Source organism: Micromonospora arida (genome assembly GCF_042873195.1).
Taxonomy (GTDB): domain Bacteria; phylum Actinomycetota; class Actinomycetes; order Mycobacteriales; family Micromonosporaceae; genus Micromonospora; species Micromonospora arida.
Genome location: NZ_JBIALC010000006.1, coordinates 170,931 through 394,358 on the forward strand (window position 1 = coordinate 170,931; position 223,428 = coordinate 394,358).

Below are 223,428 nucleotides of genomic sequence, written 5' to 3' on the forward strand. Positions count from 1 at the left end.
GGCGTGGGGTTCGGACTGACCGCGTTCGCCGGCACCCCCTGGTTCTACGGGCTGACCGTGCTGATCTGGACGGTCGGCGAGATGCTGAACTCGCCCTCCAACTCCACTCTGATCGCCGAGCTCTCCCCGGCCGAGCTGCGCGGTCGCTACCAGGGCGTGTTCTCCCTCTCGTGGCAGATCGCCGGGGCCAGCGCGCCGATCCTCGGTGGCCTGGTGCGCGAGCACGCCGGCAACGACACCCTCTGGTACGGCTGTGCCGCGCTCGGCCTCCTGACCGCGGTGGCCCACCTGGTGTCGGGGCCGGCCCGGGAACGGCGTGCGGCCGCGCTGCGCCGCTCCGGTGAGGCACTGGCACCGGCCACCACGTCACGCGCTCCACAGCCCGCCGAGGCGTAATGAGTGGCGCGGCCGTCCCGGAGTTTCCTACTGTGCAGTGGAAACAGTTAACAATCTGAACTGTCGGGAGGTCGGGTGCACGCCCTGCGGCGCTGGTGGCACGACACCGCAGGCGGACTACCCGCCACCTTCTGGTACCTCTGGGCCGGCCTGCTGATCAACCGGGCCGGCGCGTTCGCCATGCTGTTCCTCTCGCTCTACCTCACCGACGTACGCGGCGCGAGCGAAGGGCTGGCCGGCACCGTGGTCGGCGCGTACGGGGCCGGCGGAGCGGCCGGCGTACTGCTCGGCGGGGTGCTCGCCGACCGGTGGGGACGCCGGGCGACCCTGCTCGCCGCGCACCTGGCCACCGTCGGCCTGATGGTGGCGCTCGCCTTCACCCGACCCCTGCTGCTGATCGCGGTGCTCTCCGCGCTGATCGGCGTGGTCCACTCGATGCCCAGCCCGGCGTTCGTGGCGGCGATCGTCGACGTGGTGCCCGCCGAGCGCCGCTCGCGGGCGTTCAACCTTCAGTTCTGGGCGTTCAACCTGGGCATGGCGGTCGCCTCGCTGCTCGCCGGGGTCCTGGCCGAGGCGAGCTTCACCGCGCTGTTCCTGGTCGACGCGGGCGCCACCCTGACCGCCGCAGCCGTGATCGCCTGGAAGGTGCCCGAAACCCTGCGGCTGGCCCGGCCAGCGGCCGGACCACCGCCCGTCACAGGCACGGCACCGAAATCCATCCGGACCCGCCGGCCGGGCCTGCACACCGCGCTCACCGACCGCACCTTCCTGGTGTTCGTCGGGCTCACCTTCGTGCTGGCCGTACTCACCATGCAGACGTCGACCATCATGCCGCTGGCCATGCGCGCGGACGGCCTGGGCCCATCGGCGTACGGGCTGGTGGTGGCGCTCGGCGGCGCGCTGATCGTGGTCGGGCAGTTGTTCGTGCCCCGGCTGATCGACCGGCACCGCAAGGACGTCGTGCTGGCCGCCTCCACGGCGCTGCTCGCGCTCGGTTTCGGGGCGCTCGCCATCGCCGACGAACTGGCCATCTACCTGGGTGCCGCAGTGGTCTGGACGGTCGGCTCGATGCTCGCCGCCCCGCCCAACGCGCAGATCAACGCGGACCTGGCGCCACCGCAGCTACGAGCGCGCTACCAGTCGGTCTTCTACCTGACGTTCCCAGCCGCGGCGTTCGTCGCGCCCACCCTCGGCGGGGTGAGCCTCCAGCACCTCGGCGACCGGCACTGGCTGATCGTGGGCGGGCTGGGTCTGCTGGCCGCGCTCGGGCACCTGCTCGCCGGACCACCCCGGGAGCGACACGTCGCCGCGCTGCGCCGGGTTGTCGACCCGGAGCCGGCAACCACCGCAGACCGCGTACCGACCGGATAACCGACGCAAAGCGCCCACCACGTCCCTGAGGTCGTGGTGGGCGCCCGCCGGTGGGGCCGGCGGCGGCGGGCAACACTCACCCCCGTAAGCATCGCCCGCTCACGCCGCCGGTCCAAACAGGTGGGAACCGTCCCCCAACGGTTATTCCACCCGTCCCCTCGCGCCTCGTCTGGTGCGCGGATCTGATCGATCCGCCGCTCCCCCGAACGTTTCCAAACGTGGCGCGGTGCAATAAAGCTAGTTCGCCCGGATTCTGGATTCAACCCAGAACGGCTGTCTCGCCGGTCACAACTGGCGAGTATCCGCTGCTCCGGCCTCGTCCGTTGGCAACAGCCGGGTACCCGTCGGCCATTCCCGCAAACACCTCAACCGTCTTCCCGATCGGGTGACTCGGTCCGGAAGAAGTTGCTCTGCCGGCCGTCCCGCAACTGTTCCTGATAAATCAGGTTCAGCCGCCGCAGGTCAAACGTGTAGAACCAGTCATCCCAGGTGATCTCCCGAATCCGGCTGCTTTCCCGGTATCCGGGAATGTTGAAGGTCAACACACCCGCCCGGCCATCCCGCTCGGTGCCGGCGATGGTCGCCGGCTTGGCCCCGCGTTCCCGGGCCCACCGCTGGATCACCTCGTGGTTCGCTGTGATCAAACTCCGTCCCGGCCGCTCCGGCCGGTCCATGATCGACGAGATCACCTGCGAGCTGCGGACCGACCGCCCCGTACCCCGTCCGGTCCGGATCCCGCCAGCCGCCGTCCCGCCACCGGTCGACGGCGTCAACGTGCGCTTCGCCGTCGTGCGCTTGGCTGGCGCGCTCTTGGCTGGCGCGCTCTTGGCCGGTGCCGTGCGCTTCGCCGTCGTGCGCTTCGCCGTCGTGCGCTTCGCCGCCGCGCTCTTGGCCGGTGCCGTGCGCTTCGCCGTCGTGCGCTTCGCCGCCGCGCTCTTGGCCGGTGCCGTGCGCTTCGCCGCCGTGCGCTTCGCCGCCGCGCTCTTGGCCGGTGCCGTGCGCTTCGCCGCCGGTCGCGCCGATGCTTTCTTCGCCGGCGCCTTTCGCGCGGGCGCCGTACGCGCCGTCGCTGTCTTACGGGCCGCCGTGGTCTTACGGGCCGCCGTGGTCTTACGGGCCGCCGTGGTCTTACGGGCCGCCGTGGTCTTCCGTGCTGCGGCGGCCTTCCGGGCGGCGGTGGTCCTGCTCGCGGCCGTGCTCTTGCGGGCGGCCGTCGACGTCGCCGCTGTGGTCTTCTTCGCGGCGGTCGCCTTCTTCGCCGGCGCCCTCTTCGCCGCCGCCGTCGATTTCCGCCCAGCGGTCGCCTTCGTTGCGGCGGCCCGCTTCGCGGGCGCGCTCTTGTTCGCCGGCGCGGCCTTCGCGCGGCTCGACACCGGCCTGGCTGCCGACTTCTTGGTGGCGGCGGCGCGACCCGCCGACGCCCTGGTTCCGGCGGCCCGGCCCGACGGGCCGGTGCTGCTCCGACCCGCGCCGGCCCGCATCGAGCGCACCAGCTGTTTCACCAGCTCGGGCTTGCGCAATGCGGAGATCCCGGAGACCTCGCGTTTACGCAACTGCCCGCGGATGTCGTCCACCCGCATCCGGGAAATCTCCGACTCGGAGACTCCGGGCGTACCCGGCGTCTGGTTGCCGGCCTGTCGCTTCGTCCTGGTCGCAGTCGCGCCGCGACCTGAGCTGTTCCGCTGAGCCATGGGACGCTCCGCTCCTTGGCACTCCGTCATCGGCGCGCGGGGGTCCCTTGCCGCACCGCGCGGTGCGGCATACCCGTCAGGAGCACTCCGAACCACAGTCAATTCGCCATGATCGTGCTGCATCCAGGAAGTAGTGGCATCGCCATGGCGGCGACACCACTACTTCCTGGTTCGAGCACGATCATGGGATGCGGCCCCGGGGCGCGGCGCGCGGGGCTCGGGGCGGGCGCGGCGCGCGGGGCTCGGCGCGGGGCGGGCGCGGTGGTGTGGGTCAGGTTGGGTCGGGGCCGGCGCCGGAAGGCTCGAAGAGGTGGGCGAAGGCAGCCAGGTTGGCGGTCGACTCGCCCCGCTTAACCCGCCACTCGTACTCGCGTCGGATCGAACTGCCGAAGCCGATCTCCAGCATCGTGTCGAACGACTCGTCGGCGTACGTGAGCACCGCGCCGAACAGGCGGTCCAACTCGTCGGCGTCCACGCCGGCCGGGTTGACCCGACCGGTGAGGTACACGTCGCCGACGGCGTCGGTGGAGAAGGAGACGCCGTACATCCGGGCATTGCGCTGCAACAGCCAGGCCCACAGCTCCTCGCGGCGCTCGTCCGGCTGGCGCATCACGAACGCCTCGATCCGCAGCGCGTGCTCGCCGACGATCAGGTTGCAGATCGTCTTGAGCTTGTGGGTGCCCGGCAGCGTCACCGCGTACGAGCCGGGGCCGGTCGACTCCCAGGCCAGGTCCCGCTCGGCGCAGACCGACTCGATCAGGGTCGCAAGATCGCTCTTCGGGCTCACCGGACCCACTCTACGACCGACCCGGCTCGCGCACCGGGTGACGACGGGCCGCGGGTCACCACGAGCAGGCGCGGGTCACCACGAGCAGGAGAGCGCCGGGTCACCCGCGAGGTCGGCCGCGAGCCGCGCGCGGTGCCCGGCGATCGCCTCGCCGTAGACCCCGAGCAGACCGGCGACCGTACGGTCCCAGGAGAAGTGCCGGGCGTGCTGCTCGGCACCTCGGGCCAGCACCGACCGCAGCGCCCGGTTCGGCAGCAGGCTGCCCATCGCACGGGCCCAGTCGACCGGGTCGTGCCCGTCGATGAGTACGCCACTGACCTGGTCCCGGACGGCGGTGACCAGCCCTCCGACGGCGGCGGCCAGCACCGGCGTACCGCAGGCCTGCGCCTCCAGGGCGACCAGCCCGAACGATTCGTTGTGCGACGGCACCGCGACCAGGTCCGCCGCCCGGTACAGGGCCGGGAGGTCGTCCCCGGTGAGCGGCGGCAGGAACCGCACCCCGTCGCTGACCCCGAGCCTGGCGGCCAACTCGATCAGGGCGGTCGGCCGGTCCAGCCCACTGCCGCTGGGCCCGCCGCAGATCACGACGGTCACCTGGTCGGCCAGCGCCGGATCGCGCTCCCGCAGCGCGGCGATCGCGCGGATCAGCACGTCGGGGGCCTTGAGCGGCTGGATCCGACCGACGAAGGCAACCACGTACCCGTCGACTGGAAGCCCCAGCCGACGGCGGGCCTGGCGGGCGGCCGCGGGCCTGTCACCCGGCGCGGGCCGGAACCGGGCCAGGTCGACGCCCGGCTGCACGACGGACACCCGGGTCGGGTCGGCGTCGTACCGGTCGAGCAGGTCGCTGGCCTCGACCCGGGTGTTGGCGACCAGCCGGTCCGCCTCGGCGACGACCTGCTCCTCGCCGATGACCCGGGCCTTGGGCTCCGGCCGGTCACCAGCCGCGAGCTGGGCGTTCTTGACCTTCGCCAGGGTGTGCGCGGTGTGCACCAGCGGCACCCCCCAGCGCTCCTTGGCCAGCCAACCGACCTGGCCGGAGAGCCAGTAGTGGGAGTGGATCAGGTCGTAGTGGCCGGGCGGACGGGACGCCTCGGCGCGCAGCACCCCGGCGGTGAAGGCGCAGAGCTGGCCGGGCAGCTCTTCCTTGGTGAGACCCTCCAGGGGGCCGGAGGTGATGTGTCGGACCTGCACGCCGGGCGCCATCTCGACCACCGGGGGGAGGTCACCGGAGGTGGCCCGGGTGAAGATCTCCACCTCCACGTTGGCCTCGGCGAGACGCCGGGCGACTTCGAGGATGTAGACGTTCATTCCGCCGGCATCACCCGTGCCGGGCTGGTGCAGGGGGGAGGTGTGTACCGAAAGGGTGGCGATGCGGCGAGGCCGGGGCCACGGTTGGGCACCTCGCTGACGCCCGACACCGGTGTGCATTTCCGCCACATCCGCTCCTTCGTCACGGTTGATGCCGTCTCGCACGACCGGCGCTTCTCGGTCAACCTGTACGCCGGATGTCATCTTCCCCATCGGGCTTCGGAAATTCCCCAGCGCGGCCCCTCGGGGTGACGGACCTCATCACCGAACGCCCGCCGCCTGCTGCCGTACGCCCGGTCGGGGCGGCTCGTACGCCCGCTGTGACAATGTCGGGATGACCTCAGTCGCCATCGTCACCGGAGCGTCCAGCGGGATCGGCGCGGCCACCGCCCGCCGGCTCGCCGCCGAGGGCTTCCACGTGCTCGCTGCCGCCCGCCGCGCCGAACGGCTCACCGAACTGGTCGCCGAGATCACCGCCGCCGGCGGCCAGGCCACCGCCGTGACCTGCGACATCACCTCGGACGAGTCGGTGGCCCGGCTGGCCGAGGCCGCCGCCCAGGCACCCGGGCCGGTCACCCTGCTGGTCAACAACGCCGGCGGAGCGCGTGGGCTGGACCCGGTGGAGTCCGGCTCGGTCGCCGACTGGCAGTGGATGTACGACGTGAACGTGCTCGGCACCCTGCGGGTCACCCAGGCGCTGCTGCCGGCGCTGGAAGCCTCCGGCTCCGGCACCATCGTGGTGGTCTCCTCCACCGCCGGCCTGACCGTGTACGAGGGCGGGGGCGGCTACACCGCCGCGAAGCACGCGCAGACCGCCATCGCCGGCACGCTCCGGCTGGAGTTGTGTGGCCGGCCGCTGCGGGTCATCGAGATCGACCCGGGCATGGTGAAGACCGACGAGTTCGGGCTGGTCCGCTTCGAGGGCGACGAGGAACGGGCCGCCGCTGTCTACGCCGGGGTGCCGGGGCCGCTGGTCGCCGAGGACGTCGCCGACTGCATCGCCTGGTGCGCCACCCGCCCCGAGCACGTCAACATCGACCGGCTGGTGGTCCGGCCCCGGGCGCAGGCCGCCCAGCACAAGGTGCACCGGGTCTAGCGAGAAGTGAGCCGGGTTTTCGAGCCCCGCAGTCGCGAACGGAGATTGGCCCGGAGGTCGACATGAGCCCTGCGGCGCGGCGCCGGCCGTTCGGCGTGGTCACGCGCGGCACGACGAACCCGAACCGGCTCCGTCGGGTGGACAACTGGATCGTCGCCACCTGCGCCGACCGGCTGTTGGCGGCGGACGACCCTCTGGTGGTCGACCTCGGCTACGGCGCCACCCCGGTGACGGCTGTGGAGTTGCGCGCTCGGCTGGCGGCCGGGGTTCGTCCGGACGTACGGCTGGTCGGGTTGGAGATCGACGCGGCCCGGGTGGCGGCCGCGGCGCCGGCCGCCGACCCACCCGGGCTGACGTTCGCCCGGGGTGGGTTCGAGTTGGCCGGGCTCCGGCCGGTGCTGGTCCGCGCGTTCAACGTGCTGCGACAGTACGACGAGAGCGAGGTGGCCGAAGCCTGGCAGACGATGACCGCCGCGCTCGCCCCCGGCGGAGTGCTCGTCGAGGGCACGTGTGACGAGTTGGGGCGGCTCGCCAGTTGGCTGCTGATCGACGCCGACGGCCCTCGGACACTGACCCTGGCCGCGAAGCTCACCACGCTGGGCAGCCCCGCCGAGCTGGCCGAGCGGCTGCCCAAGGCGCTGATCCACCGCAACGTTCCCGGTGAGCCGGTGCACGCGCTGATTCGCGCCCTGGACGACGCCTGGCAGGCCGCCGCCCCGTACGCCACCTTCGGCCCCCGCCAACGCTGGCTGCGAGCGGTGACCCGTCTCCGCGAAACGGGCTGGCCCGTCCTCGACAACCCCACCCGCTGGCGCCAGGGCGAACTAACCCTCTCCTGGCCCCTCCCGGCGGGTGGGGCGGGGGGTTAGAGGGTGCAGTTGATGAGGACTGGTTCGGGGTGCAGGGTTACGCCGAAGCGGGCGTGGACCTGGTCGCGGATGGTGCGGGCCAGGGTGAGCAGGTCACTGGTGTGGGCGGTGCCGCTGCGGTTGGTCAGGGCCAGGGTGTGCTTGCTGGAGATGGCCACCCCGCCCTCGCCGGGGTGGCCCTTGGCGAAGCCGGCCCTGTCGATCAGCCAGGCGGCGCTCACCTTGACCAGGCCGTCCGCCCCTGGCCAGGCGGGCGGGTCGCCCAGCTCGGCGGAGCGTTCCAGGAGCTGTTCGTACGTCGCCCGGTCGAGCACCGGGTTGGTGAAGAAGGAGCCGACCGAGCGAGTGTCCGGGTCGTTGGCGTCGAGCACCATCCCCTTGCCCGCCCGCAGCCGCAGCACCACCGCTCGGGCGTCGGCCAGCGGCACCTGGTCGCCCACCTCGACACCGAGGGCTCGGGCCAGCTCCGCGTAGCGCACCGGCCCGGAGAGCGGAGACCTGGTGAGTCGGAAGTCGACCGAGAGCACCACCCAGCGGTCCACGTACTTGAAGATGCTGCCCCGGTAGGCGAAGCCGCAGTCAGCGGCGGGGATGACCTGACGGGTGCCCTCGACCCGGTCGTACACCTCGACGCCGGTGATCGTCTCGGCGACCTCCTGGCCGTACGCGCCGACGTTCTGGATCGGGGTGGCACCGGTCGAGCCGGGGATGCCGGACAGGCATTCCAGCCCGGCCCAGCCGTTGGTGACCGTGGCGGCGACCAGGTCGTCCCACGGCTCGCCGGCGTCGACCCGTACGGTGACCGAGGTGGCGTCCTCGGCGATGACCCGCATGCCACGGGAGCGCACCAGCACGACGGTGCCGGGGAAGCCGGCGTCGCCGATCACCACGTTGCTGCCCCCGGCCAGGATCAGGACCGGCTCTGCCGCGGCGCGTACCGCCTGGACGAGTTCGTCGGCACTGCCGGCGGCCACGATCCGCTCGGCCGGCCCACCCGTTCGGAGGGTGGTGTAGCCGGCGAGTGGACCGGGGATGGCACGATCGGCGTCGGTTGTCGGCTGGGCGGAGGCGTCTGGCACGCCCTTCACCTTAGGCTGACAAGTAGCCGTGGCACCTACTGGTCGTCCGGCACCCCCGGGAGGATGGCGATGAGCAGACTGCAGGGCAGCAAGGATTTCTGGATCGGGGCGCTCCGGACGGAGGGTCCGGCTTTCGCGGCAGCGGTGGCCGAGGCGCCGCCGGAGACACCGGTGCTGTCCTGTCCGGGCTGGACGGTCAACGACCTCACACTGCACATGGCCGGCCTCTACCACTGGGTGTCGTCGTTCGCCGGTTCCGGCCAGACCAGCCAACCGCCTCGGCGGGAGAAGCTCGAGGCCGGCCCGGGCGTGAACGCGCTCCAGCTGTGGCAGCAGGGTTACGACCGGGTGATGACCCTCTTCGACGGGCTCGACCCCGAGGCACCGGCGTGGAACTGGGCACCGCAGCCGAAGAAGGCCGGTTTCTGGCCGCGTCGGATGGCGCACGAGACGGCTGTGCACCGCTGGGACGCCCAGCTCGCCATCGCGGCTGGTGACCCGGTGGAGGCGAAGCTCGCGGCCGACGGGGTGAGTGAGGTGCTGGACACCTGGCTGCCGGCGGGCCGGCGGCATGTGCCGGGTGACTGGCACGGGGTGGTGCAGCTCTGCGCGACCGATGCGGCCCAGGAGTGGTATCTGCGGTTGCGCGGCGAGGGCGTGGCGCTCCTCGACACCGCGACCATCTTCGACCACGACGATCACCACGCCCGTGCCCAGGTCAGCGGCACCGCGAGCGACCTGCTGCTGGCGCTCTGGGGTCGGGTGAGCTTCGAGACGCTGGACGTCGTCGGTGACCGCACCCTGTTGGACGGTCTGCGCACCGGCTGACCGACCCACGACGAACGAGGGCGTCACCCCGGCGGGGGTGGCGCCCTCGTCGGCATTCGGGGATCCACCGCGCACCGGCGCACTGCGCACCGGCGACCGTCCATCACAGGACCGCAACGCTGAGAGAGCGCTCTCTTGACACCGGGTTGACGACCTACCACCCTGTCGTGAGAGCGCTCTCTTAGCCATCTGCCATCACCCGCCCGCCTTGAGAGAGGTCGATAACCCATGGCTGTCTTCCCGCGCCGCCGCCTCGCCGCGGTGGCCCTCGCCGCCGCCACCGCCCTACTCGTCACCGCTGGCTGCGGCGGCGGTGACGAGCCGGGCGACGGACCGGTCACCCTGACCGTCGACGTCTTCGGCCAGTTCGGCTACGAGCAGCTCTACCAGGAGTACATGACCGCGAACCCCGGCGTGAAGATCGTCGAGCGCGGCACCGGCACCAACCTCGACGAGTACTCGCCGAAGCTCACCCAGTGGCTCGCCGCCGGCCGGGGCGCCGGCGACGTGGTGGCCATCGAGGAGGGTCTGCTTGTCGAGTACAAGGCCAATCCGGCGAACTTCGTCAACCTGCTGGACCACGGCGCCGCCGACCTCAAGGGCAACTTCCTGGAGTGGAAGTGGAACGCCGGCCTGACCGCCGACGGCAAGCAGCTCATCGGCCTCGGTACCGACGTCGGCGGGATCGCCATGTGCTACCGCAAGGACCTCTTCTCCAAGGCCGGCCTGCCCACCGAGCGCGACGAGGTCTCGAAGCTCTGGCCGACCTGGCCGGACTACATCGCCACCGGTGAGAAGTTCGTCGCAGCCAAGACCGGGGCGTCCTTCCTCGACGCAGCCACCAACACGTTCAACACGATCCTGCTGCAGACCGCCGGCAACAGCAGCGGCTACAGCTACTACGACACCAGCGAGAAGCTGGTCGTCGACAGCAACCCGGCCGTGCGACAGGCCTACGACACCACCATGGACATCATCGACTCGGGCCTCTCCGGCAAGTACGGCTCGTGGTCCGAGGAGTGGGTGTCCGCCTTCAAGCAGTCGAAGTTCGCCACCATCGCCTGCCCCGCCTGGATGACGGGCGTCATCGAGGCCAACGCCGGCACTGGCGCCCAGGGCAAGTGGGACATCGCCCGGGTGCCCGGCAACGGCGGCAACTGGGGTGGATCGCACCTCGCCGTGCCCAAGCAGAGCAAGCACCAGGCCGAGGCGATCAAGCTGGCCAAGTTCCTGACCAGCGCCAAGGGGCAGATCGGGGCGTTCAAGGCCAAGGGTCCGCTGCCCTCCTCGCCGCAGGCGCTCGACGACCCGGCGATCACCGGTGCGACCAACGCGTACTTCTCGGGGGCACCCGTCGGCTCGATCTTCGGCACCGGCGCGAAGAGCCTGAAGCCGGTCTACATGGGCCCGAAGAACCAGGCCGTACGGACCGAGGTGGAGAACGCCGTACGGACCGTGGAGCTGGGTCAGCGCAGCCCCGCGCAGGGCTGGACCGACGCGGTGACCAACGCGAAGAAGGCCGCCGCCAAGTAGCCCAACCAGCGTGCGTGCGGGCGGGCTCCGACGACCGGAGTTCCGCCCGCACGGCGGAAAGGAGTTTCCGGGCATGACCGTCCAGCTCGAGGCCCGCCCGCCGGTCGTACCGGCACCCCAGCGTTCGCCAGGCCGGCTCAGCCGGCTCGACACCCGGTTCTCGCCGTACCTCTACATCGCCCCGTTCTTCCTGATCTTCGGCATCTTCGGGGCGTACCCGCTGGCGTACACCTTCTGGGTCTCGCTGCACGACTGGGACCTGCTCGGAGCCGACCACCCCTTCGTCGGGGCGGAGAACTACACCCGGCTGCTGGCCGACGTCGACTTCTGGCACGCGCTGGTCAACACGCTGGGGATCTTCGTCATCTCGACCGTGCCGCAGTTGCTCGCCGCACTCTGGCTGGCCAACCTGCTCAACCGCGGCCTCCGGGCGCGCACCGGTTGGCGGATGGCGGTGCTCGTCCCCAACGTCACGTCCACCGCCGCGGTGGCGATCGTGTTCGGGGTGCTCTTCGGCCGCGAGTTCGGCATGATCAACTGGCTGCTCGACCTGGTGGGCATGGACGCGATCGAGTGGAAGTCCAACCGGCTCGCCTCCTGGGTGGCCATCTCCGCGATGGTCGACTGGCGGTGGACCGGCTACAACGCGCTGATCCTGCTGGCCGCGATGCAGGCCATCCCCCGCGACCTGTACGAGGCGGCGGCGATCGACGGCGCCAATCGGGCCCGACAGTTCTGGTCGGTCACCGTGCCACTGCTCAAGCCGACGATCATCTTCTGCACCATCATCGCCACCATCGGCGGGCTGCAACTCTTCACCGAACCCCGGATGTTCAACTCCGGCACCAACCCGATCCGTGGCGGACCGCTACGCGAGTCGCAGACCCTGACCATGTACATGTTCGAGAACGCCTTCGCCCCGCACTACAACTTCGGATACGGCTCGGCCGTGGCCTGGCTGCTCTTCGCGCTCATCGCGATCGTCGCGGCGGTCAACGTGCTGATCCTGCGCCGGCTCGGCGGCGGGGACCGACCGCAGAAGGGAACGGCGCGATGAGCCGACTCTGGCGGGCCAGCCCGCTCACCTACCTCGCCCTGGTCGTCGCCGCCGGCCTGTCGGTCTTTCCGATCTGGTGGATGTTCGTCGTCGCCAGCCGCAGCAACGACGCGATGGGCCAACTGCCACCCCCGGTCACCCCCGGCGGCAACCTGGGCGCCAACATCGCCCGGCTGTTCGACAACACCGACGCGTACTTCCTGACCGGTCTGATCAACTCGGCGATCGTGGCCACCACGGTGACGGTCTCCGTCGTGTTCTTCTCCAGCCTGGCCGGTTTCGCCTTCGCCAAGCTCAGGTTCCGTGGCCGCAACGCGATGCTGCTGGTGATCATCGCGACCATGATGGTGCCGACGCAGCTCGGAGTGATCCCGCTCTACCTGCTCATGACCAAGCTGCACTGGAACGACCGGCTGCCCGCAGTCATCGTCCCGGTGCTGGTCACCGGGTTCGGGGTGTTCATGATGCGGCAGTACGCCGGCCAGGCCATCAGCGACGAGCTGATCGAGGCCGCCCGGATGGACGGCTGTGGCACCGCCCGCATCTGGTGGCACGTCGTGCTGCCCGCCCTGCGTCCCGCCGCCGCCGTCCTCGGTCTGCTCACCTTCATGACCACCTGGAACGACTTCCTCTGGCCGTACGCTGTATTGAACGATCCGGCGAATCCGACAGTGCAGCTGTCCCTGAGAGCACTGTCGGACGGGTATTACCAGGACATGTCGCAGGTGTTCACCGGAACGGCCATCGCGACGCTGCCCCTGCTACTGGTCTTCGTGTTGTTCGGCCGGCAGATCATCGGCGGAATCATGGAAGGTGCGGTCAAGGCGTGAACGAGCGGAGCGAGCCAACCAACCGGTCCAGCAACGAGATCCGGTTTCCCGAACACTTCCTCTGGGGAGCGGCCACCGCCGCGTACCAGATCGAGGGTGCGGCCCGCGACGACGGTCGCGGTCCGTCCATCTGGGACACCTTCAGCCGTACGCCGGGCAAGGTGTACCAGGGCCACACCGGCGACGTCGCCTGCGACCACTACCACCGGTACGCCGACGACGTGGCGCTGATGGCCGAGCTGGGCCTGCGGGCGTACCGGTTCTCGGTCGCCTGGCCGCGCATCCAGCCCGACGGCACCGGTCCGGCCAACCCCCGTGGGCTGGACTTCTACGACCGGCTGACCGACACGCTGCTCGACCGGGGAATCGACCCGATCGTCACCCTCTACCACTGGGACCTGCCGCAGGCCCTTGGCGACCGGGGTGGCTGGACCAACCGGGACACCGCCGAGCACTTCGCCACCTACGCCACCGCTGTGTACGCCCGCCTCGGCGACCGGATCGACGTGTGGACCACGCTCAACGAGCCGTGGTGCTCGGCCTACCTCGGTTACGCCAACGGCCTGCACGCTCCCGGCGAGCAGGATCCGGCGGCGGCCTTCACCGCCGTACACCATCTGCTGTTGGGGCACGGCCTGGCGGCGCGGGCGTTGCGGGCGGCCGGCGCGCGCAGCGTGGGCGTCACCGTCAACCCGGCCGACGTACGCCCGGCCGACCCGCAGAGCGCGGCCGACGCCGCCGCCGTCCGCCTGGTCGACGGCCTGCACAACCGGATCTTCCTCGACCCGCTGCTGGCCGGCGGCTACCCGGACGACGTCCGCGAGCACGTGGCCCGGATCGTCGAGCCGACGTTCATCCGCGACGGCGACGAGAAGGTGATCGCCGCACCGATCGACCTGCTCGGCATCAACTACTACGCCCCGAGTTACGTGGCCGGCCGGCCCGACGGCGCCGGCAACGGCGCGTATCCGGGCACCGAGGGCGCTGTGCACTTCCTGCCGCCGGCCGGGCCGCTCACCGACATGGGTTGGATGATCGAACCGGCCGGGCTCACCCGGCTGCTGGAGCGGATCGCCGCCGACTACCCCGGGGTGCCGCTGCTGATCACCGAGAACGGTGCGGCGTTCCCCGACAAGTCCGGCGCCGACTCGCCCGACGGCCCGACGCAGGTGATCGACGCCGATCGCATCGCCTACCTCGACGGGCACCTCCGTGCGGCGCACGAGGCGATCGCCCGGGGCGTGGACCTGCGCGGTTATCTCGTATGGTCATTCCTGGACAACTTCGAGTGGGCGGAGGGTTACCGCAAGCGGTTCGGGATCGTGCACGTCGACTACCTGACCCAGCGGCGTACACCGAAGGCCAGCGCCCGGTGGTACCAGGAGGTGATCTCCCGGAACGGGCTGTGACGAGCGGGGGGGAAAGCGCGATGACGACGGCGCAGCGGCCGACGCTCGAAGCGGTGGCAGCGCGGGCCGGAGTGTCCCGCGCCACCGTTTCCCGGGTGGTCAACGGCTCCACCACCGTCGCCGAACCGATCCGCGAGGCGGTCACCCGGGCGGTCGCCGAGTTGGGGTACGTCCCCAACCTGGCGGCCCGCAGCCTGGTCACCCAGCGCACCGACTCGATCGCCCTGGTCATGCCGGAGGCGGCCACCCGGGTCTTCTCCGACGACCAGGTCTTCCCCGGCATCATTCGGGGTGTCAGCCAGGAGTTGGAGGCCGCCGACAAGCAGTTGGTGCTGATGCTCGCCGGCTCGCCGGCCGGGCACCAGCGGGTCGAGCGGTACACCACCGGCCGGCATGTCGACGGCGTGCTCTTCGCGTCGCTGCACGGTGCCGACCCGCTGCCCGGCACGCTGGCCCGACTCGGCATCCCGGTGGTGGTCAGCGGCCGGCCGCTCGGCGACGTGCCAGTCCCGTACGTCGACGTCGACCACGTGGCCGGGGTAACCGCGGCCGTCCGGCACATGATCGACAGCGGTCGTCGACGGATCGCGACCATCGCCGGGCCACAGGACATGGTCGCCGGGATCGAACGGCTCAGCGGTTACCGCAGCACGGTCGCCGACGCGGGGCTGCCCGAGCTGATCGCCATCGGTGACTTCACCAGGGAATCCGGGTCGGCGGCGATGCGCCGCCTGCTCGCCGAGCATCCCGACCTCGACGGCGTCTTCGCCGCCTCCGACCTGATGGCGCACGCCGCCCTGCGGACGCTGCGCGAGGCAGGTCGGCGGGTGCCCGACGACGTGGCGGTGGTCGGCTTCGACGACATCGAGACCGCCGCCTACACCGAGCCGCCGCTGACCACCGTCCGGCAGCCGATCGTGGAACTCGGCCGCCGGATGACCCGCCAACTGCTCCGGCTGGCCGCCGGGGAGACCATCGAGCAGGCGATCATGCTGCCCACCGAGCTGATCCGTCGCGCCTCCGCCTGACCGCGCCGGACGATTATTGCGTCGCTCCGGCGGGCGATCCTGGTTAGCCTCGCCGACATGCACATCCGAGTGGCGCGACCCGACGACGCCCCGGCCGTGGTGGCCCTGCGGGCCGCGGTCTTTCCGTACCTGGTGCGCGGTGTCGAGTCGACCCGGAAGATGATCGCCGAACCGCCGCCCGAGGAAGAGTGGACCGCGTTCGTGGCCGAGGTCGACGAGCGGGTGGTCGGTTGGGTTTCCGCCGAACGCATCGGCACCACATCGGCGACGGATGTCGGTGGCATCAACCTGCTGCACGTGCACCCGGAACACCGGCGACACGGCATCGGCACCGCCCTGCTGACCGCCGCGACCGACTTCCTCCGCCCGTTGGGAATCCGCCGGGTGCGTGCCATGGCGCAGCCCGACGCGCTGCCGTACGCCCGGCGGCACGGCTACGAGCCCAGCCGGGAGGTGCGCTACTCGGCGCTCGACCTGAATCCGGCACCCGCACTGCCCGACCCGCCACCGGGCGTGCGGCTGCTCCCGATCGCCGACCTGGACCCGCACCTCCTGTACACGGCGGACGTGGCCTCGGCGGCAGACGAACCGGGCGACGTGCCGGTCGACGCGAAGAGCTACGAGAGCTGGCAGTACGACGTGTGGGACAACCTCGGGCTGGACAAGGCCGCCAGCGTCGCGGCCGAGGTCGGTGGTGAGGTGGTCGCGTTCAGCCTGGTGAAGCGGGACGGGGACCGGATGTGGTCGGACTACACCGGCAGCATCCCGACGTACCGCGGCCGAGGGCTGGCGCGGCTGGCCAAGACGGCCGCACTGCACCGGGCCGCCGCCGACGGCGTACGTGTCGCGTACACCTCGAACGACGAGGCGAACGCGCCGATGCTGGCGATCAACGCCCGACTGGGCTACCGGCCGGTCACGTCCCAGTGGTCCTGCCTGGCCGACCTGAGCTGATCGTCGTCGCCCGGTGGGGCCGAACCCTCAGCCGCTGTCGAGATCGAGGTACGGGCTGAGAAGTTCGCGGGCGAGGCCGGTTGCGGTCCCCAGGGGAAGCCCTCCCTCGATCATCCGGCTCAGGGCGTAGACGATCGACTGGACCAGTTCTGCCATGCGGACAGGGTCCGACGAGCCGTGGTCCGTGAGCGCGGCCCGCAGCGGGGCTTCCAGGCGGTCGTGCATGAGTCGACTGGACGAGGCGAGTGCCTCGCTGCTGCCGGCCGATGCCAGCGCCCGGGCCAGCGCGTGGTCGCCTCGGGCAACCAGTTGCAGGTTGGCTTCCACGTACGCCTGGATCTTCGGCCCGGGGGCGGTGGCCTCGTCCATGTGCTTCTCGACGTACGCCGACCACCGGGGGAACGTGTCGATGACGAGTGCGTCGAACATGTCGGCGCGGGACTTGAAGTACGAGTAGACGCTGGACCGGGCGAGACCGGCGTGCTGGGCGACCTCGGCCAGACCAGGGATCTGCTCGGGGTGTTGCGACAGCAGTGTGCGGGCCGCGTCGAGCAGCGCGGCGCGTTGGGATGCACGGTGTTCGGCGACGGTCGCGGCCTGGATCTTCGGCACCCCGCCCCCCTCGTTCCGGACGGGCGTGGCCTGCCTGGTCCCTGCGGCCGCGCCCGCCCCGTCGTCGTGGTCAGCTACTGGCCGCGAGCTTGCCGTCGACCATCTCGTAAACGGTGTCACAGTATTGCAGTACGTCGTGGTCGTGAGTGACCATGACCACCGCGACCGACCGGTGCCGGGCCTCGCGGGCCAGCAGCTGCACGATCTCATGACTGCGTGCCCGGTCCAGCGCCGCCGTCGGTTCGTCGACCAACAGCACGCTGGGCTCGGTGACCAGTGCCCGGGCGATCCCGACGCGCTGGCGTTCACCGCCGGACAGCTGGTGCGGGCGCCGGTCGGCCTTGTCTGCCATGCCGACGTTTGCGAGCAGTTTCAGCGGGTCACGGCCGGACCGCTGCGACCGCGGTCCGAGTTGCAGGGGCAGCCGCAACTGGTCGGCGGCGGTCAACGCCGGCAGCAGGTTGCCCGACTGGAACACGAACCCCACGTGCCGGCGGCGCAGCTCCGTCCGCGTGCGGCGACTCGGAACGGTCATGTCCTGACCGGCAACGGTGACGGTTCCGTGGTCGGGCCGGGCCAGGCCGCCCGCGACGGCGAGCAGGCTGGACTTGCCCGCACCGGACGGACCAACGACTGCGGCGAGTTCACCGGGTCGCACCGTCAAATCGACGTCGTCGAGCGCCTGCACGGTCTCGGCGGCGTTGCCGTGCCGCAGGGACACCGCACGCATCACCAACCCGAGCCGCTCGGAAGCGTCGTCGGCGGGTGTGGTCGAAGCGGTCGGAGCGGGACGGCTGCTCATCGGTTTCCTCCCAGAGCGGTGGCCGGGTCGACAGAGGTGATGCGGATGACCGCCGCGCCGGCACCGACCAGGCCGAGGACGACGAGGCCGGCCCCGGCTGCGGAGATGCTCGGCATGCTCAGGGCGAACGGGATGCCACTGCCGGTGATGAGGGCGCCGAGCGCGAGCCCGATTCCCACCCCGATGGCGACGGCAGCCGCCAACAGCACGAGCGCCTGCGTCAGCGCGTCCCGCAACACCCAGCCGGTCGAGGCGCCCAGCGCCCGCAGGACGGCCACCTCGGGCTTGCGCTGGATCGCCCACACCGCGAAGAACGCTCCGGCGACCAGCGCCGAGATCGCGTACAGGAATCCCTGGATCAGTTGCAGGGTCGTCGTCTCGGCGGTGTATCCCGGCGAGGCGCCGTAGGACTCTTTCAGGGTCAGGCTCTCGGTGCCCGCCGCGGTGTCCCCGGCGGGCAGGTCGACGGACTTCCCGTCGTCCGCGCGGACCGCCACGGCCGTGATCTCCGTTGCGGCGCGCTGCGGCAGCGCCGTGCCGGGGGCGGTGCCGGACTTGATGGCCTGCCACGCCGCCAGCGGCACGTACGCCACGTCCACGTGCCCGAAGGTGTCCTGCTGCTTTGTCACGCCGACGACCCGCAGCCGCGTGCCCAGCCGATCGATGGTGACCGTGTCGCCCATCTGCAGGCCCGCGTCCAGCGCCGTGGGGCTGACCACGATGCCGTCCTCGGTTCCCAGCCGTTCACCCTGGCTGACCGACGGCGACAGGAACGAGTCGGGCTGAACCCCGAACAGCGCCAGGTCGACCTCCGTCCCCCGGTCGGTACGCGTGTTCACCAGCGTGTTGCCGAACGGCGCCGCGTCCGCGACGCCCGGCTGGGCGTCCCACTCGTCCACCGCCGAGAGGTCCACGACGCTGCGGGAGAACGCGGAGTCCCGCTGGACGTCCTGCGCGAAGGCGAACGAGGTGACCGGCAGATTCTGCAGCCCGGACACTCCGTCGCGGACCAGCCCGACCGACAGGCCCGACAGCATCACCATCAGCACGGCGATCAGGGCGATCACCGCGCCCATCAGTGCGAACCGCAGGCGGGCAAAGCTCAGCTCACGAATTGCGAGGAACATCAGCGCCCGCCCTCGTGGGTTATCGACATCATGTCGACATGTTACCAACGGGCTGTTGGCAAAGCGCCGCCCCTGGAGGCAGGGTGATCTCCGTGCCAGCTTTCCTCGATCGGCTGGCCCATCGAGCGACGGGCCAGCAACGTGGCACCGGCGACCGCCGCCGGCATGATCAACACCGCGCCGAGCGGGATGAGGAAGCAGAGGAAGACGGCCACTCCGAAGCCGAGCGCGGTGGGTCGGTCGGCCTTCAGGATCGCCCGGCGCTGCGGCAGCCGCATACCGCGCCGGTAGAAGGGTGCACCGACCAACTCCACGGCGAGGAACCACCCGCCCACGGCCGCCCCGATGACGGGGACGACGGTCTGGCCGACCACCGGGATGAAGCCGGCGACGAACAGCGGGATGCCGACCAACGCCGTGAGCGCCACCAGGCGTACCGAGTCGGCGAGGCTGCGGCGCAGCGACGACCAGAAGGGCACGTCCACCGCCCCCGGCGTGCCGCCGTACCGCTGCTCGACCTGCTCGGAGATCTTCTCGTAGAACGGGTCGCCGATGACCAGGGTGACCGCGGTGAAGGTGAGCACGCCGAGCAGGCCGCCGAGCCCCAGGAAGGCCAACCCGGCGATCACCCGGACCAGGCTGCGGCCGGTGCTCGACCAGTCGTCGGCGAACGGGGTGACCAGCGCGGCGAGATCGTCCACGAAGTACACGAGCGTGGCGAGCGCGGCCAGGAAGAGCACGCCGGAGATCAGCGCCGGCACGACGCCGAGCAGCATCAGCCCCGGGCTGCGGACGTAGAGGCCCAACCCGCGCAGTAGCAGCCCCGCCCCGGCGAGGAAGCGTCCGACGACCCCGGTCACCGGGCTGGCGATTCTGCTGGCATCCACGATCGAGCAGCCTAACCAGCCGTGCTCGGATCCGCCGCGCGGAGCGCTAGCAGCAACGCACCACGTACACATCAACCGGTTGACGGACGGCAGTGATCCACCGGGGACGCCGAGGTTCGTCGCCGACCGGTCGATTCGCCGGCGGGCCAACCCGACAACCCTTGAGGGGTACGAAATCAGCGGCGGCGGAAGGCGGCACGATGCCGGTCATCGAGGTGACCCACCTGAAGAAGCGGTACGGCGACCTGGTGGCGGTGGACGACGTGTCGTTCGCCGTGGAGGCCGGGGAGATCTTCGGCGTCCTCGGTCCGAACGGCGCCGGCAAGACCACCACAGTGGAGTGTGTCGCCGGGCTGCGTGTCCCTGACGGGGGCGGGGTGTCGGTCCTCGGGCTCGACCCCCGCCGGGACGCGGCCCAGCTACGCCAGCGGGTCGGGGTGCAGCTCCAGGAGAGCCAACTGCCGGACCGGTTGCGGGTGGCGGAGGCGCTGGAGTTGTACGCCTCGTTCTACCGCAACCCGGCCGACCCGGCCGCTCTGATCGACAAGCTGGGCCTCGGCGACAAGCGGAACACCGCGTACAAGAAGCTCTCCGGCGGTCAGAAGCAGCGGCTCTCCATCGCGCTGGCCCTGGTGGGCAACCCGGAGATCGCCATCCTCGACGAGCTGACCACCGGGCTGGATCCGCAGGCGCGCCGAGACACCTGGGGTCTCATCGAACAGGTCCGCGACAGCGGGGTGACGATCGTGCTGGTCACCCATTTCATGGAGGAGGCCGAGCGGCTCTGCGACCGGGTCGCGGTGATCGACCGGGGTCGGGTGGTTGCCCTGGACAGCCCGGCGGGCCTGGTGTCGACGGTGGCTCCGGAGCAGCGGATCCGGTTCCGGCCCTCGGCTCCGGTCGACGACCGACTCCTCACCGACCTGCCCGAGGTTTCCGCCGTGCAGCGAACCGGCAGCCAGGTGGTGGTGACCGGCACCGGTGACCTGCTGCACGCCGTCACCTCGGTGCTCGCCCGCCACCAGATCGTCGCCGCGGACCTGCGGCTGGAGCAGTCCACCCTCGACGACGCCTTCGTCGAGCTGACCGGGCACCGGCCCGCCAACTGAGAGGGAGCAAGCATGCACGCCTTCCGCAACATCCTGAGAACCGAGGCGCGCCTCTACCTGCGGGACCTACCGACGCTGCTCACCATAGTCGGGCTGCCCACAATGATCCTGGTGGTGCTCGGGTTGATTCCCTCGCTCCGCGAGCCGGATCCGAACTTCGACGGGCAGAACTTCGTCAATTACTTCGCCCCGTCGCTGTTGGTGGTCACCCTGGCCATGGTGGGGGTGAACACGATGCCCATGGCACTGGCCACCTACCGGGAACGCGGCGTGCTGCGTCGGCTGGCGACCACTCCGGCGCACCCAGGCGCTCTGCTCGCTGCCCAACTGGTGGTGGCCCTGGCCGCGATCCTGGCCAGCGCGCTGCTGCTCATCGTCGTCGGCCGGTTGGCGTTCGGGGTGCCGCTCCCCCGGCACCCGCTCGGCTTCACCCTGGCGTTCGTCCTCGGCACGGCGGCGCTGCTGGCGCTCGGCCTGCTGGTCGCCGCCGTGGCCCGGACGACGAAGGCGGCGCAGGCCCTGGCCGTCCCACTGTTCCTGCTCACCATGTTCTTCGGCGGGGTCTACCTGCCCCGGTTCCTGCTACCGGACGTCGTGGCGCGGATCGGCGACTACACGCCGCCCGGGGTGCAGGCGCTCCTCGACGCCTGGACCGGCCCCTCGCCGCAGCCGCTGCACCTGGCGATAATGGCGGTGATCGCCGTGGCGGCCGGCGCCAGCGCGGCGAAACTGTTCCGCTGGGAGTGAGCGGAGATGCGATGACCAGCAGCGGTGGGCACGACCGTCTGACCAGTTGGCGAGAGCGCGAGGCGACGCTCTATCGCGTACTTCCCTACGGAGGGCTGGCTCTGGGCACCCTGCTGGTCCTCGTCGTCCCGGCGCCCCGCAGCCTCGCGACGGCGCCCACCCTGGCCATCGCCGCGGCGGCCGGATGCTGGATCGTCTGGTTCCTCACCCTGCACCCCGGCTGGCAGAGCCGGCGCAAGCTGATGGCGGTCTACTACGTCGGGCTGCTCACGTTCGCCGCCGCACTGGTGGCCGCCAGCCCGTGGTACGGCTTCTTCGCCTGGATCGGTTACACCCACGCCTTTCCAGTGCTGCCCAAGCGTTTGCGGATCGCCGGGGTGATTGCCACGGCCGCCTTCGTCGCCACCTCTCAGGGCGGTGGTCTCGCGATAGCGATGTCGCACTGGCCGCTCTGGTTGGTGCTGGTGCTGTTCAACCTGGTGGTCGCCGGCTCGGTGACCTGGTTCGCGATGATCGCCGAATTGGAGGACGCCAAACGCCGGCGGTTGATGGCGGAACTCGGCGAGGCCAACCGTCAACTCACCGAGACGGTCCAGGAGAACGCCGGGCTGCACGCCCAACTGCTCACCCAGGCACGGGAGGCCGGTGTGCTGGACGAGCGCCAACGGATGGCCCGGGAGATCCACGACACCCTGGCGCAGGGGTTGACCGGCATCATCACCCAACTGGAGGCGGCCGAGCAGACCCGCGACCGCTCCGCCGACTGGCGGCGGCACGTCGACAACGCGCTCGCGCTGGCCCGGGAGAGCCTGACCGAGGCCCGCCGCTCGGTGCGGGCGGTCCGCCCGGAGACGTTGGAGACATCCCGGCTGCCGGACGCGCTCGTCGAGCTGGGCGGGCGCTGGTCGGCTCTGAACGGGGTACGGGCCGAGGTCGCCACCACCGGCACGCCCCGCCCCCTGCACCCGGAGGTCGAGGTGACCCTGCTACGGGCCGCCCAGGAGGCGCTGTCCAACGTGGCCCGGCACGCCGCCGCGTCACGGGTCGGGCTCACCCTGTCGTACATGACGGACGTGGTCACCCTCGATGTCCGTGACGACGGGACGGGCTTCGAGCTCACCGATCAGCCGCTGCCCCGTGAGTCGGGCAGCGGGTACGGGCTGACCGCCATGCGGCAACGGGTGACCCGGGTCGGTGGCGAGTTGGCCGTCGAATCCGAGCCGGGCGGCGGCACCGCCATCTCGGCGTCCGTTCCCGCGCTACCCGGAGGTGCCGGTTGACCGCCCCGGTTCGACTGCTGATCGTCGACGACCATCCGGTGGTGCGGGACGGTCTGCGGGGGATGTTCACCGGCGACCCCGATTTCGAGGTGGTGGGCGAGGCGGCGGACGGTTCGGAGGCGTTGGTCCTGGTCGAGACGCTGCGGCCGGACGTGGTGCTGATGGACCTGCGGATGCCCGGCATGGACGGGGTGACCGCCATCGGCAGGCTGGCCCGCGCCGGCAGCACCGCCCGGGTGCTGGTGCTCACCACGTACGACACGGACGCCGACGTGCTGCCCGCCATCGAGGCCGGTGCCACCGGCTACCTGCTCAAGGACACGCCCCGCGAGGAGCTGGTCCGCGCCGTACGGGCCGCCGCCCGGGGCGAGTCGGTGCTCGCGCCGAGCGTCGCCGGGCGGCTGATGGGCCGGCTGCGCGCACCGGTCGAGGAGCCGCTCAGCCAACGGGAGTTGGAGGTGCTCACCCTGGTGGCGCGTGGTGCCTCCAACCGGGAGGCGGCGACCCGCCTGTTCATCAGCGAGGCCACCGTCAAGACGCACCTGCTGCACCTGTACGCCAAGCTCGGGGTCAACGACCGGGCTGCCGCGGTGGCCACCGCGTACGACCGGGGGTTGCTGACGCCCGGCGGGCGGTGAGCGGCACAGGGCAGGATGGGCGGATGCGCGCGTCCCGACTGATCTCGTTGCTGTTGCTGTTGCAGTCGCGCGGATCGATGACGGCGAGCGAGCTGGCACGGGAGCTGGAGATTTCCGAGCGGACCGTCTATCGGGACGTTCTGGCGCTCTCCGCGGCGGGTGTGCCGGTCTACGCCGACCGGGGGCGGGCCGGCGGTTACCGCCTGCTCGGCGGGTACCGCACCCGACTGACCGGGCTGACCCGCGACGAGGCGGAGGCGCTCTTCCTCGCCGGGCTGCCCGGGCCGGCCGGCGAGATGGGGCTCGCCGACGCGGTCGCGTCCGCCGAGCTGAAGGTGCTCGCCGCGCTGCCACCCTCCCTGCGCGATGCGCCGGCCCGTGCCGGGCAGCGGTTCCACCTGGACGTGCCGGGCTGGTTCCGGGAGACCGCGCCACCGCTCTGGCTGCCCGAGCTGGCCCGGGCGGTCTGGGGCGACCGGGTGGTGGAGCTGCGCTACCGACGCGGCGACCGGGAGGCGACCCGCCAGGTCCAGCCGTACGGCCTGGTGCTCAAGAGCGGGGTCTGGTATCTGGTCGGCCGGGTCGGCGACGATGTGCGCACCTACCGGGTGGACCGGGTCACCGGGGTCGAGGTGGGCGACGAGCACTTCGACCGCGACGAGGGCTTCGACCTGGCCGGGCACTGGCGCGAGCAGGCCGGGTCGTTCCTGCGGACCATGCTGCGGGCCGAGGTCGCCGTCCGGCTGAGCCCCGCCGGCCTGCGCCAGCTCCGGCACCTGGTCGATGCCCCCTTCGTGTACGACGAACTGGTCGCCGCCGCCAGCCCGCCCGACGGGCAGGGTTGGGTGGTGACGCGGTTGCCCGTCGAGTCGGTCCAGGTGGCGTACCACCAACTGCTGGGGCTCGGCCCCGAGGTCGAGGTCATCGACCCACCCGAGCTGCGGCGGTTGTTCGCGGAGAGCGCCGACCGGCTCGCCGCGCTCTACCGGTAGCCGGTCACGTCCGCCGGCTTGCCCGCGTCGACCACCTCGGTGATGTAGCGGAAACCCTCGGGTTGGCTGCCGTCGAGGTCGGTGAAGCCGTACACCTTGGACAGCGTGCCGGCGTCGACGGATTTGCCGCTCCAGCGGGCCTTCTCCTCGTCGGCGGCGAGCGCGGCCACCGCCCGGCCGACGAAGGCCGGGGTCTCCGAGATGAGGAAGTTCGGGTCGGTGGTGGCACCGTCGCGCCAGTTCTCCTCGGTCACGCCGAAGTGCTCCAGCATCGCCTCGGAACGGATCCAGCCGGGGGTGAGCGCCACGGCGGTGCAGCCGTGTGGCTTCAGCTCGTGCGCCTGGCTGAAGGCGAGCCGGTTGACCGACACCTTGGCCAGGTCGTAGAAGACCGACAGCCGGTAGTTCTCGTCGTTGTACGCCTTGGTGCCGTCGCCCATCTCCACCACCAGGCCGCCGGGCTTGCGGATCAGCAGCGGCAGGGCGAAGTGGCTGGTGATGATGTGCGTGTCGACGGCCAGTCGCAGGGTACGGAAGCCGGCGTCGAGCGGCTGCTCCCAGACCGGCTTGTTCCAGGTGACCAGTGGGTCGCCGCCCCAGATGTCGTTCACCAGCACGTCGAGTCGACCCTGCTCGGCGTCGATCCGGGCGACCAGGTCGCGGACCTGCTCGGGCACCAGGTGGTCGACCTGAACGGCAATGCCGCTGCCGCCGGCCTCGCTGACCAGTTCGGCGGTCTCCTCGATGGTTTCCGGTCGGTCCATCTCGGAGCGGCCGGCCCGGGAGCTGCGACCGGTGGCGTAGACCGTGGCACCGGCCGCGCCGAGCTGAACGGCGATCTGCCGCCCGGCACCACGGGTGGCACCGGCGACGAGCGCGATCTTTCCTGTGAGCGGTTGTGTCATGCCTGCGACGTTGTCAGGAATACCTGACAACCAACGTCCGAATTCGGTACTCGATCTAATCGACCAGCCGGACCCGGACCCGGCGGTTGGCCCGGCCCTTGCTCTCCACCTTGACCACCTGCACCTTGCCGATCTGGGCGGTGGAGGCGACGTGGGTGCCCCCATCGGCCTGCACGTCCAGCCCGACGATGTCGACGATCCGGACCTCCTGCTCATCCGGCGGGATGAGGTTGGACTGGGTACGGATGATGTCCGGCAGGGCCAGCGCCTCGGTGCGCGGCAGCACCCGGGTGGCGACCGAGCGGTCGGCGGCCACCTCGGCGTTGACCAGCTCCTCGATGCGGCTCTTGAAGTCCGGGGGCACCTCGGGGAGGTTGAAGTCCATCCGGGCCTCGCCCGGCTCCATGGAGTTGCCGGTGACGAGGGCGCCGAAGTCGCGGAACACCACACCGCAGAGCACGTGCAGCCCGGAGTGGGTACGCATCAGCCGGGTACGGCGCTCGTCCTCCACCGCGCCCACGACCTCGGTGCCGACCGGCGGCAGCGGGTCACCTTCGGCGGGGATCAGGTAGGGGTCGTCGCCCTTGCGGGTGCCGACGATCCGGGTCTGCACGCCCTGCCAGAGCAGGACGCCGTGGTCGGGTGGTTGACCACCGCCACCCGGGTAGAACGCCGAACGGTCCAGCACGATGCCCTGCTCCGCATCGGAGTGCAGAACCGTGCACGTCCATTCGCGCAGGGTCGGATCGGCAAGGTCCAGCCGGTGCGTCCGGCCATGCTGTGTGACGCCCATGACAGGGCAGGTTACTCGTTCAGAAAGCCGGAGATGCGGTCCCGCAGATCGGCGCGTTCCGACCAGAGCACGCCGGGCCGGTCGTACACGTGCAGGGTGGCCTGGGGCAGCGCGACGGCGAGCCGCTCGGCGACCTCGACCGGGTGCAGGTCGTCGCCCGCGCAACCGATCACCAACGCCGGCGCGGTGACCGCCGTCAGGTCACCGATCTGGCGCAGCGGGGTCTGGTCGGTGAGCGTGGCCAGGCCGTCGGCCAGACCGTCGCGGAGCAGTTGGTCGAGCCGTTGTCGCAGGTAGGCCCAGCCGGCCGGGGTGTTGCGCACCGCCGGAGGCAACTCCAGCGTGACGATGTCGGCGACCGCCGAGGCGTCCCCGCTCTCCACCGCCTCCAGCAGGTCGGTGACGCGCTCCCGGGCGAGCGGCCCGCGTGGCTCGTCGAGGACCGCCGGCAGGAAGAAGACCAGCTTGTCGAAGCGGTCCGGGCTCTCCACGAGGAGTCGGCAGAGGGCACCCGCGCCGAGGCTCGCGCCGAACGCCCGGCTGGCGCCGCCGAGGTCGGCGATCGCCCGCAGATCCCGGGCCAGGTCCAGGTAGTCCCAGGGCCCGTCCGGGGCTTCGGAGCGGCCGTGCCCGCGGAACTGGAAGAACACCTTGCGGCCGTTCACCCCACTGCCGAACGGGCGGGTGGTGGCGATGCCGTTGCCCAGCCCGTGCGCGAACACGGTGACCGGATCACCGGTGCCGGTGACCAGCCGCTCCAGCCGTACGCCGTGCGGGGTGGTGACCAGTTCGGTCTCCGGCTCCGGCAGCGCCGGTCGCCCGGTACGCGGCCCACCCGGCCCGGGCCCCCAGGTGCGGGGCCCGCTGTCGGGTGGGGGCGGCCAGCGAAAACCTCTCACCAGAACCCTTTGCCGTCGGTGAGGTCGCGCAGACCGACCCGTACGTCGAGCAGGTAGATGAGCGCGGCGGCGATGCCGATCAGTCCGAAGAGGCTGATCGGACCGAAACCGAGCAGGGTGAGCACGAGGCAGACCGCCAGGATGGCGATCCAGCCGCCCTTGGGCAGCGTCCCGATGGCGGGGAAGGCGTCGGAGCGCTGCGTGACGGCGTGCACCAGCGCGACACCCTGGATGATCAGCGCGAAGACGAGCAGGATCAGCTCGATCACGTAGCGGACTTCGAACGCGAAGATCGGCGCGGCGTTGGCCATGTCGGCCAGTTTATGTCCACGACCCCGGCTACGTCCGACAAGGACGCCGCCGGGGTCGTCGACCCGACGAGTTACTCGGCGGCCGGGCGGGTCCGCTTGGTGGCCCGGGGGAGCTTCGCCGACGGGGTCTCGGCCGTCTTGGCAGCCTTCGGCGCGCGGGCGACCTTCTTGACCGCAGCCGGCTTGGCCTCGGCGATCTCGGCCACGTCGGCCGGGGTCGGCGCGTCGGCGGGGGCCGCAACGGTGGGGGTGGTGGCAGCCGGGGTGGTGGCCGGCGTCACGGCCTCGGTGGCCTCGATGTCGGCGTTGACCGTCTCGGCGGCCTCCAGCACGCCGGCACCGACGACCCGCTCGCCCCGGGCGACCAGCGCGCCGTACGCGGCGAACGCGCGCTCCTGGGCGACCTGGGCGCCCGCGACCACCAGGGCGGCGTTGCGGGTCGCGGCGGCGCGCAGCTTGTCGATGTCGGTCACCTCGCGCAGCTTCGCCAGGTCGGCGGTCTCGTTGGCGGTGCGCAGCGTCTCGGTGGCCTTCTGCTTCAACTCGAAGCCGGTCAGCACGGCCCGGCCACCCAGGTCGGCGACGACCCGGGTGCTGAGGACGCCGACCACGGCGGGCAGCTTGCGCAGCTGCTCGATGGCCAGCTCACCGGCGCCGGCTGCGGCGTAGATCGGGGCGGGGATGCGGTTGGTCTTCGGCTCGCTCATGACGTCTCCTCTTCGGCCGCCTCGGCGGCCTTCTTCTTCTGGGGGATGCTGGTGCTGCCCGGGGCGGGGGCGGTGCCCGCGTCGGTGACGGCGACCGACTCGAGCACGGCCTCGGTCGGGGTGCCGCCCACGGTGGTGGGGCCGGTGGCGGCCACATTGGCCAGGTCCGCAGCCTGGCTGGCGGGCTGGTCGGCCTGCGCCGCCTCGGCTTCGGCCTGGGCCTCGGCCACCCGGGTGTTCTCCCGGCGGAACGTCTCGTAGATCTGACTGAGCGACTGCTTCTGCGCCATCGTCAGGTCGGCGTCCACGGCGATGGCGGCGAGCACCCCGTGGCCTTCCTTGTCGTCGAGCAGGCCGGCGCGCAGGTACATCGCCGGCGTGGAGACCCGCAGCGCGCTCGCCAGTTGCTGGAGCACCTCGGCGCTGGGTTTGCGCAGGCCGCGCTCGATCTGGCTGAGGTACGGGTTGCTGACCCCCGCCTGCTCGGCGAGCTGCCGAAGCGAGATCTTGGCGTTGCGCCGCAGATCACGGATGAACCCGCCGACGTCGGGAAGGTCCTTGGGTGTGGCCATGGCAGCGACGCTAACCGCCCGCGCTAGCTCTTGCAAGCAAAACGCTAACCATAGTTAGCAAGGTCTCAGGATGCTGTTGCGCGCCGCTCGGCCGATCCGTACGGTCCGTCCGTGCACAAGATCACAGTCAATGGAGCAAGCATCGCGTACGACGAGGCCGGCACCGGTTCGCCCGTCGTCCTGCTGCACGCCGGAATCGCCGACCGGCGGATGTGGCGAGGGCAGGTGTCCGCGCTCGCCGCCCGGCACCGGGTCATCGTCCCGGACCTGCGCGGCTACGGAGACTCGGAGCTCCCGCCGACCCCGTTCACGCACCACGACGACGTGGCCGGGCTGCTGGACGCGCTCGACCTGCCCCGGGCCGCCCTGGTCGGCTGCTCCTTCGGCGGAGCGGTGGCCATCGACACCGCGCTGGCCCACCCCGACCGGGTGAGCGCGCTCGCGCTGTTCGACACGGCGGTCTCCGGCAACGAGTGGTCCGACGAGGCGAACGAGCTCTGGGACGGCCTGGTCGGCGAGGTCGACCCGGACGACTTCGTCGCCGGCGCGGCCGGTGAGGTGCGGTTCTGGGTCGTCGGCCCGCGCCGCCAGCCGGAGGACGTCGACCCGGAGCTGGTCGCGTTCGCGCAGGAGATGGACCAGCGTGCCCTCGCCGCCGAACTGGCGCTCGGCGCGGTCGAGGTGGGAGAGCTGTCGCCACCGGCGATCGGTCGTCTCGGTGAGTTGAAGATCCCCGTCCTGGTCACCGCCGGCGCCGCGGACGTGCCGGACATCAGCCGGCTCGCCGACCGGATCGCCGCCGAGGTCCCCGGCGCGGTACGACTGCCCGACGTGCCGGACGCCGCGCACCTGCTGCCGTTGGAGCGTCCGGAACCGGTCAACGCCGCGCTGCTCGACTTCCTGAGCTAGAGCGCGCTCACCAGAGCGGGCGGACCGCCCCGACCGGGACCCCGCCACCGAAGAGCGGCACCTCGGCGTACTCGGTCAGCACCGGAGCCTCCACGCCGAGCCGGCGCAGCGCGGAGACCAGGACCGGCATCCGGGCACGGTCGGCGCCGTCGTCGATCTTCAGTGCGACGGCGCCGACGCCCGGCAGCGCCACGGCGATCACGCCCTCGGCACCGACCTTGGCCAGCAGCCCCGGGACACCCCGCATCAGCCGGGTGTCGTCGGCCTGGGTGCCACCCACGATCTCCGGGTACGCCCGCATCGCGTCCACCACCGTGCGCGGCACCGAGCCGGGCTCGGCGTCGACCAGCCGGAGGTACGCCCCGGCCAGGCCGGCCAGCGACACCGCGAGGACCGGGGCACCGCAACCGTCGACCCCCACCGCCGCCGCCTGCTCGCCGGTGAACTCCTCGATGGCGGCCCGCAGCCGCTGCTGAAGCGGGTGCTCCGGCCGCCAGTAGCCCTCCCGGGACCAACCGGCGGCCTCGCAGGTCAACAGCATCCCGCTGTGCTTGCCGGAGCAGTTCATCTGCACCCGGCTCGGGCCGCCACCGGCCCGAAGCACCGCCTCCCGCGCCGCGGCCCCCACCGGCAGGTCGGGCGGGCAGTGCAGCGCCGACGCGTCCAACCCGGCGCGCTCCAGCAGCGCGCCGACCCGGGCCAGGTGGAACTCCTCGCCGGCGTGGCTCGCCGAGACCAGCGCCACGTCGGCCGGGTCGGTCAGGGCCAGGCCGGCCCGGAGCATCCCGATCGCCTGCATCGGCTTGCTGGCCGAGCGGGGGAAGATCGGCGAGGTCACGTCCCCGGCGGACGCCACCGCGACACCGTCGGCGTCCAGCACCACCACCGAGCCGCGGTGCGCACCCTCCACGAACCCGGACCGGACCACCTCGGCGAGCGGCGCGCCGCCCTCGTACGTCTTCGTCACGCGCTGGACGGTACCGACGGTCCGGGGGTGCCCGGCGGCCGGGTGACCAGGAGGTCCACCGCCCGGGTGACAGGGGCGCAGGACAGACCTGGCCTTACAGCCCGAGCAGCTCGCGGGCCTCGGTGGTGGTCAGCGGCGGGCGCTGAGCGAGCTGGGCGAAACCCACCGCGCGGGCGACCAGCTGCATGTTGGACTCCACCGGGCGGCCCTTCGCGTACGTCACGGTGTCCTCCATGCCGACCCGCAGGTGCCCGCCGGTCGACAGCGAGGCCAGCAGCACCGCGATGGTGCTCCGGCCGACGCCGGTGGCCGAGAAGGTGGTGCCCTCGGGCAGGTCCCGCAGCATCCGGTGGGCCGCGACCAGGGTCTCGGTGTTGCCCGGCATCCCGCCCGGCACGCCCATCACGAAGTCGACGTGCACGTGCCCGCCGGCCGGCAGCCCGTACTTGCCGAGCAACCGCTGCAACGCGGACAGGTGGCCGAGGTCGAAGATCTCGTACTCCGGCACGATTCCGCGTTCCTGCATCCGGGTGTGCAGGTCGACGATGAACTCCCAGCGGTTGAGGAAGACGTCGTCGCCGAAGTTGACAGTGCCCATGGTGCAGGAGGCCATGTCCGGACGGGCGTCGAGCACGGCGAGCCGGGCGGCCTCCGGGTCGGTCACCGCGCCGCCGGAGGAGAGCTGCACGATCAGGTCGGTGCTCTCCCGCAGCGCCGCCACCGTGTCGGCCAGGCGCACCGGGTCGAGCGTCGGCCGGGCCTCGTCGTCGCGGATGTGGACGTGGATCACGGCGGCGCCGAGGGCCTCGCACTCCTTCGCGGTGAGCAGCAACTCGTCGAGGGTCACCGGCAGCGCCGGCACCTCCGCCTTGGCCGACTCAGCGCCGGTCGGGGCCACCGTGATCAACGTCCCTGTCGTCATGCCGGCGATCCTAGACGGCCCGCTCAGGACGGGTCGATCGCCGCCGCGGTCTCGCCGATCAGCAACGCGGCGTCGTCCGGGACGTTCCGCTTCAGCACCGCGAGAGCGACCTGGCCCAGCTCGTGGTGCAGCACGGCGGTGCCGACGAAGCCGACCGCCCGGCCGTCGAGGGTCACCGGCGTACCGGCCACCGGCGGCTGGTCGGTGGTCACCCCGTCCAGATGCAGCAGTACGAGGCGACGCGGCGGCCGGCCCATGTTGTGCACCCGCGCCACCGTCTCCTGCCCCCGGTAGCAACCCTTGTCCAGATGAACCGCAGGGGCGATCAGGTCGACCTCGGCCGGAATGGTCCGGTGGTCGGTGTCCACCCCGACTCGCGGCTGCCGGGCGGCCACCCGGATCGCCTCGTACGCCCACAGCCCCGCGACCGGCACACCGGCGCCGCGCAGCTCCGCCACCACCTGGTCCATCGCCGAGCGGGGCACCAGCAGGTCCACCCCGAGCGGACCACGTCGGGCCCAGCCGCCGATCGGCAGCGGTCGTACGTCGTACCGAGCGCTCGCCCGGGGTGGCACGGCACCGTGCGGGAACTTCGGACCCGGCACCGCGACCACGTCCGGTGCGGCGAGCCCGGTCACGCCGAGCGTGCCGAGCGCCTCCATGGCCGCTGGCCCGACCAGCGACAACAGCGCGCGCTCGGCCGTCGCGTCGCGCGGTTCGACCTTGCTGAAGAACCGCATCTTCTCCAGGTAGGTCAGCAGGCCCTGGGTGGCACCGGGCTCGGTGTCCAGCCAGGTGGTCTCGCCGTCCTCGGCGACCATGGCGTGCTGCTCGATGTGGCCGTGCGGGGACAGCACCAGCAACTCGGTGCCCTCGCCGGCGGCCAGCGCGTTCAGGTGCTGCGAGGTGACCGTGTGCAGCCAACTGGCCCGTTCCTCCCCGGGCACCGCGATGATCCCTCGATGCGACCGGTCGACCAGACCGACCTCGGTGTCGAGGGTGCGCTGCTCGCGCAGCGGGTCCCCGTAGTGCGCGGCCACCCCCCGCACCCCGGCCGCGACGTGCGCCGGATCCGGCTGGTCACGGCTGGCCTCGTCGATGCTCTCGACGGCCACCGCACCCGAGATGTCGATCATTTTTCGTCCCCGTTCTCGCAGCGTACGCAGACGCCGAAGAGTGACACGTGCCCGATGTCCACCCGGAACCCGCGCTGCGCGGCCAACTGGTCGGCGAGGGGGCGGAGCAGCTCCGGATCGATCTCGTCGATCGCGCCACACTCCCGGCAGACCAGGTGGACGTGTTGGTGTTCACCGGCGGCGTGATAGGTCGGTGAGCCGTGCGACAGGTGCGTGTGGGTGACCAGACCGAGCCGTTCCAGCAGCTCGAGCGTGCGGTAGATGGTGGTGATGTTGACGCCGGCGGCCACCTCCCGGACCGCGGTGTGCACCTGCTCCGGGGTGGCGTGGCCCAGATTGAGCACCGCCTGGAGAACGAGCTGCCGCTGGGCCGTCAGTCGCAGCCCACGGGCCCGCAGCATTTCCGCGAGGGAGGATTCGGACACCGTCCGATCATAGTTCGGCCACCAGGCTGTTTCCCCGCACCGCGATCGATCACCGCTACGCTCGACGGTCATGGTGAGGTCGTCCGTCGGGAAGGTCGCGGCCGCCCCGACCGCGCGGATCGCCGTTCTGGGCCGCGGCCCGGTGCCGCCCGGCGACCCGGTGCTCCGCGGTGACGACCTCGGTGTGCTGCACGGCGACGGGCTGTTCGAGACCATGCACCTGCGGGACGGCCAGCCGTGGCTGCGCGACGAACACCTGGCCCGCCTGACCGCGGCGGCGGCCGCCGTCGAGCTGACCCTGCCCCCCACCAGCGCGCTGATCGACCTGCTGGATCAGGTGCGGACAGGCTGGCCAGCAGCAGTGGAGGGTGCACTTCGGCTGGTCTGCACCCGAGGCCCGGAGGCCGGCGGCCCGCCCACCATCTACGCCACGCTGGCCCCGGTGCCGGCGGCCTCCCGGGCCGCCCGGCGGGACGGAATCACGGTGGCCACCCTGCCGCTGGGGCTGCCCGCCGCCGCCCGCAGTGGGCTGACCTGGCTGCCGGCCGGCATCAAGTCCACGTCGTACGCGGTCAGCAGCGCCGCCCGCCGCTGGGCCCGCCGGGCCGGCGTGGACGACGTGCTCTGGATCTCATCCGACGGGTACGTGCTGGAGGGCCCCACCGCCAATGTGGTGTGGCTCACCGACGACACGCTCTGCACGGTGCCGGCCGCCAGCACCGGCATCCTCGGCGGCACCACCGCGGCCTGGCTGCTCGCCCACGCGAGCGAGCTGGGCCTGGGCGCCGCCGAGCGGATGGTCGGCATCGCCGAACTGCACGCGGCGGACGGCGTGTGGTTCACCTCGTCGCTGCGCGGAGCCGCCGAGGTCCACACGCTGGACGGGGTACGGCGGACTCGCTGCCCACGTACCCCCGCCCTACAGGCCCTGCTGGGCTTCCCCGTCTAGCCAGCCACCGACCGTCGAGGTCAACCGCCGACCCGGACGAGTCGGGCGGAGAGGTGCGGACTGAGCCCGTGCCCCATGGCGGCCATCTCCTGGGCGTAGAGCAGCGCACCCTCGACGATGCCGAAGAGCCGGTGCCCGCCGGTGACCTCCTTGGCGGTCGGAGTCCGGATCACCGCGTCGGTGGCGAACTCGAGCTGCGTGCCGGTGCGCTTGCCCAGGTGCAGCTCCATCACCCCGGTCGGGGTGGTCAGCAGCGCCTCCAGCTCGTCGGTCGCCCGCCCGTCCACCAGCACCGGTCGCCACCAGCCCACCTCGCGGCCGGCCGGACGGACCGGCTTGCTCTGCTCGTCGAGGATCCACGCACGCGACTCGTAGTGCAGGAACGGTCGGCCGTCGTGGCTGATCCGGATCTCCTGCGCGTAGTCGAAGTCCTCGATGGTGGGGAAACCGCCCTTGCCCCGACCACGCCACAGACCGATGTACGGCAGCAGGGCATCCAGCGCGGGGTGCAGCTTCGGCCCGACCCGCAGGTCGTGGCTCTCCTCGAACGGGTACTCCTCGACCGGCGGCGCGTTCAGCCACGGCGGCTGCAGCGGGTTCTCGCTCACTGGACCACCTTCGTTCGCGACTGCGGGGCTCGCAAACCCGGCTCACTCCTCGCGCTCACCAGCGTCCTCTCGAAATGCGTACGGCAAGGTAGACCAGGCCACCGGCGAGCCCACCCAGGCCAGCGACCAGCAGGCTGACAAACCCGATCTCGGTAACCATCCCGGCCATCCTATGCTGGGCCACATGGCCCGCACTCTCGTCGTCAAGGCCACCGCAGGGGCGGACGCCCCGGAGCGGTGCGCGCAGGCATTCACCGTCGCCGCGACGGCGGTAGCGGCCGGGGTGGACGTCTCGCTCTGGCTGACCGGTGAGTCCACCTGGTTCGCGCTGCCCGGTCGCGCCCAGCAGTTCGACCTGCCGCACTCCGCACCGCTGGCCGAGTTGCTGCACGTCATCCTGACCAGTGGCCGGGTGACTGCCTGCACCCAGTGCGCCGCCCGCCGGGAGATCGGCCCGGATGACGTGTTGCCCGGGGTGCGGATCGCGGGCGCCGCGGTTTTCGTCGAGGAGGCGTTGGCCGAGGGCGCGCAGGCACTCGTCTACTGACCATCCGACCCGGTGGGGCTGATCCGGGCGGAGTGCCGATACCGGCCCGACATCTCGGACGGCTGCCTACGATTCGGATGTGACCGAGGCGGCGGAGAGGTTCTTCGAATCACTGCCGGCGCGCGCCCCGGAGGTCCTGGGCGGCCTGGCCGACGGAACCCTGCAGATCGACCTCGGCAGCGACCACCGGACCGAGCACTGGCTGGTCCGGATGCGGCCCGGATCGGTGCAGGTCAGCCGCGAGCGCGGGCCGGCCGACGCCATCTGGTTCAGCAGCGCCGCCCTCTTCGATCGACTGATCACCGGCGAGGCGCAGGGTGTCGCGGCGGTGCTACGCAACGAGAGCACGTTCAGCGGAAACGTGGTGCTCTTCCTCGCCTTCCGTCGGTTCTTCCCCGACCCACCCGGCACCCGCGACCCCCGTGAGGTGGCCCGCCGGGCGGCCAGGCGATCGACGTGAAGGAACTCGTCAGCATTCTGGACGGCAACACCTTCCTGGTCAGCGACCGGCGGGGGGACATCGAGCCGTCCTACGACTTCCCCACCGGGCTGTTCTCCTTCGACACCCGGTTCCTGTCCAAGTGGGTGCTCACCCTGGACGGCCAGCGGCTGCACGCCCTCTCCGTCGACGACACGCAGTCGTACCGCACCAAGTTCTTTCTCGCCCCCGGCGAACCCACGCACTACCTGGACGCCAAGGCGTCGGTGATCCGCAGCCGGGCGATCGTGGGCAGCTTCGCGGAGGAGCTGACCGTCCTCAACCACACCGAGGCGGACGTCGAGTTCACCGTCCGGATCGACATCGCGGCCGACTTCGCCGACCTGTTCGAGATCAAGCACCGCCGGCAGAAACAGGGGCGCACCACTGTCACGGTCGCGGAGAACGAGTTGCGGCTGACCTACCGCCGGGAGGCGTTCCACCGGGAGACGACGGTCAGCACCAGTGCGCCGGGGCAGGTCGACACCACCGGGATGACCTTCCGGATCCGGATAGCCCGCAACGGCAGGTGGACCACCCGGCTACGCGTGTCCAGCGTCGTCTTCGGGGCGCGCGGTGAGGACATCCGCGCGACCCTCCCCTACGGCGGCAGCCGCAGCGCGGACGCCATCCGGGCCGAGCAGCAGGAACTGATCGACCGGGCGCCGAAGCTCGGCTGCGACTGCCAGCCACTGGCCGGGGCGTACCGGCGCAGCCTCAACGACCTGGCCGCCCTGCGCTACGAGTCGATCGCCCTGGGCGTGCGGCTGATCGCCGCCGGACTGCCCTGGTTCATGACCCTGTTCGGCCGGGACAGCATCATCACCTCGTTGCAGGTGCTGCCGTTCCTGCCGGAACTGGTCCCCCCGACCATCCTGATGCTGGCCGGACTACAGGGGCACCGGGTGGACGACTTCCGGGACGAGGAGCCCGGCAAGATCCTGCACGAGCTGCGCTACGGCGAGACCGCCGGCTTCGAGGAGCAGCCACACTCGCCGTACTACGGGTCGGCCGACTCGACACCACTGTTCATCATCCTGCTCGACGAGTACGAACGGTGGACCGGTGACGCCACACTCGTCCGCAAGCTGGAACCGCAGGTCCGCGCGGCGTTGCAGTGGATCGACACGTACGGGGACCTGCTCGGCACCGGCTACCTCTGGTACCAGACCCGCAACCCGGAGACCGGTCTGCAGAACCAGTGCTGGAAGGACTCCTGGGACGCCATCTCGTACGCCGACGGCGAGATGCCCGGCTTCCCCCGAGCGACCTGCGAACTTCAGGGGTACGCGTACGACGCGAAGATCCGGGCCGCCCGGCTGGCCCGGACCTTCTGGAACGACCCGGCGTACGCCGACCGGCTGGAGCGGGAGGCCGCCGACCTCAAGCGGCGGTTCGACCGCGATTTCTGGATCGCCGACCGCGAGTACTACGCGCTCGCGCTGGACGCCGACGGCCGGCAGGTGGACGCGCTGACCTCGAACATCGGGCACCTGCTGTGGAGCGGCATCGTGGACGAGTCGCGCGCGGGCAAGGTGGTCGAGCATCTGCTCGGGCCACGACTGTTCTCCGGCTGGGGGGTGCGGACGCTCGCCGCGGACGAGGGGCGGTACAACCCGATCGGCTACCACGTGGGCACCGTCTGGCCGTTCGACAACTCGATCATCGCCTGGGGATTGTGGCGGTACGGCTTCCGGGAGGAGGCAGGGTTGCTCTGCGAGACGATGCTGGCCGCGTCCCGGTACTTCCAGGGTCGGCTGCCGGAGGCGTTCGCCGGCTACGCCCGCGACCTCACCGACTACCCGGTGGAGTACCCGACCGCGTGCAGCCCGCAGGCCTGGTCGACCGGCACCCCGCTGCTGCTGCTGCGGGTGATGCTGGGGCTGGAGCCGCAGGGCGAGCACCTGATCATCGACCCGGCAGTGCCACCGGGAATGGGCCGACTCGAGCTGCTGGACATCCCCGGCCGGTGGGGCATGGTCGACGCGTTGGGTCGCAGCCGTGACCCGGAGGACCAGCCGGACGACGGCTGACCCGAGCGGCTGCTCAGCTCAGCCCGAGCAGCCGACGGTGGCGGCCAGTCGGGTGGCGTCCGGGCTGATCTCGGCCAGCACCGTGACGACACCGCTGCGGTACGCGTACACCGGGGGTTGGTCCAGCAGTGGGCCGTTACCGGCCAGCGGGGCGAGTGCGGCCGCCGAGGCCGGCGGGCCGGGACCGTTCGCGGACCATGCGGTACGGGCGAGCCCGCCGCCCGGGCAGGGCGCGGTGACCAGCTCCGAAGCGGCGTCGCCCGGCCGGTCGAGGGCCCGCAGCGCGGCGGTCAGCGCGGCGGCCTCCGGGTCGCCGGCGGTGGCCAGGGCCGGCGTGTATCCGGTGCCGACCGGCCGGCAACCGGTGTCGACGACCAGTCGCACCCGGCCGTCGACGGTCGGCCGGCCCTCGACGGCCACGAATTCTCCGGCGTCGGCGCGCAGCTCGGGGCCGTCCACGCCGGGCCCGACTCCGGCGCGCCAGCTCGCCGGCAGCCGCTCGGCGATGCCGGCCAGCACGGCCCGCTCGTCACCGGTGGCCGCGAGCACCCCTACCTCGCGCCGCAGCCTCGCCCCGTCGGCGAACGGGGTCACCCGGCAGCCGGACGCGACCCGCGCGGGGCCCAGTTCCAGCAGACCGGCCGCACCTGCCGCGCGGGCCAACTCGCCGACCGCCCGGTCGACCACCGGGCCGGCCTGATCGAGGGAGCGCTGTTCGCGCACGGTCGGCGGGTCGTTTCGCACCGATATCCAGGTGAGCCCGGCCAGCAGCACCGCCCAGGCCACGGTCACGGCCAGCAGCCAACGCCGCCGCGACCCGGCCGGTGTCGGCGCGGCAGGGCCGGCCGAAGAGGCCCAACCCGTCTGGACAGCACCGCTCACCCGGCCATGGTGTCACGGGCCCGCCGCCGGGCCGGCAGCGGATGCGGTCGGCGCGACGGAGCGACTGCGGGTCAGTGGTCGTTCAGCCGGGGCGGCGGGTCGAGCCGGTAGCCGACGCCCCGCACGGTGTGCACCTGCGGTCCGCCCGGGAGGCCCCGCAGCCTGCGACGAAGCCGTCTGATGGTGGATTGCAGCGCTGCGGTGTCCGCGTCACCCAGCGCGGAGACGCAGAGCCGTTCGTAGCTCCACACCACCAGCGGTGGGCCGATGAGCAGGGTGAGCAACTCCCGTTCGGTGGGGGTCAGCGGGAGCACCTCGCCGCGCCAGGTGACCCGGTGTCCGGCCCGGTCGACGACCAGCTCACCCCACTTCACGAGGCCCCGCGCCTCCACCCCTGGGGGGACCGGCCTGACGGCCGGCGCCGGGGCACTCGGCGACGAGAACAGCAGTGCCCGTAACTGGACCAGGTCTTCGCAGCTCACCACCTGACCAACTCCGTCGAGCTGTCGCCGCACCCGCTCAAGCATCAAGGCATCCGCGCTGACGCAAACGATGATCGGAACCCTTTGAACGGACACGTCGCTGTCCGCACCAACCGTGATCTCCACACCTAGATAGTGACGTACGCCGATGGACTTGGTTGGACCGCCTGCGCTGTTGGCAACACAAGCTTTTCCCCGATTACCACAAGACGGACCGCTCCCGCCCCGCGTCGCCGCATCACTCGCAACCACTGTCGTGGAACCGACACCAGCGCAACCGAAGAGCGGGTGCCATCGATTGACGGTGGGTAGTGGACTAGTGACACGAGGATCCGCAACGCGGTCCGCGTCGTCGGAGGGAGGCACTAGGGTGACGCCAACAGCGACGTCGTCGACGGCGAGAGGACCAGCAATGGGCACCGCCATCGTCAAGACCCAGCAGGAGCTGCGAGAGTGGCGAGCGCGGCTCCTGGAGCGTGTCCATATGAACAAAGAGACGCTTTATGACCTGGGGCGCAACTTCGAACTCCGCGCCGACGAGCGCAGCGTCTACGAGATGGTCCGCTCCATTGACTACCTGCTCGGCGATGACGACTGACGGGACTCCCGTCTCTCCGGACCTGATCGCCCGGGCCAGCGCTTTCGCCGACGACATAACCAGCCGAGTGCAACGAGTGGTGAGGACAGAGAAGCACCTGTCCGCGCTGCTGATGCCTGGCAGGAACGGCGGTCGCGTCATGGTGGGCATCGTCGAGGGAGACGATTTCGGCACGTTTCCGCTGTACATCGACAACAAGCACCGCCTTGACCTGCTAATCAAGTTCAACTGCTGCATGGACTCGAGCGGCAGACACCTGGCCACGGATGCCTCCTGGCTCCATGTCACACCCAAGGGCGACAAGGCGCCCTTGTTCCGCTACGAGTACGTCCGGGAGTTCCAGCCCGGCGTGCCCTGTGCCCACCTACACGTGCATGGTCACCGCGACGAATTCGCCTTTGTCATGCAGGACGGGCCGAGCGGACGCCCGAAAGCCCGTAAGCGCCGGCACGAGGTACCGCGGCTTGCCAAGTTCCATTTCCCGCTCGGCGGGCACCGTTTTCGGCCCTGTGTCGAGGATGTCCTGCAGGCCGTCGTGGAAGAGTTCTCCGTCGACACGGTCGAGGGATGGCGAAACGCAGTCGACGAAGGTCGGGAGGAGTGGCGCAAGCTTCAACTACTGGCTGCTGTACGCGACGCTCCGGGCATCGCCGCTCGGGCGCTGGAGGAGCTGCACTACAAGGTGGTTCCGCCCGACTCAGCCCCCGCCGACAACCAGAGCAGGATGCGAGCTTACTGACGCTGCGAAGAAACGACCGGGGCCAGCCACCCTCGGGAGGGTGACCGGCCCCGGTCGATCAGAGCAGTGGGTCAGGCGACGGTGACGGCAACCTCGTTGACGCCTCGGCCGGCAGTGACAGCGGTGTCACCGTTGCCGTGCCGGGACAACGCCCGCAGCGTCCAGGAACCCGGCGCGGCGAAGAACCGGAACTGCCCGGCGGCTGAGGTGACCACCTCGGCGGTGAACTCACCGGTCGAGTCGAGCAGCCGGACGTACGCGCCCGGCACCGGCTCGGCCTCGGCGGAACGGACGATGCCGGTGATGACGGTTTCCTTCTCCAGGTCCAGGCTGGCCGGCAGCGGCGCGGCCTGGTCCGGTGCGGCGCAACCTGCGGCGATGGGAAGAGTCATGATCATGCCTCCCCGGGTTCGTCGCCGAGCGCGACCGGCACACCGACCAGCGAGCCGTACTCGGTCCAGGAGCCGTCGTAGTTCTTGACGTTGCGGTGACCCAGCAGCTCCTGGAGCACGAACCAGGTGTGCGACGAGCGCTCACCGATCCGGCAGTACGCGATGGTTTCCTTGCCGTCGTCGAGCCCCGCGTCGCCGTAGATCTTGCGCAGCTCGTCGTCGGACCGGAAGGTGCCGTCCTCGTTGGCCGCCTTGGACCACGGCACGCTGATCGCGGTGGGGATGTGGCCGGCCCGCTGCGCCTGCTCCTGCGGCAGGTGGGCGGGGGCGAGCAGGCGACCGGCGAACTCGTCGGGGCTGCGCACGTCGACCAGGTTCTTGGTGCCGATCGCGGCGACGACCTCGTCGCGGAAGGCCCGGATGGAGGTGTCCGGCTCCTGCGCGACGTACTGCGTCGCCGGGCGGGACACCGCGTCGGTGACGAGCGGGCGGGCGTCCAGCTCCCACTTCTTGCGGCCGCCGTCGAGCAGCTTCACGTCACGGTGGCCGTAGAGCTTGAAGTACCAGTAGGCGTACGCGGCGAACCAGTTGTTGTTGCCGCCGTACAGGATGACGGTGTCGTCGTTGCTGATGCCCCGCTCGGAGAGCAGCGCCTCGAACTGCGTCTTGTTGACGAAGTCCCGGCGAACCTGGTCCTGGAGGTCGGTCCTCCAGTCAATCTTGATGGCGCCGGCGATGTGGCCGGTCTCGTAGGCCGAGGTGTCCTCGTCGACCTCGACGAAGACGACGCCCGGGGCGTCGAGGTTCTTCTCGGCCCACTCGGCCGAAACGAGTGCGGTGTCGCGACTCATCGAATCACTCCCTGGTGAGGATGGATGGTGAGCCAACGCGCGCGAATCGATGGGTATAACTGTCGCACCACGCGCGGGACCCAGCGGAAGGACGGGATCACGGGTTCGTGCGACGGCGCCGCTGCCGGGCGTTCGGTGGGATAACCGGAGGGTGCGAGAACCCTGTGCCGGTGGCCGCCGTCAGGCGGCCGGAGACAGCCCCGCCGTCAGATGACGGGGCGACACAGGCAGGTGGCCACGCGGCACAGGTCGACCGCGCGCCGTTTGGTGAGGTGGGTCCCCATAGCCAGGGAGCCTACCAGCCAGTGACCGTGCTGCCACTGGGCCGACCACCATCCGGGAATCGCCGGGATCGCCGAGGATGTCGGCGTCCCACCGCGCCTCCGGCGTCAGCCAGCGGAGTTGATCGGCACGTTCTTGGCGTCGGCGGTGACCGCCAGCCCTTCCGGCAGTGGACGGACCTCCCGGACCGCGAGCTGGAACGGCAACTCCGGCAGGGGAACGTCGATGGAGATGCTCTTGGCGAAGTTGTTCAACAGGCCGCGCGCCAGCGGCAGGTTCGGCAGACCCGCGGCGTCCAGGTCGTTGAACCGCAGGGCGACCGCGCCGTTGTCGGCGACGGTGACGTCGGCGGTGCCGCTGATCGTGATCTTCTGACCGAGGATGTCGGCCGGACCCGTGACGGCGAGCTTGCCGTTCTGCTCGCCGAGGGTGAGACCCGGGCGGTTCAGCAGCGCGGCCAGACTCTCGTAGCTGATCGTGCCGGCACCGTTGACGGTGTCCGCCACGACGTCACCCTGGCCGGTGCGCAGGGTGTCCAGCGAGGCCCGGACGTTGCGGGCGGTCACATCGAGCACCGGCAGCCGGACGGCGTCGCCCTCGACCGGGGCCTGCACGTCCCGCAGGTTGATGGTGATCCGCTTGTAACGGCCATCCAGCACCTGGGTGAGGAACGGCGTGCCGCCCACCTCCACATCGGGCTCGGCGGATTGCGCGCCCTGCTTGGTGATCTCCTGGCGGACCCGGTCTGCGATCATCCGCTCGGCGACCCCGACCGCGACCCGGTCGGCGACCACCAGCAACCCCGCCAGCAGCAGGAGCAGCACGAACAGCCCGATGAGCAGCTTGCGTCCACGCCGTCGGGGTCGCGCCTCGTTCACCGGATAGTCCTGCGCCACGCCGCCTCCTGTCTCCGCCCGTCGCGCCGCGACGGATCGTTTGTACCGACGCCGCGGGGCGGCGCACCCGTAGGTACCCGACCGGCCCAGCGCTCAATCGTGACTCAGAGGAAGAGCATGCACATGGCGTACGCGGCGGGCGCCGCCAGGGCGAAACCGCCGAGCGGGCCCTGCATGTGCCGGGCCACCCACATCGTGGGCGGTTCGCCGGCCATCAACCGGCCTGCCTCCGCGTACCCCACGGCGAGGTCGGAGAGGACGGCGGTGACCGCCGCGACCAGGCCGATCACGGCGGCCCGGGTCGGCGTGAAGGGAGCCACCAGGTAGCTGCCGAGGAGGGCGCTGGTCAGCGTGCCGACCATCGCGCCGGCCACCACGCCGGCGGCGCCCCGGGGCACCTGCGGGGCGAGCCGGGGCCAGGGCAGGACGGCGTCGGTGAGTCGGGCGACGGTGAGCGCGACACCGCTCGCGGTCAGGCAGACGGTGATCGCCTGGGTGCCGGCCGGGATCCGGCTGAGCACGATCAGGGTGCCGAAGGCCACCACCCCCACCACGATGAGCAGCGTGGCGCCGAGGGAGTCGGTGACCCGGACCCGGTCGACCCGACGAACCAGCTGGCCGAGCACGGCGGCGAGGAACCCGCCGGCGGCCAGGTAGCCCAGTGGCGCCAGGCCGGCGACGTCGGTCTGCACCGCGGCGATGTCGGCCAGCGCCGCGACCACGGCGCTGATCCCGGCGACCACCAACAGCGCGGGCGGACGCATGGCCATCGTCCAGGCGAGCACGAACAGTAGTTGGACGCCGAAGATGATGAAGGCGAACGGCAGCCGGTGACCGGGGCCCGACGTCTGCGCGCCGAGCACCAGGCCGACACCGAGCAGCGCGGCGAAGCCGGCGATGGTCAGCGCCAGTTGACGGTGCACCGCGACCGGGGGGATGACCTCCTCTTCCGGCTCGTCGATCTCGTCTTCGGATCGGCGGGCCGGCTCGCCGGCGCGACGGGCACGGCGCGGCCCACCCCGTTCGCGGCGGTCGCCATCGGTGGTGGCCGGACCGGTACGCGGCGCGGGCGGTTGGCCGCGCGTCGCTGCGGCGGCCGGGCCCGGCTGGGGCCCAGCGGGCCACGATTCACGGCCGGCCTCGGGCGAGGTGGAGGGAAACACGACCCGATCGTGCCAGACCGACGGCCCGACGCGGTGGTCACGGGTTTCGGCGACGTTAAAATCCTTGCCACGATCAGGGGCAAGATAGACAAACGGGAAATGACCTGACGGCGCGGCCGAGGCGATCGGTTACGCTCATCGCGTTACCCGCCCGTCAGCGACGCCGGGACCACGCAATTTCTCAGCGCACTCCTTGATGAGTGCGACTGGTCGCGTGCGGCCTCGCGCCGCCGGGACGGAGGTGATCGTGGAGATCCTGCTGCTGGTGACCGCACGCGCAGGAGAACCGTCGGCTGTGCTGCCGGCGCTCGACCTGCTGCCGCACTCGGTCCGCACCGCGCCGCGTGATGTTCGCACACTGGTCGCGGGCCCCAGCCCGGACGCGGTGATGGTGGATGCCCGATCGGAGTTGAGCGAGGCCCGGGCGACCTGCCGGATGTTGCACGCCACCGGGCTCGGCGTGCCGTTGGTCGCGGTGGTGACCGAGGCCGGCCTGATCGCCCTCAACGCCGACTGGGGCGTCGACGACGTCATCCTCGCCTCGGCCGGCCCCGCCGAGGTCGAGGCACGGCTGCGGCTGGCGGTGGGCCGGCTCAGCAACGCGACCGCCGGCGCGGGCGGCTCGATCCGGGCCGGTGAACTGACCATCGACCCGGACACCTACGCGGCCAAGCTGAAGGGCCGTCCGCTCGACCTCACCTACAAGGAGTTCGAGCTGTTGAAGTTCCTGGCCCAGCACCCGGGCCGGGTGTTCACCCGGGACCAGCTCCTGCGCGAGGTCTGGGGCTACGACTACTTCGGCGGCACCCGCACGGTGGACGTGCACGTCCGGCGACTGCGCGCCAAGCTCGGCTCGGAGTACGAGTCGATGATCGGCACCGTCCGCCAGGTCGGCTACAAGTTCGTCGTCCCGCCGTCGCGGTCGCTTCCCGAGGCGGAGCACGCGCCCCTGCCGGTCTGATCCGGAGACCTCTCCGGGCGATTTCCCATATGCCCTTTTTGCGCAGCTTGGCGGATCTATTCTGACTGCCGGGTTTGTCGGAGAAAGGGGCGACGGTGCGCGCACTGAACACGGGGGCGACGGGCCGGCGTGACCGGCAAGCCAGGCGGAAGTCGTGACGCGGGGCAGCTCCACCGCGCGGGCCGCGGGGATCGTGACGCTGGTGGTGGCGGGGCTGCTCGGCTCCGCGTACGTGCTCGGCCGCAGCCTCGTCCCCGACCAGACGCCCCGGCAGTCCACCGGCGTCACCACGAGCGCCGACGGACCGCACTACGCCGACCAGCCCGGCGTTGGCGGGCCGGGCGGAACCCCGAGCGCCAGCGCAAGCGCGGCTGGGACCGGCCCAGCCGAGACCGGCCAGGACGGTTCCGGACGGGACGCCGGAGGCGACAACCTGTTCGGCGCGCACGCCACCACCGGCACCCCGCGGCTCGCGCTGACCTTCGACGACGGGCCGGACCCGCGCTACACGCCGCAGGTCCTCGCCGTCCTGCGCGAATACGACGTGCGCGCCACGTTCTGCGTGGTCGGCGAGAACGCGCAGAACCACCCCGAGCTGGTCCAGTCGATCGTGGACGCCGGGCACACCCTGTGCAACCACTCCTGGCACCACGACGTGGGCCTGGGCACCCGGTCGGCCGACGCGATCCGCTCCGACCTCCTGCGCACCAACGCGGCGATCCGGGCGGCGGTGCCGAACGCCCCGATCGTCTGGTACCGCCAGCCGGGCGGAGCCTGGACGTACCCGGTGGTGTCGGTGGCGCGGCAGCTCGGCATGACCCCACTGCACTGGTCGGTGGATCCGTCGGACTGGGAGCTACCCGGCGCCAGCAAGATCACCGCGACGGTGCTTGGCCAGGCCGAACCCGGCTCGGTGGTGCTGCTGCACGACGCCGGTGGGGACCGGCAGGGCACGGTCGACGCGCTGCGCCGGATCCTGCCCGACCTGACCGCCCGGTTCGAGCTGGAGGCCCTCCCCACCGACCCGACGTGAGCCGCGGCTTTACAGCGACGCTCCGGGGGTCACGACACGCAACGGATACGGTGGCGGGATGAGCAGCGCGGAGCCGACCAGCGACCAGGTGACCCGGAGCGACCAACTGGCGCCGGCGGAGATCGCCGACGTACTCGCCCTCGCCAGCGCCGCAGGTGACACGGACGGAGCGGACCCGCTCGACGAACACGTCCTGCTGCGGCTGCGCGACGCCGACGCCCCCGCCGTTCATCTGATCGCCCGCGCCGACGACGGCACCCTCACCGGGTACGCGCACCTGGACACCACCGACCCGGTCGGTGGGATCGGGGTCGAACTGGTGGTGCACCCCGCGTACCGGCGACGGGGCACCGGGCGGGCGCTCGCCCGGGGCGTACTCGCCTCGGCCACCGGGCCGCTGCGGGCGTGGGCGCACGGCGACCACCCCTCGGCCGCCGCGCTCGCCGTCGACCTCGGCTTCACCCGCGCCCGGGTGCTCTGGCAGTTGCGCCGGCCGTTGGCGGCCCCGCTGGGTGAGCCGCGCCTGCCCGACGGTGTCGCGCTACGCGCGTTCCGGCCCGGGGCGGACGACGCCGCCTGGTTGACCCTCAACGCACGGGCCTTCGCCGAGCACCCCGAACAGGGCCGGTGGACGTCGGACGACCTGCGGGTCCGCCTCGCCGAGCCGTGGTTCGACCCGGCGGGCTTCCTGCTCGCCGAGGAGACCGCGACCGGGCGACTGCTCGGATTCCACTGGACCAAGGTGCACGAGCGGCCGGGGTCGGCCCGGATCGGCGAGGTGTACGTCCTGGGGGTGGAGCCGACCGCGCACGGTGGCGGACTCGGCCGGGCCCTGACCACCGCCGGGTTGGCACACCTGCGGGACAAGCGTGGCCTCGACCGGGTGATGCTCTTCGTGGACGACTCGAACACCGGTGCCGTCGCGCTCTACGAGCGGCTGGGCTTCGCCCGCTGGTCCGCGCACATCAACTACCACCTGGGCTGACCGTCGGCCGTCGCTGCGACCGCGTCACCGACGGGTAACGGCCGAGCATCGGCGGGATAACGCCGAACCGGAAATATGGCCATACTTCCGACAGGTGTACCCGGGTTCACTTAACGGACAACTCACCCTCGGCAAGCGGTCACCTCAGGGGCCGTACGTGTTCACCTTGCGTTCACTTGCGACCGGCGAACCGGCCACCTGGCACTTCTAACTTTCGTGTCAGCCGGTCAGTGCCGGTCCTCGGGCCCCGGGATCGGGGCGCCAAGTCAGACGCGAAGGGAAACCCCTCAGGTGAAGCTCCAGCGGTACGGCACTATTGCCTGCCTCGCTCTTGCCGCGACGCTCGGCCTCAGTGCATGCGGCTCGGACAACAACGAGCCCGCCTCCGGCGCGAGTGCTTCGGGCTCGACCGCCGCGGTCGACTGCGCCACCGGCACGCTGAACGCCCAGGGCTCGTCGGCTCAGAAGAACGCCATGGCCGAGTGGATCAAGGCGTACCAGCAGAAGTGCCAGGGCACCACGATCAACTACGAGGCTTCCGGCTCGGGCGCCGGCATCCAGGCGTTCATCGCCGGGACCGCCGACTTCGCCGGTTCCGACTCCGCGCTCAAGCCGGAGGAGCAGCCGCAGGCGGACGCCAAGTGCGTCGGTGGCAAGGCCATCCACCTGCCGATGGTGATCGGCCCGGTGGCCGTCGCCTACAACGTCAGCGGCGTGGACAACCTCCAGCTCAAGCCGGCCACCCTGGCGAAGATCTTCGCCGGCAAGGTCACCAAGTGGGACGACGCCACGATCAAGGCCGACAACCCGGACGCCAAGCTCCCGGCGACCACGATCCAGACCGTGCACCGCTCGGACGAGTCGGGCACCACCGACAACTTCACCAAGTACCTCTCGAAGACCGCTGAGAGCGACTGGACCCTGGGCAACGCCAAGGCGTGGAAGGCCCCGGGCGGCACCGGCGCCAAGGGCTCGGACGGCGTGGCCAGCCGGGTCAAGGGCGCGGACGGCTCCATCGGCTACATGGAGTGGTCGTTCGCCGAGAACGCCGGTCTGAAGATGTCGAAGATCGGCAACGGCAACGGCGAGTTCGCCGCGCTGACCGCCGACGCGGCCGGCAAGACCATCGCCGGCGCTGCCATCGAGGGTCAGGGCGACGACCTCAAGCTGAAGATCGACTACAACACCAAGGAGGCCGGGGCCTACCCGATCGTCCTGGCGACGTACGAGATCGTCTGCAGCAAGGGCCTCGCGGCCGACAAGCTGAAGCTGGTCAAGGGCCTGCTGGGCCACGCCGCCAGCGCCGAGGGCCAGGCCTCTCTCACCGAGCTGGGCTACGCCCCGCTGCCGGAGACGGTCCGCACCAAGGTCGAGACCGCGGTCAAGAACCTCTCCTGACCCGATTCCACACCTCCGCAACCGAATCGAGCGAGCAGATGGGTGAAACCCCTCACCGCTCGGCCGACGCCGGCACCGGCGGGACGCGCGTGACCCAGAGTCACGAGTGGCCCGCCGGTGCCTCGGCGCGTGTGGCCGAGGCACCAGTCAGCACCCGTTCCCCGGGCGGCACCGGGCTGGGCGGCGGCGGCGCGCTGCCGCGCAGCCGCAAGTTCGGCGCCGAGCGGGCCTTCCGCGGTCTCACCCTGGCCGCCGGCACCGCCGTTCTGGTCATCATCGCCGCCATCGCGATCTTCCTGGTCGCCAAGGCGGTGCCGGCCCTACGCGCCAACACCGAGAACTTCTGGTCCTACGAGGGCTGGTCCCCCAACGAGACGGAGCCGAAGTTCGGCATCGGTGCGCTCGCCTTCGGCACCGTGCTCAGCTCGGCCCTCGCACTGCTCATCGCGGTGCCGGTGGCGCTCGGCATCGCGCTCTACCTCTCGCACTACGCGCCGCGCCGGCTGGGCACCGCGCTCGGCTTCCTGGTCGACCTGCTGGCCGCCGTACCGAGCGTGGTCTTCGGCCTCTGGGGACGGGACGTCTTCAGCAGCCCCGTCCGGGACTTCTCGGTCTGGCTGAACCAGCACTTCGGCTGGATCCCGCTCTTCGGCGGCGACGGCCCCTTCGGGGCGTCCGTCATGCTCGGCGCGCTGGTGCTCGCGATCATGGTGCTGCCGATCATCACCTCGCTCTCCCGCGAGGTGTTCCTCCAGACCCCCACCGCGAACGAGGAGGCCGCCCTCGCCCTGGGCGCCACCCGCTGGGAGATGCTCCGCACCGCGGTGCTGCCCTACGGCCGTCCCGGCATCATCGCCGCGATGATGCTCGGCCTCGGCCGGGCGCTCGGCGAGACCATCGCCCTGGCGCTGACCCTCGGCATCACCTTCGGCATCTCGTTCAACCTGATCCAGAACGGCGGCAACACCATCGCCGCCAACATCGCCAACGCGTTCGGCGAGGCGAACGAGACCGGCCGTGGCGCGCTCATCGCCTCCGGTCTGGTTCTGTTCACCATCACGCTGATCGTCAACATCACGGCGCGGGCGATCATCTACCGCCGCCGGGAGTTCACGGAGTCGGCCGCATGACCACAACCGCCACCTCCCACCGCACCCGACCGCCGGCCCAACCCGACTCGCTGCGGGCCAAGCGGCTGCCCTGGTACGCCGCCCCGGCCATCGCCGTGGCGGCCCTGGCGCTCTCCGCCGTGCTCGTCTACGGCACCAGCATCGGCGGCCCGGTCCTCGTGATCGTCCTCGGTGCGATCCTCTACCTGGTCGGGCTCTTCGCCGCCGCCAACGCGGTCGAGGGGCGCCGGTCGGCCCGCAACCGCACCTGGAGCGCGCTGATCCACTCCGCCTTCGTGCTGGCGGTACTGCCGCTCGTGTCGGTGGTCTGGACGCTGGTCAGCAAGGGCGCCGACCGACTGGACGTCAACTTCTTCCAGACCTCGATGAACAACATCGGGGCCCGGGACGCCAACGGCGGCGCGTACCACGCGATCGTCGGCACGCTGGAGCAGGTCGGCATCGCCACCCTGATCACCGTCCCGCTCGGCGTTCTCTGCGCGATCTACATCGTCGAGTACGGGCGCGGCAAGTTCGCCTTCGCGATCCGGTTCTTCGTGGACGTGATGACCGGCATTCCGTCGATCGTCTCCGGCCTCTTCGTGCTGGCGTTCTGGGTGCTGATCGTGTCGCCGTGGTTCAACGACGGTCGACCCAGCTTCTCCGGCTTCGCCGCCGCGCTCGCGCTGAGCGTGCTCATGCTGCCCACCATCGTCCGGTCCACCGAGGAGATGCTCCGCCTCGTACCGGCGCCACTGCGCGAGGGCGCGTACGCGCTCGGCGTACCCAAGTGGAAGACCATCCTGCGGGTGGTGCTGCCGACGGCGCTGCCCGGCATCGTCACAGGCGTCATGCTCGCCATCGCCCGCGCGGCCGGTGAGACCGCCCCGGTGCTGCTGGTCGCCGGCGGTGGCGCCGCGATCAACACCAACCCCTTCGAGAACAACCAGTCGTCGCTGTCCCTCTTCGTCTACCAGCAGGCCGGCGACGCGTCGAAGTACGCCCCGGCACGGGCGTGGACCGCGGCACTCACCCTGGTCGCCCTCGTGCTCATCCTGACGATCGCGGCGAAGCTGCTGGCCCGTCGCAACAGGCTCAGCCGATGACCCCCGGAGGTCCCACCATGGCCAAGCGCGTCTCCGCCTCGAACGTCACCGCGTACTACGGCGGCTTCAAGGCAATCGAGAACATCAACCTGACGGTCGAGCCGAAGACGGTCACCGCCCTCATCGGGCCGTCCGGTTGCGGCAAGTCGACGTTCCTGCGGTCGATCAACCGGATGCACGAGGTGCTGCCGGGGGCCCGGGTCGAGGGCAGCCTGACCATCGACGACCAGGACATCTACGACCGGGACGTGGACGTCACAGCGGTCCGGCGCACCATCGGCATGGTCTTTCAGCGGCCGAACCCGTTCCCCACCATGAGCATCTTCGAGAACGTGGTGGCCGGGCTGAAGCTCAACGGGGTCCGCAAGAAGTCGATCCTGGAAGACGCGGCCGAGAAGGCCCTGCGCGCCGCGAACCTGTGGGGCGAGGTCAAGGACCGGTTGGGCAAGCCCGGCGCGGGCCTCTCCGGCGGTCAGCAGCAGCGGCTCTGCATCGCCCGGACCATCGCGGTCGAGCCGCAGGTCGTTCTGATGGACGAGCCGTGCTCCGCCCTGGACCCGATCTCCACGCTGGCGATCGAGGACCTGATGTTCCAGCTCAAGGACAAGTTCACGATCATCATCGTGACGCACAACATGCAGCAGGCAGCGCGTGTCTCGGACCGGACCGCCTTCTTCTCGATCGAGAAGACCGGCGACCCGGGCCGGCTGATCGAGTACGACAACACCCAGAAGATCTTCAGCAACCCGAGCGTGAAGAAGACCGAGGACTACATCACCGGCCGCTTCGGCTGAGCCGACCACGTCCGGTCACCGGCGCCCCGCCTCCCGGCGTGGGCGCCGGTGCCATATCCGCCGCCGACACCGCGTCGCCCCGCCGCCCCACGCCCCGCCGCCGGCCGCCCCGTACGGCCTGCCGCCCGCCGCCCTGCCGCCCGCCGCCCGGCCGCCCCGCCGCCCCGCCGCCCGGCCCCGCCGCCCGGCCCCGCCGCCCGGCCCCGCCACTCGGCCGGGCCATCCCGCCCTCGCCCCGCCCCCAAGATCGCGCTCGAACATGGAAGTAGTGGCCTCCTCCGGGCGACCAAACCACTACTTCCTGGATTGAGCACGATCTTGCGGCGACGGCGACGGCGACGGCAGCGGCGACGGCGACGGCGACGGCGACGGCGACGGCGACGGCGACGGCAGCGGCGACGGCGACGGCGACGGCGACGGCGACGGCAGCGGCGACGGCAGCGGCAACGGCAACGGCAACGGCAACGGCAGCGGCAACGGCAGCGGCAACGGCAGCGGCAACGGCAGCGGCAACGGCGACGGCAGCGGCGACGGCAGCGGTCGCGGCGGCGGCGGCGGTCGCGGTGCGGGCATCGAGGGCGAGCAACAGCGCGGGCGGGCGGGCCGAGACTGCGGGGAAGTGTGAGGGCTCAGCCCAGGACGAAGCGGGGTTCGCCGTCCGGGGGCAGGTCCAGCCGCGGGGTGACCGGGCTGGCAGCGTCTCGATCGGCCGCCGCCCGCGCCACCCCGGCCAGGTCGCCGGCCGCCGCCACCTGGGCCAGCGTGACCAGGGTCGGTGGCAGCATGGTCAGCTCGCCGGCCTGCGCGCGGGCCAGCGCGTCCGCCGGGCGGATCCACAGGGTGTGGTCGGCCTCGCCGGAGACGTCGCGGGTCCGTTGTCCCGCCGGCAACAGGGCGATGAAGAAGTACGTGTCGAAGCGGCGCGGCTCGAACTCGGGAGTGATCCACCGGCTCCACGGCAGCAGCAGGTCCGACCGAAGGGTGAGCTGACGGTCGGCGAGCAGCGCCGCGAAGCCCAGCCGCCGTCCCTCCAGGTCCTGCCGGGCCGCCTCCCAGTCGTCGCCGCTGACGTCGCCCACCACGGTCTCCCGGTTCGGGCCGGCGAGCAGTACGCCGGCCTCCTCGAAGACCTCCCGAGCGGCGGCGCAGACCACCGCCTGGGCGGCCTGCGGGGCCACGCCGAGCCGGTCCGCCCACTCGTCCGGCGTCGGGCCGGCCCAGTCCAGGTGTGCCTCCGAGTCGGAGCGGTCGACCCCACCTCCGGGGAAGGCGTACATCCCGCCGAAGGTCATCGCGGCGACCCGGCGGATGACGTACACCTCGAAGTCGGTATCGGTCGGACGTAGCAGCAGCACGGTGGCCGCGACCCGCGGCGTCGCCGGGGTGCCACCCTCGGCCTGGAACCGGCGGGCGTGCTCGACCAGGGCGGCCGGGGCGGCGAAGCCGTCACTGTCGATCGTCATGCCCGCGAGCCTAGTTCCCGCGGGGGAACGCCGGCCGCGCGCTGGGCGGTGGAGCGGTCGGCTCGGTCCACGAGCATGATGACTCTGAGGCATCAATATGTCTCAGAGTCATCACGCTCATCAGGGCGTCAGGCCCGAAGCGTCGGGTCGGGGTGTCGTCGCGGTCGCCGGCCGGGCAGCGGGCCGTTCACCCGGCTCGGCTAGCGTTCCGGCATGACTCGTTGGGGCATCCTGGCCACCGGCCACATCGCCAGCCGTTTCGCCGAAGACCTCCGGCTGGTGCCGGACGCCGAGTTGGTCGCGGTCGGTTCCCGCGCCGCGGAGAGCGCACAGCGCTTCGCCGACACGTACGGCGCGAAGCGCGCCTACGGCTCCTGGGTGGAGCTGGCCGCCGACCCGGAGGTGGACGCGATCTACGTGGCGACTCCGCATTCCGCGCACTACGAGGCGGCGATGACCTGCCTCACCGCCGGGCGGGCGGTGCTGTTGGAGAAGCCGTTCACGCTCGACCTGGCCACCAGCACCGAGTTGGTGGAGACCGCCCGCGCCGCCGGGGTCTTCCTGATGGAGGCCATGTGGATGCGGCTGAATCCGATGATCCTGCGGGTGGTCGAGCTGATCGCGGACGGGGCAATCGGCACGGTGACCGGCGTGCGGGCCGACTTCGGGGTGGCCGGGCCGTTCCCGCCGGAGCACCGGATGCGCAACGCGGCGTTGGGCGGGGGCGCCCTGCTCGACCTGGGGATCTACCCGATCAGCCTGGCCCACCTGCTGCTCGGGGTGCCGCAGCACATCCGGTCCTGGGCGCAGCTCGGCCCGGAGGGGACGGACGAGAACACCGGCATGCTGTTCGGCTATGACACCGGAGCACTGGCGACCCTGAGCTGCGGCATGGTCGGGTTGAGCGGGCAGACCGCCTCGATCACCGGCACCACGGGGCGGATCGACCTGCCGGAGCCGTTCTTCCGGCCGGGTTCGGTGACCCTGCACCGGGCCGGCGCGGAGCCGGAGACGATCGTCGCCGACGGGGCCGGCAACGGCTACCAGTACGAGGCGATCGAGGTGCAGCGCTGCCTGGCCGCCGGCCTGACCGAGAGCCCGGTGGTGCCGCACGCCACGACCCTCGAGGTGATGGCCCTGCTGGACACGGTCCGCGAGCAGATCGGCGTGCGCTACGAGTGAGGGGCACCCCGTCCCCGCTGTCATGAGGTCGAGGCGGCACCAAGTTGCAAGACGGCTTGGTGCCGCCCGTCAGCGTGCAGAAGCGCCCGGCACGGCCACGATTGACTCGTGTGGCAGAGCGACAAGGTCCCGCAGGGCTTTGCCGGTCACCGCGACCACGGTGGTGGCCCGCCGCCCTGTGCCGTTGGTCTGCCGGCTGAGCAGCAGACGATCACCGCCGACGCCGAGAACGTTCCAGAACTCGCGGTTGTCGCGCGGCACGTCGACGACGCGCTCAACGACACGTCCGTCGGCGGCCACCCGCAACACTCCGGTGGAGATGCCATCGGCGGTGCCCACCCCGAGGAGGTAACCGCCGGCGTCGGGGTCCACGAAGACCGACCCTGGGAAGAGACTCTCATTCTCAGCAAGGATCGCCGAGGCGTCGATGGTGACACTTCGCCCCGTCGCATCGCCGATGGCAGAGACCGTGAGCATCAGCACCCGTACGGGCTCGGATTGCTGGTCGCGCGCACGGGAAACGATCTTCCCCTCATTGGTCAACGCGAGGGGGGTACGAGCGGCCGGCATCACGGCCGGAGTCCTGCTGCCGGTGAGAACGTCCACGAGTGTGTAGGTGTTGTCATTACCCTCGCGGAAGTCACCGACCAATAGGCGGTTCGAGTCTGCGGACCAGACCCACGCGGCCGTGCGCCAGCCGGTTTCGGACGGCGGGAAGGCCATCGTCCGGGTGCCGGTGAGGTCGCGTACCACGTAGCCGTCGCCCGCCGGATAACCGAGCCAACGACCGTCTGGCGACAAGCTCAGCAGCATGGCAGACGACCCCGGGTTTCGTTCCTGACCGGGGATGATGAACTGGCGGTCGCCCACCACCGCAAGCCCCGGGCAACCCGACCGGCACCCGGCATAGGCGAAGCTGGCCCGACCCACCGCTCCGGGCGGCAGGGCGGGTGCGGTCGGCGGAGGGCTGAGCGTCGGCACCGGCGAGGAGGCCGCTGTCGTCACCTCGGTCGCCTGGTTGCCGGGCGTGCCCGTGGGTATGGACGGACGCAGTGTCACCCAGGTGCCGACGGCAACAACGGCTACCGCGACCGCCAATGCGGGAGCGGCAAGCATGGTTCGCCGCCTACGGCGTCCCACTGCCAATGCGCGCTCCGGGTCGGAGTAGTTCCGGGCGTCGTCGGCCAACTCCCGGTAGACGTTGCGGAAGTCGTCGTTCACTGAGCCGCCTCCGCACTGGTGGACTGGGTGGACAGGCCGGGGCTGAGCCGGCGCAGGGTGACCAGGGCGTCGTGGCTGTGCCGCTTGACGGTTCCGACGGCACAGCCGAGTCGGCGCGCAGTCTCGACCTCGGACAGGTCCTCGTAGTACCTGAGGAACAGCACGGCGCGCTGCCTCGGCGGCAGGGACGCCAGGGCCGCGGCCAACAGTTCACGTTGGGCGACCTCGTGCGCCACATCGCCCCGGGCGGGCCGGTCAGGCGGTCCGCCAAGGAGTTCACCATGGGTGCGGCGGCGCCGCCACGAGCGCATCTGATTGAGCATCGCCTTCCGGACGTATGCGGCCGGGTTCCCGCCGGCTTCCACCCGCCGCCAGTGCACCGCTGTACGAGCGAGCGCCTCCTGCAGCAGGTCCTCGGCCGCTTGGTGATCGCCGGTGAGTAGGTAGGCGGCCCGGGACAGGGCGGCGCCATGGGCGTCCGCGAACTCCCGGAAACCCGAGTAGCGGTCGGCACGGCTCACACAACGACCTCCTGTCACACCTCAACCTGATAAACGCGCCTGGGATCGATTTGGGTTGAGTGGTTCGACCGGCCACAGGACGAGTTCCGGCGTCCGGCACGAAGCGCAGGAGGGGTCCCCTTCCCAACGTGAGACGTCGGGAAGGGAACCCCTCAAGCCGCGTGGACCGACAGGCGGGTCAGCCGAAGAGCGGCCGGACCAGCAGGTACGTGACGCACGCGATCAGCGCGGCGGCAGGGAACGTCACGATCCAGGCGATCACGATGTTGCCGGCGACGTTCCAGCGGACCGCGGACAACCGCTTGGTCGCGCCCACGCCCATGATCGCCGAGGTGATGGTGTGGGTGGTCGAGATCGGCGCCTTCAGCACCAGTGCGTTGAAGTAGAGCACCGCACTCGCCACCGTCTCGGCGGCGAAGCCCTCCGGCGGGCCCAGGTCGATGATCTTACGGCCGAGGGTGCGGATGATCCGCCAACCGCCGGCGTAGGTACCCAGGGCGAGCATCGTGGCCGAGGTCCAGAACACCCAGCCGGGGATGTGGGTCTTGTCGTCCTGGAACCCGCCCGTGTAGAGGGCGAGAACCACGATGCCCATGGTCTTCGCGGCGTCCTGCATGCCGTGACCGACCGACATGGCGGCCGCCGAGGCGGTCTGCGCCCAGCGGAAGCCCCGGTTGAGCTTGCCCGGCTGCCCCTTTCGGAACAGCCAGAGGATGGCCAGCATCAGCACGTAGCCGAGGGTGAGGCCGACGATCGGCGAGAGCACCATCGGCAGGAGCACCTTCTCGCCGATGGTGACCCACTGCACGATGCCGCCCGTGGAGAGCAGGGTCGCGCCGACCAGGCCGCCGAAGAGCGCGTGTGAGGACGACGAGGGCAGACCGAAGTACCAGGTGATCAGGTTCCAGGCGATGGCGCCGAGCACACCGGCGAAGACCACCCCGAGGCTGGCGACCCCGGTGGGGAGGGTGACCAGGCCGTCGCCGACCGTCTTGGCCACACCGGCGCCGAAGTGGGCGCCGACGAAGTTACCGACCGCGGCGAGGCCGAGGGCGATCCGGGGTGTCAGCGCCCGGGTGGAGACGCTTGTCGCGATCGCGTTGGCGGCGTCGTGGAAGCCGTTGGTGTAGTCGAACGCCAAGGCCACCGCGATCACCGCCAGCACGGCGATGAGTTCAGGGGACACCGGCTCAGGACTCCTTGACGGCGATGGTCTCGACGGTGTTGGCCACGTGCTCGAAGGCGTCGCAGGCGGCCTCCAGCTCGTCGGCGACCTCCTTCATCTTCAGCACCGTCAACGCGTCGTACTCACCGGAGAAGAGCCGGACGAGCAGCTGCCGGTTGATCCGGTCGCCCTCGTTCTCCAGCCGGTTGCACTCGATCCAGTAGTCCTCGAGATCCTTCATCGACTTCAGCCGGGGCATCGCGTCGGCGGTCAGCTTGGCCTGCTGGTCGAGCACGTTGACCATCTCGTGCAGCTCGCGGGGCAGCGCCGGAAGCTCGGTCAGCCCGTACAGGTAGAGCAGGTCGCCGACCGCTTCCAGGTGGTCCATCACGTCGTCCAGCAGCGAACCGAGCCGGTAGATGTCCTCCCGGTCGAACGGGGTGATGAAGGTCGAGTTGATCTTCTTGTACAGATCGTGGGTGATCTGGTCGCTGTCGTGCTCGACCTCGGTCAGCCGCTCGCTGACGGACTGCACGTCCACGCCGGGCAGGGCCAGCTCGTTGAGCAGCGCGGTGCCCCGGACCAGGTTCTGCGCGGCCCTGGTGAAGAGCTCGTAGAAGGCGCCCTCGGTGGGGCGGAAGGAAAACTTCACAGCACAGACCTCGTCGCGTCGGTGGAAGGGTGGCGGCGCCCGAGAGCGCCCGCTCGGTGAATGCTAGAAAACGGCAGAACCGGGAATTCGGCGGCCCACCCCTGGCCAGGCACCATTCACCGGTCGTTCACCTGCCGTTCATCTCGGCCGTCCCACCCGCACCCACTCCCCCAGCCAACAGCCGCTTCCGCTCCCGCGCCACGTCGAAATCGGCAGCCGGATACCCCAGATCGAGAGTGTCGAACGTCTCACGCAGCAGGTGGGCCACCGCCCAGTCCCGGTACCACTTGCGGTCCGCCGGCACCACGAACCAGGGCGCGGCGTCCGTGCCGCACCGGCTCAGGGCCTCGGCGTACGCGGCCTGGTAGTCGTCCCAGTGCCCCCGCGAGTCGATGTCCGAGGGGTTGTACTTCCAGTGCTTGCGGGGGTCGGTGAGCCGGTCCAACAGGCGCTTGCCCTGCTCGTCGTACGAGATGTGCAGCATCACCTTGATCAGGGTGACGCCGCCCTCGGTCAACTCCCGCTCGAACGAGTTGATTTCGTCATAGCGGGCTCGCCAGGTCGTCTCCGGCACCAGCGAGCCGACCCGGGCGATCAACACGTCCTCGTAGTGCGAACGGTTGAACATCCCCACGTACCCCGGCGGCGGCAGCTCCCGGCGGATCCGCCAGAGGAAGTCGTGCCGCAGCTCCTGGCGGGTCGGCGGCCCGAACGAGCGGATGTGCAGGCCCAGCGGGTTCATCGCGCCGGCCACCCGCTTGATCGTGCCGTCCTTGCCGCCGCAGTCCATGGCCTGGAGCACCAGCAGCACCCGGTGCGCCGGCTGCTCCGACCCGGTCTTGGCCATCGCGAAGAGCATCTCCTGCTGCCGGCCCAGCTCCTCGCCGACCAGCTCCACCTGCTCCCGCGCCCAGGTCTTACGGTGCTCACCACGGCCCGCGGGCTCCGGCAGGCCGGGCATGGACCGCGGGTCGATCGCGCCGAGATCCACCGGCGCGGTGACCCGCAGCAGGTCCCGCACGGAACCGCCGTCCGGTGCCACGACCTGCCCTTGCTCGGGTGCGCTCATGCACGGATCATCGCCCACCCACCGCCGTTCCGCCCGCCGAGAGCCACCTGCGGACCCGGGCCCGCTGATCGGCACCGACCGACCTCCGCCCACGGCAGGCACCGGTCCACCGGGCCGTTTCGGGGCTGCCGGCGGGTCGACTCGGCGGGAGGATGTAGGCCGGGACGCCGACCGGAAAAGGTGGTGGGTCGTGCAGGAGTTGGCGACGGAGTTCGAGGCCGAGCGGGGCCGACTGCTCGCGGTGGCCCACCGGATGCTGGGCAGCCGCAGCGAGGCGGAGGACGCGGTGCAGGAGACCTGGCTGCGCTACGCCGGGGCGCTGACCGGGCCCGCGGCCCGCGCCGAGATCCGGGACCTGTCCGCGTGGCTGACCACTACCTGCGCTCGCATCTGCCTGGACGTGCTCCGCTCGGCCCGGGTCCGCCGAGAGGCGTACCCGGGGCAGTGGCTGCCGGAGCCGGTGGTGAGCCCGCTGGGCGGCCGGCCGACGGCCGACGGCTACGCGCCCGACCCGGCGGAGCGGGCGGTCCGCACCGACCAGGTCGGCACGGCGCTGCTGGTGGTGCTGGAGCGGCTCGCGCCGGAGCAGCGGGTCGCCCTCGTGCTGCACGACGTGTTCGCACTGCCGTTCGCCCGGGTCGCGGGGGTGCTCGGCACCACCGAGGTGGCGGCCCGGCAGCTCGCCTCCCGGGCCCGACGGGCGGTCACCTCGCCGGACGTACCCCGGCACACCGCCGACCCGGCCGAGCAACGCCGGGTGCTCAAGGCGTTCGTCGCCGCCACCGAGTCCGGCGAGCTGGACCAGCTGCTTCACGTGCTCGCGCCGGACGTGGTCTTCGTCGGTGACTCGGGCGGGCACTTCCCGGCAGCCCGCTGGCCGGTGCTCGGCGCGGACTCCGTGGCTCGCCTCACGCTCGGCCTGTTCGGCCGGACCGGTCGGTACGTCGACCGGATGCTGGCTCGGCCCGTGCTCGTCGACGGCATTCTCGGCCTACAGCTGGAGACGACGCACAGCGACGGGCGACCGATCCGCCTGGTCACCGCGTTCGCGGTCGACCAGGGCCGGATCACCGCCATCTACAACCAGCTCAACCCGGAGAAGCTGACCGACCTGCCGCCGCTGGACGCCGACGACGGCTGGCCGCCACGCTGGTGAGCCACCCCGACCGGGCGTGCGGTCTCAGACCACCAGGGCCAACCACTTGCGGTACGCGGTGGCGAACGGCTCGGTGCCGTCACCCAGGGCCCCGAACAGCCGCTGTGCCGCGGCCTCGGCCTCGGCCACCACGTCGTCCGGGTAGCCGAACCGGGCCCGGTGCTCGGCGAACTCGTCCTCGTCGAGCAGCTCCACCAGGCCGGTGGCCCGCCGCCGGACGACATCCAGATCCAGGTCGATCAGGTGGACGGTGTCGTCGGACTCCCAACGGGCCGGGGTCGTGATGTCGCAGTAGACCTCGCTGGTGCGGGGCGGGGGGTTGAACATGGCCGTCCACCAGGCGCGGTGTGGCACCAACAGCACGAACGGGATCTTCTCCACCGAGGGCCGGCCGTGGTAGACCGACTCGGTGCCCTCGGGCACGCCGAGCCAGATGCCGAGATCGTCCTCGGCGAGCCGGCGGGCCGGGTAGTCGCGGTGGGCGCTGCCGTCGTACTTGCGGTAGATCACGCGGACCATGTCGCTCGGCATGATTCGCACCCTAACCGATACTGCCCACGCGTCGTAGCGCGGCCGTAACCGGACGAGGTCGGCCGCACCGCCGGCCCGGTCGGCGTCGCGCCACGCGGCGGATGGGCGCGGCCGGTGTCGGCGGCGCCGGGTACCGTCGCACGGTGACTCCGCCCCGCACCGCCACCGGTTCCGCCACCCCGTCGGCCCGTGCCAAGGGCCGGCGGCGGGGTGCCCGACCCAGTGGCAGCGAGCTGCTGGCGGCGGCGGTCGGCGCGGTGCCCGGCGGCGCGGAGCGTCCCGGCCAACTGCAGATGACCACGGCGATCGAGGAGTGCGTGGCCGGCGGCGAGCATCTGCTCGTGCAGGCGGGCACCGGCACCGGCAAGTCGCTTGCCTACCTCGCGCCGGCGCTCACTGTGGACGGCCCGGTGGTGGTCTCCACGGCCACCCTGGCGTTGCAGTCCCAGCTGGTCGACCACGACCTGCCCCGGCTCGCCGACGCGGTCGAGCCGGTGCTCGGCCGTCGGCCCACCTTCGCCGTGCTCAAGGGCCGCCACCACTACCTCTGCCTCGCCCGACTGGACAACTCCACCGAGGAGGAGCCGGAGGACACCCTCTTCGACGCCCCCGCGGCGCGCCCCGGCGGCGGGACGAAGTGGCTCGGTGAGGCGGGCCGGCTGGGCAAGCAGGTCGAGCGGCTGCGCGACTGGGCGGAGAAGACCGCCACCGGCGACCGGGACGAACTGGACCCGGGCGTTGACGACCAGGCCTGGCGGCTGGTGTCGATGCCGGCCCGCGAGTGCGTCGGCGCGGCCCGTTGCCCGTTCGGGCAGGAGTGCTTCGCCGAGGCGTCGCGGGCCCGCGCCCGGGAGGCCGACATCGTGGTGACCAACCACAGCCTGCTCGCGGTCGACATGCTCGCCGACCGGCACATCGTGCCGCCACACAAGCTGCTCATCGTCGACGAGGCGCACGAGCTGGCCGACCGGGTCTCCTCCGCCGCCCAGGCGGAACTGGTGCCGGAGCTGATCGACCGGACCACCCGGCGGGCTCGTACGCTGCTGCGCCCGGAGACCGCCGAGGCGCTCACCGCTGCCGGTGACGCCCTGGCGGTCGGGCTGGCCGAGGCGCCGGCCGGGCGGATCACCGCGGGGCTGCCGACGCCGCTGCGGGAGGCGTGCACGCTGCTCGACGCGGCGACCCGCTCCGCCCTGGACGCGATCGGCGACATCAAGGCCGACGACCCCGACCCGGTCCGCAAGCAGCAGGCCAAGGCCGCCCTGGACGAGCTCTCCACCACCGCGCAGCGGTTACTGGAGGAGGGCGACCACGACGTGGCCTGGGTGGAGAAGAACGACAGCGGCAACCGCCGGGCACTGGTGGTCGCGCCGCTGTCGGTGGCCGGCACCCTCGCCACCCACCTGTACGACGAACGCACCGTCGTGGCCACCTCGGCGACCCTGGCGCTGGGCGGCCGGTTCGACACGGTCGCCCGCGCCCTCGGGCTGGACGCGCCGCCGCCCGCCCCGCCGAGCCCCGCCGCGGCCGCGCTGGCCGCCCGCACCGGCCCCGGCCGGCCGGCTGCCGAGGCGCCGGGCCGTCGCCTCGCCGGCGACGTCACCCCGAACGCCCTCATCCCGGCCACCGAGGGCCCCGGGTGGCGGTCACTGGACGTTGGTTCGCCGTTCGACTACGCCCGGCAGGGCATCCTGTACGTCGCCGCACACCTTCCCCGCCCCAGCGTCTCCGGGCTGCCCGAGGCTGCCGGAGAGGAACTGCTCGGGCTGGTCGAGGCGCTCGGTGGTCGTACTCTCGGGCTCTTCTCCTCCCGGCGGGCCGCGCAGCAGGCGGCGGAGCTGTTGCGCGCGCGGACCGACCTGCCGGTGTTGCTCCAGGGCGAGGAGGCGTTGCCGCTGCTGGTACGTCGCTTCCGCGAGGAGCGCGCCAGCTGTCTGTTCGGGGTGATGTCGCTCTGGCAGGGGGTGGATGTGCCGGGTGACGCCTGCCAGCTCGTCGTCATCGACCGGCTGCCCTTCCCCCGCCCGGACGAACCGCTGGCGGCGGCCCGCGCGGCGGCCGTGGACGCGGGCGGTGGCTCCGGCTTCTCAGCGGTCAGCGTGCCGATCGCGGCGGTGAGGCTGGCTCAGGGGGTGGGCCGGCTGATCCGCGCGACCGGCGACCGGGGCGTGGTGGCGGTGCTCGACTCCCGGCTGGAGACGGCCCGAGGCTACGGGCCGTTCCTGCGCCGCTCGCTGCCCCCGTTCTGGTACACGACCCGCCCCGAGGTGGCCCGAGGCGCCCTGGAACGCCTGGCCAAGTCCTGACGCCCCCCGGGGGGCGACGCCGCGGCGACGGCACGGCGACAAGATCGCACTACAACGAGGAAAGAGTGGTCTCCCGCTGCGGGGAGGCCACTCTTTCCAGGATCGTGCGTGATCGAGCGGGCCGGGCGAGCGCGGCGTCGTGTTGCTCAGGGGGCCTGTGAGGCGACGACCACGGCGTCGGGCGGGGTGTCCGGGACCCTGCGGGCGGCGAGCCGGCGGACCGCGGTGTTCAGCACCGCGATGAGCGGCACGGAGACCAGCGCGCCGGTGATCCCGGCGAGTACGACACCGGCGGCGATACCGATGATCACCGCGAGCGGGTGCAGGGCCACCGCCCGGCCCATGATCAGCGGTTGGAGCACGTGCCCCTCGATCTGCTGGACGCCGATCACCACACCGAGAATGATCAACGCGGTGACCGGGCCGCTGTCGACGAGTGCCACCAGCACCGCCACGCCACCGGAGAGCGCCGCACCGACGATCGGGATGAACGCGCCCAGGAAGACCAGCGCGGCCAGCGGGAAGGCGAACGGGATGTCGAAGATGACCAGGAAGATGCCGATGCCGACCGCGTCGATGAAGGCGACCAGCACGGTCGCGCGAACGTAGGCGACAAGCGTCTGCCAGGAGGCGCGGCCGGCGTCGTCGACCTTCCACCGGGCGGCCACCGGCAGCAGCCGGACCAGGAAACGCCAGATCCGGTTGCCGTCACGCAGGAAGAAGAACGTCGCGAAGAGCACCAGCAGCGTGCCGGTCAGCACCTCGGCCAGCGTCGCGGCGGTGCTCAACGCGCCGCTGGTGAACCTCGAGGTGTTGTTGTTGATCCAGCCCTGCGCCTCCTCGATGTAGCGGTCGAGTTGCCCGTCGGAGAGGTGCAGCGGGCCTGTCTTCAACCAGTTCTGGATCTGCCGGACGCCCTCCGAGGACTTCTCGCTCAGCTCCGGTACGCCACGAATGAACTCGTTGACCACCAGCGTCAGCGTGCCGATCACCGCGGCCAGGCCGCCGACCAGCACCACCGCCGTCGCCAGCGATCGGGGGAACCGGGCCCGCAGCAGCCAGCCCACGGCCGGGGCGAGCAGCGCGGAGAGCAGCAGCGCGATGGCCAGCGGAATGATCACGATCTTGATCGTGCCGACGATCCGCAGCAGCGCCCAGGCCACCACGCCGATCACGATCAGTCGCCAACACCACGCGGCGGCGATCCGCAGCCCGTGCGGAACGTCGGCGTCGTCCCGGCTGGAGGTGGAGCTGTGCAGGTCCACCGGAGGTTCAGCGCCGTAGACCGTGGCGCTCGACGGCGCGGTCGGCCCCGGCACGGCCGGCGACGCCACCCGCACCGCCTCCGACGCGTCGTTCAGCGCGTCACTGGGGACGCCCTCGTCGGCGCGCGCCGACTCCTGTCGTGACTGGTAGGCGCGGCGAAGCCGCCCGCGTACCCGCTCGAAGCGGCTCAAGCGCACCTCCTGGCAGAAAACCCGGCCCGCCGACGGCGACAGGTCGGACAGCATACGTCCGTTCCCGACACCGTAGGGCGGTTGCGCCACACAATGCCCCGACCACCTCCGGCGTAACCACCGGCCGGCCGCCGTCGGCCACACGGTAGCGTCTGCGACGTGACCGCCGACAACGATCTCGACGCCGGCCTGCCGATCCGCCTGCTGCACGACCGTGTGCTGGTGCGAATGGAGGGCAGTGAGGGCGAACGCCGCTCCACCGCTGGCATCGTCATTCCGGCGACCGCAGCGGTCGGCAAGCGCCTCGCCTGGGCCACCGCGGTCGGGGTGGGGCCGAACGTCCGCGCCATCGTCTCCGGCGACCGGGTGCTCTTCGACCCGGACGAGCGCTCCGAGGTCGAGCTGCACGGCCGCGGTTACGTGCTGCTGCGGGAGCGGGATGTGCACGCCGTGGCCGCCGAGCGGATCGAGAACGACTCGACCGGCCTCTACCTCTGACGCACCTCCCCCGGCCACCAGGGCCCGTCGCGCACCGTTTGCCCAGCCGCACGACGGGAAGCCATCCGGCGACCGTGGCCCTGGGGAGGGACGATGCCGGTATTCGTGAAGAAGCTGTTGACCTGGGGCAGTGTCGCGTTCCTGATCTACTTCATGGCCTTTCGGCCGGACGGCGCCGCGCAGATGTTCCGGGCGATCGGGGCCGCGCTGATCGCGATGTTCCAGGGCCTCGGTGACTTCCTCACCTCGCTGATGACCTGAGCGGCACTGCCGTCAGCCGTCAGCCGTCAGGCCGCAGCTGTCAGGGGTGCGTCGGCGGCCAGGGCGACGCCGGGCGCAGGCCGGGCCAACCGGGCGGGGCGTACCCCGCCGGAGCCGGGGCGGGCGCCAGCACCACCGGGATCGGCACCACCGGCTCGTCCGGCGCGTCAACGGCGCGCTGCGTGCCGTCCGGGAAGCGCAGGTGGTAGCGGCTGCCGTCCCAGACCCCCGCCGGTGCCTGCGGGTCCCGACCCACGAAGAACGACCGGTACGCGGTGATCGCGTCCAGCAGCTCCCGCTCCTCACGGGCGGTCCGCTCCTGGTCGGCGGGTTTGCGGTCCAGGCCGCGAAGCGTCCCGTCGCGCAGCAGGGCCAGCCGGGTCGCGGCGGACTGGTAACCCCGCATCGCCCGCACCCCGGCGTCGCCGGCCACGCGCCGCGCCCAACTGCGGGCGGCATGCCGCCGGCCGAGACCGCTCAGGGCGGCCACCTCGGGCGGGCTGAGCCAACCGGCGCGGACGTAGTCGGGCAGGACCCGCTCGGTGAGCCGCCCCTCCCAGGCGCGCAACCACAGCGCCAGCCCCACGGTGCCGAAGAAGACCGGAACCATGAGGCCCAGGAAGCCGTACAGCATGATCATGGCCTCGCCGGTGGCCTGGGTCAGCGTGGGCAGCAGGTTCCACGTGCCGTGCAGCATCATCGCCAGCAGCAGGCCGGCGATCGGGGCGAGCACCCGGATGCGCCGGTCGGCCGTCCGGGAGGCGATACCCAACCCCACACCGGTCATCGAGGTGAAAAGGGGATGGGCGAACCCGAACAGCAGGATCCGCAGAATGAAGATCGCGATGACCTGCTGGATGCCGGTGGCCGGACCGTACCGGTCGGCGCCGGACGCGTACCCCAACCCGCCCAGGTAGAGGATGTTCTCCACCATCGCGAAGCCGACCGCGGAGAGCCCGCAGTAGACCAGGCCGTCGGTGATCCCGGACCACTCGCGGCGGCGGAACACCAGCAGCAGGATCGGGCCCAGCGCCTTGGTCAGCTCCTCGATGAACGGTGCCACCAGCACCCCGGTGAGCGCGGACGGCAGCCCCCAGTCGGCGAAGCGGTTGGCCGCGAAGTCGTTGACCGTGAGCGAGGCGGCGGTGGAGACGAACGCCCCCCAGGCGAAGCAGAAGATCAGATACTTCAACGGCTCCGGTTCGTACCGGTCCAGCCAGAGGAAGCAGGCGACCAGCACCGGCACCGGCAGGATGGCGGCGACGACCCCGATCAGCAGGGCCTGCACACCGAGCGACTGGCCGAGCGTGAAGACCATGAAGACCGCGCACGCCGCGATCAACAGCACCACCCCGGCCAGCGCCAGGAACCGCCGCCAGCCCAGTCGGCGCAGCGGCATCCGGGGCTGCTCGCCCACGGATGGCGCGGCGGACGCAGGCGGCGCGGCGGGCGACGGCGGCAGCGGTGAACCGGGCGGGGTGTCGGCCATGCCGTCAGCGTAGCCATCCGCCGCCGGCTGGTTCGGTCGCATCGGTAGCCGCTATGCTGCCGGCAGGTCACGAGTGCCAGCGTTCAGCCCCGGCTTGCTGGCCGGCAACCCTCGTCGAGTTCGCGGTGGGGTGCCCCGGGTGATGACCGGGCCCAGCCCGATCGGTGTGCTGGGCAAGCGCGGACCCCGTCCCGATGTCGCACCCGGGGTCCCTGACCCCGGAGGTTCCGGCGTGTCCGTCACTCTCGTCCCCTCGCTGCCCAGCCTGCCCACCGTGCCGTCGGCGCCGTCCGCGCCGCTCGACGTCCTCGGCGTGCCCGGCGAGATCAACCTGGACTACGCGGCCAGTGCGCCGTGCGCCCGGGCCGCGGCCGACGCGGTGGCCGAGCTGCTGCCCTGGTACGCCAGCGTGCATCGCGGAGCGGGAGCGCTGTCGCGGCGCTGCACCCTCGCGTACCAGCAGGCCCGGCAGACGATCGGCGACTTCTTCGGCGCTCGCGCCGACGATCATGTGATCTTCACCCGCAACACCACTGACGCGCTCAACCTGCTGGCGCGGGCCGTGCCGGCCGGCACCACGGTGGTCACGTTCGCAGGCGAACACCATGCCAACCTGCTGCCCTGGCCGCGCGGGTCGGTGCGGCTGCCGGTGCCCAGCGACCCCGACGGGGCGGTACGCGATCTCGCCGCCGCCCTCACCGAGCTGCGCCGGGGCAGCAGCCCGGCGTTGCCGGTGCTGGTCGCGGTGACCGGTGCGAGCAACGTGACCGGTGAGCGGTGGCCGGTCGCCGAACTGGCGCGTGTGGCGCACCGGCACGGTGCCCGGATCGTGCTCGACGCCGCGCAGCTCGCCCCGCACGCCCCGGTCGACCTGCTCGCGCTCGACGTCGACTATCTGGCCGTGTCCGGCCACAAGCTGTACGCGCCGTTCGGCGCAGGAGTGCTGATCGGTCGGGCCGACTGGCTGGACACCGCCCCGCCCTACCTGGCCGGCGGTGGAGCCACCAGTCACGTCGGGCCGGCCACCCACGACGTGACCTGGGCGACCGGCCCGGCCCGACACGAGGGCGGCACCCCGAACCTGCTCGGAGCGGTCGCGCTGGCGGCGGTGTGCAAGGCGCTCGACGAGGCGAACCAGAGTGCGCTGGCCGCCCACGAGCAGGCCCTGCTGGCCCGGCTACGGACCGGCCTCGCCGCCCTGCCGCACGTCGTCGAGCTGCGCACCTTCGGCCCGGACGCGCCCCGGGTCGGCATCGTCTCGTTCGTGGTCGCCGGATGGGACTCCACCGAGGTGGCCACGCGGCTGGCCGCCGAGCACCACATCGGCGTACGGGACGGGTTGTTCTGTGCCCACCCGCTGGCCCGGCGTCTGCTCGCCGAGGCGGCGGGGCGTACCGGCCGGCGGGACCTGCCGCCCACCGCGCTGCGCGCCAGCATCGGGCTGGGCAGCACGGCCGCTCAGGTGGACCGGCTGCTCGCGGCGCTGGCCGAGCTGGGCTGAGGCACGCCCGACGGTGGCCCCCAGCTCAGCCGACCGGCGGGGCGGTGGGTGGCTTCGGTGTCTCGCCGGGCTCGGCGGGCTCACCGACCGGGCGCTCCTGCTCCCCGAAGGCGGTGCGGATCCACCGGTTCGCCTCCTCCTGCTCGATCCCGGAGGCCACCAGCAGGTCGCTCGCGGTCGTCCGGATCTGGGCGATAACCACGCTGCCGGAGAAGCCAACCCCGGCGCCGTATCCCCGGCCGGCCTCGCTGACCGCCCGCAGCGACCGCTCCCGGGCCTTCTCCGGCTCCTCGCCGGCGGCGAACTCGTGCTTGAGCAGCCGGACCGACTCGGCGAGGTGAGCGATCGCGTCCGGCATGGGATCGGGCACCGGCTCCTCGTCCTCGACCAGCGTGACGGACCGGCGGATCAGCGTGCCGCTGTTGCGCATCGCCCGATCGATCGGGTCGGCCGCCTCGGCGTAGTGGGTCAGCTCGTCGCGGCGGTGCCACCGGGCCGGGGAGAGGGTGGCGGTCTCCTTCGCCCCCTCGATGGCCTCGCCCAACGTGGCCAACTCCTCCTTGTTGTTGCGCAGCCTCTCCAGTGCGCCCTGGATGGCGGCGCGGTCCCGGTTGCGCAGCCCGTCGGCGGTGGCGTCGAGTTGGGCAGCGAGCAGGTCCAGGGCGGGGCGGGCCGCCCGGTTGATCACTCGGAGCGGGTTCAGTGGCAGCAGCACCGCCGTGACCAGCAGCGCGATCCCACCGCCGAGGAAGGCGTCGACGAAGCGGGGGATCTCCAGGTTCTGGGTCGACGGGCTCAGCGTCACGATCAGCACCGCCGTTGCCGCCGCCTGGATGACGATGGCCACGCTCGCTCCGGCGAAGATGGTGAGCAGGATCGCCACGGTGACCACCAGGCCGAGCTGCCACGCCCCGGTGCCGAGCAGGTAAATCAGGAGGTCGCCGACGAACACCCCGACCCCTACCCCGACGATCAGCTCCACCGTCCGGCGGAACCGCTGACCGACCGACGCGGCCAGGGTGCCGACCGCGGAGATCGGCGCGAAGACCGGTTGCGGGTTGCCGAGCACCTTGTGCGAGATCAGGTACGCGAGCCCGGCGGCCAGCCCGGCCTGCACGGCGAGTCCACCGGCCATCCGTACCCGGTGCAGCCGGTCGTGCAGGGTGGCCCGGCCGCGGTGACGCAGTTGTTCGGTGGCCTCGGCGATCCGCGCGCCGTCGATGTCCACCAACCCGTTGCGCAGCGCGGTACGTCGCACCATTCGAGGTCGCTTGTCCCGGGCCACGGCCATGGGCGCGACTACCCGTGGTGGGCCCGCTGAACCCTCCCTTCCCGCGCGTCACCGGCCGATGCGGCAGACTCGGGCGGTGGTTGATCTGTTGGACCGGTGGCGGGCGGCGGCCCGGGGTGCCGGCGCGAGGCCCGACCCGGATACGACCAGGGCCGGGGAGCAGGTGATCGCCCGGTGGCGGGAGCCGCACCGGCACTACCACACGCTGACCCACCTGACGGCGGTGCTCGATGTGGTGGACCAGCACGCCGACCTGGCCGCCCGGGCCGACGCCGTCCGGCTGGCAGCCTGGTTCCACGACGCGGTCTACGACCCCCGGGCCGCTGGCGACGCCAACGAACGGGACAGCGCCGCGCTGGCCGAGAGCGTGCTCACCGGGCTCGGGGTGCCGGCGCCCACGGTGGCCGAGGTGCGCCGGCTGGTGCTGCTCACCGCCGGGCACACGGTGGCACCGGGCGACCGGGACGGTGCTCTGCTCTGCGACGCGGACCTGGCCGTGCTGGCCGCGCCGCCGGCTCGCTACGAGCGTTACGCGGCGGCGATCCGCCGGGAGTACGCCCACGTGCCGGAGCCGGCCTTCCAGGCTGGGCGGGCCGCCGTGTTGACCGGCCTGCTGGCACTGCCCGCGCTGTTCCGGTCGCCACCGCTGGCGAGCCGGTGGGAAGAGCCCGCCCGGGACAATGTGCGCCGCGAGCTGGCCGCCCTCACCGGGGAGCCGGAGAACGCGGGCTGATCAGGTGCTTCGGCCGACGCAGGTCGGCGGCGCGGAGCAACCGGACCAGCTCTCGGCTCGGCACCACCTGGGCACCGAGCCACACCGCCGCCGCGAACCGGTCGGCCGGAATGTCGTAGTGGTCCCGGTCGAAGCCGCGCCGGGGCGCGCCGAGCGCCTCGGCGAAGGCGTGCAGCTCGGCGTACGAGACGTCGCTGATCAGGTGCGACCAGAGCCGACCGCGCCACGGCCAGGCCGGCCGATCCAGGTAGAGCATGGTGCCCAAGTTATCCCGCCCAGTCGATCATGTTGATGATCGCCGGTCGGCGACCTAGCCTCGGCTGCATGGCCCCCACCGCGCTCCTCGACGACCTGCGCGCCGCGCTCGGTGACGACGCCGTGCTCACCGACCCGGACCTGCTGCGCATGCACCAGCGGGACGAGGCCGACCTGTGCGCCGCCGGCGTCCCGCTGGTGGTGACCCGCCCGCGCGACACCGGGCAGGTGGTCGCCGTGATCCAGGCGGCGGCGCGGCACGGCGTACCGGTGGTGCCGCAGGGCGCGCGGACCGGGCTGGCCGGCGCGGCGAACGCCGTGGACGGCGCGGTGGTGCTCAGCACCGTCGCGATGAACGAGATCCGGGAGATCGACCCGGTGAGCCGGATCGCGGTGGTCCAGCCGGGGGTGGTCAACGCGACGCTGGCCGGGGCGGTGGCCGGACAGGGCCTCTGGTACCCGCCGGACCCCGGCTCCTGGGAGTCGTCCACCATCGGCGGCAACGTGGCCACCAACGCCGGCGGCATGTGCTGTGTGAAGTACGGAGTGACCACCGAGTACGTGCTCGGCCTGGAGGTGGTGCTCGCCTCCGGTGAGGTGCTGCGCACCGGCCGGCGTACGGCCAAGGGGGTGGCCGGCTACGACCTGACCCGGCTGTTCGTCGGTTCGGAGGGCACCCTCGGCGTGATCACCGAGGTGACCGTGGCGCTGCGGCCCGCCCCGGCCGAGTCGCTGACCCTGGTGGCGGTCTTCCCCTCTACCGCCACTGCCGGCGCGGCGGTGGCCGAGATCGCGGCTCGCGGGCTCACCCCCAGCCTGCTGGAGTTGCTGGACCAGACCCACCTGCGGGCGATCGAGGCGTACCAGCCGATGGGGTTGCGGACCGACGCGCAGGCCCTGCTGCTGGCCGCCGCCGACACCGGCGCCCGGGCGGCGGACGACCTGGCCGTGCTGGCCGAGGTGTGCGAGGCCGTCGGCGCCGACGAGGTCTACGCGGCCACCGACGCGGTGGAGGCGGCGGCCCTGCTCCAGGCTCGCCGGCTGGCCCACCCGGCCATGGAGAAGTTCGCGGCGGACGCCTACCCGGGCGGCAACGGCGGTCTGGTGATCGACGATGTGGCGGTGCCGCGCGGCGCGCTCGCCGCGCTCCTGGACGGGGTCGCCCGGATCGCGGCCGAGTGCGAGGTGCCGATCGGCGTGGTGGGGCACGCCGGGGACGGCAACATGCACCCGAACATCGTTGTCGACCGGGCCGACCCGGCGAGCGTGGAGCGGGGTCGGCGGGCCTTCGACGAGATCATGCGCCTCGGCCTGGACCTGGGCGGCACGTGCACCGGCGAGCACGGGGTGGGGCTGCTCAAGCGGGACTGGCTGGCCCGGGAGATCGGGCCGGTCGGCGTCCGGGTGCATCAGGCGATCAAGTCGGCGCTCGACCCGGCCGGCCTGCTCAACCCGGGCAAGGTGCTCTGACCGGCTGCGGTCAGCCCTTGACCTCGGCCGGGGTCGCCTGGGTGAGCAGCAGCAGGATCTCCCCGGCGACCGGGGTGAGCTCCTCACCCGGGCAGTCCTGCGAGGTGATCAGCCCGGTCGAGGTGATGAGGCTGGACGTCAGCGCGTCGATGCAGGTTGTCCGGTACCGCCGGGCCTGATCGGTCTCGTCGGCCAGCTTCGGGTTGGCGAGCAGCACCTGGAGCCGTTCGGTCAGCTCCGGTGCGAGGGTGCCCCGGGAGGTCACGCCGTCGCCGGCGCAGTCGACGCACTGCCACGCGCCGTTCCGCTCGACGCTCAGGCTGCGCATCGGCCCGTCTTCGCCGAGCCGCTGAAGCAGGCTGACCTGACCGGCGGCGACCGTGGTGGGGACCTCCGGCTGCGAGCTGCCACCCGCCGTGCCGGCTGTCGGTTGCGCCACCGGGGTGCTCGGCTTGTCTCCGTCGAAGAGGGAGCACCCGGTCAGGGCGCCGACGAGTGCGACGGCGAGCAGGGGTAAGAGCAGACGAGGGCGCGCGCGGGGTAGCACGCGCGGAAACCTACCCCACCGTAGGTAGCGTTCGAAACCACCATCCAGGTCGGTATCGATGGTTACCCATCGGTAACGTCGCAATTCGTCACCGAGCGGACGAGCGCAGCTCCGCCTGATCGTCGTCGCCCCGGTCGGCCGCGTAACCCCGGACGTCCGGAGCACCGAGGCGGGCCGCGTCCGCCGCCGCGTCGTCCGGCATCAACTGGGACTGCCGCTCCGCCTCCACCCGGGCCCGGTAGTGCTCGACCTCGCGTGCCCGGGTGACCGCGTCCCAACCGAGCACCGCGCCCATCAACTCGGCGGTGTGCTCCGCCGACTCCAGCCCTCGGTGGCTCGTCTCGAACGAGATCCGGGTCCGCCGGGTCAGCACGTCCTCCAGGTGCAGCGCACCCTCGGCCCGCGCCGCGTAGGCGACCTCCGCCGCCAGATACTCCGGAGCACCGGCCAGCGGGGACGCCAGCAGTGGATCGGCGTCCACCAGCGCCAGCAGGTCCAGGGTGAGGGTGCCGTACCGCTCCAGCAGGTGCTCCACCACGCCCACCGGCACGCCATGCCGGCGCGCCAGGTCGGCCCGGTCCCGCCACATCGCCGGGTACCCGTCGGCGCCGAGCAGCGGCAGGTCGGCGGTGCGCGACGCGCGGGCGCCACCGAGCCGGCGAGCGGCCCGGTCGACCACGTCGGACGCCATCACCCGGTACGTCGTGTACTTGCCACCGGCGACCAGCAACAACCCGAGCATCGGCTCGAAGACCGCGTGCTCACGAGAGAGCTTCGAGGTCGAGTCGGCCTCACCGGCCAGCAGCGGCCGCAGCCCGGCGTACACCCCCTCGATGTCGGCGGTGGTCAGCGGACGGTCCAGCACGGTGTTGACCTGCTGGAGGAGGTAGTCGATGTCGCGGGCCGAGGCGGCCGGGTGGGAGCGGTCCAGCCGCCAGTCGGTGTCGGTGGTGCCGATGATCCAGTGCCCGCCCCACGGGATGACGAAGAGCACCGAACTCGCCGTACGCAGGATGAGCCCCGTCTCGCCGGTGATCGCCGAGCGGGGCACCACCAGGTGCACCCCCTTGGAGGCGCGCACCCGGATGCCGGGCCGCAGGCCGACGTCGTTGAGCATCCGGGACATGTCGTCGCTCCACACGCCGGTGGCGGCGATGACGGTGCGGGCCTGCACCTCGAACTCCGCGTCCGGCGAGCCCGACGGCGCCTCCAGGTCCCGGACACGGACGCCGGTCACCTCGCGCGCCTGCCGGATCAGCCCGACGGCGCCGGCACTGCTCACCACCGTGGCACCGAGGCTGGCCGCGGTGCGGGCCAGGGTGACCACCAGCCGGGCGTCGTCGACCTGCCCGTCGTAGTAGCGGATCGCCCCGGCCAGCGCGTCGGCCCGCAGACTCGGGAAGATCCGCCGGGCGCCCTCCCGGGTCAGGTGCCGGTGCAGGGGCATGCCCCGGCCACCACCGAAGATCCCGGCGAAGGCGTCGTACGCGGCCACGCCGGCTCCGTAGTACGAGCGGCGGACGACCCGGGCCGGCAGGTCCCGCAGGCCCCGCCCGGCCGGCAGCGGCACCATGATCGGCACCGGGCGTACCAGGTGCGGCGCGAGCCGGGTGGCCAGCAGGCCGCGCTCGGTGAGCGCCTCGTGGACCAGGTGGAACTCCAACTGCTCCAGATAACGCAGGCCACCGTGGATGAGCTTGCTGGACCGGCTGGAGGTCCCGGCGGCAAGGTCACGCGCCTCGACCAGCGCCACCTTCAGGCCACGGGACGCCGCGTCCAGGGCGGCACCGGCTCCGGTCACACCGCCCCCGATGACCAGCACGTCGAAGCGCTCGGCACGCAGTCGACGCAGGTCGGACGCACGGCGGACCGGTGAGAGCTGACCGGCGACGGATCGGGAGACATTGGGGTCGCGCACCCGTCCACCGTAACCGTCGAGCCACCGTGTCGACATTCGCCGCCCGCACCGCACCGCGCTCACCTGCTCCGAAGCGCACGACACGTCCCGCCACCCGAGCCAGACCCACCGTTCGGAGATCTTGGACAGTTTCCGTCATCGCCTGACGGAAACTGTCCAAGATCTGCACGGTCTTCGAAGCCCCGGAACCCGACGGTCGGGTCGAAACCCTTCGTCGTAGTCGTAAGGTTCTCGGATGCAAGGTCAACCTGCGCAACCCGGCTTCAGCGACCGCAGTTCCCCGTGGCCGGTGGTCGCGGCCGTGCTGGTCGGCTGCTGGACGGTTGCAGTCACCGTGGGCACCCAGACCGGTGGTTGGCTCACCGACCAGGTGCTGCTGAGCTTCGGACGGGACCGGCTCGGCTGGCTCTGGCCGGTGCTCGGCCTGGCCACCGTGGTGCTGGCCGGCACGCCCGCCCTGCTGCTGGCCGTCCTGCCCCGGTCGGGCGCGGTCCGGGCCACCGGGCGGGCCTGGTTGATCGGGGCACTCGCGCTCGGCGTGCTCACACTGCTGCGGGTCGTGCCGCCGGTGCACCACGAGGCGTACCTCGCCGCGCTGGCCGGCGCCGCATTGCTCAGCGCGCTCGCCGTGCGCTGGTCGGCGCGCCGGTGGGCGTACCCCGGGCTGGTTGGCTCGGTCGGCGGCCCGGCACCCACCGGAGACGGCGACGCGACACGGCCCGAGGCCACCGGGAACGGCGACGCCACGCGGCCCGAGGCCACCAGAGACGGCGACGCCACGCGGCCCGCAGCCACCGGGAACTCGGAGCCGGTCGGCCGGCGCGGGCGCAGAACCGGCCCGGTGCCGCTGCTCGCGGTCGCCGCCGGGTTGGCGCTGCTGCTGCCGTGGGCCTGGCTGGGCGCGCTCGGCGGCCTCCTGGAGACCGTGCTCGCGCTGCTGGCGGCCGCCGCGCTCGGGGTGCTGGCCGCGACTCTGCTGGACGCCCCCTTCTGGTCCCCGTTCGCGGTTGGGCGACCGCCCCGGCCGGCTCGGCTGGTGCTGGTCGGCGGCCTGGTCGCCGGGGTGGCGCTGCTGCTGCTCGCGGCCGGGACCGGGCAGTCCGGCGCGCAGTTGCCCGCCCTGCTGACCCTGCCGCCGGTGGGTTTCGCGCTGGCCGCGCTCTGGGCGGCGGCCTGGCGGCCCGCCGCTGATCCGGCCGAGGCCATCCGCGCCGGCCGAACGGCGACCGGCTGGCTCGTGGGCCTGGCCGCGCTCGGCCCGCTGGCCTTCACCGACCCGGAGGAGATCTCTCTGCTGCTGGTCGGCACCCGGGACATCCCGTTCTGGGTGGCGACCGCCGCCGGCGTCGGGCTGGCCGTCGCGGTCCTGGTCGCCATCGGGTACGCGGTGCTGCTCGCCCGGCCGACGGCACGCACCCCGAACCGGCGGGTCGCCGCGGTGGCGGCCGTGGTGCTGCTGGTGGCGTTCGGGGTGGTCGACCTCGGCCCCGGTCAGCCGGGCCTGTACGGCGAGCGGCTGTTCGTGGTGCTGCGTACGCAGGCCGACCTGAGCGATCTTCCGGCCGCCGCGCCGGGTCGGGCCGGGCGGGACGCCCGCGCGGCGGAGGTCTACCGGCGGCTGGTGACGACCGCCGAGCAGAGCCAGGGCGACCTGCTCCGGGGGTTGAACCGGCTGCGCCTCGACCCGGTGTCGTACTACCTGGTCAACGCGATCGAGGTGGACGGTGGCCCGGCGGTGCGGGCCTGGCTCGCCCGCCGGCCGGAGGTGGCGCGGGTGCTGGTCAGCCAGCGCCTGCGACCGCTGCCGGCCCCGGCCGGGCAGAATCGGGGCAGCGCACCCAAGCCCACCGGCCCGGAGTGGAACATTCGCCAGATCGGCGCCGACCGGGTGTGGTCCCAACTCCGGGTCACCGGCACGGGCATCGTGGTCGGCAGCTCCGACTCGGGGGTGGACGGCACCCATCCGGCGCTACGGGCCGGGTTCAGGGGTGGCGACGACTCTTGGTACGACCCGTGGGACGACACCCAAAGCCCGACCGACCAGGGCGGGCACGGCACCCACACGGTGGGCAGCGCGGTCGGGCGGGACGGCATCGGCGTGGCACCGGACGCGCAGTGGGTGGGCTGCGTCAACCTGGATCGCAACCTCGGAAGCCCCGCGCACTACCTGGACTGTCTCCAGTTCATGTTGGCGCCCTTCCCGGCCGGGGGCGACCCGTTCACCGACGGCCGTCCGGAGCGCGCCCCGCAGGTGCTGACCAACTCGTGGGGCTGCCCGCCCATCGAGGGTTGCGACCAGCGGGTTCTGCGGCCGGCCACCGCCGCCCTCGACGCCGCCGGGATCTTCGTGGTCGCCGCGGCCGGCAACACCGGCCCGTGGTGCGCGTCGATCGACGATCCGCCCGCCCCGTACCCGGACGTGCTGACCGTGGGTGCGGTGGACTCCCAGCGGCGCGTCGCCGAATTCTCCTCGCGCGGGCCGGTGCCGGGCGGCTCGGGTAAACCGGACGTGCTGGCACCGGGGGTGGAGGTGGTGTCGGCCATGCCGGGCGGCACGTACGCCGCGCTGGACGGCACGTCGATGGCGACCCCCCAGGTGGCCGGGGTGGTCGCTCTGATGTGGTCGGCGAACCCGGTACTGGTCGGGGACGTGACCCGGACCCGGCAGATCCTGCGGGACACCGCCACGGCGGCGACGCCCACCTATCGCTCCGACAGCCCCTCCGACGCCTGCGGTGCTCCGTCGAACGTCACCGGTGCCGGTCAGGTCGACGCCTACGCCGCCGTTCGCGCCGCTCAGCAATAGGCAGGTTTCCTTCCTGAAGTGCTGAGCCGCGGGTGCGGCCCGACACTCGGTGATCTAGGGTCGGCGACCATGGACGCCGAGATCACCGTCACCGAGCTGACCGCCGACCTGGTCCCCAGCGTCGTACAGCTCTGCCAGCAGGCTCTCGACCTGCCCGAGGACGCCGCCGAGGCGGCTGCCATCGTGGACGTGCTCTGGACCCGGGCCGCCGCCGACCGGCCGGTGGTCGGGCTGGGCGCGTACCGGGGCGCGGACCTGGTGGGGGTGCTGATCTGTTCGGTGTCGTCGACCGAGCCGGGGATCGGGCACGTGGATCTGGTGGCGGTCCTTGCGGAACAGCGGCGTCGGGGCGTCGGCCGGGCGCTGCTCCAGCGGGCCGAGCGGGTGCTCGCCGAGCGCGGGGCGACCGAGGTGTTGCTGGCCGGAAACCCGCCGTACTACGCGTGGCCGGGAATCGACGTCCGCTACACGCCTGCGGTCTGCGCCGCCCTCGCGCTCGGCTACCAGCAGGACCGGACCGCCTGGAACATGACCGCGGACCTGTCGTACGACCGGTCGCCGGCACTGCGGTCCACCGAGGCGACGGAGCGGCGGCTGGCCGACCAGGGCGTCACCGTACGCCGGGCGGAGCCGGCGGACCTGCCGGCGCTGACCGCGTTCGCTCGGTCCACCTTCGGCGGAACGTGGGACGGCGAGCTGGCCGGGTCCGTGGGGCGCGTCGACGCCGGTTGCCACCTGGCGGAGCGGGACGGCGAGGTGCTCGGCTTCGCCGCGTACGGGTCGTCCCGGCCGAGCTGGTTCGGGCCGATGGGCACCGCGCCGGCCGCGGAAGGGTCGGGCATCGGTGGGGTGCTGTTGCGGCGCTGCCTGCGCGACCAGCGGGCGGCGGGGCTGGATCGGGCACAGATCGGCTGGGTAGGGCCTGTGCCGTTCTATTCGGGCAGCGCGGGTGCGTGGATCGAGCGGGTCTTCTTCCTGTACCGGCGAACCCTGCCCAGGGCATAACCGGGGCAAACAGGACATAGATCCATTCGCCCGCACCGGCCATCGACGCCCCCTACCGTTTCGGTAGAGGAGGCAGCCATGACCACGGATGACAACCAGACCGAGGACGGCACGCCGATCACCTGGAAACCGATGGGTGAACTCCCCGGCCAACTGCCGTTCGACCGGCTCGACTACGGCGACGCCGAGCAACTGGCCGAGATGACCACCGACGGTGAGCCGTCGCTGGTCGAGGAGCCGCAGGAGATGGTGGACGCGCCGATCCAACTGCTTCCGCCGTACAACCGGGCGCACAAGCGGCGCAACCAGCGCCCACTACCGACCTGACGACGAACGGGGCGGACCGCGTCAGCGGCCCGCCCCGTTCGGTGTCGGAACTGGACTCAGAAGTCCATGTCCCCGCCACCCGGGCCAGCCGGGGCAGCCGGGGTCTTCTCCGGCTTGTCCGCGACGACAGCCTCGGTGGTGAGGAAGAGCGCCGCGATGGAAGCGGCGTTCTGCAGCGCCGAGCGCGTCACCTTGGCCGGGTCGATGATGCCCGCGGCCAGCAGGTCGACGTACTCGCCGTTGGCGGCGTTGAGGCCGTGGCCAGCCTCGATGTTGCGGACCTTCTCCACCACGACGCCGCCCTCAAGGCCGGCGTTGACGGCGATCTGCCGCAGCGGGGCGTCCAGCGCGACCTTGACGATGTTCGCACCGGTCGCCTCGTCGCCGACCAGGTCGAGCTTGTCGAAGGCGGTCTTGCCGGCCTGGACCAGCGCGACGCCACCACCCGGGACGATGCCCTCCTCGACGGCGGCCTTCGCGTTGCGAACGGCGTCCTCGATGCGGTGCTTGCGCTCCTTGAGCTCGACCTCGGTGGCCGCGCCGACCTTGATCACCGCAACGCCGCCGGCCAGCTTGGCCAGCCGCTCCTGCAGCTTCTCCCGGTCGTAGTCGGAGTCGCTCTTGTCGATCTCGGCCCGGATCTGGTTGACCCGGCCCTGGATCTGCTCGGCGTCACCGGCACCGTCGACGATGGTGGTCTCGTCCTTGGTCACCACGACCTTGCGGGCGCGGCCCAGCATGTCGAGGCTGGCGGCGTCGAGCTTGAGGCCGACCTCCTCGCTGATGACCTGACCACCGGCGAGGATGGCGATGTCGGTCAGCATGGCCTTGCGGCGGTCACCGAAGCCCGGCGCCTTGACGGCGACCGACTTGAAGGTGCCACGGACCTTGTTGACCACCAGGGTGGCGAGCGCCTCGCCCTCCAGGTCCTCGGCGATGATCAGCAGCGGCTTGCCCGACTGCATGACCTTCTCCAGGATCGGGAGCAGGTCCTTCACCGACGAGATCTTGCTGTTGGCGATCAGGATGTACGGGTCGTCGAAGACGGCCTCCATACGCTCCGGGTCGGTCATGAAGTAGGCCGAGATGTAGCCCTTGTCGAAGCGCATACCCTCGGTGAGCTCCAGCTCCAGCCCGAAGGTGTTGCTCTCCTCGACGGTGATGACGCCTTCCTTGCCGACCTTGTCCATCGCCTCGGCGATGATCTCGCCGACGGTGCTGTCGCCAGCGGAGATGGAGGCGGTGGAGGCGATCTGCTCCTTGGTCTCGACGTCCTTGGCGAGCTTGGACAGCTCCTCCGAGACGCTCGCGACCGCGGCCTCGATGCCCCGCTTCAGGGCCATCGGGTTGGCGCCAGCGGCCACGTTGCGCAGGCCCTCGCGAACCAGGGCCTGGGCCAGGACGGTCGCCGTCGTCGTGCCGTCACCGGCAACGTCGTCGGTCTTCTTGGCGACCTCCTTGACCAGCTCAGCGCCGATCTTCTCGTACGGGTCCTCGAGCTCGATCTCCTTGGCGATGCTCACACCATCGTTGGTGATGGTGGGGGCACCCCACTTCTTCTCGAGCACGACGTTGCGGCCCTTGGGGCCGAGGGTCACCTTTACGGCGTCGGCGAGCTGGTTCATGCCCCGCTCGAGGCCGCGGCGCGCCTCTTCGTCGAACGCGATCATCTTGGCCATACGGCGTTGTCCTCCTGGACACTCACGGGCCACCCGAGATGTGTGCCCCGGATGGGCCGCCTGGTGTACGCACCTTGGGACGTCGCCACCTGGCGACGACGACGTCCTTCGGCCGGGCCGGATAGCCCGCGACGACCGGCCATGTGCCGCCCCGGCGTCTCCACGCCGGTGCAACCTGGCCCCACCGTCCCGACCATTGGCACTCACGGTATGCGAGTGCCAATGACTTGTTTAGCACTCTCCCCTGCCGAGTGCAAGCACGATGCCGCCGCTCAGCCGAGTTCAGCAGCCAGTCCAGCGGTGTTCACCGGCGCCTCATGGGCGCGCTGTTCGGCGTACGTCACCAGCAGACCGATCATCTGAGCGAGGTGGGCCGGCAGGGCCAGCACGGCGGTGATCCCGATCACCACCACCGTCCCGGCGGCGGTACCCGCCGAGGAGAACGGATCCGTTCCGAGCGCGGAGGTGCCGATCCCCTCCAGGCCACCGGGGATCAGGGTGCCGACGAGCACCGCCACGGCCACCAGGGCCACCCGTCCGAGCAGCAGGCCGAGCCGGTCGTGGAACATCCGGAACGACCGACCGATCGGGTTGTGCCGTTCGAAGAGATAGACCGGGCCGGCCATGCTCAGCGCGAAGGCCAGGTAGATGCCCGGCAGCACGCAGAAACAGACACCGACGCCGACGAGCAGACTGACCAACAGGGTCCAGCCCCACAGCCCGAGTGCCCGACGCAGGCCGTAGCGCAGCGCAGACTCCAGGCTGGCCGGCTGACCGGCCGCCTGTTGGGTGATCACCCAGGTGCCGGCGGCCCACCCGACGGCCTGCACCAACCCGACCACCAGGCTGCCGCCGACCAGCAGGACCAGGAGGCTCAGCAACTCGGCGGCGAAATTGTCCGGCAGCGCGGGGGTCGACGTCGATTCGGCCTGGGCGGCCCACTTCGCCGACGGGTCCAGACCGAGGGAGACCACCGAGAGCACCGCCGCCGGCAGCACCTGGGTGAGCAGCATGATCGGCACCAACTGCCGCCAGCCCCGACGCAGCGCTCCCCCGCACCGGTTGAACCAGCCGCCGATGCCTGCACCGGGTGGCGTGACCAGGGCGTCGTTCGGGTCGAACCCGTAACCCGGCGGGTACCAGCCGACCGGCGGCCCCGGGTACCACGGCTGCCCCCCGTAGGGACCCGACCCGGGCGGGTAGCCCCCGGTGGGCGGGAACGCCCATCCCTGCGGCGGCGGGGCCGCACCCCAGGCACTCTGCGCGGGATCCCAGCCGGGCGGCGGACCGGCGGGGCCGGCCGGGGGCATGCCCGATCCCCAGCCGGGCGGCGGACCGGCGGGGCCGGGGCTGCCGGCGGGCGAGGACGGGTCCGGCTCCCCCGACCCGGGGGACGGAGTGGGCGGGGGCGGCTGGTCGGTCATGAACGCTCCTCATATCGGCTGGAACGGTTCACGATCTTCCCGGCTGCGCGCCCCTGCCGCAGCCCCGACTCGCGGGGCCGATCGGCCAGGAAGATCAGCCGATGACGCGTACGTGCTCTGCCTGTGGGCCCTTCTGACCCTGGGTGATCTCGAACTCGACCCGCTGACCGTCGTCCAGCGCCTTGTAACCGTCCATCTCGATCGCGGAGAAATGGACGAACACGTCCTGACCGCCGTCGACGGCGATGAAGCCGTAGCCCTTTTCGGCGTTGAACCACTTCACTGAGCCCTGTGCCACGGTGCACTTCCCTCACTCTGCGCGGCGTTGCCTGACTCGGCGCACGGCACGGCCGGGCGCCCCGGAGCACCGACTCAGCGATCGATGACCGCCATTGAAGCAGGTGACCGAAATCGCACGCTACACGAGGAGTGACGGCCGCGCACGGCCACAAATCAGACACACTTCGAGGCGTTCCGACCGCGCTGATCGGCCGAGTTCCGGAGCCACCGGATTCGCCCGCGTCATTGCGAATTCAGGGAGCGGCGCGGGGCGGCCCCGAGATGACGGCGATCGGGCCCAGCTCGCGAAACGCCATCCCTGCCCTGTGGTAGGCATGCGGGCATGACCACCGACATGGGCTCGCCGGCCCTGCGGCTCGCGGAGATCCGCCGAGTCCGGCCGGAGGACGCCGCCCGGATGCGGGCGCTGCGCCTGGAGATGCTGGCCGACGCGCCGTTGGCCTTCCTGGAGACCCTGGCGGACGCCGCGGCCCGACCGCACAACGAGTTCGCCGCCCGGGTCGCGTACACCTCGGCCGGTGCCGGTAACGCGCAGTTCGTCGCCGATCCGGGCGGCCGGCTGGTCGGGCACGCCGGTGGTACGACCCACCCGAACGAACCGGGGCTGACCGTGATCTACGCCGTGTACGTCACGCCGGCCTGGCGCGGCAGTGGCCTGCTCGGCGAGCTGATCGACGGGGTGGCCGCCTGGTCGCGAGCCTGTGGCCGACCGGAGCTGCTGCTGGAGGTGGTGGTCGGCAACGACCGCGCCTACCGCGCCTACCAGCGCCTGGGCTTCAAGGACACCGGGGTACGAGTCCCCCACCCGAACATCCCAGCCCTCACCGAGCTACAGATGCGCCGAACAGCCTGACCCGCAGAACCACCCAACGATCACCGCCGGCGCGCGGGTAGCCGCCGCGCTGCCGCCAGCCCTGATGATCACGCTCGATCCAGGATGTAGTGGTAACCATCCGACCAGAGACCACTACTTCCTGGATCGAGCACGATCATGGGGTACAGCAGAGGCTCCGGACCAGAGACGCCGACGACCACAGCGCCCACGGCGGGTTTCCGGGGCAGCCCGACCCGCGAGGAACGGGACCGCCCCGGAAACCCCCAAGCGCAACCGAAACTCAGACGTGCCGCCGGGACTGCACGATCCGGAACCGGTTGGCGACGTACGCCCCGTCGGTCAACGCCGAGTTGGCCGCCGCGTTGGCCCCACTGCCGTGGAAGTCGGAGAACGCCGCCGACTGGTTGACGAAGACACCGCCGGTGAGGTTGCAGGACAGGTGCACCCCGACCTCGACCGCCACCGCCTCGGTGGCGTCCAACACGGCCTCGTCGGTCGAGTAGACCCCGGCGGTGAGCGCGCCCTTCTCGCCGACCGTCCGGCGCAGCAGCTCCAGGCTGTGCGTGGTGGAGTCGGTCGCGATGGCGAACGAGATCGGCCCGAACCATTCCCGGCCGTACGTCTCCGCGTCGTCAGCGGTCAGCTTCACGATCGTGGGGGTACGCACCACCGCGTCGGCGTACGACGGGTGGGCCACGGCTCGCGACTCCAGCACCGGCTCGCCGACCTTGGTCACCTCGGCCAGCCGCTCCAGCACCCCGTCGTTGACGATGGCGCCGGTCAGCTCCACACCTCGGGCCGGGTCCGCGGTGAGCTTGCCGACTGCGGCGGCGATCCCGCCGGCCACCTCGTCGAAGCTCTTGTGCCCCTGGTCGGTCTCGATGCCCCCGGCCGGGATGAGGATGTTCTGTGAGGTGGTGCACATCTGCCCGCTGTAGAGGGTCAGCGTGAACCCGAGGTTGCGGCACATGCCGGCGAAGTCGTCGGTGGAGTCGATGACGACGGTGTTGAGGCCGGCCTTCTCGGTGTAGACCGATGCCTGCCGAGCGTGCGTCTCCAGCCAGTCGCCGTACTCGGTGGAGCCGGTGAAGTCGACGATCCGGATGGCCTGGTGCAGGGCCAGGTCGCTGGCGAGCTTCTCACCGGGCGCCTCGGCCGCCAGCATGATCAGGTTCGGGTCGAAGCCGGCCTCGGCGAGCACCTCCCGGGCGTACTTCACGGTGATGGCCAGCGGCAGCACCGCACGCGGGTGCGGCTTGACGATCACCGGGTTCCCGGTGACCAGCGAGGCGAACAGCCCGGGGTACGAGTTCCAGGTCGGGAAGGTGTTGCAGCCGATCACCAACGCCACCCCACGCGGCACCACGTGGAACGTCTTGGTCATCCGCAGCGGGTCACCCTTGCCGGCGGCCTTCTCCCAGCCCGCCGTGCCCGGGTGCCGGGTCATCTCGGCGTACGCGTACGCCAGCGCTTCCAGCGCCCGGTCCAGCGCGTGCGCGCCACCGGCCTGGAAGGCCATCACGAACGCCTGCCCGCTGGTGAACTGCACCGCGTTGGCCAGCTCGAAGATGTTCTTGTGCAGCCGGTCGAGGATCTCCAGGCAGACGCCCACCCGGGCCTGCGGGCCGGCGTCGCGCCACGCCGGCAGCGCGGCGGAGGCGGCGCCGACCAGTTCGCCGGTGCCGGCGTGCGGGTAACGCACCGCCAACTCCACCCCGAACGGGCTCGTCTCGGTGGCGACCCGAACGCCGGAGCCGGGCTGGTCGAGCGGGAAGTCACCGCCGAGGTACGCCTCGAAGGCGGCCTTACCGTCGGCGGCGGCGCTCTCGCCGTACACCCGGGGGCTGGGGGATTCGGGATAGGCGGACCAGTAGCCCCGCTCCGTGATCGCGGTCAGCGCACGGTTGAGGGTGTCGGCGTGCCTGTCGTACAGGGGATGCGGGGTCTCCGTCATGCCCGCCATCATGCCTGAGTCAGGTCCGCGAGCAGTAGCGCCGATACCTGTCAGAGGGTGAGCTGCCAGTCGGTCCAGGAGTCCACCGGGCGGAAGCCGAGCTGCTCGTTGATCGACACCATGTAGCTGTTGCTCGCCGCGTTCCAGGTGTCGATCACCTGTACCGCCGGTTCGTGGGTGAGCAGGTGATGCAGGTTCTCGGCCTTGGCGATGAGGCCGAGCCGGTGCCCACGGTGGGCCGGGTCGACGAGGGTGATCTGCTGGTACGCGTGCCAGTCGGCGGCAGCGCCCACGTCCAGCAGGGTCCAGGCGACCAGCCGGCCGGACGCCTCGTGTCGCATCCCGAGGTGGTAGCGCCGCCGGCCCCGGGCGTCCAGCGCCCGTTCGTTGCCGCGGATGCGCTCGGCGTCCACCTGCTCCGGCTCCCACTGCACGTCGCCCATGGGTGCGTCCATGAGCAACCGGCCGTCCAGGTAGGCGATGTCCGCCACGTACTCCTCCGGGGTGGAGCCCTGCCAGCAGACCGAGTGATAGCCCTCGGCTCGCGGTCGGGCCTCGGCGAGCGCCGCCCGCAGGGCGACCCGGTCGATGTCGCCGACGTCGAGCCGGCGACGCACCTCGGTGAGGGCGGGCTGGGCGCCGGTCGCGGCGGCGAACGCGTCACCGGCCACGCTTCGGGCCTGCCCGCCGGGCAGCGCGGAGACGGCCATCGCCACCACCCGCTTGCGGCCGTGCTCACGGAGCAGGCGCAGCCCGTACTCGTGCAGGGCTCGGCCAACGCCCCGACGCCGCAGCTGCGGATGCACCAGCAGCTCGGCGGTGGCGTTGTCGGTGTTGTCGAGCTGCGGCAGGTCCAGTTGCAGGTAGCCGGCCGGCACGCCGTCCAGTCGGGCCAGCGCCCAGAGCGACCGGGTGCCGGGCATCGGCGTGTGGAAAAACGCGTCGAAGCGGCGCCGGCAGAAGGGCGGGAAGTCCGGGAGATCGGCGTCGTTGGCCGCCGACCCGATCCGGTACGCCTCGTCGACCGACGTCCGGTCGGCGCCGTCGAACGACGCGATCGTGATGCTCATGCCGCTGAGGGTGCACCCGGGAAAGCGATCGGGCCAGCGATTAAATCGCTGGCCCGATCGAACGTGGTCGGGAGGGACACTCGCACAACGCCTCCGGCGTTGGGTCGCAAGAACTTCAAAAGTCTTCGGCGAAATGCCCTCCCGCACGGAGCATCTTGCGCCGTCCGGTTCCTGCCGTCAAGTCCGTAGCGGCGGGTTTTCCACACTCACAGCGAAAACCCAGTTACCGACTGATCGACTCGCCCCCGGTCCGAGCGAGTCCGTCAGCCGAGGAGGCCGGCGTCGCGGGCGGCGCGCAGCGAGGGCTTGATGTGGTGGGTCGGCCCGACCTGGCCGGCCACCGCGTCGATGGTCTTCAGACCCTCGCCTGTGTTGAACGCGACGGTCTCGGCCGTCGGATCGAGCCGACCGGACTCGACCAGCTTGCGCAGCACGGCCACGGTGACCCCACCCGCGGTCTCGGCGAAGACCCCGGTGGTACGGGCCAGGTCGCGAATGCCCGCGCGGATCTCGTCGTCGTCGGCGTACTCCATCCAGCCGCCGGTGCGGCGGACCGCCTCCAGGGCATAGAGGCCGGCCGCCGGGTCGCCGATGTTGAGCGACTTGGCGATGCCGGTGGGCTTGACCGGGACGATCGTGTCGGTCTCGGCGTGCAGGGCGACGGCGATCGGGTTGCAGCCGGCGGACTGCGCGCCGAAGACCTTCCAGCCGTCGGCGGGCGCCTCGACCAGGCCGATCTCCACCAGCTCGGAGAACGCCTTGTCAATCTTGGTGAGCAGCTCGCCGCTGGCCATCGGGATGACCACCTGCGCCGGGATCCGCCAGCCGAGCTGCTCGGCCACCTCGTAGCCGAGGGTCTTGGAGCCCTCCGCGTAGTACGGCCGGACGTTCACGTTGACGAACGCGGTGTCCTCGAATTCGTCGGTCTCCACCAGCTCGCCGCAGAGCCGGTTGACATCGTCGTACGAACCGTCGATGGCGACCAGTTCGCCGCCGTAGACGGCGGTGGTGATGACCTTGCCCTGCTCCAGGTCGCTGGGGATGAAGACCACCGAGGGCACCCCGGCGCGGGCGGCGTGGGCGGCCACCGAGTTGGCCAGGTTGCCGGTCGACGCGCAGGCGAACCGGCTGAACCCGAGCGCCTTGGCGGCGGTGAGCGCCACCGAGACGACCCGGTCCTTGAACGAGTGGGTGGGGTTGGCGCTGTCGTCCTTGACCCAGAGCGGCGCGGTGATGCCCAGCTCGGCGGCGAGGTTCGGGGCCGCCACCAGTGGGGTCAGCCCGGGGTCGAGGGTGACCCGGCTGGCCGGGTCCTGGCCGGCGGGGAGCAGGGCGGCGTACCGCCAGATGTTGTTCGGGCCGGCCTCGATCTGCTCGCGGGTGACGGTGGCCAGTGCTGCGGTGTCGTAGTCGACTTCCAGCGGGCCGAAACACTCGTAACAGGCGTGCTGGGCGGCGAGCGGGTAGCGGGCCGAACAGGCACGGCAGACCAGGGCGCGGGCGGGGCTGGCAGAGGTGTCGATGCCGGAGGCGACGAGCGTCGACGTCATGTCGAGGGTCCTCTCATCTTTCCCCGCATCGCACCGTGCGGCGGGGACGGAATTGGCACCTGCCCCGCGGGTCGCTCAGCGGTGAGCGCGCAGGGTGGTTGCCGGGGCGTCGTCGGGCCGTATCCCTCAGCCCCTCTGGATGAGGTATTCAGTTGTGCCGTCGAGTCTAGGACAACGCTGTCGGTCGTTGCTACCGCAGATCCCAGCTATTGGGTCAGCGGGAACTCACCGCTTCGGGGTCGGTCACCGCAATCGGGTCCGTCACCGCGCTCGGCCGGGGCAGCGCCGTGGCCCGGGGCCGGGCGGCGAGGTTCGCGGCGATCAGGGCGGCGATCGTGATGGCGGCCCCGACCAGTTCGACGGGCTGCGGGCGGTAGCCGCGGGCGATCTGCACCGCGAACGTGGTCACCGGGACCAGGTTCATGAACAGCGCGGCGTTGGCGGCACCGAGTCGCTGCACGCCGGTGTTCCAGGCCAGGACCGCGATCACGGCACCCACCAGCACGGCGTACGCCAGTTGCGGGGCGACCGCCACGAGGTCGGCGGCGGCCGGCGCGTGCTGCCAGCCGACGGCGTCGGCGCCGATGCTCAGGACGAGCATCGCGGCCGTACCGGCGAGCGCGGTCAGGGTGGTGAAGCGCAGCGGCGACCACTCGCCGAACCGGCTGGCGCCGTGCGTGTAGATGCCCCAGCCCAGCACCGCGCCGATCATCATGAGCCCGCCGAGGCCGAACTGGCCGAGCCCGGCCAGACTGCCGCGCGTGATGACCAGACCGACGCCGAGGAGCGCCACCAGGGAGAGGCCCAGCAGGAGCGGCTTCGGGCGGACGCCGTCGCGGGCCCAGCGGACCAGCTGGGTGATCACCGGAGTGGTGGCCACGAAGAGGGAGATCTGCTGCGGGGCGGCGTGTTCGAGCGCCAGGTTGGTGAGCAGGTTGAAGCCGGCGAAGCCGACCACTCCGAGCACCACCACCTCCAGCGCCCGGCCACCGTGCCGCAGCGCGCCGGCACCCTCGCGGAGCAGCAGGATGGCGACCAGGACGACGGCGGCCAGCAGGTAGCGCGCGGTGGTCAGGTTGAGCGGGTCGACCCGGTCGAGGGCGCTGGCCAGGATCGGGAACATCACGCCCCAGCCGAGCACGGCGACCAGTGGGTACGCGGTGGCGCGGGATCGCATCGGCAACTCCAATGTTCGAGTATCGTCGAACCAACGACACCGACCATAGGGTGTTGTTCGATAGTTGTCGAACAAGGGTTACACTGGTCACATGGAGCCGCACGAGCCCGACCTGACCGCCGTACCGGTCACCAGCGTGTTGGCCGCACTCGCCGACGACGTGCGGCTACAGATCGTCCGGGCGCTCGCCGAGGGCGGCGAGTCCGCCTGCGGCAGTTTCGACTTCGGTGTCTCCAAGGCGACCCGTAGCCACCACCTCAAGGTGCTGCGCGAGGCTGGGTTGACCCGGACCCGGGCCGCCGGCACCAGCCGGCTGGTCCGGCTCCGCCGGGACGAGCTGGACAAGCTCTACCCCGGCCTACTGGACGCGGTCCTCACCCAGCGCCCGCAGGCCTGACCCCGCCTCACCCCGCCCGCAGGCCTGATCCCGCCTCACCCCCGCCCGCCGGCTGCGGCCCGCGTGGCCGCGCTAACCGGTCCGCCGGCGGCACGTCACCCTCGGCTGGGGCCTGCCACCGACGCTCGCTTTGGAGCTGAATCGTCTACGACATCAGCGAAGAGGCAGCGCCGCGCCCGGGAGTGTCGACCGGGCTCGGGCCCGGGCGCATCGGCCAGCCCTGACCGGGAGTGCCGACCCCGGGCCCCGGCGCAACGGCCGACCCTGACCGGGAGTGTCGACCGACCTCGGGCCGGGACACATCAATCGGCCCCGACCGGGAGTGTCGACCGACCCCGGGCCGGGACACATCAATCGGCCCCGACCGGGAGTGTCGACCGACCCCGGGCCTGGACACATCGACCGGCCCCGACCGGGCGCGTCGCCGAAGCCGCCTCGTCGAGGCTTCGGCGACGCGTGGTTCGAGTGTGGTCAGACGGACACCGCGTCGGGCTCGGCCGCCGAAGCCGATGCCGAGGGGGCGTCGGTGCGACGCCGGGCGAGCAGCGTGTCGAGTGCCCAGGCACCCGGGCCGAGAGCCGCGACCAGCAGGAACGCCCAGCAGAAGAGCGCCGCCCGCTCGCCTCCGTTGTGCAGCGGCAGCAGAGCATCCGGCTGGTGCACCACGAAGTAGGCATACGCCATCGAGCCGGAGGCGAGCAGCGCGGCGGGTCGGGCGAAGAGCCCGACCAGCACCAGTACGCCGCAGACCAGCTGGATCAGGGCGGCCCACCAGCCCGGCCAGGTGCCGAACGGCACCGCCTTGCCAGTCATCGGGTTGCCGCCGAACAACCCGAATACCGAGGACAGGCCGTGCAACGTGAAGAGCAGGCCGATCACGATGCGGAACAGGGACAGGGTCGGCCCGCCGAGCCGAGAGACGTTCATGGCACCTCCATCGAAGAGAGCGAATGGGTCTCGTCGATCCTGAGGCATGAAGCCATCGAAAATCATAAGTTCCTTGCTGGTGGGATAATCCCTCGCGAAAACGGTGTGAACGAGGACGCCCGCACCCTCCCCCGGTGATGTCGCAAACGATTCAGCTCCAAAGGCACAGCAGGAGAGGTTCTCCACCAGTTCGGGTGGCGCAGGAAGAGCCGCCGGGGCCGGGGCCGGGCGGCGGCGTGCTGGGCAGGTGGGCGAGGATCAACGGATGATCTTCCGTGACACGGCAGCACCGCGACGCATCACCGCGACGGTCGCGATGACGCTCGTGCTCGGCGGCTGCACTCTCGACCATCGCGGCCAGTCCGGAGATCCGAGCCAGCCACCCCCCGTTTCGAGGGCGCAAGCAGACCCGACCGCCAGCACCGAGCCGCCGGCCGAGTGCCCGACGAGCGGCGTTCGGATCCGGTCGACCGGCGGGGACGCCGCGATGGGCCTGCGCGCCCTCGGCCTGGAGTTGGTCAACTGCGGCGAGCGCCCCTACCAGCTCGACGGGTACCCGGTGCTGCACGTGTTCGACGAAGCCCGCGAGCCGATCATGCTGCGGGTGGTCAACGGTGCCAAGGAGATCACCTCGGGCTTCGACCAGCCACCCCGGCAGGTCACCCTCGCCGCCGGGGAGCGGGCCACCGCAGTGGTGCTCTGGCGCAACCTGGTCACCGACTCGACAGTGGTGGCCACCAACGGCGAGTTCCTGACGGTGGCGCCCGCCGCCGGACAGCCGGCCGACGAGGTCGACCCGGACGGGCCGATCGACCTCGGCAACACCGGCCGGATCGGCGTCAGCGCCTGGAAGAAGGCTACGACGTGATGTCCTTGCGGGTGAAGCGCCAGAACGCCAACCCCCAGAACAGCGTCGCGTAACTGATCGCCGAGATGCAGCCGCGCACCACATCGTCGGTCTGCACCGGGGTCGACAGCAGACCCAGCCAGGCGGTGCTGAAGTGGGTGGGCAGGAAGTCGCGCAGCGCGCCCAGGGCGGTGATCTGGTCCAGGATGCTGGACAGGATCCAGAGCAGAACCGCACCACCCACCGCGCCCAGCGCGGCGTCCGTGATCACCGACAGCAGGAACGCCAGGCCGGCCACCACCAGCAGGACGACCGCCAGGTAGCCCAGCACGGCCAGCAACCGGAGCAGCCCCTCGGTGGGTTCCAGCTCGGCGGCGACAGTGCTGCGCAGCGGCGACCAGCCGTAGCGCAGGGTGCCGGCCAGCAACGCGGTGCCGGCCAACAGGATCAGGGCCAGTCCCGAGTACGCGAGCGCGACCACCAGCTTCACCGTCAACAACCGCGCCCGGGGCACCGGGATCGCCAGCAGATACCGCAGGCTGCCCCAGCTCGCCTCGCTGGCCACCGTGTCGCCGCAGAACAGTGCGACGACCACCACCAACAGGAACGACGCCGACACGAAGATCGAGAACAGGGTGAAGTTGAGCCCGCCCGAGGTGGCCAGCTCGACCAGGCTGGCGAACTCGTTGCGACCGTTGTCGTCGTCGCCGCCCGAGTCGAACTGGAACGCGATCAGGATGATCAGCGGCAGCAACACCATGAACCCGAGCGCCAACTGGGTCCGCCGCCGGGACGCCTGCCGACGGAACTCCGCCACGAACGGCATGGTGGCCGACGGCCGGTAGCCACGGGCCTCACCCGCGTCAGTAACAACCATCACCGGTCACCGCTTCCCCGAGAATTCTCGCCCACCAGGGCGAGGAACGCGTCCTCCAGGCGCCGCCGAGGCACCACCCGGTCCACCCCGATGCCGGCGCGCACCAGCTCCGCCACCACCTCGCTGCGGGCCGTGCCGTTGGTGTCGACCACCAGTTGGCCGTCGCTCTCCGGCAGCACGCGGACCCCGTGCAGCCGGTCCAGCACCGCCCGCGCCGCCACCGGGTCGGTGACGTCGAAGAGCACGCTCGGCGACTCGCCCACGATCTCCTCCACCGGCCCGGACGCCACGATCCGGCCCTTGTTCACCACCACCGCGTGCGTGCACGTCTGCTCCACCTCGGCCAGCAGGTGACTGGAGACCAGCACCGCCCGGCCGTCCGTGGCGTACCGCTGGAGCACCCGGCGCATCTCGGCGATCTGCGGCGGGTCGAGCCCGTCGGTCGGCTCGTCCAACACCAGCAGTTCGGGGAGACCGAGCATGGCCTGGGCGATGGCGAGCCGCTGGCGCATCCCGTGGCTGTAGTTCTTGATCCTCCGGTGCACCGAGTCACCCAACCCGGCGATCTCCAGCGCCGCGTCGAACTGTGCGTCCTCCCACGGTCGCCCGGTGGCCCGCCAGTACGCCTTCAGGTTGTCCAGACCCGACAGGTGCGGCAGGAAGCCCGGCCCCTCCACCAGCGCCCCGATCCGGGACAGCACCGGCGAGCCGGGCACCAGCCGACGACCGAAGACGTAGATCTCCCCGGCGGTCGGCTGGGTCAGCCCCATCAGCACCCGCAGAGTGGTGGTCTTGCCGGCACCGTTCGGCCCGAGCAGACCCACGACCTGACCGGGGTGCACCTCGAAGTCCACGTTCGACACGGCGACGAAGCCGTCCGCGTACTCCTTGCGCAGCGCGCGCACGGCCAGCGGGGTGTCCGCGTACTCCGGGTGCACCGACCGGTCCTGGCGGCGATGCCGGCGGCGGACCAGGGCGACGACCACGACGAGCCCGATCACGATGGCGGCGAGCAGGCCGGCGAGCACCCAGCGCCAGATCGTCGCCGCGGTGGGGATCGGCTCACCGCTGACCGTGGGCAGGCTGACCGCACCGTCCGCGGCCACCGTGTAGACAGTCGGCGCGGCCGGCGTGGTGTACGCCTGGTCGGAGGTGGCCACCACCAGCCGCAGCCGGTGCCCGGCCTCCACCCGGCGGACGATCCCGGGCAGCGTCACGGTGACCGGGCGGGCGTCCTGCACCCGCTGCGGTAGGCCGGTGAGCCGGATCGGGGCGACCAGGCCGTTCGGCAGGGTGGCCGCGCCGTCCGGGTCGACGTCGTAGAGCTTGACGAAGAGCACCGCCTCGCCGGTCGGCGACGCGGCCCGCAGGGTGACGGTGGGCGCACCGGCCACGTCCACGGCCTCGGTCAGCGGGGTGGACTCGAACCGGGCGTGCTGGCCGGGCACGTCACCGGCCACGCCGTCCAGCAGCGAGGCGAGCCCGCCGGCGAACGGGATCGAGGAGATGGCAGCCGGGTTGCCGTTCGGCGGGTTCGCGATCGGCTGTGCCGGGCCGGCGACCGTCACCTCCCGCCGGGCGTTGCCGGTGAGGCCCGGGTAGTCGGCGCGGCGGAAACCGGTGGCGACGAGACCCCGGTCGAGCGCGTCGAAGCCGGCGATCCGCGACCAGGTGAAGTCGTCGCCGGGCGCGTCTCCCTCGCCCTTGACGTAGTGGTCGAGCCACTGGACGGTCAGGAACTTCACGCGGTCGGAGTCCGAGCGGGGTCCACTGCCACCGTCGTGCCCGCCGGTGAACCAGGCGACCCGTACCGGGGTGCCGGTGGCGGCGATGCCGCGCGCGTTCGCATCCGCCTCACCGAGCGGGAAGAGGGTGTCCGCCTCGCCCTGCACCAGCAGGGTGGGGGCCTTGATCCGGTCCAGCACACCGGCCGGGCTGGAGCGGCGCAGCAGGTCCACGGCGGCCTGGTCGGCGCGACCGGTCGTGGCGATCCGGAGGTACGCGGCGCAGACGTCGGCGGCGAACCGGCCGCAGGACGGGTCGGCGGCACCGGCCGGGGCGCCACCGGGACCGGTGCCGGGGCCGGCACCTGGCCCGGGGCTGGGCGGGCCGGCCGACTCCGGTGCGCCCTGCGGCTGGGCGGCGGTCGCGCCGGAGAGCCCGGCCGGGCCGGAGCCCACGTTGCCGCCCCCGCCGAAGAAGAGGCCGGCCCAACCCTTCTTGAACACACCCTCGGTCGGCGCTCCGCCGGTGCTCTCCGGCAGGAACGCGCGGGACAGGTCGTTCCACGTGATCATGGGCACGATCGCGTCGACCCGACGGTCCTGGGCGGCCAACAGCAACGCCAACCCACCGCCGTACGAGCCGCCGACCACACCGACCTTCGGGTCGCCGGGGGCGTCGGTGCGCACCTCCGGCCGCGCGGCCAGCCAGTCCAGCAGCCGCTCAGCGTCGCGTACCTCGTAGTCCGGGTTGTCCAGGTGGATCTCACCGCCGCTGCGGCCGAAACCCCGCGCGGTCCAGGTGAGCACCGCGTAGCCGCGCCCGGCGAACTCCTCCGCGTCGGAGCGCACCGACTCCTTCGTGCCGCCGAACCCGTGCGCCAGCAGCACCGCCGGCACCTTCCGACCGGACGAGGCGTCGTCCGGCAGGTAGAGGGTGGTGTCCAGGTTCACCGGTTGGTCACCGGACGGTCCGGAGCGGACGGTGAGCATCGCGCTCTCGGTACGTACGCCCGGTCCCTGTGGCCACACCGCCCAGGTCACGGCGGCGGCCAACAGCACGACGACCACCGCGGCGGCGATCGCCCGGCGGCGGGTGGGAAGGGCACGCCGGAACCACGCGGCCGGCGACGGCGATGTCATGCGGCACACGGTACGGCCCGCAGCCTGAGCGTTGGCTGAGATCCGCCGTACGTCCGTCCGGTTGCCCCGATCGGTGCGCGGTGGGGTGCGAGCGCGCATCGATCGACGCGGCACAGTGAGTTGAGTTCGGATCCTGTGAATTCCGATCTTCCGCGGATATCCACCTCGATCCCTCCATGTCACACCCACAGCTGACACGGAGCGTGCCGATGACGCGGACAAATGGTGACATGGCTCGAAGTGACGCGAACCTGACTAAGCGAGTTGGGTCTGCCCAGGCGGGGGTTCGATTAGTTTTCCGGTCCGGTGCACGGGACTTGTCGGCCAGCCCGACGCCGCGCCGATCAGCGCCCCACGCCGGAGGAGACACACATGACAGTCCCCGCGCCGCGGGCCCGTCGACGGCCGTCCACGCTGGGCCGGCTGCTGCCCCTGCTGCTCATCGGAGCACTGCTGGCACCGTTGGGCCTGCTCGTCACGTCGAACTGGCGGCAGGTCACCGACGATCGGGACCTCGCCGCCAGGGAACGGCTCGGCGTGCAGTACCTCACCGCTCTGGCGGCGGTCACCGACGCCCTCGTGGAGGCCCAGTCCAACGCGGTCAACGGTCGCCCCGTCGCCCGGGAGGCGTTGAACGAGGCGGTCGAAAAGGCCGCCGAGGTGGACGCCCGCATCGGCGGGGAGCTGCTCAGCCAGGAACGCTGGGCCGGCGTACGGGCCAAGCTGGAGGCGCTGCGCGGCCGGAGTGCCGCCGACCCCGAGGCCGCCTACACCGCTTACGGCGAGGTCTCCGACCTGCTGCTGGCCCTGCACCGGAAGGTTCGGGAGAGCTCCGGGCTGGTCCGTGACCCCGAGGCCGACTCCTTCTTCCTCCAGGACAGCGCCGGCCAGGAATTGCCCGAGGCGGTGGTGGCCGCCGGCCGGCTGGCCGACCTGGCCACGCTGGTCTCCCGCCGGCCGGCCGCCGAGCAACCGCGCGGCCTGCTGGAGCTGACCGGCCTGCGGGTGTCCGCCCTGGCCCCCGCCACCGATCTCGTCGACAACCTTCGCTCGGCCGTGGACGGGTCCGAGAGCACCGACCTCGGTGCCAACGTTCTGACCCCGCTGGACACCTACCAGCGCTCGGTGGAGGCGCTTTCCGCGTACTCCCTGCCGGGCAAGGAAACCGGCGTGGTCAACCCCGGCCAGTTGAGTGCCGCAGCGCTCAACTCGCACCGCTCCGCCCGCCAACTTCAGCCGGTCATCCTCACCGAACTGGACGCGGTGCTGGCCGAGCGCATCGACCGGCTCGACCGGGACCGCTGGCTGACCGCCGGGGCCGGTGTCGTCGCCGTCCTGCTGTTGGGCTGGCTGGCCGCGTTGCTGGTCGCCGCCGCTCGCCGGGCCCAGCGTCGGGCCGCCCTGGCCGCGACCCACGCGGAGAGTCCCGACACCCCACCACACCGCGACCCGTGGCAGCCGCCGGCCGACGAGCAGCGTGCGCTGCAACCGGTCGGTGCGGCCCGTGACCCGGAGACCGCACAGTGGGGGGCGTTCGATGCTGCTCGGTAGGCTCCGGATCCGCGGCAAGCTCGCGCTGCTCGTGGTGATTCCGCTCCTCAGCATGGTCGGCCTGGCCGTGCCGGTGATGCTCGACCGGGTCACCGCGGCACAGCGGGCCGGCGACACCGCCGAACGGGTCCGGCTCGCCAGCCGGGTCGGCAGCCTGGTCCAGGACCTCCAGCAGGAGCGCATCCTCTCCGTCGGTTTCCTGCTCGGCCGGGTCGAACGCAGTGAGCTGGTCCTCAAGTCCGCCGACGTGGACGACCGGGTGGCCGACCTCCGGGCGGCGCGGAGCGACGCGCTGACCGACCAGGTCGACCGCGCCCTCGACGGCGTGTCCGGCCTCATCGACCTGCGCACGGCCGTCCTGGCCCGGGCCGCCAACCCGGGTCAGGTGATAGACGCGTTCGGCCCGGTCAACAAGGGGATCATCGAGTCACTGCGGCTGGTGGTCGGAGTGGACACCGACACACGGGCGGGCCGGCAGGTGCTCGCCCTCGACGGGCTGCTCCGCGCCGACGAGGGCCTGGGCGCCTGCGCCACCCTGAGCCTGCTGGTCAAGGCGATCGGCACCCCGGACACCACTGCCGGGTATGTGGCGTGCATCGCCGCGCTCATGGTCGACAACTCGCGCTACCGCAGCCTGATCACGCCCGAGCAGCTCACTGTGGCCCAGCTCAACGACGCCGCCGTGGCCGCGCGTACCAGCCCCGACTTCCTGGTCAGGAGCGCCCGGGACCCGGCGGCCGCGGTCCGCGACGTGTCGTTGGAGGCGCTCTTCCCGGCCGTCCGCACGATGATCCGGCTCGGTCAGTTCGTCGAGAAGAAGCTGGTCGCCGACGTGCTCGCCGAGGTGACGGCCGAGCAGCGGCGCGCGCTGACCGCCGCGTACCTGGTCGGTGCCGCGGCGGCGTTGATCCTGACGCTGGTGGTGCTGCTCAGCGTGGCGGTGGCGCGGACGGTGGCCCGACCGCTGACCCGACTCACCCGCTCGGCCGACCGGGTCGCCCGGGTCGCCGAGGCGGAGCTGGTCCGGGTCACCGACGACGAGGCGGAGAGACCTCAAGCGGTCCGGCTGGAGCCGGTGGACATCCGCGCCAACGACGAGATCGGCGACCTGGCGCGGGCCTTCGACCGGGTGCAGAACACCGCGGCGCAACTGGTCGAGCGGCAGGTCGCGGGCCGACGCAACGTGGCGCAGATGTTCGGCCACGTCGGACGACGTACCCAGAACCTGGTGGGTCGGCAGATCGCGCTGATCGACCGGCTGGAGCAGCAGGAGGCCGACCCGGGCCGCCTGGAGCACCTGTACCGACTCGACCACATCTCCAGCCGGTTGCGGCGCAACGCCGGCAGCCTCGTGGTGCTCTCCGGCTCGGCCGGGGCCGACGCGCACACCGCGCCGGTGCCGCTGGCCGACGTGGTCCGGTTGGCGCTCGGTGAGATCGAGGACTACACCCGGGTGGAGGTGCAGGTGCCGGCGGGCGTCTCGGCCGCGCCGGCGGTGGTCGGTGACCTCGTCCTGGCGCTGGCCGAGCTGATGGAGAACGCCACCGTCTTCTCGCCGCCGCACACCCGGGTGCTGGTGGCGGCCGAGACGTCCGGCCTCGGCGCACGGATCACCGTGGTGGACCACGGCATCGGCATGAGCGAGCAACGGCTGGCTGATGAGAACGCCCGGCTCACCCGCCGGGAACGGCTCGACCTGGCCCCGACCGAGGTGCTCGGTCTCTTCGTGGTGGGCCGGTTGGCCCGTCGGCACGGCTGGCAGGTCGCACTGGCCGCCACCGGCGGCGGAGGGGTGACCGCACAGCTGGAGATCCCGTCGACGTCGCTGGTGCTGCGCCGCGCCGACCGCGCCGGGGTCACCGTGGCCCGCGCCGCGGTACCGGATCGGGATCGGCGGACGACGACGACGCCCAAGCCCGAGCAGGAAGCGCTGCCCAGTGGGGTGGCCGTCGCCGTGCCGGCCCGCTTCGACTCGGACCTGCTGAGCCGGGCCACCCGCAGCCTGGACGCCGGCCCGTCCTGGAACGCGTTCGGTCGGGGCCAGCCGGAGCAGGCCGTTCCCGAACCCCAGAGCCCCGAACCGGTGGGCAAACCGGGCGGGCCACGGGTACGGCAGCGGGTTCCCGGGGCCACGCTGCACGCCACCGCCCCGACGACCCGGCCGGTGGACGCCACCGGCGCGGACCCCGCCGCCGCCCGCGCGCTGGTGGAGGCCTTCCAAGCAGGTGTACGCCGCGCCGAGCTGCAGGTGGCGCCGCGCCTCGACGGCGCGACGGCGCGGACGGCCAGCGACCCGACGGCCAGCGCCGGGGCGGCCGTGGTGGACTTGGGCACGACCGTCGACCTGCCCAGCACCCCGGGAGGCGCCGGCCCCACGGTGCCGCGTGGTGGTGGCTCGACCGATGCCGCACCGGAGCGGCCCCGGTTGAGCCGGCGGGTGCCGGGAGCGAACCTCACCGCCACCCCGGCCTGCCAACCGCCCAGCACCCACCTCGGTGACCCGGCCGAGGTCCGCGACCTCATCAGCGAGTTCGAGGCGGGCGTCGCCCGCGCTCTCCGCGAAGTCAGCCCCGACCACCGGAACGAAGAAGGATCATCACGGTGACCAGCCCCTTCCTGCACGACAATGTCGACCAGAGTCAGCCCAGCGCCAACGGGGACCTCAGCCCGGAGGCCCGTACGTTCAACTGGCTGCTGGACTCCTTCACCTCCAGCACCGCCGGGGTCCTGGAAGCGATCGCGGTCTCCTCGGACGGTCTGCTGATGGCCATGTCGGCGATCAAGGATCGGTCCAACGCGGAGCGGTTGGCCGCCGTCGTGTCCGGGATGACCAGCCTCGCCGGTGGGGCCGCCAGTTGGTACGCCCTCGGCGGCCTGAACCGGGTGATCGTCGACATGGCCGACGGCTACCTGCTGATCAGCGCGATCAGCAGCGGTTCCGTGCTCGGGGTGGTCGCCGACCGGTCGGCCAACCTGGGCACCGTCGCGTACGAGATGACGCTCTTCGCCGGGCGGGCCGGTGGCGCCCTGACCCCGCGGCTGATCGTCGAGTTGAAGAACGCCGTTCAGCAGTGACCCCCGACGTCGCCGGCGAGGATCCGGATCCGGACCCGAGGGTTCGGATCCGCCCGTACCTGCGCACGTCACCCTCGGCCGGAGTGGGCGCGGCGGCGACACCGGCGCTGCCCGAGCCGGAGCCGGACGGGGACCAACCGGCCGGTCCCCGTCCGTTCGTGCTCACCTCCGGGCGGGTTGCGGGTGCCGACCCGGCGATCGGGCTGGAGACCCAGGTGACCGTCCGCATGGACAGCGGCTGGTGGGCCGGCCCGCCCGGCGCCCTGCTGGCACCGGAACTTCAGACGATCATCGCGCTCTGCGCCGAGCCGATCTCGGTGGCCGAGATCTCGGCCCGCGCCCGACTGCACTTCGGCGTGACGCGGGTCCTGGTCGGCGACCTACGGGCCGCCGGGCACCTGGACGTGCACGTGACCGACAGCGACGACGCTGTCGACCCCGATCTCATCCTGCGAGTGATTGATGGACTCCGTGCGATCTCCTGAATGGCCGGTCGCCCCGCTCGGCGGGGTCGCCGCGAACAGCGCCACCGCCCGTTACGGCATGTCCCCGGGCACCGGGCCGATAGTCGGGCGGGCGGGCCCACCACCGACCGCACCGCCTCCGTACCAGCCCTCGTCCGGTGCGGGGTCGATCCCTCCGACCGGTAAGCCGGCCGCACCGCCGATCCCGGTCAAGATCCTGGTGGCCGGTGGGTTCGGGGTGGGCAAGACCACCACCGTGGGTGCGATCTCCGAGATCGCGCCCCTGACCACCGAGGCCGAGATGACCACCGCCGGGATCGGCGTGGACGACCCGGGTGCCCGGTCCACCAAGACCACCACCACGGTGGCGATGGATTTCGGCTGCGTGACGATCGACCGCAGCCTGAAGCTCTACCTGTTCGGCACGCCGGGGCAGACCCGGTTCGGCTTCATGTGGGACGACCTGGCCCGGGGAGCGCTCGGCGCGCTGGTGGTGGTGGACAGCGCCCGGCTGGACGACTGCTTCCCGGCCATCGACTTCTTCGAGCGGGCCGGGCTGCCGTTCGTCGTCGGGGTCAACGCCTTCGACGGGCGACTGGCCCTGGAGCTCGGCGAGATCCGTTGGGCGCTGGCCATCGGTGATCATGTGCCCCTGGTGCAGTTCGATGCCCGCGACCGGCTCTCGGTGCGGGACGCACTACTGGTCGTCCTGGACCGCGCGCTGGACCGCGCTACCCGGGACAGGAGGGCCTGAGCCGACCAGCTCCGGCCGTGGCGGGAAGAGGTGATCTGGTGAGGGGCGACCTGGACGAGACGCTGGCCCGGCTGGCCCGACGTGAGGAGGCGTCGCGCCGTCGGGCCGCCGACCGTGACGACACCACCGCACCGTCGAGCCCGCCCGGCCTCGGCGGCGACACCCGCAACGCCCGTTCCGGCCGGCACGCCGGGGTGGAGGCCCCGAGCGAGGTGGCCGGTTGGGGGCCGGTCGAGGAGGTGGCCGAGGCGATCCGCCAGGTCGTCGGGGCCTACCCAGGGCTGGCGGTGACCGTGCAGGTGGAGCACGCCGGGCGGACGTACCCGATGCAGGTCTCCTGGAACGGGCCCACCGTCACGGTCGGCCCGGTTCCCCCGCCGACGCCGGTGGAACCCCCGCCGGCCTGGCCGCTCTCCGGGCGGACGGTGCCCGCCTGGGCACCCGGTCCGGACGGGTTGGCCCCAGACCCGGCGGCCCGGTTGGCCGAGCTGATCCGACGCGACCCGACGCTGTTGGACGAGCTGGATCCGCGGCGCTGACCGGCGGGGCTGGCTGCCGGCGGCTACGGTCGGGCAGTGGCGCAACCCGACCTGACCTTGACGGCGAGCCTGCGGCCGGCGGCGCTGGACGCCCGACGGGGCATCGTGCGCCTGCACCCGGAGGCGCTGACAGCGCTGGGGCTGCGCCCCGGCGACCCGGTCCGCCTTGTCGGCCGCCGGGAGACGGCCGGGATCGCGGCGGCGGCCGGGCCGGGCGCGAGCAGCGCCCTGCTGTACGCCGACGACCTGACGTTGGGCAACCTGGGTCTGCGCGGCGGCGGTCAGGTGCGGGTGAGCCCGGTGCCGTTGGTGTCGGCGAGCCGGGTCGTCCTCGCCGGCCCGGTGGGGGTCGTCGCGGCGGTCAGCCCGGAGATGCTCCGGCTCGCACTGCTGGGCAAGGTGCTCACCGCCGGGGACGACGTGTCGCTGCTGCCGCAGGACGTGCTGCCGGACGCCTCGGTCCGCAGCCTGGTCGAGGCGGCGCGACGCAGCCTCGCCAACACCGTCGGCTTCGCCTGGACCAGCACCCTGCTCAGCGTGGTAACGGTCGAGCCGGCGGCCGGCGCGCTGGTCACCATGGGCACATCGGTCGCCTGGGAGCACGGTGCGACGACCCACGGCGGGCCCGCCCCGGTCGGTGCCGCGTCGACCCGGCCGGGTACGAGCGCCGACGCCGTTCCGGCTGAGGACGCGCCCGACGTGGACGAGCTGCCCGGGCTGCGGGCCCAGGCCGAGGAGCTGACCGAGCTGCTGGACCTCGGCTTCCACCACCGGGAGGTGCTGGGCCGACTCGGCACCACCATCTCGTTGGGGGTGTTGCTCGTCGGCCCGGCGGGATCCGGGAAGTCGGCGCTGGTCCGGGCCGTGGCCGCCCGGGTCGGTGCCCGCGTCCACCCGCTCTGGGCGCCGGAGGTGGCCGCGTTGGCCAGTCCGGCCGCCGCCGAGCGGTTGCGCGTCGCGGCATCGGCGGCCCGGGCCGAAGGGCCGGCGGTACTGCTGGTCACCGACGTCGAGGCGCTCGCCCCCGCGGACGATCCCGGTCCGGTGGCGACGGTGTTCCGTCAGGTCCTCGCGGAGAGCATCCGCGCCGGCGTCGCCGTGGTCTGCACCACCAGCCGGCCGGAGGCGGTCGACCCGGCACTGCGCGCCCCCGACCTGCTGTCGCTGCGGATCAGCGTCCCGCTCCCGGATCAGGCGCTGCGCCGCGAACAGCTCACCGTGCTGACCCGGCAGGTGCCGCTGGCCGACGACGTCCGGCTGGACGAGGTGGCCGCGCGTACCCCCGGGTTCGTCGCGGCGGACCTGGCCGCGCTGGTCCGGGAGGCCGGGGTACGCGCGGCGCTGCGGCAGAAGGCCGCCGAGACGCCGACGGTGTCGATGGCCGACTTCACCGCCGCCCGGGAGGTGGTCCGACCCACCACGATGGCGGCATCCACCCTGGATCTGGCTTCGGTGACCCTGGACGACGTGGGCGGCCTCGACGAGGTCAAGCAGACGCTGACCGAGTCGGTGCTGTGGCCGCTGACCTACCCGGACACGTTCGCCCGGCTCGGCGTGCAGCCGCCGCGCGGCGTGCTGCTCTACGGGCCGCCGGGCTGCGGCAAGACCTACCTGGTCACCGCACTGGCCGGGTCGGGGCGGGCCAACGTGCTGTCGGTCAAGGGGGCCGAACTGCTCTCCAAGTGGGTCGGTGAGAGCGAGCGCGCGGTCCGCGAGCTGTTCCGTCGGGCCCGGGAGGCGGCCCCCACGCTGATCTTCCTGGACGAGGTGGATGCGCTGGCGCCGGTACGCGGCCAGGCCACCGACGGGGGCACCACGGACCGGGTGGTGGCCGCCCTGCTCACCGAGCTGGACGGGGTGGAGACGCTGCGCAACGTGGTGGTGGTCGGTGCGACGAACCGGCCGGACCTGGTCGACCCGGCGCTGCTGCGGCCGGGCCGGTTGGAGCGGCTGGTCTACGTGCCGCCGCCGGACGGGCCCGCCCGTGCGGAGATCCTGCGGGCCGCGTCCCGGCAGGTGCCGCTGGCACCGGACGTCGACCTGCCGGCTCTCGGCGACGAGCTGACCGGCTTCTCCGCCGCGGACTGCGCGGCGCTGATCCGCGAGGCGGCGTTGGCCGCGATGCGTGAGTCGCTCGCCGCCGCCACGGTCACGGCTGAGCACGTGTCGACCGCACGGGCCCGGGTACGACCGTCGTTGGACCCGGCCCAGGTCGCCAGCCTGGCCGCGTACGCCGCCGGCCGGGAGTGATCAGACCAGCACAACCTTTCGTCGCGCCCAGGACGTTCCTAAGGCGTCACATTCCTCAGTGGAGTCATTCACTGCGACGTCAGGTGGTGTTCCTTGCGCAAGCTGCTCTCTCTTCTCATCGTCCCCCTCGTGGCGGCGGCGACCCTGGCCTCGGTCGGTGCACCGGCGGCGGCTCATTCGGCGAAGCCGTTCCCCGCCCGGATCGCGCTGCCGAACGGGTTCACTCCGGAAGGACTGACGATCGGTCGTGGCACCACAGTCTTCGTGGGGTCCATTCTTGACGGTGCCGTGTGGCGGGGTGACTTACGCACCGGACGCGGCTCGGTGCTGATCCCCGGCACACCCGGCACCGACAAGGCGGGTCTCAAGCTCGACCCGCAGGGCCGGCTCTGGACCACCGACTTCTCCGGCGGGGGCGCGAGCGTGTACGACGCGGACACCGGCACCAGGCTGGCCCACTACCAGTTCACCGATGTTCCGGGCAGCTACGTCAACGACCTCGTGATCACCCAGCGAGCGGTCTACTTCACCGACTCTGCGCGGCAGGTGCTGTACGTGGTGCCCCTGGGCCCGGGTGGTCGCCTTCCGGCCCCCACCGCCTTCCGGGTGCTGCAGCTCAGCGGTCCGGCGGCCACTCCGGACGTCTACCACAACGGGATCGTGGCACTGCCGGACGGTGATCTGCTGGTCGCGCAGATGCTGACCGGCCAGCTCGTACGCGTCGACCCGCGTACCGGCGGCAGCCGCCTCGTCGACCTCGGGGGCTACTCGGTGGAACGGGCCGACGGCCTGGTGCTGCGCGGACGCACCCTCTACGTGATCCGGAACCTGACCAACGTCATCGCGGTGGTCCGGCTGAACGCCGGGTACACCGCCGGAGTGGTGCAGCGGGAGATCACCGGCCCGCAGCTGCGTTCGCCGGCCACCGGCGACCTGCTCGGCTCGGCGTTGTACGTGGTCAACGGCCGGTTCGACGTGGAGTCGACGCCGAGCACCGACTACGACATCGTTCGGCTGCCGGCCTGACCCAGGCGGTCGGCGGCGACCCTGTGGTCGCCGCCGGCCCCGACGGGCAGCTCAGAGCGCGGGCGGCGTCGAATCGAGGCAGATTTCGGCGCGCACCTTGCCGCCGTCCTCGCGCAGTTTCGCGCCACACTTCTGCAACACGGTGACCGCGCCGATGTTGTCCGGGGTCGTCTCGGCGACCACGGCCCGCATGCCCGCCCGAGCGGCGGCGTTCAGCAGCTCCCGTAGGGCAGCCGCGCCGATTCCCTGCCCGCGGGCGGACCGGCCGAGCCACATCCCGGTCTCCACCGTGCGCGCCTCGTCACAGCGCGTCATCCGGACCATGCCCATCACCTCGCCACCGACGAGGATGGCGTACATCTGCGAACCGGTCGGGCCGTCCAGCCCGCCGAAGCTTGCCCGGTGGAACTCGCGGAAAGCCTCACGACGGGCGAGCGACCAGCCGGCGGGGGCCTCGACCGGGGGCATCACATCACCCGGCTCCGCCTCAGCAGCCGCTACGGAGAGCAACGGCTCCAGGTTCCGTTCGTCCACCGGCTCCAGCCGGACCGCACCCGCCACGTGCCGCAGTCTGCCGCCCTCATCGGCCGAAGTCCACCCCATTGGCCATCCACTGGCGGTCCGGACAGCGGTACCGGCCGGTCGGGCGGCTGGGGTGTTCCACATCACGCTCTGTTGTCACCCGACCGGGTGTCACTGCACCAAAACGCCTACCCGAACTCGCAGAACACCACCGAAGCGTCGTCGGTGGACTTGTGTCGGCGCAGCCGATCGGGATGGTCGCGCTCGGCGTCCCGCACCCGGTCGATCAACTCGCCCGGACCGTCGAGGCTCAGCAGGTCCAGCAGACCGGCCCAGTCGGTGAGCGCGAACTGCTCCACCGCGCTGGACGCGCCGTCACTGAGCAGTGCCGCCCGCCGTAGCGCCCCCGGACCGCGCCGGGGCACGGTCCCGGTGACCGCGTGGAAGGCCGCGTCCGGGTCGGAGGCCGCCACCCAGTAGCCGTGGGTGCGGTTCATCCGCTCCCGCTGGACGCTCACGGCGTGCCGGAACCGGGTGACCGGGTCCGTCGCGCCGCCCGGCACGACCCTCACGGTCTCCCGCAGCTCCGCCATCGCCGCGTCCAGCCGGTTGTCGGTGACCACGCTGACCTGCCCGCCGGCGTCGAGGACCAGCGGACTGTCGCAGAGCACCAGGTAGTCCACCTGGTCGCCGCAGTCCCGCAGGAGGCAGACCGTGCTGGACGGGGTGCCCGGATGGTCGAGGTCGCACTGCCCGCCGTGGTCGGCGCGTACGGCGAGGATGGCCGCGGCCAGGTTGCTGGTCAGCCGGGCAGCCGGGCGTACCGCCTCGGCGACGCCGATCCGGGCAGCCAGGTGCCGGACGTACCACTCGGGCCCGTGCACGCAGCCGGTGTCGAAACCGTCCGGCACCGTCGCGCCGTCCAGGACACCGACCAGCGGGCCGAACCGGAAGACCAGGTCCTCGTTGACCGGCCGACCTGGGGCCGGCGCGGACGCGGAGCGTACCCGCATCAGCGACACCGGCCCCGGCGCACCGATCCGATCAGCGCTGTCGAAGGTCGTCGACGGCCGCATGCGTCTCCCCCTGCATATGACCGGCGGCCGAACGGCCCTGGTCGCGTACCGTGGACACGCCCTGCTGGGCGCTGGACCGCACCGACTGCGCAGCCTGCTGCGCAGGCTCCCGCAGGTTGTCCTGCATCTGGTGGCCGACCTGGCTCGCCTGCTCGCGCAGCTCACCGGAGTGCTCACTCACCATGCTCCGCGCGCGGCCGGCGAGTTGCCGCTCACGTCCGCTCGGCGGGATCAGTGAGGCGGCCAGCAGACCGACTCCGAAGGCGACCAGGCCGGCGGCCATCGGGTTGCCCTGAGCCTGCTCGCGGGAGTGCTGCCCGAGTGAACGGGTTTCGTCGCGTACCGAACCGGCCGCGTGGGACATCCGTTGGCCAGCCTCCTGGCCAAGGTGATTCGAGCCGCCCATCATCTTCTCCTTCGCTCTGGTGAGCGCCCCGCGGGCCTGCCCGACGCGGTCACCGGCGATCCGACGCGGGTTGACCCTGTCGGTCAGCGCGTCGACGTCACTGCTCAACTCGTTGCGGGTGGTCTCGATCTCCCGCCGGATCCGATCCGGATCAGTGGACATGACCTGTTCCCTCCCGACTCGTTCACCGACCCCGCAGGGCGTCCGGTAGCTCCCGGGCAGTCTGCTTCGTCCGGGGCAGAACCGCACGAGCCCGCTTGAGCTGGGTCCGGGCGTTGATGAAGAGACCACCGGCCACGGCGGCCCAGAGGACCGCGACGATCAGCGCCGCCCATCCCTGGTCCATCGTGTTGGAGAGCCCCCACCAGACGGCGTACGACACGAAGAGCACCGCCAGGAACCCGGCCAGCCCTGCAGCGCCGAACATCCCGCCGGCCTTGCCCGCCTGGCTGGCTTCCTCGCGCAGCTCGGCCTTGGCCAGTTCGACCTCCTTGCGCACCAGAGTGGACATGTCCCGGGTCACGTCGCCGATCAGCTCGCCGACCGAGGCCTGGGTCCGCTCCTTCTCCGGGGCGCTCACGGTGCCACCCCGCCGGGCAGGTCCCGCGCTTGTGTACCGGAGGGCGAGACGTTCTGCGCCCGCGCCGTACCCACGTACGGCTGCTGACCGGCGTCTGCCGTTGCACGCTGCGCGGATGACGGGGCACCGGACGCGCTTGCGGACCGACCGTTGCCCGAGGCCGGCGTGGTCAGGCCACGGGTGAGCCGTCCGACCAGCAGCCCGGCCACCGCCGCGCCCGCGAGGAACGTCGTCGGGTGCTGCCGCGCGTACGTGCGGACCTCGTCGAGCACCTCGCCGGGTTCGCGCTCGTCGAGCCAACCGGCGGCCTGCTGGGCGGCGTCGGCCGCCTTGCGTACCACCTGACCGGCCAACCCGGAATCGCCGTCCCGTTCGGCCATCGAACTGAGGTTCTGACCCAGGTCGCGCAGGCCCGCTGCGGCCCGCCGCTGCTGCGTCTGCGCCTGGTCCCGAATTTGCCCAGTGGCCTCACCGGTCAACTGCTGGGCCTGTCGCCGCGCCTCTGCGGCCACCTGCCCGCCCTGTTCAGCTGCGGTGTGGGCGACCTGACCTCCGGCCTGCGCGGTCTGCTGGCCGACGCGCGAGGCCTCCTGGCGGGCCTGCTGACCTGTGCCGCTCTGGTTCGTTGCCGTCATACCCCGCTCCATTCCTGGGCCCGAGGTCGCGTGCGACCCCGGAACGCCTCCCGCGTACCCGCCGGGCCAGCCCCCATGCGACCGCGGCGGGCCCGCCCGGCCCGCCGACCACCTCCGCGATCTTGCACTTTCTGCCCCGACAAAGACACCAAAGGCCGCAAGACGACGGCAGAAAGTACAAGATCGCCGGGGCAGAGTGCGGGGCCAGGGCCGGGGGATCAGCGGCGGCGGTTGCGGGCTCGTGAGGAGCGCAGGCGGCGGAGTCGGCTGATCAGCACCGGGTCGGCAGCGAGGGCTGCCGGATTGTCCAGCAGACCGTTGAGCAACTGGTAGTACCGGGTCGACGAGATCCCGAAGGTGTCCCGGACGGCCTGCTCCTTGGCGCCGGCGTGCCGCCACCACTGCTGCTCGAAGGCGAGGATGGCCCGCTCCCGCTCGGTCAGCCCCGGCGCCGGATCAGCGGGATCAGTGGGCTGCGCCGCCTCGTCGGCGGGTGGCGCGTCGGCGGTCTCGATGGACGGCGCCGGTCGGGGGTTCGGGACGGTCGGCCCGGCAGCACCCACGGCCTCACCCGGACGAGCGCCGATGGACGGCTCGGGGGCGGCCGGGGAGGTGTCGGCGGACATGTCGTTCAGCCTAGTCAGCGGCGACCAGGGACGCAGCAGGCGGCGCGGCCGGTCCGTACCGCCGGGAACCCCGACGGCCGGGCCGGCCGCGCCGCGTCACGTCGGTCAGGTCAGGAAATGTCGCGGCGGCGCATCGTCCAGAGCGCCGCCCCGAGGATCACCAGCACCGAGACCGAGAGCAGAACCGAGGACTGCTGCCAGGTGATGTCCATGGTGGCCGGCTTGCACTCCCCGTAGTAGGTCGCGTTGCAGGAGTCCCAGTCCTGCAACGTGACCGTCTTCGTCATCCAGGCCAGGATGTACGTGGGCAGCAGCCATGCCTCGGCGAACCGCACGCTCGCCATCTCCAGCAGGATGCCCAGACCGAACTGGCCGACGACCATCACCGCCACCACGCCACCGAGGGCCATCGCGGTGTGCCGACCCAACGAGGCGAGGGCGAAGCCGATGGTGGTGAGCACCAACACCAGCGCCACTCCGCGCAGACTGGTCAGCAGGAACGACTGCCAGACCCCGGAGGTCATCTTCTCGGTGCTGCCCCGGAACGTGGCGACCGCCCAGAACCCGGCGAACCACAGCACCGCGGCCGGGACCGTCACCGCCAGGATGCCGGTGAGCAGCGCAGCCAGCTTGGTGAGCAGTACGGTGAGCCGCTTCGGCCGCCAGAGCAGCAGGTTCATCATGCCGCCGGTGCTCCACTCGGCCCCGATGAAGGACGCGCCGACGACGAACCCGACCAGGGCGAGGATCGCCGCGAACGGGATCAGCGTCTCGTCGAACGTCTCCTTGAAGTTGAACGTCGAGGGCAGGAACCACTCGGCCTCGATCTGGTCACGGGACGGGGCGGTGATCACCGAGCAGTCGTCCGGGTAGCGACCGTCGGTCGCCGTACCGGCCGTCTTGGCCTTCTCGCACTCCACGCGCTCCTGCTCGCTCCAGCGCACCTGCTCCTGGTACTGCTGGTCGGCCTGACGCTCGGCCCGAGCGAGCTGGCCGGCGTCGATCTTCTGGTTGGTGAAGAACACCCCGACCACCACCGCGACCAGCACCAGCAGGCCGAGCAGCGTCGAGTAGCGGGTGAAGCGCCGCTTGGTGAGCCGGCGCAGCTCCGTACGAAAGAGGCTCACGCGCCCCACCCTCCCCCGGCGGGACCGGGCTGACCCGTCCCGCCAACCTTCGTGGACTCGTCGACCTGCCGGTGCTGACCGGGTACCGGTGCGGTGGCGGTCAGTTCGAGGAAGACGCTCTCCAGATCGACGGCGATCGGCGCCAACTCGCTGACGTAGAGGTTCTTCTCGGCGAGCAGCCGGGTCACCGAAGCCGGCTTGTCGACGCCGGCCAGCATCAGGTGGTCCGGGTGACCGGTGACCCGGATCCCCGCCTGGGTCAGCGCCTCGGTGGCCACCGGCAGGTCGCTGACCGCCTCCAGCCGGATCCGGACCGCACCGGACGAGTGCTGCGCGAGCACCTCGTCGACCGGACCGAACGCGACCCGTCGGCCCAGCGAGATGATGGTGACCGAGTCGCAGATCAGTTGGATCTCACCGAGGATGTGGCTGGACAGCACCACTGTCATTCCGGACTCGGCGAGGGTGCGCATCAGCGTGCGCATCTCCCGGATGCCGCCCGGGTCGAGGCCGTTGGCCGGCTCGTCGAGGATGAGCAGCTTCGGGTTCTTCAGCAGGGCCGAGGCCACGGCGAGCCGCTGCTTCATGCCCAACGAGTACGTCTTGACCCGCTCGCCGGCCCGGTCGCGCAGCCCGACGAGTTCCAGCACCTCGTCGACCCGGACGGCCGGCACCTCGCCCGCACCGGCGAGCAGGGACAGCGTGTCCCGGGCTGTGAAGTGCGGGAAGAACTGCGGGCTCTCCACTATCGCGCCGACCTGACCGGCGACCGTGGGCAGCGCGTCGGGAACCTCGTGCCCGAGCAGCGCCATCCGGCCACCGTCGGGTCGGATCAGGCCGAGCAGGGTACGCAGCGTAGTGGTCTTGCCGGACCCGTTGGGACCCAGGAAGCCGTGCACCTGCCCCGCGTCGACCCGCATGTCGAAGCCGTCGAGCGCGTTGCGGGTGCCGCGTCGACGACTCTTGTACGTCTTACGTAGACCTTCGATCTCCAGGACAGCTGGCAAGCTGCACCTCCCCCGATGGGTGGGCGTGACAGCCGACACCATACGCGGTATGCAGGAGTGCGCAATACGCGGTATGCATCGACGCGCCGATCAGGCTATTTCATCGACGGAGCGTGACCTCTCAGGCGCAGACGACCTGTACGCCGGCAGCGCGGAACGCGTCCACCACCTCCGGCGCGGCACCGGAGTCGGTCACCAGCGTCTCCACCCGCTCGACCGGGCAGATCCGGGCGAAGGCGTGACCGCCCAGCTTGGACGAGTCCGCGATGATCACCACGCGCTTGGCTCGGGCCACCATCAGGTTGTTCATCGCCGCCTCCCCCTCGTGGTGGGCGGCGGCGCCGAGCTGCGGGTCGATCGCGTCCACACCGAGCAGGGCGACGTCCAGGGTGACCTCGCGCAGCAGCGCCCCGCCCAGCGGGCCGACCAGCTCGAACGACTTCGGGCGCACCACGCCGCCGGCCACCACGACCTTCATCCGGGACCGGACCAGCAGCTCGTTGGCGATGTTCAGCGCGTTTGTCACCACTGTGAGCTGGGCACCCTCGGCGCTGGTGTTCAGATCCGGTCGCACGGCGAGCGCCCTCGCCACCTCGGTGCTGGTGGTGCCGCCGTTCAGGCCGACCACGGTGCCCGGCGTGACGAGCGCGGCGGCGGCGGCCCCGATCCGCTGCTTCTCGGCCGAGTGCTTGGCCGTCTTGTAGCGCAGCGGCAGGTCGTACGACACGCCGTTGGCGACCGCGCCGCCCCGGGTCCTCGTGATCATTTGCTGCTGCGCGAGCTGGTCGAAGTCACGCCGGATGGTGGCCTGGGAGACGTCCAGCCGCTCGGCTGCCGCCTCGACGCTGACCCGGCCGTTGTCGGTCAACATTTCGAGCAGGGCGTTCCATCTGGCGTACCGGTCCACCGCGGGGGCCCTCCCAGCAACTGCACGGACGGTGATTGATTGCGTGCACACTAGTGCGCGAAACTAGGCTGGCGCAAAAGACTGACCTGCGCGATCGGCCGGCCAGTTGCCATGGTCACCCGCTTTCGCGCAGAATAACGCGCGAAATGCGGGTCTAACGAGCCGTATTGCGCACCGATCGGCCCTGCGAGGAGTTTCCCATGGCGTACGTGGACGCGGAGATCGCGAGCCAACCCGACTGCTGGCGGGAGGCGGCCAGGCTGGCCGAGGTCGTACGCGGTGACCTGCCGCGCCGCGGGGAGCGGGTCGCCGTCGTCGGTTGCGGCACGTCGTGGTTCATGGCGATGGCGTACGCGGCCCGCCGCGAGCAGGCCGGCCACGGTGAGACCGACGCGTTCCAGGCATCCGAGTTCCCCGCCGGCCGCCGCTACGACCGGCTGATCGCGATCACCCGTTCCGGCACCACCACCGAGGTGCTGGAACTGCTCGCCGCGCTGCGCGGACGGACACCCACCACAGTGATCGTCGGCGACCCCGCGTCCCCGGCGGTCGAGCTGGCCACCGCCACCGTCGCCCTGCCCTTCGCCGACGAACGGTCGGTGGTGCAGACCCGCTTCGCGACCACCGCGCTGGCCCTGCTCCGGGCCCAGCTCGGCGACCCGGTGACAGCGCTCGCCGCCGACGCCGAGGTGGCGGTGCGGTCCCCGCTGCCGATCGACCCGGCCACCATCGAGCAGGTCACCTTCCTCGGTCGGGGGTGGACGGTCGGGCTGGCCCAGGAGGCGGCGCTGAAGTGCCGCGAGGCGGCCACCTTCTGGGCCGAGGCGTACCCGGCGATGGACTACCGGCACGGTCCCATCTCGGTCGCCGCGCCGGGCCGGATGGTCTGGGCGTTCGGTGAGCTGCCCGACGGGCTGCCCGAGGATGTGGCGGCCACCGGCGCGGCCTTCGTGCACAGCCGCACGCACGGCTGGCGCACGGTCCTGGGCAGTTGGTCTGCCGGCCGTACCCCGGTCGACCCGATGGCCGACCTGATCCTGGCCCAGCGCTTCGCGGTCGCGCTGGCCACCAGCCGGGGCCTCGACCCGGACGCGCCCCGCCACCTGACCCGGTCCGTGGTGTTGGCGTGAGCGCTGCCGTGAGCGACGACCGCGTGGTCGTTGCGCTGGACGTCGGCGGCACCGGCATGAAATGCGCCCTGGTCCGACCGGACGGCGTCGTGGTGCGCACCGAACGGCACCCCACCGACGCCGCGCGGGGCCCGGACGCCGTGCTCGGCACCATCCTGGACGTGGCCGGTGGGCTGGCCGACAAGGCCCGCGCCGACGGGCTCACCCCGATCGCGGTCGGCATCGCCGTGCCCGGGGTGGTGGACGAGGCACGCGGCGTGGCGGTCTGGTCGGCGAACGTGGGCTTCCGGGACGTACCCCTGCGGGACCTGGCCGTGCAGCGGCTCGGCCTGCCGACGGCGCTCGGCCACGACGTGCGTGTCGGTGGTCTCGCCGAAGCCCGGCTCGGCGCCGGACGCGGCACCGGGCACGTGCTGTTCGTGGCCATCGGCACCGGCATCGCCGCCGCGCACGTCGTCGACGGCACGGCCGCGGTGGGGGCTCACGGCGCCGCCGGGGAGATCGGCCACATCCTGGTCCGGCCCGACGGTCCGCGCTGCGGCTGCGGCCGCCCCGGCTGCCTGGAGGCGGTCGCGTCGGCCTCCGCGATCGGCCGCCGCTACGCCGAACTCGCCGGCGACACCGCCGACGCGACGGTGACCGCGGCCGAGGTGGCCGACCGGGCCGCGGCCGGTGAACCACTCGCCGGCCAGGTCTGGCAGGAGGCGATCGAGGCGCTCGCCGATGGCCTCGCCAGCGGGCAGGCGCTGTTCGACGTGGCGACGGTAGTGCTCGGCGGCGGCCTGGCCCAGGCCGGGGACCGGCTGCTGACTCCGCTGCGGGCGGCGCTGCATGAACGGATGACCTTCCACCGGGAGCCGCAACTGGTCGCGGCAGCCCTCGGCGACGAGGCCGGTTGCCTCGGTGCCGCCCTGCTCGCCCTGGACGCCGTGGGTGTCCGTGACCATCAGGAGAAGCGATGACCGTACGGGTGAACGGCCGAGTGGTGACCCCGACCGGAGTCGTCCGACAGGGCTGCGTCGAGTGGGACGGTGATCGGATCACAGCCGTGGCCGAGTATCCGTCGGTGCGCGACGGGCACTGGATCGTGCCCGGCTTCGTCGACATGCACACGCACGGCGGTGGCGGGCACACCTTCACCACCGGCGACGCCGACGAGGCCCGCGCGGCGGCCGACTTCCACCTCGCCCACGGCACCACCACGCTGCTGGCCAGCCTGGTCAGCTCACCCTTTCCGCTGATGCGCACGGCCACCGAGGCGTTCGCCCCGTTGGTCGACGAGGGCGTGTTGGCGGGAATCCACTTCGAGGGGCCGTACCTGTCGGCCGCCCGCTGCGGCGCGCAGAACCCGGAGTACCTGCGTGACCCGTCGACCGACGAGCTGACCGAGCTGATCGAGCTGGGCCGGGGCGCGATCCGGATGGTCACCCTCGCCCCGGAGCGCGACGGCGCGCTGGAGGCGATCAAGCTGCTCACCGCGCAGCGGGTGGTCGCGGCGGTGGGCCACACCGACGCCACGTACGAGCAGACCCGCGCCGCGGTCGCTGCCGGCGCGAGTGTCGGCACCCACCTGTTCAACGGGATGCGGCCGGTGCACCACCGTGAGCCCGGGCCGGTGGTGGCCCTGCTCGACGCGCCCACCGTGATCTGCGAGCTGGTCGCCGACGGGGTGCACCTGCACGACGGAATGCTGACCTTCGTCACCGCGACCGCCGGCCCGGACCGAGCCGCGCTGATCACCGACGCGATGGCCGCCGCCGGAATGCCCGACGGCGAGTACGAGTTGGGCGGCCAGGCCGTCACCGTCGCCGACGGGGTGGCCCGACTCGCCCGCGACGGCGCGATCGCCGGCAGCACGCTGACCATGGACGCCGCACTGCGGCACGCCGTGAACGCCGGAATCCCGATCGCCGACGCCGCACGGATGGTGGCCACGACCCCGGCACGGGCCATCGGCCTGGGTGACCGGGTCGGGTCCCTCCAGGTGGGCCTCCGCGCCGACCTGGTGGTGCTCGACGACGACCTCAACGTGGTACGGGTGCTGCGCGCAGGCTCCTGGGTGGAGTGACGGGGGCGTCCGTCCCCATCGCCGCTCGCATCCGCCCGGGTCGTCTCGGCCGGGTCGTCTCGGCCGGCTCCGATGTTCACGCCGCATTGCCTTTGGAGCTGAGTCGTTTACGACATCAGCCTCTTGGCGAACGTCGGCCTCGTGCCGACGGGTTCGGCGACCGGACGTGGGTCGGCCGTGCGCCGATTCGTTTACGACATCAGCTCCAAAGGCACCTACCGCACACTCCCCACGGCACGACCGCACACTCCCCACGGCACGCTGCGACGATAAATCCGCCTCTGCGCAGCAAGGCGGCACTCCGGACGAATGACCGTCGGAGCAGGCGGAGGCCCAGCTCAGCCGGCGGCGGGGACCTCGACGCCGAGGACGGCCTGCTCGTCGGGGCGGTGCACCAGCACGTCCGACAGGTACGACTGGACGGCGTGGCGCATCCCGACGTCCCGGCCGGCCTTCTCGGAGAGCAGCCACTTGTGCTCGATGATCTGGGCGAACAGCTCCTGCGGCTCCAGCTTGCGTCGCAGGTTGGCGGGGACGGCCCGGACCACCGGCTCGAAGACCTCGGTGAGCCAGCGGTGCGCGGCCTGCTGCTCGTCGATCAGGTCGCTCTCCGCGCGGTAGGCGTCCAGGTCGTTGAGCAGCTTGCGGGCCTGGTTCTCCTCGGCGTCCAGCCCGGTCAGCCGCAGCAGCCGCCGGGTGTGGTAGCCGGCGTCGACGACCTTCGGCCGAACCAGGAACCGCCCGTCGTCGATTGACGACATGGCCACCTCGGCGACGTCGAAGCCCAGCTCGTTGAGGCGGCGGATCCGGCCTTCGATGTCGTGCCGCGCCTCCCGCTCGATCGCCTGCTCATAGGTGATCTCGTGCCAGAGCCGCTCGTAGCGCTGCACGACCTCCTCGCAGACCACCTCCGGGTCGATGGACTCGTGCAGCAGGCCGGCGGCCTGCAGGTCCAACGCCTCACCGAAGATGTTCACCCGGGCGATCTCCAGGTCCTCGCCGCGCTGGCCGTTGGAGAGCGAGTTGTGCAGGGCACCCGTCTCCGCGTCCACCAGGTAGGCGGCGAAGGCGCCCGCGTCCCGCCGGAACAGCGTGTTCGACAGCGAGCAGTCGCCCCAGAAGAAGCCGGTCAGGTGCATCCGCACGATCAGGGCGGCGAGCGCGTCGAGCAGCCGGCTCATCGTCTCCGGCCGGAGGGTGTGCGAGAAGAGCGCCCGGTACGGCAGCGAGAACTGCAGATGCCGGGTGATCAGCACCGATTCGAGCGGCTCCCCGTCCTCGGTCTGCCGGTCGGCGACGACCGCCACCGCCTCGACCGAGGGAAAGTCGATCCGTTCCAGGGCTCGGAGCAGGTCGTACTCCCGCTCGGCGATCCGCTCGCGGGTCTCCTTGAACGCGTACACGTAGTCGCCCAAGCGGACGAAACGGACGATGTGCCGGGAGATGCCCTGCGGCAGCGCCACCAGGTGTTGGGCAGGCCACTCCTCCAGCGGTGTCGACCAGGGCAGGTCGAGCAGCGCCGGGTCCACGAGGGCAGACGTGATCCGCACGGGCACAAGCATGACGCCTCGCCCTCCGCATCGCCTCACATCGTGGTTGGGCCCACAGCGCCGTACACCCCGGCATCGCGCCGGGCCGGTAGCGTGGTCGCGTGCTCAAACCCACAGCGGTACGACGTGACCTGCGGCTACGGCCCGTCCGCCCGGCCGGCTGGTGGTTCGACGCGCTCCTGCTGGTCGGTCTGGTCGGGTTGACGGTGGCGCTCGCCGCCGACCAGCTCTTCGGATTGGACCGGGCGGTCGCCGACTGGGCCGACGGGCACCGCCCAGCCGCCGCGTACTGGGTCGCCCGGGTGCTGAACTTCCTCGGCCAGGGCACTCCGCTGACGTTGATCGCCGCCGGGCTGGGCGTGCTGCTGGCCGTCCGGCTGCGGTCGGTGCGGCCGATCCTGCCTCCGGTAATCGCGTTCGTGCTGACCAACCTGACGATCGGCCCGCTCAAGATCTGGACCGCGCGGGCGGCACCGAGCGCCAGCGTCAAGGAGCCGTTCCTGACGCCCGAGCAGACCCTGCCGCTGTTCCACGACGACCTGCCGGTGCGGTTCGCCCAGTCCTACCCGTCGGGGCACGTCGCCAACGCGATCGTCTGGTACGGGGTCATCGCGATGCTGCTCGCCCCGCTGGCCCGCAGCTTCGGCCGCCAACTGCCGGCCCGACTCGTCACCGTGATCCGCGTCGTACCGCCGCTGGTCGTCCTCACCACCACCACCTACCTCGGCTGGCACTGGCTGACCGACTCGGTGGCCGGGCTGCTGCTGGGCCTGCTCCTGGACCGGCTGCTGCACCGGGCACCCTGGGACGGCGTTCCGCTCCCCGGCCGGCTACGCGGATGGGATCGACCGTTCACCTCGTACCCCTAGGGTTCTAGATCGTGAATCGACTGGCGCGGCGGCTGGGCGTACCCGATGCGGTTGTCATCGGGTTGGGCTCGATGCTGGGTGCGGGCGTCTTCGTGGTCTTCGGCCCGGCGGTGGCCGCGGCCGGCGGTGCCGGCCTGCTGCCCGCGCTGGCGCTGGCCGGCTTCGTCGCCTTCTGCAACGCGACCAGCTCGGCGCGGCTCGCGGCCCGTTACCCGGAGTCCGGCGGCACCTACGTCTACGGCCGGGAGCGGCTCGGGCCGTTCGCCGGGTTTCTGGCCGGTTGGGGCTTCGTGGTCGGCAAGACGGCGAGCTGTGCGGCGATGGCGTTGACCGTCGGGGCGTACCTCTGGCCGGGCCAGGCCCGGCTGGTCGCCGTCGGCGCGGTGCTCACGGTCACCGCGGTGAACCTGCGTGGCATCGGCAAGACCGCCACGGTGACCAGGGCTTTGGTCGCGCTGGTGCTCGTGGTGCTGGCGGTGGTCACGGTCGTCGGCCTGGTGGGTGGGCCGGTGCAGCTGGACCGGCTCGGCGAGCCCGGCGGTTCGGCGCGGGGCGTGCTCACCGCCGCCGGGTTGCTGTTCTTCGCCTTCGCCGGGTACGCCCGGATCGCCACCCTGGGCGAGGAGGTCCGCGACCCGCAGCGGACCATCCCGCGCGCGGTGCCGCTGGCACTCGGAGTGGTGCTCGTGATCTACCTGGTGCTGGCCGTGGTCGCCCTCGGCGTGCTCGGCGCCGACCGGCTGGCCGATTCCGCAGCGCCCCTGGCCGACGTGGTGACCGCCGCCGGGCTGCCCGGTCTGGCGTGGGTGGTCCGCGCCGGTGCCACCATCGCGGTCGTCGGGGTGCTGCTGTCCCTGGTCGCCGGGGTCGGTCGGACCACCCTCGCCATGGCCCGCCGCCGTGACCTGCCCGGCGCGCTGGCCGCCGTGCACCCGGTGCAGCAGGTGCCTCACCGCGCCGAACTGGCGGTCGCCGCCGTGGTGATCGTGGTGGTGCTGCTCGGCGACGTACGCGACGCGATCGGCTTCTCCAGCTGCACGGTGCTCGTCTACTACGCGATCACCAACGCGGCTGCGCTCACCCTCGGCCGGGACCCGGACCGGCGGTTGCCGGTCCGGGTGCTCGCCGGTCTGGGGCTCTTCGGTTGTCTGCTGCTGGCGGTCAACCTGCCGCTGGGCAGCGTTCTCGCCGGCTTCGGTGTGCTCGCCGTCGGTGCCGCCTTCTACGCGCTGCGGGCTCGTCGCTGACCCCGGCCGACGGCCGGAGTCAGCGGCTCAACCGCTGGTAGCGGCGCACGGCCAGCGGGGCGAACGTCGCGATCAGCAGCACCGGCCACAGCACCGCCAACAGCATCGCGTGCTCGGCCGGCCAGGAGTCGCCACCCAGGCCCGGGTTGCCGAACAGTTCGCGGATCGCCGCCACGGTGGCCGACAACGGGTTCCACTCCGAGATCGTCCCGATGACCGGAGGCATCAGCTCGGGCGACACGAAGACGTTGGAGATCGCGCTCAACGGGAACGCCGCCGGAAAGACGATCACACCGACCGTGTCCGGGTTACGGACCAGCAACGCCAGGTAGATCCCGACCCAGGTGATCGCGATTCGCAGCAGCAGGAGTAGCCCGACGGCGAGCAACGCCTTGCCGACACCCTGTCGCCACTGCCACCCGACGAGCAGGCCACACACCAGGAGGGTGGACATCTCCAGCAGGGCGCGCAGCAGGTCGGCGGCGCTGCGACCGGTCATCAGGGCGGACCGGGCCATCGGCATCGACCGGAACCGGTCGACCACACCCCGGCTGAGATCCAGCGCCACGCCGGTCGCGGTGGCACCCAGCCCGTACAGCATCGTCATCACGAAGACCCCCGGCAGCAGGAACTCGCGGTAGCTGCCACCGCCCGCTACCTGCATGCCGCTGCCGAAGACGTACCCGAAGACCAGCACGAACATGATTGGCAGCGAGAAGTAGAGGATCAGCTCCTCCGGCGCGCGGACCACATGGGTCATGTTCCGCCTGGTCATCGTCCAACCGTCAGCGATCACAGTGGTCATGCCACGTCCGCCTTTCGTCCCGCCGCCACGGGCTCGCGGCCCTCGTCCGGCCGGTGCCCGGTCAGGTGCAGAAACGCCTCGTCCAACGTCGCGCGCCGCAGGCCGATGTCCTCGACCGCGATCCCGGCGTCGTCCAGCGCGCGAACCACGTCGACCAGGCCGGCGACGCGATCGACCACCGGCACGCTGAGCCGTCGGACCTCCGGGTCGAGTTCGGCCTCCGCACCGCAGATCGGCGCGACGAGGCGGGCCGCCTGGCTCAGCTCGGCCGCGTCACGGACCACCACCTCGATCCGGTCGCCGCCGGTCATCGCCTTCAGCTGGTCCGGTGAGCCCTCGGCCACCACCCGACCGGCGTCGATCACCGAGATCCGGTCGGCGAGCTGATCGGCCTCCTCCAGGTACTGCGTGGTGAGCAGCACCGTGGTCCCGTCCGCGACGAGACCGCGGACCAGGTCCCACACCTGGTTGCGACTGCGCGGGTCCAGGCCGGTCGTCGGCTCGTCCAGAAAGAGCACGCGCGGCCTGCGGATCAGGCTGGCAGCGAGGTCCAGCCGGCGACGCATCCCACCCGAGTACTCACCGGCGGACCGACCCGCCGCCTCGTCGAGCCCGAACCGTTCCAGCAGCTCACCGGCGCGTCGGCGAGCCTCCCGTCGGCTGAGCCGGAACAACCGGCCGAACAGCTCCAGGTTCTGCCGGCCGCTGAGAATCTCGTCGACCGCGGCGTACTGCCCGGTCAGCCCGATCCGAGCGCGCACCTCGTCCGGCCGGCGCAGCACGTCGTACCCGGCCACGGTGGCCCTTCCCGTGTCGAAGCGCAGCAGCGTGGTGAGGATCCGTACGGCCGTCGTCTTGCCCGCGCCGTTCGGTCCCAGCAGTCCGTGGACCGTGCCGGGCGGCACGGTCAGGTCGAACGTGTCGAGCGCGCGGGTCGGGCCGTACCGCTTGCCCAGCCCCTCGGCGATCACCTCGAATGTCGTCATGCCCCCACGGTGCGGCCGGGCGCCGACCGGTCACGCACCGTCCGCTGACGGCGGCGCACCGGCCTTCTCCGCCTCGGTGATCTCCTTCAGGACGAGAATGATCTCGGCACGGGCGGCCTCGCCGACGTACCAGCCGGTGAGCCCGCCGGTCAGCGCCTCCTCGCAGAACCGCCTCGCGGCGGCCAGGTCCCCGCGCACCCGGGCCACCTGGGCGAGGCCGAGCCGGGCGCTGGCCACGAACTCGGGCGCGCCGCTGCGCTGCGCGAGGAACAACGCACCGGCGAAGTCGTCGTGCGCCCCCGCGAGGTCACTGGCGCGCAGCCTTGTCTCGCCCCGGGTACGCAGCATGTCGGCCTGGTCGACGGCCGACCCGAGCGCCTCGACCAGTCCCATGGCCTCGTCCATGTGGGCGCCCGCGGTCTCCGGATCGCCCTGCCAGGCGGCCAGTTCGCCGAGCGCACCGAGCGTGATCATGGTGCCCCACCGGTCCCCGGTGCCGCGGAAGCCGTCGAGCGCTGTGGCCAGCGCGGCCCTGGCCCGGTCCCGTTGGTCGCTCCACATCAGCGCCGAGCCGCTGCCCATCGCGCCCAGCGCGTTGATCCACGGGTCCGGGCCGACCAGCCGTCGCAGCTCCCCCATCAGCTCGTCGACATCCTCGGCACCGCCGGAGGGCGGTCCCGTCGAGATCCCCGACAGGTACAGCAGGAAGGGCTGTCGCGGCGGCCGGTCGAGGCTGCGGATCACGGACCGCTGCGTCCCGAGCGACGGCAGAGAGCCGGAGCCAGCGAGCGAGGCGTTGTAGACGCAGAGGGCGAACTCCTCGCCCAGCCCCGGTGGCGCCTCGGTGCCGAGCAGTTCGAGGACGTCCGCGGCGAGCCGCGCCCCTTCCCCGCGCATGCCACGCAGCCACCAGTAGAACGACAGGGCCGCGACCATTCCAGCCGCGTCGGACGCGTCACCGGCCGCCGTGGCCCGGCGTAACGCCGCGTGCAGGTTGTCCCGCTCCGCGTCGAGCCGTCGCAGCCAGTGCAGCTGCTCCGCACAGCGGAGGCGGTCGCTTGCGGTCCAGGCGAATTCCAGGAAGTACGCGGTGTGTGCGCGACGGAGCTGATCGGCCTCGCCGGCCTCGGCGAGACGCTCCGCACAGAAGGCCCGCACCGTTTCGAGCATCCGGTACCGGCCACCGGCCATCTCCACGAAGGACTTGTCGACCAGACCGGTGAGCGCGTCGACGAACTCGGCGGCGGGCAGGCCGCAGACCAGCTCGGCCGCCTCCAGCGTGGCCCCACCGGCGAAGACGGTCAGCCGTCGGGCCACTTGCCGTTCGGCGTTGTCGAGCAGATCCCAACTCCACTCGACCACGGCCCGCAGGGTGCGGTGTCGCGGCGACGCGGCCCGGTTGCCCGTCGACAACAGCCGGAACCGGTCGTCGAGACGGGCGGCCACCTCGGCGACGGGCAACGCCCGCAGCCGCGCGGCGGCCAACTCGATCGCCAGCGGCAGGCCATCCAGGCTGCGGCAGATCCGCAGCACCATCTCGACGTTGGCCGGCGTGACGGTGAAGTCGGGTGCGACGTCGGCGGCCCGCTGGGAGAAGAGGCCGACCGCCGCGTACTCGTCGGCGTCCAGCAAGGACGCGCCGAGCGGTGGCAGGCTGAGCCCGGACAGCGGGCACAGCGCCTCACCGGCCAACCCGAGCGGCTCCCGACTGGTGGCCAGGACGCGCAACGCCGGGCACGCGCTCAGCAACCGGGCCGCCAGCCGGGCCGCGTCGACGAGGACGTGCTCGCAGTTGTCGAGCACCAGCAGCAGTCGCCGCTCGGCGAGCGCCTCGACCAGCCGATCGGTGGTCTGCCAGCCCGACTCGGCCGGGGCGCGCAGGCCCGCGTCGCGCAGGCCGAGCGCGCTCAGCACCGCCTGCGGAACGTCCGAACCGTCGGCCAGCCCGGCCAGCTCGACGAAACGGACCTCCCCGTCGACCCGGCCAGCGGCCTCGATCGCCAGGCGCGTCTTGCCCGCGCCCCCGGGACCGGTGAGGGTGACCAGCCGCCGCTCTCCGAGCAGGTCGCCGACGCGCTTGAGCTCCTCCTCCCGGCCGACGAAGGTGGTGAGTTGACTCGGCAGCGCCGGTTCGGCCGACCCGCGTTCCGCGCCACGCAGCAGCGCCAGGTGGACCGCGGCCAACTCCGCCGACGGGTCGACGCCAAGCTGCTCGGCCAACGTGTGCCGGGCATCCTCGAACTCGGCCAGCGCCTCCGCCGGCCGACCCAGTGCCGCCAGGGCACGCATGAGCTGGCCCCGCGAGCGCTCCCGCAACGGATGCGCGACGACCAGCTCCCGCAGCTCCGCGATCAGCGTGCCGTGTGCGCCCAACGCCAGATCCGCCTCGACCCGATTTTCGATGGCGGCCAGCCGCAGTTCCTCCAGCCGGGCCGCCTGAGCGGACACACCGGTGGCATCGGCCAGCGCAGGGCCACGCCACAGCTCCAGCGCCTCGCGCAACAGCCCCGCCGCGCGGGGCCAGTCGCCGCCGCCAAGAGCGCGGCTCCCGGCCTCGGCGAGCCGCTCAAACCGGTACGCGTCGACGTCGTCAGGATCCACAGCCAGGCGATAACCGGCCGGGTGAAACTCGACCGGGTCGTGCTCGGCGGGCAGGGCCTGGCGCAGCCGCGACACCTGGGACTGGAGCGCGTTGGCGGCACCCTGGGGCGGATGCTCCCCGTACAGGCCGCCGATCAGCCGCTCAGCGGAGACCACCCGGCCCGCGTCGAGCAGGAGGAGCGCCAGCAGGGCGCGCAGCCGCGGACCGCCCACGGGGACCTCTCGCCCGTCGGCCAGCACGACCTGGGTCGGCCCCAGGATGCGGAAACGCATGCCATGGATTGTCGCCCACTGCCGGTCGGTTCTGGCCGCGCCGGGTGGCGTCAGCTCACCTCGCCGGTCCCGTCGTGCCGGCGGGTCAGCTCGAACTCGTCAGGTGGGCCGCCATTGGTCGTCGAAGAGGCGGCCTCGGTGGGATGAACGGGATGCGCCGCGCCGGGTGCGGACGCTGCGACCCCGGAGTCCGTCGGGCCGGGCACCGGAGGAGACGCCGCCGCCGGGGTCTTCAACCCGCCGGGGACCCCGCCCGGCCGAGGGACCGGGACCGGGTGGGCCGGCGGGGCGGACTGCCGCGTCAGCCAGTCCAACCCGCGCCGCCGGGCGACCACGGTCAGCCGGTCACCGGCGAAGATCACCTGCCGGGGATCCAGGTCCTTCCACCAGATGGTCTTGGCGCCGCCCGCCGGGGTGCGGGCGATCAGCCGGACCTGCCCGTCCCGGTTGACCACACCCAGTGGTCGGCCGTCCAGCTCGGAGCCGGCGGCGACCGGCACCTCGGCGACCGGCAACGCGTGCCGGTCGACCGGGATGGTGGTGATCACGGCGCGTTCGGTGAGCGCCCCGATGAAGGCCGGGGCGGCCAGGTAGGAGACCGAGCGGGACACGCCGAGCGCGAAGGTCTCCTCCACCCGTTCGGCGAAGTCACCGTCGAAGAACCGAAGCACCACGCGCAGGTCGGCGCGGAGATCACGGGCAGCGAGCGCCGCCTCCAGGTTGGCCACGTCGTCGGTGGACGCCACCACCAGCGCCTGGCAGTCGGCCACCGAGGCGGCGACCAGCGTCTCCGGCAACGCGGCGTCGCCGACGATCAGCGGCACCTCCAGTTGGCGGGCCAGGGCGGCACCGCGCGGTTCCGGATCCTTGTCGACCGCCACCACCTCGACGTCGTACTCGCGCAGCTGCGCCATCACCCGGGTGCCGACGTTGCCCAGGCCGATCACCACCACGTGCCCGACCCGCGCGGGTTGCAGGCGGCCGGTGTGCAGGGCCAGCCGGGCGTTGACGATGCCGTCCACCACGACGGCGGTGATCAGTGGGATCAGCGCCAACCCGGCCAGGTTGAGCACCACCTGCATGATCTGGGCGTCCGCCGCCTTGGTGGTGTCCGGGTCGGCGCCGCTGAGCGTGGTGACCAGCGTCAGGTACAGCGCCTCCAGCGGAGAGACGTCCTCGGCTCGGGAGATCAGCGCCCCCAGCACCGCGATCAGCGCGAGCACCGCCATCACCGCTATGCCGATCTTGCGGGTGGCGAAGCCACGTACCGCCCCCATCACCACCGCGACCGGACGACGCCGCCGACGTGCCCGGACCAACCGGCGGGCGGCGACCTCGGTGCCCGGTGGCTGACCGGTCGCCTCGGCGAGCACCAGGTCGGCGCCGGCCTGCTCGGCCGGCAGCAGCTCCACCCCCTGCGTCTCGCTGAGGTGCGCCAACGCACAGACCACGTCCTGCGGTCGGACGTCGGCCCGCCGCGCCACCCGCAGCGTCTTCTCCCGATGCTGGAAGGAACTCGGGTCGACCTCGTTGAGCGCGGCGGCCACGAAGGCCGGCGCGGCCATCTCGGCGTCGGAGAGCACCTCGACCGGGGCCTTGAGCAGTTTGCGTACGCCGTCGGCGAGGGTGCCGTTGAACATCCGCAGCACCTGGCGGACCCGCTGGTCGACAGCCTGGGCGCAGAGCGCGGCGTGCAGGTTGCCCACGTCGTCCTGGTGCAACAGGGCCAGCCCGGTCGCGCCGGCCAGACCGGCGGCCTCGAAGGTGGCCACGTCCAGCCGATCAGAGCGGACCACGCGGACGCCGCGCAGCCCGGCCACGTCCGGCCCGTTGCTGCGGTAACGCTCCGGCACCACGACGGTCACCCGGGCCCCACCCGTCGGCAGCTCGGATTCGAGCATCGCCCGAGCCACGTAGTAGGCGAGCGCGTCCTTGCCACAGATCACGTAGTGCGGGCGCGGATCACCGACGGACCGCAGCCGCCAGTTCCACTCGACCGCCCGTCGCGCCCGGTCCCGCCACGGCTCCGCCATGCCCGGATCGTAATCAGCACGGCCACGGTGGGCGACCCCGTCCGGATCATCCCGTGCCCAGGTATGTCCGTCCCGGCGACGGGTAGAGCAGCGACATGCAGACGTTCCTCCCGTACCCGGGCTTTCTGGCCAGCGCCCGCACGCTGGACCAGAAGCGGCTCGGCAAGCAGCGGGTGGAGGCCATCCAGGTGCTGCGCGGGCTCACCCGACCCGGGTACGGCTGGCGCAACCACCCGGCGGTGAAGATGTGGGCCGGGTACGAGGAGGCGCTCGTCCGCTACGGGCTGGACATGTGCGCGGTCTGGACCGAGCCGGGGCGGGCCGACACGTGCGCCACCACGATGACCGTCGACCTCGCCGCCGCCTGCGGGGCCGGCGTGATCCGGACGCAGGACGAGCTGGCCCGAGCCGGTGAGCTGCCACCGTGGCTGGGCCGCGACGACCTGCACCTGAGTCACCGCTCGTCGCTGCTGCGCAAGGATCCGACGCACTACCGCCCGCTGTTCGGCGAGGACGTGCCGGAGGATCTGGAGTACGTCTGGCCAGCCTCCGACCGTCCCCGCCGTTGCTTACCAGCCGACTGACGCAAGGTGGGGCAGACTAGGCCCATGGCGCTGTCGCAAGTGGTAGGTCGGCTGATCGGCGTACGGCAGCACCAGGTGGACCCGGGCGGCGGTGGCGCCGACCGGGTGCCGCGACCGACCACGGCGCTGGTGGTGGGTGGCGGCATCGCCGGGATGTCGGCGGCGGTGGTGCTGGCCGAGCGGGGTGTGGCGGTCACGGTGCTGGAGGCGGCACCCACCCTCGGTGGTCGACTGGGCGCCTGGCCGGAGGCGCTCGCCGACGGCAGCCAGCAGAACGAGCACGGCTTCCACGCGTTCTTCCGGCAGTACTACAACTGGCGGTCCATCCTCCGCCGGATCGACAGTGACCTGGGCTTCCTCAAGCCGATTCCGGGATACCCGATTCTCAGCGAGCAGTGGCCGACCGAGGAGTTCGGCAGGTTGCCACCCGCGCCGCCGGCGAACCTGCTGGCGCTGCTGCTGCGCAGCCCCAGCCTGCGCCTGGCCGACCTGCGACTGATGGACCGGGACGCGGCGCTGCCGCTGCTCAGCTACGACCCGGTACGCACCTACGCCGAGCTGGACGACACCACAGCCGACGAGTTGCTGGCGTCGCTGCGACTGCCGGACCGGGCGCGGGCGATGCTGTTCGAGGTCTTCTCGCACTCGTTCTTCAACCACGAGGCGGAGATGTCGGCCGCCGAGATGGTCGCCCAGTTCCACTTCTATCTGCTCGGCAACCCGGAGGGGCTGGCCTTCGACTGCCCGGATGAGGACTACGCCACGGCGATCTGGGAGCCGCTGACCCGGCACGTGGAGAAGCACGGCGGCCGGGTCCTCACCAACTGCGCCGCCACCGGGGTGCACCGCGACGGCGAGGGCTGGCGGGTGACGACCACCGACGGCGGCAGCCATCCGGCGGGTCACGTCGTGCTCGCCGTCGATCCGCCGGCGCTCGCCGCGCTGGTGGCGGCCTCCCCGGACCTGGCCGAGCAGGCACCCGAGCTGGCGAAACGGATGCCGGCCTTCGGCACCCCCGGCCCGCCGTACGCGGTGGCACGGTACTGGTGTGACGGGGACGTGGCCGCCGAGCGGGCGGTGTTCAACGGTGTGTCCCGCCAGCCCACTCTGGACTCGGTGACGCTCTACCACCGGCTGGAGAACGAGCCGCGACGCTGGGCGCAGCAGACCGGCGGGTCGGTCATCGAGCTGCACGCGTACGCCTGCGAGTCCGGCGTGCCGGCCGAGGAACTGGCCGAGCGGATGCGCCGCGAGCTGGTCGCGCTCTGGCCGGAGGCCGGCGACCTGCGGGTCCGCGAGCTGCGCGCCCGGGTGGAGGCGCAGGCGCCGGCGTTCACGCCGGGCAGCCACGCCTGGCGACCGGGGGTACGCACCGACGCGAACGGCCTCTACCTGGCCGGCGACGGCATCGCCACGGACTTCCCGAGCGCGTTGATGGAACGCTCGGCGGCGACCGGGATCATCGCCGCGAACCACATCCTGCGCGCGGAGGGCGGCGCGGCCGAGCCGGTGCGCTCGATCCGACCGCGTGGCCTGCTGGCCGGTCGCACCGGGCCAAATCGACAAAACACAACATAAGCCACCGTACGCTGCCGTACGCTCGAATGATCAACCGTCGATCGGCCGGGCGGGAGGGCAGCGGGAGATGTCACCACTGCACCGCGCCGGCGCAGAGAACGGTTCGTCGATCGACGAGATCGGCCGCGACGACGCGTACCCGCTGATCCGCGACGAGCGCGCCTGCATCGTCACCGCCCTCCGGCTGGGTTGGTGGATGGCGGACGCCTACCACCACGGGCAGCACGCGGAGCCCCGCGCCTTCGTCGAGGCCCGCCCGGCCGTACCGCCGGCCAAACTCTCCAACCTCACCGAGATGTCCGCCCACCGTCGAATGCGGATGTACCTCGACGGGGTGGACGTCGCCCTGGCCCAGATCGCCGACCTCACCCGGCACACCGGGCCGGTACCGGACACGTCGGCCGCCCGGGCCCTGCTCCCCGACCTGGGCCAGCCCGACCCCGCCGACCCGGTGCCGCTGCTGCTCGCCCTCGACGACCTCAACGTGGAGGTGCTGCGCTGGGCGATGGCCGCCAACCATCGGGTCGGGCTGGCCTACCGACTGGGCCGTTCAGTGGCCGACACCGTCCGAGCCGGCGACGTCACGCAGTTGCTGCGCCAGTTCGGCGGCCGGCAGGTCCAGATCAGCAGATGGCTGGACGAGTTGGCCAGCGTGCTGCCGCCGTACTCGGCCGCGGTGGTGCGCCGCTCGCTGGCCGCCTGGGCGAGCGCGGTCGACCGCGCCGGCCACGGGGACCCGGCCGAGCCGACGCCCGCCACCCTGAGTCGGGCGCTGCGCGGCCAGGGTGACCTCTGGCGCGACGTGCTCACCGGCGGCCTGCACCCGCGCGACCTCCTCGACGAGGAGGACTACGCGGTGATCGCCAGGAACCTGATCATCCGAGACCGGCGACTGGTGGCGCAGGCGGCCCGGGGCATCTTCTGGCCGGTGCTCGTACCCCTGCTGCTGGTGCTCTTCGCGGTCGTCGGGGTGAGTGCCGCCGCGGCCGCCGGCTCACCGACCACCCGGGCCACCGTCGCTCTGGTGGGCCTCGGCGCCGGGCTGGCCGCGATCTGGCGGTCGGTCTCCGGGCCCGCCCTCACCGTCGCCGGTGAGGTCAACCGGCCGCTGCTGGACAGCGAACTCACCGCACGGATGGCCCTGCGGCTGAACCGGCCGCTGACCGCCGCCCAGGTCTCGGCCAAAGCAGCTCCCCGCACCCGTCGCCAGCGGCGTCCCCACGAGGCCGGCCGATCGAAATACGTTGCTCCTGTCTCCCGGGTCGACCTACCGTGAGCGCGCAAGGTCAACCACCACCGCGGGAGCAGTTCATGACGACGTGGCACGTCAGCACCGTGCTGTCGACGCTGCCCGGTGACGGTTACCGAGCGGAAGGTCCCCGGGCGGGCCGGCCCGACTGACGCGTATCAGTACGCGCCGAGCCGCCCCGTCCGACAGCCGGACCGGGCGGCTTCTTGCTGTCCGTCCCTCATCGCCTCGTTCGTCGTCGCCTTGTTCGTCTTCAGCACGGAGGGAGATTCCGGTGGAAGCCGTCCTCGTCATCAACGCCGACCTCGGCCCGCTGCACCGGGTCACCGTTCAACACGCTGTCCGCATGCTCTGCCGTCGGGTGGCCGAGATCCACGAGGCCGAGCCGGACCGGGTGATCGGGGTCTTCCCGATGCCCCGGGTGGTGCGGCTGGTCCGCTTCGTGGTCACCCGGTGGAGGTTCAACTCCGGGCCGGCCTGGTCGCGCGCCGGTGTGCTGCGCCGCGACGACCGGTGCTGCGCGTACTGCGGCAGCCCGGCCTCCACCATCGACCACATCCTGCCCCGCTCGCGCGGCGGCCGGAACACCTGGCGAAACACCACCGCCGCCTGCTACGCCTGCAACCAGCGCAAGGGAGACCGGACGCCGGCGGAGGCGGGCATGCCGCTGCGTCGGGAGCCGGTGAACCCGGGCTGGGCGGCTCTGGGCGGGCGGTGACGGACCGGCCGGCGGGAACGGGGGGCCGCGTCCCGGGTACGTCCCGAGGCGCGGCACCCGCCGGCCCCCGAATCAGACGTCGCGTTCCTTGACCTTCGACTTCAACTGGCCCTTGGGGCAGTGCACCCGGATCTCGCTGCGGTGCTCCGCCGAGGTCAGCACGACCACGATGCGCTCCGCCGGCCCCGGGTCGTACGCCTCGGCCCGGAAATCAGGCGCGAGCACCACCGCGAGCACCTCGACCGTGTTCCCCACGCAGCGAGCGGTGACCGTCCCACCGCGCGCGTCCACCGGTACACCGGCGGCAGCGGTGGGAGTCGGCGCGACAGTGGTCGGAGTCGGACCTCCAGTGGTGGTGATCGGGTCGGGCGCCGCTGTCCCACCCGGACCGGTCGGGGGGCCGGTCCGGGTAGCGGCCGGGGCCTTCCTGGTCGGCGGTACGGCGGACGGTCTGGTGTCGACCGCGTCGGTCGGCTCCTCGGTGCGGGGCATCCCCACCGTGGTGGTGCCCGGGCCGGTACCGGTCGGCGCGGCACTCTCTCCGGGCCGACGATTGCCGAAGTCGCCGAGCGACCCGGCCAGCGCCACCGCGGCGATCACGGCCCCGCCGACCGTCAGAATGGCCCGCCCCAAACGCCACGGCCCGCGTCTCATCGGCCCCGCCGATTCGCCGGTCGGCCCGGCGCTAGTCGGTTCGGCGCTGCTCGGTTCGGCACTGCTCGGCCCGGCGCTGGTCGGCCCGGCACTGGTCGGCCCGGCACTGGTCGGCCCGGCACTGGTCGGCCCGGCACTGCTCGGCTTGGTGCTGGTCGGCTTGGTGCTGGTCGGCTTGGTGACGGCTGCCGCTGGTTCGGCGGCAACGGCAGCCGCCTCGGGCACGGCTGCGCTGGCGGCGGCGAGCAGGATGCGGGCAGCGTCGGCCGCCGACGGTCGGTCGGCGGGGTCGCCGGCCAGGCACCAGCGGTAGAGCCGGTGCACCTCGGGCGGTACGCCGTCGATCGGGGGCAATGGGTCCGGCTCGACGTGCGTGTGCGCGCGGAGCGCCCCGGTCCGCGCCTCGGCGGGCCACGGGGACCGGCCGGTGAGCACCCGGTACAGCAGCAGGCCGAGGGCGTACACGTCGCTGGCCGGCAGCACCTCGCCGGCCTGCAACCGCTCCGGCGCCAGGTACGCGGGCGTGCCCAGCAGTCGCCCCTCGAAGTCGACCTCCGGCGCGCCGGCGGCTGCCGCGATGCCGAAGTCGAGCACCTTCGCGCCGGTCGGCGTGAGCATCACGTTGCCCGGCTTGATGTCGCGGTGCACCAACCCCTGCTCATGCGCGGCGGTGAGGGCCGAGGCCACCTCGGCGCACACCCGCAGACCGGCGCGCGGCGGCAACGGTCCGACCACCAACCGGTGTTCGAGGGTGTGACCACCGAGCAACTCCATCACCACGAACGGGACCTCGGCATCGTCCACCGCCGACTCGCCGTAGTCGTAGACGCTTGTCACGTGCGGATGCGACAGCCGGGCCGCGGCCTTGGCCTCACCTCGGATCCGCTGTCGGGCGTTGGTGTCCGAGGCGACCATCACCTTCACCGCCACGTCCCGTTCGAGCACCTCGTCGTACGCCCGGTGCACCGCCGACATGCCGCCGCTGCCAAGGCGCTCCAGGAGCCGGTAGCGGCCCGCAAGCAACTGATCACGCTGCACGACTGACAGCCTGCCGTACCGGCTTGAGAATCGGGTACCCGGGATCGAAATATCGTGATGAGTGGGACCAGAATTCAACATCGGCCCGGGTGGCTCTGCTTGTCATGGCTTCCCGCGGCAACCGAGGCGCTCAGTCGTCGGTCGGTGGCCGCCAGGCGAAGCGGGGCTGCCGGCGTTCGGCGATCGCCGCCACCCCCTCGCGGGCCTCGCCGGTCGTCGTCACCTTCCGGTGCCACCAGGCGATCCGTGCGGGCTCGGCCCGCTCGTCGATGATCTCCTTCGCGGCGGCGATGCTCAGCGGCGACCGCTGGGCGACCGTCGCGGTCAACTCGTCCACCCGCGCGGCGAGCCGGTCGACCGGCAGCACCTCGTCGACCAGGCCGATCCGCAGGGCGCGCTCGGCGTCGATCAGCTCGGCGGTGAACAGCAGATGCTTGGCGGCGGACGGGCCGACCAGCCGGGCCAGCCGGCGCGTCGTCGGTGCCGGATAGACCAACCCGAGTCGAGCCGGCGGTACGCCGAAACGGGAGTCGTCTGCGGCGATCCGCAGGTCGCAGGCGACCGCCAGTTGAGCCCCACCGCCGACGCAGGCGCCCCGGATGGCCGCGATCGTCGGCTTGGCGAACCGGGCCAGCCGTTCCTCGGCGGCGACCGCGATGCTGGCGTCACCGGCGTCCAGCAACTCGGCCAGGTCACCGAGGTCGGCACCCGCGCAGAAGGCGTCGCCGGCGCCGGTGAGCACCAACGCCCGTACGTCGGGGTCGGGCTCCAGCCGGTCGAGCAGTTCGGGGAGCTGACGCCACATGGCCGCGGTCATCGCGTTGCGCCGGGCAGGGTTGTGGATCACCACGGTCGCGACCGGTCCGGTCACCTCGACGGTCAACTCCGCGTCCGACACGTCCGCTCCTTCCCCCGCACCCGTTCGACGACGCCGATCTGACGAGCCGACGTCGTGCACCAGTGCGGCGACACTAACGGCGCGGCGATTGGTCAGATCACGCGGACTGCCCGAAGCAATCTTGGACAGTTTCCGTCAGCGCTGAACGGAAACTGTCCAAGATTGCCGGCACCGCACCGACGAGCCCAGCGACCTGTGAGGGTCGCTGGGCTCGTGGTCAGATCAGGAGACGGTGAGCGCGGTGTCGTCGACCACGAAGGACGTCTGCAGCGAGGAGTCCTCGGTGCCGGTGAACTTCAGGCTGACGGTCTGGCCGGCGTACGCGGCCAGGGAGAAGGTCTTCTGGCTGTAGCCGGTGGCCTTGTTCAGGTTCGAGTAGGTCGCCAGGGTGGCCAGAACGGTTCCGCTCGAGTTGAGCACCTGCACGTTGAGCTTGTCGTAGGCGACGCTGCTGGTGGTCTCGGCGGAGTCGATGTGCAACCAGAAGCTGAGCGCGTACGACGAGCAGCCGGCGGGCAGGCTCACCGACTGGGCGAGCGTCTCGGTGCGGGTGCTGCCGTACCCGTTCAGCCATGCCTTGTACGACCCGGTGCGGGCGGCCTGGCTGCTGGAGCTGGTGATGACGCCGGAGCTTGCCGTCCAACCGGTCGCGCCCGATTCGAAGCCCGGGTTGGCCAGCTTCTGACCCGGAGCGGTGCAGCCGCCCCCGGTGCCGTTCACGGTCAGCTGGTAGGTCGCGCTGCGGGTGACCGCGCCCGCACCGTTGACGGTGATCGAGTACGTGCCGGCCGGGGTGCTGGCCGAGGTGCTGATGGTGAGGGTGGACGAGCCGCCCGAGGTCACCGAGGCGGGGCTGAACGCGGCGCTCGCCCCGCTGGGCAGGCCGGACGCCGAGAACGTCACCGTCTGCGCCGAGCCACTGGTGGTGGCGGTCGACACGGTGGTGGCGGCGGAGCTCCCCGGGTTGACCGAGCCCGCGGTCGGCGAGAGCGCGACCGAGAAGTCGTTGCCGGTCGAGCAGGCGGAGTCGCTGCCGGCCACGTTCACCGCGGTCCAGGCGGCCTGCACGGCCTTGTACTCGGTGGAGCAGCTTCCGTACAGGTCGGTGGCCGCCCGCAGGCTGTAGGCGCGGGAGGTGTTCGCCGGGTTGCTGGTGCTGACGTACGACGTGTTGGAGGTGAAGTAGACGTCCAGCGCCCGGTACCAGATCTTCTCGGCCTTGGTCCGGCCGATGCCGGTCACCGCGGGGGCGGAACCGCAGACCGGGGAGGTGCCGTACGAGGTGGCGCCGGTGCCCTCGGCGAGGTTGAAGAAGAAGTGGTTGGCCACGCCGGAGGAGTAGTGCACGTCCTTGTTCTTGGTGCTGGTGGACCAGCAACTGTCGGACGAGCCGTCCAGCGACGGGTTGTACATGTAGCGCAGCGGCGTGCCGTTGTTGTTGATGTTGATCTTCTCACCGACCTGGTAGTCGCCCGGGTCGCTCGGCGCGGCGGCGTAGAACTCCACCATGTTGCCGAAGATGTCGCTGGTGGCCTCGTTGAGGCCGCCGGATTCGCCGGAGTAGACCAGGCCGGCCAGCGCCTCGGTGACACCGTGGCTCATCTCGTGCCCAGCCACGTCCAGCGAGACGAGGGGGCGGGAGTTGCCGGAGCCGTCACCGTAGGTCATCTGGGCGCCGTCCCAGAAGGCGTTGACGTAGTTGTTGCCGTAGTGCACCCGGCTCGGCACGCCGCTGCCGTTGCCGAAGATGCCGTTACGGCCGTGCGTGTTCTTGAAGTAGTCGAACGTCTTGGCGGCGCCGAAGTGCGCGTCCACCGCGGCGGACTGCCGGTTGGAGGTGGCTCCGGTGCCCCAGGCGTTGTCGGCGTCGGTGAAGGTGGTGCAGCTCGACGTGCCGTTGTTCATGTCACAGGTGCGGCCGTTGCCGCGCAACGGGTCGATCATCTGGTACGTGCTGCCGGAGAGCGTCGTGTCGATGCTGACCGTGCCGGTGTAGATGCCCTGGCCGCTGCCGACCACCGACTCGATCTCGTCGTACGACCCGACGGTCGCGCCGGTGGTGGCGTCGGTGATCACGTGCAGCCGGGACGGGGTCTGCCCGTCGGGCTGCCACCCACTGACCACGGTCTCCCACGCCAGTCGACCCTGCCCGGAACTGGCGTCCACGAACAGTTCCGGCGTGCCCACCGCCTCGGCCTTACCGGCGAACCGGGCGCTGGCGGCCTTCTTCGCGGCCGCCGCGGTGGTCCTGGCCGAGGTGGCGAGGGTCAGCGGCGCGGCCAGACCGACCGAACTGCCGGCGTACGTGCCGTTCGGCGCGGTGTGGATGACGAAGTCACCGCCGTACACCCGCAGGCCCTGGTAGGTCCTGGTGTAGCGGGTGTGGGCCGCGCCGCTGGGGTCCACCTTGGTGCTGCGCACCTGGTAGGACTCGGCGCTCGAACCCTGGACGGCGCCGGGGTTCGCTCGTAGAACGGTTGCCGCTCGGGCCGCGGCGGAGGCGTCCGGCGCGGGGGAGGTGGGCGGGGCCGCATGCGCCGGGGTGACGACGCAGGTCAGCAGGCCGCTGGTGAGCAGCACTGCGCTGACGGCCGCAAGAGCTCTTTTCACGTGCGCTCCTGAGAGGAGAAGGATGTGACGGAGGTAGTCACGCATGTAGATATAGCTATGTGTTGAAGAAAAGAGAAGGCCTGAACCGATGTCAGACATCTACATTGACCGAACGGATGAGGGGCTTGACGAGGGAACCAATACCTGCCCCAGCACGTCCGACGGACATGAGACCCGCCTCGACAGCCGGCGTCACGATCGCGCTGCTGGTCGCCCTCCTGGCCGGCTGCACCAGCCCCGACCGCACCTCCACCGCCCCGAGTCAGCCCCCGGCCACCACCGCTCCCGGCCCGACCGGCACCCTGCTTCCGACCACCGCCCCCACCACCGGCGGCCCCGAGACCGGCGGCGCGGCCGCCCGGGTGACGTTGCGTAGCTCCGGCGGTTTCGCCGGCCGCGGGGACGTCGTGACGGTCGAGCCGGACGGTCAGTGGACCGCGGTGGACCGGGCCGGTAGCCGACGCAACGGCCGACTCACCCCGGCCGATCTCGGCAGCCTCAGCGGGTTGGCCGCCGACCCCCGGCTGGCCGCCGAGGCGCGGCAGCCGAGCAGTCCGACCAGTTGCGCGGACACGTTCCACTACCGGCTCACCGTGGGCGGCATCGAAACCGGGTACGTCGACTGTCCGGCCGACGCGCCCCCACCACCGGCCACCCAAGCGCTGGTCGAGCTGCTGCTACGGACTACCGGCACTCACGTCAGGTAGTCCGGGGGAAGGCCGGTGCCACGCAGCTCCGGCGGCAGGTGAGCCACGTCGTTGAGGGCGATCAGGTTAGGCGGGCCGGCCGCGCTGTACCGGATGACTGTCAGCCCCGCGTTGTGCGAGTTCAAACCCAGCCACCGCCACTCCGGCGCGTCGAGGGCGTGCCGCACCAGCCAGGCGATCAGGAAGCTGTGCGTCACGACCAACTCGCGGACCGGTTCGCCGCCGGCTGGCCCCTCGGCGACCGGGCCGGCGAAGCGCCGCACCGCGTCCGCCGTCACTCGCGGTCCGTCGACCCGCTCGGCCTCCGAGAACTGGGTCAGGAACTCGGCGTACGCGGGCGGCAGGCCAGCCGGATCCGTGTCGTGTGGGAGGTGGTCGCCGGCCAGCTCCGTCTCGTACACCGGAACGTCGGGCAGCGACTTGGCGACCAGCTCGGCGGTCTGCGCGGCCCGGCGCAGCGGCCCGTGGTGGACGGCGGCGAACCGGCGGGCCCCCAGGCGTTCGCCCAGCAGGGTGGCCTGCCGCCGGCCGCGCTCCGACAGGCCGGTGTCCGGTTCGCCGGCATCCGGCCCACTCGGCTCGGAGAGATCCTGCTCGGCGTGTCGGGTCAGGTACAGCAACCGGGTCACCATGACCCCTACCTCAACACACCGGGAGGTACGGGTTCGACCCCGCACCTCCCGGTCCTGCGGCCGTCGGCTCAGTCGGCCCGACCGGACGCCGCCCGCGCGAAGGTGACCGACACCCACAGCCAGCCGGCCGTCACCGCCAGGCCGAACGCCACCATCACGGCCGGTGCGGGCCGGGCGATCAGCGTCACCCAGGCTGCCGCGAAGAACAGCCCGGTCACCAGGCTGTACGCGGCTCGACCGCGCGCCCCTCGCCGTGCGGCCCGACGGGCGGCCACCACCGTCGCCACGATCAGCGACACGAAGGCGACCGCCGCCACCAGGAAGTGCAGGCCCCCGTGCCAACTGATCTCACCGGCGCCCCGAGGCGTACCGGCCGGGAACCCGTCGGCCGGGTCGGCGCTGAAGATCGCCGCCCCGACCAGGCCCAGGCCGTACAGCGCGAGCAGTCGGGGCAGCCAGACCGATCCGCCGCCTTCGCTGGTACGGCGGCGCAGCGCTTGGGCGGCCAGCACGCAGAGCACCCCGGTGACCAGGAACGTGACGATCTGGATCCAACCCAACTCGCCGGTGCTCAACACGCTGACCGGGTGGCGACGGAAGTCGAAGCCGTCCCGGGTCGCCGCCTGGACCATCGCCGAGCCGACGAAGATCGGGCCGGCGAGCACCCCGCCGAGCAACAACAGGCGGTCCCGACCGACGGCGGCCGGTCGTACCACGGGAAACGCCGCAGCCTGGCTCATCGCCCGCCCCCTACGCCCGGGGGAACATCTGGCCGATGCGGATCCGGTTGCCGAACGGGTCCCGGATGCCGAAGTCGATCCCGTACGGGCGCTCGGTCGGCTCGTCGGTGATCTCGACGCCCTTCGCCACAAGATCCTCGTGCGTCTTGCGGGCGTCGTCCGTGGTCATGAAGAGGTACCCGCCGAGGGCACCCTTGGTGAGCAGCTCCCGGACCTGCTCGGCGGTGGCCGGGTCCAGCGCGGGCGGGCCCGGCTTTTCCAACAGGATCTCGCGCTCCGGGTCGCCGGGCAGGTTGACAGTGAGCCACCGCATGAAGCCGAGGTCCTGGTCGGTGTTGACCTCCATGCCGAGCTTGTTGACGTAGAAGTCAAGCGCGGCGTCCTGGTCGAGGACGTAGATCTGGGAGCGGCTGATCGCGTTCATCGTCATGCCCATGACGCTAGAGGTAGACCGTGACCTGCGGCTTATCCAAAACTGCTGGGTCGGGTCCAGGCTTTGGTGAAGCACGACGGCACGTTGGCCGGCGCGACGCGTTGACGCCGGAAATCCGAGGGGGACTCCCCGACGATCTGCCGGAACGTCCGACTGAACGTCCCCAGGCTGCCGAAGCCGACGGCGTAGCAGATGTCCGTCACGTCCCGGTCGGTCTCCACCAGCAACGACATCGCCCGCTCCACCCGGCGGCGTTGCAGGTAGCGGTGCGGGGTCTCACCGAAGGTGGCCCGGAAGGTACGAATGAAGTGCGCCTGCGAGACGTGCGCGATCCGGGCCAACGCCGGAATGTCCAGAGGCTCGGCGTACGCCCGGTCCATCGCGTCCCGGGCGCGCAGCATCGCCCGGTTCGACTCCTCCACCGCGCGACTCATCGGCCCCCGCCTCACTCGCCCGTTGCGGGCCCAGGCTACGCCGACCCCGGTGACCCGGCGTTCAAACCCGTCTCCGCTGTGACATCGGCCTATGGCCGGAACGGACCGGCCGCGCCAGCATGGAGGGCATGACTCGTGCACTCATCGCCCTGACCAGTCACTCCGAGCTGGGCCGCACCGGCCGCTCGACCGGCTACTACGTCGGCGAGGCCGCCGAGCCGTGGGAGGTGTTCCGGGCCGCCGGCTACGACGTCGACCTGGTGTCCGTGGCCGGCGGCGAGCCGCCGGTAGACGGCCGGGACGAGAACGACAGCACCCAGAACGACTTCCTCGCCACCGCCGGCGTCACGGACACCCCGAGGGCCGCCGACGTCGACCCGGCCGGGTACGACGTGATCCTCTTCGCCGGCGGTCACGGCACCATGTGGGACTTCCCCGACGACCCCGACCTGGCCCGCATCGCCCGCTCGGTCTACGAGCGCGGCGGCGTGGTGGCCGCCGTATGCCACGGTCCGGCGGCGCTGGTGAACCTGACCCTCACCGACGGCTCCCGGCTGGTCGCCGGCAAGCGGGTGGCCGGCTTCACGAACAGCGAGGAGGCCTCCGTCGGCCTCACCGACGAGGTGCCTTTCCTGCTCGCCGACAAGCTCACCGAGGCTGGCGCGCAGCACGTACCGGCGCCGGACTTCACCGAGCACGCGGTGGTCGACGGCCGCCTGGTGACCGGTCAGAACCCGCAGTCCGCCCGCGCCGTGGCCGACGCCGTGGTGAAGCTGCTCAGCTGAGCGCCGGTCGGATCCGGTAGTCGTCTGCACTGCGTCGTCCGGTCGGGTAGCGGCCCCGCGTTGTCCTCGCTTGTCCACCGGCGCCGTCGACTTACCGGTTGGCCTCGCGCTCCGGACAGTCGGCGTACTGCCAGGTTGCGGTGAGGTCCTGACTCGTCACGATCATCCTGCCGGCGAGACAGGCGATCTCGTGCCGGCACCCCTGCTCGTGCGGCAACACCTCGTCCAACATCACGTCCTGGAGTTGGACCACGTCCAGCTCTCGGTCAGCGGGTTCAATCGTCAGACTCCGCACGCCTCGGTAGCGGATGGTCAGGTCTTCCTCGTGCTTCCAACAGTTGTGCCGGAGGTGCAGCTCAAGCCACCGGCTGCCGCCTGTCTCACCGGACGTCAGTCGCGCTGGCTTCAGGCTCTTGACGCAGCGCTGCCCGAAGAAGTCGTAGTGGCCGGGCTCCGTAGCGAACCTGCGAGCTCCGTCAGGCAACGAGTCAGCAAGCGATGGCAACTGCTCGAGGTACGCCTCGGGATCCAGAAAGATGCCGTCTCTGGTTCGTTCAAGGCTGACGTATCTCATTTCCGCCCTTCCGCCAATGCGCGAATCGCAGCAGCGTCCTCTGTGGCCCGCACGTGGACGACCAGGGTCTGCAGCACTGGCGCCGATTTTCTCCGACCCCGACAATTCCCGGGTGCCCACACCCGAGGCGAACGACGCGCTGCGCTGGCTGGCCGAACAGGGCGTGACGGCGCTCGGCAAGGGACGCTGGTCGGAATCCTCCCCATCGGGTGACTCCGAACGATCCGACCACGACCTCGCCCACGAATGGACAACCGCCGCTCTCGGAGACGACCGGCTGGTGCCGATGCAGCGGCTACGCACGGGGCTCGGCCTCCTCGATCTGCTCGACGAATACTGGGTGACCGTCGAGCTGCGAACCTTCATCACCGAGCAGGCCGACCCGGCGGTCACCGATGCCTTCTGGGCCGGATACCGACAGCGTCTCGAAGCCGTCGAACCGGCAGAGCAGGTGCTGTACTCGCTGTGGGTCGACTGGTTCGAGGACCAGGGCACCGTCGAGGCGGCGTTCTCGCAGGTGGCCGGCGACGACGTGCGCCGGGTGCTGGCCCGACGACGCCAGTTCGATCTCGCCAGCGGTCCGGTGCACCGTCGAGTCGCACGGGTCCTGGAGCACTCGGGGCCGATCCGCTGGGCTCACAAACACGATGTCTATGAGGCTGTCGCAACAGTGCCCGAGCTGCGGCTGCCGTTGTTCAGAGGCCTTCGGGCCAGCTACCACGACGTCTACGGCGACCTCGAACCGATGCCGGCGCTAGCCCTGTTGGACCGCCTTCAGCTACCCGCGGACACCCCGCACCTCGCCCCGCTGCGTGCGGTGCTGGCGGCTGGTGCTGGCAACCACTACCGCCATCCACACCTGTGGGACGCCGTGCGCCAGGAGTGACACCGACCCGGTACGGACGGCAGTGGCCGTGGCGGCATGGGCCGCTTGGCCCGGCCGTCGCCAGTGACCCGTTGCTGGCCGCCGAGCGTTCAACACTCTTATGCCATGCTGCTCCACAAAAACGAGCGAGGGTCGAGGGCCAATGGCGGAGCTTCTCTTCGGTCGACCACATGACTCAGGTGGCCTGCTTAGGCGCATCTGGGTAAAGGTTGACGGACGACGAGTCGCTGGGCTGAGGCCAGGTCAATCGGCCAGGGTCAGCCTCGAAGGGGGTGAGCATGTAGTCCAGGCAACATTGGACTGGATCCGCAGCGAACCCCTCGCCCTACAGCTCGACGCTAATGAGACCGCATCGCTGGAAGTATCCTGCCCGGCGCGTGCCTACTTGCAGACGTGGTCCAGGCCCTCACGAGCGCTGGACATGCGACGCATATGACCTCTCCTGTGCGGAACAATGATCAACCGTCGATGAGCTGGGCGAGCAGCCGTAGTGAACTGCCTGAACAGCCCCCATCGTCCATAGGCGTCCGGCGTCGGCCGCCTTGGTCGTCACCCAGTTGGTCACCCAGCTCCGAGCGTCAGACGTCAAAGCGGAACTCGGAGCCCCGGCGCACCTAGACGGGTACGGCGTCCGACGCCTGCTCCCGCGGCGTCCCGGTCTGCCATGGCTGCTCGCTGGTTCAGCCCGTTCCGCGGCATCTTGTGCTCGCTGCGTGCCACGCAGGACCTCCTGCCCCGGCAGCGGAGGAGACAGTTAGGCTTTGGATCAAGGTGTGTCAGAGGCAGGCGGTGCGGAGGAACGGCAATGATGGTCGTGGTCTTCGACGATGATCGAGAGTGGTACATCCAGGGACGCGTCTTCGAATCCATTGTCGAGTGTGTGCCCGCCGGGATGCTTCAGGACGATGATCTGGTGATGCACCTACGGCCCGCCCGAGCGGTGGGTCTACTGAACCTACCGCGCATGGATCCAGACCGAGCCGAGCGTATCGGTGCTGCTCTCAACGAGGGCGTGAAAGAACTTGCCGAGTTTTACCAAGGTCTGCTGACGATTTCTGCACGGCGAGTTGAAAACGACTGACGGCACTGCCTACCGTGCCATCGCCTCTGCCGTCGACCCGCCCTCCGGGGAACGGGGCGCCGCCCGGCCCGCCATGTCAAGCGGACCTTGACGGCCCGCACGGACGCTGGCGGGCCGGACGGTGGTCTGCTCGGCTTGCCCGGGGGTCGATGGCAGGCGGGATGGCCTACCGCAACCGCCCACGGACCGCGACGCGCCGACGGTGCCCCGGCCATCCTGGAGCCGGAGCGCCCCCGCCGGAGGCGCACTGACCGCACCCCGCGACCGCACCACTGGCTGAACCTTGAGCCTGAGGCTAGGCGGTGAACCACCCAACAGCCGGGGCACCGCGATAATCCGGCCGGCTCGCCCACACCTGGCCCCACGCTCTCTCCTGTGTCGAGTCCAAGCGTCCGTGGCGGGATGCCTCAGCGTATGCGCCCAGCTGACGGTGCAGCGCTGACGCCGCCTCGACGCCCACGGCCCTGATCTCATGCAGGACATAGCGCCGGGGGCGATGGTCCAGTGGATAGACCCCCGCAAACCAGAACTCCCGCCCATCCCACCGGGCCAGCCCGTCGATCGCTCCATCGTAGAAGTCGTCGCACCACAGAATCTCGACGCCGGACAGCTCGACCAGACTGGCCAACACCGGCTCCTCGTGCATCAGAAAATATTCGTCGGGTTCCTCAGGCACACGAAACACGCTAGCCCTTCCGCCTCACGCGGGTGACCAGCCCTACCATCGGCCATAGGCAGTAGACCTAATCGATCATGACCTGGCGTCAAGGATCCTCCGACGCCGTTCCGTCAAACATCATCCGAGACCAGGCACCGGCAGTCCGGTGTCGAGGCGCGGGGCCTGCGTGACACATCGGTATCAAGACCTGCGTGACGCTGTTGAGGGCTACGGCTTGGCCAACTGCCCGGTCGAACGGGCCTAAAGGACGTCGAACTCGTTGCCCTCCGGGTCGGCCATCGTCACGTGGTCAGGCGTACCGTCCGGTTCGTCGACCCGGAGTACGGTCCCGCCCGCTGCCACCAGTTTGTCGACCATCGTCTGGACCCGCGGCCAGCGCACCTTCAACGGCTCGTGCCTGCCGCCGCCGACGTGGATATCGAAGTGCATGCGGTTCTTGACTGCCTTCGGCTCCGGCACCTTCAGGAAGGAAATACCGGGCCGGATGCCGTCGGGGTCCTCAATGAAGGCGCCGTCGTCCCACTCGTCCTCGGGAACCTTGAAATGGGCCTGCCAAGCCTCCCAGGTGGCGAACCCTTCTGGTGGGGCGGCCGGGACGTACCGCAGCGCGAGGCACCAGAACGCGGCCAGTTCACGCGGGCTCGCGCAGTCGACGGTCAAGGACCACTGCTCGGACATCGCCACACCGTAGACCGCCGAAGGCCACACCGAGGGGCCGGCCGAGTTCGCTCCGGCAGGGTGCTCCGGGACCTGCGGCACACCGTCGTGTCGCTGCTGATGGAGTTGGGTGTACCGCCGCACGTCGTTAAGGCCGTCGCTCGGCACGCCGATGTGAAGATCGCGCTCAAGGTCTACGCTCACGCCGACCTCGAGGCGATACGCCAAGCGCTCGACAAGCTCGACGGGAAGCTCTCATGAGTGCCGTTGCTGTCAACCGGTCGACTCACGGCAGAGCCGGTTGCGAAATGCCTGATGTAATTGGAGCCCCCGGCCGGGATCGAACCGGCGACATCTCGCTTACAAGGCGAGTGCTCTGGCCAGCTGAGCTACAGGGGCGCGTGCGTCGAGGTCAGCATAGCGACTGACGTCCGGTAATCCCGATCGCGAGGCCTCCCGAGCACGGGAATCGTCAACAACCCGACGCAGACTCGTTTCGCACGGCGTCGATTGATGTCTGACCGTGCCCGAGTGACCGGAATGCGTAGCCCGCCTGATGGGCTGGGCGGCCCCCCACCTTGGCAGCACGGGTAAACGCGTTTACGGTTCACTGACACGGACGACGACCGGGCGCCCCCGCGACCGCGCCGCCGTCCGCTGACCGGCACGGACACGCGCCGGTTGCTCCTTCACTCGGATCGTCCGGCACGTTCCTGCCGGTGAAAGGAAGCGCTTCACCATGGCTACCGTCACTTATTCCAAGGCGTCCCGGGTCTACCCGGGCCAAGAGCGTCCCGCCGTCAACGAGCTGGACCTCGAGATCGGCGACGGGGAGTTCCTCGTCCTGGTCGGCCCCTCGGGTTGCGGCAAGTCCACCAGCCTGCGGATGCTCGCCGGCCTGGAGGACGTGGACGCCGGTTCGATCTACATCGACCAGCGTGACGTCACCCACCTTCCCCCGAAGGCCCGCGACATCGCGATGGTCTTCCAGAACTACGCCCTCTACCCGCACATGACGGTGTACGAGAACATGGCGTTCGCCCTCAAGCTGCGTAAGACCTCCAAGTCGGAGATCGACCGGCGGGTCAAGGAGGCGGCCGGGCTGCTCCAGCTGGAGGAGTACCTCAGCCGTAAGCCGAAGGCGCTCTCCGGTGGTCAGCGTCAGCGCGTCGCGATGGGCCGGGCGATCGTCCGCGAGCCGCAGGTCTTCCTCATGGACGAGCCGCTGTCGAACCTCGACGCCAAGCTCCGCGTGCAGACCCGTACCCAGATCGCGTCCCTGCAGGCCAAGCTGGGCGTCACCACGGTCTACGTCACGCACGACCAGGTCGAGGCCATGACCATGGGTCACCGGGTCGCGGTCCTGCTCGACGGTGTCCTCCAGCAGGTGGACACCCCGCGGGCGCTCTACGACACCCCGGCCAACGTGTTCGTCGCCGGCTTCATGGGCTCTCCCGCCATGAACATCAAGACCGTTCCGCTGAACGAGCGGGGCGCCGAGTTCGCCGAGCTGCAGATCCCGCTGACCCGGGAGCAGGTCGAGGCGGCCCGCGCCGAGGGTGGCGACGGCAAGGTCACCGTGGGCTTCCGCCCGGAGGACTGCGAGCTGGTCAGCCCGACCGAGGGCGGCATGCCGGTCGTGGTCGAGCTGGTCGAGGACCTCGGCTCGGACGCCAACGTCTACGGCCACGCCGCGCTGGGTGGCAACTCGGAGCGCTTCGTCGTCCGCACCGACCGGCGCAACATGCCGAACATGGGTGACACCGTGTTCGTCAAGCCGGTCGCCGGTCGCAGCCACGTCTTCCACGCCGCCACCGGTGGCCGGATCTGACGTAACGCCGTACCGACAGGGGCGGTCCGCTTCGGCGGGCCGCCCCTTCGTCGTACCCGACTGAATGAGCACGAAGGCCCCCTCCCGCGCTCGGCGGGAGGGGGCCTTCGTTCGACGTGCGCTACTGCTCGACGGAGCGCCGGCGGGCGACCTCGGCCAGGGCGACCGCCGCCGCCACGCTGGCGTTGAGCGACTCGACCTCGGAGATCATCGGGATGCTGACGGTCAGGTCGCAGGTCTCCCCGACCAGGCGGGAAAGACCGCGCCCCTCGGAACCGACCACCACCACCAGCGGACCGACCGCGGCCTCCAGGTTGTAGAGGTCGGTGTCGCCGTCGGCATCCAGGCCGACGACCATGAAGCCGGCGTCCCGGCACGCCTTCAGCGACCGGGTCAGGTTGGTCACCTGCGCCACCGGCACCCGCGCGGCCGCACCGGCACTGGTCCGCCAGGCGGTCGCGGTGATCCCGGCGGCACGACGCTCGGGTACGAAGACACCCTGCGCGCCGAACGCGGCAGCCGAACGGATCACGGCGCCCAGGTTGCGCGGGTCGGTGACACCGTCCAGCGCGACCAGCAGCGGGGCCTGCTGCTCCAGGGCAGCGGCGACCATGTCCTCGAACGGCTGGTACGCGAAGGGCGGCACCTGCAGGCCGACGCCCTGGTGCAGCACCCCGCCGGTCATCCGGTCCAACTCCGCGCGGCTGATCTCCAGGTTGGCGATGCCCCGGTCGGCGGCGGTCCGGATGATCTCGTTGATCCGGTCGTCCATGTCGATGCCCTGGGCCGTGTAGAGCGCCGTCGCCGGCACGTTGGCGCGCAGCGCCTCCAGCACCGGGTTACGCCCGACCAGCAGCTCCGGGGTGTCCTTGGACGGGTTGGACTTGCGCCCCGGCGTGACCCGAGGGCCGGACCGGCCGGTGGGCTTGCCGCCCCGCCCGCCGGTGGCAGTGCCCCGGCCGACCGGTACGCCCCGACCGCCACCCCGACCCCAGGTGGTGTCCTTACTTCCGGGCTGGCCGATCTTGGGGGCGCGCCCCTCCTCGGCCGCCGCGCGGCGCTCCTTGTCCTGCTTCCAGGCGGTGCGCTGGGGCAGCTTCTCGGTGCCCGAGTAGCCCTTGTGCCACGGCCGCTCGTCCGCGGGCAGGGTGCGACCCCGCCCGGCCAACGAGTCCTTGTTCTTGCCGCCGGTGCCCTTGGGGGCGCCTGCCTTCGACGTCAGTCGCCGGCCACGGCGCTGCGAGTTGCCGGCCATCAGTCCTGCTCTCCAATAGTCCAACGGGGGCCCTGGGGGGTGTCCTCGACCACCACGCCGGCCAGCTTGAGCTGGTCACGCACGGCGTCCGCGGCAGCCCAGTCCTTGCGGCCCCGCGCCTGCGCACGCTGCTCCAGGGCCAGCGCGATCAGGGAGTCCACCACGGCACGAAGATCGTCCGATCGGCCGCCACCGGTCCAGGCCGGGTCGAGGGGGTCGATCCCGAGAATATCCAGCATTGCCCGCACCACGGCCAGCGTGGTGCGGACGGTCACATCGTCGCCGACACTCAGCGCGGTGTTGCCGTCCCGAATGTGCTGTTGCAGCACGGCCAGCGCGGCGGACGTGTTGAGGTCGTCGTCCATCGCCGCGACGAAGCCGGCGGGCAGCTCACCGAGCGGCCCGGCACCGACCCTCTCGGCGGCCCGCTGCACGAAACCCTCGATCCGCCGGTACGCGGTGGCCGCGTCGCGCAGCGAATCCTCCGAGTAGTCGATCACCGAGCGGTAGTGCGCGGCGGCGTAGTAGTAGCGCAGCTCCACCGGCCGCACCCCGAGCGAGTCCACGTACGCCAGGCCCAGGGCGTTGCCGGCGGACTTGCCCATCTTGGCCCCGCCGATGCTGAGCAGCCCGTGGTGCACCCAGTAGCGGGCGAACGGCAACCCGGCCGCCTGCGACTGGGCGATCTCGTTCTCGTGGTGCGGGAACGTCAGATCCAGGCCACCGCCGTGGATGTCGAACTCCGGGCCGAGATAGCGCCAGCACATCGCCGAGCACTCGATGTGCCAGCCCGGACGGCCCAGACCCCACGGCGAAGGCCAGTAGGCGTCCGCTGGCTCGTCCGGTTTGGCACCCTTCCACAGCGCGAAGTCGCGCGGATCCCGCTTGCCCCGATCCGGGGCGTCCCCGGCCGACTGCATGGCGTCCGGAGACTGACCCGACAACGACCCGTACGCCGGCCAGGACGCCACGTCGAAGTAGACGTCGCCGGAGCCGTCACTCGCCGGGTACGCGTGCCCGTCGGCGATCAACTTCGTGATCAGCTCATGCATCTCCGGGATGTGCCCGGTGGCGCGCGGCTCGTAGGTGGGTGCCAGCACGTTCAACGACCGGTACGACTCGGCGAGCAGCAACTCGTTGGCGTACGCGATCGACCAGAACGGACGGCCCTGCTCGCCCGCCTTGACCAGGATCTTGTCGTCGATGTCGGTCAGATTGCGAATGAAGGTGACCTCGTAGCCGGCGGCCAACAGCCAACGACGCAGGACGTCATAGTTGACGCCGGAGCGAAGGTGACCGATGTGCGGCGGTGCCTGAAGGGTGAGACCACACAGGTAGACCCCCACCTTGCCGACTTCCCGCGGGACGAAGTCCCGCACCGATCGGGTGGCGGTGTCATACAGGCGTAGCGTCACCGTACAAGGGTAGCTGTCCGTGCCTGTCCGGGTCCGCCGGTGCCGGGTCGTACGCTGCCAGGCGTGGATGCGACCGCACGCTCCGGTGGCTCCGGTGACCCGCCACCCAACCCCACCGCCCCCGCCGACCCATCCTTCGAGCGGGCTTCCGGGCCGGCCGACGCGACCTTCGGACCGGCCGACGCAGGTGGAGGTCGGGCCGACGTGCCCTTCGGGCGAGCCTCCAGCTCGGCCGACGCGGCCTCCGGGCGGGCCTCCCGCTCCGCAGACACGGCCCTCGGGTCGGCCCCCGACGCGGCCCTCGGGCGGACCGAGGCTGGCGTGGGGCGGGCCGACGCGGTTGTGGGACGAGGCGGGGAGACGTCGCAGACGCTGGACCGGGGGTTGCGGCTGCTGCACCTGGTCGCCGACGCCTCCGGCGGTCTGACCGTCACCGAGGCCGCGAATCGGCTCGGCATCGGCCGGGCCGCCGTCTACCGACTGGTCAGTGCGCTGACCGGGCACGGCATGCTGCGTCGCGACGGAGACGGTCGGCTGCGCCTCGGTGCCGGGTTGCTGCACCTGGCCCGACGGGCCCAGCCGCTGCTCGCCGAGGGTGCGCTGCCCGCGCTACGCCGCCTCGCCGAGCAGGCCGGCGCGACCGCGCACCTGACCGTCGTCGAAGGTGGCGAGGGCGTCGCCCTGGCCGTGGTCGAGCCGAGCTGGACGTCGTTCCACGTCGCGTACCGGGCCGGGGCACGGCATCCACTGGACCGGGGAGCAGCCGGCCGGGCGATCCTGGCCGGTCGCGCCGGGGTGGCCGAGCCGGTGAGCAGCAGCGGAGAGTTGCAGGCCGGGGCGTACGGGGTGGCCGCACCGGTGCTCGGCGTACCCGGCCTGGAGGCCAGCGTCGGCGTGGTCGCGCTCGCCCCGCTGGACGTCGACACGATCGGCCCCCAGGTGCTGGCCGCCGCCCGAGCCATCACCACCGCCCTCAGCTGACCCCGACCGCCGCACGCCACCTCACCGCCCCGCCCCGCCGCGCGCCACCTCACCGCCCCGCCCCGCCCCGCCGCGCGCCACCTCACCGCCCCGCCCCGCCCCGCCGCGCGCCACCCCACCGCCCCGCCCCGCCGCGCGCCACCCCACCGCCGCGCGCCCCGCCCCGCGTCCGTGGCCTGATCAACTCGGGTTCACGGAAGTCGCGGTATCCCGAGGCCGGTGACCGCCCGACTTTCAGAAACGCGAGTGGATCACCGCCCGCCGACGGCTCTGATGCCTGATCGGTCGGCCGTTCTGGCCGCTGCCATAGCACGATCGGCAGGCGGATTCGTGGTTGTCCACAGGTCCAGCGGCATGCGCGGGCCGGGTTGTCCACAGGGGTTTCGGTGGCCAGTCGGTGGTCGGCAGGCTGCTCGACATGCCCCCACGTCCGCATCGCCCCGATGTCCTGGCCTGGCAGGTCTTCCGCGGCTCCGACGCTGTCCGGGACGGCCTGCTCACCGAACATCAGCTGCGCAACTCTGCCTGGGTGCGGTTGCGCCACGACATCTACGCCGACGCGCGGCTGGACCGTGATCACGCCCTCGCGTGTCGCGCCACCCTCCTCCGGCTACCGCCCGGCGTGGTGGTCGGCGGCCCGTCGGCCGCCTACCTGCACGGCGTCCAACACGCCGCGAGCTTTACCGACGATGTGCACGTCCTCGTGCCCCGACCGCTGCGGATAGGCCCACAGCGTGGCCTCCGCGTGCACGTCAGGGCCATCACCCCGCTCACGGCGAGCGAGACTTCTGAGCCCGCCGCGCCAACCACCCGACGACCGACAGGCCGGCCACCGAATGCGAACCGTCCGCCGACCCCAGGACATCAGCCAGCCGCAATCCGACCGACAGGAATGTCACCACGCCCAGCGCGGCAACCGTCCCGCCCGGCCGCCGTGTCCGTGGGAGCAGGGGGCATGGTGGTGGCTGGTCGAGGCGATGGGTGGGCGGCGGCCAGCCCGCCCAGGCGATGGGAGCAAGACCTCCCAATCCCCCGATCCGACCCCGGCCGGGCCGCCTGGGAGACGGCTGTCTGGCTCGACCCCATCCGAGCGGTCACCATCGTCGATTCGCTGCTCGGGCAGGGGCTGGCCGATCGCGAGACCTTGGCCGCCATGGCTGCCGGCAATGCTGACCGTCCGGGTGCGCGACGAGCACGCTGGGTGTTCGACCTGGCCGACGGCGGGGCTGAATCTCCGCCGGAGTCACAGCTTCGCGTGCGGTTGGTGCTGGGCGGGCTGCCGCGCCCGGCGGTTCAACATCCGGTACGCCTGCCCACCGGCATTGTTCTGCACCCCGATCTGGCCTGGCCGCAATATCGGGTAGCGGTGGAGTACGACGGGAAGTGGCACTCCGACGTAGAGCAGCTGCACCGCGACCGCCGTCGGCTGAATCAGCTGGTCGCCGCGGGTTGGCTGGTCCTGCACGTGACCAACCGCCGGCTGCACGGCGAGTTCCCGGCGGTGCTCCGAGAGGTACGCGACGCGCTGGTCAGCCGCGGCTGGCGACAGGGATCGTCCAGGTGACCAGGATCAACTCGGGTTCCTGGAAATCGCGCCATCCTTCAGGCACCAACACCGCGCCTTCCAGAAAACCGAGTCGATCATGAGTGGCGCCGGGCGACGGCCGGTGACAACAGGCCCGGACGAGCCGGAGCCCGATCGACGGCTGGTGTCAACAGGCCTGGACGAGCCGGAGCCCGGTCGACGAGGTGTCGACCGGGCCCCGGAGGACGGTGGCGGTTGGGCCACCGCAGTGCGACGTGCGCTACGGGCGGGCGTTCGGCTTGAGCGGGGTCTTCACCGCCGCATAGGCGTCGACGATCCCGTAGCCGTAGAAGCCGTTGAAGTTGACCCCACCGGCGCAGTACGCGTCGTAGGTCTCGTCCCGGCCCTCGTTGCGGTACTGCTGGAGGCGCGGCTCCGGGCACGCGTGCTCGGCTGCCGTGCGGTAGAGGTGCTGCTCGACCAGGTCCGGCGACATGCCGAAGCCAGTCCGACCCTGCGCCTTGCCGTACCGGCTGACGATCAGCGCGGCGACACCGGCGGCGTGCGGGGACGCCATCGAGGTGCCCTGCAGGTACGTGTAGTACCCGCACTCGCCGTTGGCCTTGCACTGCTTGAACACGCTCGTCGCGACGCGCGGATCGATGTTGCCGTCCGCGTCCACCTTGGGGTCCGGGATGGTGAGGGAGATGGGCTCCTCCTGGAGCACCTTCAGGGGGTAGCTGGAGAGGATCCGGTTGCCGGGGGTGTTGTACGTCGGGGTCCCGAAGCCGTCCCGCGCGAATCCACCGGGCGCGGCGACCGAGATCTGCTCGGTGCCGTAGTTGGAGAAGTCCGCTTTCTTGCCGGACGGGCCGACCGACGACACGCCGATCACGTGCGGGCCTTCGGTGGGGAGGTCCCAGCAGCTCTCGTTGTCGATCGGGCGGTCATACGGGTCTGCGCCGTAGTCCGGGCTCGTGGTGTCGGTACGCGGTGCGCCCAGGTCCTCGTTGTTGTTGCCGAGCGCACCGACGAGGGTGACGCCCTTGTTGTGAGCGAAGACCAGCGCCCGCTTCATCGCCTTGATGATTGCCCGCTGCTCGGCCTGGTCCTCCGGCGAGTCGGCCGGGTTGGCGGTGCAGTTGTAGAGCCACGGGTCGACGTAGAACGACATGTTGACCACGTCGATCCCGGACCGGCCGGCGTAGACCAGGGCGTTGACGACCGGGTCGAGGAAGAAGTAGCCGGAGTCCTGGCCGCCCTTGAGCTCGACCAGCGAGACGTTCGGGGCGACGCCGGAGAGACCGAAGCCGTTGGCCGCGGCGCCGATGGTGCCGGCCACGTGGGTGCCGTGCCCGCCGTCGTCGGTGCCGACCGGGTCGAGGCAGCTCGGCACCTCGCAGGGGCCGTCCACATCGGTCATGTCGGGCGCGAAGTTACGCGAGAGCGACCAGTTGAAGTTCGGCGCGATGTCCGGGTTGCTGGCGTCGACGCCGGTGTCCAGTACGCCGACGGTCACCCGACGGTCGCCCGGCTCGATCTTGCGGGCCTTGTCGGCCCGGATCATCTCCAGGCCCCACAGCTTGTCATCGAGCGGGTCGAGCTTGGCGCCCTTCTTGGCAGCACCGGCAGCATCGGCACGAGCACCGGCAGCGGCCGGCAGGTGCTCCTGCTCGACCCGGTCCAGCTTCGGCTTTCGGCCGATGGCCTTCTGCTCGGCGGCGCCGATCAGCGTCGGTGCCGCGGTCGCCCTCGCCGCGAAGTCGGCCCGGTCGCTGCTGACCTGGAACATGCCGACCTCTTCGGACCGGGACACCACCGTGCCGCCAGCTGCCCGGATCGCGGCGACGGCCGTGTCGGTGGCGACGCCATCCTCGGCGACGACGGTGAAGGTCCGGGAGTCGCTCGGCGCGGCGTTGGCCGGCACACCCAACCCCGTAGCCGTAAGTGCCAGCACAGCCGCGGTCGCGACCGTACGGGCGGTGAAGCGCTTGCTCACCACATCGGATCCTCTCGTTGAGGGACGTGTCAGCCATCACACATCAACGATCCGGATTACGCCAGTTGAACGCCTGTTACGGCCGTGAATCCCGCCAGTTCGAACCGCACCCCGGCCGCACAGGCCCAGGCCGCGCAGTCACACGTCGCACAGAAACAGGCCGCGCAGTCACACGTCGCACAGACACAGGCCGCCCAGACACAGGCCGCCCAGACACCCGCACCGGCCGCCGCCTCGACCTACACACCTACGGCGTCGACACCCAGATTCGCCAGCGCGGCCGGCAGGTCGGCCATGCTGGAAACTTCGGCGTCGGGCGGGCAGCCGAGGGGGCGAGGCAGGCCGAGCCGGTTCAGCCACACCGATCGCAGGCCGGCCCGCCGAGGCGCCACCACGTCGTGCTCCCACGAGTCGCCGACGTACACGATCTGCCCGGCTGGCACGTCGGCCGCCGCGACCACCGCGGCGTAGAACTCCGGGGCCGGCTTCTTGGGCAGGCCGTTCTCGTGCGCGTACAGCTCGAAGGCGAACTCGCCGGCGAGCCCGCACCGTTCGGCGCGGCTGTTGCCGTTGGTGGCGAAGCCCAGCGTGTACCGACCACGCAGCGTGGCCAGCGCCGGCGGTACGTCCGGAAACGGTCGGGTGAGAGCGAAGCGCTCGGCGAAGAAAAGGTCCGCGATCTCGTCCAGGTGGTGGACCAGCGCGGCGCGGGCCAGCGACCGGGCCAGTGCGGCGCGCCGGATCTCCGCCACCGGGGCGGCGCTCAGCTCGCCGAAGACCGCGCCCCAGTCCGACTCCAGTTCGGCGAGCGTCACCCCGGCCGCCGCAGTTGTGCGTCGCCGCATCTCGTCGAGGACCGCCACCAGCCCGCCCGTAACCGCCGGACGCAGGTCCAACAGCGTCTCGTCAGCATCGAACACCACAGTGGTCAGCACGACACCCACCCTCTCACCACCAGCGGATCCTCACCGACCGCCGAGGGCACCGCCCGCCGGCAAGCGCCGACCATCAGGAGCACCCCGACCGCCAAACCTCACCGACCGTCAAGCGCCAGCTCGGGCTCGGGTGTGGCCGGCGCGGGCGTCGAGGGCGACCCGCGCAGCTCGTCGAGGCGTACCAGGGCGACGCCGGCGATGATCAGCGCACCCCCGAACAACTGCCAGCCGGTGGGCAGCTCGTTCAGGAACAGCCAGGCGATCAGCACCGCGAAGAGCACCTCGGTCAGGCCGACGAACGACGACAGGCGGGGCCCGAGGATCCGGGTGCCGGCGATGCCGGCGAGGTACGCGATGACGGCGGCCACCAGCGACAGCCCGGCGATGGGCACCAACCAGCTGGTGGACTGCCCGGCGAAGGTGACCTCGCCGAAGGTGGCGTGCAGCGGCAGCAGGCCGGTCAGCCCGATGAGGAGCAGCACGGCGGCGCCGACGGCCATTCCGCCGCTGGCCATGGCGACCGAGGGCAGCCGGGGGTCGACCCGTCCGGCGAGCACGAAGTATCCGGCCAGGCCGAACGCCGCGCCGAGCCCCCAGAGCACGCCTACCGGGTGGAAGTCGGCGGTGCCGGCGAGGTCGAGCACGAACGCCAGCCCGGCCAGCGCGGCCACCGACCCGGCGATGGTGAGCCGGCGGGGCGGCTGCCCGTGCCGCAGCCACATCCAGGCCACGACGAGGATGATGCCCAGGTATTCCAGCAGCAGCGCGACACCGACCGGCAGGTAGCGCACGGCGTTGAAGTAGCACACCTGGGCCACCGCCACCCCGAGGAGCCCGAACAGCCCGATGATCGCGGCGTTGCTTCGCAGCACGTCCCATTTGCCCCGCAGCGACAGCAGGGCGGGGATCGCCAGCACCAGGGCGGCCACGCCGACGCGGGCGATCACCGCGGACTCGGCTGACCAGCCGGCCTCGATGAGCGAACGGGCGAAGGTTCCGGAGGTGGCGAAGGTGACTGCGGCGAGCAGCGCCAACCCGACGCCGGCAGCAGATCGTGAGTGCATGTCGCGCTCCTCGGGATGGGCACCCTGTCATGAGCAAACTATCCTTGTACTGATGACGCTAGGCGGAAGCCGTGACAGGAGTCAAGTTGCTATTCGCTCATGACACCGAGTGTTCGCTGATCGCCGCCGCGGCGCTGGTCAACACCGCAGGTCGGGACGGTGAGTTGCTGCCCGACATCGCGGCGCTGGACGCGTTCTTCGTCCGCCACTCCTACAGCGGCCGGCACGAGCACACCGAGGCCGAGCTGCACGCCGTTCGGGAGCTGCGGCCCCAACTCCGCCGCATCTGGCACGCGGAACCACCCGAGATCGTCGCGGTGGTCAACGGCCTGCTGCTGGAACACAAGGCGCTGCCCCAGCTCATCGAGCACGACGACGAGCCGTACCACCTGCACGCCGTTCCCCGCGACGCGCCGCTGGCCACCCGGATCGCGGTCGAGGCCGCCATGGCGATGGCCGACCTGGTCCGTACCGGCGAGCTGAGCCGTTTGCGGATCTGCGAATACCCGGATTGCGACAACGTCGTCGTCGACCTGTCCCGCAACCGGTCCCGTCGGTTCTGCGAGGCCGGCTGCGGCAACCGTGCCGCGGTGACCGCCTACCGCGCCCGCCGGGCCGCCGGCCGCTCCTGACCGACGGTCGCCCACTCCTCGGCCCGCACCTCGTACTCCACCTCGCCCTGCTCGGTGCCCGGAATCGGGTCGTCCCACTGGAGGTGGAAGGTCCGCACGTAGTGCAGCCCGGCCTTCACCATCACCCGCCGGGAGCGTTCGTTGACAGTCATCGTCTCGGCCCAGACCCGACGCACCCCGACGGTGTCGAAGGCGTACCGGACCAGCGCCCGCGACCCCTCGGTGGCCAGCCCTCGCCCCCACGTCGAGCGGCGCAGCCGATAGCCCAACTCGGCCTCGGTGCCGTCCGCCGACGGGTCCAACGCGAACCAACCCAGGAACTCGCCGGACTGCCGATCATGCGCCGCCCACCGACCCAGCCCGGGACACCTCTCGTACTGGGCCAGCAGCCTCGGCAACTGCTCGTCGCGCACGGTGGCCAGCGGGGTCGCGACGCCCCCGGTGAGGAAACGCATCACCTCGGGGTCGCTGTCCAACTCGACCAGCACGTCCACGTCGGCCATGGTCAGCCGCCGCAACCGCAGCCGATCGGTCCCCGCCGGCACACCCGCGCCATCATCACCCATGGCCCGGATCATCCGTCCTGCTCACAACCCCGTCGAGCCGTTTATCAGGGCCAGGTGCTCGGAAACCCGACCGCCGTCGCGGGCGAGGCCGTCGGGTCAGCGCGGGGGCGCGACCACGAAGAGCCGCCAGGAGTACGCGTCGACAACGAGCACGGGTCCGTCCGAGTCCTTACTGTCCCGCACCCCGACCACGTCCCCGAGATTCGTCGCCACCTCGACGCACTGGTCGTTGGAACCACTCCGGCTGCTCTTACGCCACCGGGCTCCGGTCAACTCCACGACTCTGCCACTTCCCTCAGCAACTCGATCGACTCCTGCGGTGGCAACGCCTGCCCGAGGGTAGCTTCCCAGGTCCGTTGTAGACGCAACAGATCCGCAGGCCGATCGAGTTCTTGGCCGCCGATCTGGCCACCAAGGTAGGCAAGATCGCTATGGTCGGCCACGGTGGCGAGGATGAACGGCCCGTTCAGGCCGGGATACTCCTCAGCCGAACGAGGCACCACATGGAGCTGAACCCGCGGATGCTCGGTCGCCAAGCGCGCCAGGTGCAGAGACTGCTCGCACATGACCTTCCGGCCGCCGACGCGTCGCCTCAGCACCGACTCGTCGAGCACCGCGACTACGTGCGGCGGGCGATCCCCGTAGAGAACCCGCTGACTGTCCATCCGGTCCGTCAGTCGACGCTCGACCTCATCGGCATCGAGCAGTCGGTCCGACTCGAAGATGGCACGGGCATAGCCCTCGGTCTGCAGTAGCCCAGGGACATGCAGCGGGTCGAACCATCGCAGCGCCCACGCCTCCGCGAGGATCGCACGCCAGCCGCGCAGCCAGACCTGAGCCTTGTCCAGACTGACCAGTTCGGTGGACATCCGGCCGAAGAGGCCGCCGGTGTCCAGGGCGCGGTCGACGAGTTCCAGGTACTTGGCAGTGGGCGGCTGCTGCCCCAGCTCGACGGCGCTGACCATGGACGCCGAGTAGTTGACCGCCTTGGCCAGCTCGTCCTGGCTCCAGCCGCGCCGGACTCGCGCCCGCCGCAGCTCCGCGATCAGGAACGCCGCCGCCGTCATCTGTCCATCGGCCATGCCGTGCCCGCCCTCCACCCCGCCGACGATCATCTCCAGCCGGCCGCCAGCGGCGGTGCCACCCAAAACAGGGCGACTATGACGACGCGGCCAAACCCTTCCGACCGTAGTCGCCTGATCACCAGACTGTGAAGCGCGGCGCCGCTCCCCGTCCCCCGGGATCTGCCGGCACCGCACGGGACCGCCCGCTCCCCCCGTGCCGGGCGGTCCCACCTCCCAGACAGCCACACCGGACCGAGCCACACCGGAGCAAGCCACACCGGAGCAAGCACGGCCGGAGCGAGCCACAGCCCGACCGAGCCACAGCCGGAGCAAGCCACAGCCCGACCGAGCCACACCGGAGCAAGCCACAGCCCGAGCAAGCCACAGCCCGACCGAGCCACAGCCGGAGCAAGCCACGGCCAGAACGCACCCACCAGGACAAGCGGAGGCGATGCCACAAACGAGTCAGGTCCAAAGCATCCGCCCAAGACATCCCCGACCACGCGCACGCCGGCCACCCCGGCCAAGCGGCAGCCCTGGCCACGCCGGCCACCCGGCCACCCCGGCGACCCCAGCGACCCCGGCCACCCCGGCGACCCCGGCCACGCCGGCCACGCCGGCGACCCCGGCCACGCCGGCGACCCCGGCCACCCCGGCCACCCGGCCACCCGGCCACCCCGGCCACCCCGGCCGACCCGGGCGACCCGTGCGACCCGGGCGACCCGGGCGACCCGGGCGACCCGGGCGACCCGGGCGACCATGCCCACCATTCCAGCCGCGCTCAGCACCCGACCACGCCAACCACCGGACCGACCACTTCGGCCACTGGACCCCGCCGGCAGCCGTGACCGACCACGCAAGATCGTGCTCGATCGTGGAAAGAGTGGGGTCCTGGCGTGCGGAAGCCACTACATCCAGGATCGAGCACGATCTTGGGGCAGGCCGGCCCGGGGAGAGCGGGGGCGTGGTGATGGTGATGCCACAAACGATTCAGGTCGAAAGGAAGGCCGCCGCATGTCCCGGACCGCCCCGGACGGCCGCGCGACGACACCACGTCGACCGCACCTGCCGCTGCGCCCGCTCTGGCTCTGCCGGGTCTGCGCCGCGCCCTGGCCGTGCCCGGTCGCCCGACTCACCCTGCGGCAGGAGTACGCGCACGACCGCATCGGGTTGAGCATCTACCTGTGCATGGTCCTGCACGAGGCCGCTGCCGACCTGTACCGACTCAACCCCCACGACGGCCCCGACCCTGCCGCGCTCTTCACCCGCTTTCTCGGCTGGGCGAGACCACGGCACCTACCCTGACCAGGGCAGGTGAGCCGGGTCAGGGGTGGGTCATCCGGAGCAGGTCCAACGTCTCGTCCAGCTGGGTCTCGGTGAGCTTTCCGGAGTCGACGTGACCCCGGGAGATGACCACCTCGCGGATCGAGGTCTGCTTGGCCAGCGCCTCCTTGGCGATCGACGCGGCCTCGTCGTACCCCAGGTAGCGGTTGAGTGGGGTGACGATCGACGGTGAGCCCTCGGCGTACGCCAGGCAGACCTCGGCGTCCGCGACCAGGCCGACCACCAGCCGGTCGGCGAAGAGCCGGCTCACCGCGGAGAGCAGCCGGATCGACTCCAGCAGGTTGCGGCCCATCACCGGGAGCATCACGTTCAGCTCGAAGTCGCCCTGTGAGCCGGCGAACCCGACGGTCGCGTCGTTGCCGATCACCTGGGCGCAGACCTGCCGCATCGCCTCGGCGACCACCGGGTTGACCTTGCCGGGCATGATCGACGAGCCGGGCTGGAGGTCCGGGATACGCAGTTCGCGCAGACCGGCGCGGGGGCCGGAGCCCATCCAGCGGATGTCGTTGGCGATCTTGTAGAGGCCGATCGCCACGGTCCTCAGCTGCCCCGACGTCTCCACCAGCGCGTCCCGCGCGCCCTGCGCCTCGAAGTGGTTACGCGCCTCGCTCAGTGGCAACCCGGTCGACTCGCGCAGCTTGTCGATCACGGCGGCGGCGAAGCCGAGCGGGGTGTTGATCCCGGTGCCGACGGCGGTGCCGCCCAGCGGCAGCTCGGCCAGTCGGGGCAGCGCGCCCTCCAGCCGTTCGATCCCGTAACGGACCTGGGCGGCGTACCCACCGAACTCCTGGCCGAGGGTGACCGGGGTGGCGTCCATCAGGTGGGTACGCCCGGCCTTGACCACCGTCTCGAACTCGGCCGCCTTGGCCTCCAACGCCGACGCCAGGTGGGCCAGCGACGGCAGCAGGTCTTCGACGATGAACTGGGTGGCCGCCAGGTGGATCGAGGACGGGAAGACGTCGTTGCTCGACTGGGAGGCGTTGACGTGGTCGTTCGGGTGCACCGGTGAGCCCAGCTCCCGGCTGGCCAGGGTCGCGATCACCTCGTTGGTGTTCATGTTCGACGAGGTGCCGGAGCCGGTCTGGAACACGTCCACCGGGAACTGGTCGTCGTAACCACCGTCGGCCACGTGCGCGGCGGCGGCGGCGATCGCGGCGGCCACGTTGGCGTCGATCACGCCCAGCTCGCCGTTGACCTCGGCCGCGGCGCCCTTGATCTGGGCGAGGGCCTTGATCTGGGCCGGTTCCAGGCCCCGGCCGGAAATCGGGAAATTCTGCACCGCGCGCTGGGTCTGCGCCCGCCACAGCGCCTCGGCGGGCACCTCCACCTCGCCCATCGAGTCGCGTTCGATGCGGTAACCGGTCGCCTCTGGAGTCGTCACGCGTACCATCCTGCCGCGCCCGTGGCCGACTCGCAGATGATCCGTCAGCCCAACTCGGCCAGCAGCCGCTCCACCTCGTGCTGATCGGGCGACTCGACCTGCCGGAACAGCGCCAGCGCCTGTTCCAGGTGCGCGCGGGCCCCCGCCGGATCCGTGGCCAGTACGCAGCGGGCGATGCCCTCCAACGCCCGGGCCTGCTCGTAGCGGGCACCGTGCCGCCTCGCGTCGGCGAGCACCCGGCGGTGCAGGTCGAGCGCACTGGCGGCGTCGCCCTGCTCCAGGATCGCCCGGGCCAGCAGGTTACGGGAGGCGCACTGACCGATGCGGTCGCCGGCATCCACCATCGCCACCAGCGCGTCCCGGTGCAGGGCAGCGGCACGATCCGGCTGTCCGGCGACACGCTCCATCACGCCGATCTCGTTGAGCACCTCCCCCTCGCCGAATCGATTGCTGGCCCGGCGTTTGAGGTACAGCGCAGTCCGCAGCAGACGGCGGGCGGGGCCCAGGTCACCCATTCGATGCCGAATCATGGCGAGGTGCCCCACCGCGTTCTCGATCTGCCGGTGGTCCCTCGCCTGCCGGGCCAGCAGGACGTGCAGCCGGGCCAGGCGCAGCGACTCGTCGTACCGGCCCCAGGCGATCAACGCGTAGGACAGGTTGTTCAACAGATTGGTCAGTGAATGGATGTCGCCCGCGCCCCGAATCATGCCGAATGCCTCGTCGAACTTCGCCTTACCCAGCCGGTGGTCACCGTTCGCGGCGTAGGAGACGCCCAGGTTCCAGAGCGTGCTGAGCGTGTCGCCGTGTAGACCGAGCCGACGGCGCACCGTGAGCGCCACCTCCATCGCGCTGATCGCCTCCGGAAAGCGGGCCAGCCGGAAGTACGCCGACGAGAGATAGTTCAGCATGGTGGCGGAGGCCGCCTCGTCGCCCAGCCGCTCGGCGACCCTAAGCCCGATCGTGTGAGTCTCGATCAGCTCGTCGAGGTGCCCACCCTCGAAGTTGAGCCGCCAGCAGGCCCGGGCCAGCTGCCAGCACTGAACCGCGAAGTCCTCCTCCTCGGCCTTCCGAACCAGGGCGGTGAGCGCTACGTGGTTCTCCTCGAACCACGCCCGCCCCTCGGCCACCGGACCAGCCAACAGGTCGGGTCGGCTGGGCGTGCGCTCGGGGATGTTGCGACGACTGCCCGCGGCCTCGACCGCCCGGGCGATCGCCAACATGACCGACAGGTGGTGATCCAACAGCCGCTCCACGGCGGCGCGGCGCTCGGTCTGCCGCTCCGGGCCGGCGAGCAGCAGCCGAGCGTAATCGCGGAGCAGATCGTGCAACCGGTACCGACCCGGCTGCACCTCCTCCACCAGATGCGCGTCGACCAACTCGTCCAGCTGCTCCTGGGTGTCGGCCAGGGGCAGGTCGACGAGGGCTGCGGCCACCCGACCGTCGAAGCGTCCGGTCGGGTACAGGCCGAGCAGCGGAAACAGCCGCTGCGCCGACGGTGAGACCTGCGCGTACGACAGGGCGAACGCCTGCCCCACCGAGCGCTGCCCGGCGGTCAGCTCGGCCAGCGGGCCCGCCCCGGCGACCAGTCGCTCGGCCAGGTCGGCGACCCGCCAGCGCGGCCGGTGCGCCAGCCGCGCGCCGGCCAGCCGGATAGCGAGCGGCAGGTGCCCGCAGCGACGCGCCACCTCGGCCGCCGCCTCCGGCTCGGAGGCGATCCTCTCTATTCCGGCCACCCGGCCGAGCAGCTCGATCGCCTCGTCGGGGTCGAGAATCGGCAACGACGACGGCCGACCCTCATCAAGCCCGATCAACCGGCGACGACTGGTGATGAGGACCAGGCTCTGCGAGCCGTTGGGCAGCAGCGGTGCCACCTGTTCGGCGCTGGCCGCGTTGTCCAGCACCACCAACGCGCGGCGGCCGGCCAGCTCGATCCGCCAGAGCGCCAACCGGTCGTCAAGGTTCTCCGGCACCCGCTCCGCTGGCACCCCGAGTTGGCGCAGGAGGGCCGCCACGGCCGTGGCCGGTGTCAACGGTCGGCGTTCACTGTGCCCGTGCAGGTCGATGAAGAGCTGGGCGTCGGGATATCTGTCGGCGAGCGCGGTAGCGACGTGCACGGCGAGCGTGGTCTTGCCGCTTCCCGGCATCCCGTCGACCACCTGGATGCGGGTGCCGTCCTCCTCAATCTCCTTGACCAGACGGGCCACCGTCTCCTGCCGACCGATGAAATCCCCGATCGCCCGGGGCAGCGAACGAACCGGGCCGACGGGTGGGGCCGGCCGACCGGCCAGGGCCAGGTCGCCGGCGAGTACGCGTTGGTGCAGCTCCTGCAACGCAGCGCCCGGTTCGATGCCCAGCTCGTCGGCGTAGAACCGTCGACCCTCCCGGTAGGCGGCGAGCGCGTCGGCCTGCCGCCCGACCGAGGACAGCGCGAGCATCAGTTGGCCGCGCAGACGCTCCCGCAGTGGATGCTGGTCGACGCTGTCGGTCAGCTCCTCGATCAGCTCCGCGGCCTGCCCGAGGCGCAGCTCGACGTCGACGCACTCCTCCAGCGCGGTGAGGCGCTGCTCGTCGAGCGTCTGCGCCCGGCGGCGCACGCTGCGGCTCGGGATGCCGCCGAGCGCCGGCCCCCGCCACAGTGCCAGCGCGACGCGGAACCCCTCACTGGCCTCGGCCAGCCGTCCGGCAGCGACAGCGGCACGGGCCGCTTCGACGGTACGGGTGAAAACCTCGGCGTCCAGGTCGTTCGGGGCGGTGCGGACGCCGTATCCGACCGGGTCGGTGATGATGGTCTCCGGGGCGAGCCCCAGCTCGGTGAAGCGGCGACGCAACCGCGACACGCAGGTCTGCAACTGGGCCCGGGCGGTGGCCGGCGGGCGCTCCTCCCAGACCGCGTCGATCAGCTCGTCGACCGGTACGAGCCGGCCGGCCCGCAGCAGCAGCAGGGCGAGCACGATCCGGTCGCGTCCCGCGGTGACAGTGGACTCGCCACCGCCCACCCGCAGGGGCCCCAGGATCCCGAACCGCATCTGCTCTCCCGCGTCAGTGGTGCAACTTCCAGCAGAGTAGTCCGGCGGTAACGGACCGCCTTGGTCAGGCGATAGCGATCTGAGAGCGGATCGACAGCGGTGCACCGCACACTCATTGCGAGTTGTCGGTGACGGCATCCGACGGGGGCGGTGCGCCCGTCCCACCCCAGGGGGCGGGCGTACCGATGTCGGCAGAGCACGGGCGACAGAACGGGCGCCGGGCGAGTTCGCCCGGCGCCCGTTCGCGTACCTGTCGGGTCAGCGGCGGCCGACGGTGAGCACCGGCTTGGTGACCTCGGCGAAGAAGTCGTTGCCCTTGTCGTCGACCACGATGAAGGCGGGGAAGTCCTCCACCTCGATCTTCCAGACCGCCTCCATACCCAGCTCCGCGTATTCGAGCACCTCGACGTGCTTGATGCAGTCCTGGGCGAGGCGGGCCGCGGGGCCGCCGATCGAGCCGAGGTAGAAGCCGCCGTGCTGCTGGCAGGAGCGGGTCACCTGACCTGACCGGTTGCCCTTGGCCAGCATCACCTGGGAGCCGCCGGCGGCCTGGAACTTCTCCACGTAGGCGTCCATCCGGCCAGCGGTGGTCGGGCCGAAGGAGCCGGACGCGTACCCCTCGGGGGTCTTCGCCGGGCCGGCGTAGTAGACCGCGTGGTCACGCAGGTACTGCGGCATCGGCTCACCGGCGTCCAACCGCTCCGCGATCTTGGCGTGGGCGATGTCCCGGGCGACCACGAGCGGCCCGGAGAGCGAGAGGCGCGTCTTCACCGGGTACTTCGACAGCTCCGCGCGGATCTCGTCCATCGGCCGGTTCAGGTCGACCCGGACCACCAGCTCGGCGTCGAGCGAATCGTCGGTGACGTCGGGCAGGAACCGCGCCGGGTCGGTTTCGAGCCGCTCCAGCCACACGCCCGACGGGGTGATCTTGGCGACGGCCTGGCGGTCCGCCGAGCAGGAGACGGCGATCGCCACCGGGCAGGACGCACCGTGCCGGGGCAACCGGACCACCCGTACGTCGTGGCAGAAGTACCGCCCGCCGAACTGCGCGCCGATGCCGAAGTTGCGGGTCAGCTCCAGCACCTCCGCCTCCAGCTCCAGGTCGCGGAAGCCGTGCGCGCTCATCGAACCCGAGGTCGGCAGCGCGTCGAGGTACTTGGCGCTGGCGTACTTCGCGGTCTTCAGCGCGTACTCGGCGGAGGTGCCGCCGATGACGATGGCCAGGTGGTACGGCGGGCAGGCGGCGGTGCCGATCAGCCGCAGCTTCTCCTCCAGGAACTGCATCATCCGCGTTGGATTGAGCAGCGCCTTCGTCTCCTGGTAGAGGTACGACTTGTTGGCCGAGCCACCGCCCTTGGCCATGAAGAGGAACTTGTACGCGTCCGGGTGCCCGTCCGGGTCCTCGGCGTACAGGTCCACCTGGGCGGGCAGGTTGCTGCCGGTGTTCCGCTCGTCCCACATGGTCAGCGGGGCGAGTTGGGAGTAGCGCAGGTTGAGCTTGGTGTACGCCTGGTAGACACCCCGGGAGATGGCCTCCGCGTCGGCACCGTCGGTCAGCACGTGCCGACCGCGTTTGCCCATCACGATGGCGGTGCCGGTGTCCTGGCACATGGGCAGGACACCGCCGGCGGCGATGTTGGCGTTGCGCAGCAGGTCCAGCGCGACGAACCGGTCGTTCGGCGAGGCGGCCGGGTCGTCGATGATCGCCCGGAGCTGCGCCAGGTGCGCGGGGCGCAGGAAATGCGCGATGTCGTGCATCGCCTCGGCGGTCAGCGCGGTGAGCGCGGCCGGCTCCACGGTGAGGAACCGACGGCCTCCCGGGCCGTGTACGACGTCCACGCCCTCGTCGGTGACCAGGCGATAGTCCGTCTGGTCCGGGCCGGTCGGCAGCAGAGGGGCGTACGAGAATGCGGCGGCACTGCTCATGAGCGGCAAGCCTAGGGCAGACCGGTCGATCACTCCCACCCGCCGGGCGGGTCCTGGGACGCCGCTCTCATCCACCGGGCGAACGGCCCGCTCAGCCGTCCTTGCCGCCGTCCGGGTCGGGGCAGAGTTCCCCCTTCGGCCCGCAGTCGCCGTTGTTCGGCCCGCCGGGGCCGGGGCCGCCCGGCCCGGGATTCCCACCGTCGCCGGGTGGTCTGGTGGGCGAGCTTCCGGACGCGCCGAAGCGGACGTACCCGATCTCCCGCCCCTCGCCGATGATCATGCCCTGTGACCCGATGGCGAGGGCGTTCGCCGAGGTGCGCAGGACGGCCAACTCCCGGCCGGTGCGCGGGTCCAGTGCCGCCAGCCGGGACGGCTTCTCGTCGGCCACCACAGCCGCGTACGGGGTGAGCGCCGCCCCGGCCTTGCCGCTGGCCTGTCGCGTCCAGAGCACCTTCTCGGTGCCCAGCTCACGGGCGATCACCGAGCGCTTGTCGGCGGCCCTGAACACCGCCGAACGATCGTCCACCGCGATCAGCTTGGTGCCCCGCTCACCGACCCAGAGCAGCCGGCCGTCGTACCCGTCGATCACCGCCTCGCGGCCGTCCGGGGCGACGCCGATCAGCACGTTCCGCGCACCCTGCGGGTCCTCGCGTTGCACGCAGCCGGCGGAGTCGGCGGTGCGCAGGTTGATGCCGGCCTGCTGCCAGGCCTCCTGCCCGGTCGCCGAGTCCCGGGCGGAGATGGTGAAGTAACAGGTGCCGTCCTGGGAGCGGGCGGTGATCCGCAGTAGCCGGCCGCCCACCACGGAGAGCCGTTCCTCCCGGCCGGGCTCGACGTTCTGCAGCACCCGGCCGGTGGCGGTGTCGACCACGTGGACCCGACCGTCGACCGGGAAGCCGAGCAGCGGTGGCGCGGCCTCCGCCCCGGCCACGCCGTCGTCGATCCGGGTGGCGGTGAGCCGGCGGGTGCCGCGCAGACCCGGGTTGTCGGCGAGCAGGCCGGTGTGCACCCCGGGCAGGAAGGCCGTCCAGAGCGGCGCGGTGCCACGCGGGTCCCAGGCGCTCAGGGTGCAGTCGGTGGCGTCCGTGCACCTGGCGTCGAGGAGCAGGTTGCGGTACGTCCAGACGGCCACCGCGTCATCGTCACGCCGCCGGGTCACCCCGGTCGTCGGGTCGAGCAGCTCGTACCCCTTGACCAGGAGCTTGCCCACGGCCACGACCGGGTCGCGGTCGCCGCCGGCGACCGCCGCCCAGTCCGCCTTGCGCTCCCAGAGCTGGGCGCCGGTGGCCAGGCTGCGAGCCTCGACCCGGGTGCGCTGCTCGACCACGACGGCGTCGCCGGCGATGGTCACGCTGCGCGGAGTGCCGCCGACCCGTTGCTGCCAGACCACGTCGGGCTCGGAGATGGGTTCGCTGCGGTCCACCCAGTCCCACAGGCCGGGGAACGGGTTCCACACGCCGGTGGCGGCGAGCGCGACGACCACGGCGAGGCCGAGCAGCAGCCCACCGCGCACGCTCCCCTTCGCCACCCGCACACCGTAGCCACGATCACGGATCTTCCGTACGCTCGCGCCGCCGTGTCGCCGCGCTTTCTGCGCTCGGAGGTGTTACAGCACCCTTCCCTCGGCCCGAACAGCACTGCGCACCAGCGGAAGCGTGCGGTAGGGAATCTGCTCGGCCAGCGCGATGATCGTCGAGGCGCGGGTGATGCCGGCGGACGAGACGATCTGGTCGATGACCCGTTGCAGGTCGGTGTTGGAACGGGCCACGATCCGGCAGAGCAGGTCGCTGGAGCCGGTGATGGTGTGCGCCTCCAGCACCTCGGGGATGGCGGCGAGGTGAGCGGTGACCGGGTCGTGACCGTGCCGCTGACTGATCTCCAGGGTGACGAAGCTGGTCACCCCGAACCCGATGGCGGCCGGCGCGATCTCGGGGCCGAAGCCCTTGATGACCCGCCGCTCGACGAGCTTGTCCAGCCTCGCCTGCACTGTGCCCCGGGCCACCCCGAGCCGCCGGGAGCACTCCAGCACCCCGATCCGCGGCTCCTCGGCGAGCAGTTCGATCAAGCGCACGTCCAGCGCGTCGAGCTGTACATTCTGCTCACCATTCATGAGTGAAGACCATACCGAATGCGCAACCTGACCAGCATTTCTGGCAACAGTTGCCCACTCGACGCCGGGGCAGCGATCCTCGCCACAAGAACCGACCACGGCGGCCCGCAAGGCCGGCCGGTACGCGAGGGAGCCCACCATGACCCAGGCGATCGACCGACCCCAGTCGACCGAGGACGTCGACGTCGACCGGCTCGTCGGCGCTGTCGACCACGACATCAGCCACGACCCGTTCCCGGTCCGGGGCCTCGACCACGTGCACTTCCTGGTCGGCAACGCCAAGCAGGCCGCCCACTACTACTCCACCGCCTTCGGCATGACCTGCGTGGCGTACCGCGGCCCCGAGCAGGGCTACCGGGACCACGCCCAGTACGTGCTGACCAGCGGCTCGGCCCGGTTCGTCCTGACCGGCATGGTGCGCCCGGACGCGGACGGCGCCGAGCACGTGGCCCGGCACAGCGACGGGATCAGCGACATCGCGCTGGAGGTCCCGGACGTCGACGCCGCGTACGCGCACGCCGTCGCGCAGGGCGCCGCCAGCGTCGTCGAGCCGCACGAGGTGACCGACGAGCACGGCACCGTCCGGATGGCCGCCATCGCCGCGTACGGCGACACCCGGCACACGCTGGTCGACCGGTCCCGCTACAGCGGCCCGTTCCTGCCCGGCTTCGTGGCCCGGGGCCCGATCGTGGACCGGCAGCCGATGATCGACGCCGGCATCCAGCCGAAGCGCTTCTTCCAGGCCGTCGACCACGTGGTCGGCAACGTGGAGCTGGGCCGGATGGACGAGTGGGTCGAGTTCTACAAGCGGGTGATGGGCTTCTCCAACATGGCGGAGTTCGTCGGCGACGACATCGCCACCGACTACTCGGCGCTGATGAGCAAGGTCGTGGCGAACGGCACCCGCAAGGTGAAGTTCCCTCTCAACGAGCCGGCGATCGCCCGCAAGAAGTCCCAGATCGACGAGTACCTGGAGTTCTACCAGGGCCCGGGCGCGCAGCACATCGCCGTCGCCACCAACGACATCCTGGCCAGCGTCGACGCGATGCGCGCCGCCGGTGTCGACTTCCTGGACACCCCGGACTCGTACTACGACGACCCGGAGCTGCGCGAGCGGATCGGCAAGGTGCGGGTGCCGATCGAGGAGCTGAAGGCCCGCAAGATCCTGGTCGACCGGGACGAGGACGGCTACCTGCTCCAGATCTTCACCAAGCCGGTGCAGGACCGTCCCACGGTCTTCTTCGAGCTGATCGAGCGGCACGGCTCGCTGGGCTTCGGCAAGGGCAACTTCAAGGCGCTCTTCCAGGCGATCGAGCGGGAGCAGGAAGCCCGCGGCAACCTGTAACACTTGCGAGCGTGACGCAGCCTCCGTCGTACCCGACGCCGCCGGTCGGTGGGCCTCAGCCCGCCGCTGGCGGCGTCGCGCCGCCGCCCGGACCACACCCGCAGGGGTACGCCGCGCCGCCGCAGTACGCCCCACCCGGGTACGCCCCACCGCAGTGGCACGCCGGACCACCCGGCCCGCCACCCCTGCCGCTGAGCCCGGGCGGTCAGCCGCTGGCGAGCTTCGCCGACCGGCTGCTGGCCTGGATGGTCGACACGGCGCTGGCGACCGCCGTGGCGCTGGCGTTGTTCAGCCCGTTCTTCGTCATCCTGTGGCTGCGGATGTTCAGCGAGATCACCCGGACCAGTCCGAACGGGGCCTTCGTGGAACCCGACCCGGGCATCTTCCTCGTGGACTTCCTCCTGCCGATAGTCTTGCTCCAGTTCGGGCTCTTCGTGGTGATGCTCGGGCTCTACTGGCTCTACCACGTGGAATACCTCAAGCGCGGCGGTCAGACGCTCGGCAAGAAGGTGATGAAGCTGCGGGTGGTGCCGCTCGACCCGACTCGCACGCTCAACCGGGGTATGGCCGGCCGACGGTGGGTGGTGCAGTACCTGGTGGGTTCGTTGGTCCCTGGGGGCAACTACCTGGACGGTTTCTGGCAGCTCTGGGACAAGCCGTGGCAGCAGTGCCTCCACGACAAGTTCGCCGAAACGGTCGTCGTTAGGGTGTCCTCGTGAGTGTGCAACCCGGCTGGTACGTCGACCCCGCCGACACCGAGACCCGGCGCTACTGGGACGGCGAGGGTTGGCTCGGCGCGCCCATTCCCGTCGACGCCACCCCGCCGGACGGCCCACCGCCGCCCGAGCCGCCGGAGCCTCCCGCGCCGGCCACCCCGGACGCGCCCCCGACCTCCGGCCCGACCTCCCCGGGGCCCGTCGCACCGGGCTGGCCGCCACACCAGGGCCCACAACCGGGGCCAGGACCACAACAGGGGTACGGCCCGCAGCCGGGTCACGGCCCGGGCTGGGGACCGCAGGGTGGCCCGCCCGGCTGGGGACCGCAGGGCGGTCCGCAGGGCTGGGCGCCTCCGGCCGGTCACCCCGGCTGGCCCGGACGACCGCCCGAGCCGCGACCGCACGGCCTCAGGCTGGCCGGCTACGGCCGTAGGCTGGTCGCCCGGCTGATCGACTTCGGCATCGTCTTCGCACTGAACGTGGTCGTCAACGGCTGGTTCGTCTGGCGCTGGGCGCAGGAGTGGGCCCCGTACTGGCAGGAGGTCTTCCGGCGCGCGTCGCGCGGCGACACCTCCGCCGACGGCCTGCCGCTCCCCAGTGAGCAGGCCAACTCTCTGCTGGTGGCGATCCTGCTGATCGCGACCGCGCTCTGGCTGGCGTACGAGGTGCCGACAATGGCCTCCGGCGGGCAGACCGTCGGCAAGCGGGTGATGCGGATCCGGGCGGTGCCGATGGCCGCCGACCAGCCGCTGGGCGTCCGCCGGGCGCTGAGCCGGTGGAGCACGCTGGGCCTGCCGACTCTGCTCTGGTACTGCGCCGGGCTCGGCCTGGTGCTGCAACTGGTCGACGCCCTCTCCCCCCTCTTCGACCACCCCCTGCGCCAGGCGCTGCACGACAAGCGCGCGCAGACGGTGGTCGTCGAAGTCCCCCAACACACCGATACCGCCCTCTCGAACGACCGTAACCAGCCCCCGGGAGACACCCCATGACCGACTCCGGACGTCACCAGCCGGCGCTGCGGCTGACCCGCGTCGACCTGGACGCGCTGCCCAGCTACGTGCCGGGGCGCAGCCCCGCCGACCTGGCCCGGGAGTTGGGCCTGCCGGAGGCCATCAAGCTGGCCAGCAACGAGGTGCCGTACGGACCCCTGCCCGGCGTGGTGGAGGCGGTCACCGAGGCGATCACCACCTCGCACCGCTACCCGGACATGGGTGTGGTCGCCCTGCGGGACGCGCTGGCCGAGCGGTACGGGGTGGACGCCGATCGGATCGCCACCGGCTGCGGTTCGGTGGCGCTGGCCGAGCACCTGGTGCGTGCCACCTGCCTGCCCGGTGACGAGGTGCTCTACTCGTGGCGGTCCTTCGAGGCGTACCCGATCATCGTGGCGACCAGCGGCGCGACCAGCGTGCGGGTGCCCAACGACGCCGGGCACGGGCACGACCTGGCGGCGATGGCCGCGGCGGTGACCGACCGGACCCGGGTGATTTTCGTCTGCAACCCGAACAACCCTACGGGTACGGCGCTGCGCCGGGCCGAGCTGGACCGGTTCCTCGACGCGGTGCCGGACGACGTGCTGGTGGTCATCGACGAGGCGTACCGGGAGTTCGTCACCGACGCGGAGGTGCCGGACGGTCTCGACTACCTGGACCGGCCGAACGTGGCGGTGTTGCGCACGCTGTCGAAGGCGTGGGGGCTCGCCGGGCTGCGGATGGGCTGGCTGGTTGCCCAGCCGGTGGTGGCCGCCGCCATCCGCAAGGTGGCGACCCCGTTCTCCAGCAGCACCGCAGCCCAGGCCGGGGCGCTCGCCGCGCTGACCCAGGTGGCGGAGATGGAGCGTCGCTGCGCCCTGGTCGTCGCCGAGCGGGACCGGGTCACCGAGGCGCTGCGCAAGTTCGTGCCCGAGGTGCCGACGAGCCAGGCCAACTTCGTCTGGCTGCCGTTGGGCGAGCGGGCCGTGGCCTTCGGCAAGGCGTGCGAGGCACGCGGGGTGATCGTGCGGCCGTTCGCCGGAGACGGGGTCCGGGTCACCATCGGCACCCCGGCCGAGAACGACGCGTTCCTGGCGGCGGCCGAGGCCGCCCTGGCCTGAGCGACAGCCCGCCGTCGTGGGCGGTACCGCACCGGCCACAGGCAGGCAACGAACGACGAGGGCGGGCGGGACAGCACTCAACTGCTCCGCCCGCCAGTACCCCGGCTAGGGCGCTCCGTCGACCACCGCCAGTCGCCACTGCGCCTCACCCTCGACCCCGACGGCAAGATCGGTCGAGATGCCCTTGTCGACGAAGACCTGCGACCGGTTGGGCACTCCGTCGCAGGGATATCGCAGCGGAGCGGCGGTCTTCACGTTCACTGCGATCCGACCTCCTCCGGTGCAGACGAAATACACAGTGAAGCTGGCCCCACTGGGAACAACATCGGCGATGGTTGCTTCCTTCTGCTCTGCCAGCGGGCCGGCCAGCAGCACCCGACCGGCCGGAAACCACCCTGTCGCTGCTTCCGGAGTGGGAGAAGGCCGGCTCGGCACGGTGGGTGAGGGCGGTTCGGACGGGAACGCCGATCGTCTCGCCGTGTCACCGGTGCAGCCGCCGACCATCAGCAAGGGGACGACCATGCCGATGGCCAGGCATACGACGTAACGACCAGCAGGCATCTCGCGTCTCCAATCCAGGCCGGACGAGCCTGATGAACCTCACCTCGGTCGTCAAGCCGCCGGCGGGCACGGTCAGTAGTACAGCTCGACCATCGCTTTGCAATGCTCCGCGAGCAACGATTCGCCCTGGCCGAGGACCTCGCTGCCGCCCGTATCGCCAGCGGCGACGGCCTCTCCGCCATTGCTGGGCTGCCGGGGAAGGGCGAGGCCGACGGCTCGGCCGTGTGACCAGGCGGCCTCAACTTCAATCGTGAACTAAGCCCTGTTTGTCCGACTTTGCGTGCTTTCTGCCCTATCTTCCGAAGTAGCCGGTTGTGTCGAGGACTCACTCCGGCTCACTTCGAGAAAACGGGGTAACGAACAGTGCGCACTGCCAAGATCTGTCTGGCCGGGGCGGTCGCCGCGGCGATGGTGGGCTTCCTCGCCGCGCCGGCTGCCGCCGCGCCCACCGACACCACCGACACCACCTTCGAGGTGCTCGCCGGCACCCTCGACATCGTCGCGCCGGCCACCGCTGACCTCGGTGACGGTGCCCCCGGTGGCGTCATCACCGGCCAGCTCGGCGTGGTGACGGTCACCGACTCCCGAGGCGCCGCCGACGCCTCCTGGGTCGCCTCGGTGACCGCGAGCGTCTTCCAGACCGGCGGCGGCTCACCGCCCGAGACGGTCCTCCCCGAGGAGATCGACTACTGGTCCGGCCCGGAGACGGCGACCACCGGCGACGGCACCTTCACGCCGGGGCAGGCCACCGCCGCCAACGCCCAGCCGCTGTCCAGCGTCACCCCGCTCACCGCGTTCACCCACGGTGGCGGCACCGGGGGCAACACCGCCAGCTGGAACCCCACCCTGGAAGTCAACGTCCCGCTGGACAGCATCGCGGGCAGCTACAGCGGCACGGTGACACATTCGGTGGCGTAGCCCCCGGGGGCGGTCGACCATCGCGGTCGCGCTCGCCCTGTTCTGCCTCGCCGGTCCGGGTCTGTCGACCCGGGCCGGCGCGGCCGAGCCGGATGCGGGATCGGACGACGGCACCATCGGGATCCGGTTGCTGGAAGCCCCGACCGAGCGCCGCACCGACCCTCGGGCGCTGCGCTACATCGTCGACCACCTACCGCCGGGCACCACCATCAAGCGGCAACTGCTGATCGTCAACCGCACCGACCAGACCCGGCGGGTCGACGTGTATCCGGCGGCCGCGACCCTGGAGGATGCTGCGTTCCGTTTCGGCGAGGGTCGCGCCGAGAACGAGCTGACCTCATGGATCACGCTCGACGAGCGCTTCGTGGAGCTGAGACCGTGGGGCGAGACCCGGGTCCTTGCGACCATCACGGTGCCGCCGGCCGCCTCCCAGGGCGAGCGGTACGGCGTGGTCTGGGCATCCACCGCCTCGGTGCCCCGGGCCGGCGGCGAGATCACTCAGGTCAACCGGGTCGGAGTCCGGATGTACCTCGACATCGGGCCCGGCGGCGAACCCGCCTCCGACTTCTCGATCGGCGAGGTACGCCCGGCCCGCAGCCCCGAGGGCGAGCCGTCGATGACCGTCCAGGTCACCAACACCGGAGGCCGTGCCATCGACCTGACCGGCGTGGTCCTCCTGAGTGACGGCCCGGCCGGCAGTCGGGCCGGCCCGTTTCCAGTCGGGCAGGGCGTCACGCTGGCACCGGGTGCCTCCGGGCAGGTCATCGCCCGATTCCCGACCACGTTGCCGAACGGCCCCTGGAAGGCGGAGGTGAACCTGGAGAGCGGCCTGGTGAAGCGGAGCATCACCGCGCAGGTCACGTTCCCCGACGCTGGTCAGGTCGGGAAGCGGGGCGCTGTCGTCTCCCGGATCCTCTCCGGGTGGACCGTGGCGGCGGCCGTCGTAGGCCTGCTGCTGGTCGTCGGCCTCGCCATGCTGGCCCGCCGTTCCCACCGGTCCGGTCGGCCTCCCACCGCCCTCCCGAGGGAGCGCACCCCGGCCGGCCGTTGATCGCGGGCAGCCCGCTGGCCTGCTCCGGTCGGGCCCGTCAGCTCGGCCGGCTGCGGCGGGCGGCGAACCACCCGGCGACGATCAGGGCTGCGCCCAGCACGGCGAGGAGCAGTGCCGACCCGCCCGACCCGGTGACCGGCAACTCACCGCCGTGACTCGGTGTGGGTTGTGGCGGTGCCGTCGGTGTGGACGTGGGCGGCGGCTGAGTCGGGGGCGGGGTCGGCGACGCCGGCAGGATCTCGAAGGTGACGCCCGTGCCCGCCGACGGCTCGACCCGGACGACGCCGAACCCCCGCGCCGAGGCGGGGTCGGCGGCCAGCACCGGCGACACCGCCAACGCCAGGCTCGCGGTGGCGGCGAGCGCGCCGCCCACGAGGTAATTGGCTGCCGTCCTGGCCATGCGCCGACCCCTTCCACCGGAAACCTGAACCATGAAAAACGTACCCTTTTACGACAAAGGGAACGGAATGGTTCGGTGTTCCGGGGCTGAAGACCCCACGATCAGGTGGCGGCCAGGATCACCGTCTCGCCGGTGTAGTAGTAGCGCCGGTCGTCGCCGCTGGGGTCGACCGGCTTGCGAAGCCGCTCGATCGCGACGAACCCGTCCTCGGCCGTCACCGCCCCGGGTGCCCAGCCGGTCCCGTCCGAGCCGACATTGAGCACGAAGCGGGACAACTGCCTACCGGTCACCGGATCCAGCGTCACCAGATCGTTCGCCTCGGTCAGCAGGTGCACCCGGCCAGGCTGCCCGGCCAGCACCCGGGCCCCGCCCAGGCCCGGGGACCGCCACAGCTCGATGCCCGTACGTGCCGATCGGCCCACCACGACGCCGTCGAGCACGGCGACGGACTGCTCACCGACCAGCGCGGCGCCGGCCGGGTCCAGCGCGGGGGCGGCGACCGGCGGACCGGCAGCCAACAACCAACCCCGACCGCCCTCGTCACCCGGCCCGGCGGTCCGCAACCCCAGACAGTCCGACCGGCCGGTACGACAGCCGAGCGGCGTCACCACAAACCCGTCCGGGCCGCCCGGCGGTCGCCAACGCTCACGTACCTCGCCCGTCGCCGCGTCCCGGAACTCGACGGTGGCCGCCCCGGCGCAGGTGTCCAGGCCGATCAGCTGCCCGGTGGCGGTGGTGCCGACGTCGCTACGGCACCTGCCGGGCAGCTCCACCCGCCACAGCTCCCGACCGCCGCTCAGCTCGACCCCGCGCGCCTGGGCATCCCCGGTCACCACCAGCACGGTCCGCCCGTCGGGAAGGTCGGTGAGCTGGAGCCCGGGCGCATCCCAGACGGTCGCCGCCCAGGTACGACGCACCGGCGCCGTGCTCTCGACGGGCTCCGGGCCCTCGGCTCGCCAGAGCACCCCGCCGGTCCGGGCGTCGAGTGCGACGAGCCGCCCGTCGGACCAGCGGCTGACCACCGTGCTGCCGCTCGCCACCACCCCGGTCAGCTCCGCCGGCCACCGCCGGTACGACCAGTACGGGCTGGTCCGGTACCGCCCGTCGACCGGCCGGTCGGCGTAGACCTGGCGGTGTGCGGCGTACACCCGCAGTCTCCCGTCGACGATCAACGGGGCGACCGGCAACCGACCGATCACTCCGGCAGCCGGTCGGGCCGGGGCCGGATAGTCGGCCCGCGCCACGGTGCTCACCTCTGCCGGTGCGAGGACCCGGTGGACGATGACCACGACGGCCGCCGTCACGAGCAGCGCCGCGACCGCGATCGCGAGCCGTCGCCGGCCTCTCGGGAACCTCATGCCGCACCTCCGCCCGGCACCCTACCCAGCGGAGGGGGCCGGACCCCGTTCAGGTCACGGCGAGGGCTGACCGCCCGGCGCTCAGGCGGCTTCGACGGAGCCGGTGGCACCGGCCGCGGCGGCGATGTCGGCGAGATCACGCCAGAGCGCCGCCTCGACCGCCCGCGCGGCCAGCCCGCCGAGCAGCAGCGCCACCACCCGGCCGTACGGAGCGGTCGGCACCGCCTCGTGGGTCACGGTGATCGCCGTGCAACCCCGACGGCGGCGGCGGACCGGCCGCAGGCTCCAGGTGATGCGGTAGTCCGCGCCGGTGCCGGAGGAACAGAGCACCAGTCGCTGCGGTGCGAGCGCCTCGACCACCAGGAACTCCTCGGTCAGCGTGCCGCCGCCCGGCTGGACCCGCTCCTCGCGCCAGGACGTGCCCGGCCCGAACGATCCCGGGGTGAGCACCTCGATCGGGCCGGCTGCGGTCAACCGGGCCGCGCGGCCGGGCAGGTCGGTCAGCAGACGCCAGACGTCGACAGCGTGCGCCTCGATGATCCCGGTAATCGCCACCGTCGACATGCCACCCTCCCGTGTCCCCGACGGTACGCGGAGTGAGGGCCGGACGGGGCCCCCGGAGCGGAATTTCCACCACCCGGAGGCCACGCTGTCCTATTCGGCGGTCGCTTCGGCACCGGTCGTCGTCGACCGGCGCCGAAGCGCCGGTCAGCGCTCGAAGCGACCGGCCCGAATCGCGCCGATGAACGCTGTCCACCCCGGCGGGCTGACCGCGAGTGTGGGACCGGCCTGGTCCTTGGAGTCGCGGACCCCGACCAGACCATGGACATCGACCAGGTTGTCCGCCACTTCCACGCAGAGCCCCTGGTCGTTTGAGCGGCTGCTGGTACGCCAGACCGCGCCCGCAAGATCGTGCATCGTCGTTACCTCCGTGTGCGTCGGGATTGCCCCACCGCTGGCGGCCGGGCGGAGCCCGGCTCGGATTGCGCGGTGTGGCAACGGAATCCGGACGATCAACGGATCAACCGGGGCCGGTGATCGCACAGCCGGTGCGATCACGGGTCCCGTGCACGAGACGGATGGCGGGTGCCCGCTCAGCGGGCCGGACGAACCGTGCCGGACACCTCACCGAGGGCGATGGTGGTGCCGTCCGGGCCGGGGGCGGTGGCCGTGATGGTCACCGTGTCGCCGTCGTCGAGGAAGGTACGGCTCTCGCCGCCCACCTTGACCGGCTCGGCCCCGCCCCAGGTCAGTTCCAGGAAGGAGCCGACCTGTCCTCGGTCCGGGCCGGAGACGGTCCCGGAGGCGTACAGGTCACCGGTGCGCAGCGAAGCCCCGTTGACGGTGAGGTGCGCCAACTGCTGGGCGGGGGTCCAGTACATGGTGGCGAACGGGGGCTCGCTGACCTGGTCGCCGTTCCACTCGACCGCCAGGCGCAGGTCCAGGCCCAGGTGCGGCACGTCCCGCAGGTAGTCCACCACCGGCGGGTCCTGGTCGGGGGCCGGCACAAAGGCGTCGGCGAGGGCGTCCAGCGGCGTCACCCATGCCGAGACCGAGGTGGCGAACGACTTGCCGAGGAACGGGCCGAGCGGTTGGTACTCCCAGGCCTGGATGTCGCGGGCCGACCAGTCGTTGACCAGCACCACCCCGAAGACGTGCTCGGCGAAGTCGTCCACGGAGACCCGATCGCCCAACGCGCTGGGTACGCCCACCACGAAGCCCACCTCGGCCTCGATGTCGAGGCGTACCGATGGGCCGGTGACCGGGCCCTCGGCGGAGGCCCGCTGCCCGGTCGGCCGGGTCACCGGCGTGCCGGAGACGACCACAGTGCCGGCCCGCCCGTGGTAGCCGATCGGCAGGTGCTTCCAGTTGGGCAGCAGCGGCGGCTGGCCGGGGCGGAAGATCTGCCCGACGTTGGACGCGTGGTGTTCAGAGGAGTAGAAGTCGACGTAGTCGGCCACCTCGATGGGGAGCAGCAGTTCCACGTCGTCGAGGGGCACCAGCAGCGGCTCCACCGCGTCCCGGTGCGCCGGGTCGGTCAGCAGCTCGGTGAGCCGCTGCCGTACCGCCGTCCACTGCGGACGGCCGAGGGCCATGAAGTCGTTGAGCACGGGCCTGCACAGCGTGCCGGCGGCCAGCACCAGCTCGGCGGCCTCGGCCGCCGCGAGGTCGAAGACCCAGGACCCGATCCGTACGCCGATCCGCGACGGACCCCCGTTCTGCCGGAACACCCCGTACGGGAGGTTCGTCACCCCGTACGGCGAACCGTCGGCACCGGTCACCCAGGTCATGCGTCGTAGCCCCCGTTCACCAGCCCAAGCCGGATCAGATCGGTCAGTGGTTCCAGGATGCTGCACGAGCCGAACCCCACCCACAGGGGGCGAGGCCCGTCCAGCCGTGCCGTCGCGCGCTCCACCAGGGGGCGCGGGTCGACCACGGTCAGCAGCTCGGCGACGGAGCGCACCCCGTCACCGTCGGCGGCGGCCAGGGTCGCGGCCAGCACGTTGGCGTAGCCGTGGTGGGTGAACCCGGTCTCCGGGTCCAGGTGTCGGATCGCCTGGTGCAGCCCGGCGGTCAGCTTGAACGGCAGGCCCCGGTCCCGGCAGGCGCAGATCACCGCGGCCAGTTCGGTCGGGGTGGGGAAGAGTTCGGCGGCCAGGCCGCCGGTGCGGAACTTGGCCGCGATCGGCGCCCCGTCGGCCCGCGCGGCGACGAGCGCGTCCAGTGCGCCCATCAGCCCGAAGGTCAGGGGCAGCTCGGCGTAGACGGTTTCCACGCCCGGTAGCTCGTCGGTCAGCCGCAGCAACTCGGCGATGCCGGGCAGCGGGTCCTCGCCGCGCTTGGCGACCGCCACCTCGACCTGACGCGCGCTGACGCCGTCGGGGGCGAGAAACGACAGCGCGAACGGCAGGTTCCCGATCCCGGTGTCACCGATCATGCCGACCACCAGGCCCTCGCCCGGGTCGACGAGACCGCTCAGCTCACCGGCGGCCACGTCCGACGCGGGGATCAGCAGTGGGCCGACCAGGTCGGCGTACCAGGCGGCGCGGTGTTGACGGTGGGCGGCCAGGGCGTCGTGCAGCGCGGCGCTGCCCGGTGGGAAGACGGCGGCGTCGTCCACCAGGCCGTGGAGGAGTGCTGGCACCTGCGTTGACACGGAACAAGAATGTACGGGACGCTACGAGGAACGGACAACAGCGTCCGATTATCGGACGCCTTCGGCCGGTGAACGGAAAATCGGGAGGCGAGATGCCGTACTACCGCAGCGTCGGCGAGGTGCCGCGCAAGCGCCACACCCAGTTCCGGCAGCCCGACGGCAGCCTCTACGCCGAGGAGCTGATGGGCCAGGAGGGCTTCTCCTCCGACTCGTCCCTGCTCTACCACCGGTACGCGCCCACAGCGATCCTGGCCGCCGACGAGTTCACCCCGCCCGCGTTCACCCGGGCGCCGAACCTGCCGCTCAAGCCCCGCCACCTGCGCACGCACAAACTGGGCACCGGCGGCTCCGACCCCATCCTCGGCCGGCAGTACCTGCTCGCCAACGACGACGTTCGGATCGGTTACGTCCTCGCCGACCGGCCCTCACCGCTGTTTCGCGACGCCACCGGCGACCACTGCCTCTACGTCGAGTCGGGCACCCTGCGGGTCGAGTCCCCGTTCGGGGTGCTGGACGCGGCCGCCGGCGACTACGTCGTCATCCCCACCTCGACCATCCACCGGCTGGTGCCCACCGGCGACCAGCCCGTCCGGCTGCTCGCCGTCGAGGCGTCCGGCCACATCGGCCCGCCCAAGCGCTACCTCTCCGTACGCGGCCAGTTCCTGGAGCACTCGCCGTACTGCGAGCGGGACGTCCGCGGCCCCGACGCCCCGCTGCTCGTCGACGGCGAGGAGGTCGAGGTGCTGGTCCGGCACCGGCGCGGCTGGACCCGCTACGTCTACGCCCACCACCCGTTCGACGTGGTCGGCTGGGACGGGCACCTCTACCCGTGGGCGTTCTCCATCCACGACTTCGAGCCGATCACCGGCCGCATCCACCAGCCCCCGCCGGTGCACCAGACCTTCCAGGGGCCCAACTTCGTCATCTGCTCGTTCGTGCCGCGCAAGGTCGACTACCACCCGCAGTCGATCCCGGTGCCGTACAACCACCACAACGTCGACTCCGACGAGATGCTCTTCTACACCGGGGGCAACTACGAGGCGCGGCGCGGCTCCGGCATCGAGCAGGGCTCGATCTCCCTGCACCCGTCCGGTTTCACCCACGGCCCCCAGCCCGGTGCCGCCGAGCGTTCCATCGGCGCGGACTACTTCGACGAACTGGCCGTCATGGTCGACACCTTCCGCCCGCTGGATCTCTGCGACGCCGCCAGCTCGTGCGAGGACGAGGGTTACGCCTGGACCTGGGCACGTTCTGTCTAGCGGACGGCGGTACGCGTGAACACGGCGAACTCGGCTACCGCCGTGGTGGCGATGGCCAGCACCAGGGGCCACGGGGAGCCGACCATGGCGTACACCAGCAGCAGCAGCGGCGCGGCGGCCACGGCGTAGACGGCCAGGGCCATCGCCCGGTCCGAGTGCAGCAGGGCGGGCAGGACGGTTCGGGTCAGCCCGGGCAGCCGGGCCGCGAGCTGCCAGACGACGATCCCGCCGGTCACGGCGGCGAGCACCGCCAGGACGCGGGAGAACCCGTCGCTCGCCGACGCCGCGAACGCGACCAGCACCGCCGCCACCAGCGACCAGCCCGCGCCGTAGAGCACCAGGCGGTGCAGCCCGTACGCGAGGGTTCGTGGCGAGTCGATCCGGCTCGGGCTGACCGTCACCGCCTCGGCGACGTGCTCCAACGCCTCCGACCAGCGGCGTTGCTCCAGCCGCATGACACCCACGTCGTGGCCGGGCTCGCCGATCCGCGGGTCGAGCCGCAGCGCCTCCCGGTAGGCCCGCTCGGCCAGGTCGAACAGGTCCAGGCGGGCGGCGACCAGGCTGAGCACCAGGTGCGCCTGCGGCTCCTGCGGCGCCAACTCGACACCGCGCCAGGCCGCGTTCAGCGCCGGCTGACCGTTGCGGGCGCCGGCCAGGATCGCCGCGGCGCTCCGCTGGGCGTACGCGTCGGCCGGGCCGAGGGTGAGGATCCGATCGGCGGTGGCCGCCGACTCGCTGTAGCGCTCCAGGTCGGCAAGCGCCATGCCCCTGGCGACCAGCGGCGGCAGGGCCTCCGGTGCGGCGGCCACGGCCGTGTCGGCGGCGGTGAGCGCCTCGGCCGGGTGGCCGGCGGCCAGGTGCACCCGGGCGAGAATGGTGAGTGCGTCGACGTCATCCGGCTGGAGGGCCAACCCGTAGGCCAGCTCCCCGGCCGCCTCGTCGTAGCGGCCGAGTTCGGCGAGGAGTTGGGCCCGCTGGACGTAGCCGTCGGCGGCGGACTGGTCGGGGGCGGGGTCGCTGGACATCGCGGCGAGCTTAGGCGGCCGACGCGTCGTACACCAGGGCCACCGCGACCCCGGCCAACCCTTCCTCGCGGCCGGCGAAGCCGAGCCCGTCGGTGGTCGCCGCCGAGACGGTGACCGGGGCGCCGATCGCGGCGGAGAGGACCTCCTGCGCCTCCGCGCGGCGCCGGCCGATCTTGGGGCGCTTGCCGATGACCTGCACGGACACGTTGCCGATCTCCAGGCCGGCGGCGCGCACCCGACGGGCCGTCTCGGTCAGCAGAGCCACCCCGGACGCGCCGGCCCACTCCGGCTGGCCCACCCCGAAGGCGGAACCGAGATCACCGAGACCGGCGGCGGAGAGCAGCGCGTTGCAGGCGGCGTGCGCGGCCACGTCGGCGTCCGAGTGCCCGGCGAGACCGTCCTGATCGGGCCAGAACAGCCCGGCCACCCAGCAGGGCCGGCCCGGCTCGAACGCGTGCACGTCGGTGCCGATGGCCACCCGGGGAACGATCATGATCAGAGGGTACGCGTCAACCGGCAACGGCAAGCAGATGCTCGGCCAGAGCCAGGTCGAACGGTCGGGTGATTTTCAGTGCGTACTCCGAGCCGGGCACGCAGCTCACCGCGACGCCCTGCTTCTCGACCAGCCCGGCGTCGTCGGTGAGGGAGTCACCGGCGGCGGCGTGGGCGGCGCTGAGCACGGCCCGACGGAAACCCTGCGGGGTCTGCACCGCGCGCAGTGCGGAACGGTCGACGGTGCCGAGCACCACCTCGTCGGCACCGACTTCCTTGATCGTGTCGACGACCGGCAGGACCGGGATCACGGCGTCACGCCCGCCACGCACCGCCGCCGCGACGGATTCGACCAGCTCAGGTGGGGTGAGCGCTCGGGCGGCATCGTGCACCAGGACGATCGTCGGGCCGGCAGGCACCGCGGCCAGCGCGGCGGCCACCGACGCCTGCCGTTCGGCACCGCCGGGCACCACGATCACCGGGGCGACCGGGGCCAACAGCTCGAGGACGGCCTGCACCTCGGCGGCCGGCGCCGCCACCACGATGGTGTGCACCGACGGAGCGGCGGCCAGTCGACGCACGGCGTGCACCAACAGCGGTTCACCGGCGAGCAGGCGCAGCGCCTTGGGTCGGCCGGGGCCGAGCCGTACGCCGGCACCCGCCGCAGGCACGAGGACCGCGACGTCACCGCGCGGATTGAGCTGCGCGGTCACGTCGCGGTCCTCGGTGGTTTCTTCACTGCGATGTGGGTACGACGATGCTGTGCGGACTAGGCCTCGGTGAGGACCTTGTCGAGCAGCGTCTCCGCCTCATCCTTGGTGCTCTTCTCGGCCAGCGCGACCTCGCCGACGAGAATGTCGCGGGCCTTGGCGAGCATCCGCTTCTCGCCCGCAGAGAGGCCCCGCTCCCGCTCCCGGCGCCACAGGTCACGCACGACCTCGGCGACCTTCAGCGGGTTGCCGGAAGCCAGCTTTTCCAGATTGGCCTTGTAACGCCGCGACCAGTTGGTCGGCTCCTCGGTGTGCGGAGCCCGCAGAACGTCGAAGACCTTCCCGAGGCCCTCTTCGCCGACCACCTCGCGGACGCCCACGATCTCGGCGTTCTCGGCCGGCACCCGGACCGTCAGGTCACCCTGCGCGACCCTCAGGACGAGGTATTTCTTAGGCTCGCCCTTGATGATCCGAGTCTCGATTGCCTCGATGAGTGCGGCCCCGTGGTGGGGGTAAACAACGGTCTCGCCGACACTGAAAACCATAGGTTCGAAACCCCTTTCGCTGTGTCTAGGGTAACACGGTCAGGCACTGATGTCTCTCCGATGTCCTGACCGTTGGCGCAGCTCAGGGGCCCTGTGAGAGGTCTTGCTTCAGCTTGACAGGCGGTCAAACCGATGGTTCGAACACGCTCCGTAACGCGCGAATGACTGCCCGGTACGGGTGAACAGAACGTCGAGATCAAGGGCTATGCGCTCCTCCCATGGTAGCCCGGCCAGCAGGACCGCGCCCAGATGTAGCGGGAGGAGCCCCTGGTGCGCGACCCTGGAGACCGAGCCACACTCCGCTCTCGAGACGCTTCCAGGAGGTCCGATGGGCAAGCCGGACGCAGAGGGTCACGGGCCAGCCGACGGCGTGCCCGGCCTACCGCCCGAGTGGGGCCGCGTGGTGGTTCCCGACGACGCCTCCGCACTGGCCGCCGAGGCCGCTGAGCTCCGCCGTGAGCTGCGCCGGGCCAGTGGCCTCCCGGGCGGTCACCGGGGCCTGGGCCTGCCGCTGGTGGTCCTGCTGGTGGCGGTCCTCACCACGCTGGGCGGCCTGCTGGCGGTCACCTGGCCCCGCGCCAACCGCGGCGCCGACCGGCCGACCCCGGCCCCCTATTCGCCACCCGCGACCCTCGTCGGTCGGGCGCTGCCCGCACTGGACCTGGTCGACGCGGACGACGCACCCGTGCCACTGCGCGGTCTGCTACCCGCCATGATCATCCTGTTGGACGGCTGCCCCTGCCCGGACCGGGTCACCGACGCCCTGGCGGCCGCGCCCGCCGGCGTCTCCGTAATCACCGTCACCGGAGGGCGGACGGCGCCAGCCAGGCCCACCACCGAGCGGCAGGCTCGCGCCCTGGCCGACCCCGCCGGAGGCCTGCGGTCGTTCCTGAGCCAGCCGGCCCGCCCCGGCGCCGCGACAGCCCTGCTGGTCGACCGGGCCGGCACAGTGACCCGGGTGCTGCCCGACCTGGGCACGATCGAGTCCTACCGGAGCGACCTGAGCGCCCTGGCCGCCTAGCGGCCCTGCTAGCGAGGGGGCAGGGCGACGAGCTGCGCCTGGATGTCGATGGGCCGGTCGACGGCCGACAGCGACACCCGGAACGGTCCGCCAAAGGGCAGCACCTCGGCATGGGCGGTCATGCCGTCGCAGTCGATGCGCAACGGACCGTTGATCTTGGCTTCGTCGCTCGTAACCGCCATCGTGCCGGGGCGGGTGCACTTGTACTGGAGCAGGTAGCGCGCACCGTGGTTGCCGGCCTCCCGGGTCACTTCCTGGCCAGGGGCGAGGTCCCGTTCCTCCCGCCAGATCGTCTCTTTGAACGGGGGCAGGTCACCCGGGGCGAAGAGCGCAGCGGGATCGCCCTCGATGTCGGTGATCGAGCCCGTCGCCGGGTCGACCACCGCGTGCGGGCCGCCTCGTACCCGGATGACCTCGCCGGTGTCGGGGTCCATCCGTGCCGTGATCCGCGCTTCGGGCTCCGCCTCAGCCGCGAGGAGACGTTCCAGTGGGGTGCTGACGCTCGGCCCGACCGATGGCACCGCCGCCGCGGAAGGGACAGCCGTCCCTGCCGTCGACGCGGGCGCGGCGGCACGCCACCACCAGCCGCCGACGACCAGAACGGCCGCCGCAGCACCAAACAGCATCACCGAGCGCAGCCGGTCGTCCGCCGTCGCATCCACCCCCCGAGCGTACCGGCCGGGCCGACGAGGTTCAGTCCTGTCGATCGAGCAGGGCGGCGTACAGGGTGAGGCCGGGGCCGAAGGCCAGCATGACGATGCGCCGAGCCGAGGGTGTCGCCCGACCCAACCGGTCCAGGATCAGCAGCACGGTCGGCGACGAGCAGTTGCCGTGCTCGTCCAGCGTCGCCCGGGACGCCGCCAGCCCCAGCGGGGGCAGCGCCAACTCCCGCTCCACCACGTTGAGGATCCGCGGCCCGCCCGGGTGCACCGCCCAACCGTCCACCTCGGAGCTGGTGACGCCGTGCCGGGCCAGCAGATCGTCGACCAGCCCGCGGACGTGCTTCGACAGCACCTGCGGCACCTTCGGCGACAACCCCATCCGGAACCCGGCGTCGGTGACGTCCCAGGTCATGTGGTCGGCGGTCGAGGTGTCGGTGACGGCGGTGACCTCGCGCAGCGCGTACCCCGAGCCGCCCGGCACGACCACGGCGGCGACCGCGGCGTCCGAGAAGAGCGCGTGGGACACGATCTGCTGGGTGTCCACCCGGGCGCTGGACGGCTGGATGTGCAGGCTGGTCAGCTCCGCGCAGAGCAGCAGCGCCGGTCGCCCCCGGGCGGTGACGAAGTCACTCGCCGCGCCGAGCCCCGGCAACGCCGCGTAACAGCCCATGTGGCCGATGACCATCCGCTGGGTGTCCGCGGCCATGCCCAGATCCCGGGCGAGCAGGATGTCCAGCCCCGGGGTGGCGTACCCGGTGCAGGAGCAGACGATGAACAGCCCGATGTCGCCGGCGCTCAGCCCGGCCGCGGTCAACGCCCGACCCACCGCCTCCTTGCCCAGCGGCAGCGCCTCCACCTGGTAGCGGCGCATCCGGCGCTCGGTCGGCCAGTCCGAGACGTCCTCCAGCAGCGGGTTGACCGCGGCCTGCCGCCGGGTCACCCCCGAGTTGGCGAAGATCCGCTGGGCCAACGACCGGGTGGTGCCGGAGAAGTGCCGGGAGAAGAAGCCCTCCCACAACTCGTCCTGCGAAGCGGACGGCGGCTGCGCTGTCCCGAGCCCCGCGATCACTGGTACGAACACGATCCCCACCTCTCGTCAGATGCTGTCCTCCCCCTGGCCGTCCCACCAGCCACCTCGGCTGGTCGTTCTTCCGTGCGAGCCCGGTGCGGCGGGCTCACCAACGCGGTGCCGATCCGTCACGATCCGGGTCGCCGCCCAGTGCGGCGATGCCGAGCCAGTCGGCGCAGACATCCGACGTGGCCGGGTGCAGCGAGCCGCAGCGGGCGTCGCGGTAGAGCCGCTCCAGCGGATGTCCACGGCGTGTCGCCGAGGTGCCCGCCGCCTCCAGCACCGACGCCGCCACCTCGGCGGCCGTGGTCCCGGCGAGCAGCTTCGCCCGCCACACCCAACGGTTGGTCTCCTCGTCACCGGGCGCCTCGTCCACCCGGCGGGCCGCCTCGGCCACCACCAACTGCGCGGCGGCCGTCGCCGCGTCCGCCCGACCCAGCCGGGCCCGCACCGCCGGCAGACCGGACAGGTTGCGGGCGTTGAGGTGCTCGGCCGCTGCGTCGATCGCCGCACGGGCGACCCCCACGTAGACGGCGGCGTAGCTGGCGACCAACCAGTGCGGCATCAGCTGGGCGACCACCAGCGCCAGCCCTTCGACCCCACCGAGCAGCCGGTCGGCGGGCACTGTGACGTCCAGGTGCAGGTCGTGGGAGGAGGTGGCGCGCATGCCGAGTGAGTCCCAGGTCGGCTCCACGGTCAGCCCGTCGCCGGCCGGCACCAGGAACTGTGAGACCACCGACTGGTCGGCCGCGCTGCGCGCCGCAACCAGGTAGCCGTCCGCGTGCCCGGCACCGGAGCAGAAGGTCTTGCTGCCCTTGAGATGCCAGCCCCCGTCGGTCGGCTCGTACGCCGTGGTCAGCTGGGACAGCCGCGCGCCCGCGCCACGCTCGCTCATCGCGACCGCGTACCAGGAGCCCTGCGCCGCCGCGCTGAGCAGCCGGTCGCGGGCGACCAGCGCCTCGTCCGGTACGCCCAACGCCTCGGCCAACTCCTCGGTGACCGCGCCCAGCGCGCCGGTCACCGAGGCGTGCATGTTGAACACCAGGGCCGTCGCACCGTTGCCCCGGGCAAGCTCAGTGGCCACCGCGGCGTACTCGGCGAAGGTGGCGCCCAGACCGCCGAGCGCCCGGGGCACCATCAGCCCGAACAGGCCGGCCTCGCGCAGGTCGGCGAAGTCGTCCACGGGGAAGGAACCGTCCAGGTCGTGCTCGGCCGCCCGCGCGGCGAACCGCGGCGCCAACCGGCGTGCTGCCTCAAGCGCGTGCACCGTCATCTCGTTCCTCCTCGGCGTTCCATACCCCGCCACGGCCTGACTATCCTCTGCGGACCCCCCGGCCCTGGTAGAGCACGGCGGTGGAGCGGGTCGGCACGATGCGCGGCGCGCGGCCGGCAGGCACCGCACCGACCGTTCGGCTCGCGCGAGCGCGGCGCAGCAGCCAGGCGAGCGTGCCGCCGACCTGCGGACGGATGCCCCGCAGCCGCAGGTCGACACCGTGTCGGGCGCACTCGGCCACCAGCGCCCGGGCGTCCACGAACAACCGTGGATCGTGGATGCCGCGGGGCACCGTCGGCAGCCGCTCGGCGATCCGGACCGCGACCAGCCGGGCCAACGCCGTGTCGTTCAGAGTGTCCAGCACCAGCACACCACCGGGGCGCAGCAGCCGACATGCCTCGGCCACCGCGCGCGGCCAGGCCGGCACGTGCTCCAGCAGTTCACCCGCCGAGACCACGTCCGCGCAGCCGTCGGGCAGCGGGACCGCTGTGGCATCACCCTGGACCACCCGCACCCCGTGCTCGGCCGCCTGGACGAGCGCCGAGCGGGTCAGATCCACCCCGACGTGGCGGTAGCCCTTGCCGGCCAGGTGCGGCGCGAGCAGGCCGGCGCCGCAACCCAGATCGACAAGCAACGCGTCCGGACGGGTGGCCGGCGGCACCAGCGCGGCGCGGGCCTCAGCCAGCCAGTGCAGCATCGCGAACGCACCATCCGGCCGCCACCACTCACCGGCCAGATCGTCGTACTGACGCGGATCGTTTCGCGGCAGCACCCTCGGACCGGTGGACGCCCCGGCCGCAGCCACGTCTCGCATGGAACCGAGCGTGGCACGACTGCTCGGTAACGACCAGACTTCCCTTATGTCGTCGAGGGTGTTAGGGCTGGTCAGAGCGAGCCATCCGGAACCGGCCGCGGCGGTGACCACGGTGGCCGGTCTGCTGGCCTGGGGAGTGGGCCACCGGCCGGCCGGAATCGTCTCGGTGGTGCTCGCCGTGCTGGCCAGCCAGCTCGCCGTCGGCTGGACCAACGACGCGCTGGACGCCGAGCGGGACGCCACTGTGGGGCGGACCGACAAACCGGTCGCCAGTGGCGCGGTCGGTCGACGCGTCACGGCCTGGGCCGCCGCGGCGGCCGCGGTGGCCTGCCCGCTGCTGGCGCTGACCACGAACCCGGTGGCGGCGTTCTGGCTGACGCTCGCCCTGGTCTCCGCCCTGCTCTACGACTGGCCGCTCAAGGCCACCGCGTTCTCGGTGCTGCCCTACGCCGTGTCGTTCGGCGCGCTGCCCGCCTTCGTGGTGCTGGCGCTGCCCGGTCAGCCGACCCCGCCGGCCTGGCTGGTGGCGGCGGCGGCCTGCCTGGGCGCCGGTGCGCACTTCGCCAACGTGCTGCCCGACCTGGCCGACGACGCCCGCACCGGCGTGCGCGGCCTGCCCCACCGGCTGGGTGCCGCAGGCAGCCGGGTGGCCGCGGCGGGTCTCCTCCTCGCGGCGACCGCGACACTGGTCCTCGGACCACCCGGCCCGCCGACGGCGATCGGTTGGGCGGCGGTCGGCACGGCCGCCGTGGTGCCGCCGCTGAGCTGGTACGCCGGGCGCTCCGCGATCCGGGCCGGCCGGCGGCCGGTGGCGGCCTTCCGGGCGGTGATGCTGGTGGCCCTCATCGACGTGGTTCTGCTGGTGGCGAGCGGTCGGGTGGTGTGAACGCCCCCCGGGCAGGTGGCATTGCCCGGGTCCGCGTGCGGGCCTCGATCAGTCCCAACTACCCTGGAGCGCGGTCTGCGCGGGTATGGCCACCGTGCCCGGCGTACGGCCCGGGTGGGGATTGTGACGAGGAGGACCGACGTGACGCGCTCGATCAGGGGATCCCGGCGGGCGGCCCTGTTGCTGTCCGGGATTGCGGCGGCCAGCCTGCTGGCTTCCGGATGCGGCACCGGTCAGATCGCCGAGACCGCATTGAAGGAGCCGTCGGTCCAGGGCGTCAGCCTCACCACCAACAACGGTTCCTTCTCGGTGCGGGGCCTGCTCGTGGACTACCCGGGCACCGAGGGTTACAAGGCCGGCCAGGACGCTGGGTTCAGCGCCGTGATCTACAACGACTCGAAGGAGACGGTGACTGTCACCGTCACCACGGAGAGCGCCCGCGAGGTCGTGATCAGCGGCGGCTCGGCGAGCACGTCGCCGTCCGCCTCGGAATCCGCCTCCATGAGCCCCTCGCCGTCCGGTTCGGCCAGCCCGTCGAACTCGACGTCCGGTTCGCCGAGCCCGTCGGTGACGCCCTCCGAGACCGGATCGTCCTCGGCCACCCCGTCCGCCCCGGAGTCGGCGCGGGCGTCCGGTTCGGCCAGCCCTTCGGCCCCCGGCCAGCCGGCCCGGATCGAGCTGGCGCCGTTGAGCTACATCCAGTTCAACTCCGAGGCCACCACCCAGCTCCGGCTGATCGGTCTGACCGAGGCGCTGCGGTCCGGCCAGAACGTGGTCGTGACCTTCGACTTCGGCAACGGCAACACGGTCACCGGGCAGGCGCCGGTCGCCGTGCCGCTCACCCCGGCGGCCCCTCCGTCGCCGATCATCGAGCGCGAGGGTGGCTACGAGGGCAACGAGGGCGGCACGACCCACGAGTGACCCGACCCGCACATCGACGAACACCCCGGCGTGGTGACCACCACGCCGGGGTGTTTTCGTCGTACGCGAGGGCTAGCGTCCTGATGTGACCACCTCCCGATCGACAGCTCCGCGTGGCGGCACGGCCGGTGCCGCCCGTGGTCGGTCCACCGCCCGCGAGCCGCGTCCGGCCTACCAGTGCGACGCCTGCGGGCACCAGCCGCCCAAGTGGGTGGGGCGCTGCCCGGAGTGCGGCGAGTGGGGGGCCGTGGTCGAGCACACGGTGACCGGCCCGACGGTCTCCGGTCGGGTGGTCAGCTCCCGGATGCCGTCCGAGCCGGCCCGACCGATCGCCACCATCAGCGCCGCTCCGGCCCGCGCGGTGCCCACCGGGGTGAGCGAGCTCGACCGGGTGCTCGGCGGCGGCCTGGTCCCGGGTGCCGTGGTGCTGCTCGCCGGCGAGCCCGGTGTGGGTAAGTCGACCCTCCTTCTCGATGTGGCGCAGCAGTGGGCGGTCGGCGCCGGCAGCCCCTCGCTGGTGGTCAGCGGCGAAGAGTCGGTCAGTCAGGTGCGCCTGCGCGCCGAGCGGATGGGCACCCTGCACGAGCGGCTCTACCTCGCGGCGGAGAGCGACCTCGCCTCGGTGCTCGGTCACCTCGACGCGGTCAAGCCGGGCCTGTTGGTGCTCGACTCGGTGCAGACCATCTCGACCACCGGCACCGAGGGTGTGCCCGGTGGGGTGACCCAGGTCCGCGCGGTCACCGCCGCGCTGGTCTCGGTCGCCAAGGAGCGGGGCATCGCCACCGTGCTGGTCGGGCACGTCACCAAGGACGGTCAGGTGGCCGGGCCTCGGGTGCTGGAGCACCTGGTCGATGTGGTGCTGCACTTCGAGGGCGACAAGCACTCGTCGCTGCGCCTGGTGCGCGGCGTGAAGAACAGGTTCGGCGCGGCCGACGAGGTCGGCTGCTTCGAGATGCACGAGGGTGGCATCAGCAGCCTGGCCGACCCGTCCGGGCTGTTCCTGACCCGCTACGCGGAACCGGTCCCGGGCACCTGCGTGACGGTGGCCATGGAGGGGCGGCGGGCCCTGGTCACCGAGGTGCAGGCGTTGATCGGCGCGACCGTGGCGGGCTCTCCCCGGCGCACCGTCTCCGGTCTCGACTCGGCGCGACTGGCGATGGTGCTCGCGGTGCTGCAACGGCGCACCGAGCGGCTGACCCTGCACGACCGGGAGGTCTTCGCCGCCACCGTCGGCGGGATCCGGGTGGTGGAGCCGGCCGCCGACCTGGCGGTGGCTCTGGCGGTCGCCTCCGGCGGGCTCAACCTGGCGATCGCGCCGCACCTGGTGGCGATCGGTGAGGTGGGGCTGACCGGCGAGGTGCGCCGGGTCGGGGCGGTGCCGCGCCGGCTGGCCGAGGCCGCCCGGCTGGGGTTCAAGGTGGCCCTGGTGCCGCCCGGCTGCGGCCCGACCAGCACCGGCGCGGGCCCCGAGCAGATGCGGGTGACCGAGGTCACCGACGTCCGTTCGGCGCTGCACCATGCGGCTCGCGCGTCCGCCGAGTGACCCACCGTGCCGACGAGGGCGGCGAAACCGGACAGCACGTCGCAAGCGGGAAACGTCGGAAAGGGCGGCATCGTGACACATCACAGTAACCACGACAGCACCCACCGCACGGCAGTCCGTAGACTGTGCCCGTGCCGATCGACCGCGATACCACCAAGCCAGCCGGCGCGCCGCCTCAGGCCCGCACCGGCGCCGTGGGCTCGCCCGCCCGCCCGATCAGCGTGAGCGTGACTGCGGGAGCCGCCGGAAGCGCCGGAGATCCGCTACGCGCCAATCTCGCCCTGATGGCCCCGGGCACCGCCTTGCGCGACGGTCTGGAGCGCATCCTGCGGGGTCGCACGGGCGCGCTCATCGTGCTCGGCTACGACAAGGTGGTCGAGGGCCTCTGCACCGGCGGCTTCCCGCTGGATGTGGAGTTCTCCGCGACCCGCGTACGCGAGCTGTGCAAGATGGACGGCGCTGTCGTGCTCTCCAGCGACGGCACCAGGATCGTCCGGGCGGCAGTGCACCTGATGCCCGACCCGTCCATCCCGACCGAAGAGTCCGGCACCCGGCACCGCACCGCCGAGCGGGTGGCCCGCCAGACCGGCTATCCAGTCATTTCGGTTAGCCAGTCCATGCGGATCATCAGCCTCTACGTCAACGGCCAGCGGCACGTGCTCGACGACTCGGCGGCCATCCTCTCCCGCGCCAACCAGGCCCTCGCCACCCTGGAGCGCTACAAGCTCCGGCTGGACGAGGTCTCCGGCACGCTCTCCGCCTTGGAGATCGAGGATCTGGTCACCGTGCGGGACGCGGTGGCCGTGGTGCAGCGACTGGAGATGGTTCGCCGGATCGCCGACGAGATCGCCGGTTACGTGGTGGAGCTGGGCACCGACGGCCGCCTGCTCGCCCTGCAACTCGACGAGCTGATGGCCGGCGTGGACGCCGACCGCACGCTGGTCATCCGGGACTACCTCCCGGTCGGCCGCAAGTCGCGCACCCTGGACGAGGCTCTCGTCGAACTGGACCTGCTCGGTGCCACCGAGCTGATCGACCTGGTGTCGGTGGCCAAGGCGATCGGCTACCCGGCCGCGTCCGACGCGCTCGACGCCGCGGTCAGCCCGCGCGGCTTCCGACTGTTGGCCAAGGTGCCCCGGCTGCCGGTGGCGGTGGTCGATCGCCTGGTGCTGCACTTCGGCAGCCTCCAGCGTCTGCTCGGCGCGACCGTGGAAGACCTGCAAGCCGTCGAAGGGGTCGGTGACGCCCGGGCCCGCGGCGTCCGTGAGGGGCTGTCCCGGCTCGCCGAGGCATCCATCCTGGAACGCTACGTCTGACCTGGCTCAGCCGGTGACAGTGAGCTTCACCGGGTCGCTGAGCTTCGTGCCGACCCGAGCGAACACCTGGTAGGACCCGACCGGCGGGAACGGCCCGCCGGCCAGCGCTCCGTCGCAGCGGCTGGTGTCCCGCCCGTTCCACGGCACCTGGTAGGAGCGCTCGATGTTCGGCGTGAAGGACACAACGTCCGAGCCCTGGACCTTGCCGCAGGTGTCCGACGACCAGATTTTCTCGGCACCGGACTTGATGAAGATCTCCTGGAGGTCGGCGCCGACGTTGCGGCTGCACGTCCGATCCGACGTGTTCTTGATCTTCAGTTGCAGCTGGACCACCGCGCCCCGCTGCACCGAGGTCGGGCTCGCCGACGAGACCACGCTGATCTCCCCGTCGGTGCAGGTGCCGTCGTCCTCCGAACCGGCCGCCGCGCCCAGCGGCGGTGTGTTGCTGGTGATCGCCGGGCTCGGACTCGTCGCACCCGAATCAGCGGACGCGGACGACGACGGGCCGCCGGTCTGCGGTGTCAGCACCGGCCCAGCGGGACCAGGCGTCGCGGCGGACGGTGAACCGCCCGCCTTCGGCTCCTTGTCGCCGGAACGACCCGAACCGGTACAGGAGTAGAGCAGGACAATCAGGAACAGGAACCCCGCTCCGAGTACGACGGCGCGACGCCGCCAGTACACGGCGGGTGGCAGGGGGCCGACCGTCAGACGCATGATGCCCTCCACCGTAGCCGCGCCGTACCCGGCAGTGCGGCGCGACGCGCCGGAGCCACTCCGGGGCGCTCACTCGACCCTCCACACAGGACGATGAGCAAGCCCGTCCGGCACCCGATCACAGGTAGACCTTGCGCTGGTAAACCGCGTGCGCACCGGCCACCCGGTCCAGGAAGAGTAGCCCCGCGCAGTGGTCGATCTCGTGCTGCAACGCCCGAGCCTCGAAGCCGTCGGTCACCAGCCGGACCGGCTCGCCGCTGCCCGGCAGGTCACCCTCCACCACCAGCCGGCTGGCCCGCTTCACGTCCCCGGTCAGGTCCGGCACCGACATGCAGCCCTCCCGGCCCGGTTTCCACCGCGTCGCCTCGACCACGCGCGCGTTGCACAACACGAAGGTGCCGTGCACCGTCACCGCCTTCGGGTGCCCGGTCACGTCGACGGCGAAGACCCGGGCGCCCACCCCGACCTGCGGCGCGGCCAGCCCGACGCAGCCCGGCGAGACCTTCATCGTGGCTATCAGGTCGGCCGCGAGTTGGACCGTCTCCTTAGCCGTGGGGTCGACCTCGTCCGCGGCCCGACTCAACACCGGATGCGGGGCGGACACCACCGCCCGCACCTCGCCCGGCACGTCCAGCGACTCCGGTGTCCAGTCCCCCAGGCCGACCTCCGGCCCGCGCTCCCCGCCGGTCACAACAGGTCCGGGTCCGCCGGCCGGAGGGTGACCTCCACGCCCAGCTCGGCAGCCGTCCGGTGCAGCCGGTCGAGCAGAGTGTCCGCCACACCGGCCGGCAACTCGACCTCCGCCAGGACCACGTAGAGCGCACCGGTCAACCGGGTACTCAGGTCGGTGACGTTCCCCCCGGCATCCACAAGCACCCGCGTCATCGCCGCGACGATCCCCATCCGGTCCGAACCGTGCACCGCCATCACGTACGGCTCACCCACCGGAGGAACATCGCCGTCCGGGGTGACCGCGCGTACCGTCGCCAGCAGCTGGCCCTCGGCGGCCAGGGACGCCAGTGCGGCCTCGACCTCGGCGGCGGCCGGGCCGGTGCAGATGAGGGTCATCGCGAAATGCCCCCGCAGCCGCGTCATCGTGCTGTCGGTGAGGTTCGCGCCCAGTCGGGCCAGCACCTCCGCGACGTCGGCCACGATGCCCGGCCGGTCCCGACCGATGACGGTGATCGCGAGCTCGTTCATCCGCGCATTCTCCCCCGTCCACCGAACGAGGACGTGGCACCCCGCCCGAGCCGCCCACCCAACGGGAACGCCGGGCGTGACATCATCGACGACGCCATGACTCAACCCGACTTCGCCTCCCTGGTCAGCCGGTGGTTCCAGCAGCACGCCCGTGACCTGCCGTGGCGCGAGCCCGGCGTCACCCCGTGGGCCATCCTGGTCAGCGAGGTCATGCTCCAGCAGACACCCGTGGTCCGGGTGGTGCCGGCCTGGCAGGCGTGGCTGGCCCGCTGGCCGGAGCCGGCCGCGTTGGCGGCGGACACGCCGGCCGAGGCGATCCGGATGTGGGGACGCCTCGGCTACCCCCGTCGGGCGGTCCGACTGCGCGAATGCGCTGTCGCGATCGTCGACCGGCACGGCGGTCAGGTGCCGGACCGGCTGGAGCAACTGCTCGCACTGCCCGGCGTCGGCACGTACACCGCCCGGGCGGTGGCCGCCTTCGCGTACGGGCAGCGGCACCCGGTCGTCGACACCAACGTACGCCGGGTCGTGTGCCGGGCGGTGGCCGGCGAACCGGACGCCGGGCCCGTCACCCGACCAGCGGACCTCGTCGCCACCGAGGAACTGCTTCCCACCGAACCGGCCGCAGCGGCGCTGGCCAGCGCCGCGTTCATGGAACTGGGCGCGGTGATCTGCACAGCCCGGTCACCGCGCTGCACCGCCTGCCCCGTCGAGTCGGTCTGCGCCTGGCGGGCGTCCGGCCAGGAGGCGCCGGCCGGGCCGACCCGCCGACCCCAGCGGTACGCGGGAACCGACCGACAGGTCCGCGGTCTGCTGCTCGGAGTGCTCCGGGACAGCACCGGGCCGGTCCCGCACCAGCGGTTGGACCAGGTCTGGACCGACGACGTCCAACGCGCCCGCGCCCTCGCCGGGCTGGTGCAGGACGGGCTGGTCGAACCCGCCGGCACCGACTCCTTCCGCCTGGTCGGTGACGGCCCGTCCCTGCCAACCGCGGACCTCACCACCTGACCCGTCCAGCCTGCGCGCCGGGCCCCTGACCTGCCCACCTGCGCGCCGGGCCCACGCCGAACGCCCTAACGCGGCGCGCGAAGGCCGACAATCGGCGCCTTCCACCTCAAGATCGTGCTCGATCCTGGATGTAGTGGTGTCGGGCGCGCCGGATGCCACTACATCCAGGATGTTGCGTGATCTTGTGAGAGCGCCCGCATGCGGCGGGGCGCGTCGGGCATGTGCGACGCAGAGGCTGCCGGGAGGGCACGAGCCGGGGCGGCGGCGGGGTGACCTGAGGGGGGCGCAACAAGGCGGGGCCCCGGTGGCTTGCGCCACCGGGACCCCGCCCCTTGCTGGTTGTGTTACTCGTCCACGCCTGCGGCGGCGGTGCCAGCGGCAGTGCCACCAAGATCGGCCGGAACGGCGTCCGGAACCTCGACCGGCTTGTCCGAGCCCCGGAAGACGAGCTTGGACTTGTCGATGTCGTCCGGGTCGCCCTCGCAGTCCACCACGACGATCTGACCCGGGGTCAGCTCGTTGAACAGGATCCGCTCGGAGAGGTTGTCCTCGATGTCGCGCTGGATCGTGCGACGAAGCGGACGGGCACCGAGCACCGGGTCGAAGCCCTTCGCGGCCAGGTACTTCTTGGCGTTGTCGGTCAGCTCCAGACCCATGTCCTTGTTCCGCAGCTGGCCCTCGATCCGCTGGATCATGATGTCCACGATCGAGAGGATCTCGGTCTGACGCAGCTGGTGGAAGACGATGGTGTCGTCGATCCGGTTGAGGAACTCAGGCCGGAAGTGCTGCTTGAGCTCGTCGTTGACCTTCTGCTTCATCCGGTCGTAGTTGGACTCGGAGTCCTCCGACTGCTGGAAGCCCAGCGACACCGCCTTGGCGACGTCACGGGTGCCCAGGTTCGTGGTCAGGATGATGACCGTGTTCTTGAAGTCCACGATCCGACCCTGACCGTCGGTGAGCCGACCGTCTTCGAGGATCTGCAGGAGCGTGTTGAACACGTCCGGGTGAGCCTTCTCGATCTCGTCGAAGAGGACCACCGAGAACGGCCGACGCCGCACCTTCTCGGTCAGCTGCCCGCCCTCGTCGTAGCCGACGTAGCCGGGAGGGGCACCCACGAGCCGGGAGACCGTGTAACGGTCGTGGAACTCGGACATGTCCAGCTGGATGAGGGCGTCCTCGCTGCCGAAGAGGAACTCGGCGAGCGCCTTGGACAGCTCGGTCTTACCGACACCGGACGGGCCGGCGAAGATGAACGAGCCCGACGGGCGCTTCGGGTCCTTCAGGCCGGCCCGGGTACGCCGGATCGCCTTCGAGACCGCCTTGACCGCGTCCTCCTGGCCGATGACGCGCTTGTGCAGCTCGTCCTCCATGCGCAGCAGGCGCGAGGTCTCCTCCTCGGTCAGCTTGTAGACCGGGATGCCGGTCCAGTTGCCGAGCACCTCGGCGATCTGCTCGTCGTCAACCTCGCTGACGACGTCCAGGTCACCGGCCTTCCACTCCTTCTCCCGCTGAGCCTTCTGGCCGAGGAGCTGCTTCTCCTTGTCGCGCAGCTGGGCGGCGCGCTCGAAGTCCTGCGCGTCGATCGCGGACTCCTTGTCACGACGCACCTGGGCGATGCGCTCGTCGAAGTCACGCAGGTCTGGCGGCGCGGTCATCCGACGGATTCGCATCCGGGCACCGGCCTCGTCGATCAGGTCGATCGCCTTGTCCGGGAGGAAGCGGTCGGAGATGTACCGGTCGGCCAGGGTCGCGGCAGCCACGAGAGCAGCGTCGGTGATGCTCACGCGGTGGTGAGCCTCGTAGCGGTCCCGCAGGCCCTTGAGGATCTCGATGGTGTGGGCCAGCGACGGCTCACCCACCTGGATCGGCTGGAAGCGGCGCTCGAGAGCGGCGTCCTTCTCCAGGTGCTTGCGGTACTCGTCGAGCGTGGTGGCACCGATGGTCTGCAGCTCACCACGGGCCAGCATCGGCTTGAGGATGCTCGCGGCGTCGATCGCGCCCTCGGCGGCACCCGCACCCACCAGGGTGTGGATCTCGTCGATGAACAGGATGATGTCGCCACGGGTGCGGATCTCCTTGAGCACCTTCTTGAGGCGCTCCTCGAAGTCACCGCGGTAGCGGGAACCGGCGACGAGCGCGCCCAGGTCGAGCGTGTAGAGCTGCTTGTCCTTGAGAGTCTCGGGCACCTCGCCCTTGATGATCTTCTGGGACAGGCCCTCCACCACGGCGGTCTTGCCGACGCCGGGCTCACCGATCAGGACCGGGTTGTTCTTGGTACGGCGGGAGAGCACCTGCATGACCCGCTCGATTTCCTTCTCGCGCCCGATGACCGGGTCGAGCTTGCCCTCGCGGGCGGCCTGAGTCAGGTTGCGGCCGAACTGGTCCAGCACCAGGCTGGTCGACGGCGCGGCCTCACCCGGCGCGGCGCCCGCCGCGGCAGGCTCCTTGCCCTGGTAGCCGGAGAGCAGCTGGATCACCTGCTGGCGGACCCGGTTGAGGTCGGCGCCGAGCTTGACCAGCACCTGGGCGGCGACGCCCTCGCCCTCACGGATCAGCCCGAGCAGGATGTGCTCCGTGCCGATGTAGTTGTGGCCGAGCTGCAGCGCCTCGCGCAGCGACAGCTCCAGCACCTTCTTGGCTCGCGGCGTGAACGGGATGTGCCCGCTCGGCGCCTGCTGGCCCTGGCCGATGATCTCCTCGACCTGCTGGCGGACGCCCTCCAGGGAGATGCCGAGGCTCTCCAGGGCCTTTGCCGCGACGCCTTCACCTTCGTGGATCAGGCCCAGCAGGATGTGTTCCGTACCGATGTAGTTGTGGTTGAGCATCCGGGCCTCTTCTTGGGCCAGGACGACAACCCGTCGCGCTCGGTCGGTGAACCGCTCGAACATGCCCTCGTGCTCCTCACGTGCCGTGCGCCTTGATGGTCAAGATCTTGGCGGGGCCGGTGCACGAACGTCCAGGACGGGCGTCCGTGCCTCCTTACTCTATCGTCGCTGACCGACTCAGCTGAGGTCGTGTGTCTCTGCTCTGGGTCGGTTGCACGTCGTTTTGAACAACCGTCCGCGCTCAGGAGGTGTTCCGGTAGCCCTGTCGCTACGCGCAGAGCGAAATCCGACTGGCTCGACGGAAGCCCGATCCGGGGTCCGGAAGCGCTCCGGGAGTCCCTGGAGGGCGGATCGGCGGTCGCGACGAGTGCCGCGCCGGACCCCTGAAGGAGGCTGTCCACAGGCTGTGGACAACTGTTCCACTGGTTGTGGACAACGCCGGTGGGCCCGGAATGCTTCCCGGCCCCGGACGCACACGGCGACGCCGCCCGGATACGGCGACGCCGCCCGGATACGGCGACGCCGGCCCGGAGAACTCCTCCGGCCCGGCGTCGGTGTCGCCTGCGGTGGCGGCTGGCCACCAAGCTGCTGACGGATCAGCGCTTCGCGTGGAACTCGTCCACGATCTCCTGCGGGATACGACCCCGGTCCGAGATGTCCTTGCCGGCCTTCTTGGCCCACTCCCGGATCGCCTTGTTCTGTTCCCGATCGGCGGTCGCGCCACCCCGACCGCGGGCAGCCCGCCCACCGATCACGACACCACCACGGCCGACCTTGGTGCCGGCGCCAACGTACGACGCAAATGCATCGCGCAATTTCGCGGCGTTGGCGCTCGACAGGTCGATCTCGTACTGAACGCCGTCGAGGGCGAACTTGACGGTCTCGTCCGCGTCCCCGCCGTCCAGGTCATCGACCAGCTTGTGAATGATCTGCTTGGCCACGTCCCACATTCCTTTCGAGCAGGGAGCTCCTGCTAACGAGAGCACAATAACCCGCGCGCCGCTCGTCGCGTCAATAGGATCCGGTTACGGCTCGGCGTACGCCCGGACGGGACTACTCCTGGCGGACCAACGGGAAGAGGATCGTTTCCCGAATTCCGAGGCCGGTCAGGGCCATCAAGAGCCGGTCGATTCCCATTCCCATACCGCCGGCCGGCGGCATTCCATACTCCATCGCCCGAAGAAAGTCCTCGTCGAGACGCATCGCCTCGTCGTCGCCACGGGCGGCCAACTGCGCCTGGGCGACCAGCCGTTCCCGCTGCACGATCGGGTCGACCAGCTCGGAGTACGCGGTGCCCAGCTCGAAGCCGAGCACGTAGAGGTCCCACTTCTCGGCCAGCCCCGGCTCGCTGCGGTGGGCCCGGGTGAGCGGGCTGGTCTCCTCCGGGTAGTCCCGTACGAAGGTGGGCGCCTCCAGGCCGGGAACGACCAGTTCCTCGAACAACTCCTCGGCCAGCTTGCCCGGGCCCCACTTCGGGTCCACGGCCAATCCGACCTTGTCCGCGTACTCCACCAGGCGTGTGCGTTCGGTGCGGACCGTGACCTCCTCGCCCAGCGCTTCGGAAAGCACACCGAACAACGTCACGGACCGCCACTCGCCGCCCAGGTCGAACTCGCGCCCGTCGGCGTGGGTCACCACCGTCGAGCCGCTCACCGCGATCGCCGCCTGTTGCACGAGATTGCGGGTCAACTCGGCCATCGTGTCGTAGTCGCCGTACGCCTGGTACGTCTCCAGCATCGCGAACTCCGGCGAGTGCGAAGAGTCGACACCCTCATTACGGAAGTTGCGGTTGATCTCGAAGACGCGATCGACGCCGCCGACCACAGCGCGCTTGAGAAACAGTTCCGGAGCGATTCGCAGATACAGATCGGTGTTCAACGCATTGCTGTGGGTCACGAACGGTCGAGCCGCCGCGCCGCCATGCAGCAGTTGCAACATCGGCGTTTCCACCTCGATGAAGCCCTGCCCGTGCAGTGAATCGCGCAGACTGCGTACCGCGGCGGCCCGGGTGCGCACCATCTCCCGTGCCTGCGGCCGGACAATCAGGTCGACATAACGCTGCCGGACGCGCGCCTCCTCAGAGAGGGGCTTGTGGGCCACCGGCAACGGGCGCAGCGCCTTGGCGGTCATCTCCCATTGCTGGGCCAGCACCGACAGCTCACCCCGACGGCTGGTGATCACCTCGCCGGTGACGCCGACGTGGTCGCCGAGGTCGACGAGGCGCTTCCACGCCTCCAGCCGCTCCGGCCCGACCCGGTCCAGGGAGAGCATCGCCTGCAACTCGGTGCCGTCGCCGTCCCGGAGGGTCGCGAAGCAGAGCTTGCCCGTGTTGCGTACGAAGATCACCCGGCCGGTGACCGCGACCTGGTCGCCGGTCGCGGTGTCGGTGGGCAGGTCGGCGTAGGCCGCCCGGACCTGCGCCAGGGTGCTGGTGCGGGGAAAGCCGACCGGGTAGGGCTCGACGCCCTCGGCGAGCATCCGGTCCCGCTTCTCCCGGCGGACCTTCATCTGCTCGGGAAGGTCATCGGCGGGGTCCACTGGCACGGGGTTCTGCTCGGTCACGGCACGCTTCCTCGTCACGGAGATACAGGGGGTCAGGCCCGAGCGTACTCAAGCGGTCCGGAGGGCGTTACGGGATAACCTGCCCGTCATGGTCGATCACACTCACGCCCTGTCGTTCGGTGCCGCCGCGAGTGATTACGACCGGTTTCGACCACGCTATCCCGAGGCTGCGGTCCGTTGGGCACTCGACGGGCTGAGCGAAGCCCGGGTGGTCGATCTCGCTGCGGGCACCGGCATCCTGACCCGCGCTGTACTGGCCCTGGGCCACGAGGTCGTACCGGTCGAGCCCGATCCGGGGATGCGGGCGCAACTCGCCGCCAGCACTCCGGGCACGACGGCGCTGGCGGGCAGCGCCGAAGCCATGCCGCTCCCCGACTCGGCGGTGGACGCGGTGCTGGTCGGGACGGCGTACCACTGGTTCGACCGGGAGCCCGCACACACCGAGATCGCCCGGGCGCTTCGTCCCGGTGGCACCTTCGCCCCCATCTGGAACATCCGGGACGCCAGCGTCGACTGGGTGGCCGAGGTGGGTCGCATCGCCCACTTCGGTGACAAGTCGACCAGCCAGCTCTTCGGCGAGCGCCCCGACTTCGGCCCCGCGTTCGACGCCGTCGAAAAGCGTGAGTTCACGCACCGCACCACGCTCACGCCGGACGAGCTGCTCGGCATGGTCCGCACCCGCTCGTACTGGCTCACCGCCTCCACCGACGATCAGCGACGGGTCGAGCGGGACCTGACCGAACTCCTGAACACCCACCCCGCCCTGACCGGTCGGGACACCATCGAGCTGCCGTACCGGACGCTGGTGCTGCGCGCCCGGCGGCGCTGACGCCGACACGGAGGCCGGCCCCCGGCGGCGACCGGGGTCACAGGTTGCGGTCGTAGACCATCCGCAGGCCGATCAGCGTGATCATCGGCTCGTGGTGGGTGATGCTGCGGCACTCGTTGATCACCAGGGAGGCGAGGCCGCCGGTGGCGATCACCGCCCGCACCTCGCCCAACTCCTCGGTCATCCGCTCGACGATCCGGTCCACCTGCCCGGCGAAGCCGAAGTACAGGCCGGCCTGGAGGCACTCCACGGTGTTCTTGCCGATCACCGAGCGGGGCTTGGTGGCCTCGACCTTGCGTAGCTGCGCGGCCCGGGCGGCCAGCGCGTCGAAGGAGATCTCGATGCCCGGGGCGAACGCGCCGCCGAGGAACTCACCGCGCTCGCTGATCACGTCGAAGTTGGTGGTGGTGCCGAAGTCCACGACGATCGACGGGCCGCCGTAGAGGGTGTACGCGGCCAGGGTGTTCACCACCCGGTCGGCGCCGACCTCCTTCGGGTTGTCGATCGCCAACTGCACCCCCGTCCGCACGCCCGGCTCGACCACGACGCTCGGCAGGTCGGCGTAGTAACGACTGAGCATGGTGCGCAGCGACCGCAGCGCGGCCGGCACCGTGGAGCAGGCGGCCACACCGGTGATCTCGACGTTGTCCCCGGCGAGCAGACCCCGGAACATCAGGCCCAGCTCGTCCGCCGTCGAGCGGGCATCGGTCTTGATCCGCCAGGAGTGCACCAGCTTGTCGCCGTCGAAGGTCGCCAGCACGGTGTTGGTGTTTCCGATGTCGATGCAGAGCAGCACGCACGCAGCCTAGACAACCCGGGCGTGTGTCAAAGCCACTGGCCGGCCTGCGGCGGGCCCAGCTCGACCGAGGCTTTGACACACGCCTAATCCGCGCGCAGGTCCAGCGCGATGTCCAGGATCGGCGACGAGTGCGTCAGCGCGCCCACCGAGAGGAAGTCCACGCCGGTGGCCGCGTACCGGCCGGCCACCTCCAGGGTCAGCCCGCCGGTCGCCTCCAGCTCCGCCCGGTCACCCACCGCGGCCACCGCCTCGGCCAGCACCTCCGGCGTCATGTTGTCGCAGAGCAGGAAGTCCGCCCCGGCCTCCACCGCCTCCACCGCCTCCTCGACACTGGTCACCTCGACCTGCACCGGCACCTCCGGGAACGCCTCCCGGACCCGCCGGTAGGCCGCAGTGATGCTCCCGGCCGCCAGCTTGTGGTTGTCCTTGATCATGGCCACGTCGTAGAGGCCCATCCGCTTGTTGGTGCCGCCGCCGGCCCGCACCGCGTACTTCTCCAGCTCCCGCAGGCCCGGCGTCGTCTTGCGGGTGTCCAGCACCATCGCCTTCGAGCCGGCCAGCGCGTCCGCCCAGGCGCGGGTGTGGGTGGCCACCCCGGACATCCGGCAGAGCAGGTTGAGTGCCGTCCGCTCGGCCGTCAGCAGCAGCCGGGTCGGGCCGGTCACCGTCGCCAGCACGTCGCCTCGGGCCACCCGCTCGCCGTCGCGGGCCAGCACCGACACCTCGACGGTACGACCGAAGCCAGTCACCTCGCCCACCAGCTCGAACACGGCGGCGGCCACCGCCATCCCGGCCAACACCCCGTCCGCGCGGGCCACCAGGTCGGCGGTGTCGGTCTGTTCCGCCGGAATGGTGGCCACGCTTGTGACGTCCAGGAAATCCGGGCCCAGATCCTCGACCAGCGCGCCCTCGATCACCTGCCGTACGTGCGCCGGATCCAACCCAGCCGCCCGCAACGCCGTCTCCGTCGACTCGATCACGAGTTTCCCTCCCACTGTTGCGTCACCCGGCCCTGCGCCCCGACCGCCCCGACCAGATGGCCCAGCCACCGTTCGTCGGCTGTCGGGAAGTCCTCCCGCCAGTGGCAGCCCCGGGTCTCACCACGGGCGTACGCGGCGGCAACCAGCGTCGACGCCACGGTGAGCAGGTTCGTCGCCTCCCAGTCGGCGGTCCGCGGCCGCCCACGGGCAACGCCCAGCTCGGTCAACGTCCCGGCCGTCTCGGCCAGCGTCGCGGCGGATCGGAGCACCCCGGCCCCCCGGGTCATCGCCCGTTGCAGGGTCGGCGTCACCTCCGCCGGCAGCACCCAGCCCGTCCCGCCACGCCAGGCGCCGGTCTCCGCCGGCTGGGCCTGCTCGGGCAGGCCGGCGGCGATGTCCTCGGCGATCCGCCGGGAGAAGACCAGCCCCTCCAGCAGCGAGTTGCTGGCCAGCCGGTTCGCGCCGTGCACGCCCGTGCAGGCCACCTCGCCGCAGGCATACAGGCCGGGGATGGAGGTGCGGCCGCGCAGATCGGTGCGGACGCCGCCGGAGGCGTAGTGGGCGGCCGGCGCCACCGGGATCAGATCGGTCGCCGGGTCCACGCCGATCGCCAGGCAGGACGCCACGATGGTGGGGAACCGACCGGCCAGGAAGTCGCCGCCCAGGTGCCGTGCGTCGAGGAAGACGTGGTCGGCGCCGGTGGCCAGCAGCACCCGGTGGATGCCCTTGGCCACCACGTCGCGGGGTGCCAGCTCGGCCAGCTCGTGCTGGCCCACCATGAACCTCTTGCCGTCCGCGTCCACCAGGTACGCGCCCTCGCCGCGCAACGCCTCCGAGACCAGCGGCTGCTGCGCGTGCCCCGCCCCGGGCACCCCCGCGCCGGCCGGGGTGATCAGTGCGGTCGGGTGGAACTGGACGAACTCCACGTCGGTCACCGCCGCGCCGGCCCGCAGCGCCAACGCCACCCCGTCCCCGGTGGAGACCGCCGGGTTGGTGGTGGCCGAGAAGATCTGCCCCATGCCGCCGGTGGCGAGCACGACGGCACGGGCCAGCAGCGCGCCGACGCCGTCCTCGCTGCCCTCACCCAACACGTGCAGGGTGATCCCGCAGGCCGGGCCGAGCCCATCCGGGCCGTCACCGGGCGCGCGCAGGAGATCCAGCACGAGGGCGTGCTCGACCAGCCGGATCCACGGGTCGCGCTGTACCGCGGCGTGCAGGGCCCGCTGAACCTCCGCGCCGGTGGCGTCGCCGCCAGCGTGCACGATCCGGTCCGCCCGGTGCCCGCCCTCGCGGGTCAGCATCAGCGAGCCGTCCGGGTGCCGATCGAACTCGGCGCCGATCCGCATCAGCTCACGGAGCCGGGTCGGGCCCTCCTCGACCAGTACCCGGACCGCCGCCGGGTCGCACAACCCGACCCCGGCGACCTCCGTGTCCCGGGCATGCGCCGCCGGGGTGTCGGCCGGGTCGAGCACGGCGGCGATACCGCCCTGCGCCCACCGGGTCGAGCCGTCGTCAATGTTGACCTTGGTGACCACCGTGACGTGCAGACCGGCCTCACGCAGGTGCAGCGCCGCGGTCAACCCGGCCACGCCGGAACCCACCACGATCACGTCGGTGGTCTCCACCCAGCCGGGCGCGGCCGCAGCCAGCAGCGCGGGCAGGGCAGGCAGGGCAGGCAGGTCGACGGTCGGGAGGTCCATCCCCCCAGTCAACCCGAACCGTCCTCGCGCGGGGCGGCGGGGGCGGGACGAGTGTTTTGGGCGACCCCGTCCGGCGCGCGCCGCGCCGTGCCGACCGTCAGGCCGTGGTCACTTCGTCCGGACCGGCAGACCAGCCGGGCCCGCGCCCTTCAGCGAGGCGGTCACCGTACGGTCGCTGAGCCACAGATAGCAGCGGACGCCCCGGTCACCGACCTTCCAGCGCCCCGCCCCCGGCGGACGGACCACCACACCGCTGCGGAAGCGAAGCGTGGCGTCGTCCGGCACGCCGGCGTACCGGGCCAGGACGCTACGACAACCCGTGTAGAGCGGCAGCCAGTCGGCGTCCCGGGTCGGGTACGCCTTATCCGGTGCGCGCCACACCCCGACGAACTCGGCGTCGTGCTGTTTGCCGCATTCCACCGGGGTCAGCGTCTGCACACCCCGGCCGGCGCCACCGCGAGTCTGCTGGCAACCGAGGCGCAGCCCGGTGGGCCCTTTCAACGCGTCCCGCAGACTGCCCGACCGGACCACCACGGTGGCCGCCGCCTCGACCGTGGTCAACTCGGTGAGGTCGCAGCGGAACCACCGGGAACCCGCCGCCCACCCCGGCCCGTTGGGCAGCGCCACGGACAGCCGCAGCCGGCCGGACCGCCAGTCGTCACCCACGTAGCCCGTCGCCCGGGTGTCGCACTCGGCGAACGCGCCCCGCAGCTCGGTCGAACCCCCCGCCGGAGCGGCCGTCCGCTCGGCCGGGAAGGCCCCGACGTGCACGGTCTCCAGGCGGTGCGGCCCGGCGCAGTCCACCGGCTCATAGCCGGCCAGGCTGACCAGATCGGTGAAGTCGGCGGCGTGACATACCCCGGCGGCCGGGGTGAACGCCGACGGTGCCGGCAACGCCGCCCAGTCGTCGGTCAGATCACCGTCCAGGCCGCCGGACCCGGCACAGCCCACCAGCAGCACCGCCGTCACGGCAGCGGCGAACAGGGTCGTCATGGCACGGCTCATCGCGGCCTCCCCCAGCCACCGACCGGCTTCCGCCAGCGTGCCCAGGGTAACCGGAAATGACCTTCTGGTGACAGACCGGAATCACGGTACGGGGGATCAGACTCCAGACACGGCCAACGGGCTGGGCACCGGGTTCCCGGCAGTGCCGGGTGCCGCCGCAGCCGGGTCGGCACCCAACTCGATCACCCGGTTGTCGGCGTCGACGTGCACGACCCGTGGCCGGTACGACCGCGCCTCGGCGTCGTCCATCTGCCCGTACGAGATCAGGATGACCAGGTCGCCGGGGTGCACCAGGTGCGCGGCGGCGCCGTTGATGCCGATCACGCCGCTGCCACGCTCGCCCGGGATCACGTACGTCTCCAGCCGGGCGCCATTGGTGATGTCCACGATCGCCACCTGCTCGCCGGGGAGCAGGTCGGCGGCGTCGAGCAGATCCTCGTCCACCGTCACCGAACCGACGTAGTGCAGGTCGGCCTGGGTCACCGTGGCTCGGTGGATCTTCGACTTGAGCATGGTCCGCAACATCGGAGTGGCCTTTCGCGGTATCGGTGGAGGGTGGTACGGCCGGGTCAGGGACGCGGGGCGAGGTGGATCGCCGCGTTGTCGATCAACCGGGTGGCGCCCACCCAGGCGGCGATCACCAGCCGAGCCGGCCCGGCCGCCGGCCCCGGTTCCAACTCGGGATCGGTGAGCACCAGGTAGTCGAGGCGGGCACCGGGCGTACCGGCGCCGAACGCGGCGTGCGCGGCGGTCAGCACCGCCCCGGCGTCCAGGCCCTCGTCGGCGGCTTGTGCGCCGGCCCGCAGCGCGGCGGACAGACTCAGCGCGGCGGCCCGCTCCGGCTCACTCAGGTAGCGGTTGCGGCTGGAGAGGGCCAGCCCGTCCGGCTCCCGGACGGTCGGCACGCCGACCACCTCGACCGGCACGTCCAGGTCACGGGTCATCCGCCGGACCAGGGTGAGCTGCTGGTAGTCCTTCTCGCCGAAGAACGCCAGATCCGGCTGGGTGAGCTGGAGCAGCTTCAGCACCACGGTGAGCACCCCGTGGAAGAAGCCGGGGCGGCTCGCCCCCTCCAGCTCGGCGCCGAGCGGGCCCGGATCGAGGTGTACGCGGGGCTGACCGTCCGGGTACATGTCCGCCACCGACGGGGCGAAGACCAGATCGGCGCCCGCCCGCCGGCACACCTCCAGATCGGCGTCGAGGGTGCGCGGGTAGCGGTCGAAGTCCTCGTTCGGCCCGAACTGCAACGGGTTCACGAAGACCGTAACCAGCACGTGGTCGGCCTGTTCCCGGGCCGCGCGCAGCAGCGTCTCGTGCCCGGAGTGCAGCGCGCCCATGGTCATCACCACCCCGACCGTGCCCTTCAGCCCGGCGCGGGCCTCGGCCAACTCGGCGCGCGTGTGCACCACCTGGGTCATAGCGCCACCTCGGTTCGCGATTGTGGGGCTCGCAGGATCGGCTCACTCCTCACGCTCACGCGGCCACCTCCCGACCGCTGTCGGCCAGTACGCCGAGCAGCGACTGTGCGTCCACCGGCCGCAGCCGGCCGGCGGCGATCGCCCGGTCGGCGGTACGACGAGCCAACGCCAGGTACGCGGGGACGGACTCCGGTGCGGTGGCCGCCAACCGGGCCAGGTGCCGCTGCACGGTGCCCGCGTCGCCGCGCGAGACCGGGCCGGTCAACGCGTCGTCGCCGAGCCGCAACGCGTTCTCCAGGGCGGCCCGCAGCAGCGGGGCGAGCACCTTCTCCGGCCGGGACACCCCGGCGTCCCGCAACCGGTCGGTCGCCTCGTTGACCAGGGTCACCAGGTGGTTCGCGCCGTGGGCCAGCGCGGCGTGGTAGAGCGGACGATCCGACTCGGCCACCCACTCGGGCACGCCACCGAGGTCGGTGACCAGCCGGGCAGCCAGCGGGCGCAGCTCCGCCGGGGCGGTCACCCCGTACGAGATGCCATCCAACCGGGCCAGGTCGTCCGGCGTACCGGTGAAGGTCATCGCGGGGTGCAGTGCGAGCGGCCGGGCGCCGGCCGCGACGGCGGGCTCCAGCACGGCCAGGCCGTGGGCTCCCGAGGTGTGCGCGACGATCTGCCCCGGTCGCAGCGCGCCATGCTCCGCGAGGTCGGTCACCACACCGGCCAGTTTGTCGTCCGGTACCGCGATCAGCAGCAGGTCGGCGGCGGCGTGGGCCACGGCGGCGACCGGGCGGCGGGGCACCTCGGGCAACAGCAGGGCGAGGCGGGCGCGGCTGGCTCCGGAGCTGCCGGAGACGGCGACCACCCGGTGCCCGGCGGCGGCGAGCGCGGCGCCCAGCACGGCGCCGACCCGACCGGCGCCAACGACACCGACGGTGAGCAGACGGGAGGTGAAGGGAGTGGCGGAGGCACCGAGAACGGCGGGCCCGTGCGGGGCGGCCGGACGCGGGCGCAACGGTGCGCTCATGACGACGATCCAGTCCTCGAGAAGGGGTACCGGTCGATCGCAAGTATGCGCCCGGCCTACCGAACCCGGACAAGCATGTGTGAAAACCTTCACCACCGCCTCAAGTGCCCTTCGCCACCGTCCCCGACCGCCCCAGGCCAGCGCGTTCCCTCTGCCACCATGATCAAGTGCTGAAAAGTAGGTAACCGAAGCGTTTCTGACCTACTTTTCATCACCTGATCACCGTGCGCCGCGCCCGCTGCATTCGGAGTGAACTGATGTCGATCGCCTGGCGAGACGCGATGAGCCGAGCCCTCTACGGGTCCGGCGGCTTCTTCGTCGCCGGCACCGGCCCGGCCGACCACTTCCGCACCAGCGTGCACGCCTCTCCGGCCTTCGCCACCGCGCTGCTGCGCCTCGTCACGGAGGTGGACGCCGCCCTCGGGCATCCGTCGCGGTTCGACGTTGTCGACGTGGGGGCGGGGCGGGGTGAGCTGCTACGGGCTCTCGCCGGGCTCGCGGTGGGGGTTTCCGGGGAGCCCACCCGCTCCGGGCGGTCAGGCTTGATCCCTCCACGGGTGGGCTCCCCGGAAACCCTGACTCCCACGGCCTCTGCCCGTCCGGCACCCGACGGACCGTCGCCGGTCGCCCCCCGCGCGCCACTCGCGGAGCGCGTCCGCTTCACAGCCGTCGAGTACGCACCCCGCCCCGAGAACCTGCCCGAAGAGATCACCTGGACGTCTGAGATCCCTGCCGAGATCACGGGGGTGCTGCTCGCCACCGAGTGGCTGGACAACGTCCCGCTGGACGTGGCGGTACACACCGAGGACGGCTGGCGATACGTGCTGGTCGACCCCGAGAGCGGTGCCGAATCAGTCGGTGAACCGGTCAGCCCCGATGATCTCGACTGGCTGACCACCTGGTGGCCCAGCCCCACAAGCCCTCAGAGTGCGACCAGCAACCCTGATCTGGGGGTGACCTCAACGGGCGCGACAAGCGAAGGCGAGTCGGGTTTCCGGGCAGCCCGGCCGGCGCAGGGATCAAGCCTGACCGCCCGGAGCCGGCCGGGCTGCCCGGAAACCCCCCACAGTGACTACCTACGAGCCGAGATCGGCCGAAGCAGAGATGATGCCTGGGCCGACGCGGTGAGGAAGATCAGCCGAGGGCTGGCGGTGGCAGTCGACTACGGGCACCTGCGGGAGGCGCGGCCGGTCGACGGGACGTTGACCGGGTACCGAGGTGGGCGGCAGGTGCCTCCGGTGCCCGACGGGTCGAGTGATGTCACCGCGCACGTGGCCATGGACTCGGTCGCCTCCGCTGGTGCGGCGGTCGCCCGGTGCGCGTACTCCCTGGTCTTGCAGCGGGAGGCGCTGCGGGCGCTCGGGGCCGACGGCGGGCGACCGCCGCTCAGCCTGGCCGGCACCGACCCGGTCGGCTACGTGCGGGCGCTGGCCGCCGCGTCGGCGGTGGCCGAGCTGACCGACCCGGCCGGGCTCGGCGGGCACTGGTGGTTGCGCCAGCCGGTCGGCATCCCGCTCGGGCCGGCCGTGGCACGATGACGGGCATGACCACCGACGCCGGGGACCTCCGTGAACTGACCGTCGGCACCGGGGCCGGGCTGATCGCCGGCACCGGTGATCAGCAGCTCGGCACCGACATGGTGCTGAACATCGGCCCGCAGCACCCCTCCACCCATGGTGTGCTGCGGTTGAAGCTGGTGCTCGACGGTGAGCGGGTGGTCGCCTGCGAACCGATCGTCGGTTACATGCACCGGGGCGCGGAGAAGCTCTTCGAGGTGCGTGACTACCGGCAGATCATCGTGCTGGCCAACCGGCACGACTGGCTCTCGGCGTTCTCCAACGAGCTGGGTGTGGTGCTCGCTGTGGAACGCCTGATGGGCATGGAGGTGCCGGAGCGGGCCACCTGGCTGCGGATGGCCCTCGCGGAGCTGAACCGGGTGCTCAACCACCTGATGTTCCTCGGCTCGTACCCGTTGGAGATCGGGGCGATCACGCCGATCTTCTACGCCTTCCGGGAACGCGAGACCATCCAGGCGGTGATGGAGGAGGTCTCCGGCGGCCGGATCCACTACATGTTCAACCGGGTGGGAGGCCTCAAGGAAGAGGTGCCGTACGGGTGGACCGGGCGGGCCCGCGCGGCGATCGGCGAGGTACGCCGTCGGTTGCCCGACCTGGACCACCTGATCCGGCGTAACGAGATCTTCCTGGCCCGCACCGTCGGCGTGGGCGTGCTGTCCGCCGCGGACGCCGCCGCGTTCGGCGCGTCCGGCCCGGTGGCCCGGGCCTCGGGGCTCGACCTGGACCTGCGCCGCGACGACCCCTACCTGGCCTACGACGAGCTGGACGTTCCGGTGGTCACCAAGACCGCCGGCGACTGCCACGCCCGTTTCGAGGTGCTGCTCGACCAGGTGTACGCGTCACTGGACCTTGCCGAGCAGTGCCTCGACCGGGTGGACCGGCTGACCGGGCCGATCAACACCCGGCTGCCGAAGGTGCTCAAGGCGCCGGAGGGGCACACGTACGCCTGGACGGAGAACCCGCTCGGCATCAACGGCTACTACCTGGTGTCGAGGGGTGAGAAGACGCCGTGGCGGTTGAAGCTGCGCACCGCCTCGTACGCGAACGTGCAGGCGTTGGCCACGCTGCTCCCCGGCTGCCTGGTCCCTGATCTGATCGCGATCCTCGGCTCGATGTTCTTCGTGGTCGGCGACATCGACAAGTGACCCGAGCCGCCTGACGGGTCACCGCCAGCGGTCGGTGGGTGGCGCGCCGCCGGCACGCGGCACGTCGTCCTGCGGCGGGTAGCCGTAGCGCTCGTCGACCCGCCGCCGGCCGGTCCGTTCCGGCGCGGGTTCCGCCTGGTGGCCGCGTTGGCGCGGTGGGCGCCACTCGTCCGGCACCGGCACACCGCCCACCGGCAGCGCGGGCCTTCCCGGCTCGGCCCGCCGACCACCGTCGTGGCGGCGCGGTTCTTCATACCGGCCGGCGTCGTCGTAGCGGCCGGCGTCCTCGTATCGGCCGGCTTCGTCGTATCGGCCGGCGTCGTCGTATCGGCCGGCTTCGTCGTATCGGCCGGCGTCGTCGTAGCGGCGCGGCTCCTCGTAGCGGGCGGCGTCCTCGTGACGGCGCGGCTCCTCGTGGCGGACGGCGGCCCAGCGGTCGGCCACCCGGTACTCGGTGCCGGTGGCGTCGGCGTGCACCTCGGCCCGACGTTCGCCGACCCGCAACTCGCGACCGTTCTCATCGTCGCGGACGGCGGCCCACCGGTCACCGGCCCGCAACTGCGACCAGTACTCGCCGGTGTCGTCGGCCCGCAGCGGCGGCCCGGGCTGGGGTGCCGGGGCGCCCGCCCGGTCGCGCTGCTCCGACCAGCCCCGATCGTCCGGGCTGTCCCAGGATTCCGCCGCCGGCCTCTCCGGGGTGCGGTGGGATCGGGACGCCGGGGCGGGCTCGTCGGGCTGGGAGTACGCGTCGCGTCGATCCGTCCACTCCGGTTCGTCGCGGCGGCCCGTCCGGCCCGGCTCAACGCCGTACCCGGCTCTGGGGTGCTGCTCCGGCTCGCTCCTCGCCCGGCCGGACGGCCGAGGGGGCTGTTCGGCGTCGCCGCCCCGGGTCCACTCCTGCGCGGGTGGGGTCCACTGACCGGCGTACCCACCGCCGTAGCGCCCGGCCGGCTCGGCCGGGCCGCCGTCCACCACTGTGTGCCGGGTGGTGACGTGCACGGTCTCGGTGTGTCGGACCACGCCACCCGGCCGTTGCGCCGCCTCCGGGCGGTCGTGCTCCCGGGGGCGAGCTGAGCCGTACGCGGTGGTGGGCGGCCGTTCCCCGCCGTACATTCCGGCGGTGGCCGGCGGCTCGGGGGCCTCACGGGCGTACGCCGGCTCGTCGTCGTTTGGGTGCTCGGGGCGCCCCCACCGGGGCGTGTCGTCGGGGCCGGACACCCGGGCGCGGGCGGGCGGCGCGTCGCCCCGGTTACGGGCCACCGGCGTGTCGTCCACCGGCGGCTCGACGGCAGCCACCCGCGCCCGTCCGGCGCCTGCCGGCTCGACGGCGGGGGCGGCACCGACGAGGGCGGCACCGCTGGTGTCGAGACGGCGGCGCACCGCGGCGATCCCCTCCTGAGCCCGTTGGGCCTGATCGAGCGCCTGGTTACCGCGCTGGGCGGCGGCCACGATCTCGCTGCGCAACTCCCGACGCAGCTCCTCGATCTCGTCCAGCAACTCGTCGGTCCGTGCCGAGGCGCCCTCGCCGTCGGGCCGCAACGCGATGGAGAGGCCGATCAGCACCACCGCGAGGATGGCGAGCACCGCGGCGAAGCGCAGCGGGCCATTGCCGTCGGCCACCAGCAGGATCAGCGCCGCCACCGGCGCGAGAGCGACGCCCGCCCAGAAGAGCATGGTCAGCAGCGGGGGTTGACGCCGGACGTCAGGGGTGGCCGGGGCTGGCATGGATGTGCAGCCTACCCACGTTGTCCACCGGAGGGAACGGGGTCCCCGGGACGCGCGGACGCCCCCGCCCGGTCGGGGCGAGGGCGTCCTCAGCACGTGCGGAAAGGGCTCAGCTGGTGGCGAAGGCGCCATCCGAGGAGAAGATCAGACCCACGCTGATCGAGCCGTCGCGCAGCCCGCTCTTGGTCAGTGGTCCACCCTGGTCCAGCGAGGAGAACTTGCCGACCGACAGCCCATAGGTCTTCTCCAGGCCCGGCTTGCAGAATGGACGCTGCTCGCACTCCGGCGGGCCACCCAGCACGGTCGCGCTGCCGGAGCACTTCGCCGCCAGCTCGGAGAGGGTCCGCACGCCGTACTTGTCCGCGAAGGCCTGGGTCACCGCGAAGGCGTTCTGGTCCTGTGCGGCGGCCGGGGTGCCGAAGGTGAGGCCGGCCTTGTCGCCCTCGGCCTTGAGCGCGGTCACCGTCGTGTTGATGTCCGGCGAGGAGACCGGCTGCGCGTTCTGGCCGTTGGCCTTGGTGTTGAGGAACTCGGCCATGGTCGCCGCGTACTCCGGGACGACCTGGATCTCGCCCTTCTCCAGGGCCGGCGCGTAGAGCTCCCGGTTGCCGATCTGCTGCACCTTGACCTGGTAGCCGGCGGCGGAGAGCACGATCCGGTACAGCTCGCCCAGGATCTGACTCTCGGCGAAGTTGCCGGCGCCCACCGTGATGTCGCCGCCCGGGCCCTTGGCGATGCCCGCGGTCAGGTTGTTCGCGCTGGCGAACTCCTCGGCCGCCACCTTGGGGGTCTTGCGGTCCTCGTTGACGGCCTTGTTGAGCTGGATCAGCTTCGGGGTGTCGAGCGAGGCGGAGACCTTGTCCAGTGCGGCGATCAGCTGCGGGTTGGCCGCCTTGCTGTTGACCGCGGGAATGACGTTGTCGGAGTTCTGGAGCTTCTTGTCGTCCTGCAGAGCGATGAGCTGCTGGCCGGCGACCGGGGCGCACCCGGCGCCGGAGGCGCTCGTCTGGGGTGCGTCGGTGCCGGACGAGCCGGCGTCACCGCAGCCGGTGAGGAGTGCCGCCCCGGCGACGGCGCTGACCGCCCCGATCGCCAGACGTGTACGTGCGCGCATGTGCCCGCCTTCCGTGTCCCGGCGCGACCCGTCCCGGGCCAGCCGCGTGTCCGACGGGCGATCCTGATTGTCGGCCGCCCGCGAATGTCCACCCAACATGCTCCGGAACCGACCGACAACTTGGGATGGACTTCGTCACCCCATCGTCACCGATTTGACGGACGTGGGTCGCCCGCTCGACGCGGGCTCACCCGGACGGTCAGGCGCTGCCGGTGGCGTCGGCGGCCCGGGGCCGCCCGAGGCGCTGCCGCCCGCGCCGCAGCGGCTTGGGGGTGACCAGCCGTTCGACGCCGCCGAGGACCACCTCGGCCAGCAGCGCGAGCCCGGCCACCAGCACACCGCCGGCGACGATCTGCCCGCCGCCGGCCGCGATACCGATACCGAAGCCGGTCCGGATGATCTGGCCCAGACCGCCGCCGTTGACGAAGGACGCCAGCGCCGCGGTCGCGATCACCTGGACCGCCGCGGTGCGGAAACCGGCCGCCAGATAGGGCACCGCGAGCGGCAACTCCACCCGGCGCAGCAGCTGCCCGCTGGACAGGCCCATCCCCCGGGCCGCGTCGCGGGCCTCCGGGTCCACCTGCCGCACCCCGGTGTACGCGTTGGCCAGCAGCGGCGGCACGGCGAAGACCGCCAGTGCCACCACTACCGGTGTCTTCCCGAAGCCGCTGGCGAAGACGACCGGGAGGATGGTCAGCAGCGCCAGGGTGGGGATGGCCAGGGTGGCGTTGGAGATCAGCACCACGAGGCCGCCACCTCGACCGAGGTGCCCCAGCCAGAGCCCGAGCGGCCAGGCCACCAGACAGCCGAGCGCCACCGCCAGGGCGGAGATCGTCAGGTGCTCGCCGAGCCGGTCCAGCATGCCGCCGGGGTTGGTCCAGTTCAGTGGGTCGTTGATCCAGGTGATGGCCTGCCCGATCGGGTTCGCCGCGACGGTCACTGTGCCCCCCGGGTGGACCAGGGAGTCACCAGTCGGGCGACCAGGATGAGCAACAGGTCGAGCACGACCGCGAGCGCCACGCAGAGCAGTGCGGCCGTCATGATCTCGGCCTTGTAGAGGTTGTTCTGGAAGCCCGCGAAAATCAACTGCCCGAGCCCGCCGTGCCCGACCAGCACCCCGACCGTGACCAACGCCACCGTCGAGACCGTCGCCAGCCGTACGCCGGTCACGATGCCCGGGAGCGCCAGCGGCAGGTCGATCCGGAACAGCCGCCTCCACCGGCCGTAACCCATACCCTCGGCGGCCTCCCGAACCTCCGGGGGCACCTGGTTGAGACCGGCCACCACGTTGCGCACGATCAGCAGCAGCGCGTAGAGGACCAGCCCGACCAGCACCGTGGTGGCCCCGGTGCCCAGGTAGGGGGCGATGAACGCGAAGAGCGCCAACGACGGGATGGTGTAGACCACCCCGCTGACAGCGAGGATCGGGCCGGCGAGCGGACGGACCCAGTACGCCAGCACGGACAACGGCAGGGCGATCAGCACCGCGATCAACACCGCTCGGCCGGTGAGGGAGGCGTGTTCGCGCACCGCGGCGAGGATCGTGTCAGAGTTGTCCCGCACGTACTGCCAGGAGAACCAGGGGTTACCCGGGTCGGCCCGGTAGCTCAGGCGGAAGGACATACGTGGACGTTACCCCGGAGGCTACCGGCGTGGCCCAATCCCCTCGCGCGGCGTCGATCTCCCTGGAGGGCATCCAGAAGCACTACCCGAACGGCACCGAAGCTGTCCGGGACCTCAGCCTGGAGGTCCCGGCCGGCGAGCTGGTGGTGCTGATCGGCCCGTCCGGCTGCGGCAAGTCGACAGTCCTGCGGATGATCAATCGCTTGATCGAACCGACCGCCGGCCGCATCACGCTCGGCGACGAGGACGTCACGAACGTCGACCCGGTGCAACTGCGCCGTCGAATCGGGTACGTGATCCAGAACGTCGGTCTCTTTCCACACCAGACCGTGCGGGCCAACGTGGCCACCGTGCCGAGCCTGCTCCGCTGGCCCAAGGGCCAGACCCGGGCCCGGGTCGACGAGCTGCTCGACCTGGTCGGGCTGGACCCGGCCGAGTTCGGCGGTCGCTACCCGCACGAGTTGTCGGGTGGCCAGCGGCAGCGTGTCGGGGTGGCCCGGGCGCTCGCCGCCGACCCGGTGGTGCTGTTGATGGACGAGCCGTTCTCGGCCGTCGACCCGATCGTCCGGGCCCGCCTCCAGGAGGAGTTCCTGCGCCTCCAGGCCGAGGTGCGCAAGACGATCGTGCTGGTCACCCACGACCTCGACGAGGCCGTCCGGCTCGGTGACCGGATCGCGGTCCTCTCCGAGGGCGGGCAGCTGGAGCAGTACGACACCCCGGCCGCACTGCTCGGCGCACCCGCCACTGCGTTCGTACGCGAGTTCGTCGGCGCCGACCGGGGCATCCGCCGGTTGGCGGTCACCCCGCTCGACCGGGAGGCGCTGGAGCCGGTGCCCGAGGACGCCGCATCGGACCTGCCCACCGTCGCTGTGGACGGCTCGGCGTACGACGCGTTGGCGGTCCTGCTCACCTCGGGCCGGGACCGGCTTCTCGTGACCGACGCCGGCCGGCCGGTGGGCGCGCTCAGCCGACAGCGCCTCCTCGACCTCGGCCGCCCGACCAGCTGACCCCCGGTCGGGGCAGGCACGACCGTCTCGCCTGACCCCGCCTCGGCCGGGTCAGGCACGACCGCCGAGGCTGGCGATGCCGATGATCCACCCGGTGAGGAAGCCGTAACCGGCACCGGTGCTGGCGTCCTGCAGGGCCCCCAGCAGTGACGGTGCCGGGCCGAGCAGCGCCGCCAACACTGCGGCCAGCCCGCCGGCCAGCACGTACGCTGCCCAGCCGGAGAAGAACTGGCTGACCGGGCCGGGCACCCGGGCGACCTGGGCGGCGGGCAACAGGTAGAGCAGCGCCACCGCGAGGACCACCACCAGCACCGCTCGCAGGTCGGCGGCGAACAATCCGCCGGCCTGCCCGTCCGCGTCCAGCCGCCAGGCCGGCCAGGCGAGCAGGCGCACGTAGAACGCGCCGCCCGATTCCGGGTCGGTCAGGGTGGCGGCCCAGCCGGTGTACGCCGGACTTCCGCAGATGCCGACCAGCAGCAACACGGCGAGCGCGCCGGTGCCGGCGGCCGTGCCGTAGCGGCTGACCGGGCCGGAACGGTGCATGAGCGACGCGATCCGCCCAGGCCCCGAACCGGTGGCTCGGGCTGACCTGGGCTGTCCCGAGCGGCTCAGTGCTTCATCAGGTAGTCGATGAAGGCGGCCCGCAGCAGCGGCGCCGACTCCTCGTAGCCGTGACCGGTCAGCTCCCGCCACAGCGCGTTGGCCTCGTCGATCGTCGGGCCGATCGAGTTCGGGGCGCCGTCCAGCACCGTGGCCTCGTCCGCGTTCGGCAGGTGGCGCAGCACCGACCAGAAGAAGCCCACGTCCCGGTGCTCCCGGGCCCGGGCGAACGCCCGCTCCCGCAGCTCCTCGGTGGACAGCGCGTCAAGCTCCTCGAACGAGGTTCCGCCCGGGGTGGCGGCAGGTGAGTCGGTCATGTCGCCGAGCCTAACGCTCGAGATCAGCTCCGGCTCGGCGGACGCGACGCGGCTCACCGCTCGTCGGTGTCCCACCGTCGCGGGCCGTCCTCCCACCGCGGATCCCGCCACGGGTCGATCGGTTGGGGCGCGGCCTGGGTCGGCAGCGTGGGAGGCCAGTTGTCGACGGACTGCGGCTGCGGCGTGGTCCAGCCCGAGCTGATCGTGCCGTCGCTGACCGGCTCGGGCCGCTCCGGGCTGCCCACTCGGGGCCGCCCGAGCGTCTCGACCAGCCGGGTGGCCAGCAGCCCGACGCCGAGCGCGGCCCCGCCGACCACCCAGTTGCTCAGCGTCCAGCCGCGCTCCGGCGCGTACACCTGGAAGACGGTGACCAGGCCGACCGCCAACAGCGTGCCGAACACACCGCCCCGGCGGCCGTACGCGCTGGTGCCGGCGAGCAGGGCCACGCCGATCGCCAGCACCGTCCAGTCCAGCCCCGAGGTGGGTGCCACCGGCCCGGGGTCGTTGGCGGCGAGCAGCATGCCGGCCAGAGCGGCCAGCACCGTGGAGACGACCAACGCGACGGCGGTCACCACGGCTGCCACCGCGCCCCGCCGACGGGCCGGGTCGGCGATCGGTCGGTACCGGCCGACGAGCCGGCGGATCGCCCGGATCGCGCCGAACAGCCCACCCAGGACGGCCACCGCGGCGAAGCCGGCGAAGAGGTAACCGGCGCTGCCGGTGGGGTCGTAGTCGCCCTGCACCAGCACGGGTGCCGAACGGCGTTCGATGTACACCACCACGGCGGCGGCGCCGGCCAGGCTGGCGGCCCAGCCCGGCACGTGCAGCACCACCACGGCCAGCGCCAGCGCCAGCCCGCCCACCGCGGCGACCGCCACGGCCGGGCCGAGCGACGCCGGCAGCCCCCGGTCACCCTGCTCGGCGTAGTGCAGGGCGGCCGCTACCGCGATCGGGCCGACGGCCAGGTTCGGCGCGGCCGTCCGCAGGCTCAGCCCGGCGGCCAGGGCGAGCAACCCCAGCCCGACCGCGTCGATCAGCAGCGTGCGCAGGTTGCCGTCACGCACCGCGGCCGGATCCTCCCGCCAGAGCAGCCAGCTCACGGCGGCCAGCCCGGCCAGCAGCAGCAGCTCCCACCACAGGTGTACGCCGATCCGATCCCGGCCGGGCTCACCGTGGGTTGGGTCGTCGAAGACGTTCTCCAGTACGGCGCTCGGCACCCCCGACGCGGGTTCGGCCGAACGGTCCCGGCCCGCTTCTTCGTACCCCATGACGCCGCCTCCCCAGTGGCCGACCGTCCCCAGTCCGGCGCGCGGACGGACCCTGGGCGGCCCTTGCTCTCCGATCGCAGGCACCGTACCCGCGACCGCAGCCGGGCGTAACCCCCTGCTCAGCGCTGGCCGGGGCGGCTCTCCCGAGGGTCCTGCTCGCGCTCGTCGTCCGGGCGTTCCGGCACCCGGCAGGAGCGCTCCAACCAGAGCGCGGCGCCGACCAGTGCCAGCGAGGCGAGCAGGCCTCCGCTGGCGGCCGGTCGATCGTCCAGGGCAGCGCGGGTGGTCTCCACGAAGAGCCAGCCGGTGAGCCCCGCGTAGAAGCCCGCGAAGATCGCGGCGGCCAGCGCCGACGCCTTCGCCAGCACCACGAAGCGGGCGACCAACAGCGGATTGACCGGGTCCCGACCCGGCTTGCGCTCGATTCGGCCCCGGGTGTTGATCGCGGCGTACGCCTCCAGCACGGCGAGCCCGGCCAGCGTCACCACCGGCAGCCAGGGCAGCCGGGGAATGCCGCTGTAATAGAGGCTGCTGATCAGCAGCCAGGCCACCGCCGCCGCACCCAGGCCGGCCACGACCAGGGTCGAGATCCGGGTGGGGCCCATCCGCGACCCGTCCGGGCCCGACCCGCCGGGTGGGGGCTTCGCCTGCGTCATGCCGGCCGGTTCCGCTCGGTCATGCCGTCGACTCTAACGCCAACTCCGGCCGGGGACGCAGTTCCAACGCCTCGTCGGCCGCGGGGCCGGTGGTCAACAGGTCGGTCAACCAGCCGTGACCGGGCAGCCGACCGTACGGCTGGATGTCGATCCACGGACGCAGCACGAAGGCGCGCAGGTGCGCCCGGGGGTGCGGCAGGGTCAGCTCCGGGTCGTCGCTGAGCACCGGCTCGTCGTCGTCGCCCCAGACGGCGATCACGTCCACGTCGAGGGTGCGCGGTCCGAACCGCCGCTGCGGGTCACGGACCCGGCCGGCCGCCTGCTCCGCGTCGCGGGCCCGCTCCAGCCAGTCGCGCGGGGTCGCGCTCTCGTCCTGCACGAGCACCACCGCATTGAGGTACGCGGGCTGATCGGTGTCACCCCACGGGGGAGTCTCGTACACCCCGGAGAGCACGAGCACCGCGTCGCCGAGGGTGGCGACGGCCGTACGCAGGTGCTCCAGGCGGTCGCCCAGGTTGCTGCCGAGCGAGAGGACCGCCCGGGTCATCGGGTACGCGCCCGGGTCATGGTGACGGCCACGTCGGTGAAGGTGTGCGGCACCGGAGCCTCCGGCTTGTGCACGGTGATCGTCGCGGCGTCGACCCGAACGTCTGCCAGGCAGACCGCGAGGAGCCGGTCCGCCAGAGTCTCGATCAGGTTGACCGGCTCGCCGGTCACCACCGCGACCAGGCGCTCGGCCAGCTCGCCATAGTGCACGGTGGCGGTGACGTCGTCGCTGGCAGCGGCCGGGCCGAGGTCCAGCTCCAGGACGGCGTCGACCACGAAGTCCTGCCCCTGTTCGCGTTCGAAGTCGTACACCCCGTGCCGGCCGCGCGCCCGCAGGCCGGTCAGCTGGATCCGGTCCGTCGTCATCGCCGTACCCCATGCTCGTGATCGTCTTGCGTTCGCTTCCTGTCGTGCGGCGGCACGGCCAGGCGGGGGCTGCCGGTCGCCGCCCAGACGGCGAGCGCGTCGGCGGTGGCCTGCACGTCATGCACGCGTACGCCCCAGGCTCCGGCGGCGACCGCCAGCACGCTGGTGGCCACGGTGGCCGCCTCCCGCTGGGCGGTAGGTCGCGGCGTGCCGTCCGCGGCGGCGAGCAACCCACCGAGGTACGACTTGCGGCTCGCCCCGAAGAGCAGCGGGTAGCCGAGATCCAGCAACTCCGGCAGGCGGGCGCTGAGCTCCCAGTTGTGCGCGGCCGTCTTGGCGAAGCCGAGCCCGGGGTCGACGATGAGGCGGTCGGCGGCCACTCCGGCGGCCAGCGCCGTGTCGATCCGTTGGGCCAGCTCGGCCCGGACGTCGGCCACCACGTCGGTGTAGGTGGCCAGCTCGCGCATGGCACGGGAGTGCCCACGCCAGTGCATCAGCACCCAGGGGCAGTGCGCGTCGCGGACCACCCGGGCCATGTCCGGGTCGGCCAGGCCGCCGGAGACGTCGTTGACCACCGCCGCGCCGGCGAGCAGGGCGGCCTCCGCGACCCGCGCACGGCTGGTGTCGACGCTGACCGCCACACCGGCGGCTGTCAGTTCGCGGATGACCGGCAACACCCGCTCGGCCTCGGTCGCGGCGTCGATCCGCTCGGCGCCCGGACGGGTCGACTCGCCACCGATGTCGACCAGGTGCGCACCGGCGTCGCGTAGACGGACGCCGTGTCCGACGGCGGCGTCCAGGTCGGCGTACCGTCCGCCGTCGGAGAAGGAGTCCGGTGTGACGTTGAGGACGCCCATCACCACCGGGCCCGAAGCCCGCACCAGATCGGTCACGACTAGACGGTACCGGTCGCGGCGGCGGCGCCCAGCGACCCGGGTACGCCCTGCACCACTGCCCCTGACGTGCCGATTGGAACAGGTGTACGATCGGTCATCTGGGCAGTATCGGGCAGCCCCTTCGCGGCTTGTCGCAATCCGGGGCGGCCCGTACGCTTTGGAATTGGCCAGCATCGAGATGGCGAAGCTTGGAGGGAGGGCCGAAGCGGGGAAAATCCGCCCAAACCTCGCCACCCTCCGTGGTGAGTAACGAACACAGGGTCAAGAACGCCATGCCCTGTGGGGCACTTTTCCCGTCCGGCTTGCCTATTGCACCGCCGCGGCACCGCCGGCCGCGCTATGGGGAGGTTCCAGTGATCGCCTTCGAGCTCATGGAGACGGCGTCGTCCGGCGTCGCCCACGCGCTCTCCACCCTGGCGTCGGCTCCACTCGCGGAGCCGGCACCGAAGGGAATCGACACCAACAGTGTCGTCACCTTCTTCGCCAGCAAGATCGCGCCGATCCTGCTCGCCGTCCTGGGCGTCATCTTCATCGGCCGTGCCAGCCGAGGCGAGATCTCCAAGGTGCTGACCAGCTCCGCGATCGCCATCGTCGGGCTCGCCTTCATCGCGGGCGCGGCAACACTTTTCTTCGTCGGCGATTACCTGATCGACCTGATCTTCGAATAGGCGCGTTCACCAGATGCGGCTGCGCACCGACGACGACATCTACCGGGCCCGCCTGGTCTACCTCGGGCCGCCCGGTTACACCCTTCCGGTCCACCTGCCCTACGCCCAGTACGGGCTCTTCATGCTGCTGGTCCCCCTCTACATGTTCATCCACTGGCTGTTCACGTTGACGGTCGAGCTCTTCCCAGCCTGGGAGATCGCGCTCGCCATCGTGACCACGTCGTTCATCTTCCGGCACGTCGACCCCGATCGGCCGGCGCGGGTGGTCATCCGCACCGCGCTGACCGACTGGCGACGCACCCGGGAGCCGGCGATCGAGCAGCGCGATCCGCGCCTGGTCGGCAGCCGGATCAGGATTCGGGAGGAGCTGGCATGACCGGACGTACGTCGAACGGTCCGTCGCAGGACGCGGGCATGGGTCTGCCGACAGTCGCCGAGGCGATCGCATGAGCCGCTCCTCCACGCCGGGCTCCCCGGCCGGCCGCCCGGGCGCACCAGCCGGTCACCGTGCGCACTCATTCGACTACACCGAGGACGAGGACGAGGTTGCCCTCGACCCCGCGCTGGTGACGTCGCCCGGCCACGGTGCCGTCGGCGTGTTCCAGGCACCCCGGCCGATTCCCCGCCGGACGCCACCGGCTGAGCCCACCGCCGTGTCGGCCGGCGAGAACGCCGACATCGACTCCCCCTTCCTGGACCTCTTCGGCGGCGGGGGACGACCCGCCTCGCCACGAGCCGTCACCGCAGGCCCGAGCACCCGCGAGCAGCCAGCGATCCCGCATCAGCCGCCACCCGCCGCCAGCCCGGCACCGGCCCGCGCGGTTCCCGAACTCGAGCCACCGTGGACGCCCGCCGACCCGCCCGGCAACGGTGGCCGACCCGTCGAGCCACGGCACGGAGGCGGCCACCCGGCCAGCGAGTCCCGGGTGCCGCACCAGGCCGGCGATCGACGGCCGATGCTGCGTCCGCCGGACGAGCCCGACCCGTCCACCGGCGGCGGGTCGCAGGCGACCGCCAGCCCCGTCCGCCGACCCGCCAGCACCGTGCCGGGCGGCCGCCCCGCAGCGACGTCACCGGCCCGACCGGCGGCTCAAGCGCCCCAGCCGACGGCCACGGCCGGCCGGTCCACGGCCCCCTCGGAGCAACCGGCCATGATCACGGCTGCCGATCGGCCAGCTCTCGAACGCGCGCCGCGCCGGGCCATCGACTCGGATCGGCCCAGGAACACCGGCACCGCAGCCACCGGCAAGGAGATCGCCGCACCCCGACAGCGCACGGCGAGCCGTTCGGACCGACCGATCAAGCCGACCCGGGTTCGCGCTCCAAAGATCAAATTCGGGGATCGGGATCCGTCGGTCGAACTGGCCATCACCGAGATCGCCGGCCACCTCACCTTCACGCCGAACACCGTCACCGCCTGGTACTGGCTGCCTGAGGTCCGCTGGGCGTTCCGTCCGGACGCCGAGCGCGAGGCGCTGCTGTCGGCGATCTCCGAGCAGTACGCCGGCCTGGCCGGCTTCCGACTGCACCTGCGCCGCACCACCCGACCGTTCCCCGCCGACGAGTGGGCGCGCACCATCGACACGCACACCTCGGCGCCGCTGCCCGACGTCCCCGGCACCACCGGCTGGGCCGACCACCTGGTCGCCGCCCAACGCCACCTGATGGCGGTCAACCACGCCGAGGGCCAGACCTACCTGGGCGTCACCTTCGCCCGGCGGTCCCTCGGCGACTCGCTCACCGAGCGGCTGCTGCGCACCTTCGGCCGGGGCACCGCCGATGGCGAACGCCGCAAGTTGGGTCGCACCGTGGAGCAGTTCGACGAGGTGCTCGGGGCGTTCGGCATGCGCGGCCGGCGGGTCACCGCCCAGGAGCTGGAATGGCTGCTCTACCGCTCGGTGGCGCTGTGCATGTCGCCGCCGAGCACCCTCTCCCCCGTCACCGACGGGCGCTGGGAGCGCGGCGACCTGCTCGCCATGACCGAGCAGGTCGAGCGCTACCGCACCCCGTACGGCTCGACGGTCAAGCTGGTCAACCGGATGACCGGCGAGGAGCGGCACGTCGCCGTGCTCGCGGTCGGCCGGATGGAGCCGCTGGAGATCCCGGAACGACACGAGCCCTGGCTGCACTTCCACGAGCGACTGCCCTGGCCGATGGAAATCTCGACCCGCGTCGACATCCTCGGCTCCGGCGACTCCTTCCGCAATCTCGAACACCGGCTGCGGATGATCCGCTCGCAACAGCTCGACTACGCCGAACACGGCATCGACGCGCCCCCGGAGCTGGAGCGACTGGCCAAGCGCGCCCTGGTGATCGGCGACGAGATGACCACCGGCCTGCCGGTCGACTCGGCCCGCGCACACGGCTGGCACCGGATCGCGGTCGGCGGCCGGACCAGGGAGGAATGCCTGGAGCGGGCCCGTCGGCTCATCCAGCTCTACTCCCGGGAGCTGCGCATCTCGCTGCAGCACCCGAAGAACCAGGACTGGCTGGCCCGCGAGTTCATCCCAGGTGAGCCGATCGCCAACACCGGCTACGTGCGTCGCATGCCGGTGCCGTTGCTCGCCGCCGCGCTCCCCCAGGCCGCATCCAACGTGGGCGACCGGCGGGGCGACCTGATCGGCCGAACCGCTGGCACCTGCCGCCGCCCGGTCTTCCTCGACCTGCACTTCCCCATGGAGGTCCGGGAACGCTCCGGGCTCGCGGTCTTCGTCGCCGAACCGGGCGGTGGCAAGTCCACCCTGCTCGGCGCCCTGGGCTACCTGGCCGCCCGCCGAGGCGTCCAGGTGACCCTGCTCGACCCGTCCGGCCCGCTGGCCCGCCTCTGCGCGATGCCCGAGCTACGGCCGTACTCCCGGGTGTTGAACCTGACCGGCTCGGAGCACGGCACCCTGGCGCCCTACTCGCTCATCCCGACGCCGCTGCGCTCCGAGTTCGGCACCGGGGCCGCCGGTGACCGGGAGTTCGAGATCGCGGTCTCCAACGCCCGAGCCGAGCGGCGGATGCTGGTCCAGGACATCTGCATGATGCTCGTCCCGCCCCAGGTGGCCAGGGAGGCGTCGACCGCCACCCTCTTCCGGCACGCCGTCCGCCAGGTCCCCGCCGAGGAAACCTCCACCCTGGACGACGTGGTGAGCTGCCTCGGGCGGCTCGACGACGACGCCGGCAAGGAACTGGCCAACCTCCTGCTGGACACCGCCGAGATGCCACTGGCCATGCTCTTCTTCGGCCGACCGCCGGAAGGGCTGCTCGGCGCCGACGCGGCCCTCACCGTGATCACCATGGCCGGGCTACGGTTGCCCGACCTCAAGATCGAACGCGAGTACTGGTCAGCCGAGGAAGCACTGGCCCTGCCGATGCTGCACACAGCGCACCGGCTCGCCGTCCGGCGCTGCTACGGCGGCTCGATGTCATCCCGCAAACTCGTCGGCCTCGACGAGGCGCACTTCATGGAAGGTTGGCGGTCCGGGCGCTCCTTCCTGGTCCGACTCGCCCGCGACTCCCGCAAGTGGAACCTGGCCGCACTGGTCGCCTCCCAGAACCCCCGCGACATCCTCGGCCTCGACGTACAGAACCTCGTCTCCACCGTGTTCGTCGGCCGCATCGCCGAGGACGCCGAGATCGCCTCCGAAGCGCTACGGCTGCTCCGGGTGCCGGTCAACGACGGGTACGAGGCCACGCTCGCCTCACTCTCCGCCGCCGACACCAGTTCGTCCAGCCGGCTCGGCTTCCGCGAGTTCGTGATGCGCGACGTCGACGGCCGGGTGCAGAAGGTCCGCGTCGACGTCTCGTACGTCGAAGGGCTGCTGGACCACCTCGACACGACGCCCGCCGCGATCGCCGCGGCGGCCGGAGTCCTGCCGAGCATCCCCCTGCCGGATCTGGAGGCGTGACATGGCTAGGGCCTGGGCAAGGACCGTGTCGTTCCTGCTCGCCCTTGGCGTACTGGCCGGGGCCACCCTCACCTGGCCGCTGATCGGCGCGGAGGCCGCAGCCGCCGCACCGCCCACCGCCCAGGCCCGCGCCGACCTCTGCACGACCGCCGAATGGCAAGCCGACTTCCGCGCCTGCGTGGCAAAGCTAGAAGCGGTCGCCGACGACCAGGTCACTTGCCGCAACGCACCGACCCCGGGTACGCCGGACTCCGGGCTCGCCGGCTGGTTCGCCGCCGCGCCCCCCACGGAGGCAGCGAATGGAGTAGCTGGTCGGTACAGCCTCTATGGCTACGGGGGTTATAGCTACACCACCTACGACGTCGGTGGTTGCGCCTCAAGTGTGCTCCATCCGGATTACAAGTTCACCACGACGATTGCCAATGGCGAGTTCATGGCCGCCACGGCAATCATCGGCGCATCAAATGCCCTCAGAGAGCGCGCCTGGGACCCCGGTTCGATGTGGGGATGGGCTGACCCGCTTGTCGAGCAGGCGACCAAGGCCGTGTACCAGAAGGTGTTCAGCGTCTTCGGCATCGTCACCCTGTGTGTGGTGGGACTTTACCTACTCTGGCGGTCCCGCCAGTCAGACATGAGCAACGCGATGACCACTGCGGGCTGGGCACTACTGGTGATGGTCGCGGTCACGGCATTGGCCGCTTGGCCGGTCAAGTCAGCGAACATCGCTGACGGTGCACTCGTCACCAG

220 protein-coding genes, 1 tRNA gene, 1 pseudogene and 2 riboswitches (2 of these 224 running past the window's edge) are annotated in these 223,428 nt (G+C 71.8%); of the genes and pseudogenes, 94 read left to right on the top strand and 128 right to left on the bottom strand.

Annotation, left to right across the window (positions count from 1 at the left end):
• On the top strand, window positions 1–396 hold the 3' portion of the coding sequence (locus tag ACFYP0_RS19590) for an MDR family MFS transporter (RefSeq protein ID WP_124853684.1). The gene continues 885 nt to the left of window position 1, outside the view; the window shows 396 of its 1,281 coding nt (coding positions 886–1,281); its start codon lies beyond the left edge, outside the window; it ends in the stop codon at window positions 394–396.
• Window positions 397–471: 75 nt separating this feature from the next.
• On the top strand, window positions 472–1,767 hold the full coding sequence (locus ACFYP0_RS19595; protein ID WP_386997023.1) for an MFS transporter: 1,296 nt from the start codon (window positions 472–474) through the stop codon (window positions 1,765–1,767).
• A 365-nt stretch (window positions 1,768–2,132) separates the two neighbouring features.
• Here the strand turns inward: ACFYP0_RS19595 and ACFYP0_RS19600 are convergent.
• Window positions 2,133–2,531: pseudogene (locus tag ACFYP0_RS19600) on the bottom strand (hypothetical protein); the annotation flags it as partial.
• On the opposite strand from ACFYP0_RS19600, the gene ACFYP0_RS19605 reads away from it, so the two are divergent.
• Window positions 2,440–3,453: a hypothetical protein gene (locus ACFYP0_RS19605; RefSeq protein WP_386997229.1), complete on the top strand. Its 1,014-nt coding sequence runs from the start codon at window positions 2,440–2,442 to the stop codon at window positions 3,451–3,453. The pseudogene ACFYP0_RS19600 and the gene ACFYP0_RS19605 overlap by 92 nt on opposite strands.
• 276 nt (window positions 3,454–3,729) lie before the next feature.
• Here the strand turns inward: ACFYP0_RS19605 and ACFYP0_RS19610 are convergent, their stop codons facing one another.
• Window positions 3,730–4,245, bottom strand: coding sequence for a type III secretion system chaperone family protein (locus tag ACFYP0_RS19610; protein WP_112605262.1), 516 nt, complete (start codon window positions 4,243–4,245; stop codon window positions 3,730–3,732).
• A 75-nt stretch (window positions 4,246–4,320) separates the two neighbouring features.
• The gene (gene mshA / locus ACFYP0_RS19615; protein WP_355497141.1) at window positions 4,321–5,685 is read right to left on the bottom strand and encodes a D-inositol-3-phosphate glycosyltransferase; all 1,365 of its coding nucleotides are present in this window, start codon (window positions 5,683–5,685) and stop codon (window positions 4,321–4,323) included.
• 205 nt (window positions 5,686–5,890) lie between these two features.
• Here mshA and ACFYP0_RS19620 point away from each other — a divergent pair, with 205 nt between their 5' ends.
• Complete coding sequence (locus ACFYP0_RS19620; protein WP_386997025.1) at window positions 5,891–6,652, top strand: SDR family oxidoreductase; 762 nt, start codon at window positions 5,891–5,893, stop codon at window positions 6,650–6,652.
• A 62-nt stretch (window positions 6,653–6,714) separates the two neighbouring features.
• Window positions 6,715–7,521: a class I SAM-dependent methyltransferase gene (locus ACFYP0_RS19625; protein WP_386997027.1), complete on the top strand. Its 807-nt coding sequence runs from the start codon at window positions 6,715–6,717 to the stop codon at window positions 7,519–7,521.
• Here ACFYP0_RS19625 and ACFYP0_RS19630 read toward each other — a convergent pair.
• Complete coding sequence (locus ACFYP0_RS19630; RefSeq protein ID WP_244219079.1) at window positions 7,518–8,555, bottom strand: UDP-N-acetylmuramate dehydrogenase; 1,038 nt, start codon at window positions 8,553–8,555, stop codon at window positions 7,518–7,520. The genes ACFYP0_RS19625 and ACFYP0_RS19630 overlap by 4 nt on opposite strands.
• Window positions 8,556–8,669: 114 nt before the next feature.
• Here ACFYP0_RS19630 and ACFYP0_RS19635 point away from each other — a divergent pair, with 114 nt between their 5' ends.
• The 7 genes from ACFYP0_RS19635 to ACFYP0_RS19665 all read left to right on the top strand — a co-directional run bounded on the left by ACFYP0_RS19635 (window position 8,670) and on the right by ACFYP0_RS19665 (window position 16,239).
• The gene (locus ACFYP0_RS19635; RefSeq protein ID WP_386997029.1) at window positions 8,670–9,428 is read left to right on the top strand and encodes a maleylpyruvate isomerase family mycothiol-dependent enzyme; all 759 of its coding nucleotides are present in this window, start codon (window positions 8,670–8,672) and stop codon (window positions 9,426–9,428) included.
• 228 nt (window positions 9,429–9,656) lie between these two features.
• Window positions 9,657–10,961, top strand: a complete 1,305-nt coding sequence (locus tag ACFYP0_RS19640; RefSeq protein ID WP_386997031.1) for an ABC transporter substrate-binding protein — start codon at window positions 9,657–9,659, stop codon at window positions 10,959–10,961.
• A 73-nt stretch (window positions 10,962–11,034) separates the two neighbouring features.
• On the top strand, window positions 11,035–12,018 hold the full coding sequence (locus tag ACFYP0_RS19645; RefSeq protein ID WP_386997033.1) for a carbohydrate ABC transporter permease: 984 nt from the start codon (window positions 11,035–11,037) through the stop codon (window positions 12,016–12,018).
• Complete coding sequence (locus ACFYP0_RS19650) at window positions 12,015–12,848, top strand: carbohydrate ABC transporter permease (protein ID WP_091402792.1); 834 nt, start codon at window positions 12,015–12,017, stop codon at window positions 12,846–12,848. The genes ACFYP0_RS19645 and ACFYP0_RS19650 overlap by 4 nt, the downstream gene beginning before the upstream one ends.
• Complete coding sequence (locus ACFYP0_RS19655) at window positions 12,845–14,257, top strand: GH1 family beta-glucosidase (protein ID WP_386997036.1); 1,413 nt, start codon at window positions 12,845–12,847, stop codon at window positions 14,255–14,257. Before ACFYP0_RS19650 ends, ACFYP0_RS19655 begins: the two co-directional genes overlap by 4 nt.
• A 20-nt stretch (window positions 14,258–14,277) precedes the next feature.
• Complete coding sequence (locus tag ACFYP0_RS19660) at window positions 14,278–15,285, top strand: LacI family DNA-binding transcriptional regulator (protein WP_124858951.1); 1,008 nt, start codon at window positions 14,278–14,280, stop codon at window positions 15,283–15,285.
• A gap of 57 nt (window positions 15,286–15,342) precedes the next feature.
• Window positions 15,343–16,239 (top strand): GNAT family N-acetyltransferase, encoded by an 897-nt coding sequence (locus tag ACFYP0_RS19665; protein WP_124858950.1) that lies wholly within the window; start codon window positions 15,343–15,345, stop codon window positions 16,237–16,239.
• A 27-nt stretch (window positions 16,240–16,266) separates the two neighbouring features.
• Here the strand turns inward: ACFYP0_RS19665 and ACFYP0_RS19670 are convergent, their stop codons facing one another.
• The 4 genes from ACFYP0_RS19670 to ACFYP0_RS19685 all read right to left on the bottom strand — a co-directional run bounded on the left by ACFYP0_RS19670 (window position 16,267) and on the right by ACFYP0_RS19685 (window position 19,667).
• Window positions 16,267–16,851: a TetR/AcrR family transcriptional regulator gene (locus ACFYP0_RS19670; protein WP_355497158.1), complete on the bottom strand. Its 585-nt coding sequence runs from the start codon at window positions 16,849–16,851 to the stop codon at window positions 16,267–16,269.
• Window positions 16,852–16,921: 70 nt separating this feature from the next.
• A complete protein-coding gene (locus ACFYP0_RS19675; RefSeq protein ID WP_355497161.1) occupies window positions 16,922–17,653 on the bottom strand; it encodes an ABC transporter ATP-binding protein in 732 nt (243 codons plus the stop codon).
• Window positions 17,650–18,780, bottom strand: a complete 1,131-nt coding sequence (locus ACFYP0_RS19680) for an ABC transporter permease (RefSeq protein WP_124858947.1) — start codon at window positions 18,778–18,780, stop codon at window positions 17,650–17,652. The genes ACFYP0_RS19675 and ACFYP0_RS19680 overlap by 4 nt, the downstream gene beginning before the upstream one ends.
• A gap of 41 nt (window positions 18,781–18,821) precedes the next feature.
• Complete coding sequence (locus ACFYP0_RS19685) at window positions 18,822–19,667, bottom strand: EI24 domain-containing protein (RefSeq protein WP_355497164.1); 846 nt, start codon at window positions 19,665–19,667, stop codon at window positions 18,822–18,824.
• Window positions 19,668–19,867: 200 nt separating this feature from the next.
• Here ACFYP0_RS19685 and ACFYP0_RS19690 point away from each other — a divergent pair, with 200 nt between their 5' ends.
• From ACFYP0_RS19690 to ACFYP0_RS19710, 5 genes are read left to right on the top strand one after another with little or no spacing between them, the layout of a single operon-like run.
• On the top strand, window positions 19,868–20,776 hold the full coding sequence (locus tag ACFYP0_RS19690) for an ABC transporter ATP-binding protein (protein ID WP_386997039.1): 909 nt from the start codon (window positions 19,868–19,870) through the stop codon (window positions 20,774–20,776).
• 12 nt (window positions 20,777–20,788) lie between these two features.
• On the top strand, window positions 20,789–21,523 hold the full coding sequence (locus tag ACFYP0_RS19695) for an ABC transporter permease (RefSeq protein WP_386997041.1): 735 nt from the start codon (window positions 20,789–20,791) through the stop codon (window positions 21,521–21,523).
• An 11-nt stretch (window positions 21,524–21,534) separates the two neighbouring features.
• Window positions 21,535–22,803: a sensor histidine kinase gene (locus ACFYP0_RS19700; RefSeq protein ID WP_167493729.1), complete on the top strand. Its 1,269-nt coding sequence runs from the start codon at window positions 21,535–21,537 to the stop codon at window positions 22,801–22,803.
• Window positions 22,800–23,441, top strand: a complete 642-nt coding sequence (locus ACFYP0_RS19705) for a response regulator (protein WP_386997043.1) — start codon at window positions 22,800–22,802, stop codon at window positions 23,439–23,441. The genes ACFYP0_RS19700 and ACFYP0_RS19705 overlap by 4 nt, the downstream gene beginning before the upstream one ends.
• Before the next feature lie 23 nt (window positions 23,442–23,464).
• On the top strand, window positions 23,465–24,433 hold the full coding sequence (locus ACFYP0_RS19710) for a helix-turn-helix transcriptional regulator (protein ID WP_124858941.1): 969 nt from the start codon (window positions 23,465–23,467) through the stop codon (window positions 24,431–24,433).
• Here ACFYP0_RS19710 and ACFYP0_RS19715 read toward each other — a convergent pair.
• The 6 genes from ACFYP0_RS19715 to ACFYP0_RS19740 all read right to left on the bottom strand — a co-directional run bounded on the left by ACFYP0_RS19715 (window position 24,424) and on the right by ACFYP0_RS19740 (window position 28,620).
• Entirely contained in the window at window positions 24,424–25,338 is a 915-nt protein-coding gene (locus ACFYP0_RS19715) for an SDR family oxidoreductase (RefSeq protein ID WP_386997045.1), read from the bottom strand. The genes ACFYP0_RS19710 and ACFYP0_RS19715 overlap by 10 nt on opposite strands.
• A gap of 55 nt (window positions 25,339–25,393) precedes the next feature.
• Window positions 25,394–26,131: an alanyl-tRNA editing protein gene (locus tag ACFYP0_RS19720; protein WP_124858939.1), complete on the bottom strand. Its 738-nt coding sequence runs from the start codon at window positions 26,129–26,131 to the stop codon at window positions 25,394–25,396.
• An 11-nt stretch (window positions 26,132–26,142) separates the two neighbouring features.
• Window positions 26,143–27,030, bottom strand: coding sequence for an alpha/beta fold hydrolase (locus ACFYP0_RS19725; RefSeq protein ID WP_124858938.1), 888 nt, complete (start codon window positions 27,028–27,030; stop codon window positions 26,143–26,145).
• Window positions 27,027–27,341 carry a DUF2516 family protein gene (locus ACFYP0_RS19730; RefSeq protein ID WP_124858937.1) on the bottom strand — a complete coding sequence of 105 codons (315 nt, stop codon included), beginning with the start codon at window positions 27,339–27,341 and terminating at the stop codon, window positions 27,027–27,029. The genes ACFYP0_RS19725 and ACFYP0_RS19730 overlap by 4 nt, the downstream gene beginning before the upstream one ends.
• A gap of 71 nt (window positions 27,342–27,412) precedes the next feature.
• On the bottom strand, window positions 27,413–28,048 hold the full coding sequence (locus ACFYP0_RS19735; RefSeq protein ID WP_386997048.1) for a hypothetical protein: 636 nt from the start codon (window positions 28,046–28,048) through the stop codon (window positions 27,413–27,415).
• On the bottom strand, window positions 28,045–28,620 hold the full coding sequence (locus tag ACFYP0_RS19740) for a helix-turn-helix domain-containing protein (protein ID WP_386997050.1): 576 nt from the start codon (window positions 28,618–28,620) through the stop codon (window positions 28,045–28,047). The genes ACFYP0_RS19735 and ACFYP0_RS19740 overlap by 4 nt, the downstream gene beginning before the upstream one ends.
• Window positions 28,621–28,731: 111 nt before the next feature.
• Here ACFYP0_RS19740 and ACFYP0_RS19745 point away from each other — a divergent pair, with 111 nt between their 5' ends.
• Window positions 28,732–29,529, top strand: a complete 798-nt coding sequence (locus ACFYP0_RS19745; protein ID WP_386997052.1) for an alpha/beta fold hydrolase — start codon at window positions 28,732–28,734, stop codon at window positions 29,527–29,529.
• Between the two features lie 7 nt (window positions 29,530–29,536).
• Here ACFYP0_RS19745 and ACFYP0_RS19750 read toward each other — a convergent pair whose 3' ends face one another.
• The 4 genes from ACFYP0_RS19750 to ACFYP0_RS19765 all read right to left on the bottom strand — a co-directional run bounded on the left by ACFYP0_RS19750 (window position 29,537) and on the right by ACFYP0_RS19765 (window position 32,979).
• Entirely contained in the window at window positions 29,537–30,496 is a 960-nt protein-coding gene (locus tag ACFYP0_RS19750) for an asparaginase (protein ID WP_386997054.1), read from the bottom strand.
• 94 nt (window positions 30,497–30,590) lie between these two features.
• Window positions 30,591–31,418, bottom strand: coding sequence for a BKACE family enzyme (locus tag ACFYP0_RS19755; protein ID WP_091402837.1), 828 nt, complete (start codon window positions 31,416–31,418; stop codon window positions 30,591–30,593).
• A 23-nt stretch (window positions 31,419–31,441) separates the two neighbouring features.
• On the bottom strand, window positions 31,442–32,554 hold the full coding sequence (gene ygfZ / locus ACFYP0_RS19760; RefSeq protein WP_357008989.1) for a CAF17-like 4Fe-4S cluster assembly/insertion protein YgfZ: 1,113 nt from the start codon (window positions 32,552–32,554) through the stop codon (window positions 31,442–31,444).
• Complete coding sequence (locus tag ACFYP0_RS19765) at window positions 32,551–32,979, bottom strand: Fur family transcriptional regulator (RefSeq protein WP_124858931.1); 429 nt, start codon at window positions 32,977–32,979, stop codon at window positions 32,551–32,553. The genes ygfZ and ACFYP0_RS19765 overlap by 4 nt, the downstream gene beginning before the upstream one ends.
• 70 nt (window positions 32,980–33,049) lie before the next feature.
• Here ACFYP0_RS19765 and ACFYP0_RS19770 point away from each other — a divergent pair, with 70 nt between their 5' ends.
• Window positions 33,050–33,928: an aminotransferase class IV gene (locus ACFYP0_RS19770; RefSeq protein WP_386997056.1), complete on the top strand. Its 879-nt coding sequence runs from the start codon at window positions 33,050–33,052 to the stop codon at window positions 33,926–33,928.
• 20 nt (window positions 33,929–33,948) lie between these two features.
• Here ACFYP0_RS19770 and ACFYP0_RS19775 read toward each other — a convergent pair whose 3' ends face one another.
• Both ACFYP0_RS19775 and mtfM read right to left on the bottom strand, forming a co-directional pair.
• The gene (locus ACFYP0_RS19775) at window positions 33,949–34,536 is read right to left on the bottom strand and encodes an FABP family protein (protein WP_091402847.1); all 588 of its coding nucleotides are present in this window, start codon (window positions 34,534–34,536) and stop codon (window positions 33,949–33,951) included.
• A gap of 55 nt (window positions 34,537–34,591) precedes the next feature.
• Complete coding sequence (gene mtfM, locus ACFYP0_RS19780; protein ID WP_030327764.1) at window positions 34,592–34,696, bottom strand: small membrane protein MtfM; 105 nt, start codon at window positions 34,694–34,696, stop codon at window positions 34,592–34,594.
• Between the two features lie 12 nt (window positions 34,697–34,708).
• On the opposite strand from mtfM, the gene ACFYP0_RS19785 reads away from it, so the two are divergent.
• From ACFYP0_RS19785 to ACFYP0_RS19795, 3 genes are all read left to right on the top strand, one after another.
• Complete coding sequence (locus tag ACFYP0_RS19785) at window positions 34,709–35,083, top strand: DsrE family protein (protein ID WP_112584197.1); 375 nt, start codon at window positions 34,709–34,711, stop codon at window positions 35,081–35,083.
• A 79-nt stretch (window positions 35,084–35,162) separates the two neighbouring features.
• A complete protein-coding gene (locus ACFYP0_RS19790; RefSeq protein ID WP_386997059.1) occupies window positions 35,163–35,543 on the top strand; it encodes an SCP2 sterol-binding domain-containing protein in 381 nt (126 codons plus the stop codon).
• The gene (locus ACFYP0_RS19795) at window positions 35,540–37,594 is read left to right on the top strand and encodes an amylo-alpha-1,6-glucosidase (RefSeq protein ID WP_386997061.1); all 2,055 of its coding nucleotides are present in this window, start codon (window positions 35,540–35,542) and stop codon (window positions 37,592–37,594) included. Before ACFYP0_RS19790 ends, ACFYP0_RS19795 begins: the two co-directional genes overlap by 4 nt.
• Window positions 37,595–37,612: 18 nt before the next feature.
• On the opposite strand, the gene ACFYP0_RS19800 is transcribed toward ACFYP0_RS19795, so the two are convergent.
• The gene (locus ACFYP0_RS19800; protein ID WP_386997062.1) at window positions 37,613–38,476 is read right to left on the bottom strand and encodes a hypothetical protein; all 864 of its coding nucleotides are present in this window, start codon (window positions 38,474–38,476) and stop codon (window positions 37,613–37,615) included.
• Between the two features lie 71 nt (window positions 38,477–38,547).
• Window positions 38,548–39,003, bottom strand: a complete 456-nt coding sequence (locus ACFYP0_RS19805; RefSeq protein WP_355497345.1) for a winged helix-turn-helix domain-containing protein — start codon at window positions 39,001–39,003, stop codon at window positions 38,548–38,550.
• A gap of 367 nt (window positions 39,004–39,370) precedes the next feature.
• Between ACFYP0_RS19805 and ACFYP0_RS19810 the strand changes: the two genes are divergently transcribed.
• Together ACFYP0_RS19810 and ACFYP0_RS19815 are read left to right on the top strand one after the other, a co-directional pair.
• Window positions 39,371–39,556, top strand: a complete 186-nt coding sequence (locus ACFYP0_RS19810) for a hypothetical protein (protein ID WP_196919975.1) — start codon at window positions 39,371–39,373, stop codon at window positions 39,554–39,556.
• Window positions 39,546–40,295, top strand: a complete 750-nt coding sequence (locus ACFYP0_RS19815) for a hypothetical protein (protein ID WP_355497347.1) — start codon at window positions 39,546–39,548, stop codon at window positions 40,293–40,295. Before ACFYP0_RS19810 ends, ACFYP0_RS19815 begins: the two co-directional genes overlap by 11 nt.
• A gap of 71 nt (window positions 40,296–40,366) precedes the next feature.
• Here ACFYP0_RS19815 and ACFYP0_RS19820 read toward each other — a convergent pair whose 3' ends face one another.
• The 5 genes from ACFYP0_RS19820 to ACFYP0_RS19840 form a co-directional block, all read right to left on the bottom strand.
• On the bottom strand, window positions 40,367–40,687 hold the full coding sequence (locus tag ACFYP0_RS19820) for a DUF1416 domain-containing protein (protein WP_130405043.1): 321 nt from the start codon (window positions 40,685–40,687) through the stop codon (window positions 40,367–40,369).
• A 2-nt stretch (window positions 40,688–40,689) separates the two neighbouring features.
• Window positions 40,690–41,538, bottom strand: coding sequence for a sulfurtransferase (locus ACFYP0_RS19825; protein ID WP_112584191.1), 849 nt, complete (start codon window positions 41,536–41,538; stop codon window positions 40,690–40,692).
• A gap of 206 nt (window positions 41,539–41,744) precedes the next feature.
• Window positions 41,745–41,822, bottom strand: coding sequence for an Ms5788A family Cys-rich leader peptide (locus ACFYP0_RS19830; protein ID WP_310503780.1), 78 nt, complete (start codon window positions 41,820–41,822; stop codon window positions 41,745–41,747).
• A gap of 105 nt (window positions 41,823–41,927) precedes the next feature.
• Window positions 41,928–42,716, bottom strand: a complete 789-nt coding sequence (locus tag ACFYP0_RS19835; RefSeq protein ID WP_124858924.1) for an LmeA family phospholipid-binding protein — start codon at window positions 42,714–42,716, stop codon at window positions 41,928–41,930.
• A 104-nt stretch (window positions 42,717–42,820) separates the two neighbouring features.
• The gene (locus ACFYP0_RS19840; RefSeq protein ID WP_124858923.1) at window positions 42,821–43,879 is read right to left on the bottom strand and encodes a hypothetical protein; all 1,059 of its coding nucleotides are present in this window, start codon (window positions 43,877–43,879) and stop codon (window positions 42,821–42,823) included.
• A gap of 241 nt (window positions 43,880–44,120) precedes the next feature.
• On the opposite strand from ACFYP0_RS19840, the gene ACFYP0_RS19845 reads away from it, so the two are divergent.
• The 7 genes from ACFYP0_RS19845 to pstB all read left to right on the top strand — a co-directional run bounded on the left by ACFYP0_RS19845 (window position 44,121) and on the right by pstB (window position 51,265).
• Complete coding sequence (locus tag ACFYP0_RS19845) at window positions 44,121–44,840, top strand: winged helix-turn-helix transcriptional regulator (RefSeq protein ID WP_181518701.1); 720 nt, start codon at window positions 44,121–44,123, stop codon at window positions 44,838–44,840.
• A gap of 154 nt (window positions 44,841–44,994) precedes the next feature.
• Window positions 44,995–45,873 (top strand): polysaccharide deacetylase family protein, encoded by an 879-nt coding sequence (locus ACFYP0_RS19850; protein ID WP_124858922.1) that lies wholly within the window; start codon window positions 44,995–44,997, stop codon window positions 45,871–45,873.
• A 58-nt stretch (window positions 45,874–45,931) separates the two neighbouring features.
• Window positions 45,932–46,858: a mycothiol synthase gene (gene mshD / locus ACFYP0_RS19855; RefSeq protein ID WP_124858921.1), complete on the top strand. Its 927-nt coding sequence runs from the start codon at window positions 45,932–45,934 to the stop codon at window positions 46,856–46,858.
• 291 nt (window positions 46,859–47,149) lie between these two features.
• On the top strand, window positions 47,150–48,256 hold the full coding sequence (pstS, locus tag ACFYP0_RS19860; RefSeq protein WP_124858920.1) for a phosphate ABC transporter substrate-binding protein PstS: 1,107 nt from the start codon (window positions 47,150–47,152) through the stop codon (window positions 48,254–48,256).
• A 38-nt stretch (window positions 48,257–48,294) separates the two neighbouring features.
• Entirely contained in the window at window positions 48,295–49,386 is a 1,092-nt protein-coding gene (pstC, locus tag ACFYP0_RS19865; protein WP_112606114.1) for a phosphate ABC transporter permease subunit PstC, read from the top strand.
• The gene (gene pstA, locus ACFYP0_RS19870; protein WP_124858918.1) at window positions 49,383–50,471 is read left to right on the top strand and encodes a phosphate ABC transporter permease PstA; all 1,089 of its coding nucleotides are present in this window, start codon (window positions 49,383–49,385) and stop codon (window positions 50,469–50,471) included. The genes pstC and pstA overlap by 4 nt, the downstream gene beginning before the upstream one ends.
• Before the next feature lie 17 nt (window positions 50,472–50,488).
• The gene (gene pstB, locus ACFYP0_RS19875) at window positions 50,489–51,265 is read left to right on the top strand and encodes a phosphate ABC transporter ATP-binding protein PstB (protein ID WP_112584183.1); all 777 of its coding nucleotides are present in this window, start codon (window positions 50,489–50,491) and stop codon (window positions 51,263–51,265) included.
• Between the two features lie 629 nt (window positions 51,266–51,894).
• On the opposite strand, the gene ACFYP0_RS19880 is transcribed toward pstB, so the two are convergent.
• A complete protein-coding gene (locus ACFYP0_RS19880) occupies window positions 51,895–52,728 on the bottom strand; it encodes an NUDIX hydrolase (RefSeq protein ID WP_355497357.1) in 834 nt (277 codons plus the stop codon).
• Between the two features lie 213 nt (window positions 52,729–52,941).
• Between ACFYP0_RS19880 and ACFYP0_RS19885 the strand changes: the two genes are divergently transcribed.
• The gene (locus ACFYP0_RS19885; protein WP_355497360.1) at window positions 52,942–53,910 is read left to right on the top strand and encodes a Gfo/Idh/MocA family protein; all 969 of its coding nucleotides are present in this window, start codon (window positions 52,942–52,944) and stop codon (window positions 53,908–53,910) included.
• A gap of 69 nt (window positions 53,911–53,979) precedes the next feature.
• Here the strand turns inward: ACFYP0_RS19885 and ACFYP0_RS19890 are convergent, their stop codons facing one another.
• The 5 genes from ACFYP0_RS19890 to ACFYP0_RS19910 all read right to left on the bottom strand — a co-directional run bounded on the left by ACFYP0_RS19890 (window position 53,980) and on the right by ACFYP0_RS19910 (window position 58,538).
• Window positions 53,980–55,098, bottom strand: coding sequence for a hypothetical protein (locus ACFYP0_RS19890; RefSeq protein ID WP_386997067.1), 1,119 nt, complete (start codon window positions 55,096–55,098; stop codon window positions 53,980–53,982).
• A gap of 29 nt (window positions 55,099–55,127) precedes the next feature.
• The gene (locus ACFYP0_RS19895; protein ID WP_355497365.1) at window positions 55,128–55,652 is read right to left on the bottom strand and encodes a SigE family RNA polymerase sigma factor; all 525 of its coding nucleotides are present in this window, start codon (window positions 55,650–55,652) and stop codon (window positions 55,128–55,130) included.
• Between the two features lie 178 nt (window positions 55,653–55,830).
• The gene (locus tag ACFYP0_RS19900; protein WP_124861061.1) at window positions 55,831–56,838 is read right to left on the bottom strand and encodes an inorganic phosphate transporter; all 1,008 of its coding nucleotides are present in this window, start codon (window positions 56,836–56,838) and stop codon (window positions 55,831–55,833) included.
• 4 nt (window positions 56,839–56,842) lie between these two features.
• Window positions 56,843–57,469 (bottom strand): DUF47 domain-containing protein, encoded by a 627-nt coding sequence (locus ACFYP0_RS19905; protein WP_053655020.1) that lies wholly within the window; start codon window positions 57,467–57,469, stop codon window positions 56,843–56,845.
• A gap of 127 nt (window positions 57,470–57,596) precedes the next feature.
• The gene (locus tag ACFYP0_RS19910) at window positions 57,597–58,538 is read right to left on the bottom strand and encodes a PPK2 family polyphosphate kinase (protein ID WP_355497368.1); all 942 of its coding nucleotides are present in this window, start codon (window positions 58,536–58,538) and stop codon (window positions 57,597–57,599) included.
• Window positions 58,539–58,728: 190 nt separating this feature from the next.
• Between ACFYP0_RS19910 and sigJ the strand changes: the two genes are divergently transcribed.
• A complete protein-coding gene (gene sigJ / locus ACFYP0_RS19915; RefSeq protein WP_355497371.1) occupies window positions 58,729–59,694 on the top strand; it encodes an RNA polymerase sigma factor SigJ in 966 nt (321 codons plus the stop codon).
• Between the two features lie 24 nt (window positions 59,695–59,718).
• On the opposite strand, the gene ACFYP0_RS19920 is transcribed toward sigJ, so the two are convergent.
• Entirely contained in the window at window positions 59,719–60,225 is a 507-nt protein-coding gene (locus ACFYP0_RS19920; protein ID WP_124861055.1) for a DUF402 domain-containing protein, read from the bottom strand.
• A gap of 101 nt (window positions 60,226–60,326) precedes the next feature.
• Here ACFYP0_RS19920 and ACFYP0_RS19925 point away from each other — a divergent pair, with 101 nt between their 5' ends.
• Entirely contained in the window at window positions 60,327–62,531 is a 2,205-nt protein-coding gene (locus tag ACFYP0_RS19925; protein WP_386997071.1) for an ATP-dependent DNA helicase, read from the top strand.
• A 146-nt stretch (window positions 62,532–62,677) separates the two neighbouring features.
• Here the strand turns inward: ACFYP0_RS19925 and ACFYP0_RS19930 are convergent, their stop codons facing one another.
• Complete coding sequence (locus tag ACFYP0_RS19930; protein WP_386997073.1) at window positions 62,678–63,988, bottom strand: AI-2E family transporter; 1,311 nt, start codon at window positions 63,986–63,988, stop codon at window positions 62,678–62,680.
• A gap of 159 nt (window positions 63,989–64,147) precedes the next feature.
• On the opposite strand from ACFYP0_RS19930, the gene ACFYP0_RS19935 reads away from it, so the two are divergent.
• Both ACFYP0_RS19935 and ACFYP0_RS19940 read left to right on the top strand, forming a co-directional pair.
• Window positions 64,148–64,486 (top strand): GroES family chaperonin, encoded by a 339-nt coding sequence (locus tag ACFYP0_RS19935; RefSeq protein ID WP_091402887.1) that lies wholly within the window; start codon window positions 64,148–64,150, stop codon window positions 64,484–64,486.
• A gap of 93 nt (window positions 64,487–64,579) precedes the next feature.
• Window positions 64,580–64,747 carry a hypothetical protein gene (locus ACFYP0_RS19940; RefSeq protein ID WP_167337262.1) on the top strand — a complete coding sequence of 56 codons (168 nt, stop codon included), beginning with the start codon at window positions 64,580–64,582 and terminating at the stop codon, window positions 64,745–64,747.
• 40 nt (window positions 64,748–64,787) lie between these two features.
• On the opposite strand, the gene ACFYP0_RS19945 is transcribed toward ACFYP0_RS19940, so the two are convergent.
• Window positions 64,788–66,278: a PrsW family intramembrane metalloprotease gene (locus ACFYP0_RS19945; RefSeq protein WP_356978198.1), complete on the bottom strand. Its 1,491-nt coding sequence runs from the start codon at window positions 66,276–66,278 to the stop codon at window positions 64,788–64,790.
• Between the two features lie 23 nt (window positions 66,279–66,301).
• Window positions 66,302–66,422, top strand: a riboswitch (SAM riboswitch).
• A gap of 46 nt (window positions 66,423–66,468) precedes the next feature.
• Here ACFYP0_RS19945 and ACFYP0_RS19950 point away from each other — a divergent pair.
• On the top strand, window positions 66,469–67,737 hold the full coding sequence (locus tag ACFYP0_RS19950; protein ID WP_386997076.1) for an aminotransferase class V-fold PLP-dependent enzyme: 1,269 nt from the start codon (window positions 66,469–66,471) through the stop codon (window positions 67,735–67,737).
• Between the two features lie 25 nt (window positions 67,738–67,762).
• Here ACFYP0_RS19950 and ACFYP0_RS19955 read toward each other — a convergent pair whose 3' ends face one another.
• Window positions 67,763–68,998, bottom strand: a complete 1,236-nt coding sequence (locus tag ACFYP0_RS19955; protein WP_355497382.1) for an FUSC family protein — start codon at window positions 68,996–68,998, stop codon at window positions 67,763–67,765.
• 106 nt (window positions 68,999–69,104) lie between these two features.
• Between ACFYP0_RS19955 and ACFYP0_RS19960 the strand changes: the two genes are divergently transcribed.
• Window positions 69,105–69,761, top strand: coding sequence for an HD domain-containing protein (locus ACFYP0_RS19960; protein ID WP_355497385.1), 657 nt, complete (start codon window positions 69,105–69,107; stop codon window positions 69,759–69,761).
• On the opposite strand, the gene ACFYP0_RS19965 is transcribed toward ACFYP0_RS19960, so the two are convergent.
• Window positions 69,733–70,017, bottom strand: coding sequence for a DUF4031 domain-containing protein (locus ACFYP0_RS19965; protein WP_355497388.1), 285 nt, complete (start codon window positions 70,015–70,017; stop codon window positions 69,733–69,735). The two genes, ACFYP0_RS19960 and ACFYP0_RS19965, sit on opposite strands and share 29 nt — an antisense overlap.
• Window positions 70,018–70,085: 68 nt before the next feature.
• On the opposite strand from ACFYP0_RS19965, the gene ACFYP0_RS19970 reads away from it, so the two are divergent.
• On the top strand, window positions 70,086–71,486 hold the full coding sequence (locus ACFYP0_RS19970) for an FAD-binding oxidoreductase (protein ID WP_355497389.1): 1,401 nt from the start codon (window positions 70,086–70,088) through the stop codon (window positions 71,484–71,486).
• A gap of 10 nt (window positions 71,487–71,496) precedes the next feature.
• Here ACFYP0_RS19970 and ACFYP0_RS19975 read toward each other — a convergent pair whose 3' ends face one another.
• Both ACFYP0_RS19975 and ACFYP0_RS19980 read right to left on the bottom strand, forming a co-directional pair.
• A complete protein-coding gene (locus ACFYP0_RS19975) occupies window positions 71,497–72,033 on the bottom strand; it encodes a hypothetical protein (RefSeq protein ID WP_357009046.1) in 537 nt (178 codons plus the stop codon).
• An 88-nt stretch (window positions 72,034–72,121) separates the two neighbouring features.
• Window positions 72,122–73,987, bottom strand: a complete 1,866-nt coding sequence (locus ACFYP0_RS19980; protein ID WP_355497395.1) for a glycerol-3-phosphate dehydrogenase/oxidase — start codon at window positions 73,985–73,987, stop codon at window positions 72,122–72,124.
• Between the two features lie 199 nt (window positions 73,988–74,186).
• Here ACFYP0_RS19980 and ACFYP0_RS19985 point away from each other — a divergent pair, with 199 nt between their 5' ends.
• The 3 genes from ACFYP0_RS19985 (at window position 74,187) to ACFYP0_RS19995 (ending at window position 78,089) form a co-directional block, all read left to right on the top strand.
• On the top strand, window positions 74,187–76,757 hold the full coding sequence (locus tag ACFYP0_RS19985; protein WP_386997079.1) for a S8 family serine peptidase: 2,571 nt from the start codon (window positions 74,187–74,189) through the stop codon (window positions 76,755–76,757).
• Window positions 76,758–76,826: 69 nt separating this feature from the next.
• Window positions 76,827–77,762 carry a GNAT family N-acetyltransferase gene (locus ACFYP0_RS19990; protein WP_355497401.1) on the top strand — a complete coding sequence of 312 codons (936 nt, stop codon included), beginning with the start codon at window positions 76,827–76,829 and terminating at the stop codon, window positions 77,760–77,762.
• Between the two features lie 78 nt (window positions 77,763–77,840).
• Window positions 77,841–78,089, top strand: a complete 249-nt coding sequence (locus ACFYP0_RS19995; RefSeq protein WP_124860370.1) for a hypothetical protein — start codon at window positions 77,841–77,843, stop codon at window positions 78,087–78,089.
• A gap of 56 nt (window positions 78,090–78,145) precedes the next feature.
• Here the strand turns inward: ACFYP0_RS19995 and groL are convergent, their stop codons facing one another.
• The 3 genes from groL to ACFYP0_RS20010 form a co-directional block, all read right to left on the bottom strand.
• Complete coding sequence (gene groL, locus ACFYP0_RS20000) at window positions 78,146–79,768, bottom strand: chaperonin GroEL (protein WP_124860372.1); 1,623 nt, start codon at window positions 79,766–79,768, stop codon at window positions 78,146–78,148.
• Between the two features lie 272 nt (window positions 79,769–80,040).
• A complete protein-coding gene (locus tag ACFYP0_RS20005) occupies window positions 80,041–81,192 on the bottom strand; it encodes a hypothetical protein (protein ID WP_355497403.1) in 1,152 nt (383 codons plus the stop codon).
• A gap of 94 nt (window positions 81,193–81,286) precedes the next feature.
• Window positions 81,287–81,490 (bottom strand): cold-shock protein, encoded by a 204-nt coding sequence (locus ACFYP0_RS20010; RefSeq protein WP_091402914.1) that lies wholly within the window; start codon window positions 81,488–81,490, stop codon window positions 81,287–81,289.
• A 324-nt stretch (window positions 81,491–81,814) separates the two neighbouring features.
• Between ACFYP0_RS20010 and ACFYP0_RS20015 the strand changes: the two genes are divergently transcribed.
• Window positions 81,815–82,345: a GNAT family N-acetyltransferase gene (locus tag ACFYP0_RS20015; protein WP_124860376.1), complete on the top strand. Its 531-nt coding sequence runs from the start codon at window positions 81,815–81,817 to the stop codon at window positions 82,343–82,345.
• Window positions 82,346–82,607: 262 nt separating this feature from the next.
• On the opposite strand, the gene paaN is transcribed toward ACFYP0_RS20015, so the two are convergent.
• The 4 genes from paaN to ACFYP0_RS20035 form a co-directional block, all read right to left on the bottom strand.
• Window positions 82,608–84,281, bottom strand: a complete 1,674-nt coding sequence (gene paaN, locus ACFYP0_RS20020; RefSeq protein WP_355497408.1) for a phenylacetic acid degradation protein PaaN — start codon at window positions 84,279–84,281, stop codon at window positions 82,608–82,610.
• A gap of 50 nt (window positions 84,282–84,331) precedes the next feature.
• The gene (locus ACFYP0_RS20025; RefSeq protein ID WP_386997083.1) at window positions 84,332–85,351 is read right to left on the bottom strand and encodes a GNAT family N-acetyltransferase; all 1,020 of its coding nucleotides are present in this window, start codon (window positions 85,349–85,351) and stop codon (window positions 84,332–84,334) included.
• 263 nt (window positions 85,352–85,614) lie between these two features.
• Window positions 85,615–86,901, bottom strand: coding sequence for a threonine synthase (gene thrC, locus ACFYP0_RS20030; protein WP_355497411.1), 1,287 nt, complete (start codon window positions 86,899–86,901; stop codon window positions 85,615–85,617).
• Window positions 86,902–86,911: 10 nt separating this feature from the next.
• A riboswitch (SAM riboswitch) is annotated at window positions 86,912–87,047 on the bottom strand.
• Window positions 87,048–87,115: 68 nt separating this feature from the next.
• Window positions 87,116–88,078: a DMT family transporter gene (locus ACFYP0_RS20035; protein WP_386997086.1), complete on the bottom strand. Its 963-nt coding sequence runs from the start codon at window positions 88,076–88,078 to the stop codon at window positions 87,116–87,118.
• A gap of 91 nt (window positions 88,079–88,169) precedes the next feature.
• Between ACFYP0_RS20035 and ACFYP0_RS20040 the strand changes: the two genes are divergently transcribed.
• Window positions 88,170–88,475, top strand: a complete 306-nt coding sequence (locus tag ACFYP0_RS20040) for an ArsR/SmtB family transcription factor (RefSeq protein WP_386997088.1) — start codon at window positions 88,170–88,172, stop codon at window positions 88,473–88,475.
• Window positions 88,476–88,946: 471 nt separating this feature from the next.
• Here ACFYP0_RS20040 and ACFYP0_RS20045 read toward each other — a convergent pair whose 3' ends face one another.
• Window positions 88,947–89,402: a DoxX family protein gene (locus ACFYP0_RS20045; protein WP_355497420.1), complete on the bottom strand. Its 456-nt coding sequence runs from the start codon at window positions 89,400–89,402 to the stop codon at window positions 88,947–88,949.
• A 265-nt stretch (window positions 89,403–89,667) separates the two neighbouring features.
• Here ACFYP0_RS20045 and ACFYP0_RS20050 point away from each other — a divergent pair, with 265 nt between their 5' ends.
• Window positions 89,668–90,270, top strand: a complete 603-nt coding sequence (locus ACFYP0_RS20050) for a DUF4232 domain-containing protein (protein ID WP_386997090.1) — start codon at window positions 89,668–89,670, stop codon at window positions 90,268–90,270.
• Here ACFYP0_RS20050 and ACFYP0_RS20055 read toward each other — a convergent pair.
• Together ACFYP0_RS20055 and ACFYP0_RS20060 are read right to left on the bottom strand one after the other, a co-directional pair.
• Window positions 90,260–91,126 carry an ABC transporter permease gene (locus tag ACFYP0_RS20055; RefSeq protein WP_124860392.1) on the bottom strand — a complete coding sequence of 289 codons (867 nt, stop codon included), beginning with the start codon at window positions 91,124–91,126 and terminating at the stop codon, window positions 90,260–90,262. The two genes, ACFYP0_RS20050 and ACFYP0_RS20055, sit on opposite strands and share 11 nt — an antisense overlap.
• Entirely contained in the window at window positions 91,126–93,990 is a 2,865-nt protein-coding gene (locus ACFYP0_RS20060; RefSeq protein WP_355497426.1) for an alpha/beta fold hydrolase, read from the bottom strand. Before ACFYP0_RS20060 ends, ACFYP0_RS20055 begins: the two co-directional genes overlap by 1 nt.
• Window positions 93,991–94,362: 372 nt before the next feature.
• Between ACFYP0_RS20060 and ACFYP0_RS20065 the strand changes: the two genes are divergently transcribed.
• The 8 genes from ACFYP0_RS20065 (at window position 94,363) to ACFYP0_RS20100 (ending at window position 103,649) form a co-directional block, all read left to right on the top strand.
• Entirely contained in the window at window positions 94,363–95,541 is a 1,179-nt protein-coding gene (locus ACFYP0_RS20065) for a hypothetical protein (protein WP_124860396.1), read from the top strand.
• The gene (locus ACFYP0_RS20070; protein WP_355497429.1) at window positions 95,528–98,146 is read left to right on the top strand and encodes a sensor histidine kinase; all 2,619 of its coding nucleotides are present in this window, start codon (window positions 95,528–95,530) and stop codon (window positions 98,144–98,146) included. The genes ACFYP0_RS20065 and ACFYP0_RS20070 overlap by 14 nt, the downstream gene beginning before the upstream one ends.
• Window positions 98,143–98,616: a roadblock/LC7 domain-containing protein gene (locus ACFYP0_RS20075; RefSeq protein ID WP_091402960.1), complete on the top strand. Its 474-nt coding sequence runs from the start codon at window positions 98,143–98,145 to the stop codon at window positions 98,614–98,616. The genes ACFYP0_RS20070 and ACFYP0_RS20075 overlap by 4 nt, the downstream gene beginning before the upstream one ends.
• Entirely contained in the window at window positions 98,613–99,101 is a 489-nt protein-coding gene (locus ACFYP0_RS20080) for a DUF742 domain-containing protein (RefSeq protein WP_355497433.1), read from the top strand. Before ACFYP0_RS20075 ends, ACFYP0_RS20080 begins: the two co-directional genes overlap by 4 nt.
• Window positions 99,079–99,834: a GTP-binding protein gene (locus ACFYP0_RS20085; RefSeq protein ID WP_208741346.1), complete on the top strand. Its 756-nt coding sequence runs from the start codon at window positions 99,079–99,081 to the stop codon at window positions 99,832–99,834. Before ACFYP0_RS20080 ends, ACFYP0_RS20085 begins: the two co-directional genes overlap by 23 nt.
• A 38-nt stretch (window positions 99,835–99,872) precedes the next feature.
• Window positions 99,873–100,373, top strand: coding sequence for a hypothetical protein (locus tag ACFYP0_RS20090; RefSeq protein WP_355497436.1), 501 nt, complete (start codon window positions 99,873–99,875; stop codon window positions 100,371–100,373).
• Window positions 100,374–100,409: 36 nt separating this feature from the next.
• Window positions 100,410–102,623 carry an AAA family ATPase gene (locus ACFYP0_RS20095; RefSeq protein WP_386997095.1) on the top strand — a complete coding sequence of 738 codons (2,214 nt, stop codon included), beginning with the start codon at window positions 100,410–100,412 and terminating at the stop codon, window positions 102,621–102,623.
• A 93-nt stretch (window positions 102,624–102,716) separates the two neighbouring features.
• Window positions 102,717–103,649 carry an SMP-30/gluconolactonase/LRE family protein gene (locus ACFYP0_RS20100; RefSeq protein WP_386997097.1) on the top strand — a complete coding sequence of 311 codons (933 nt, stop codon included), beginning with the start codon at window positions 102,717–102,719 and terminating at the stop codon, window positions 103,647–103,649.
• Between the two features lie 51 nt (window positions 103,650–103,700).
• On the opposite strand, the gene ACFYP0_RS20105 is transcribed toward ACFYP0_RS20100, so the two are convergent.
• The 9 genes from ACFYP0_RS20105 to ACFYP0_RS20145 all read right to left on the bottom strand — a co-directional run bounded on the left by ACFYP0_RS20105 (window position 103,701) and on the right by ACFYP0_RS20145 (window position 110,535).
• Window positions 103,701–104,210, bottom strand: coding sequence for a GNAT family N-acetyltransferase (locus ACFYP0_RS20105; protein ID WP_356978161.1), 510 nt, complete (start codon window positions 104,208–104,210; stop codon window positions 103,701–103,703).
• Window positions 104,211–104,359: 149 nt separating this feature from the next.
• Window positions 104,360–105,247 carry a hypothetical protein gene (locus ACFYP0_RS20110; RefSeq protein WP_356978159.1) on the bottom strand — a complete coding sequence of 296 codons (888 nt, stop codon included), beginning with the start codon at window positions 105,245–105,247 and terminating at the stop codon, window positions 104,360–104,362.
• Window positions 105,216–105,815, bottom strand: coding sequence for a DUF3618 domain-containing protein (locus ACFYP0_RS20115; protein WP_386997100.1), 600 nt, complete (start codon window positions 105,813–105,815; stop codon window positions 105,216–105,218). The genes ACFYP0_RS20110 and ACFYP0_RS20115 overlap by 32 nt, the downstream gene beginning before the upstream one ends.
• A 22-nt stretch (window positions 105,816–105,837) precedes the next feature.
• Window positions 105,838–106,233 carry a phage holin family protein gene (locus tag ACFYP0_RS20120; protein WP_124860412.1) on the bottom strand — a complete coding sequence of 132 codons (396 nt, stop codon included), beginning with the start codon at window positions 106,231–106,233 and terminating at the stop codon, window positions 105,838–105,840.
• Window positions 106,230–106,868: a hypothetical protein gene (locus ACFYP0_RS20125; RefSeq protein WP_386997102.1), complete on the bottom strand. Its 639-nt coding sequence runs from the start codon at window positions 106,866–106,868 to the stop codon at window positions 106,230–106,232. The genes ACFYP0_RS20120 and ACFYP0_RS20125 overlap by 4 nt, the downstream gene beginning before the upstream one ends.
• A gap of 218 nt (window positions 106,869–107,086) precedes the next feature.
• A complete protein-coding gene (locus ACFYP0_RS20130; protein WP_356978153.1) occupies window positions 107,087–107,494 on the bottom strand; it encodes a DUF3263 domain-containing protein in 408 nt (135 codons plus the stop codon).
• 110 nt (window positions 107,495–107,604) lie between these two features.
• On the bottom strand, window positions 107,605–108,621 hold the full coding sequence (locus ACFYP0_RS20135; RefSeq protein WP_386997105.1) for an ABC transporter permease subunit: 1,017 nt from the start codon (window positions 108,619–108,621) through the stop codon (window positions 107,605–107,607).
• On the bottom strand, window positions 108,618–109,628 hold the full coding sequence (locus ACFYP0_RS20140) for an ABC transporter ATP-binding protein (RefSeq protein WP_355497457.1): 1,011 nt from the start codon (window positions 109,626–109,628) through the stop codon (window positions 108,618–108,620). The genes ACFYP0_RS20135 and ACFYP0_RS20140 overlap by 4 nt, the downstream gene beginning before the upstream one ends.
• Before the next feature lie 121 nt (window positions 109,629–109,749).
• On the bottom strand, window positions 109,750–110,535 hold the full coding sequence (locus tag ACFYP0_RS20145; RefSeq protein ID WP_053654382.1) for a DeoR/GlpR family DNA-binding transcription regulator: 786 nt from the start codon (window positions 110,533–110,535) through the stop codon (window positions 109,750–109,752).
• Window positions 110,536–110,735: 200 nt separating this feature from the next.
• On the opposite strand from ACFYP0_RS20145, the gene ACFYP0_RS20150 reads away from it, so the two are divergent.
• The 3 genes from ACFYP0_RS20150 to nagA are packed head-to-tail and all read left to right on the top strand — an operon-like array spanning window position 110,736 to window position 113,733.
• On the top strand, window positions 110,736–111,665 hold the full coding sequence (locus ACFYP0_RS20150) for an SIS domain-containing protein (RefSeq protein ID WP_386997107.1): 930 nt from the start codon (window positions 110,736–110,738) through the stop codon (window positions 111,663–111,665).
• A complete protein-coding gene (locus tag ACFYP0_RS20155) occupies window positions 111,662–112,627 on the top strand; it encodes an ROK family protein (protein ID WP_355497463.1) in 966 nt (321 codons plus the stop codon). Before ACFYP0_RS20150 ends, ACFYP0_RS20155 begins: the two co-directional genes overlap by 4 nt.
• A complete protein-coding gene (nagA, locus tag ACFYP0_RS20160) occupies window positions 112,624–113,733 on the top strand; it encodes an N-acetylglucosamine-6-phosphate deacetylase (RefSeq protein WP_355497466.1) in 1,110 nt (369 codons plus the stop codon). The genes ACFYP0_RS20155 and nagA overlap by 4 nt, the downstream gene beginning before the upstream one ends.
• A 338-nt stretch (window positions 113,734–114,071) precedes the next feature.
• Here nagA and ACFYP0_RS20165 read toward each other — a convergent pair whose 3' ends face one another.
• The gene (locus ACFYP0_RS20165) at window positions 114,072–115,295 is read right to left on the bottom strand and encodes a DUF4032 domain-containing protein (RefSeq protein WP_208740817.1); all 1,224 of its coding nucleotides are present in this window, start codon (window positions 115,293–115,295) and stop codon (window positions 114,072–114,074) included.
• Between the two features lie 119 nt (window positions 115,296–115,414).
• Here ACFYP0_RS20165 and ACFYP0_RS20170 point away from each other — a divergent pair, with 119 nt between their 5' ends.
• Together ACFYP0_RS20170 and ACFYP0_RS20175 are read left to right on the top strand one after the other, a co-directional pair.
• Window positions 115,415–116,152, top strand: a complete 738-nt coding sequence (locus tag ACFYP0_RS20170; RefSeq protein ID WP_208740819.1) for a phosphatase PAP2 family protein — start codon at window positions 115,415–115,417, stop codon at window positions 116,150–116,152.
• Between the two features lie 11 nt (window positions 116,153–116,163).
• Window positions 116,164–117,399 (top strand): APC family permease, encoded by a 1,236-nt coding sequence (locus tag ACFYP0_RS20175; protein ID WP_386997110.1) that lies wholly within the window; start codon window positions 116,164–116,166, stop codon window positions 117,397–117,399.
• A 19-nt stretch (window positions 117,400–117,418) separates the two neighbouring features.
• Here the strand turns inward: ACFYP0_RS20175 and ACFYP0_RS20180 are convergent, their stop codons facing one another.
• From ACFYP0_RS20180 to ACFYP0_RS20195, 4 genes are read right to left on the bottom strand one after another with little or no spacing between them, the layout of a single operon-like run.
• The gene (locus tag ACFYP0_RS20180) at window positions 117,419–118,204 is read right to left on the bottom strand and encodes an ABC transporter permease (RefSeq protein ID WP_091403035.1); all 786 of its coding nucleotides are present in this window, start codon (window positions 118,202–118,204) and stop codon (window positions 117,419–117,421) included.
• Entirely contained in the window at window positions 118,201–119,190 is a 990-nt protein-coding gene (locus ACFYP0_RS20185) for an ATP-binding cassette domain-containing protein (protein WP_355497478.1), read from the bottom strand. Before ACFYP0_RS20185 ends, ACFYP0_RS20180 begins: the two co-directional genes overlap by 4 nt.
• Before the next feature lie 30 nt (window positions 119,191–119,220).
• Window positions 119,221–122,064 carry a BTAD domain-containing putative transcriptional regulator gene (locus ACFYP0_RS20190; protein ID WP_386997113.1) on the bottom strand — a complete coding sequence of 948 codons (2,844 nt, stop codon included), beginning with the start codon at window positions 122,062–122,064 and terminating at the stop codon, window positions 119,221–119,223.
• A 50-nt stretch (window positions 122,065–122,114) separates the two neighbouring features.
• Window positions 122,115–124,097: a potassium channel family protein gene (locus ACFYP0_RS20195; RefSeq protein WP_356978134.1), complete on the bottom strand. Its 1,983-nt coding sequence runs from the start codon at window positions 124,095–124,097 to the stop codon at window positions 122,115–122,117.
• 95 nt (window positions 124,098–124,192) lie between these two features.
• Between ACFYP0_RS20195 and ACFYP0_RS20200 the strand changes: the two genes are divergently transcribed.
• The 4 genes from ACFYP0_RS20200 (at window position 124,193) to ACFYP0_RS20215 (ending at window position 128,226) form a co-directional block, all read left to right on the top strand.
• Entirely contained in the window at window positions 124,193–124,681 is a 489-nt protein-coding gene (locus ACFYP0_RS20200) for an MSMEG_6728 family protein (RefSeq protein WP_355578533.1), read from the top strand.
• Window positions 124,682–124,705: 24 nt separating this feature from the next.
• Window positions 124,706–126,259: an FAD-dependent oxidoreductase gene (locus tag ACFYP0_RS20205; protein ID WP_356978132.1), complete on the top strand. Its 1,554-nt coding sequence runs from the start codon at window positions 124,706–124,708 to the stop codon at window positions 126,257–126,259.
• Between the two features lie 67 nt (window positions 126,260–126,326).
• Window positions 126,327–127,535, top strand: coding sequence for a hypothetical protein (locus tag ACFYP0_RS20210; protein WP_356978130.1), 1,209 nt, complete (start codon window positions 126,327–126,329; stop codon window positions 127,533–127,535).
• Window positions 127,536–127,782: 247 nt separating this feature from the next.
• Window positions 127,783–128,226 (top strand): HNH endonuclease, encoded by a 444-nt coding sequence (locus tag ACFYP0_RS20215; protein ID WP_355497495.1) that lies wholly within the window; start codon window positions 127,783–127,785, stop codon window positions 128,224–128,226.
• Window positions 128,227–128,298: 72 nt separating this feature from the next.
• Here ACFYP0_RS20215 and ACFYP0_RS20220 read toward each other — a convergent pair whose 3' ends face one another.
• The 3 genes from ACFYP0_RS20220 to ACFYP0_RS20230 form a co-directional block, all read right to left on the bottom strand.
• Complete coding sequence (locus tag ACFYP0_RS20220; RefSeq protein WP_386997116.1) at window positions 128,299–129,918, bottom strand: serine/threonine-protein kinase; 1,620 nt, start codon at window positions 129,916–129,918, stop codon at window positions 128,299–128,301.
• 130 nt (window positions 129,919–130,048) lie between these two features.
• Window positions 130,049–130,816, bottom strand: coding sequence for an enoyl-CoA hydratase/isomerase family protein (locus tag ACFYP0_RS20225; protein ID WP_355497500.1), 768 nt, complete (start codon window positions 130,814–130,816; stop codon window positions 130,049–130,051).
• A gap of 222 nt (window positions 130,817–131,038) precedes the next feature.
• On the bottom strand, window positions 131,039–133,426 hold the full coding sequence (locus ACFYP0_RS20230; protein ID WP_386997118.1) for a M4 family metallopeptidase: 2,388 nt from the start codon (window positions 133,424–133,426) through the stop codon (window positions 131,039–131,041).
• A gap of 167 nt (window positions 133,427–133,593) precedes the next feature.
• On the opposite strand from ACFYP0_RS20230, the gene ACFYP0_RS20235 reads away from it, so the two are divergent.
• Entirely contained in the window at window positions 133,594–134,133 is a 540-nt protein-coding gene (locus ACFYP0_RS20235) for a hypothetical protein (RefSeq protein WP_355497506.1), read from the top strand.
• Here the strand turns inward: ACFYP0_RS20235 and ACFYP0_RS20240 are convergent.
• From ACFYP0_RS20240 to ACFYP0_RS20255, 4 genes are all read right to left on the bottom strand, one after another.
• Window positions 134,121–134,765, bottom strand: a complete 645-nt coding sequence (locus ACFYP0_RS20240) for a histidine phosphatase family protein (protein ID WP_355497509.1) — start codon at window positions 134,763–134,765, stop codon at window positions 134,121–134,123. The genes ACFYP0_RS20235 and ACFYP0_RS20240 overlap by 13 nt on opposite strands.
• A 68-nt stretch (window positions 134,766–134,833) precedes the next feature.
• Entirely contained in the window at window positions 134,834–135,505 is a 672-nt protein-coding gene (locus ACFYP0_RS20245) for a DUF998 domain-containing protein (protein ID WP_355497511.1), read from the bottom strand.
• A 10-nt stretch (window positions 135,506–135,515) separates the two neighbouring features.
• Window positions 135,516–135,935, bottom strand: a complete 420-nt coding sequence (locus ACFYP0_RS20250; RefSeq protein ID WP_088952055.1) for a VOC family protein — start codon at window positions 135,933–135,935, stop codon at window positions 135,516–135,518.
• 35 nt (window positions 135,936–135,970) lie between these two features.
• Window positions 135,971–136,372 (bottom strand): helix-turn-helix domain-containing protein, encoded by a 402-nt coding sequence (locus ACFYP0_RS20255; RefSeq protein ID WP_112582884.1) that lies wholly within the window; start codon window positions 136,370–136,372, stop codon window positions 135,971–135,973.
• A 128-nt stretch (window positions 136,373–136,500) separates the two neighbouring features.
• Between ACFYP0_RS20255 and ACFYP0_RS20260 the strand changes: the two genes are divergently transcribed.
• Window positions 136,501–137,157 carry a type 1 glutamine amidotransferase domain-containing protein gene (locus tag ACFYP0_RS20260; RefSeq protein ID WP_355497515.1) on the top strand — a complete coding sequence of 219 codons (657 nt, stop codon included), beginning with the start codon at window positions 136,501–136,503 and terminating at the stop codon, window positions 137,155–137,157.
• A gap of 91 nt (window positions 137,158–137,248) precedes the next feature.
• On the opposite strand, the gene ACFYP0_RS20265 is transcribed toward ACFYP0_RS20260, so the two are convergent.
• Window positions 137,249–137,452 carry a hypothetical protein gene (locus ACFYP0_RS20265; protein WP_124861499.1) on the bottom strand — a complete coding sequence of 68 codons (204 nt, stop codon included), beginning with the start codon at window positions 137,450–137,452 and terminating at the stop codon, window positions 137,249–137,251.
• A gap of 391 nt (window positions 137,453–137,843) precedes the next feature.
• On the opposite strand from ACFYP0_RS20265, the gene ACFYP0_RS20270 reads away from it, so the two are divergent.
• Both ACFYP0_RS20270 and ACFYP0_RS20275 read left to right on the top strand, forming a co-directional pair.
• Complete coding sequence (locus ACFYP0_RS20270; protein ID WP_355497521.1) at window positions 137,844–138,617, top strand: hypothetical protein; 774 nt, start codon at window positions 137,844–137,846, stop codon at window positions 138,615–138,617.
• An 805-nt stretch (window positions 138,618–139,422) separates the two neighbouring features.
• On the top strand, window positions 139,423–139,698 hold the full coding sequence (locus tag ACFYP0_RS20275) for a hypothetical protein (protein ID WP_355497524.1): 276 nt from the start codon (window positions 139,423–139,425) through the stop codon (window positions 139,696–139,698).
• 295 nt (window positions 139,699–139,993) lie between these two features.
• On the opposite strand, the gene ACFYP0_RS20280 is transcribed toward ACFYP0_RS20275, so the two are convergent.
• Window positions 139,994–140,374, bottom strand: a complete 381-nt coding sequence (locus ACFYP0_RS20280; protein WP_355497527.1) for a hypothetical protein — start codon at window positions 140,372–140,374, stop codon at window positions 139,994–139,996.
• A 243-nt stretch (window positions 140,375–140,617) separates the two neighbouring features.
• Window positions 140,618–141,055, bottom strand: a complete 438-nt coding sequence (locus ACFYP0_RS20285; protein ID WP_355497530.1) for a VOC family protein — start codon at window positions 141,053–141,055, stop codon at window positions 140,618–140,620.
• Window positions 141,056–141,115: 60 nt separating this feature from the next.
• Here ACFYP0_RS20285 and ACFYP0_RS20290 point away from each other — a divergent pair, with 60 nt between their 5' ends.
• Window positions 141,116–141,295 carry a hypothetical protein gene (locus ACFYP0_RS20290; protein WP_355497533.1) on the top strand — a complete coding sequence of 60 codons (180 nt, stop codon included), beginning with the start codon at window positions 141,116–141,118 and terminating at the stop codon, window positions 141,293–141,295.
• 61 nt (window positions 141,296–141,356) lie between these two features.
• Here the strand turns inward: ACFYP0_RS20290 and ACFYP0_RS20295 are convergent.
• A tRNA-Thr gene (locus tag ACFYP0_RS20295) sits at window positions 141,357–141,433 on the bottom strand.
• Window positions 141,434–141,773: 340 nt separating this feature from the next.
• Here ACFYP0_RS20295 and ACFYP0_RS20300 point away from each other — a divergent pair.
• The gene (locus ACFYP0_RS20300; protein ID WP_091403085.1) at window positions 141,774–142,865 is read left to right on the top strand and encodes an ABC transporter ATP-binding protein; all 1,092 of its coding nucleotides are present in this window, start codon (window positions 141,774–141,776) and stop codon (window positions 142,863–142,865) included.
• Window positions 142,866–142,986: 121 nt separating this feature from the next.
• On the opposite strand, the gene rlmB is transcribed toward ACFYP0_RS20300, so the two are convergent.
• Window positions 142,987–144,120: a 23S rRNA (guanosine(2251)-2'-O)-methyltransferase RlmB gene (gene rlmB, locus ACFYP0_RS20305; RefSeq protein WP_355497536.1), complete on the bottom strand. Its 1,134-nt coding sequence runs from the start codon at window positions 144,118–144,120 to the stop codon at window positions 142,987–142,989.
• Window positions 144,120–145,535 (bottom strand): cysteine--tRNA ligase, encoded by a 1,416-nt coding sequence (cysS, locus tag ACFYP0_RS20310; protein ID WP_356978120.1) that lies wholly within the window; start codon window positions 145,533–145,535, stop codon window positions 144,120–144,122. Before cysS ends, rlmB begins: the two co-directional genes overlap by 1 nt.
• Before the next feature lie 321 nt (window positions 145,536–145,856).
• On the opposite strand from cysS, the gene ACFYP0_RS20315 reads away from it, so the two are divergent.
• Window positions 145,857–146,516 (top strand): IclR family transcriptional regulator, encoded by a 660-nt coding sequence (locus tag ACFYP0_RS20315; RefSeq protein WP_386997224.1) that lies wholly within the window; start codon window positions 145,857–145,859, stop codon window positions 146,514–146,516.
• A 610-nt stretch (window positions 146,517–147,126) separates the two neighbouring features.
• Here ACFYP0_RS20315 and ACFYP0_RS20320 read toward each other — a convergent pair.
• Window positions 147,127–147,267, bottom strand: a complete 141-nt coding sequence (locus ACFYP0_RS20320; RefSeq protein WP_258399559.1) for a hypothetical protein — start codon at window positions 147,265–147,267, stop codon at window positions 147,127–147,129.
• Window positions 147,268–147,669: 402 nt separating this feature from the next.
• Here ACFYP0_RS20320 and ACFYP0_RS20325 point away from each other — a divergent pair, with 402 nt between their 5' ends.
• Window positions 147,670–148,080, top strand: a complete 411-nt coding sequence (locus ACFYP0_RS20325; protein ID WP_355497542.1) for an endonuclease domain-containing protein — start codon at window positions 147,670–147,672, stop codon at window positions 148,078–148,080.
• A gap of 241 nt (window positions 148,081–148,321) precedes the next feature.
• Here ACFYP0_RS20325 and ACFYP0_RS20330 read toward each other — a convergent pair whose 3' ends face one another.
• The 3 genes from ACFYP0_RS20330 to ACFYP0_RS20340 form a co-directional block, all read right to left on the bottom strand.
• Window positions 148,322–150,040 (bottom strand): S8 family serine peptidase, encoded by a 1,719-nt coding sequence (locus ACFYP0_RS20330; RefSeq protein WP_355497545.1) that lies wholly within the window; start codon window positions 150,038–150,040, stop codon window positions 148,322–148,324.
• 239 nt (window positions 150,041–150,279) lie between these two features.
• Window positions 150,280–150,975, bottom strand: a complete 696-nt coding sequence (locus tag ACFYP0_RS20335) for an HAD family hydrolase (protein WP_355497653.1) — start codon at window positions 150,973–150,975, stop codon at window positions 150,280–150,282.
• Between the two features lie 98 nt (window positions 150,976–151,073).
• On the bottom strand, window positions 151,074–152,039 hold the full coding sequence (locus ACFYP0_RS20340) for an EamA family transporter (protein WP_355497548.1): 966 nt from the start codon (window positions 152,037–152,039) through the stop codon (window positions 151,074–151,076).
• Window positions 152,040–152,125: 86 nt separating this feature from the next.
• Here ACFYP0_RS20340 and ACFYP0_RS20345 point away from each other — a divergent pair, with 86 nt between their 5' ends.
• Complete coding sequence (locus ACFYP0_RS20345; protein WP_386997125.1) at window positions 152,126–152,671, top strand: CGNR zinc finger domain-containing protein; 546 nt, start codon at window positions 152,126–152,128, stop codon at window positions 152,669–152,671.
• On the opposite strand, the gene ACFYP0_RS20350 is transcribed toward ACFYP0_RS20345, so the two are convergent.
• The 3 genes from ACFYP0_RS20350 to ACFYP0_RS20360 all read right to left on the bottom strand — a co-directional run bounded on the left by ACFYP0_RS20350 (window position 152,638) and on the right by ACFYP0_RS20360 (window position 154,319).
• On the bottom strand, window positions 152,638–153,237 hold the full coding sequence (locus ACFYP0_RS20350; RefSeq protein WP_386997127.1) for a GNAT family N-acetyltransferase: 600 nt from the start codon (window positions 153,235–153,237) through the stop codon (window positions 152,638–152,640). The genes ACFYP0_RS20345 and ACFYP0_RS20350 overlap by 34 nt on opposite strands.
• Before the next feature lie 96 nt (window positions 153,238–153,333).
• A complete protein-coding gene (locus tag ACFYP0_RS20355) occupies window positions 153,334–153,516 on the bottom strand; it encodes a DUF397 domain-containing protein (protein ID WP_124859932.1) in 183 nt (60 codons plus the stop codon).
• Window positions 153,507–154,319 (bottom strand): helix-turn-helix domain-containing protein, encoded by an 813-nt coding sequence (locus ACFYP0_RS20360; protein WP_356978214.1) that lies wholly within the window; start codon window positions 154,317–154,319, stop codon window positions 153,507–153,509. Before ACFYP0_RS20360 ends, ACFYP0_RS20355 begins: the two co-directional genes overlap by 10 nt.
• Window positions 154,320–155,315: 996 nt before the next feature.
• On the opposite strand from ACFYP0_RS20360, the gene ACFYP0_RS20365 reads away from it, so the two are divergent.
• Window positions 155,316–155,606, top strand: coding sequence for a hypothetical protein (locus ACFYP0_RS20365; protein ID WP_124859934.1), 291 nt, complete (start codon window positions 155,316–155,318; stop codon window positions 155,604–155,606).
• A 19-nt stretch (window positions 155,607–155,625) separates the two neighbouring features.
• Here the strand turns inward: ACFYP0_RS20365 and ACFYP0_RS20370 are convergent, their stop codons facing one another.
• The 5 genes from ACFYP0_RS20370 to ACFYP0_RS20390 form a co-directional block, all read right to left on the bottom strand.
• Window positions 155,626–157,035, bottom strand: a complete 1,410-nt coding sequence (locus tag ACFYP0_RS20370; RefSeq protein ID WP_181518450.1) for a class II fumarate hydratase — start codon at window positions 157,033–157,035, stop codon at window positions 155,626–155,628.
• A gap of 35 nt (window positions 157,036–157,070) precedes the next feature.
• Window positions 157,071–160,052 (bottom strand): AfsR/SARP family transcriptional regulator, encoded by a 2,982-nt coding sequence (locus ACFYP0_RS20375; RefSeq protein ID WP_355497557.1) that lies wholly within the window; start codon window positions 160,050–160,052, stop codon window positions 157,071–157,073.
• 258 nt (window positions 160,053–160,310) lie between these two features.
• Window positions 160,311–161,978, bottom strand: coding sequence for a fumarate hydratase (locus tag ACFYP0_RS20380; protein WP_238667174.1), 1,668 nt, complete (start codon window positions 161,976–161,978; stop codon window positions 160,311–160,313).
• A 91-nt stretch (window positions 161,979–162,069) separates the two neighbouring features.
• Window positions 162,070–163,512, bottom strand: a complete 1,443-nt coding sequence (locus ACFYP0_RS20385; protein WP_386997131.1) for an outer membrane protein assembly factor BamB family protein — start codon at window positions 163,510–163,512, stop codon at window positions 162,070–162,072.
• A gap of 72 nt (window positions 163,513–163,584) precedes the next feature.
• Window positions 163,585–164,088 (bottom strand): Lrp/AsnC family transcriptional regulator, encoded by a 504-nt coding sequence (locus ACFYP0_RS20390; RefSeq protein ID WP_355497560.1) that lies wholly within the window; start codon window positions 164,086–164,088, stop codon window positions 163,585–163,587.
• 139 nt (window positions 164,089–164,227) lie between these two features.
• Here ACFYP0_RS20390 and hppD point away from each other — a divergent pair, with 139 nt between their 5' ends.
• The 4 genes from hppD to hisC are packed head-to-tail and all read left to right on the top strand — an operon-like array spanning window position 164,228 to window position 168,238.
• Window positions 164,228–165,433, top strand: a complete 1,206-nt coding sequence (hppD, locus tag ACFYP0_RS20395) for a 4-hydroxyphenylpyruvate dioxygenase (RefSeq protein WP_355497563.1) — start codon at window positions 164,228–164,230, stop codon at window positions 165,431–165,433.
• 11 nt (window positions 165,434–165,444) lie between these two features.
• Window positions 165,445–166,152 (top strand): RDD family protein, encoded by a 708-nt coding sequence (locus ACFYP0_RS20400; protein ID WP_355497566.1) that lies wholly within the window; start codon window positions 165,445–165,447, stop codon window positions 166,150–166,152.
• Window positions 166,149–167,138, top strand: coding sequence for an RDD family protein (locus ACFYP0_RS20405; RefSeq protein WP_355497568.1), 990 nt, complete (start codon window positions 166,149–166,151; stop codon window positions 167,136–167,138). Before ACFYP0_RS20400 ends, ACFYP0_RS20405 begins: the two co-directional genes overlap by 4 nt.
• Window positions 167,135–168,238 (top strand): histidinol-phosphate transaminase, encoded by a 1,104-nt coding sequence (hisC, locus tag ACFYP0_RS20410; protein WP_238676563.1) that lies wholly within the window; start codon window positions 167,135–167,137, stop codon window positions 168,236–168,238. The genes ACFYP0_RS20405 and hisC overlap by 4 nt, the downstream gene beginning before the upstream one ends.
• A gap of 105 nt (window positions 168,239–168,343) precedes the next feature.
• On the opposite strand, the gene ACFYP0_RS20415 is transcribed toward hisC, so the two are convergent.
• Window positions 168,344–168,499 (bottom strand): hypothetical protein, encoded by a 156-nt coding sequence (locus ACFYP0_RS20415; protein WP_386997135.1) that lies wholly within the window; start codon window positions 168,497–168,499, stop codon window positions 168,344–168,346.
• A gap of 402 nt (window positions 168,500–168,901) precedes the next feature.
• On the opposite strand from ACFYP0_RS20415, the gene ACFYP0_RS20420 reads away from it, so the two are divergent.
• From ACFYP0_RS20420 to ACFYP0_RS20430, 3 genes are all read left to right on the top strand, one after another.
• Window positions 168,902–169,027 (top strand): hypothetical protein, encoded by a 126-nt coding sequence (locus tag ACFYP0_RS20420; RefSeq protein WP_355497574.1) that lies wholly within the window; start codon window positions 168,902–168,904, stop codon window positions 169,025–169,027.
• 135 nt (window positions 169,028–169,162) lie between these two features.
• Window positions 169,163–169,717, top strand: a complete 555-nt coding sequence (locus tag ACFYP0_RS20425) for a hypothetical protein (RefSeq protein ID WP_355497577.1) — start codon at window positions 169,163–169,165, stop codon at window positions 169,715–169,717.
• Window positions 169,718–169,844: 127 nt separating this feature from the next.
• Entirely contained in the window at window positions 169,845–170,768 is a 924-nt protein-coding gene (locus ACFYP0_RS20430) for a hypothetical protein (protein WP_355497579.1), read from the top strand.
• 37 nt (window positions 170,769–170,805) lie between these two features.
• On the opposite strand, the gene ACFYP0_RS20435 is transcribed toward ACFYP0_RS20430, so the two are convergent.
• The 6 genes from ACFYP0_RS20435 to ACFYP0_RS20460 all read right to left on the bottom strand — a co-directional run bounded on the left by ACFYP0_RS20435 (window position 170,806) and on the right by ACFYP0_RS20460 (window position 175,683).
• A complete protein-coding gene (locus tag ACFYP0_RS20435; RefSeq protein ID WP_355497582.1) occupies window positions 170,806–171,168 on the bottom strand; it encodes an LPXTG cell wall anchor domain-containing protein in 363 nt (120 codons plus the stop codon).
• Between the two features lie 101 nt (window positions 171,169–171,269).
• Complete coding sequence (locus ACFYP0_RS20440) at window positions 171,270–172,526, bottom strand: outer membrane protein assembly factor BamB family protein (protein ID WP_386997138.1); 1,257 nt, start codon at window positions 172,524–172,526, stop codon at window positions 171,270–171,272.
• A gap of 81 nt (window positions 172,527–172,607) precedes the next feature.
• A complete protein-coding gene (locus ACFYP0_RS20445; RefSeq protein WP_355578629.1) occupies window positions 172,608–173,090 on the bottom strand; it encodes an SRPBCC family protein in 483 nt (160 codons plus the stop codon).
• A gap of 144 nt (window positions 173,091–173,234) precedes the next feature.
• Window positions 173,235–173,444 (bottom strand): DUF397 domain-containing protein, encoded by a 210-nt coding sequence (locus ACFYP0_RS20450; protein WP_030327888.1) that lies wholly within the window; start codon window positions 173,442–173,444, stop codon window positions 173,235–173,237.
• A gap of 176 nt (window positions 173,445–173,620) precedes the next feature.
• The gene (gene fahA, locus ACFYP0_RS20455; RefSeq protein WP_355497590.1) at window positions 173,621–174,817 is read right to left on the bottom strand and encodes a fumarylacetoacetase; all 1,197 of its coding nucleotides are present in this window, start codon (window positions 174,815–174,817) and stop codon (window positions 173,621–173,623) included.
• Window positions 174,814–175,683 (bottom strand): hypothetical protein, encoded by an 870-nt coding sequence (locus ACFYP0_RS20460; RefSeq protein WP_386997141.1) that lies wholly within the window; start codon window positions 175,681–175,683, stop codon window positions 174,814–174,816. The genes fahA and ACFYP0_RS20460 overlap by 4 nt, the downstream gene beginning before the upstream one ends.
• A 92-nt stretch (window positions 175,684–175,775) precedes the next feature.
• On the opposite strand from ACFYP0_RS20460, the gene ACFYP0_RS20465 reads away from it, so the two are divergent.
• The gene (locus ACFYP0_RS20465) at window positions 175,776–176,942 is read left to right on the top strand and encodes a homogentisate 1,2-dioxygenase (protein WP_386997143.1); all 1,167 of its coding nucleotides are present in this window, start codon (window positions 175,776–175,778) and stop codon (window positions 176,940–176,942) included.
• Here the strand turns inward: ACFYP0_RS20465 and ACFYP0_RS20470 are convergent.
• The 4 genes from ACFYP0_RS20470 to ACFYP0_RS20485 are packed head-to-tail and all read right to left on the bottom strand — an operon-like array spanning window position 176,939 to window position 179,714.
• A complete protein-coding gene (locus tag ACFYP0_RS20470) occupies window positions 176,939–177,967 on the bottom strand; it encodes a tetratricopeptide repeat protein (protein WP_386997145.1) in 1,029 nt (342 codons plus the stop codon). The genes ACFYP0_RS20465 and ACFYP0_RS20470 overlap by 4 nt on opposite strands.
• Window positions 177,968–177,977: 10 nt before the next feature.
• A complete protein-coding gene (gene ispF, locus ACFYP0_RS20475; RefSeq protein ID WP_386997227.1) occupies window positions 177,978–178,463 on the bottom strand; it encodes a 2-C-methyl-D-erythritol 2,4-cyclodiphosphate synthase in 486 nt (161 codons plus the stop codon).
• A gap of 13 nt (window positions 178,464–178,476) precedes the next feature.
• Window positions 178,477–179,172, bottom strand: coding sequence for a 2-C-methyl-D-erythritol 4-phosphate cytidylyltransferase (gene ispD / locus ACFYP0_RS20480; protein ID WP_386997147.1), 696 nt, complete (start codon window positions 179,170–179,172; stop codon window positions 178,477–178,479).
• Between the two features lie 56 nt (window positions 179,173–179,228).
• Window positions 179,229–179,714: a CarD family transcriptional regulator gene (locus ACFYP0_RS20485; protein ID WP_088950500.1), complete on the bottom strand. Its 486-nt coding sequence runs from the start codon at window positions 179,712–179,714 to the stop codon at window positions 179,229–179,231.
• A 328-nt stretch (window positions 179,715–180,042) separates the two neighbouring features.
• On the opposite strand from ACFYP0_RS20485, the gene ACFYP0_RS20490 reads away from it, so the two are divergent.
• A complete protein-coding gene (locus tag ACFYP0_RS20490) occupies window positions 180,043–180,735 on the top strand; it encodes a hypothetical protein (RefSeq protein WP_386997149.1) in 693 nt (230 codons plus the stop codon).
• Window positions 180,736–180,743: 8 nt separating this feature from the next.
• Here the strand turns inward: ACFYP0_RS20490 and ACFYP0_RS20495 are convergent, their stop codons facing one another.
• The 4 genes from ACFYP0_RS20495 to ACFYP0_RS20510 all read right to left on the bottom strand — a co-directional run bounded on the left by ACFYP0_RS20495 (window position 180,744) and on the right by ACFYP0_RS20510 (window position 184,553).
• Entirely contained in the window at window positions 180,744–181,397 is a 654-nt protein-coding gene (locus ACFYP0_RS20495; RefSeq protein ID WP_124854912.1) for a hypothetical protein, read from the bottom strand.
• Between the two features lie 31 nt (window positions 181,398–181,428).
• Window positions 181,429–182,487, bottom strand: coding sequence for a type III polyketide synthase (locus ACFYP0_RS20500; RefSeq protein ID WP_386997151.1), 1,059 nt, complete (start codon window positions 182,485–182,487; stop codon window positions 181,429–181,431).
• A gap of 85 nt (window positions 182,488–182,572) precedes the next feature.
• Window positions 182,573–183,739, bottom strand: a complete 1,167-nt coding sequence (locus ACFYP0_RS20505; protein ID WP_386997153.1) for an acyl-CoA dehydrogenase family protein — start codon at window positions 183,737–183,739, stop codon at window positions 182,573–182,575.
• A gap of 40 nt (window positions 183,740–183,779) precedes the next feature.
• Window positions 183,780–184,553 carry a class I SAM-dependent methyltransferase gene (locus ACFYP0_RS20510; protein ID WP_124854918.1) on the bottom strand — a complete coding sequence of 258 codons (774 nt, stop codon included), beginning with the start codon at window positions 184,551–184,553 and terminating at the stop codon, window positions 183,780–183,782.
• Between the two features lie 46 nt (window positions 184,554–184,599).
• Here ACFYP0_RS20510 and ACFYP0_RS20515 point away from each other — a divergent pair, with 46 nt between their 5' ends.
• From ACFYP0_RS20515 to disA, 4 genes are all read left to right on the top strand, one after another.
• Complete coding sequence (locus ACFYP0_RS20515) at window positions 184,600–185,439, top strand: UbiA family prenyltransferase (protein ID WP_124854920.1); 840 nt, start codon at window positions 184,600–184,602, stop codon at window positions 185,437–185,439.
• 141 nt (window positions 185,440–185,580) lie between these two features.
• Window positions 185,581–186,360 carry a hypothetical protein gene (locus tag ACFYP0_RS20520; RefSeq protein WP_386997155.1) on the top strand — a complete coding sequence of 260 codons (780 nt, stop codon included), beginning with the start codon at window positions 185,581–185,583 and terminating at the stop codon, window positions 186,358–186,360.
• An 85-nt stretch (window positions 186,361–186,445) separates the two neighbouring features.
• Entirely contained in the window at window positions 186,446–187,903 is a 1,458-nt protein-coding gene (radA, locus tag ACFYP0_RS20525) for a DNA repair protein RadA (protein WP_124854924.1), read from the top strand.
• 131 nt (window positions 187,904–188,034) lie between these two features.
• Entirely contained in the window at window positions 188,035–189,219 is a 1,185-nt protein-coding gene (disA, locus tag ACFYP0_RS20530; protein ID WP_030327921.1) for a DNA integrity scanning diadenylate cyclase DisA, read from the top strand.
• A 6-nt stretch (window positions 189,220–189,225) separates the two neighbouring features.
• Here the strand turns inward: disA and ACFYP0_RS20535 are convergent, their stop codons facing one another.
• From ACFYP0_RS20535 to ACFYP0_RS20545, 3 genes are all read right to left on the bottom strand, one after another.
• Window positions 189,226–189,933: a hypothetical protein gene (locus ACFYP0_RS20535; RefSeq protein WP_386997158.1), complete on the bottom strand. Its 708-nt coding sequence runs from the start codon at window positions 189,931–189,933 to the stop codon at window positions 189,226–189,228.
• Window positions 189,934–190,051: 118 nt separating this feature from the next.
• Complete coding sequence (locus ACFYP0_RS20540) at window positions 190,052–190,624, bottom strand: peptide deformylase (RefSeq protein ID WP_124854928.1); 573 nt, start codon at window positions 190,622–190,624, stop codon at window positions 190,052–190,054.
• Window positions 190,621–191,133: a glycine cleavage system protein R gene (locus ACFYP0_RS20545; RefSeq protein WP_091403183.1), complete on the bottom strand. Its 513-nt coding sequence runs from the start codon at window positions 191,131–191,133 to the stop codon at window positions 190,621–190,623. Before ACFYP0_RS20545 ends, ACFYP0_RS20540 begins: the two co-directional genes overlap by 4 nt.
• Window positions 191,134–191,229: 96 nt before the next feature.
• On the opposite strand from ACFYP0_RS20545, the gene ACFYP0_RS20550 reads away from it, so the two are divergent.
• Entirely contained in the window at window positions 191,230–192,141 is a 912-nt protein-coding gene (locus ACFYP0_RS20550; protein WP_124854981.1) for an A/G-specific adenine glycosylase, read from the top strand.
• Between the two features lie 344 nt (window positions 192,142–192,485).
• Here ACFYP0_RS20550 and ACFYP0_RS20555 read toward each other — a convergent pair whose 3' ends face one another.
• From ACFYP0_RS20555 to lysS, 3 genes are all read right to left on the bottom strand, one after another.
• Window positions 192,486–195,029: an ATP-dependent Clp protease ATP-binding subunit gene (locus tag ACFYP0_RS20555; RefSeq protein WP_030327930.1), complete on the bottom strand. Its 2,544-nt coding sequence runs from the start codon at window positions 195,027–195,029 to the stop codon at window positions 192,486–192,488.
• A 533-nt stretch (window positions 195,030–195,562) separates the two neighbouring features.
• Window positions 195,563–195,907 (bottom strand): histone-like nucleoid-structuring protein Lsr2, encoded by a 345-nt coding sequence (locus ACFYP0_RS20560; RefSeq protein WP_036392792.1) that lies wholly within the window; start codon window positions 195,905–195,907, stop codon window positions 195,563–195,565.
• Window positions 195,908–196,019: 112 nt separating this feature from the next.
• On the bottom strand, window positions 196,020–197,528 hold the full coding sequence (gene lysS / locus ACFYP0_RS20565) for a lysine--tRNA ligase (RefSeq protein WP_386997161.1): 1,509 nt from the start codon (window positions 197,526–197,528) through the stop codon (window positions 196,020–196,022).
• Between the two features lie 88 nt (window positions 197,529–197,616).
• On the opposite strand from lysS, the gene ACFYP0_RS20570 reads away from it, so the two are divergent.
• Window positions 197,617–198,357 (top strand): class I SAM-dependent methyltransferase, encoded by a 741-nt coding sequence (locus tag ACFYP0_RS20570; protein ID WP_386997163.1) that lies wholly within the window; start codon window positions 197,617–197,619, stop codon window positions 198,355–198,357.
• Between the two features lie 37 nt (window positions 198,358–198,394).
• Here ACFYP0_RS20570 and ACFYP0_RS20575 read toward each other — a convergent pair whose 3' ends face one another.
• The 7 genes from ACFYP0_RS20575 to ACFYP0_RS20605 all read right to left on the bottom strand — a co-directional run bounded on the left by ACFYP0_RS20575 (window position 198,395) and on the right by ACFYP0_RS20605 (window position 205,280).
• Window positions 198,395–199,153, bottom strand: coding sequence for a type III pantothenate kinase (locus ACFYP0_RS20575; protein WP_091403191.1), 759 nt, complete (start codon window positions 199,151–199,153; stop codon window positions 198,395–198,397).
• An 86-nt stretch (window positions 199,154–199,239) separates the two neighbouring features.
• Window positions 199,240–200,136, bottom strand: a complete 897-nt coding sequence (nadC, locus tag ACFYP0_RS20580; RefSeq protein ID WP_357009186.1) for a carboxylating nicotinate-nucleotide diphosphorylase — start codon at window positions 200,134–200,136, stop codon at window positions 199,240–199,242.
• The gene (locus ACFYP0_RS20585; protein ID WP_386997166.1) at window positions 200,133–201,836 is read right to left on the bottom strand and encodes an L-aspartate oxidase; all 1,704 of its coding nucleotides are present in this window, start codon (window positions 201,834–201,836) and stop codon (window positions 200,133–200,135) included. The genes nadC and ACFYP0_RS20585 overlap by 4 nt, the downstream gene beginning before the upstream one ends.
• Window positions 201,837–201,944: 108 nt before the next feature.
• Window positions 201,945–202,841: a septum formation family protein gene (locus ACFYP0_RS20590; protein WP_386997168.1), complete on the bottom strand. Its 897-nt coding sequence runs from the start codon at window positions 202,839–202,841 to the stop codon at window positions 201,945–201,947.
• Between the two features lie 96 nt (window positions 202,842–202,937).
• Window positions 202,938–203,366 (bottom strand): aspartate 1-decarboxylase, encoded by a 429-nt coding sequence (gene panD / locus ACFYP0_RS20595; RefSeq protein ID WP_030327945.1) that lies wholly within the window; start codon window positions 203,364–203,366, stop codon window positions 202,938–202,940.
• 44 nt (window positions 203,367–203,410) lie between these two features.
• Window positions 203,411–204,259: a pantoate--beta-alanine ligase gene (panC, locus tag ACFYP0_RS20600; protein ID WP_356978087.1), complete on the bottom strand. Its 849-nt coding sequence runs from the start codon at window positions 204,257–204,259 to the stop codon at window positions 203,411–203,413.
• Window positions 204,260–204,314: 55 nt separating this feature from the next.
• Window positions 204,315–205,280: a Rossmann-like and DUF2520 domain-containing protein gene (locus ACFYP0_RS20605; RefSeq protein WP_356978085.1), complete on the bottom strand. Its 966-nt coding sequence runs from the start codon at window positions 205,278–205,280 to the stop codon at window positions 204,315–204,317.
• A gap of 257 nt (window positions 205,281–205,537) precedes the next feature.
• On the opposite strand from ACFYP0_RS20605, the gene ACFYP0_RS20610 reads away from it, so the two are divergent.
• Entirely contained in the window at window positions 205,538–206,818 is a 1,281-nt protein-coding gene (locus ACFYP0_RS20610) for an SAM-dependent methyltransferase (protein WP_386997171.1), read from the top strand.
• Window positions 206,815–208,002, top strand: a complete 1,188-nt coding sequence (locus ACFYP0_RS20615; protein WP_181539454.1) for an NADH-quinone oxidoreductase subunit D — start codon at window positions 206,815–206,817, stop codon at window positions 208,000–208,002. The genes ACFYP0_RS20610 and ACFYP0_RS20615 overlap by 4 nt, the downstream gene beginning before the upstream one ends.
• An 18-nt stretch (window positions 208,003–208,020) precedes the next feature.
• On the opposite strand, the gene ACFYP0_RS20620 is transcribed toward ACFYP0_RS20615, so the two are convergent.
• From ACFYP0_RS20620 to ACFYP0_RS20635, 4 genes are all read right to left on the bottom strand, one after another.
• On the bottom strand, window positions 208,021–209,727 hold the full coding sequence (locus ACFYP0_RS20620) for a hypothetical protein (RefSeq protein ID WP_386997173.1): 1,707 nt from the start codon (window positions 209,725–209,727) through the stop codon (window positions 208,021–208,023).
• A 109-nt stretch (window positions 209,728–209,836) separates the two neighbouring features.
• On the bottom strand, window positions 209,837–210,841 hold the full coding sequence (locus ACFYP0_RS20625) for a glycine betaine ABC transporter substrate-binding protein (RefSeq protein ID WP_355502073.1): 1,005 nt from the start codon (window positions 210,839–210,841) through the stop codon (window positions 209,837–209,839).
• A 199-nt stretch (window positions 210,842–211,040) separates the two neighbouring features.
• Window positions 211,041–211,781: an ABC transporter permease gene (locus tag ACFYP0_RS20630; RefSeq protein ID WP_350857110.1), complete on the bottom strand. Its 741-nt coding sequence runs from the start codon at window positions 211,779–211,781 to the stop codon at window positions 211,041–211,043.
• Entirely contained in the window at window positions 211,778–212,464 is a 687-nt protein-coding gene (locus ACFYP0_RS20635) for an ABC transporter permease (protein WP_386997176.1), read from the bottom strand. The genes ACFYP0_RS20630 and ACFYP0_RS20635 overlap by 4 nt, the downstream gene beginning before the upstream one ends.
• 2 nt (window positions 212,465–212,466) lie before the next feature.
• Between ACFYP0_RS20635 and ACFYP0_RS20640 the strand changes: the two genes are divergently transcribed.
• Window positions 212,467–213,471, top strand: coding sequence for an ABC transporter ATP-binding protein (locus tag ACFYP0_RS20640; protein ID WP_386997178.1), 1,005 nt, complete (start codon window positions 212,467–212,469; stop codon window positions 213,469–213,471).
• A 51-nt stretch (window positions 213,472–213,522) separates the two neighbouring features.
• On the opposite strand, the gene ACFYP0_RS20645 is transcribed toward ACFYP0_RS20640, so the two are convergent.
• From ACFYP0_RS20645 to folP, 7 genes are all read right to left on the bottom strand, one after another.
• On the bottom strand, window positions 213,523–214,014 hold the full coding sequence (locus tag ACFYP0_RS20645; protein ID WP_386997180.1) for a hypothetical protein: 492 nt from the start codon (window positions 214,012–214,014) through the stop codon (window positions 213,523–213,525).
• Between the two features lie 65 nt (window positions 214,015–214,079).
• A complete protein-coding gene (locus ACFYP0_RS20650; RefSeq protein WP_091403607.1) occupies window positions 214,080–214,388 on the bottom strand; it encodes a hypothetical protein in 309 nt (102 codons plus the stop codon).
• Between the two features lie 53 nt (window positions 214,389–214,441).
• A complete protein-coding gene (locus ACFYP0_RS20655; protein WP_356978074.1) occupies window positions 214,442–215,656 on the bottom strand; it encodes an ABC transporter permease in 1,215 nt (404 codons plus the stop codon).
• Window positions 215,657–215,775: 119 nt separating this feature from the next.
• On the bottom strand, window positions 215,776–216,312 hold the full coding sequence (locus tag ACFYP0_RS20660; protein WP_355578699.1) for a DUF3180 domain-containing protein: 537 nt from the start codon (window positions 216,310–216,312) through the stop codon (window positions 215,776–215,778).
• Window positions 216,313–216,331: 19 nt separating this feature from the next.
• Window positions 216,332–216,859, bottom strand: coding sequence for a 2-amino-4-hydroxy-6-hydroxymethyldihydropteridine diphosphokinase (gene folK / locus ACFYP0_RS20665; protein ID WP_356978072.1), 528 nt, complete (start codon window positions 216,857–216,859; stop codon window positions 216,332–216,334).
• Entirely contained in the window at window positions 216,856–217,224 is a 369-nt protein-coding gene (gene folB, locus ACFYP0_RS20670) for a dihydroneopterin aldolase (protein WP_355578705.1), read from the bottom strand. Before folB ends, folK begins: the two co-directional genes overlap by 4 nt.
• Window positions 217,221–218,117 carry a dihydropteroate synthase gene (folP, locus tag ACFYP0_RS20675; protein ID WP_356978070.1) on the bottom strand — a complete coding sequence of 299 codons (897 nt, stop codon included), beginning with the start codon at window positions 218,115–218,117 and terminating at the stop codon, window positions 217,221–217,223. The genes folB and folP overlap by 4 nt, the downstream gene beginning before the upstream one ends.
• A 356-nt stretch (window positions 218,118–218,473) precedes the next feature.
• On the opposite strand from folP, the gene ACFYP0_RS20680 reads away from it, so the two are divergent.
• From ACFYP0_RS20680 to ACFYP0_RS20695, 4 genes are all read left to right on the top strand, one after another.
• On the top strand, window positions 218,474–218,788 hold the full coding sequence (locus tag ACFYP0_RS20680) for a hypothetical protein (protein ID WP_030327982.1): 315 nt from the start codon (window positions 218,474–218,476) through the stop codon (window positions 218,786–218,788).
• A gap of 13 nt (window positions 218,789–218,801) precedes the next feature.
• Window positions 218,802–219,164 (top strand): hypothetical protein, encoded by a 363-nt coding sequence (locus tag ACFYP0_RS20685; protein WP_007466101.1) that lies wholly within the window; start codon window positions 218,802–218,804, stop codon window positions 219,162–219,164.
• Window positions 219,165–219,234: 70 nt separating this feature from the next.
• Entirely contained in the window at window positions 219,235–222,681 is a 3,447-nt protein-coding gene (locus ACFYP0_RS20690) for an ATP-binding protein (protein ID WP_386997184.1), read from the top strand.
• Window position 222,682: 1 nt separating this feature from the next.
• Window positions 222,683–223,428 carry the beginning of an MFS transporter gene (locus ACFYP0_RS20695; RefSeq protein ID WP_386997186.1) on the top strand. 1,201 nt of this gene lie beyond the right edge of the window, so only the first 746 of its 1,947 coding nucleotides appear in the window; the start codon lies at window positions 222,683–222,685; its stop codon lies beyond the right edge, outside the window.

What these genes read in the sequence shown, in the direction of transcription:
- ACFYP0_RS20555 (WP_030327930.1), bottom strand. Translation starts at nt 195,029, where the DNA reads ATGTTCGAGCGGTTCACCGACCGAGCGCGACGGGTTGTCGTCCTGGCC.
- ACFYP0_RS20115 (WP_386997100.1), bottom strand. Translation starts at nt 105,815, where the DNA reads ATGTCCACTGATCCGGATCGGATCCGGCGGGAGATCGAGACCACCCGC.
- ACFYP0_RS19925 (WP_386997071.1), top strand. Translation starts at nt 60,327, where the DNA reads ATGGGCGCGGCCGGTGTCGGCGGCGCCGGGTACCGTCGCACGGTGACT.
- ACFYP0_RS19965 (WP_355497388.1), bottom strand. Translation starts at nt 70,017, where the DNA reads ATGCTCTACCTGGATCGGCCGGCCTGGCCGTGGCGCGGTCGGCTCTGG.
- ACFYP0_RS20255 (WP_112582884.1), bottom strand. Translation starts at nt 136,372, where the DNA reads ATGAGTCGCGCGGTGGAGGAGTCGAACCGGGCGATGCTGCGCGCCCGG.
- ACFYP0_RS19920 (WP_124861055.1), bottom strand. Translation starts at nt 60,225, where the DNA reads ATGCCGAGCGACATGGTCCGCGTGATCTACCGCAAGTACGACGGCAGC.
- ACFYP0_RS20645 (WP_386997180.1), bottom strand. Translation starts at nt 214,014, where the DNA reads ATGCACCGTTCCGGCCCGGTCAGCCGCTACGGCACGGCCGCCGGCACC.
- ACFYP0_RS19995 (WP_124860370.1), top strand. Translation starts at nt 77,841, where the DNA reads ATGACCACGGATGACAACCAGACCGAGGACGGCACGCCGATCACCTGG.
- ACFYP0_RS19940 (WP_167337262.1), top strand. Translation starts at nt 64,580, where the DNA reads ATGCCGGTATTCGTGAAGAAGCTGTTGACCTGGGGCAGTGTCGCGTTC.
- ACFYP0_RS20180 (WP_091403035.1), bottom strand. Translation starts at nt 118,204, where the DNA reads ATGACCACTGTGATCGCTGACGGTTGGACGATGACCAGGCGGAACATG.
- ACFYP0_RS20055 (WP_124860392.1), bottom strand. Translation starts at nt 91,126, where the DNA reads ATGGTTGTTACTGACGCGGGTGAGGCCCGTGGCTACCGGCCGTCGGCC.
- ACFYP0_RS19990 (WP_355497401.1), top strand. Translation starts at nt 76,827, where the DNA reads ATGGACGCCGAGATCACCGTCACCGAGCTGACCGCCGACCTGGTCCCC.
- ACFYP0_RS20210 (WP_356978130.1), top strand. Translation starts at nt 126,327, where the DNA reads ATGTCACCACTGCACCGCGCCGGCGCAGAGAACGGTTCGTCGATCGAC.
- ACFYP0_RS20150 (WP_386997107.1), top strand. Translation starts at nt 110,736, where the DNA reads ATGGCGTACGTGGACGCGGAGATCGCGAGCCAACCCGACTGCTGGCGG.
- fahA (WP_355497590.1), bottom strand. Translation starts at nt 174,817, where the DNA reads ATGACCTGGGTGACCGGTGCCGACGGTTCGCCGTACGGGGTGACGAAC.
- ACFYP0_RS19620 (WP_386997025.1), top strand. Translation starts at nt 5,891, where the DNA reads ATGACCTCAGTCGCCATCGTCACCGGAGCGTCCAGCGGGATCGGCGCG.
- ACFYP0_RS19945 (WP_356978198.1), bottom strand. Translation starts at nt 66,278, where the DNA reads ATGCGACCGAACCAGCCGGCGGCGGATGGCTACGCTGACGGCATGGCC.
- ACFYP0_RS20370 (WP_181518450.1), bottom strand. Translation starts at nt 157,035, where the DNA reads ATGGTACGCGTGACGACTCCAGAGGCGACCGGTTACCGCATCGAACGC.
- ACFYP0_RS20205 (WP_356978132.1), top strand. Translation starts at nt 124,706, where the DNA reads ATGGCGCTGTCGCAAGTGGTAGGTCGGCTGATCGGCGTACGGCAGCAC.
- ACFYP0_RS20125 (WP_386997102.1), bottom strand. Translation starts at nt 106,868, where the DNA reads ATGACGGCAACGAACCAGAGCGGCACAGGTCAGCAGGCCCGCCAGGAG.
- ACFYP0_RS20240 (WP_355497509.1), bottom strand. Translation starts at nt 134,765, where the DNA reads ATGGTGACCCGGTTGCTGTACCTGACCCGACACGCCGAGCAGGATCTC.
- ACFYP0_RS19785 (WP_112584197.1), top strand. Translation starts at nt 34,709, where the DNA reads ATGCTGGGCCACATGGCCCGCACTCTCGTCGTCAAGGCCACCGCAGGG.
- ACFYP0_RS20365 (WP_124859934.1), top strand. Translation starts at nt 155,316, where the DNA reads ATGTCCCGGACCGCCCCGGACGGCCGCGCGACGACACCACGTCGACCG.
- ACFYP0_RS20535 (WP_386997158.1), bottom strand. Translation starts at nt 189,933, where the DNA reads ATGCGTCTGACGGTCGGCCCCCTGCCACCCGCCGTGTACTGGCGGCGT.
- rlmB (WP_355497536.1), bottom strand. Translation starts at nt 144,120, where the DNA reads ATGGCCGGCAACTCGCAGCGCCGTGGCCGGCGACTGACGTCGAAGGCA.
- hppD (WP_355497563.1), top strand. Translation starts at nt 164,228, where the DNA reads ATGACCCAGGCGATCGACCGACCCCAGTCGACCGAGGACGTCGACGTC.
- ACFYP0_RS20085 (WP_208741346.1), top strand. Translation starts at nt 99,079, where the DNA reads ATGGACTCCGTGCGATCTCCTGAATGGCCGGTCGCCCCGCTCGGCGGG.
- ACFYP0_RS19820 (WP_130405043.1), bottom strand. Translation starts at nt 40,687, where the DNA reads ATGACTCTTCCCATCGCCGCAGGTTGCGCCGCACCGGACCAGGCCGCG.
- ACFYP0_RS20245 (WP_355497511.1), bottom strand. Translation starts at nt 135,505, where the DNA reads ATGAGCCAGGCTGCGGCGTTTCCCGTGGTACGACCGGCCGCCGTCGGT.
- ACFYP0_RS20465 (WP_386997143.1), top strand. Translation starts at nt 175,776, where the DNA reads ATGCCGTACTACCGCAGCGTCGGCGAGGTGCCGCGCAAGCGCCACACC.
- ACFYP0_RS19880 (WP_355497357.1), bottom strand. Translation starts at nt 52,728, where the DNA reads ATGACGATCGACAGTGACGGCTTCGCCGCCCCGGCCGCCCTGGTCGAG.
- pstA (WP_124858918.1), top strand. Translation starts at nt 49,383, where the DNA reads ATGACCACAACCGCCACCTCCCACCGCACCCGACCGCCGGCCCAACCC.
- nagA (WP_355497466.1), top strand. Translation starts at nt 112,624, where the DNA reads ATGACCGTACGGGTGAACGGCCGAGTGGTGACCCCGACCGGAGTCGTC.
- ACFYP0_RS20065 (WP_124860396.1), top strand. Translation starts at nt 94,363, where the DNA reads ATGACAGTCCCCGCGCCGCGGGCCCGTCGACGGCCGTCCACGCTGGGC.
- ACFYP0_RS20275 (WP_355497524.1), top strand. Translation starts at nt 139,423, where the DNA reads ATGATGGTCGTGGTCTTCGACGATGATCGAGAGTGGTACATCCAGGGA.
- ACFYP0_RS19830 (WP_310503780.1), bottom strand. Translation starts at nt 41,822, where the DNA reads ATGGGGACCCACCTCACCAAACGGCGCGCGGTCGACCTGTGCCGCGTG.
- ACFYP0_RS20190 (WP_386997113.1), bottom strand. Translation starts at nt 122,064, where the DNA reads ATGCGTTTCCGCATCCTGGGGCCGACCCAGGTCGTGCTGGCCGACGGG.
- ACFYP0_RS20350 (WP_386997127.1), bottom strand. Translation starts at nt 153,237, where the DNA reads ATGGGTGATGATGGCGCGGGTGTGCCGGCGGGGACCGATCGGCTGCGG.
- ACFYP0_RS20485 (WP_088950500.1), bottom strand. Translation starts at nt 179,714, where the DNA reads ATGGTTTTCAGTGTCGGCGAGACCGTTGTTTACCCCCACCACGGGGCC.
- ACFYP0_RS20605 (WP_356978085.1), bottom strand. Translation starts at nt 205,280, where the DNA reads ATGAGCGCACCGTTGCGCCCGCGTCCGGCCGCCCCGCACGGGCCCGCC.
- ACFYP0_RS20585 (WP_386997166.1), bottom strand. Translation starts at nt 201,836, where the DNA reads ATGGACCTCCCGACCGTCGACCTGCCTGCCCTGCCTGCCCTGCCCGCG.
- panC (WP_356978087.1), bottom strand. Translation starts at nt 204,259, where the DNA reads ATGACCCAGGTGGTGCACACGCGCGCCGAGTTGGCCGAGGCCCGCGCC.
- ACFYP0_RS19700 (WP_167493729.1), top strand. Translation starts at nt 21,535, where the DNA reads ATGACCAGCAGCGGTGGGCACGACCGTCTGACCAGTTGGCGAGAGCGC.
- panD (WP_030327945.1), bottom strand. Translation starts at nt 203,366, where the DNA reads ATGTTGCGGACCATGCTCAAGTCGAAGATCCACCGAGCCACGGTGACC.
- ACFYP0_RS20545 (WP_091403183.1), bottom strand. Translation starts at nt 191,133, where the DNA reads ATGAACGAGCTCGCGATCACCGTCATCGGTCGGGACCGGCCGGGCATC.
- mshD (WP_124858921.1), top strand. Translation starts at nt 45,932, where the DNA reads ATGAGCAGCGCGGAGCCGACCAGCGACCAGGTGACCCGGAGCGACCAA.
- ACFYP0_RS20035 (WP_386997086.1), bottom strand. Translation starts at nt 88,078, where the DNA reads ATGCGATCCCGCGCCACCGCGTACCCACTGGTCGCCGTGCTCGGCTGG.
- ACFYP0_RS20570 (WP_386997163.1), top strand. Translation starts at nt 197,617, where the DNA reads ATGGTCGATCACACTCACGCCCTGTCGTTCGGTGCCGCCGCGAGTGAT.
- ACFYP0_RS20450 (WP_030327888.1), bottom strand. Translation starts at nt 173,444, where the DNA reads ATGCACGATCTTGCGGGCGCGGTCTGGCGTACCAGCAGCCGCTCAAAC.
- pstB (WP_112584183.1), top strand. Translation starts at nt 50,489, where the DNA reads ATGGCCAAGCGCGTCTCCGCCTCGAACGTCACCGCGTACTACGGCGGC.
- ACFYP0_RS19605 (WP_386997229.1), top strand. Translation starts at nt 2,440, where the DNA reads ATGATCGACGAGATCACCTGCGAGCTGCGGACCGACCGCCCCGTACCC.
- folB (WP_355578705.1), bottom strand. Translation starts at nt 217,224, where the DNA reads ATGACGACGGACCGGATCCAGCTGACCGGCCTGCGGGCGCGCGGCCGG.
- ACFYP0_RS20615 (WP_181539454.1), top strand. Translation starts at nt 206,815, where the DNA reads ATGACGGGCATGACCACCGACGCCGGGGACCTCCGTGAACTGACCGTC.
- ACFYP0_RS19955 (WP_355497382.1), bottom strand. Translation starts at nt 68,998, where the DNA reads ATGGTGCGACGTACCGCGCTGCGCAACGGGTTGGTGGACATCGACGGC.
- mtfM (WP_030327764.1), bottom strand. Translation starts at nt 34,696, where the DNA reads ATGGTTACCGAGATCGGGTTTGTCAGCCTGCTGGTCGCTGGCCTGGGT.
- ACFYP0_RS20110 (WP_356978159.1), bottom strand. Translation starts at nt 105,247, where the DNA reads ATGCGGCCGTCGACGACCTTCGACAGCGCTGATCGGATCGGTGCGCCG.
- ACFYP0_RS20325 (WP_355497542.1), top strand. Translation starts at nt 147,670, where the DNA reads ATGGCTGCCGGCAATGCTGACCGTCCGGGTGCGCGACGAGCACGCTGG.
- ACFYP0_RS19710 (WP_124858941.1), top strand. Translation starts at nt 23,465, where the DNA reads ATGCGCGCGTCCCGACTGATCTCGTTGCTGTTGCTGTTGCAGTCGCGC.
- ACFYP0_RS19665 (WP_124858950.1), top strand. Translation starts at nt 15,343, where the DNA reads ATGCACATCCGAGTGGCGCGACCCGACGACGCCCCGGCCGTGGTGGCC.
- ACFYP0_RS19815 (WP_355497347.1), top strand. Translation starts at nt 39,546, where the DNA reads ATGACGACTGACGGGACTCCCGTCTCTCCGGACCTGATCGCCCGGGCC.
- ACFYP0_RS19715 (WP_386997045.1), bottom strand. Translation starts at nt 25,338, where the DNA reads ATGACACAACCGCTCACAGGAAAGATCGCGCTCGTCGCCGGTGCCACC.
- ACFYP0_RS19690 (WP_386997039.1), top strand. Translation starts at nt 19,868, where the DNA reads ATGCCGGTCATCGAGGTGACCCACCTGAAGAAGCGGTACGGCGACCTG.
- ACFYP0_RS20185 (WP_355497478.1), bottom strand. Translation starts at nt 119,190, where the DNA reads ATGACGACATTCGAGGTGATCGCCGAGGGGCTGGGCAAGCGGTACGGC.
- ACFYP0_RS20050 (WP_386997090.1), top strand. Translation starts at nt 89,668, where the DNA reads ATGATCTTCCGTGACACGGCAGCACCGCGACGCATCACCGCGACGGTC.
- ACFYP0_RS19810 (WP_196919975.1), top strand. Translation starts at nt 39,371, where the DNA reads ATGGGCACCGCCATCGTCAAGACCCAGCAGGAGCTGCGAGAGTGGCGA.
- ACFYP0_RS20445 (WP_355578629.1), bottom strand. Translation starts at nt 173,090, where the DNA reads ATGTCGACGGTGGCGATTACCGGGATCATCGAGGCGCACGCTGTCGAC.
- ACFYP0_RS20620 (WP_386997173.1), bottom strand. Translation starts at nt 209,727, where the DNA reads ATGCCAGCCCCGGCCACCCCTGACGTCCGGCGTCAACCCCCGCTGCTG.
- ACFYP0_RS20380 (WP_238667174.1), bottom strand. Translation starts at nt 161,978, where the DNA reads ATGAGCAGTGCCGCCGCATTCTCGTACGCCCCTCTGCTGCCGACCGGC.
- ACFYP0_RS19695 (WP_386997041.1), top strand. Translation starts at nt 20,789, where the DNA reads ATGCACGCCTTCCGCAACATCCTGAGAACCGAGGCGCGCCTCTACCTG.
- ACFYP0_RS20195 (WP_356978134.1), bottom strand. Translation starts at nt 124,097, where the DNA reads ATGGCGGAGCCGTGGCGGGACCGGGCGCGACGGGCGGTCGAGTGGAAC.
- ACFYP0_RS19625 (WP_386997027.1), top strand. Translation starts at nt 6,715, where the DNA reads ATGAGCCCTGCGGCGCGGCGCCGGCCGTTCGGCGTGGTCACGCGCGGC.
- ACFYP0_RS20685 (WP_007466101.1), top strand. Translation starts at nt 218,802, where the DNA reads ATGCGGCTGCGCACCGACGACGACATCTACCGGGCCCGCCTGGTCTAC.
- ACFYP0_RS20635 (WP_386997176.1), bottom strand. Translation starts at nt 212,464, where the DNA reads ATGTCCTTCCGCCTGAGCTACCGGGCCGACCCGGGTAACCCCTGGTTC.
- ACFYP0_RS20300 (WP_091403085.1), top strand. Translation starts at nt 141,774, where the DNA reads ATGGCTACCGTCACTTATTCCAAGGCGTCCCGGGTCTACCCGGGCCAA.
- ACFYP0_RS19805 (WP_355497345.1), bottom strand. Translation starts at nt 39,003, where the DNA reads ATGCTTGAGCGGGTGCGGCGACAGCTCGACGGAGTTGGTCAGGTGGTG.
- thrC (WP_355497411.1), bottom strand. Translation starts at nt 86,901, where the DNA reads ATGACGTCGACGCTCGTCGCCTCCGGCATCGACACCTCTGCCAGCCCC.
- ACFYP0_RS20650 (WP_091403607.1), bottom strand. Translation starts at nt 214,388, where the DNA reads ATGACCGACTCACCTGCCGCCACCCCGGGCGGAACCTCGTTCGAGGAG.
- ACFYP0_RS20505 (WP_386997153.1), bottom strand. Translation starts at nt 183,739, where the DNA reads ATGACGGTGCACGCGCTTGAGGCAGCACGCCGGTTGGCGCCGCGGTTC.
- ACFYP0_RS20440 (WP_386997138.1), bottom strand. Translation starts at nt 172,526, where the DNA reads ATGAGGTTCCCGAGAGGCCGGCGACGGCTCGCGATCGCGGTCGCGGCG.
- ACFYP0_RS19660 (WP_124858951.1), top strand. Translation starts at nt 14,278, where the DNA reads ATGACGACGGCGCAGCGGCCGACGCTCGAAGCGGTGGCAGCGCGGGCC.
- ACFYP0_RS19985 (WP_386997079.1), top strand. Translation starts at nt 74,187, where the DNA reads ATGCAAGGTCAACCTGCGCAACCCGGCTTCAGCGACCGCAGTTCCCCG.
- ACFYP0_RS19720 (WP_124858939.1), bottom strand. Translation starts at nt 26,131, where the DNA reads ATGGGCGTCACACAGCATGGCCGGACGCACCGGCTGGACCTTGCCGAT.
- ACFYP0_RS20260 (WP_355497515.1), top strand. Translation starts at nt 136,501, where the DNA reads ATGACTCGTGCACTCATCGCCCTGACCAGTCACTCCGAGCTGGGCCGC.
- ACFYP0_RS19770 (WP_386997056.1), top strand. Translation starts at nt 33,050, where the DNA reads ATGGTGAGGTCGTCCGTCGGGAAGGTCGCGGCCGCCCCGACCGCGCGG.
- ACFYP0_RS20435 (WP_355497582.1), bottom strand. Translation starts at nt 171,168, where the DNA reads ATGGCCAGGACGGCAGCCAATTACCTCGTGGGCGGCGCGCTCGCCGCC.
- ACFYP0_RS19680 (WP_124858947.1), bottom strand. Translation starts at nt 18,780, where the DNA reads ATGTTCCTCGCAATTCGTGAGCTGAGCTTTGCCCGCCTGCGGTTCGCA.
- ACFYP0_RS20690 (WP_386997184.1), top strand. Translation starts at nt 219,235, where the DNA reads ATGAGCCGCTCCTCCACGCCGGGCTCCCCGGCCGGCCGCCCGGGCGCA.
- ACFYP0_RS20655 (WP_356978074.1), bottom strand. Translation starts at nt 215,656, where the DNA reads ATGGGGTACGAAGAAGCGGGCCGGGACCGTTCGGCCGAACCCGCGTCG.
- ACFYP0_RS20375 (WP_355497557.1), bottom strand. Translation starts at nt 160,052, where the DNA reads ATGCGGTTCGGGATCCTGGGGCCCCTGCGGGTGGGCGGTGGCGAGTCC.
- ACFYP0_RS20420 (WP_355497574.1), top strand. Translation starts at nt 168,902, where the DNA reads ATGCTCCGCGAGCAACGATTCGCCCTGGCCGAGGACCTCGCTGCCGCC.
- ACFYP0_RS19640 (WP_386997031.1), top strand. Translation starts at nt 9,657, where the DNA reads ATGGCTGTCTTCCCGCGCCGCCGCCTCGCCGCGGTGGCCCTCGCCGCC.
- ygfZ (WP_357008989.1), bottom strand. Translation starts at nt 32,554, where the DNA reads ATGATCGACATCTCGGGTGCGGTGGCCGTCGAGAGCATCGACGAGGCC.
- groL (WP_124860372.1), bottom strand. Translation starts at nt 79,768, where the DNA reads ATGGCCAAGATGATCGCGTTCGACGAAGAGGCGCGCCGCGGCCTCGAG.
- ACFYP0_RS20360 (WP_356978214.1), bottom strand. Translation starts at nt 154,319, where the DNA reads ATGGCCGATGGACAGATGACGGCGGCGGCGTTCCTGATCGCGGAGCTG.
- ACFYP0_RS20200 (WP_355578533.1), top strand. Translation starts at nt 124,193, where the DNA reads ATGCAGACGTTCCTCCCGTACCCGGGCTTTCTGGCCAGCGCCCGCACG.
- ACFYP0_RS20590 (WP_386997168.1), bottom strand. Translation starts at nt 202,841, where the DNA reads ATGAGCCGTGCCATGACGACCCTGTTCGCCGCTGCCGTGACGGCGGTG.
- ACFYP0_RS19910 (WP_355497368.1), bottom strand. Translation starts at nt 58,538, where the DNA reads ATGAGCGCACCCGAGCAAGGGCAGGTCGTGGCACCGGACGGCGGTTCC.
- ACFYP0_RS20625 (WP_355502073.1), bottom strand. Translation starts at nt 210,841, where the DNA reads ATGCGCGCACGTACACGTCTGGCGATCGGGGCGGTCAGCGCCGTCGCC.
- ACFYP0_RS19980 (WP_355497395.1), bottom strand. Translation starts at nt 73,987, where the DNA reads ATGTCGACACGGTGGCTCGACGGTTACGGTGGACGGGTGCGCGACCCC.
- ACFYP0_RS20285 (WP_355497530.1), bottom strand. Translation starts at nt 141,055, where the DNA reads ATGTCCGAGCAGTGGTCCTTGACCGTCGACTGCGCGAGCCCGCGTGAA.
- ACFYP0_RS20470 (WP_386997145.1), bottom strand. Translation starts at nt 177,967, where the DNA reads ATGTCCAGCGACCCCGCCCCCGACCAGTCCGCCGCCGACGGCTACGTC.
- ACFYP0_RS20045 (WP_355497420.1), bottom strand. Translation starts at nt 89,402, where the DNA reads ATGAACGTCTCTCGGCTCGGCGGGCCGACCCTGTCCCTGTTCCGCATC.
- pstC (WP_112606114.1), top strand. Translation starts at nt 48,295, where the DNA reads ATGGGTGAAACCCCTCACCGCTCGGCCGACGCCGGCACCGGCGGGACG.
- ACFYP0_RS20250 (WP_088952055.1), bottom strand. Translation starts at nt 135,935, where the DNA reads ATGACGATGAACGCGATCAGCCGCTCCCAGATCTACGTCCTCGACCAG.
- ACFYP0_RS19885 (WP_355497360.1), top strand. Translation starts at nt 52,942, where the DNA reads ATGACTCGTTGGGGCATCCTGGCCACCGGCCACATCGCCAGCCGTTTC.
- ACFYP0_RS20025 (WP_386997083.1), bottom strand. Translation starts at nt 85,351, where the DNA reads ATGAGCATCACGATCGCGTCGTTCGACGGCGCCGACCGGACGTCGGTC.
- ACFYP0_RS20130 (WP_356978153.1), bottom strand. Translation starts at nt 107,494, where the DNA reads ATGTCCGCCGACACCTCCCCGGCCGCCCCCGAGCCGTCCATCGGCGCT.
- ACFYP0_RS20060 (WP_355497426.1), bottom strand. Translation starts at nt 93,990, where the DNA reads ATGACATCGCCGTCGCCGGCCGCGTGGTTCCGGCGTGCCCTTCCCACC.
- ACFYP0_RS19650 (WP_091402792.1), top strand. Translation starts at nt 12,015, where the DNA reads ATGAGCCGACTCTGGCGGGCCAGCCCGCTCACCTACCTCGCCCTGGTC.
- ACFYP0_RS20510 (WP_124854918.1), bottom strand. Translation starts at nt 184,553, where the DNA reads ATGCGAGACGTGGCTGCGGCCGGGGCGTCCACCGGTCCGAGGGTGCTG.
- ACFYP0_RS19755 (WP_091402837.1), bottom strand. Translation starts at nt 31,418, where the DNA reads ATGACGACAGGGACGTTGATCACGGTGGCCCCGACCGGCGCTGAGTCG.
- ACFYP0_RS19740 (WP_386997050.1), bottom strand. Translation starts at nt 28,620, where the DNA reads ATGGCCACACCCAAGGACCTTCCCGACGTCGGCGGGTTCATCCGTGAT.
- ACFYP0_RS20040 (WP_386997088.1), top strand. Translation starts at nt 88,170, where the DNA reads ATGGAGCCGCACGAGCCCGACCTGACCGCCGTACCGGTCACCAGCGTG.
- ACFYP0_RS19675 (WP_355497161.1), bottom strand. Translation starts at nt 17,653, where the DNA reads ATGAGCAGCCGTCCCGCTCCGACCGCTTCGACCACACCCGCCGACGAC.
- ACFYP0_RS20610 (WP_386997171.1), top strand. Translation starts at nt 205,538, where the DNA reads ATGTCGATCGCCTGGCGAGACGCGATGAGCCGAGCCCTCTACGGGTCC.
- ACFYP0_RS20070 (WP_355497429.1), top strand. Translation starts at nt 95,528, where the DNA reads ATGCTGCTCGGTAGGCTCCGGATCCGCGGCAAGCTCGCGCTGCTCGTG.
- ACFYP0_RS20005 (WP_355497403.1), bottom strand. Translation starts at nt 81,192, where the DNA reads ATGACCGACCAGCCGCCCCCGCCCACTCCGTCCCCCGGGTCGGGGGAG.
- ACFYP0_RS20390 (WP_355497560.1), bottom strand. Translation starts at nt 164,088, where the DNA reads ATGAATGGTGAGCAGAATGTACAGCTCGACGCGCTGGACGTGCGCTTG.
- ACFYP0_RS20550 (WP_124854981.1), top strand. Translation starts at nt 191,230, where the DNA reads ATGACTCAACCCGACTTCGCCTCCCTGGTCAGCCGGTGGTTCCAGCAG.
- ACFYP0_RS19730 (WP_124858937.1), bottom strand. Translation starts at nt 27,341, where the DNA reads ATGGCCAACGCCGCGCCGATCTTCGCGTTCGAAGTCCGCTACGTGATC.
- folK (WP_356978072.1), bottom strand. Translation starts at nt 216,859, where the DNA reads ATGACCCGGGCGGTCCTCTCGCTCGGCAGCAACCTGGGCGACCGCCTG.
- paaN (WP_355497408.1), bottom strand. Translation starts at nt 84,281, where the DNA reads ATGACGGAGACCCCGCATCCCCTGTACGACAGGCACGCCGACACCCTC.
- ACFYP0_RS19735 (WP_386997048.1), bottom strand. Translation starts at nt 28,048, where the DNA reads ATGAGCGAGCCGAAGACCAACCGCATCCCCGCCCCGATCTACGCCGCA.
- ACFYP0_RS19645 (WP_386997033.1), top strand. Translation starts at nt 11,035, where the DNA reads ATGACCGTCCAGCTCGAGGCCCGCCCGCCGGTCGTACCGGCACCCCAG.
- ACFYP0_RS20235 (WP_355497506.1), top strand. Translation starts at nt 133,594, where the DNA reads ATGAGACCCGCCTCGACAGCCGGCGTCACGATCGCGCTGCTGGTCGCC.
- ACFYP0_RS20165 (WP_208740817.1), bottom strand. Translation starts at nt 115,295, where the DNA reads ATGCTTGTGCCCGTGCGGATCACGTCTGCCCTCGTGGACCCGGCGCTG.
- ACFYP0_RS19970 (WP_355497389.1), top strand. Translation starts at nt 70,086, where the DNA reads ATGGCCCCCACCGCGCTCCTCGACGACCTGCGCGCCGCGCTCGGTGAC.
- ACFYP0_RS19825 (WP_112584191.1), bottom strand. Translation starts at nt 41,538, where the DNA reads ATGAGTCGCGACACCGCACTCGTTTCGGCCGAGTGGGCCGAGAAGAAC.
- ACFYP0_RS20490 (WP_386997149.1), top strand. Translation starts at nt 180,043, where the DNA reads ATGGGCAAGCCGGACGCAGAGGGTCACGGGCCAGCCGACGGCGTGCCC.
- ACFYP0_RS20660 (WP_355578699.1), bottom strand. Translation starts at nt 216,312, where the DNA reads ATGACGCAGGCGAAGCCCCCACCCGGCGGGTCGGGCCCGGACGGGTCG.
- ACFYP0_RS20515 (WP_124854920.1), top strand. Translation starts at nt 184,600, where the DNA reads ATGTCGTCGAGGGTGTTAGGGCTGGTCAGAGCGAGCCATCCGGAACCG.
- ACFYP0_RS20340 (WP_355497548.1), bottom strand. Translation starts at nt 152,039, where the DNA reads ATGCACTCACGATCTGCTGCCGGCGTCGGGTTGGCGCTGCTCGCCGCA.
- ACFYP0_RS20015 (WP_124860376.1), top strand. Translation starts at nt 81,815, where the DNA reads ATGACCACCGACATGGGCTCGCCGGCCCTGCGGCTCGCGGAGATCCGC.
- ACFYP0_RS19635 (WP_386997029.1), top strand. Translation starts at nt 8,670, where the DNA reads ATGAGCAGACTGCAGGGCAGCAAGGATTTCTGGATCGGGGCGCTCCGG.
- hisC (WP_238676563.1), top strand. Translation starts at nt 167,135, where the DNA reads ATGACCGACTCCGGACGTCACCAGCCGGCGCTGCGGCTGACCCGCGTC.